The following is a 219,406-nucleotide window of genomic DNA, read 5'->3' as shown; positions in this document are numbered from 1 at the left end:
GGCTGGGCTTCACCGTCGTAAAGCTACCGCCACCGGCAAGGGCCATCGGAAGAAGCAGCTGGTCGGCGAGGTAAGGGCCGGCAAAGGCGTTCGAAGCGATGTAGCCGGCCATGCGCTTCGCCGCCTGCTCGCCGACGGTCTGGGCTGACACCCCCAGCTTGCCGAAGCCGCTGACCACCTCGGTGACGTGCTCGAACTGCGCCTCGAGGAGGAGAATGTTGCCGGGGCCAGCGCGGTCGGGGAGCTTCCTGATCGACTCACCGCCGAGCGACCAGCCAAGCACCTTTTCGGCCGCCTCCAACTCGCGGGCTGCAATTTCGCCTGGAAGGGCGGCAACCAGCGCCCTGGCGCCGACCTCCTGCCGTTCACCCCGCTCGATTAGGTCGAGGGGCTGGAGCGCCCTGGCGGGCTCGATCTCGACCTCAATCCGCCCGCCCCCGGCCGGCGCGAAGCCATAACGGTCGAGGCGCGCGGTCACCCTCGGACCCATGCGTTCGATGAGGGGCAGATAGGTCCGCTCGATGAAGTCAAACGGCGGTGCGTGGATGTTGTGCGTTCCGCCTTCGAGCACGAGGCTCGAAGGGCCGCCCGCGAGCGCCAGCGGCAGGAGGATCGTTTGCAGCACGAGGCTTGTGCTGCCAGCCGTACCGACGGCGAAGCGATAGTCGCCCGGAGTCACCGCACCGGGGCGGAAGGTCAGCGCGGACGTGCCGATCTCCAGCTCCTCGCACTCGGCATTGCCGATCGCGCAGGCGGCCTCAACGGCGGTCAGATGCTGGCGCATCAGCCCGGGCCGCGACCTTTTCGCGCGGATGTTCTCGATCCGGAAGGGCTGGCCGGTGGCGAGGGACAGGGCGAGTGCGGTGCGGAGCACCTGGCCGCCGCCCTCGCCATGCGAACCGTCAATGACAATCATGCTGCTTTCCTGGCCGGGCGCGCCAAGGGACTAGCCCTTGACGCACACCACCTGCTTGAGGGTGTGGACGATCTCCACAAGGTCGGACTGCGCCGCCATGACCGCTTCGATCGGCTTGTAGGCAGCCGGGGTCTCGTCGATCACGCCTTCATCCTTCCGGCATTCGACGCCAGCAGTCGCTGCGACATGGTCGTCGACCGTGAAGCGGCGCTTCGCCTCGTGGCGGGACATCAGCCGGCCAGCGCCATGGCTGCAGCTGTCAAACGCCTCCTTGTTGCCGCGGCCGCGAACGATGAAGGACTTGGCCCCCATCGAGCCGGGGATGATCCCCATGACGCCCTCGGCCGCGCGCACCGCACCCTTGCGGGTGACGAGCACGTTTTGGCCGAAGTGGTTCTCCTTCTGGACGTAGTTGTGGTGGCAGTTGATGGCCTCCAGCTCCGCCTCGAACGGCTTGGCGATGACGCTGCGGATCGCGCGAATGACGTTGGTCATCATCATCCGCCGGTTGAGTGCCGCAAAGTCCTGGGCCCAACCGACCGCCTCGACATAATCATCGAAATGCTCGGTTCCTTCCGGGAAGTAGGCCAAGTCTTCATCGGGCAAGTTCACGAACCAGCGGCGCATGTCCTCCTTGGCAAGCTCGATGAAGAAGCTGCCGATGGCGTTGCCGACGCCGCGCGAGCCCGAGTGGAGCATGACCCACACGGCGTCCGCTTCGTCGAGGCAGAGCTCGATGAAGTGGTTGCCGGTCCCGAGCGTCCCGAGATGGACGAGGTTGTTGGTCTTGGCGAGCTTCGGATACTTGTCGGTGATCCGCTTGAACCGCTCGGCGAGAGTCGACCAGGCGGCGACGATCCCCGGCGGCGGGTCGCCCCAGCTGCCCGGATCGCGCTTGCCGCGCGCAACGTCACGGCCGTGCGGAACGGCGCGTTCGATTGCGCGGCGCACTCCCTCAAGATTGTCGGGAAGGTCGGCGGCGTGGAGCGACGTGCGCGCCGCCATCATGCCGCAACCGATATCTACCCCAACTGCCGCCGGGATGACCGCGCCCTTGGTCGGAATGACCGATCCGACGGTCGCACCAATGCCGACATGGACGTCCGGCATCGCCGCCACATGCTTGAAGACGAACGGCATCTTCGCCGCCCGCGACAGCTGGTCGCGCGCCTTCGGGTCGACCGGAACGCCCTTGGTCCACATCTTGACGGGCCGACCGCCCTCGACACCCATCACTTCGAAACTCTGCTCGGCCATGCGGCCCTCCTGTGCTTGAATCTTGTAGGTCCTGCCGGTGCGGCGACAAGGCAGTGACGGGACGGTTTCATGCTCTACCAGCTGAGCTACGGGCTTGCGGGCCCGGCCGGATTCGAACCGGCGACACTGAAATTCGATGTAGTCCCGTCGGCATTCGCCGCGTTCGGCCCGTTCGAGCGACGAGGATTGGCCGGACGATTGACTGAGCTACCCGTTGCCGGGGACGGATGGGAACCGTCGACCTCCTGCGGGAAGCAGGCGCTCTACCCTGTAGTCCGACCGGCATTCGCCCGATCACCAGCGACGAGGGATCGATGGGAGGTTGCGGATTCGAACCGCTGGCCGAAGCCTCCACCCAATGTACTCCCATCGGCATTCGCCGGTTTGCCACGTTGCTGACGACACGTCGCGGCGACGAGAGGTGAAAGGACGTCCTGCTCTACCATCTGAGCTACGCTAAGTGGCTGGCCACTTGCGGCGGGGCTCGAACCCGCGACCTGGAGCGTGACAAGCTGTAGTCCTTTCGGCATTCGCCGCGCCTTGTCGTCAGATCTCCATTCCATTCACCTCCGCAACCCAGTCGCGCTGGTCCGCGCCCGCCGCGAAGCGAGCGAGAGTATCGAAGACCGCATCGGAGAAGCCTCCGACGTTGAGGATGTCCTCGCGTCCCTTCGCCTGGGTGGTGCCGTAGGGCTGGAGATCGATGCACACGAGCTTGGCGCCCGGGCACCTCTTCTTCAGCCGTTCCCACTCCCGCAGCGTCGCTGTCGCGCCATTAGGGGTCGCATCCATCCAGGACTCGTTGTCCGAGACGATCACCACCAGGTCGGCCTCCGCCCGCTCGGTATTCAACCGGGCGAGAGGTGCCGAGACGTTGGTCCCGCCGCCGCCGACTGACGCGAGCTTCGCCGCGTTCGCCGCCACTCTCGAGAATGGATCGAGCGACAGATCAACCACCCCTTCCGCGAACGGCATGATCCGCGTGGACGCGTTGCGGCGCAGCAGCGCCGACGACACCAACGCCGCGATGTCGATGCAGCGCACCTTGGAGGTGGCGCCCTTGCGATAGCCCGTCAGCGGCGCGCTCATGGAGCCCGACACGTCGGGGCAGACCACGACCCGCCCATTGATCACCGGCACGTTGGCCAGCGACGCTTCGAGCGCGGTCTCCAGTGCGGCCTGCACCTTCAGCGGCACGCCTGCATCCACCGCCGACAGCGCCATCTGCAGCTGGTAGGGCTGCACCCGCGCCTTCGACAGTTCGGACGGGTCCGACAACCGACCTGCAATGAGGTCGGTCGCGCCCTCGACAGCGAACACGCCCTTGCGGGCAAAGCTGTTGAGGTTCATCCGCAGCGCCTGCCAGCCCATCCGCGAAGCCGCTTCCACCCACTGCTCCGCCGATAGCGACAAAGCGGTGAGCCACTCGAAGGGCACATTCGGGACCGGACCGGTCAGATAGAACTTGAAGGCCTCGAACGCCGCGATTTCGGCCGGAAGGTCATCGACCGCGTACGGCTTTCCGATCAGCCAGGCATAGAACGCCCGCCGTGCTTCATCGGCAGGTCTGGGATGGACCATCCGGACGATGTCGGCGAGCGAGGGATCGTTTCCGGTCGCGGCCTGCATCAGCTGGCGCATAGACGCGCGCTCCAGCCACTGCTTGACCAGCCGCTTCGGCCGGGTCCCGAGCGAGCGGCGGCCGACCACGCCGGAGCGCATGATCTGCACAAAGGTGCGGAGCATACGGCCATTGTCGATCACCCGGTCGAAGACGCGCACCGCAAGGTCCGGGTCCGCGACGGTGAGATGCGCGGTGAGCAGCGCGGGCATGTCCTTCATTGCTCCCACAGACCGTGCGTAGACCGCTGCCCGGGCGACGAACTGCGGATCCACCGAGCGGGCGGTCGCCAGCACGTCCCCGAGCTGCGCCTCCGCACTCCCGTAGAAATTGTCCTGAAGAGTGCCGGTTGCTGCGAGCTGGGCAAGCCGATGCTCCGGCGAATAAGCGTAAGCCGGCGCATGCGAGCGGTTGAGCGTGTCCGCAGCCGGCAGGAAGCGCGCAACAGCGGAAGCGAAAAGGCCCTTGTTGGCCATGGCATCTTCCTTCGTGATCTCGGCGGCGGTTTCGGGGGCGGCCAGCCCATTCCGGCCGCCCCTTCTTCCGCTTCACCGGACCCTGTGGCCCGGCACAGAAGAAAGCGCATGCGCCGTGCCATTTGCTTGAGATGGCGCAGAGATGCACGGCTAAGGTATTGGGGGAGAATGAAACTTTGCGGTTGGCCGCAGTGCGCGTTGTTCAGGGCCATGTAACTACGCTCACCAAGGCTCTATCGACAAAGATAAGAATTTAGCCGATTGTATAAGAATGAGATCGCTTGTTGTGCTTGGTTTTGTTGGTTCGACGCTGGACGCCAGCAAGCTCGGCCCCTCCCGGTGGGGCAAGTGGCGGCCGACGGTCGGCATGTGCATGCAGGAAGACCTGCGGATCGATCGGCTGGAGCTGATCCACGGCAGCGCTCACGACGGGCTCGCGAGCTACGTCCGGGCCGACATCGCGCGGGTTTCGCCAGAGACCGATGTCCGTCTGCACGAGATGAGCCTGACCAACCCGTGGGACTTCGAAGAGGTGTACGGCAAGCTCCTGGACTTTGCCCGCGCTTACCCCTTCGATCCGGAGGCCGAGGATTATCTGATCCACATCACCACCGGCACCCACGTCGCGCAGATCTGCCTGTTTCTGCTCACCGAGGCTCGCTATCTGCCCGGACGCCTGCTTCAGACGCACCCGCCCAAGGGCAAACATGACGATTGCGCGGGCAACTGGAGTGCGATCGACCTCGACCTTTCCCGCTACGACAGCATCGCGACCCGGTTCGAGCAAGCGGCGGTGGAAGCGAGTTCGTTTCTCAAGTCCGGCATTGAAACAAGGAATGCGGTATTCAATCGCATGATCGACGAGATCGAGCAGGTCTCGGTTCGCTCCCGCGCGCCTCTTCTCCTCATGGGGCCTACAGGAGCCGGAAAGTCCCAGCTCGCCCGCCGCATCTTCGACCTCAAGCGCTCCAAGCACCAGGTGTCGGGCGAATTCGTTGAAGTGAACTGCGCAACGCTGCGCGGCGACAGCGCCATGTCGGCGTTGTTCGGCCACAAGAAAGGCGCTTTCACCGGGGCCGCGACCGATCGCCCTGGCTTGCTTCGCGCCGCTAACAAGGGCGTGCTCTTCCTCGACGAGATCGGGGAGCTGGGGCTCGACGAACAGGCGATGATCCTGAGGGCCATCGAAGAGAAGCGTTTCCTGCCCGTCGGTGCGGACAAGGAATCGTCCTCGGACTTTCAGCTGATCGCCGGGACCAACCGCGATCTTGGCGCGGCGGTCGCTGCGGGTTCGTTCCGCGACGACCTGTTCGCGCGCCTCAACCTGTGGACCTTCGAACTCCCCGCCCTGCGCGACCGGCTGGAGGATATCGAACCGAACCTCGATTACGAGCTCGATCGCTTCGCCGAGCGGGAGGGCAATCGCGTCAGCTTCAACAAGGAAGCCCGCCGCACCTTTCTCGATTTCGCGACGGCGCCGGACGCCTTGTGGACCGGCAATTTCCGCGACCTCGCCGCCAGTGTGACCCGAATGGCGACGTTCGCGCCTGCAGGGCGGATCGATGTCGCGACGGTTGAAGCGGAGAAGCTGCGCCTCCGCCGCTTCTGGTCCGGGCAGAAGGGCCCCGAGGATCCGCTGGGAGAGCTGCTCGACGCGTCGACATTGGCGGCGATCGATCCGATCGAGCGCGTGCAGCTCGCCGAAGTTGTGCGCACCTGCCGTCGTAGCCGCTCTCTGTCTGAAGCCGGCCGGCAACTCTACAGCGCATCTCGGGCGCGGCGCACCAGCTCAAACGACGCAGATCGCCTGCGCAAATACCTGCAACGCCATGGCCTCGAGTGGTCAGCTCTGCATGCGGAGACCTCGAGCAGCTGATCGAAATTCCGCCTTCTCCACCGGAGCCGGTGAAGTGCTCGCCAGTTTCATCAGCATGTGACAGGTCGCGGGCCGACGCCAAACTGGAGTGATTGCGCGGGTGGATGAATTAGAACCGACGTCGCTGGCGCTTGGATCGCGCAAAGGGTTGGCGGACGACCTCGCCTATTTGCGTGCACTCTACCCGGCCAGCGACTGGCGGTCGCATGCGAACTTTGGCGAGTTGGCCAATTTCTGGATGCATGTGCATTCCAGCTTGCGCAGCGAAGGCGCGGACGTCGTGCGGATCGTGGACGCTTATCGCGGCCGGGAGATCGAGGGCCTTCATCTCCAGCAGGCCTTCGTCCCGCGGCTCAATTCCTTCCTGCAGCATCTTGACCAACATCATCGCATCGAGGATCACGTCTACTTCCCCAAGTTCCGGCAATTGGACGCGCGCCTGATTGCCGGCTTCGATCTGCTCGAAGCCGATCATGAGCTCATCCATCAGAGCCTTGTGGCAACGGTGGAGCATGCACGCGAACTGCTGGCCGCACTCTCGCAAAGAGCGGGAGGAGAACGCCAGGCCACCGACCGTTTCGCCGACACGATCGGGCATCTTCTGATGCTGTTGCAGCAGCATCTCGCCGACGAGGAGGATCTCGTCATCCCAGCGCTCCTCGAGCATGGCGAGCAAGCACTCTGATGGCTCTTCCGCTATCCAGCCAGTGATCCCCAACCAGCGGCGCTCGGATTGGCTCGACTTGTCGCCGACACGCTGGTGGATCGCGGCGACGGCCATTGGCGCGCAGACGAGGAGCTCGACCTCTCCGCCCGCTACGAGGTGCGTCGGGTCGTCGAGCTGACCTTCGACGTCGCCAATGTGCTGAACGGACCGGGCGTTCGCTACGTCAGCGATCGTCGCTATACCATCGAGTATGAGGAGTTCGGACGCCGCTACGTGGGCGGCGTCCGCTTCACCTCCTGACCTGCCGAAGTGCGGAGAAGGAAGTCGTGTAGCAGTGCTCAGCCTCCTTCCTCGCTAAGTTCGCCGCTGCAGAACCCACGAGCGCGTAAGCCTAAGTCTTCGGTTAGATAGACACTCGTCTGAAACCTGCCCTGCCAAGAAGTCAGCCAAGCCAATCGTCCCCTTGACGCCCGCTGGTCAGGGCCGAGCGGAGTACTCGCCATACGCTTCACTCGGCCCGTTCTTTGGCTTGTCCGAAACGGCCTTCTCTTGTTGCTTGATGAACGGGACGCTCACGGGTCTTTAAGCTGCGCGCCGTATAGCGCGCAGCATGGAAAGCGTTCTCCAACGAGCCATCGGGCTGGCGCCCGAGTGCAGCACCATGCTGGAGCTGAAGAAGCGCCTCAAAGCTGAGGGCTTTGATAACATCGACGCGCATATTGGCGGTCTCGGCACGAAGCGGCAGCTCCGCGGGCTCTTCAACCAGGGTCAGGGCGTTCGCAATAACTGGAACCGGGCGGATCAAGGCCCCACTGCAGGGTAGCAGCCATCGCCGCTCGGGAGGCGAACTGTAGCGCGCTCTGTTCGCAAGTGTATTTCTTAAATCTGCTTGGTTGAGTAGAGAGCCTAATCGCTCCTCCCGCAGCCTTGGAAATCTGTGCACAATCGACGTCAATCTGCCCGCTTCCGGCTACGTGACGGCACTGCCGACTGCCATGAGCGGGTCGATGCGCTTTTCTCCGCTGCCGATCTTGGAAGCCGTGGCGGATATGAGCAGTTTCTTATGGCGCAGGCGGCCGCCTTTCTTCCGGCCGAAAAGGCGCTAGATGGCGCCGGCATCGGCACATTGCTGCCCGATTGGCCCAGCCGGAGACGATCGCATCTCCTCGTAGCGGACTTGGCGGAACTTGGGCTTCCAGTGCCGGACGGGGAGATCCTTCCGGTGAGTGGAATCCCTAGCCTGCTCGGTTGGGTTTATGTCCTGGAGGGCTCGCGGCTCGGCGGAAACATCCTGCGCCGAGCAGTAGCACCGGGATTGCCGGTCGCCTTTCTTTCGGACAGCTATCCCAAGGCCTGGCCGACGCTGGTCAGCGTGCTCGACGAGCAGCTCACCGAACACTCCGCGATCGACCAGGCCATCGCGGCCGCGCAAGCCCTGTTCGCCGTGTTCGAGCGCAGCGGGCAGCATCTGGGTGTCACAAGGATCACTGACGTTGCCTAATCAAGATCGTGTCGACCTCACCAATTGCGATCGGGAGCCGATCCACACCCTGGGGGCGATCCAGCCTGTCGGGTTCTTGCTGGCGCTGACCTCCGACTGGATCGTCGCCCGCGCGTCCGCGAACGTGGGCGACTTTCTTGGTCGTTCGCCGACTGACTTGATCGGCGAACCCCTCGCCAACCTGCTCTCCGCCAAGGTCATGCACGACCTTCGCAACCGAACGGCCATGCTTCGCGGGCCCGATGCAACCGAAAGGATGTTCGGCTGCGTTCTTCTGGAGGGAGGGAAGCCCTTCGACATCTCGATCCACTTCTCCCACGGGCAGGTGGTGATTGAGTGCGAGCCGGCGTCCGGAGAGCCGAGCGACGCGAGCGGCACCGTGCGCTCGATGATCTCGCGCCTGGACCAATGCGCCGATCTCCAGACCTTCTTTCGCGAAGGGGCAAGGCAGGTCCGGGCGCTGGTCGGCTTCGACCGCGTCATGGTCTACAAGTTCGCGCCCGATGGGTCCGGCGAAGTAGTGGCCGAAGCGGTGCGCGGCGGCATCGGCAAGTTCCTCGGGCTTCGCTACCCCGCCAGCGACATCCCCCAGCAGGCGCGCAAGCTCTACGAGCGCAATCTTCTGCGCGTGATCGCCGACGTCAATGCGACGCCCGTGCCGATCGTCCCTGCCCTGGACGAGCATGGCACGCCGCTTGACCTCTCCTTGTCGACCCTGCGCGCAGTGTCGCCCATCCACATCGAATATCTCAAGAACATGGGCGTCGACGCGTCCATGTCGATCTCGATCCTTGTCGACGGCAAGCTGTGGGGGCTGTTCGCCTGCCACCATTACTCGCCGCGCTGCCCCTCGTTCGAGCGCCGGTCGATCACCGAGCTGTTTGCTCAGATGTTCTCGATGCGGCTTGAGAGCTTCGAGCGTCAGGCGACCGTTCACTACGAGCGGCGCGCGCGGGACATCTCCGACCAGTTGCTCGGGGCCGTCGCGTCGGACGAAACGCTTCTCAAGGATCCTGATTGGCTGGGGGACATCCTCACCAACGCCATTCCGGCCGACGGCGTTGGCGTATGGATCAACGGCAGCTTCGCTTTTTCGGGCCTGACCCCCGAAGCGGATGATTTTCGCCGCATCGTCCGGGCGCTGAACGGAACCGCATCGGGCAAGGTCTATGCAACCGACCAGATATCGTCCCTGGTCGAGGGCGCCGAAGCCTTTTCCTCGGCAGCCGCCGGTCTGCTCGCCATTCCGATCTCGCGGGCTCCCCGGGACTATGTGGTCTTGTTCCGCTCCGAGCTGGTGCGTTCGGTGCGCTGGGCCGGCGATCCCCACAAGCCGGTGGAATATGGTCCCAACGGCCCGCGGCTGACTCCCCGGGAAAGCTTCGCCGAGTGGCAGGAACTGGTGCGCGGTCGTTCGCAGCCCTTCTCGCCGTCGGAAGTGCGGGTTGCCGAGACGCTTCGTGCGACGCTGATCGAGGTGGTGCTACGGCTGGCCGACGACGCGTCCGCCGAGCGGCAGCGGGCAAGCGCGCGGCAGGAACTGCTTATCGCCGAACTTAACCACCGCGTGCGCAACATCCTGGGCGTGATCCGCGGCCTCATTCGCCAGTCGCAGCCGTCCGACCCGGCGGTGAAGGAATTCGTGTCGGTGGTCGATGGCCGCATTCATGCGCTCGCCAGGGCGCATAACCAGATCACGGACGATCACTGGGGCCCAGCGCCCTTGCGCGCGTTGATCGACGCGGAAGCGCGTGCCTACATCGAGCCTCGCGAGCGCATCGAAGTGTCCGGTGAGCCGGTGATGCTCAACCCGCAGGCGTTCTCGACCATGGCGCTGGTGCTGCATGAACTGGTCACCAATTCGACCAAATACGGCAGCCTGTCGGGCGATGGTCAGGTTGCGATTGCCTGGGACCGCAATGATGCAGGCGATCTCGTCCTGACGTGGGAGGAGCGTGACGGTCCGCCCGTCACCCCGCCGACCCGCCGCGGGTTCGGGACAACCATTATCGGCAAATCGGTACCCTATGACCTGGGTGGTAGCGCCACCGTCGATTACGCACCCTCAGGCGTTAAAGCATCGTTCCGGATCCCTGCCCGCCACGTCTCGGAACAGCCGAAATCGATCGCTGGCACCCCCATCCGCTATCCCCGGCCTGCTTACGGTCACCCGACCGAGCCACCCGAGCCCATGCTGACCGGGCTCGATGTTCTGCTCGTCGAAGACAGCCTGATCATCGCACTCGATGCCGAAGACGTGCTTCAGCGGCTCGGGGCAGAGACCATTGCCACGTCCGGGACGGTGGAAGCGGCGTTGGATGCGATCGACGCCAACCGGCCGTCGCTTGCGATGCTCGACATCAATCTTGGCGACCGCAACAGCTTTCCCGTGGCTGACCGGCTGCTGGAACTCGGCATCCCGTTCCTCTTCGCGACCGGCTATGGCGAGCAAGCGCAGCTGCCGATGGAGCATCGCAATCAGATCATCGTCCAGAAGCCGTACACGCTTGAAAACGTTGCTCGAGCGTCAGCGACCTGGTGGGGACCAAGAGCAAGGCAAACGCATCACACTAGGTGCAAGGGCGACCGCTGGTCACCGCCTCGATCCACGGTTTGTGGCTCAAACCGGAACGGGACACCCCCTCCGTCGGTTCGATGTTGATGAGCTTTACACTCCCCAAGGAAGTCCTGGTCGTCGAAGACGAGCCATTCGTCAGAATGGTCGCGGCCGACGCCTTGACCGAGCGCGGCATCATGGCCTGGGAGGCCGGCGACGCCGGTGAAGCGCTTCATGTCCTCGCCGAGCATCCCAACATCGGCCTGGTCTTCACCGACGTGAACATGCCGGGCGAGATGGACGGCCTTGGCCTCGCGCACGAGGTCAATCGCCTCCGCCCCGATGTCAGCCTGATCGTCACCTCAGGCGCCGTCAGCGTGGCGGACGAGGAACTGCCCGACAGCGGCACCTTCCTGTCCAAGCCCTATCCAACCCGCAAGCTGGTCCAGATCGTCGAGGAGAAGCTCGACGGTCCGTTCGACGATACGGTGGGCTGAAGCCGTTACCAGCGCTCGCCCTGGCTTTGCAGCTTGGCGCCGATGCTCTCGTCGAAATGCGCCGCCATCAGGCGCTGCGCCGCTTCCGAGTCTCCGTCCGCGATAGCGGCCGCAAGCGCCCGGTGCGTCGCCAGTACGTCGGCGCGCTCCTCCTCGGTTCGGCGCGTCCGCCACGCCTTGGGCACCGCCACCCGCATCAGCGGCACGAACGACACCACGATCTGGAAAAAGAGCGCATTGCCGCTCGCCTCTGCGATCGCGAGGTGGAAAGCGATATCCGCTTCGGTGGTCGCTTCGCCGGTCTCGTCGATCTGCGCGATCTCCTCGGCCAGGGCGACAATCTGACGCGCCTGATCGGGCCGCGCATTGGCTGCCGCCAGCGCCGCCGTGCGCAGCTCAATGGTGCGGCGCACGTCCCACACATCGCCGACCCGGATCTGCGCGGTCGAGATGGCATGATCGAGCGAGGTCGCGATCACCGATCCGTCGAGCGCTCCCACCCGCGGCTTGCGGCCGTTGCCGACGTCGATGAGCCGCAGCGCAGCCAGCGCGCCATAAGCCTCGCGCATGACCGCACGGCTGACCCCAAGCCGCTCGGCGAAGAAACCCTCGCCCGGCAGCGTGTCGCCGACCCGCAGCCCCTCGTCGCGGATGTGCTGGTTCACCGCATCGATCGCGACCCGGACCAATGTCCGGCCAGGCCGTTCCGCCACCTGGCTCATGCCGCGAGACCGATCGTCCGGAAGGTCGACGGGCTGAGACCGAAGCGGCGCCCAAAAGCGCGGGTGAAGGCGGCGTTGTTCTGGTAGCCGTTGCGATAGCCGATCAGCGCGATGGGCAGATCGGTCGCAATCAGCTGCCGCTGCGCTTCGGCCAGGCGGCGCTCGGCCAGCGCTTCGGTGACCGTGCAACCGTAAAGTTCGCGAAACCCGCGGGCGAGCTTGCCGCGATTGATCCCGCAGCTGCGCGCAATCTGCTCGAGCGTCAGCTTGGCGCTCCATTCGCGGTCGACGATCTGACGCGCCGCGGCGATCCGCGCACGATCGGTGCTGGACAGGCCGCCGCATGGCGAGCCTTCTTCCAGCTCGCCGCGGCGCTGCGCTTCCATCAGTTCGCACAGGAACTCGATGTTCTTGGCGAGCCGGTAGGGCAAGGCCGTTGCGGCGGGCAGCCGGCAGTCGCGTACCGCCACCGCAATCCCCTGCAGCGCGGCAGGCAGATAGCGGACGCTGCCCTCTCCCCAGAGGAGCGCCGACCCAAGCAGCCGCTCGCAGGCGGTGCGGGACACGATCTGGATCAGCCGGTCCTCACCGCTGTCGGCGACATCCAGAGTCGCTTCGGGTCGGCCATGAAAGCGCAGGTGGGCCGGGGTGCGGCGATCGCCGAAGTGAATCTCGAAGGCGATCGGATCGGCGGGCCAGGGTTCTGCGCCCAAGTCGCCGCTGCCAAGCAGCGCCAGCATCTCGTCCGAAACCGGAATTGCTTCGATTCGACCTGCGTGCTGTTGATCCATGCCGCCTCCTGAGGAGGAAAGTACACCTATCTGAGAGGTAGGTCGAGACCCTTCCGAGAGGTGGCCTCATCCGGGGCCCGCCTCATCGCCAGCCAGAAGCCCCACACCGACATCAGGCTGACCAGCACGCCGACCAGACCCTGCGCAAGGCCGAGCGCCGACTCGCCGCCCAGTGGCTTGCTGACGATGGCGACCAGCGGCGGAGCGATGCCAAAGCCGATCAGCCCCGCGACCGAGATGAAGGCGCCGATGCTGAGCCCGCGAATCTCGTTGGGAAGAAGCACCGTCAGCGCCACCGAAGTGACTAGTCCGGTGACCGTTCCGGCAAGGATCAGCAGCCCGAGCACCAGCATGGTACCCGTTGCGGTCGGCAGCAGCGGGAAAAGGGCGGCGGGCACCCCGACCACCGCTGCGATCAAGGCGCCGAGCAGCAGGCCGCCGCGCCGGCCGGTCTTGCTGCCCCAGTCCGCTGCCAGCCCGCCGATCAGCGCGCCCGCAAGGCCGGACACGAGGATGATGGTGCCGAGCAGGCCGGAGAATTCCGCCGGCCGTAGCCCGAACTGCCGCTCGATGATCGGCGCCGCCCAGATGCCGGCCGCCGCGTCGGCCATGACCACACCGGTCTGACCGACGAACAAAGGCAGGAGAAAGGCGCGGCGGCTCCACAGCTCACCGAACACCACCCGCATCGCGGGTTTGCCGCCCTGCTCCACCTCCTGCCGGGCCGGTTCGCGCAGCAGGAACAAGGGAAGGACCAGAAGCGCGCTGCCGATGCCGAGCGCAAGCTGACTGCTGCGCCACGGGCTGAGGCCGCCTAGCAGGGGCGCGACGCCGCTCGCGGCGTAATAGCCGATCAGCCATCCCGTCAGACTGAACGCCGCGGCCTGTCCTAAGCTCTTGCCCAGGGTGACGATCAGCAGTCCTTTGCCGCGTTCGGCTGGGCGGCAAAGGTCGGCGGTCAGCGACAGGCAGGCGGTCAGCGCGCCGGTGGCGCCGATGCCGGTCATCATCCGCCCGCCGAACAGGCTCCACGCTTCTGGCGCAAGGGCGGTGAGAAAGGTGCCGATCGTCCACACCAGACTGAAGACGAGGAGCATCCGCACCCGGCTTGCGCGGTCGACCAGGATGCCGATCGGGATCGACAGCAGGACCAGCGGCACCGCCGCGCTGACGCCCTGGATGGCGCCGAGTGCCTCGTCCGACAGGCCAAGCTCGGCCTTGGCGCTTTCGGCCATGATGCCGAAGCTCACCATGGTGGTGAACCCCGCGCAGATCGCGACGGCAAGGATCAGTAGAGCGGGAAGCGAGCTTTTGAGGCTAGGTCCCTCGGCCCCCTCGACAGTCAGCGGCTGCGGCATTTGGTTCAAAGCGCAAAGACCTTTCCGGGGTTCATAATGTCGGCGGGATCGAGCGCCCGTTTGATCGAGCGCATCAGCTCGATCAACGAGGTCAGCGTGCTCGACAGCTTGGTGTCGAAGCGCAGTTCGCCCGTGTAAGTGTCCATCTCGCTGACGCCGCTGATGCGGGCGAAATCGACCGGGTTGAATTCGCCGTCATTGTCCGGCGAGCGGCCGTCGCGGCCGTCGTAGGCGGCAATCAGGGTTACGTCCGTATTGATGCCCGCCAGCGGCAGCTCGATGCGGCCGTTCACGCCCTTGTACTTGAAATACTCGCGGTTGAGCGCGTTGAATTCGACCTGACGACTGTAGTCGCGCGGGCCGGTGATGCGGGCATAAGGCGTCGCGGCGCCCTTCACATTGTCATAGTAGCCATTGAGCGTGATGACCACATCGTCGACCGGCTCGGCGCGCAGGGTGCCGTTCACCGTGTCGGTATTGAGCGGGTTGGCGTCGGCCTTGAGGATCGGGTTGTACTGGAATCCGCCCTGCTGCCGGTGCGAGTACGCAAGACGCGCTTGCAGCCGGTCGCGGATGATGGGACCGCTGACCGAACCGAACGCGCTCCAGGCATCATCCGGGCCGGCATAGCTGGCGCCGCCGCGCACTTCGAAGTCATTGCTTGGCTGACGGGTGATGACGCTGATCGCGCCGCCGAGCGTGTTCTTGCCGTAGAGAGTGCCCTGCGGACCGCGCAGCACTTCGACGCGCTGCACGTCGACCAGCGGATTGTTCAGGAACGCGGTGTTCGGCTGGTAGATGCCGTCGATGAAGATGCCGACGCCCGGCTGCACCGATTCGACCAGCGTCACGCCAACGCCGCGGATGGAGACAAACGCCCGGCCCGCCGCGTCGCCGTTGATGTTGAGACCCGGGGTGAGCGTCGCGATGTCGCGCAGCGACGACAGGCCGCGCCGCTCGATCAACTCGCCGCTGACCGCGGTGGCCGCCACCGGCACTTCCAGCAGGGTTTCCTCGCGCTTACGCGCAGTGACGACGATCTCCTGCTCCTGCGCGCTGACCGGCGCTGCGCCGACCGGCGGCGCGTCGGTCTGGGCCTGTTCGGCCGGTGTCACGTCGCCGGTGGATTGCGCCAACGCCGGGGCGCCGGTCGCCAGCATGGTGGTGGCAAGAAGAATGGTGCTCGTCGTCCGCATGACCGTCTCCAAAGAGCCCGGTGCCTCCCCCGAGCAATCTGATAGGTCTAGGCCGGCGCGAACCTATCTGAAAGGTCTCACGACTTTGCCGATCGCGTCTTCCGCTTTGCCGCGCGTGCTCATGCGGCGATCGCGCGAAGGCCGAGCGCCAGGGCGCCGAGCGGGCCTGCGCGCGCGCCGAGCGCCGGTGGCAGGAGGAAGTCGGGCCCGAGCTCCGCTGCAGTGTAGTAACCGGCAAGGCTGACGCGAAGGCGCTCGGTGATGGCCGCGACCAGCGCTGGCCGGGCTTCCATCACCCCGCCGCCGATCAGCACCCGGCGGGTCTGCAACCCGAGCAGAAGATTGTGCAGCAGCATCGCCAGCGCATGCTCAACGCTTTGCCACCCTTCCCACGCGGCGTCCGGGCGAGCCGTACCGGCCCGTGCGGCGATAGCGGCGCCTGATGCGAGCCCTTCGACGCAGTCGCCATGGAAAGGACAGGCTCCCGGCCACTCGTCACCGGGAAGCCGCGCCACGCGGGCGTGGCCAAGCTCGCAATGGCCGCGCGCCGCAATCGGCATTCCGGCGATGATCGGCCCGACGCCGATGCCCGTGCCGACGGTGATGTAGACGAAGTCGGACAAGCCCTGCGCCCCGCCCCACCGTTGCTCGGCCAGGGCAGCGCCGATCACGTCGACCTGAAGCGCGACCGGCACACCGAACCGCTCCCACCGCCGCAGCACGTCGGTGCCCGACCAGCCTGGCTTGGGTGTGGAGACGATTGCCCCATGATCCGGCGCGTCAGGGTCAAGCCGGAGCGGGCCGAAGCTCGCCACGCCGATCGCTTCGAACCCTTGGCTCGTGTGCCACCGCGCCAGCACTTCCTCCAGCGCCGCCATCGTGACGGCCGGTGCTGCCGTGTCGATCCGCACTATCCGGTGCGGCGCGGGCGGCCCCGGATCAGTCGCGTCGCGGGATCCTTCCCACGACTCTGCCGGTTGCGGGTCGGCGAATCGCAAGTCACCGACCGGCGGCGCCGCATAAGGAATGCCAAGGAAGCAGCAGATGTCTTCGCTGCAAGCCCCACGAACAAGGCCGGCTTCGGTGCGGCGAACGACGGGGTCCATGGGTCAAAACTCTCGCGACAATAAGAGGGTCATCGCGCAGTGCCTTACCCGAGCGCAGCGGCGGCGTCGTGGTCCCCGGCTTTGCCTGTCGTGCGCAACTGTGTGCCGCTGGCGCGGAAGCTTTCCGGTCTAAAGCGCTGAAGCAAGCGCCTTCTTGACCTCGGCCTCATCGGCACGCGGCGTTCCGGGCGTGGCTCCGGCGGTCTTGTAGTTGAGGAGGTCCGCATTGCTCGGATCCTCGAACGCCTCGACCCCGCGAACCTTGCCGGTCAGTGCCGGGTTCTCAAGGCTTTGGGCGACCTCGACCTCGGTCGGAGCGCCCGCATCCTCGACAACGGCCGGCTGGATCAGCCGCTCCTTCAGCTGCTCGACCCCGGCATAAGCCTGCCGGAAAGCGCCCGCGCTCCCCGCCGCGCCCTTCCAGCTGTAGAAGACGTGACCGCCGATCCGCCCCACCATCGCGACGCTCGGCGCCCAATACGGCACCATCCAGCTCGCATGATAATGAGTCGCGTGGCCGACCGGCGCGAACACGTCACCAGCAAGGGCCCGCTGCGCAACCTCCATCGCCCGGCGCCAGCCGGCGTGCGAAGGCACCCGCGCCAGCGATCCGTCACAGGTAAAGGTGAATTGGCAGCCGGTGGTGCGCTCCGACCCTTGGTAGACGACGCCGCACACTGAATGCGGGAAAGCGGCATGGCGAACGCGGTTCAGCACCACCTGCGCGACCGCACGCTGCCCGTCCTCATTCTCGCTGCCGGCCTCGTAATAGACGGCTTCGGCAAGGCACTTTTCGGCCCGTTCGCGCGAGGTCGCGTCAAGCGCGGTGAACTGGAACGGCCGCGCGGCGCCAAGCGCGCTTGGCTGCACTCCGCGCTCGACCGCCTGCGCCGGCGTGATCTGAAGGAGAGCGGGCTCCTTGACCGCCGCGACGCGTGGCAGCGATGCCCAGGCGCGGTCCTTGGAGCCGGGATCGACCAGGAAGAAGCCGCCAATTCCAATCGCGAGGAGAGCGGCCAGCGCGCCGCTATGCGCCCCGCGCAGCTTGCCGCTGCTCGGTGCCAGCGCAGCGCTGCGCCCGTCCAGCATCGCTTTCAGCCCGCTCAACGCCAAACCTTTGATCCCTCCCACCATCTTGGCTGCCCGCAGGCTTGACCATCTTGCCGGCGTTCGTCCAAGGCGTCCCTCAAGACGCCTATCGAGCGCGATCCGCCGCGGCGGCAGCACCGATACACTTCAAGGCGCCGCGCTGCTACTCAAAGGATATCGCAATGAGCGACAACAACATCATTCTCGAGACAATTCAAGAGGTTCGTCCCGGCGCCGACGCACACATCCGCGCCAACAAGCTGCCGGTTATGACGGGCAGCGATGAAGGCGACCTGAACTGCGGCAAGTGCGGCAAGGCGATTGCGACCGGCACCACGCTCGCCGCCTTTCACAGCAAGATCCAGACCGATCAGCGGCTGGTGGTGGAATGCACCTGCGGCGCCCTGAACATGGTGCCCCGCGACTAGTGTGAAGGTTGATTGGCGCGGCGTCTGAGATTAGCGACAAAGTTCATACTTGGGAGGTCGTGCTATGCCATCACCAACTTCCTCGGAGGGCTGCTACTTACATCTTCAGCTCCCCGCGCCTACGTCCCGGTGGCGCATCCTGAAGGGCTGAGCAACAAGGCAGCTTAAGCGCTGATGCTCCACACGCCGAGTACGCTGCACATCGTTATGAAGCGCGAGGTCGCAACACCCATCGGTAGCAGCAACTTAGGTGCATCCTGTGCCGGTATCGGCTTACACGGTACGGCGATGCCCTAAGCTCCGGCAAATGCAATTCGGGCAGATGTCACGCTATTGGTCACTGAACGACAGATAACTTCGAAGTCGATGCTGGGGCTTTTCAGCCGCCCTCACGCCTTAGCTTGCACCATTGGCGCCGTATTTTCGCATTTGGCGTGATCGTCTGCAGCGCAGGAGCAGCGAGCGCGCGAGAGGTTAAAGGCAGCTCATTGCCTACGAACCCTAGGCGATAAGCTTGCACTGACCTCTGCAGAGCCGGCGGCAGCAAGCGAGAGCCTTGCCTCGCCAGCAAGCGGCTACTGCACAACGCGTGATTGCCGATTGCTTCTGGGTTGCGCCCCAGGCCTCCCGACCGACTCAGCCTCTACGCTTACGTGTGGGCGGTGCGACGCATAGTCGTCCAAGCACCCGGCCTCCGGCAGCGGCAAAGGTGTAGCTTTGTACCCAACTGTTGGACGGGGCAGTTACCACCCGCGCCACTCCAACCCTTGCGACAAGCACAAAGAAAAAGGGCCCCTCGCTTGCGCGAGGGACCCCGTTTCTTTGGTCGAGACTAAGCTTAGGCGAACTGATGGTTTTCGAAGCCGCCATCGAAACGAAGCGCCGAGAACTCAGCCGCAGGAGCAAAAGTGGTCGGAGCCGGACCACCGACGTCCACCGAGGTGAGCGACGTCACGCCTTCCAGGATGATCTGCAGGTCGTCACCGCCCAGCTGACCATTGTTGTCGATGTCGACGAAGAGCACCGAACGGATAACACCATCGATCTCGAGGTTGCGGACAAACACGACATCCAGAGCCGTGTCGCCTGCGCCCGTGCCCACCGCAGCTTGCGCCGAGCCGAAGTCGTTGAAGTTCCCGTTGAACCGGATCGACGTCTCACCCGATAGGGCAAGGATGTCGCTCAGATCGATACGATCGACGCCCGAAGTAAAGTCCGTGATGACGTCACGGTCATTGACCGGGCCCGCAGCAGTCGTGGTGTTACGGCTGTCGTTGAGCTCATTGAAGTCAAACACATCCGCACCGTCACCGCCCGTGAGACGGTCAGCACCGATACCGCCGACGAGGGTGTCATTGCCGATCCCACCGTTGATAGTGTCGTTGCCGTCACCACCGAACAGGCTGTCAGCACCGGCGTCACCGTTGATGGTGTCCGCACCGGCCTGGCCGTTGATGGTGTCAGCACCCTCACCGCCGTTGACCAAGTCGGCACCCGCACCAGCGTTGATGACATCGTCACCAGCCAAGCCGTTGACGATGTCCGCACCGGCACCCGTGGTGATGGTGTCGGCATTGACGCCAGCATTCACAGTCAGGTTCGCCGTCGAGGCAGCATTGGTGGTCAGGCTCAGCGTGTCACCGACAGCGCTGTTGTTGTAGTTGATGGTCAAGCGACCACCATCCACCTGCGTGTCGTTCAGCGTTCCGAGATCGATCACAGAGGTCTCGGTCGGGTTCACCGCCGCGGTGCTGTTGTTGATGTTGATCGTCTCGACACGGGTAACCCCGTCAACGTTCGAGCTACCACCTGCGGTGATGTTCAGCACGTCGGCCTGACCGCGACCGCCCGTCAGGACGTCAGCAGCGGTGAGGCCGCTGGCCGTCGCAACGAAGGTGAGGCTCGCCGTCGAGTTACCGCCGTTGATGCTGTCATCACCACCGCCAATCACAACCGTGAGCGGGCCAGTGAAGCCGGACGTCAGGGTAACAGTGTCGTTACCCGCCGAACCCTCAATCCGGACCAGGTCCGCATCGAACGCTTCGAAGCCAAGCGAGGCATTGAGCACCTGCCCGGTAGCCGCCGCGAGCACTTCAACATTGTTGAAGTTGGCGAAGACATTGTCGCTGAGCGTACCGCCAGCCTGCACGATCCGGTCCGTTCCACCGCGGCCGTCGAAGACGAGCTCCGCAGTAGCGGTGTTGCCGTCGATCACCAGCTGATCGACGCCCGCACCGCCGGTGAACTCAACACCGGCGACCGAAGTACCCGTGCGCCGCACGATGGTCGTCGCCGTGTCGGAGCCGGTTACGACGAAGATCGCATCCGGATCAGTGACGGCGTCAAGGTTGACGGTGAGGCTGTCAGCAGCATCCGTGAGGCCAGTTGCATCGACGTTGATCCGTGTTGCCTCAGCGAAGTTGCCGTTCTGGAACGTGATCGTGCTGGCATCGGCGTCGATCCCGGCACCACGATCACCGCCACCGATAACCGCGAAGCGCTCCACACCCGTCACGTTGTTGAGGTTGACCACCGCAGTGACCGGACCCAACGCAGCAGCGCCAGTTCCAGAGACATCGAGTTCGACGGTGTCGGTACCAGCACCCGCTACGATCGTGTCCGCAGCGGTCAGTTCACCACCCGAGACACGGATACGATCGGCACCAGCGCCGGTCGTGATGCTGTTATCGCCAATACCCGTGATGATGAGATCATCGCCGCCACCGGTGGTGATGACGTCATCGCCGCCCGCTCTGGCATCTACCGTCAGGCTGTTAGTGTAGCCTGCAGCAACGGCCAGCGTGTCGGCGCCGGTGTTCAGCAGGTTGACGCGGGTGATACCAGCCTCAGTGAGCTGTGCGCCCAGCGTAATGTTGCTTGCAGCACCGGCACGACCCTCAATAACCTCGAAGTTCGTTGCACCGGTGAAGTTCACATCGATTTGCGTGCCAACAACGCTGATCGTGTCGGTACCGCCAACACCACCATCGATGATGTCGGTGGCATTGAAGTCGGCACCAGCCAGGATCTCAACCCGGTCGTCACCAGCCGAACCACGGACATTGTTGTTGCCCGCACCCGCGCCAATGATGATCGTGTCGTCATCGTCGCCGCCGTCGACATCGTTGTTGCCCGCACCAAGCGTGATGGTGTCATCGCCCGCTTCGCCACGGACGATGTCACCAGCGCCAGCAGCAGTGGCGCCGGCCGTAATTTCGTCATTGCCGGCACCGCCGAACACGCTGTCCGCGAGGGTGTTGTTGGTGTTGATGATGTCGCCAGCTGCGCCGCCGGTCACGTTGATCGAGAAAGCGGTCACGGCAGAAGCATCGAAGGTCAACACTTCATCGGCGTCGGCGTCGTCCTCGTCCGTGGTGGCAACCAGAGCGGAGGCATTGACGGTGAGGACACCGTTCCCAGTCGGGGCATTGCCATTGTCAATCGTGATCGACTGGTCATCGCCGTCACCATCGCTGGAGATGGTGATGGTCTCGAAGCCGCGGAACAGCGAGGCCGCCGTAACGGTGTTCGCACCATCGAGGATGTTCAGCGTGTCGGAACCCGCACCACCAACCAAGTTGTCACCGTCGGTCAGCGACGAGGTGATCAGCGTGTCGTTGCCGGTGCCGAACAGCACCGTGTCCTCACCACCGAACGCGCCGAGGTCAACGGTGAGGCCGGTCGTAACGCCGGTCGCATCAAGACTGTCGTTACCGGCGGCGTTGACGTTGAGATTAACCCGGCGAATGTCAGCGTCGATCGCCTGCGCACCAATCACCGCCGCACCGGTGGCGTTGATGGTCAGGTTGGTCGCACCCTCGACATTCGTCAGGTCCGCATCGACCAGCAGCTCGTTGATCACGAGCGTGTCGCCAGCGTCGCCGCCCAGCGTGATCGTGTCGTTGAGGTCGAACGTGTTGGCCGCCAGCACAACGGTGTCATCACCAGCGCCCGTATTGGCGGTGAGGTTACCACCGGTGTCGGTGATGCTGTCGTCGCCGCCCTGAGTAGTGATCGTGTCATTACCGGCACCAGCAGCAAGGACGTTATCGCCGGAGCCACCGAGGACCGTCACTCCAACATTATTCGCCGAAAAGTCTAGGTCGACGTTATTTGCGAGTGTCGCGTCAATGTTGCGAACCGACGTACGCAGCGCATTGTCAATGGCGAAGGATCCGCCACCATTAATCACGAGGTTGGTTAAAGCAGTATCAAGCGTCTCGATCGACGACGTACCAATTGCCTGAATGGTGACCGTCTCGATACCAGTGCCCGTAGCACCCGCCAGGTCGCCAGCAGTCTGCAGTCGGAGAACATCCGACACGCTGTCAGTCGCGACGACCGTGACGTTGGTCGTGGCACCTTGCGTTGCCGCGGCTTGGAAGATCGCGGTCACGTCGGCATCCAGACCAGTAATGCGGGTGAGCCCGATTGCGGTCTGAGTGCTGCGCAGCTGATCGAAAGTGATCGAGTTGGCGCTGTTGACCGACGAAGCGGACGTAAGACCGGTGGAGCCCGACAGGTCGAAGCGAACGTCGTTGTTGCCCGAGTCGTTAGTGACCTCAAGCGCCTCGATATTCACCAACTCGAAGCCACCGAAGTTCCCGTTCGCGCCAATCGAACCATCGATCGCGACCTGGAGACGGTCGGTGTCACCGACGTTCGTATCCGTTAGGCGGTCGCCCGCACCAAGGTTGCGATTAGCGGCCAAGAAGATGTCATTGTTCGCGGTGCCGTTAACTGCATCAGAACCTGAAGTGAGGTTTGTGACAACATCATCGTTCAGGATGACACCGTTAAGCAACTCAGCACCATTGCGCAGAGCAGCGCCTGTCAGCTCGAGCTGAAGGGTTTCATCAGCTTCTTGACGAAGATCGCCGTTCACCTGGACGGTTACGGTTGCAAAGCGCTGGCCAACCCCAAAGGTGACTTGACCGGCAGCCGCCACATAATCGTCGGCCGAAGTCGCGGTGCCATTAAGCGTGCGGAAGTTGAGTGTGACGGGACCATCAGCCGCCGTGACTGCACGGTCGAGCTCGATGGTGTACACCAACTGCCTGTTGCCCGAGTCCCCCTCGGTCACCGCGGTAGTCGTGTTTACGACGTCGTACCCGTTGGTTGGCGTCACAACCCCACCACCGGTGATCGGAGTCGGCGCCGCTGCGGTGCCGCTGATGTTCTGGCCTTCCAGCTGGATGGTGCCAGTGGTGGTGTTGATCTGCAGGGTGCGCGAGTCACCGCCGTCGAACTGGATCTCGGTCCCAGCCGTCCCCACCGGGATGCGCAGCGTCACCGCACCATCGTTGCGCACGAACACGACTTCAGTGCCGACGAGGTAAGCGCTGTAGCTCGACGCGGCGCCCGGCAGGACGACGGTGTCACCACCCTGGTTGAACGACGGATCAAGGCGGATGTTGCCGCTGATAACCGTGATGATCTCGTTGGCGGACGTGGTGCCGACGACCTGTACGTCGGAACCACCGACGGTGACGTCTTCACCCGCCGAAGTAAGTGTTACCCTTGCCATTTCTTTAAACTCCTGCCCCTGGATTTGAATACAGAAATCCGCACGCCTCAAACTCGGCGATCAGATTGTTACGTAACTTAATTCTTGGTTCAAGCAAACGAGAAATAATCGATGCCACCAAGCGCTTGCTCGGCTGTGGCCTCGCTGAACACGAGGTTGTTGTTGACCACCGCATCCTTAAGGATCAGCTCCGAAACAACACCGCCCTTGTTGATGGTGACGGTGATGTCGTTGGCCAGCCCGTCGCCATCCCGGTCCCCGGAGGTGAACGAGTAGGTGTTGCCCGCTTCCAGAACGATCTGATCGTTGTTGCCCAGGCCGACAATGATGGCATTGTTAGCCGCATCGGCATCGTCGGTGAAGCGGAACGAGCCCGAAGCCGCATTGAAGGTGCGATAGTCGTTCGGATTGGTGTTGTCGTCGGCTTCAAGCGCCTGAGCCGTCGCGCCAACCGGCGTCGTTGGCGTGGTCGGAGTTGCGCTGGAGCGGAAGTTGTCCGTTCCGGCAACAGCCGCATCGGCAGTTGCTTCGTCAAACACCAACGCACCGGCGGTGACCACGTTGGTCAGCACGATGTCGCTCACGACCCCGTTGATGTTAGTGGTGATGCGAAGATCATCCGCCACATTGTCATTGTCGAAATCGCCGCTGGCGAACGACGGACGGCCGTTACCGGTGAAGGCCGCATCGAAAGTGATGAAGTCATCCTGGCCGAAGTTGTTGATGACGACCAGGTTGGCGACATCGTCACTGTCGGTGAAGTTCACCGCGCCAGCTCCGCCGTCGAACACGCGAACGGTGTTGAGATTGGCGTCGTCATCAATGTCGAGATTGACCGTACTGACCGTCGGGACGTCGGTGAGGCCCGTAACGGTGATGGTCAGCGTCGACGCCGAGGTACGACCCGAGGCATCGGTTGCAATGGTGTTGGCCACCACGGTCTGCGTCTGGCCGGTATTCAGCGCATCATACGCCGCATTGTTCGGGTCGAAGCTGAACGTGCCGTTCGGGTTGAGCGTCAAGCCAGCAACCGGAGTTGCGAGCGTGTACGTCACGGTGCCAGAGGCGCCAGTATTAACGTCGTTGGTCGAAATATTGCCGGTCACAACCGCGCCGCCCTCAGTGGCAGCAGCCGTGTCGGCAACCGCAATCGGGCCATCGGTGGTACCGTTAACGGTGATGGTCAGCGTCGAGGTGGACGTTGCGCCCTGCGCGTCTCTTACCGTGTAGTTGGCGACCACAACCCGGGTCTGACCCGTGTTCAGAGCGTCATATGCAGGATCGTTCAGATCAAAGGTGTAGGTGCCGTTGGAATTGAGCGTGAGGCCCGCAACTGGCGCATTAAGGCTGTAGGTCAGCACCGCACCCGTGTCGGGATCGGTATCGTTGGCGGCGACCGAACCGGTCAGGTTGCCATTGCCCTCGGTACCGGAAGCGACGTCCGCAACCGCAACCGGCGCATCGTTGGCGCCAGTGACGGTAATCGCCAGCGTCGAAGTGGCGGTTCCACCAGCGCCGTCCGAGATGTTGATATTGGCGGTGACGACCTGGGTCTGACCTTGAGCGAGGCCGTTGTAAGCCGCGTTCGTCGGGTCGAAGCTAAAGGTGCCATTAGCGTTGACCGTCAGGCCAGCAACAGGCGCAGCCAGCGTATAGGTGCGGGTCGCGCCGGTGTCCGGATCGCTGTCGTTGGCCGATAGGTTGCCGGTCACCACCGCGCCGCCTTCGGTTGCAGCGGCAGTGTCGTTAACGGCAACGGGCGCATCGTTGGTGCCAGTCACAGTGATGGTCAGCGTCGAATTTGCAGTGCCACCCCGGCCGTCCGACACGCTGTAGGGGATGCTGAGGACCTGCGTCGCGCCGGCCGCCAGGCTGTTGTAGGCAGCATTGTTGGCGTCGAAAACATAGGTGCCGTTGGCATTGAAGGTCAGGCCCGCAGGCGCAGCGCCTGTTAGTGCGAAAGTCAGCGGATCATTGTTGGGATCGGTATCGTTGGTTGCGACCGACCCATTCAGGGTCGCGCCTTCAGCAACGGTGGCCGTGTCCGCATTCGCAACCGGAGGAGCGTTCTGCTCCTCGTCATCGTCACCAGACAATGCGAGAACGCCAATGCCAACTGCCGCCAGCACGCCGGCACCAATCAGGAGGCCGCTCGAGATGCCGCCGCCGGTGCCGTCGTCATAGACGGGGGTCCCGGCCGGTGCTTCAGCGGCCGGAGCCGCAGCAGCCTCGCCGGTCTGCGGCAGGACGCAGCCTTCGGCCGGCTGGCTGAGGTTCTGGTCCTCATCATTGCCCGGCGCGCGAGCATGCTCTTCCTCGCCGTCCTTCTTGTCGTGGTCGTGATGCGCCTTCTTCTTGACCGGTTTGCAATCAGCGTCGGCAGCAGCGGCCGGGGCGGCCACCGCGACTGCGGCCGGAACAACAACAGCCGCCGGGACAGCGGCGGGAAGCGGAACGGCAGGAGCTGCCGGAGCGGCTGCGGCAGCCGCGGTCTGTGCGGCCGGAGCGGCTGTCGCCGTCGCCGTCGCCGTCGCCGCTACCCCTGCGCCGGTCACGGCAGCAGCCTCACCCGTCGAAGCAGCCTGGGTTCCACCGTTCTGCGTCGCGCCATCACTCATGTCTGGTCCTTCCCCTGGTAATATCCACTCGCCCAACAGTGCCAGGCGCACGATTTGAAACAGCCGCTTTGCAGCTGCCTCTAATTAACGTCGGCTCATCTTAAATGGGCCAAAACAAAGCGCAAGGCCCCTCTACGACGGTTTTTGCGGGATAAGCCCTGCGGTTCATGGTGTTAACTTAGGGTAAAGACTTTCTGCCAGGCGGAAATTGGTTCTCGCCTAGAGCAAAGTCCGGTGGTAGGGGCCGCCGGAAGAAGGTTCCAAGGTGACGCGGGGTTAGGTGTCTTTTTGGAAAAGCTGCGGAGCAGCAGCTACCTTCCCGGGCTTGGGATCCCCCTTGCGGCAGGGGTCGAACAGCACTGAATCAACAGGGCTAGAGCGGGTCAATTCTGTCTATGTTTCAGGTACGTAGCTTGGCATTGCCGGCGCCCGTCCGGTGGGGTGCGATCACGGTTCTGGCAGTTGGGCTGGGCAGCTTTTCGGCAGCCTCCAGCGTGTTCGGGCAGACACAGTCTGCGCAAGAAAGCGCGCAAACAGCGCCGGTAACGGCCCCTCCCCCGTCCACTCCCGCTCCCGCGCCCGCGACATATGGACCCCCCGCCCCTTCCGCGGCTGCCGAGCGGGTGCCCGCGGGCATCGACCCACAACTCGCCCGCGCCGCCGATCTCGCCCTCGAACGCTATCCCTCCATGAAGGCAGCGAACGCGTTGGTCCGGGCGACCGAGCAGGATGTTCGCGCCGCCAAATGGCTTCGAGCACCGAGCGCCAGCGTCTCCGCCGCAACCCGCGGCACCACCCTCAACCCGCAACTTCAGGTGTTCCAGCCCTTGTGGGCCGGCGGGCGGATCGGCGCCTCCATCGACCGCGCTGAAGCGGTTCGCTCGGCCAGCCAAGCCGAAGTCGGGGTCACTGCCTTCGACATCCTGACCCGGGTGTCCCGCGCTTATTACGGCGTGGTCCGAGGCATAAGAGTTGGCGCCATTCTGGACCAATCCCTTGCCGAGCATCAGCGCCTGGTCGAATCGATGGAGCGCCGGGTCGAGCAGGAAGTCAGCCCGCGCTCCGACCTCGATCTCGCCCGCTCGCGTGCCGCGCAGGTTCGTCAGGAACTGAGCCTCGTCACCGCCCAGCGCTACGCCGCGCTGCAGCAGCTTCGCGAACTCGTTGGCGATCCGAACTACGAGGTCGACCCGCTTCCCGAATATAACAAGGCGGTTCACCACCCGGCTTCGGAAGGCCTGGTCGATGCCGCGCTGACCTGCGACCCTTCCATCCGCCGCCTCCAGGCCGAAACGCAGGTCGCCGATGCGGACCGCAAGCTCGCTCGGGCGGCGATCTTCCCGCAGGTCGGCGTGCAATATACTCACGACCGGTTTCAAGGCAGCGGCCTCGGCATTGCCGTGCAAGCCAACACCAACGGCGGGCTGTCGCCCGTGGCCGCCGCCAACGCGGCCGCCGCCCGCACCAACGCCGCGCGCTTCCGGGTGACGGTGGCTGAGCGCGAGACCCGCGAGGCGATCGTCCTCGACATCGTCGAGAACACTGCCGCCGCCGCGCAGGTGGAAAGCAGCAGGGATGCGGCGGCCTCGTCGTCCAACGTCACCGACAGCTTCATGCGCCAATTCATCACCGGACGTCGGACCTGGCTCGACGTGATGAACGCAGTGCGCGAAAGCAACGCCGCTCGGATTGCGCTGGCCAACGCCGAACTTTCTGCAATGTCGAGCTCCGCACGACTGCTGATCCGCAGCTGTCAGTGGCAAGCCAATGAAATCAGGGCGGACACCGCACGATGAACAGCTTTCTCGATCTGGTTGACCGCTTCGCCACCCGCCAGGCCGCCGAGCTTGCACCCGACTGGCGCGCCCGTGCCGGCGATCCCGATGGCTTTGGTCCCTATGACCCCACCAGCCTGCAACGTCTCGCGGCGCGGCTCGGCTGGCGCAAGCCGACCGACGTCGGCCATCGCCCCCGCGCCCACCAGTTCCCGCTCTTCATGTATGACGAGCATGAAGGCTGGGCGATCGCCGAGCAGTTCGAGACGCTGGACGCGGTACGGGTGGTTTCGCCGACCTTCAGCGGCCTGCGCGAGATTGGGCCCGAAACCCGCTTCTACTTGCCCCAGCTGCCGCGGCTGAGCGATCGCAACCAGAACGAAAAAGCGATCCACGTCTTCGGCCGCTCGTTGTTGCTGCGCAAGAAAGTTCTGTTTTCTGCCGTTCTTGCAACGGTGATCGTGAACCTCATCGCGCTCGCGACCTCCTTGTTCTCGATGCAGGTCTACGACCGCGTCATTCCCCGCAGCGGCTTTGCGACGTTGTGGGTGCTGACCGTCGGCGTCTTCATCGCGCTTGTTCTCGACTTCATCTTGCGAACCACCCGTTCGCTGATGATCGAGCGGGAAGCGGCCAAGGTCGACACCGAGGTCTCCGAAGTCTTCTTCGCCCGCGCGCAGGCGGTTCGTCTCGACGCCCGGCCGCCGTCGATCGGCACCATGGCCGCGCAGATCCGCGGCTGGGAGCAGATCCGTGGCCTTCTGTCCTCGGGCTCGTTGTTCCTGCTAGCCGACCTGCCCTTCGCCATCCTGTTCATCATGATCATTTCGTGGATCGGAGGCCCGCTGGCGCTGATCCCGATCGTGTCCTTCCCGCTGGCGCTGGTCCTGTCGTGGATCTTCGCCCGCCTCATCAAGGACGATACCGCCAAGGCGCAGGCCAACGGCAACCGCAAGAACGGCCTTCTGGTCGAAGCGCTCGATGCAGCCGAGACGATCAAGGCCAACCGCGGCTCGTGGCACATGCTCGCGCGCTGGAACCAGCTGATGGAGGAAGTGCAGCTGAACGAGGACAGCGTGAAGCGCTGGTCGTCGATCGCCAACTCGCTGTTCAGCGGCCTTCAGCAGCTCGCCTACGTGCTGATCATCGCCTTCGGTGCGGTGCTGGTGTCGAACGGGGAAATGACGCCGGGCGCCCTGATCGCCTGTTCGATCATCGCCGGCCGTGTCAATGGTCCGCTGCTGGCCCAGCTGCCCGGCCTGCTCGTCCAGTGGGGCTATGCCCGCTCGTCGCTGTCGGGTCTCGACTCCCTGATGCGCCTGCCGCTCGACCAAGCGCCCGATACCGAAGCGCTTCGTCCGGCCGACCTGTCGCCTGCCCTCCAGATCAGCGATCTCAAGTTCGGCTATTCGCCCGAGCGGCCCAGCGTCGAAGTGCCCCGGCTCGAGATCCGTGCTGGCGAAAAGGTCGGCATCATCGGCGGCATTGGGTCAGGCAAGTCGACCCTGCTGCGCCTGCTCGCCGGCCTTTACGCGCCGGCTGAAGGTCAGATCCGCGTCGGCGGGCTCGAGATGCGCCAGATCGCCAGCGACGTGCTGCGCCGGAACATCGGCTACCTGCCGCAGGATACCCGCCTGCTGAACGGCACCATGCGCGAGAACCTGCTCATGGGCCTCGGCGATCCTGGCGACGACGCATTGATGAAGGCGATCACCGAGATCGGCCTCGCGCCGATGGTCGCCTCACACCCGATGGGTGTCGACCTGCCGATCGCCGAAGGCGGCCGCGGCCTGTCGGGCGGACAGCGCACGCTGACCATTCTCACCCGTCTGTTCCTGGCCGAACCGAAGATGTGGCTGCTCGACGAGCCCACCTCCAACCTCGACCAGGCCACCGAAGCCCGGCTGATCCAGTCGCTACGCAGCCGCATGACGCCCGAGCGTACCCTCGTCCTCGTCACCCACCGGATGCAGCTGCTGACCCTCACCACTCGCCTGATCGTCATGGCCGGCGGCAAGATCATGATGGACGGTCCGACCAACCAGGTTCTGGCCAAGCTGCGCGAGAATTCGCAGCAGCAGGTCCAGCAGCCGGCCCAGCCCGCATCCCCCGCCCCCGTGAAGCTCGCCCAGGGCGCTTGAGGTTTCCCGCATGAATTTTCGTCTTCGCCAATCCACGCAGATCATTCTGCTGTCCGCCTTTGCGGTGGCGGCCTTTGTGCTGTGGTCGTTGTGGGCCGAAATCGACCAGGTCAGCCGCGCCCGCGGCCAGGTCATCCCGAGCGGCCGCACGCAGGTCGTGCAAAGCGAGGATGGTGGCACCATCGCGGAAATCCTCGTCTCCGAAGGCGACCGGGTGAAGCGCGGCGATCTGCTGGTCCGCCTTGACGAAACCCGCCCCCGCGCCGCTGTGGAGGAAAGCGAAGCACAGGTGGCGGCGTTGAAGGCGCGCATGGCCCGCATCCAGGCCGAACTGTTCAACCGCCCGCTGGTGTTCCCGGCGGAAACCCGCACCCATCCAGAATTCGTTGCGAGCCAGCGCGAGCTCTACACCCGTCGCCGCCAGGCGCTGTCGAGCCAGATCCAGAGCCTCCAGGCGATGCTCAGCCTGACCCGGCAGGAACTCGACATGAACCTCCCGCTGGTCGACAGCGGCGACGTCAGCCGCTCCGAAGTGCTGCGGATGCAGCGCCAGACCTCGGACCTGCAGGGCCAGATCAACACCCGGCGCAGCGAGTATCTCGCCGAACTGCAGACCGAATATGCGAAGACCGAGGAAGAGCTGGCGAGCGCCACCGAGCAGCTCACCCAGCGTTCCGCCATTTTGCGCGGCTCTGAGCTGCGCTCCCCAACCGACGGCGTGATCGTGGCCATCAAGTACAACACGGTGGGCGGCGTTCTGCGCGCCGGCGACGAAGTGCTGCAATTGGTCCCGACCGGCGACAAGCTGGTGGTGGAAGCTCGCGTGTCGCCGACGGACATCGCGTTTATCCGCCAGGGTCAGACGGCCAACGTCAAGTTCGACGCCTACGACAGCAGCATCTACGGCTCGGCTGACGGCATCGTCACCCACATCAGCGCCGACACCCTGTCCGAGGAAACCAAGGAAGGGGTGCAGACCTATTACCGGGTGTTGCTGAGCGCCGATCCGGCCAAGCTGCGTCCGCGCCACGAGGGCGAGAAGATCGTGCTTCAGCCAGGCATGACCTCGGTCGCCGAGATCATCACCGGTCAGACCACCGTGTTCAAGTATCTGACCAAGCCGATCCTCAAGACGACCGGCGATTCGCTCGGGGAGCGCTGATCGGACAAGGGCGGGAGGCGGTCAGGTGACCGTCTCCCGCCCTCCCCCGTCCTTACAGGACGTAACGGACGCGGATCTGCTGAACGGTCGGGTTCGCCGGCATGGTGAAGCGGATCTCTTCCCACTTGGGCGCCCGCGGTTTCATCGACGGATTGTTCGAGAAGCCGAATCCCTCGCGCGGAATGCCCATCATCATGTCGAGCTTGCCGTTGCGGTTCTCGTCATGGACGACCAGCAGCGCATAAGTGCCGGCCCTGATTGGCCCGAGGTCGATCCGGCCCGCCCTTCCTGCCGCCAGCGTGCGCGCAATCGCATTGGGGTCGGCCTTGCAGTCGAGGAAGCGGCCAGGATTCGGCGACAGGCAAAGGTGAACCACACCCTTGGCCGAGCGAACGCCCGACAATTGCACCTGCAGGTCTGCCCCCGCCTCCGGCATCGTCGGAACCCCCGCCCCGATCGTCGCCACTGCCACCAGCAGCGAAACCGCTGCCATTCCCGTCCGCTTGGTTGTCATAGCTTGCCCTGCCACTCCGGCCCTTTGCCTTTGATTAACGGGCTTGAGGCGGGGTCGCCAGCGCCGCCACGACACGCTAGATCGCAAACTTCATGGCATCGTATGACCTGGTGATCGTTGGGGGTGGGCTTGCCGGGGGTCTTTGCGCCCTTGCGCTGCGCCGCCGCCGCCCCGGACTTAAGCTGCTGCTGATCGAGCCCGACGCCACCATCGGCGGCAATCACCTTTGGTCGTTTTTCGACAGCGATGTTGCGCCGGCGCACCGGTGGCTGACCGACCCGCTGATCCGTCACCGCTGGCCGGGCTACGACGTCCGTTTCCCCGCTCACAGCCGCCATCTGTCGCAAACCTATCAGACAATCGAGAGCGAAGCGCTGGACGAAGCAGTGCGCGGCGCCCTCCTGCCTGCAGAAATCCGCCGGGCAGTCGTCACCAACCTTGGCCCTACCCATGTCGAGCTGGAAGGCGGCGAGCGGATCGACGCAGCGTCCGTGCTCGACGCACGCGGCGGCAAGGCCGAAGGGCTCGACCTTGGCTGGCAGAAGTTCGTCGGCCAGCTCCTCACCATCCCGCAGGGCCACGGCATCGCCCACCCCATCGTCATGGACGCGACCGTGGAGCAAGTTGATGGCTACCGCTTCGTCTACTGCCTCCCCTTCTCCCCGACCGAGCTGTTCGTCGAAGACACCTATTATGCCGACGCGCCCGAGATCGACCACGAGCGCTTGCGAGATCGCATCGGGGACTATGCGGCGAGCCAAGGCTGGCAGGTCGCGGCGCGCACCCGCGAGGAGCAGGGCGCGCTTCCCGTCGTCACCGGCGGTGATTTCGACCGCCTTTGGCCGAGGCATGACCCCGTCGCCCGCGCCGGCGCACGCGGCGGCTTCTTCCATCCGCTGACCAGCTATTCTCTTCCGGACGCCGTCCGCTTCGCGATCTGGCTTGCCGAGGAAGCTCCGCTGGATGCCAGGCTCGCCGCTGCTACCCGCGCCCGTGCGGCCAAGCACTGGAAAAGAGGCAGGTTCTACCGCCTTCTCACCGCCTTGCTGTTCCGCGCTGCCGACCCACATCAACGCTACCGGGTGCTGGAGCGTTTCTACCGCCTTTCCGGCCCCTTGATCGCGCGCTTTTATGCGGGGACGAGCAGCGGGATGGACAAGGTGCGCATCCTGTCCGGCAAGCCTCCCGTGCCCCTGTTCCGGGCGCTTCGCGTGTTGAAGGACCGCCTGTGACCACTTCTCCCTACAAGACCGCAATCGTCATCGGCGCCGGCTTCGGCGGCCTTGCGCTGGCGATCCGGCTCCAATCGGCAGGCGTCCGGACCACGATCATCGAAGCGCGCGATCGCCCCGGCGGCCGGGCCTATGTGTGGGAGAAGGACGGCCACGTGTTCGACGCCGGCCCTACCGTCATCACCGATCCCGATTGCCTACAGCGCCTGTGGAAGCTGTCCGGCCACGATATGGGCGAGGACGTCGACCTCGTGCCCGTAAAGCCCTTCTACCGCTTGTCGTGGCCCGACGGCACGGTGTTCGACTACACCAACGACGACGCCGAACTGAAAGCCGCGATGGACGCGCTCAACCCCAATGACTGGGCCGGCTACCAGCGCTTCCTTGCCTACAGTGCGGGGGTCTTCAACGAAGGCTACGTGAAGCTCGGCACCAAGGCGTTCGAAAGCATCGGCGACATGCTGAAGGCTGCTCCCGCGCTCGCCAAATATCAGGCTTGGCGCTCGGTCTATTCGATGGTCTCGAGCTTCGTCGAGGACGAGCACCTTCGCCAGGCTTTGAGCTTCCACACCCTGCTGGTCGGCGGCAATCCGATGACCTGCTCGTCGATCTACGCGCTGATCCACAAGCTGGAGCGCGACGGCGGCGTATGGTTCGCGCGAGGCGGCACCAACAAGCTGATCGCCGGTATGGTCCGCCACTTCGAGCGGATCGGCGGCACCATTCGCCTCGGCGATCCTGTCACCGCCATCACCGCCGAGAATGACCGCGTTACCGGCGTCCGCACGGCGTCAGGCTGGAGTGCCACCGCTGACGCGGTCGCTTCCAACGGCGACGTGGTCCACAGTTACGGCCTGATCGAAGGCTCCAGCCGCGGCCCGCAACAGGTCCGTGCTCTCAAGCGCAAGCGTTTCTCGCCCGGGCTGTTCGTGCTCCACTTCGGGCTCGAAGGCACCTTCGACATCGCCCACCACACGATCCTGTTCGGGCCGCGCTACGGAGGGCTCGTCAACGACATCTACAAGACCGGCAAACTTGCGACCGATCCGGCGCTTTACCTTCACCACCCGACGATCACCGACCCTTCGATGGCACCGCCCGGCTGCTCGACCTTCTACGCGCTGGCCCCCGTCCCCAACGCCGCCCGCGCCGACGTCGACTGGGCGGTAGAAGGCCCGAAGTATCAGGAAGTCGTGCTCGACACGCTTGCAGAGCGCCTGATCCCCGACATCCGCAGCCGCATCCGCACCATCTTCCACTACACGCCGGCCGACTTCTCGACTGACCTAGCCGCGCATTTGGGCTCCGCCTTCAGCCTCGAACCGGTGCTGTGGCAATCGGCTTGGTTCCGCACCCACAACCGCGACGACAAGCTGCGCAACCTCTACTTCATCGGCGCTGGCACCCACCCCGGCGCGGGCATTCCCGGCGTGGTCGGCAGCGCGGAGGCAACTGCGGGGCTGATGCTGGCGTGATCGGGCAAGAAGAACGGGCACGGCTGGTCCAGGGCGCGCTGGAAAGCATTTCGGCTGGCTCAAAGAGCTTCCGCTTCGCCAGCCAGCTGTTCGACCTCCCCACCCGCGAACGCAGCTGGCTGCTCTACAGCTGGTGCCGCGCCTGCGACGACATCACCGACGGCCAGACCCTCGGCCACGATGCCGAGCGCGTTGCCGACCCGGCCGCCCGCATCGCCTTTCTCAAGGACAGAACCGCCGCCGCCTTCGCCGGGGAGGACACCGGCCTCGTCCCGTTCGATGCGCTGCGGGTCGTCGCCGCCGATTGCGCCATTCCCCCGGCCATCGCCGCCGACCACCTCGCCGGCTTCGAACGCGACGCTGCCGGGTGGCGCCCGACCACCACCGAGGATCTCCTCTCCTACTGCTATCAGGTCGCGGGCGCGGTTGGCGTCATGATGGCACATGTCATGGGCGTGCCCGCGTCCGACGAGGACACACTCCATCGCGCCGCCGATCTCGGCATTGCCTTCCAGCTCGCCAACATTGCGCGCGACATCGTCGAGGACGCCCGCGTTGGCCGGGTCTACCTGCCGACCGAATGGCTCGAAGCCGAGGGCCTGGCCGGCGCCGATCTCGCCGATCCCAAGCATCGCCGTGCCCTTGCCCGCCTTGCCCACCGCCTCAGCGACATGGCCGATGACTACCGCCGTTCCGCCCGCATCGGCGCCGCCCGCCTGCCCTTCCGCAGCCGCTGGGCGGTACTCTCCGCAAGCGGCATCTACGGCGAGATCGCGACCCGCGCCGCCGCCCTTGGCCCGCACGCCTGGGACAATCGCATCAGCACCTCCAAGGCCGAAAAGGCCGCGCTGGTGGCGGAAGCCTTTCGGGAAGCCCTGTGGCCGGTCAGGCCCGTTCCTCGTTCCGGGCTCTGGACCCGCCCTTCGCGGCCCTGACCCGCGCCTCGGCGCTGCGCTTCAGCGCCTGTTTCAGCGCATCAACCGGCGGCGCATAAAGAAAGCCGTAGCTCACCGCCCCGTCGCGGCTCTCCACCGCGTGATGCAGCTTGTGCGCCTGCACGATCCGCTTGAAATAGGTAGAACGCGGCACGATCCGGTGCGGCAGACGGCCGTGCACGATCACGTCGTGAAAGCCGAAATAGATCACCCCGTAAAACGCCACGCCAGCGCCGATCCAGGTCGCCCAGTCGCCCCATCCGCCGTTCAGCCCGCCCCAGATCAGCAGGATCGACGGCAGCGCGAACACGACGGCATAAAGGTCATTGCGCTCGAACCAGCCTTTGCGCTCACGGTGATGGCTCTCGTGCCACGCCCAGCCCCATTTCGAATGCATGACGAAGCGGTGCAGCACATACGCGAACCCCTCCATCGCAAGGACGGTCGCGGCGAACAGGGCAAAACCGGCAAACCAGCTCATGACGTGGATATAGGCACTTACGGCCCGACGGTCACCCGGTCCTTAGCCCCGCTCGGCAATGAACCGCATCAACTCGGCCAGCGTGCTTTCCATCTGGTCCTGCATCTGGCTGACCAGTTCGTTCTCGCGCATCCCTTCATGATCGAGCGGCTTGGAATAACTGTCGCTAAAGGCCTTGAGGTCGCTTTCATCGAACACGCCGCGCGCGACCAGCTTGGCGAGGATCACCAGCAGCCCATTGGTATTGGCGATAGTCCCGGCGACCAGCGCCTCGTCCACCATCGACAATTGCCCGCGCTCTTCCGCGCCCGTCGCTTCTTCTTCGACTTCGTCAGCCATGCCGCCGCTTTGAGGCAGCGCTCGGGGCAAGGTCAATCAAGAAAGGCAGCAAGCGCGGTCCACCGCCTCGCCTTCTCGGCGAACGGCAGGGTGTAAGCGGGGCTGGACGACGGCAGGTCGACCAGCACCAGCCTCGTCCCCGCCAACGCTCGCCGCCCGAGGCGCGCCGCCGTCCCGCCGTTGAAGCCCACCGCACGTAGCTGCGGAAGCACCGCGACGAAGCCGGCGAGATCGCGCATCTCCACCTCCCGCATCTGCCCGTCGAGGCTGCCTTGGCGCCGCGCGGCATGCACGACATCCCACATTGCCACCCCCCGCTCAGACAGCCGCTCGAGCCGCTCCTGGTAAGGCAAGGCTTCCATCGCGACGCCTGTCACGCTCTCCATCAATCGCCAGAATTGATTGCGCGGATGCGCATAATAGCGAGCCGCTGCTAGCGACGCTTCGCCCGGCAGGCTCCCCAGCACCAGCAGCCGTGCATCGGCCCTCGCGACGGGCGGCAAACCGTGTTTCCGCCCATCGATCATGCTAAGGGCGCGCCCATGCCCCGTCCTTTCCATCTCGCCATCCTCGGCCTGTTCGCCATCCTGCTCAAGCGCAGCAGCCGCGATTGGACGAACCCGCGGCCACGCCGCTAAAGGCCCCTCCATGGCTCCCGAGGACCTTCGCATCGCCCTTGTGTCGGGCAATTACAATTACGTGCGCGATGGCGCCAACCAAGCGCTGAACCGGCTGGTCGGCTTTCTCCTGCGACAGGGCTGCAAGGTGCGCGTCTATTCGCCGACCATCGCGGAACCCGCTTTTCCGCCCACCGGCGATCTGGTTTCCCTGCCCTCGATCGCGGCGCCAGGCCGCCCCGAATATCGCATCCCGCTCGGCCTCACCCGCGCCGTCCGCAAGGACCTCGAAGCCTTCGCGCCCAACATCGTCCACATCGCCAGCCCCGACATCAGCTCGCACCGCGCCGTCAGCTGGGCCCGCGCGCGCAAGATCCCGGCGGTCGCCTCGGTCCACACCCGCTTCGAAACCTACCTCGCTTACTACCACCTCGAGCTGCTCGAACCGACGGTCCGCGCCGCGCTCCGCCGCCTGTACCTGCGCTGCGACGCCCTGCTGGTTCCCGCCGAATCCACCGCTGCCGTGCTCCGCGCGCAGCGGATGAACCGCAACATCGCCATCTGGTCGCGCGGGGTCGATCGCACCCAGTTCAATCCTGAGCGCCGAAGCCTCGACTGGCGCCGCAGCCTCGGCATCGGCGACGCGGAGATGGTAGTCGCCTTCCTCGGCCGGATCGTGATGGAAAAAGGCCTCGACGTATTCGCGGCCGTTCATGACGAGCTCACCGCCGCAGGCGTGCCCCACAAAGTGCTGGTGATCGGTGAGGGCCCCGCCCGGCCGTGGTTCGAGAAAGCGCTTCCGAACGGCATCTTCGTCGGTCATCAGGAGAAAGACGACCTCGCCCGCGCGCTCGCTAGTGCCGACGTGTTCCTCAATCCCTCGATCACCGAAACCTTCGGCAACGTGACGCTGGAGGCAATGGCCTGTGCTTTGCCCGTGGTCGCCGCGGCCGCCACCGGGGCCACCAACCTCGTCCGCGATGGCGAGACAGGCTCGCTGGCCGAGCCGGGCGACATTCCCGCCCTCGCCGCCGCCATCGCCGCCTATGCCACCGATCCCGAGCTTCGTGCCCGCCACGGCGCAGCCGGCCTTGCCTTCGCCAAGACGCAGGACTGGGACGTCATCAACGGCGCGGTGCTCAAGACCTACACCCGCGCCATCGAACGGCGCGAGCGGCTGAACCGGATCAAGGGGTAAGCGTCAGCCTTCGAGCTGGCGAGTCAGCAGCCGGATCGCCGCGTCGATATCGGGATCGGAGGCGCGCAGCTTCTCGATCTGCTTCACGGCATGGATCACCGTGGTGTGATCGCGCCCACCGAAGCGGCGGCCAATGTCGGGCAGCGACTTGGGCGTCAGCTGCTTGCTGAGGTACATCGCCACCTGCCGCGGCCGGGCCACTTCGCGCGCACGGCGGGCGGACACCATCTCCGCCTTGCGGATGCAATAATGGTCGGCGACGCGGGTCTGGATCTCGTCGATGCTGATCCGGCGCTGGTTGGCGCGCAGCACGTTCGCCAGCACTTCCTCGACGAACTGAAGGTCGATCGCACGGCCGGTCATCAGCGCATAAGCGCCGATCCGGTTGAGCGCGCCTTCGAGCTCACGGATCGAGTTGGTCAGGCGGCGGGCGAGGAAATCGACCACATTGTCGGCCATGCTGATGCCGGGCAGCAGCGCCAGCTTAGCGAGCAGGATATTGTAGCGAAGCTCGAGGTCGGCGGCATTGATGTCCGCGACCAGGCCCCAGGACAGGCGCGACAGGATGCGCGGCGCGATTCCGTCGAGGTCCTGCGGCGCGCGGTCCGAGGTGATCACCAGCCGCTTACCGGCGTTGATGATCTCGTTCATCGTGTGGAAGAATTCTTCCTGCGTCGATTCCTTGCCGGCGATGAACTGGACGTCGTCGATCAGCAGCAGATCGGCGCTACGCAGCCGTTGCTTGAAGCCGATGGTGTCGTTCTCGCGGATCGCGCGGACGAACTCGACCATGAACTTCTCGGCGCTCATCATCACCACGAGCGCATCGGGATTGAGCTCGAGGAAGCGCTGGCCGAGCGCGTGCAGGAGGTGCGTTTTGCCGCGCCCGGTGCCGCCGTGAAGAAACAAGGGATTGAAAGTAACCGTCGGCGCTTCCGCCAGCGTCTTGGCGGCGGTGGCGGCGACCTCGTTGGCCTTGCCGACGATGAAGCTGTTGAAGCTGTAGCGCGGATCAAAGGCCGGGCGCGGGTGCACCGCGGCGGCCGCCTTGCGCTCGGCCGGGATCGGTGCCTCGTCGAGGATCAGCAGCGGCGCGGGCTTGGGACCGCCCTCGCAAGCGACGACCCGCACTTCGCGCACCACCGGAAGAGTCGTGCGCCAGGCGAGCTGCAGCCGCTCACCGAAATGGCTGCGCACCCAGTCGGCCATGAACTGGCTCGGCATGACAAGCTCGAGGCTGCCCGAATCGGGATCAAAGGCGCCAAGCTCAGCCGGCTTCAACCAGCCGTCGAAGGTCCGCGCACCGCAATCGCGGCGAAGACCGGTCCGGATCACGGCCCAGGCGGCGCTGAGCGGCGAGCTGTCACTGGCACCTGCCAGATCCGCTGTGCCGCCCCGTCCCTGCTCCATATCTCCGAAACCGCTCACTGCCCGCCTGCCTCCTTATGTCCGCGCCGGCTGCGCTCCTTCACAGGCAAAGGGAGAGCGCTCGCGCCGACCAGTGTCGACACGCCCGTTCCTTGCCTAGCTTGGACCCCCCCAGTGGAATCACTGCCGGAGGGGTTTTCTGGAGCAATCGGAGGGGGTCTGACAACGGCAATTTTTCATCGAAGTGAAATAAAGCCGCTTGACACGCCTCTGTGAGAGAGGGCCCAATTAACCGCCGTTTTCAGCCGTTTTTGACCACCCGTCTTTGGTGAGGCTGGCGCGAATCGCGGGAATGCAACGGTTTAGCTGCCGTAACGAAAAAGGCCGCCGGATTCGCATCCGGCGGCCTTCCCGTCCTGGTACAGGATGAAGCGTTTTAGGCCAGCGACGAAACCCGCTTGGTCAGGCGCGAGAACTTGCGCGACGCGGTGTTCTTGTGAAGCACGCCACGCGCGACTCCGCGCTGCAGTTCCGGCTGAGCCAGCTTGAGGGCTTCCGATGCCGCACCCTTGTCGCCCGCCAGCAGCGCCGATTCGACGGCCTTGATGAAGGTCCGGATACGGCTGACGCGCGCACCGTTCACTTCGGCGCGGCGGGTGTTGCGGCGGATGCGCTTCTTGGCTTGCGGCGTGTTCGCCATGGTTGGCTCAAATCCCTAAGATGCTGACAAAAAGAAAAGCGGCGCGGCCTCAGGCGGCACGCACCGATTGGGCGCTCCCCTAACCGAACGGCTTCCTGTGGTCAACTCGTTAGCGCTGACAGGCCGGGCAGTACCAGGTCGAACGCCCGCCCTGCGCAAATCGCTTCACCGTGCCCCCGCACGGGCAGGCGTCTCCTTCCCGGTCGTAGACCGAGAAGCTCTTGCTGAAATAGCCGAGTTCGCCATCGGGAGCAGCGTAATCGCGCAAGGTCGATCCGCCCGCCGCGATGGCTTCGTCCAGCACCGCATGGATCGCCGGCACCAGCCGCCGCAATCGCTCCAGGCTGACCTTGCCGGCCGCCCGCCTCGGGTTGATCCCGGCCCGGAACAGCGCCTCGCAGACGTAGATATTGCCAAGCCCAGCGACGATGTTCTGGTCGAGCAGCATCAGCTTGATCGCCGCGTTTCGCCCCGCCAGCCGCCGCTTCAGTTCCTCTGCTGTAAGATCGAACGGCTCGGGTCCAAGCGCCTTGAACGGCCCCCACTCCGCCAGCTCCGCCGTGCGCACCAGATCGACGCTGCCGAACCGCCGGGGATCGTTCAGCACCAGCCGGTGGCGATCGTCGGTCTCAAGCGCGAGATGATCGTGCGGCTCCTCCTCGCTCGGATCGATCCGCCACCGCCCGCTCATGCCGAGGTGGAACACCATCGTGTCGTCGCGGTCGGTATGGATCAGCCCGTACTTCGCTCGCCGCCCAAGACCCGTCACCGTTGCGCCGGTCAAACGCTGCCCAAGGTCCTCCGGAAACGCCCGCCGCAGATCCGCCCGCCGCGCTTCGACACGGGTGAGGCGGCGGCCCTGAAGCACGCGCTCCAGCCCGCGCACGGTGGTTTCGACTTCGGGAAGCTCGGGCATGTCGTTCGGCCATATGGCGCCCCGCGCGCCACACCGCTAGAGCGCCCCCATGAGCGATTTCGTGCAATTCGGCGACCAGCGCGTCACCCCCGAGGAAAAGACCCGCAAGGTCGGCGAGGTCTTCTCCTCGGTCGCCCGCCGCTACGACGTGATGAACGACCTGATGAGCGCGGGCATGCACCGCCTCTGGAAGGACCGCTTCGTCAACCGCGTAAAGCCGCAGGCGCACGAGCATATCCTCGACATGGCGGGCGGAACCGGTGACATCGCCTTCCGCATGGCGAAGCGCGGCGCGGCGGTCACCGTCAGCGACATCAACGCCGACATGCTGGGCGTCGGCGAAGAACGCGCGGCAGCCAAGGGCATCGAGGGCCTCACCTGGTCGGTCCAGAATGCCGAAACCCTGAGCTTTGCCGACCGCGCCTTCGACGCCTACACCATCGCCTTCGGTATCCGGAACGTCACCGACATCCCCAAGGCGTTGCGCGAAGCCCACCGCGTGCTCAAGTTCGGCGGCCGCCTGTTCGTGCTCGAATTCTCGACCAGCGACTGGCCGGGCTTCGGCGAGGCCTACGACCTGTGGGCCGACAAGGCGATCCCCAAGATCGGCAAGGCGGTCACCAACGACGAGGCAAGCTACCGCTACCTCGTCGAAAGCATCCGCCGCTTTCCCAAGCCCTCTGATTTCGAGCGGATGATCGGGGAAGCAGGCTTCACCCGCACCCGCACCGAAACCCTGATGGGGGGTCTCGTCTGCATCTGGTCGGGGTGGAAGGCTTGACGTCTTCGCTGACGCATCTCCTTCGTATCCTGCGCTGGGGCCGCACCCTGGCGCGCTACGGGGCGTTGCAGGGTGTCGAGCGCGATCCCCTCACCCCGCCGTTCGCCCGCCGCATCGTGCGCCTCGCCCGCTTCGGCCTGCGCCAGCCGGCCAAGCCCGATTATGCCGCCGCGCTTCAGCAGCTCGGGCCCGCCGCGATCAAGTTCGGCCAGGCGCTCGCCACCCGGCCCGATCTCGTCGGCGAGGACGCGGCGCATAATCTCTTCGCGCTCCAGGACTCGCTGCCGCCCGCCCCCTTTCCGCTGATTCGCAAGGCGATCGAGCAGGCGCTCGAAGCTCCGCTGGAAAGCCTGTTCAGCGAGTTCGACGAAACGCCGGTCGGCGCCGCGTCGATCGCGCAGGTCCACCGGGCGGTCACCACCGAGGGTCGCGTCGTCGCGGTCAAGGTCCTCCGCCCCGGCATTGAGGAAACCTTCGCGGAAGCGCTCGAAACCTACGAGTGGGCCGCCGCCCACCTCGAAGCGCATGCGGGCGACGAGGTTCGCCGCCTCCGTCCCAAAACCGTCATCGCCCATTTCCGCCAGTGGACCCGGCGCGAGCTCGACCTCCAGCGCGAAGCCGCTTCGGCCTCCGAGCTCAAGGAGAATATGGTCGCCGAGGACGGTTTCTACGTTCCCGAGATCGACTGGCGCCGCACCGCCCGCCGCGTCCTGACGCTGGAATGGCTCGACGGCATCAAGCTCTCGAAGCGCGACCAGCTGATCGAAGCCGGACACGACCCCCGCGCCCTTGCCAACATCCTGGTCAAGGCGTTCCTCCGTCAAGCGGTGATCGACGGCTTCTTCCACGCCGACCTTCACCAGGGCAATCTCTTCGCCCTTCCCGACGGTCGCCTAGCCGCCATCGACTTCGGCATCATGGGCCGCATCGACCGCCGCGCCCGCCGTTGGCTCGCCGAAATCCTCTACGGCCTGATTACCGGCAATTACGGCCGCGTCGCCGACATCCATTTCGAAGCGCAATATGTGCCGCCGCACCACAATGCCGAGGAATTCGCGACTGCGCTCCGGGCGGTGGGCGAGCCGATCCGCGGGCTGCCGGTCAAGGACATCAGCGTCGGGCGGATGCTCGAAGGCCTGTTCTCGATCACGCGCGACTTCGACATGCCGACCCAGCCGCATTTGCTATTGCTGCAAAAGACGATGGTGATGGAGGAAGGCGTCGCGACCTTCCTCGATCCCGACATCAACATGTGGGAATCGGCCGAGCCGTTTCTGCGCGAGTGGATCCGCTCCGAACTCGGCCCCGAAGCCGCGCTGGCGGATCGGCTTGTCGAGTGGAAGCGGAGCCTTGAAAAGCTTCCCGACCTCATCGACCGCATCGACCACTACTTCCCCGCCCCCGGCGGCGCCCCGCCCGAGCTTCCGGAAGTGCAGGTCGATGTGAAGCAGCTCCCTAGCCCCGGCTGGCGCGATCTTCTCTTCGCGCTCGGCGGTGCAGCCGCGGCTGCGGCCGCGCTTTACTTCTTCGGCATCTGATCGTCGTCCCGGCCGAAACCGGGACGACGCCAGTTCTTACTTCGATGCCACCCGCGACCCGCTGCCCATGCGGGTCAGCACGTCCTTCAGCGCCGCGACACGCTTCGCCGCGATTGGATCGGCCGGTGCGCGCAGGCCGCTCGCCAGCCCGCGCAGCTGCGCAGCATTGGGCCGCGCGATCGCCGCCCGCAGCGCCTGGATCTGCGGCGGCGGCAGGCTTCCGGCCCGCTCTAGCTGATCGACATAAGCCGCCGCGACGACCGGCACCGCCGGCCAGCTTACCGGCGCCTGCTGCTGCGGGTTGAAGCGGTTGTCGGAATAGACCGCCAACGCCGCCGCCGCGATCTCGTTCTGGCTGAGCTGGGCCGATGGCTGCAGCGCCAATACGTCCAGCCCGCGGGCGATCTCGGTCCCGTAGATCCGGCCCTTGTAGTAATAAGCCGACCAGAAGCCGCCCATCACCAGCTCGTCCTTGTAGACCGGTCCGCGATCGAAATAGCCGATCTCGGTCGGCCTCGTGCTGTCGGTGAAGTCGCTGATCGAAATTCCGCCCTGATACCAGGCCTGCACAAACAGATCGCGCCCCGGGACCGGGATGATCGACCCGTTATGCGCGACGCAATTCTCCTGGCTCGTTTGCGCGGCGGGCAGCTTGTAGTGATTGCGGAAGCGCAGCTTCTGCCCCTCGATGTCGTAGATCGCGTTGGCGCCCCAGTTACGCGGATCGCTGACCAGGCAACGCGGCCGTCCGCCGCCGCCCCATTCGTCGGTGAACAGCACCTTGGTGCCGTCGTTGTTGAAGGTCGCCGAGTGCCAATAAGCGAAGGTCGGGTCGACCACCTGATCGATCCGCTTGGGCTTGGCCGGATTGCTGATGTCGAGCAGGATGCCGTTGCCCGAACAGGCGCCGGCCGCGATCTTGGCGCTCGGGAAGACGGTGATGTCGTGGCACTGATCGGTCTGCGCGGTGTCCTGCGTCCCGTCGCCGTGATCGCCGCCCGCCCAGAGCCCAGAGATGCTGCCGGTGGCGGGATCGCCGAATACACGCGGCCGGTCGATAATCCGCGCCGCCGCCGGATTGGCGACCGGGATTTCGATCACGTCGATCGAGAACAAGGCCGACTGCATTGAGCCCGGATCGGCGATGCAGCTCGGAATCTCCTGCGCCGAGCGGACGCCCGCGGTGCCCGAAACATAAACGATGATCTTGCCGTCACGGCCCGGCCCGGAAACGACGCTGTGCGTGTGGCTCCCGCGGCAGGTCTGCACGGCGCCTACCTGGCGGGGGGCCTGGAGGTTGGAGATGTCGAAGATGCGGATGCCGCGGAAACGCTCGGCGCTGACCGCTTCCTGGATCCCCTGCCGCCCGCAATCGAGCCGCCCGCGGCCCTGCTCCACCGACATGATGAGGAGGTTGCCGACGATCGACAGATCGCCCTGTCCGCCCGGGCAAATGACCGAGCTCACCAGCTGCGGCGCCGCCCCCGTTGGGCTGACGCGATACAGGTTGAAGCCATGGTAGTTACCGGTCGCCAGCACATCGCCCTGGAACGCCATGTCGGTCTGCGCGAAGCTCAAGAGCGGCGAGCGCCCGGCGCCTTCCGGCTCCTTCTGCCCCGGCTTCAGCAGCGCCTTCACCGGCAGATCATAGGGGTTCTTGGGGTCAAAGAAGCCGGTCGGCTTGGGCAGGCTGGCAACCAAGGTCAGCCCACGGATCGCCTGCCCCGCCTTGTTGGTGCCGGCGGCAAGCGCGGTGCGCGGGTCCTCGGCAACCGTGCCCAGGAGCGCGGTCATGCGCTTGATCTCTTCCTGCTGCTCCTTGACCAGATCGACCACGAAGGCGTTGAGGCCTGGGTCGGCCGCTGTGCCGCTACGCCCTGTCAGCTCGTTCGCCATCCGAACCGCGCCGGCGTGATGGCTGATCATGCGGGTCAGGAACATCCGCTCGAACGCCACGCCCTTGGCCGCCCGCATCTCGGCCAGCTGGGCCGGGGTCGCCATGCCCATGTGGGTCATGTGCGACGCGTCCATCATCATGTGCGCGGCATGGGGATTGGCGGTGGCCTGCCCGCGATCGGACAGCCACTTCTTCATCCACGCCATTTCGTCCGACTGCGTAGCGTCGATCCGCTTCGCCATCTGCAGGATCTCGGGTCGATTGGTCCGCCCCGCGACCAGCGCCGTCATCTGCGTCGCCTGCGCGTGGTGCGGGATCATGTCCTGCAGAAAGCGGACGTCATACGACGAATAGCTGGTATCCGCGATCCGGCTGGCGGTGGTCGCATCGATGGTCCGGCTCGCCTGCCCCGGCGCTCCCGGCTGCACGATCGGCGCGCCTTGCGCAAAAGCGGTGGTCGACAGAAGCGCGGCAAGGGCGAACACGGAAGACTTCATGGAACGGGACTCTCCTCAGGATGGAGAAGAGCCTAGCGTCCGTTTCGCCCTTGCCAAGAGCGGCTTTTACAGCCCCAGCGCGTCGAAATCCGCTGCCGAATGCCGCTCGCGCAAGATCACCTCGCCGCGCGCCGCATTGACCCCGCGCCCGCGCTTCACCGCCGGCCGCGCATCGACCTGCTCGGCCCAGCGCATCAGGTTCTTGTAGCTGCCCGCATCCAGGAACTCGCCCGCGCCTTCATAGGTGCGACCAAGCGCCACACCGCCATACCACGGCCAGATCGCGATATCGGCAATGCTATACTCATCGCCTGCAACATATTCGCTGGTCGCCAGCTTCTGGTCGAGCACCGACAGCTGCCGCTTCGCCTCCATCGTGTAGCGGTCGATCGCATATTCGATCTTGCTCGGCGCGTAGGCAAAGAAATGCCCAAACCCACCACCCAGGATCGGAGCCGATCCCATTTGCCAGAACAGCCAGCTCAGCGTCTCGGCCCGGCTGGTGCCCAGGAACGCGCCGAACTTCTCCGCCAGGTGAAGAAGGATCGCGCCGCTCTCGAACACCCGCACCGGCTCGCCCCCGCTGCGGTCCACGAGCGCCGGGATCTTGCTGTTGGGATTGATGTCGACGAACCCGCTGGAGAACTGATTGCCCTCCATGATGTCGATGAACCAGGCGTCATATTCCGCGCCCGAATGTCCCGCTGCCAGCAGCTCCTCGAGCAGGATGGTGACCTTCTGCCCGTTAGGCGTGCCGAGACTGTAAAGCTGTAGCGGGTGCTCGCCGACCGGCAGCTCCTCGTCGTGGGTTGCGCCTGCGACCGGCCGGTTGATCGCGGCAAAGCGCCCTTCGGCGGGCTTGGGGGTCCATACCTTCGGCGGCTGGTAATCGCTCATCGACACTCTCCCTGTCGTTTCGGACCCGCATCTGGGAAGCCACGGCTTGCCTTTCCAGCAGGATAATCCGTGTGCCTGCCCGCCTGCTCATGCGTTGATGCCGGCGGAGGAGTTGACCGCCATGAAGACCAACAGCAGCGCCGGCGACGGCAAGAACAACAATCACGATCCCACCTTGCGCGATCACGAAGGAAGCAAGGGACCGGCTGAGACAGCTCTCAAGGATCGCGAATTCGACCCCACCCCCAAGGCGCCAAGCGACAATCGAGGGAGCCGCAAGTGACCGACCACAAGAAGAAGGGCGACTTCCACAAGACCAGCAGCAACGAGGACAGCGTCGGCGGCAACAAGAAGTCCGGCGCCAACCCCGATACCGCCAGCCGTACCGGCGACAAGCAGAACGCCGGCCACGGCGGCCACAAGTAAACCGGTAACGTCACCCTGCACGCCTGGCAGGGTAACGGCGCTCCCGGTTTCCTGGCCTAGCAATGTAGGAGTTCCCGTGGCATCCCCGCGGGACCATGCGGGACCTTGCATCCTCTTCCTCGACGTTCTCCACGGGCCTGGGCGATAACCACGGCGGAGCGGCGACCCGTCCCTATGTGAACTTCGAGAACTTTGGGCGCGTCCAAACCCGCGCCCTATGTGAACTTCGAGAACTTGCAGACCGCTGATGGCCCGCATCCTGCTCATCGTCGGCGGCGGCATCGCAGCGTTCAAGGCCGCCGAACTGATCCGCCTCGCCCGGCGCCACGGACACGAGGTCACCCCGGTCCTCACCGCGGGCGGCACCCACTTCGTCACCCCCATGACGCTCGCCGCCCTGGCCGAAAGCCCGGTCTACACCTCGCTGTGGGACCTCAAGGACGAGACGGAGATGGGCCATATCCAGCTCAGCCGCGCCGCCGACCTGGTGCTCGTCTGCCCGGCCACCGCCGACCTCCTTGCCAAGATGGCCGGCGGCATCGCCGACGACCTCGCCACCACCTTGCTGCTGGCAACCGACAAGCCGGTCTATGCCGCCCCCGCGATGAACGTCCGCATGTGGCTGCACCAGGCGACGCAGGCCAATGTCGCGACCCTGCGTTCGCGCGGCGTAACGGTGATCGATCCCACCGAAGGCGCCATGGCCTGCGGCGAATATGGCCCCGGCCGCCTGCCCGAGCCACCCCAGATCCTCGCCGCGCTCGGCCTCCTCACCGAGGCCCCAGCGACACCGGCGCAAGTTGCCAGCGCGGACGTCGACGTCACCGCGCCCGCTGCCAGCCTCACCGGCAAGCACATCCTCGTCACCGCCGGTCCGACCCACGAACCGATCGATCCCGTCCGCGTCATCGCCAACCGCTCCTCGGGCAAGCAAGGCTTTGCCATCGCCGCCGCCGCCGCCGCACTTGGCGCCCGCGTGACCCTCGTCGCCGGCCCGGTCGCGCTGCCCACTCCGGCCGGCGTCGCCCGCATCGATGTTGAGACCGCCGACCAGATGCTCGCTGCCGTGGAGAGCGCGCTCCCCGCCGACGCCGCCATCCTCGTCGCCGCCGTCGCCGACTGGAAGGTCGAAGCCAGCCCGATCAAGCTCAAGAAATCCGCCGGCCCGCCGCAGCTCCGCTTCGCGCCCAATCCGGACATTCTAGCGACGCTTGGGCGGCATCCCGACCGCCCGCGCCTGCTGATCGGCTTCGCGGCCGAGACCGACGACCTGCTCGCCAATGCCGCGTCCAAGCGCACCGCCAAGAACGCCGACTGGATCGTTGCCAACGACGTTTCCGGCGACGTCATGGGCGGCGCGTCGAACCACCTATACCTCCTCACCGCCGACGGCACCGAGGATCTGGGCGCTGGCACCAAGGAAGGCCTCGCCCGCACCCTCCTCGCCCGCATCGCCCAGGACCTCCTATGATCCGCATCCAGATCACCCGCCTCCCCCACGGGGAAGGGCTGCCCTTGCCCGCCTACGCCACCGCCCACGCCGCCGGCATGGATGTGGTCGCGGCCGAGGATCTCGACCTTCAGCCCGGCCAACGCCACGCCGTCGCCACCGGCCTGCGCATTGCCATCCCCGAGGGCTACGAGGTCCAGGTCCGCCCCCGCTCGGGCCTCGCGCTGAAGCACGGCATCACCCTCCCCAACACACCCGGCACCATCGACGCCGACTATCGCGGCGAACTCAAGGTCATCATGATCAACCACGGTACGGAGCCGTTCCCGGTTCGCCGCGGCGAACGCATCGCCCAGCTCGTCCCCGCCGCGGTGACGCAAGCCGAGTGGGACGAGGTGGACGAGCTGGACGAGACCCTTCGCGGCGAAGGCGGCTTCGGCAGCACGGGGCGCTGAGCACCTTCACGTGACCCTCAGCGACGAAGAACTCACCCGCTACGCCCGCCAGATCGTGCTCCCGCACCTCGGCGGGACGGGCCAGCAGCGCCTGAAAGCCGCAAAGGTCGCCGTGGTCGGCGCCGGCGGCATTGGCGCGGCGGTCATCCCGGCGCTGGCCGGGGCCGGGGTCGGCCGCCTGACCATCATCGACCCCGATACGGCGGACCTCTCCAACCTCCACCGCCAGCCGATCTACCGCTCTCGCGACGCGGGCGAGCCAAAGGCCGCGCTGGCCGCCCAGTTCGTCCGCCGTCTCAATCCTTTCGTGGAGGTCGCCGGGGTGGAGCAGGCGATCACGCCCGCCAACGCCGCCGCGCTGCTCAGCGGCCATGACCTCGTGATCGACGGCACCGACAACTTCGCCACTCGGCTTTCCGTGAGCGATGCCTGCGTTGCCGCCGGCCTGCCGCTTCTCAGCGCCGCCGCTGCGCAGTGGCAGGGCCAGGTCGGCCTCTTCACCGGCCGCCCCTGCTACCGCTGCTTCGTCGGCGACGCCTTCGACGCGGACGATTGCGACAATTGCGCCGAACTTGGCGTCACCGGCGCGCTGACCGGCCTCGCCGGAAACCTCGCCGCCCTCCTCGCCCTGCGCTTCCTCGCGCAGGCGGGCGAGGTGAAGGCCGGCACCGTCCACCTCATCGACGGCCTTGGCCTCACCCAGCGCCCGATCCGCATCGCCGCGGATCCGGGCTGCCGGGCCTGCGGCGCTACTTCTTCGCAGCCGCCTTCTTAGGCGCTGCCTTCTTCTTGGCCGGGGCCTTCTTCTTGCCCTTGGCCGGTCCCTTGGCCGCCTTGGCGTCAATCAGGGCCACCGCCTCGTCCAGCGTCACCGCCTTGGGGTCAGCCGACTTCGGCAAGGTGGCATGGGTGGTCCCGTCGGTGACGTAAGGCCCGAACCGTCCTTCCATCACCTTCAGCTCCTTGGCGCTCTCCGGATGCGCCCCCAGCACCGCCAGCGGCTCCCTCGCAGCACCCCGGCCTCGCCCCCCCCCATTCGCCGCATCCGCCAGCTTCGCCACCGCCGCATTCATGCCCGTCTCGAACACCTCAGAGGTGCCCTGCAGCCGGGCATATTTGCCCTGGTGCTGCAGGTACGGCCCATAACGCCCGATCGACGCCGTGATCATCTCGCCCGTCTCCGGATGCGCCCCGATCTCGCGTGGCAGGCTCAGCAGCTTCTGCGCCCATTCGAGGTCGATCTGCACGTCCTTCGGGATCGACGCGCGCTTGTCGCCCTGCTCGACATACGGCCCGAACCGCCCGGTCTTGAGCATGATGCCCTCGCCCAGATCCGCCGGCTCGCTGCTCGCGGTTGCGGCGTCGCCGCCCTGCCCGAACTTCCGGGTGAACTTGCACTCGGGGTAATTGGAGCAGGCAACGAACGCCCCGAACTTGCCCCCGCGCAGCGCCAGCCGCCCTTTGCCACACGCCGGGCACAGTCGCGGGTCGCTGCCGTCGCCCTTGTCCGGGAACAGCCACGGCGACAGGAACTCGTCCAGCGCCGCCGTCACTTCCGACGGCTTCTGCTCCATGACTTCGCCCGCCTTGGGCTTGAAGTCGCGCCAGAATTCCTCGAGCAACTTGAGCCACGCCATTCGCCCGCCCGACACGTCGTCCAGCTCTTCCTCGAGCTCGGCGGTGTAATCGTAGCTGACATATTTCTCGAAGAAGCGCTCCAGGAACGCCGTCACCAGCCGCCCGCTTTCCTCAGGAATAAAGCGGTTCTTCTCGACCCGCACATATTCCCGGTCCTTCAGCGTCTGCAGCGTCGCGGCATAGGTCGAGGGCCGGCCGATGCCGAGCTCCTCGAGCCGCTTGACCAGGCTCGCTTCGGAATAACGCGGCGGCGGCTGGGTGAAGCTCTGCACCGCATCGACGCCGAGCTTGTCGGGCCGGTCGCCCTTGGCAAGGTGCGGCATCTTGGCGCCGTCCTCGTCCTCCGCCTTTTCGTCCCGGCCTTCCTCGTAGAGCGCGAGGAAGCCGGGGAAGAGCGTGACCTGCCCCGTCGCGCGCAGCCGCGCCCGGTCGCTCGCTAATTCAACGGTAGTGCGCTCCAGCCGCGCCGCCGCCATTTGGCTCGCCAGCGCGCGGTTCAGCACCAGCTCGTAGAGCCGCTGGTGATCGCCGCTTGCTGCCTTCTCACGGCCGAAGTCGGTTGGCCGGATCGCCTCGTGGGCTTCCTGCGCGTTCTTGGCCTTGCTGCTGTACTGCCGCGGCTTGTCGGGGAGGTGCTGCGATCCGAAGCGGTCGGCAACGGCCTTCCGCGCGGCACTGATCGCCTCGCCGGCCATCTGCACGCCGTCAGTCCGCATGTAAGTGATGAGGCCGTCTTCGTAGAGCTGTTGCGCCACCCGCATCGTATGGCTGGCCGAGAAGCTGAGCTTGCGCGCCGCTTCCTGCTGCAGGGTCGAGGTGGTGAAGGGCGGCGGCGGATTGCGGGTGAAGGGCTTTGTCTCGACGCTCGCCACCGCGAAGTGACCTGCCTCGACTGCCTTCTTCGCCTCGGTCGCCGAGCCCTTGTCGCCGAGGCTCAGCTTGTCGATCTTCTTGCTGTCGAGCTCCACCAGCCGAGCGGTGAATTCCTGACCCGTCGCCGCGAAACGCGCAGACACGGTCCAATATTCCTGCGCGGTGAAGCGTTCGATCTCGGCCTCGCGGTCGACGATCAGGCGCAGCGCCACCGACTGCACTCGGCCGGCACTCTTGGCGCCCGGAAGCTTGCGCCAAAGGATCGGCGAGAGCGTGAAGCCCACCAGGTAATCGAGGGCGCGACGAGCCCGATAGGCGTCGATAAGATCGTGATCGAGCTCACGCGGAGCGGCCATCGCGTCCAGCACTGCCGACTTGGTGATGGCATTAAAGGTCACCCGCCGCACGTCCTTGGGCAGCGCCTTCTTCTTCGCCAGCAGCTCGCGGACATGCCAGCTGATCGCCTCGCCCTCGCGGTCGGGGTCGGTCGCGAGGATCAGTGCGTCGGATGCCTTGGCGGCGTCGGCGATCGCCTTCACCTGCTTGGCCTTGTCGCCATAGACCTCCCAGTCCATCGCGAAATCTTCGTCCGGGTTCACCGAGCCGTCCTTGGGCGGCAGGTCGCGGACGTGGCCATAGCTCGCCAGCACCTTGTGGCCCGGGCCGAGATACTTCTCGATGGTCTTGGCCTTGGCCGGGGATTCAACAACAACGAGCTTCACTGGACCCAAACTCCCTCACGTATACGCACGAGGGTGGAGAGCATGGCGGCGGCCCGTCAAGCGGGTTAGTCGAGCCGGAGGCTCACCTTGCCGCCAGCGTGGCGGTCGAGCCGGCCGGCAAGGTCGAGTTCCAGCAGGACCAGCTGCACCGCGCCGGGCTCCAGGCCCGACAAGCGCACGATCTCATCGATCGGCGCCGGCGACGGCCCGAGCAGTTCCTCCACTCGCGCCCTCTCGGCCGAATCCGGCTCGCTGACTTCGCGCGTCGGGGCAGGGCTGAAGAGGTCGCGACCGGACCGTACGCCGCCGAGCCCCGGGCGAAGCGCTTCCATCACCTCGGCCGCATTCTGCACCAGAGTGGCGCCGTCGCGGATGAGACCATTGCAGCCTTGCGCCCGCGGATCGAGCGGGCTGCCCGGCACCGCCAGCACCTCGCGTCCCATCTCGGCCGCGAGCCGCGCGGTGATGAGCGAGCCGGATCGCGGCGCGGCTTCGACCACCAGCGTTGCCGGACACAGGCCAGCGATGATCCGGTTGCGGTAGGGGAAGTGCCGCGCCCGCGGCTCGGTGCCGGGCGGCATCTCGGCCAGCACCAGCCCGCGCGCCGCCATCTCGCGCTGCAGGCGCTCGTTCTCGGGCGGATAGAAGATGTCGAGCCCGCCGGCGATCACCCCGATCGTGCCGCTCTCCAGCGCCCCCTCATGCGCTGCAGCGTCGATGCCGCGCGCTAGCCCCGAGACAACCACGACGTCCTCGCGGCCAAGGTCGTGCGCGAGGCCACGGGCGAAGCGGCAAGCCGCAGCACTGGCGTTGCGGGCGCCGACCATCGCGACGCTCTTCTTCTCAAGCAACGACAGATCGCCGATGGCGGTGAGGAGTGGCGGCGCATTGTCGCTTTCCGCCAGCAACGGCGGATAAAGACCTTGGCCAAGGCTAAGATAGCGGCCGCCGAGCGCTTCGACCTCAGCCAGCTCGCGCGCGGCCTGTTCTTCGGTGCAGAGGGCCGGCCTGCGCCCGCCACCACGTGCCGCCAGGTCCGGCACCGCTTTCAACGCCTCTTCTGCGCTGCCGAACCGAGCGACCAATTGGCGATAGGTGATGGGGCCGATGCTCTGGCTGCGGATCAGCCGGATGCGAGCGATGAGATCAGGCGGGTTCAAGCCTTGGACCGTCCAACCCGCGGCTCGGTTCCTGCGCGAAGTCGAGCAAGATTGGCACGATGCTGCCAAACGACCAGCACCGCAAACGCCGTTAGCAAGGTGGTCAGATCCGGCCGTCCAAGCAGCGCCGCTGCGACGGGCGCACTGATCGCCGCGCTCATGCCCGCGACCGAGCTGATCCGAAGCACGAGTAACAGCCCGATCCAAACCGCGGCGTAGATGGCCGCGATCGGCCAGGCGAGGCCGAGCAGGATGCCGAGCAGCGTCGCCACGCCCTTGCCGCCCTTGAAGCGCAGCCACACGGGATAAAGATGCCCTACCAGCGCCGCTCCTGCGGCAATCCGCCCACCGCCTGGCCATAGCTGCTCGGCTAGTAAGACGGCTGCCGTGCCCTTCAGTGTATCAAGGATCAGCGTCGCCGCCGCCAACCCCTTGGAACCGGTGCGAAGCACGTTGGTGGCACCGATATTGCCGCTGCCGATGGCACGAATGTCGCCTTTACCGAACAGGCGAGTGAGGATCAGCCCGAAGGGGATGGAGCCCAGCAGGTAGCCGAGCGCGAGTGCGAGAAGCAGTCCGGAAGACATGGGGCCGAACGCTAGTCAGCATTGTGCCCGCACGCAACGAGAGCTTATGGCAGGAGCGTGAGCCCCGAAGCGCCCATCCTCTTCTTCGATTCCGGGGTCGGCGGTCTCAGCGTCCTTGGCCCCACCCGCGCGCTGCTGCCGACGGCACCGATCGTCTACGTCGCCGACAGCGCGGCCTTTCCCTATGGCACTCGCTCCGAAGCCGAGATCGCCGCGCGTGTCCCGGCCCTTCTTGGCCGCTTGACCGAGCGCTTTCGCCCGCGCCTCGCGGTGATCGCCTGCAACACGGCCTCGACCATCGCCTTGCCATTCGTCCGCGCAGCGCTCGACATTCCGGTGGTCGGCACCGTGCCGGCGATCAAGCCCGCGGCCGAGCAGAGCCGTAGCCGCGTCATCGGCGTGCTTGGCACCGAAGCGACCGTTCGCCAGCCTTATGTCGATGACCTCGCCGCCCGCTTCGCCGCCGACTGCACCGTGCTACGCCACGGCTCTGCGGAACTGGTGCAGCTCGCCGAAGCCAAGCTGGCGGGCGAAGCGATCGACCCGGCCGCCGTCGCCGCAGCGGTCGCGCCGTTGAGGGGTCAGGGCATGGATGTGGTGGTGCTCGCGTGCACTCACTTTCCGCTTCTTGCTGAAGAGCTCGCCCTGGCGCTGCCCGGCGTCGCGCAAATCGATGGCGGCTCCGGCATTGCCCGACGTATCGCCCAGCTCACCGCCGCGCAATCATGGCCGGTTCAGCCGCCCCCCGGCATTGCGGTGTTCACGGGGGTGGGACCGAATGTCCAATTGGCGACCGCCCTCGCCCACATCAGACTGACAGACATTCGCCACGTCTAAGTTGCGAGTCATTCGCATTGGCCTTGCTCCGTAAGTTTTTGTAAGGGCCCGCGCGAGAACGAGGAACAAGTTGGACTACCATTCCATCTTTCAGGCCGCGATCGACCGGCTGCATGACGAAGGCCGGTACCGGGTCTTCATCGATATTCTGCGCAACAAGGGCGCGTTTCCCAACGCGCGCTGCTTCGCCGGGCACAATGGGCCAAAGCCGATCACCGTGTGGTGCTCGAACGATTATCTCGGCATGGGTCAGCATCCGGCGGTCATCGCGGCGATGGAAGAAGCCCTGCACGATGTGGGCGCAGGCTCCGGCGGGACCCGCAACATCGGCGGCAACACGCATTATCACGTGGATCTCGAGGCCGAACTCGCCGACCTTCACGGTAAGGAAGGCGCCTTGCTGTTCACCAGCGGCTATGTCTCGAACGAGGCGGCGCTGTCGACACTTGGCAAGCTGCTCCCCAACTGCGTGATCTTCTCGGATGAGCTGAACCACGCGAGCATGATCGCGGGGATCAAGAATTCAGGCTGCGAGAAGAAGATCTTCCGTCACAACGACCTCGCCCATTTGGAGGAGCTGCTCGGGGCCGAGGACGCCGATCGGCCGAAGCTGATCGCCTTCGAGAGCGTCTACTCGATGGATGGCGACGTTGCCCCCATTGCCGCCATTTGCGACCTTGCCGACCGGTTCGGCGCACTGACCTACCTCGACGAGGTGCACGCAGTCGGAATGTATGGCGCACGCGGCGGCGGCATCTCCGAGCGTGACGCGGTCGCTGATCGGGTTACCATCATCGAAGGCACCCTGGGCAAGGCGTTCGGCGTCATGGGTGGCTACATCGCGGCCGACCAGAACATCGTCGATTGCATCCGTAGCTATGCGCCGGGATTCATCTTCACGACGTCGCTCTCGCCGGTGCTGGTCGCGGGGGCGCTTGCCAGCGTGCGGCACCTCAAGGCCTCGGCCGAGGAGCGCGAAGGCCAGCAGGCCGCCGCAACCCTGCTGAAGCGCAAGTTCGCGGATGCGGGTTTGCCGGTGATGGATAGCGTGACGCACATCGTCCCGCTGCTGGTCGGCTGCCCCATGAAGGCTAAGCGGATCAGCGACATCCTGCTTGCCGAATACGGCTTCTACGTACAGCCGATCAATTACCCGACCGTTCCCCGCGGAACGGAGCGCCTGCGCTTCACGCCGGGTCCGACACACACCGCAGAAATGCAGGACGAACTCACCGGCGCGCTGGCAGAGATCTGGGACCGGCTGGAGATGCGGCAGGCGGCCTGACGATCATAGCCACAGCGCGGGGGCAATCTTTCGCGCCGTTGTCCGCAATCGCTCCTTCCGCAAATAAGACGGGCTGGAGTAGCTTTCCCCGGTTCGGCCGTTCGTTCCTCTGAGAATTGGCTGGATCCTGAAGCGCGGGACAATTCCCTCAGGGCTTTGCCGCCATGCCGCATAGGCTCGTTCGAAGAACGGCTTTTCCAGGGTAAACCCGTCGCCGTAGCGCCCCTCGAAAAAGCGCTGATAGCCCGCAAGGCTGAACGACAAGACGCGAAGGTCCATCCATCTATTGCCTCCGAGCCGCTCCCCGATCAGGGGAACGTTGCGGAGGTCGCAATAGAGATCGTAAGTCTTGGGCGCCGTGCGGATCATGTCTGCGATGTTGATGACATGGTGGCGGCCTGTCACCTTCCAGAATGTCGTGTCAGACGAGATCAGGCCCTTATCGAAAAGCTGCTTCATCCCCGCATCGATCATCAGGAACTCGCCGAAGCCTTTGCCCTGCGTGTGATCATAATCTGCAGTGGTGTTGATGAAAGCGAACGACTTGCCCGATCCACTCGCCTCATAAAGAGCCTGAAACGGCGCCGCCGAGGCGCCACTATTTTCGAGGATAACAACCGACTGGATCACCTCGTCAGGCTGCGAAAGATAATGGGACAAGGCGTTCAGATATTCGTTGCGCCGCGTCTCGGCATCGTTGTTGGCCGAGCCCGGCATTGCGTTGCTGGGCGAAACCGTTGCCGTCAGAATGATAGCTACCTCGCCCCTACCTTTTGCCAACACCACCCGAAAACACCTTGTCCAGCCCTGCTTGCACTCAGCGTATCAGGGCCCATCCGCTCAGGCCACAGCAGAGCGCGAGGCCGAGGCTAAGGGGCAAGCGCAGGCGCATCCACCAGCGTGGGGCCAGGCGCCGCTGGGTGAGATAGGCGTCGACGGCAAGTGCCGCGAGCAAGGCAAACGCCAGCGCGAACAGCGCTGCCGGCGGCTGGAACGAGAAGATCGCAGCCCAGCCTGCCAGCGCCGGCAGGACCGAGATTCCGAGCAGCCCCCAGCCCGGGCGCTCGGAGCGGCTGACGAAGCCCCACCAGGTGCCGCCGAGGAAACTCAGGATAACCGCCGCGTAGGTCAGGACGAAGCCTGGCGTCGATGGCGCAAACAGGCCGAGGTCGAGCAGGGCCACGGCCGTCAGCCCGGCCGGCGGGATCAGGCCGGCAAAACCGAGCAACAGAGCGGGCCGCGGAACTCTTGTCTTCATGGCGCCGCACGGTGGCATTTCGCGAGACCCTCCGCTAGATGGCCCCATGATCATCGCGCTCGCCGCCGACCATGCCGGATTCGCGCTCAAGGACCAGCTTCGCGACTGGCTCGCCGAGGCTGGCCATCAGGTCGTCGACCTTGGCACCAACGGGCCCGAGAGCGTCGACTATCCGCGGTTCGGCAGCCTCCTGGCGGCGACAGTCGCAGCCGGCAAGGCGACACGCGGTATTGCGATTTGCGGCTCGGGCGTCGGAATTTCGATCGCGGTCAACCGCAACCCAGCTTGCCGCTGCGCCCTTGTCAACGAACCGCTGTCGGCCGCTCTCGCCCGCGAGCATAACGATGCCAACGTTCTTGCGCTCGGCGCTCGACTGACGGGCATCGACCTTGCCAAAGCCTGCGTTTCCGCCTTCCTCGACACCGATTTCGCCGGCGGGCGCCACCAGGGCCGCGTCGACCTTCTTTCCGCGACCAACGGAGACTGACCATGGCCACCGCCGCCAATCTGAACGAAGTCCAGCCGCAGGGCTTCTTCACCCGCGCCCTTGCTGAGGCCGATCCCGCGGTCGCCGCGGCTGTCGGAGATGAGCTCCAACGTGAGCAGACCCAGATCGAGCTGATCGCGTCCGAGAACATCGTCAGCCGCGCCGTTCTGGAGGCGCAGGGCTCGGTCTTCACCAACAAATATGCCGAAGGCTATCCCGGCCGCCGCTACTATCAGGGTTGCCATCCATCCGACGCGGTCGAACAGCTCGCCATCGATCGCGCCAAGCAACTGTTCGGCTGCGGCTTCGCCAACGTCCAGCCGCACTCAGGCGCGCAGGCCAATGGCGCGGTGTTCCTTGCCCTGCTCCAGCCCGGCGACACCATCCTTGGCATGAGCCTCGCCGCCGGCGGCCACCTTACGCACGGCGCCCCGCCGGCCCAGTCGGGCAAGTGGTTCAATGCGGTCCAGTATGGCGTGCGTGAGGAAGACCATCTGGTCGACTTCGAAGAGGTCGAGCGGCTCGCGCTCGAGCATAAGCCGAAGCTCATCATTGCCGGCGGCTCGGCTTATCCGCGCACCCTCGACTTCGCCCGCTTCCGCGCGATCGCGGACAAGGTCGGCGCCTACCTCATGGTCGATATGGCCCATTTCGCCGGTCTTGTCGCCGCGGGCGCGCACCCCTCGCCGTTCGGCCACGCGCACGTCGTCACCACCACCACCCACAAGACCTTGCGCGGTCCGCGCGGCGGCATGGTGATGACCGACGACGAAGCGATCGCGAAGAAGATCAATTCGGCGGTGTTCCCCGGCCTTCAGGGTGGCCCGCTGATGCACGTGATCGCCGCCAAGGCGGTCGCCTTCGGCGAAGCGCTGCAGCCCGATTTCAAGACCTACGCCCGCGCGGTGATCGCCAATGCCCAGGCTCTTGCCGTCCGTCTCAAGGAGCGCGGCGCCGACCTCGTCGCCGGCGGCACCGACACTCACCTCGCGCTGGTCGACCTCCGCCCGCTCGGCATCACCGGCAAGGACGCCGACGAAAGCCTCGAGCGCGCCGGGATCACCTGCAACAAGAACGGCATCCCGTTCGACCCGCTGCCGCCCTTGAAGACGAGCGGCATCCGCGTCGGCTCGCCCGCCGGCACCACCCGCGGCTTCGGCGAAGCAGAGTTCCGCGAGATCGCCGACATGGTCGCCGACGTGCTCGATGGCCTCAAGGCCAACTGTGTCGACGGCAATGATGCGGTCGAAGCCCAGGTGAACGAGCGCGTCCGGGCACTTTGCGCGCGTTTCCCGATCTACCAGGACTGAAATGCGCTGTCCCTTTTGCGGTGATCTCAGTTCGCAGGTGAAGGACAGCCGGTCGTCGGAAGACGGCGCCGCGATCCGCCGCCGCCGCCAGTGCGACGGCTGTGCTGCGCGCTTCACGACCTTTGAGCGGATCCAACTGCGCGACCTCGTGGTCATCAAAAAGGATGGCCGCCGCGAAGCCTTTGACAGGGCAAAGCTCGCCCGCGCGGTCGGCCACGCCAGCGCCAAGCGCGACATCAGTCCCGAGAAGATTGAGCGGCTTGTCTCCGGCATCCAGCGCCAGTTGGAGACCCGCGGGGACGAAGTGCGGGCGGAGGAGATCGGCGAAAAGGTGATGGCCGGGCTCAAGACCCTCGACCACGTCGCCTACATCCGCTTCGCTTCCATCTATCGCGATTTCTCGGAAGCCAGCGACTTCGCCGAAATTGCCGAGGAAGTGGGCGAACCGCCCGAGCCGGGCAAATTGCTGTGAGCAGCGCCGCGCCGCCACCGGTCATCGTCCTTGTCCGCCCGCAACTCGGTCAGAACATCGGCAAGGCGGCACGTGCGATGCTCAATTTTGGCCTCACCGAAATGCGCATCGTCGCGCCGCGCGACGGCTGGCCGAATCCCGATGCAGGCCCTGCGGCGAGTGGCGCCGACCTCGTGCTCGAACGGGCACAGCTCTTTGACACGGTGGCGGAGGCGATCGCCGACTGCAGTCAGGTGTTCGCCTCAACTGTCCGCAAGCGTGACGTCGTGACGCCAGTGGTCGGCCCCGAGGAGATGGCGCAAGCGATTCACGGCCAACCCGGTCGCTCCGCCATCCTCTTTGGTCCCGAGCGCTCGGGCCTGGAAACCGATGACGTGGTTCTCGCCAGCCACATCGTGACCGTCCCAATCAATCCCGAGTTCGGCAGCCTCAACCTCGCCCAAGCGGTGATCCTGCTCGCTTACGAATGGTCACGGCACGCGACCTTGGTGCAGCCGACCCGCTTCGAGGTCGAGCCTCGCGCGCCGCAGGCCGAACTCGACGGGCTGATCGAGCATCTCGACGGCTATCTGGCGCAAGTGAATTACTTCAACCCGCCCGAGCGGATGCAGGCGACGCGCTATACCATCCGGACCATCTTCACCAAGCCGGGCTGGTCGAGCCGCGAGGTGAAGGCCGTGCGCGGGATCATCCGCGCCATCGCTCAGCCGCGGATCCGGTCGAACTCCTCGAACTCGTGAGCGATCGAAGCCTCGATCAGTTGCTCGTAGAGACTTGCGATCAGGCCGCGATCAAGCCCCGCTTCGTCCGCAGCCGCGTCCACATTCGCCAGCACCTGCGCCTTGCGCGCTTCGTCGCGCACCGCCGAGCGGCCCGGCTTGATCCGCGCTGCCGCTTCCATGTAGCCGAAGCGAAGAGCCAAGAGGTCGACGATCGCCCGGTCGACCTCGTCGACGCCGGCGCGGACCTCGGGCATGGTGGTGCAATCTTCGGGATCGAGGGGTTCGCTCATGCTCCGGCCATGGCCTCCCGGCTTGACCTTCGCAACCCCTTCGCCTAGGGGCGCGCCTTCGCAATTGGCTCCGCACTCCGGTGAAGCGGTGGCCCTGCCCTGACCTGTCAGACCAGCAGCGCGGTTCCGGAACACGACAGAAACGCAATTGAAGGAAATACAATGTCGAAGCGCACCAGCGCCAAGTACAAGCTTGACCGCCGCATGGGCGAGAACGTCTTCGGTCGCCCGAAGAGCCCGGTCAACAAGCGCGAATATGGTCCCGGTCAGCACGGCCAGCGCCGCAAGGGCAAGATGTCGGACTTCGGCATCCAGCTGCGCGCCAAGCAGAAGCTCAAGGGCTATTACGGCGACGTCACCGAGAAGCAGTTCAAGCGGACCTTCTTTGAAGCCAGCAAGATGAAGGGCGACGCGTCGCAGAACCTCATCGGCCTGCTCGAGCGCCGTCTCGACATGATTGTCTACCGCGCCAAGTTCGCGCCGACGATCTGGGCTGCTCGCCAGCTGGTCAGTCACAACCACATCCGCGTCAACGGCGTGAAGTGCAACGTCGCCAGCCGCCGCGTCAACGTCGGTGACGTGATCGAACTCGGTCCGAAGGCGCAGGAAATGGCGCTGGTCATGGAAGCGCAGAGCCTGGCCGAGCGCGACATTCCCGAATATGTCACCCCGGACGGCAACACCAAGGTGACCTACACCCGCGTGCCGACCCTCGACGAGGTGCCTTACCCGGTCCGCATGGAACCGAACCTCGTGATCGAATTCTACTCGCGCTAAGTCTCAAGCAGACCTTCGCGATACGGAAAGGGCGGTCCTGCGGGGCCGCCCTTTTGCGTTTCCCCCCTCTTTGCTACGCGCTCGCCCTATGGCTTCCTCCCTGCTCCCGCCGCCCGAATGGGCTCCGCACGCCGCTATGTGGATCGGCTTTCCGAGCGATCCCGAACTGTGGGTCGAGGATCTCGCGCCGGCGCAGGAAGAGGTGGCCGCCCTCGCTCGCGCCCTGCATGCCGAGGGCCAGGGCGAGGAGATCATTCTCGTCGCCGCCAATGCCGAGGCAGCTGCCGAAGCGCGCCGCCTGGCGCCGTTCGCGACCGTGATCGAGCAGGCGTTCGGCGACATTTGGCTGCGCGACACGGGGCCGATCGTGCTTGGCTCGGGCGCTGAGCGCCGGGCGCAGGGGTTCGGCTTCAACGGTTGGGGCGGGAAATACGACCTCGAAGGCGACGACAGCATCGGCGAGCGACTCGCCGGGTCGGCCCGCCTGCCCTACGCCAAGGCCGACTGGATCCTCGAAGGCGGGGCGGTCGATGGCGACGGATCGGGACTGTTTGTCACGACCGAGCAGTGCCTCCTGAACCCCAACCGCAACCCCGGCCTCAGCCGCGATGAGGTCGAGAGTCGCCTGGCCCGCGACCTTGGTGCAACCAAGGTGCTGTGGCTCGGCGAGGGCCTGGCGAATGACCACACCGACGGCCACGTCGACAACCTCGCCCGCTTTGTCGGCAGCGGCCGCGTCGCGCTGCCGGAGCCGGCCGCGGACGATCCCAACGCCGATGTCTATGCCGATGCCGCAGCGCGGATCGAGGCGGCGGGGCTCGACCTTGTTCGCCTGCCTTCGCCCGGCCGGATTGAGGTGGACGGCGACATCATCCCGGCCTCCTACATGAACTTCCTGATCGGCAACGCCGCCGTCGTGGTGCCGCTCTATGGCAGCCCGAACGACGAGGCAGCCGTCGCTGCGGTGCAGGCGCTGTTCCCCGGACGCCTTGCAGTGGGCCTGCGCGCCGACCACATCCTGACCGGCGGCGGAAGCTTCCACTGCATCTCCCAGCAGATCCCGGCCTGAGGCATCCATGACCAAGATCACAGTCGCTGCCCTCCAGCTCGAGCTTGGAGGCGATACGGACAGCAATATCGCGGCAGTCACCGAGCTGGTCCGTGAAGCCGCCGGCAAAGGTGCTCAGGTGGTTCTCCCGCCCGAGCTGTTCGAGGGGCCTTACTTCTGCCGGGTCGAGGACGAGGGCTTGTTCGCCACCGCCATGCCGACCCAGAAGCATCCGAGCGTGCTGGCGATGCAGAAGCTTGCCGACGAGCTCGGCATCTGGATCCCGACCAGCTTCTTCGAGCGCGACGGGCCGCATCATTACAACAGCCTGGCGATGGTGAACCCCGACGGAAAGGTCGCGGGCGTTTATCGCAAGAGCCACATTCCCGACGGCCCGGGCTACGAGGAGAAGTTCTACTTCCGGCCGGGCAACACGGGGTTCAAGGTGTGGGATGGGCCGGATGCCGAGAAGCTCGGCGTCGGGATCTGCTGGGACCAGTGGTACCCGGAGACTGCCCGCGCGATGATGCTGATGGGGGCGGAAATCCTGTTCTACCCGACTGCGATCGGGACCGAGCCGCATGATCCGGATCTAGACACCTCGCGGCTATGGCGGCGGGCGATGATCGGGCATGCGGTCAGTAACGTCGTGCCGGTGGTCGCTTCGAACCGCATCGGCACCGAATGCGGGCAGCGCTTCTATGGCCACAGCTTCATCTGTGACGAACGCGGGGACCTCATGGCGGAGTTCGGCGCGACCGAAACGGGCGTGCTGGTGGCCGAGCTAGACCTCTTCGCCGCGCGCCGCCATCGTGCGGCCTTCGGCTTCTTCCGTGACCGCCGGCCGGAGCTTTACGGGCGGCTGGTGCAGGACATCTGAGCCGCCCAAAGTTCACAAAGTTCACATAGGGCGGCGGTTTTTCAAATCTTCTCCCTGCATAGCCAGATCGCTTCTTTGAACCCTTGCGGTTAGTAGAGCGGGAGAAAACCTACTTTACAAGTTCCTCGACCGGTTCATCGCGATAAAGCGCCCAGCCAGCGAGGAAGAGGCCGGCAACGACCGGTCCGACAACGACCCCGCTGAGACCGAAAGCAGCGATCCCGCCGAGGGTGGTGACCAGAACCAGCCAGTCGGGTATCCCAGTCTCGCGCCCGACCAGCAAAGGCCGCAGCAGGTTGTCGGCCATGCCGATCACCAGTGCGCCTGAGACGATCACCACGATCCCCTGCCAGATGCTTCCGGTCAGCAGCAGATAAGCTGCGATCGGCACCCACACGAGCGCCGGCCCGACCGCCGGAAGAAGCGACACGATCGCCATCAGCACGCCGAGCAGCACTGCGGACGGAAAGCCGACGATCCAGAAGGTGATGGTCCCGAGCAGGCCCTGCACCAGCCCGACCACGACCGATCCCTTGATGGTCGCGCGGATGGTGGCGACGAAGTTGCTGGCAAGGTGATCGGCCGACCGACGGTCGAGGGGAAGCGTGTCCTTCACCATCGCGCCGATCCGCTCCCCATCGCGCAGCAGGAAGTAGGTCACGTAGAGCCCGACCGCGAACACCAGCAGCGACGTAAAGGCGTTGCCGCCGATCTTCAGTGCCTGGCTTGCGATCACGGTCAGGCTGTCGCGAAGGACGGCCGTGACCCGCTCCTGGATGACAGCGAAATTGCCATAGCCCGATCCTTCAAGGATTTGATTGAGCCGCGTCGGCAGCCTGCCCTGGATCTGCTCGAAATAGCTGGCCGCGTCGAACTGCCCGGCCTTGACCACCTCGTAGATCTGCAGCGCCTGCCGGACGATGATGTCGCCGATCGCGATCGCCGGCACGATGATCGCGACAAAGATGACAAGGAGGGCCGCGATCGCCGCGCGATTGCGGCCGCCAGTCCTCACCAGCATCCAGCGATAGAGCGGCTGGAACATGATCGCCGCCACGACCGCCCACAGCAGCGCCGAAGCGAAGGGCCAGGCAATGTAGCCGAGGGCCAGCGTGACCAGCACCAGGAACAGGAGAAAACCGCCTCGGCTATCTTCCTTGAGCGGACTGGCTTCCTGCATCGATGACCTTCCCGAGCGACTTTCCCCGTTTTCATAGAGCAACCGGGTCCGAACGGAAGGCGGAAGCGAAAGGGTGGAGGCGTTCCTAAAGGTCCCGCCGCCAATAGATGCTGTCGAACCACTCGCCGCCGATCAGCCAGGTCTTCGCGGCCCGTCCGGTTTCGGCAAAGCCGTGGCGTTGAAGCAAGCGGATACTTGCCGTGTTGCGCGGATCGGTGTCGGCGGTGAGGAACTCCGAACCCTCGCGGCGGCGGTGGGCAAGGAAGGCGGCAAGGGCCTCGCTCGCATAACCCCGTCCCCATTGCGCAGGATCGAGGAGATAGCCGAAGTCGGGAAGCTGCCAGGCACCGATCTTGCCGATCGTCTGCCCGTCGAGGGTGACAATGAAATCGTCGCTGCCGGGCGGCGGGTCGATCATGCTGCGGACCCAGTCGGCAGTGGTGTCGATACTCTCGTGCGGCAAGGTCGACCAGTATCGCATGGCGAGGGGATCGCGCATGATGCGGTGCATCGCCGCGACATCCTCGATCCTGGCGCGGCGAAGGACCAGCCGCTCGGTGCTGATGGCCTCAACCATCGCGAAGCGCGACCGCGCGGGCGAACACGGCCTCGAACATCGGCGGCGTCAGGCGGCGGGTGTTCTGGTTGTAGCGGCTGGAATGATAGGTGCCGAGGAGGATGCGACCGTCCGGCGCGGTGACTTCGCTGCCATGGCCGAACTTGGCCTGGGCAAGCTTCATCCCCATCGCCCGCGCCGCCGCGTCATGCGCGATCTTGCCCAGAGCGACGACCACTCGGACAGAGGGGAGGCTGGCCAGCGCAGCTTCGAAGTAAGGGCGGCAGGTGGCGATCTCGATCGGTTCGGGCTTGTTCTGCGGGGGCAGGCATTTCACCGCATTCACGATCAGCACACCGTAGAGGCGGAGATCGTCGGACGGATCAGCGCGGTAGGTGCCAGTGGCGAGCCCGAACTTGAGCAAGGTGCCGTAGAGCAGGTCGCCGGCGAAGTCGCCGGTGAAGGGGCGGCCGGTGCGGTTGGCGCCATGCTTGCCCGGCGCCATGCCGACCACCGCCAGCCAGGCGCCGGGATCGCCCCAAGCCGGGACCGGCGCGTTCCACCAATCGGGGTGTTCGGCGCGGCAGGCTTCGCGCAGGGCGACGAGACGCGGGCACAGCGGGCAGTCGCGCGGCGCTTCGGCCTGCGGCACGGGGGAGACAACAGGGGGGCTGGCGAACAGCATGAGGGGGCGATAGGCGAGGCCACGTGACCGAGCAAACGCACCTTTATGCCGTCGCGATCGGCTCCAACCGCCCGCACGGCCGCCACGGCCGCCCGGCTGGCGTGGTGCAGGCGGCGATCGCCGACCTCGACGCCGCATTTTCGTTGTTCGACGCTTCGCCGCTGCTGCTCAACCCGGCGAGTGGCGGGGCGGGACGCGATTTCGCCAATGCGGTGGTGATCGTCGAGAGCGGTCTTGAGCCGCCAGCGATGCTGGATGCGCTGAAGGCATTGGAGCGGGCGTTCGGCCGTCGCGGGGGCAAGCGCTGGGGCGCGCGGGTGCTCGACCTCGACATTCTCGCGTGGGACGGCGGACGCTGGTCGGACCGGCGGCTGACCGTCCCTCACCCCGCGCTCGAAACCCGCGAGTTCATGCTGTTGCCGCTGGCCGCCATCGCCCCGCGCTGGCCGCTTCGCGGCCGCCTTACCGCGCGCCATCTCGCCGCCCGGCTTGGCAAGCGCCGCGCGAAGCCCTAGGTGCGCCCTCGCGTGGGCCGTTAGCTCAGTCGGTAGAGCAGCTGACTTTTAATCAGCGGGTCGCTGGTTCGAGCCCAGCACGGCTCACGCCTTTTGCTGGATCGAACCAGCTGCGTTTTTGTCTGAGCGCCATCGGCAAGCGATGGCTTGGGGTTCGAGCCCAGCACGGCTCACGCCTTTTGCTGGTTTCGAACCAGCTGCGTCTTTGGTGAGCGCCATCGGCAAGCGATGGCTTGGGGTTCGTGCCCGGGTGGCTCATCACCGCAGACTAGCGATGCCCTTTCCTCTCTCAGCAGCGGCATAGCGGCTGGTCTGCCCTGCGGGCGCGGGCATGACGAAGCGCAGCTTCTTGGCGCGCATGTCGATGGTGAGGCTTTCGAACGCCTGCAGCGCGTTCATGCCCAGCAGCAGCGCAGGGCGCTCGTCGATGCCGATGGCGCGGAAGGTGTGGACATCGGCGAAGGCGATACCGAGGCCGAGCAGGGTAACGCCGCCGACATCGAGCTTGCGGGTGATCATGAAACTGGCCGGCATGGTCTTGCCAGTGACCGAGCCGAGCAGCACGGGGGTTTCCGCGCTGAGCTGGCGGCGCTTTTCCAGCGCACGGCGAAGCGCCGCATTGCCGACCGACATCTCGCTGCCGGTGTCGAGCACCACCGTCAGCCTCTGGCCATCGAGCTCGGCTTCGGTGACGATCAGCCTGCCCGAACGGCGACGCGCTTCGACCACGATGGCGTCGGGGTCCTTCGGCTGCCGGCGCGCCTTGCTCGACGGCAGGATCGACAATTGGCGCTCGCGAAAGTCGAAGCGGACCATTGCCGAGCGGAGCACGTCGGTGCCGAGGATGCCGTCGGCGCCGACGTGAGCGGCATCGAGCAGAGGGGCGTTGACGTCCGGCAAGGTGCGGGTCGCGACCTGCATGCCGCGGACGGCCGCGGTGTTGACCCGGCTCACGCCGCTGACGCTGTGGAGAATGGCATCGCGGCCGGCGGGGAGGTTCAGCCGCGCGGCCATCTGGCGCGACACGGCGCTGCGATCGGCGGCGGTATCGACCAGAAAGCGGAACGGTCCTTGCGTGCCCACCGCGATGTTCACCGTCAGGCGAAGGTCGGGCAGCGGGTCGAGCGGCAGCTTCTCGCTGTCGCTCGTGCCCTCGGTGGTCGGCGCGTTGGTCGCTTCGAGCCGGGTGAGCGGTGTGCTGTCGGCGGCGGGCGGCGAAACGACGGGGGTGGCGGCAAGGCCGGCAGCGGCGGTCAGCGCAAGGATCATGAGCCATTCTCCAGAAGGGCCGATTGGCGGAGAATAAACTTTGTGCGGCCGGCGGGGAAGCGGCGCGATTTCGTCAGCTCGCTTCCGTCTCAGAACAAAGCGCAACCAGATGGTAACTTCCACGGCCTTAGGAAAAAGCGTGGGATTTGACGGCCGTGTGACGGCTTGCGGCGTCCAGGAGCTATAAAGTGGATGAGATGCCCGTCGAGACGACCCTTTACTCCTTGAGCGATCGCGCGCCGGCGCTCGATGATCGCCGCGTGGGTGAGCGCCACCTCACTCTGTTCCGAGTCGGCACCATGGTGGTCGACGGACGGCGCGAGCTGTGCCTGATCAAGAACATCTCGGCCGGCGGAGCGATGCTTCGGCTTTATAGCGAAAGCCTGCGCCTTGGCGGCGAGCTGACGGTGGAGCTGAAGTGCGGCCAGCCGCTGAAAGGCAAGGTTGCCTGGGTGCAGAGCCCCAATGTCGGCCTGGTGTTCGACAAACCGATCGATGTCATCGCCATGCTCAGCCAGAGCGAGGACGGGCCGCGCCCGCGCATGCCGCGGATCGAGACGTCGTCCTTCTGCACCCTTCGCGACGGGGCCAATATCGTCCGGGCGCGGGCGTGCGATATCAGCCAGGGTGGGATCAAGGTCGAGACCGCCGCGAACTTCGCGCGCAATGCAGAGGTGGTGGTGAGCCTGCCGGGCCTTCCGCCGCAGCCGGGGGTGGTGCGCTGGACCTCCGAGGGGTGCGCGGGGATCACCTTCAACCGACTGCTGCCCCTGCCCTCGCTGATCGACTGGCTGAAGGCGCGCAGCGGAACGCGCAACGCCGCCTGACCCTTTGACGATCTGAACCTATCAGGCGGGCGGCAGCGTGCCCGGCCGTTCTTTACTTGCCTAGTGGATTCGGTGCCTTGGCGACGCCCCAAGCCTGTTCCAGGCTGCGCTCGCTGCTGGTCATCGGTTTGGAGACCAAGCCGGGGCGGCGGAAGGCCGGGATGATCCGCGGGCGCGGCGTCGGCACGTGGCGAAGCAGCGCTTCGGGCGTCAGCGGCGCGTGGAAGTGGATTCCGGCGCGCTTATTGCTGACCCAGACGATCTTGCCCGCGACGCTGAGATCCCCCTTGCGGAAGCGGATCTCCGAGCCTTCGTGCGGCAGCCCTTCGCTCTCGATCAGGGCTCCTTCGGCGGACAGGTTGCGCAGCTTCACGTCCAGCGTTCGCCCGGCCGCCATCTCGATCATGGCGGTCAGGAGCACGTTGGAACGGCGCTGACGGCGATTCTGAACCTGACTGCTTTCGTCCATGCTGCCGGAACTAACGGTCGGGGGTAAAAATTTCATTTAGCGTGATCGCCCGCCATCGCTTCTTGCCTTTCGTGCTCTTGGCTGCGGCCATTGGCGTTTTCCTGTTCCTCGAATGGATCGGCGGGTCGACCTACCCGCTCGACGTCGCCGCGATCCGCGAGGGCGCGTTGTGGCGGGCCCTCAATCCCCAGGCCGAGGGGATCATCATCCTCTATACTCACCTCGGCAGCGCCCCTGCCCTGCTGAGCATGACCGCGCTGGGCGCAGGGTGGCTGTGGTGGCGGCGCAAGCGTGCGCGGGCAGCAGCACTGCTGGCGGCGGTGCTGGGCACGCGAGCCGGAGTGGAGATCCTCAAGCTGGTGGTCGACCGGGCGCGGCCGAGCCTCGATCCGCATCCGGTGGTGGTCCATTCCCAAAGCTTTCCAAGCGGTCATGCCAGCAACAGCATGGCGACCTTTCTGGCGCTGGCGCTGTTCGTGGCGCCTGAGCACTGGCGGCGGCCGGCAGTGGTGGCGGCGGTCACAGCGTCATTGGCGATGGGGACGACCCGGCCGGTGCTGGGCGTGCATTGGCCGAGCGATGTCCTAGCCGGATGGATCTTCGGGGCGAGCGTGACCTTGCTCGCCTGGTGGTGGCTCAATCGGCGCGACGCTCGAAGCGAAGCATGAGGTTGTTGGCAGGCATGTCCCGCCGCTCGGCAAGGTCGAACCCAGCGGCACGGGCCTCGGCGGCAAAGGCGGTGAGTTCGCGCAGGCCGAAGCGCGGATCGCGTTCCTTCAACTTCTCGTCGAACGCGTGGTTGGAATAGACGAGCAGCTCGCCCTCCACCCGCCAGGGTCCGTAGAGGATCAGCGGTGCGCCGGGCTGCAGCAGCCGCGCGGAGCCAGCGAGCAGGCCCGTGCTGGCTTCAGGCGGCGAAATGTGGACGAGGTTGACGGCGAGCACCGCGTCGGCGCGAGCGATCGGCCAGTGCTCCGCCGTGACGTCGAGATGCAGCGCAGGCTTGAGGTTGGGCGTACCTTCCTCCTCGCGGTAGGCGTCGATCGAGGCGCGCGCATCCGAAGCGGGATCGCTCGGCTGCCAGGCCAGGTCGGGAAACGCTGCGGCGAAGTGGAGGGCGTGCTCGCCGGTGCCGGCGGCGATCTCCAGCACCTCGCCCGAGGCAGGCAGCCAGTCGCGCAGAACCCCTAGGATCGGGTCGCGATTGCGGAGCGCTGCGGGGCTGCTGTGCTTCACGAGCGTGCAGCAGCGCGAGCGCGGCGTTCGCGAATGGCGAGCCAAATCACGAGCCCAAGCGGGCCGGCGAGATAGGTGAGGACAAGGATCGGCGCCTGCGCCAATCGCGAGAAGCCCTTGTTATCCGCGTCGCGGCTGATCCACAGGCCGACGAACAGGTCGAAGGCAAGATAATGGGTCCAGCCGACGACCACCCCGGCGTCGGTCAGGAACAGCTTGCGCAGCCCGCCGATGCTGTAGTCCGAGATGTCGAACGGCGCCGCGCCCGGGAGGGCCACCGGATCGACGACCTTGCCAATCAGCAAGACCAGCAGCACGGCGTAGGTAAGGCAGAGAAGGCCAACGCCGGCGTAAAGGATCGCTGAATAGGTCAGCGGCCGGCGCGGCGCGAAGAGTAGCAGCGCCCAAGCGATGAGCGCGACGAGATTGGTGAAGCTGAAGAGCGTTTGCCAGAGCATCCGCTGGTCCTAGCGCCGTCCCGCCGCTGCCAGCAAGGCGCGGGCGCGCAGCGCGATCTCAAGCCGGGTGACGGCGATCAGCCCGAATATCGTGCCAAGGGCGAAGTCGGTAAGGTTGAGGGTTACGCTTTCGGGCGCGCCGGGGCCGATCCACAGGTTGGCGAGGAAGCGCAGCGCGACCAGGCTGACGAGCATGGTCACGGCCCAGCGGGAGCGGCGCAGAAGCACTTCCCCGCTGACTTCATCGAAGCGCAGAATGAACAAGCGCCCCCGCCACCAGCCGGCGGCCGCCCCGACCAGCAGCCCGGTTCCGAGCAACAGCAGGCCCTTGGCACCCGGCGGGTGCCGCGACAGCGCGAACGCGATCACCGCGAGGTAGAGCGACGGTGCGAGCCACAGGAAGCGGCGGCTGAGCGGGCGTTCGGGATGGCGCCGCCGCAACCGCAGGGCGAGCACCAGCGCGAGGGTGAGGAGCGGCCCGGCGACGTTGGTCACCAGGCCGTTCGGGTCCCAGGCGATCAGCGGTCGCCGATCTCGCTCGGGGTCGGTGCTTCGGCGGCGGCCGGAACCGGCTCCTTCCACGCGACCACGGGCTTGCGCGCCGCAAGCGTCTCGTCGAGGCGGCGGCGGGGCGCGTAGTGGGGCGCGCTCTTGAGGCTTTCGTCCCCTGCCCGCGCCCGCTCCGCGACCGAGCGCAGCGCCATGATGAACTGATCGAGCGCCGCCTTGCTTTCGGTTTCAGTGGGCTCGACCAGCATCGCGCCATGAACGACCAGCGGGAAATACATTGTCATTGGGTGGAAGCCCTCGTCGATCAGCGCCTTGGCGAGATCGAGGGTCGAGACGCCGTCGGCAAAGCCCTTATCGCTGAACAAGGCTTCGTGCATGCACGGGCCCGAGTGGGCGAAGGGCGCGTCGAGCACGTCTTCCAGGCTACGCAGGATATAGTTGGCGTTGAGCACCGCATCCTCTGCGACCTGCTTGAGGCCATCGGCGCCGTGGCTGAGGATGTAGCTCAAGGCCCGCGTGAACATGCCCATCTGGCCGTGAAAGGCGGTCATCCGGCCGAAGCTCTGCATCTTGCCGCCGAAATGCTCGGCCGAGAAGGCGTCGGCCTGCTCTTCCTCGATCAGGTGGACGACGCCGTCCGCCGTTTTGGCGGTGTAGGGCAGCGGACCGAACGGCGAGAGCGCCTCCGACAGCACCACCGGACCCGAGCCCGGACCGCCGCCGCCGTGGGGCGTCGAAAAGGTCTTGTGGAGGTTGATGTGCATGGCGTCGACGCCAAGGTCGCCCGGGCGGACCTTGCCGACGATGGCGTTGAAGTTCGCGCCGTCGCAATAGACGAACCCGCCAGCGGCGTGGACCGCGTCGCTGATCGCCTTCATGTCGGGCTCGAACAGGCCGCAGGTGTTGGGATTGGTGATCATCACCGCGGCGACGTCGGGTCCGAGGCGGGCTTTCAGCGCGTCGAGGTCGACCCGGCCGGCGGCGGTGGCGGGGATGTTCTCGACCCGATAGCCGCAGAAGGCGGCGGTGGCGGGGTTGGTTCCGTGGGCGCTTTCGGGCACCAGCACCACCTGCCGCGCGTCACCGCGGGCTTCGAGCGCGGTACGAATGCAGAGCAGACCGCACAGTTCGCCGTGGGCGCCGGCCTTGGGGCTCATCGCCACGCCGTGCATGCCGGTGAGGTCGATCAGCCAGAAGGCGAGCGTGTTGATGAGTTCGAGCGCGCCCGCCACTGTTTCGCGGGGCGCGAGCGGGTGGATGTCGGCGAAGCCCGGCAGCCGGGCGATCTTCTCGTTGAGGCGCGGGTTGTGCTTCATGGTGCACGAGCCGAGCGGGAACAGGCCAAGGTCGATGGCATAGTTCTGGCGGCTGAGGCGGGTGTAATGGCGCACCGTCTCGGGCTCGGTCAGGCCGGGCAGGCCGATTGGGGCGGAGCGCAGCAGGGTGCCGAGGCCGCTGTCGCGCTGCTCGGGCACGTCGATGTCGACGCCGGTGGTGTCGGTGTCGCCGATCTCGAAGATCAATGCTTCCTCAAGCATCAGCGCGCGGTTGCCGGTCACGGTGCCGGTGTCGGTGGCGCCCTGCACCGGGCTCGATGGCTTCCAGCCGCTCTGGTTGATGGTCACTTGACTGCCTCCGTCAGCGCCTTGGCCAGCGCGTCGATATCCTCGTCCGTCGCGGTTTCGGTGACCGCCACCACCAGCCCTTTCCCAAGCTGCGCTTCGTCCGGATAAAGCCGGCCGAGCGACACCCCGCCAAGCACCCCTTGTTCGACCATGCGGTGGACGGCGGGCCGGGCCTCCACCGGAAGCTCGAGGGTGAATTCATTAAAGAACAGGTCGTTGACCAGCCGCACGCCGGGGATGGCGGCGAGCTTGTCGGCGGCGGCGCGGGCGCGGGCGCGGTTGAGCGTGGCCAGCTGCCGAAGCCCCTTTTCGCCGAGCAGGGTCATGTGGATCGAGAAGGCCAGCGCGCACAGGCCGGAGTTGGTGCAGATGTTGCTGGTCGCCTTTTCGCGGCGGATGTGCTGCTCGCGGGTGGAGAGGGTGAGCACGAAGCCGCGCTTGCCGTCGGCGTCGATGGTCTCGCCCGCGATGCGGCCGGGCATCTGGCGGATATGCTTTTCGCGGCAGGCGAACAGGCCGACGTAGGGGCCGCCGAAATTGAGGCCGACGCCGATCGACTGGCCTTCGCCAACCACGATGTCGGCGCCCATTTCGCCCGGAGACTTGAGCAGGCCGAGGGCCACCGGCTCGGTCACCACCGCGATCAGCAGCGCGCCCTTGGCGTGGGCGGCGTCGGCGATGGGCTGGAGGTCGGTGACCCGGCCGAGGATGTCGGGATATTGCACCACCACCGCGCTGGTTTCGCCGTCGATGCGATCGGCCAGCCCGGCGACGTCGGTCTCGGCGGTCAGCGTCGGCGCGGCGGTTTCCAGCGTGTCGCCGGTGAACTTGGCCATCGTCCTGCAGACGCCGACATAATGCGGGTGGAGGCCCGAGGAGATAAGGGTCTTGGCCTTGCGGGTGATACGGCGAGCCATGCCGATCGCTTCCCAGCAGGCGGTCGAGCCGTCGTACATCGAGGCGTTGGCGACTTCGCAGCCGTAGAGCCGCGCGACCTGGCTCTGGAATTCGAACAGCACCTGCAGCGTGCCCTGCGCGATCTCCGGCTGATAGGGCGTGTAAGCGGTCAGGAACTCGCCGCGCTGGATCAGGTGATCGACGCTGGCGGGAATGTGGTGCTTGTAGGCGCCGCAGCCGAGGAAGAAGGGCGCGTCGGACGCGGGCAGGTTCTTGCGAGCGAGCGCGGTCAGCTGACGCTCCACCGACAGTTCGGAGGCGTGCAGCGGAAGGCCGTGGATCGCGCCATCGAGCCGCGCTTCTTCCGGCACGTCGCGGAACAGCTCGTCGATATTTGCCGCGCCGATGGTGGCGAGCATCTCGGTGCGGTCGGTGTCGGAAAGGGGAAGATAGCGCATCAGGGCTTGTCCATGGTGAAGCGGAGGCGGATGTAATCGGCGATTGCGGAGCCGTGGCGGCGGGCGACGGCGGCGGCGATGGCGGGACGCTGGTCGTCCGGCACCCCGGCGCGGTCGAGCCAGCCCTTGCGGAAGGCGAGGACCCAGCCTTCGACGCCGTGATCGAGTGGGGTCGGTCGCTCGATCAGCTCGGCATCGACGTTGCGGAAGCCGACGCTTTCGTAAAGCGCAGCGAACTCGTCGGGGGTCGGATACCAGTTGGCGGCATAGGTCGGCGGGCCGAAGCCGCGTTCGACCAGCTCGTCGTCGAGGTGACGGCGAAGCGCGGCGAGATTGCCGTCACCGCCCATTTCGCCGACGAAGCGGCCACCGGGCTTAAGCGCGAACCAGATGGCGCGGGCGGCGCGTTCCTTGGCCAGCACCCAGTGCAGGGTGGCGTTGGAGAAAGCGGCGTCGAACGCTTCGGCGAATTTGAGGTCGGCCGCGTCCATCAGCCGGGCGTCGAGCCCCTTGGCCCGCGCGGCACCGATCATCGACAGGCTGTTGTCGATACCGACCACCTCGGCGCCCGCTTCCTTGATCCGCAGCGTCAGCGTCCCATCGCCGCAGCCGACGTCGAGGATCGTCTCGCCGGGCTGCGGCGCGAGCAAGTCCAGTGCGGCGGCGCCCAGCGCAGGCACGAAGCCGCCCACGCGGGCATAGTCCGCCGCATCCCAGCTTGAGGTCGAGGCGGGCGCATCGATCACCGGTTCGAAACGAGCCTCGGGCTGTGCAACATGCTGGCGCGATCGGTGCAGACGACGATATCCTCGCTGGCCGGGCCATGCGGGAATTCGCGGTCGGCATCGCGGTGAAGGCAGGTTGGATCAAAGCGGCCGTCAACCGTGATTAGTTCACCCAGTCGCGACTGGACCCGACGATCGAAAATCAACGACGTCCCGATCGCAATGTCGCGGGCTCCCTTTCCGCCATGCTCGCGCAAGCTGCAGCCGAGGGGACGGCAGTTGGTGACAACACCGCGAACCCGGATCAGCTGCCCGTCGAGCGCCGCGTGATGCTGCCACACCTCGCGAATCGAGTAAGCGGGCGGCTTGGCCGGTGCCGGCAGCTCGGCCGGCGCCGCCGACGCAAGAAGCGCAAGCAGAATCAAAGGGTTTCGACCCAGGCCCTGTAGGCGGCTTCGTCCATCAAGCCGTCGAGTTCGGCCGGATCGGCAAGGCGGAGCTTGAAGAACCAGCCTTCGCCTTCGGGATCGCTGTTGATGATCGAAGGATCGTCGGCGATCGCCGGATTGGCTTCGAGCACTTCGCCCGAGGCGGGGGCGTAGACGTCGCTGGCGGCCTTGACCGATTCAACCACCGCCGCTTCGCCGCCCTTGTCGAGCGTCTTCCCGGCTTCGGGCGCTTCGGCGAACACGATGTCGCCGAGCTGATGCTGGGCATGGTTGGTGATCCCGACGGTGGCGGTGTCGCCTTCGACGCGGATCCACTCATGTTCCTTGGTGAAATGAATGCTCACTGGTTGGTCCCCTTGCGATGATAGCGGTGCGGCACGAGCGGCATGGCGGCGACGGTCGCCGTGAACAGCTTGCCGCGTTGTTCGAGCGTGAGGGTGGTGCCCGGCTGGCTGAGCGCGGCGGCGACGAAGCCCATCCCAATCGGCGCCTCGAGGCTGGGCGAGAAGCCGCCGCTGGTAACGCGGCCGACTTCATTGCCCTCGGCGTCGAGGATGCGGCCGCCTTCGCGGACCGGCTGGCGGCCTTCGACGGTGAAGGCGACGCGCTTCTGCACCGCGCCTTGTTCGAGTTCGGCGAGGATGCGGGCCGCACCGGCGAAGCCGCCGTCGCTGCGGCGGCGCTTGTTCACCGCGAACAGGAGGTCGGCCATGATCGGCGTGGTCTGCTCGTCGAGATCGTGGCCGTAGAGCGGCAGCCCGGCTTCGAGGCGCAGCGAGTCGCGCGCGCCGAGACCGATCGGACGCACCCGCTCATCGGCGAGAAGGAGGTCGGCGAGTCGTTCGGCGGCATCGGCGGGGAGCGAGATTTCGACCCCGTCCTCGCCTGTGTAGCCCGAGCGGCTGATCCACGCCTGGCTCCCGGCAAGGTCGAAGCTGCCAGCCTGCATGAAGGACAGCTCGGCGACGCCCGGCGCGTGGGCGGCGATGACGTCCACGGCTTGCGGTCCTTGCAGCGCGAGCAGCGCCTGGGTCGCGAGATAAGTGAAGGGCACACCGGCCGCTTCCAGCACGGCCATGTCGCCGATCTTGGTCGCGCCGTTGACGACGATGTACCAGCCGTCCGCGCGGCGGGTGATCATCAGGTCGTCGAGAATGCCGCCGGTGTTGTTCAGCAGCAGGCTGTACTTGGGCCGGCTGTCCTTCATCGCGAGGAGGTCGGCGGGAAGCAGGCGCTCCAGCGCTTCGGCTTGGTCGAGCGGCACGAGCAATTGGCCCATGTGGCTGACGTCGAACAGCCCGGCGTGGGTCCGCGTCCAGCGATGCTCGGCGATGATGCCTTCGTATTGGACCGGCATATGGTAGCCGGCGAACGGCACCATCCGGCCGCCGCGGGCACGGTGCCAGGCATCGAGGGGCAGAGTGCTGAGGGGAAGATCGAGGACGTCGGCCACGGACATGAACTCCTGAAGGTTCGCGCCCCCTGGCCCACCGGTAAAGGCGGCCACGAAGCCCAAGCGAACCCCCGTCTGTCCCTTGGTGCCTGAGAGCTTTCCCCCGCAAGCGCGAGGTTACCCCTTCGGCGGCCAGGACCTGACGGCCATGGCACTTTCCAGACGACCTTCGACCACGCGCGGTCCTTTTGCCTGAGAGATTCCGGGGGCGGTTGCTCCTTCGGCGCCCTGGTCGAGCCAGGGCCTCTCCCGCGCGAGTCGCCCGGCGTTGCCGCCGGACTGGCTGCCACCGGCTCTAGGGAGACCCCCGCCCCTGTCAACGCGGCTTTGGGCCAGGCGCAAGAATCCACGTGGGGACGAGCTTGATCCGTGTTAAGCTGCGGCCAGCATCCTCAGGGGGAAACGTCGATGCACATGAAACATCTTCTGCTTGCCACAACGCTTGGTCTGTCCGCGGCCGTGCCTGCCCGGGCCGACACGATCTGCGAATGGATGGACTTTGCTCAGAAGCAGCTGCCGCAGGGGCCCCCGCCGACAATGGGCCTCACCCAGTCGCTGACCGGCGAGAATGATCATGCCATGACCAAGGTCGCGCTGGCGATGTTCGAAGCGGTGAACGCGATCGATCATCGCTATCGCAGCTATGTGGGTCTCGCTCCGGGCGCGGCCAGCGCGGACCAGCAGGTCGCGGCGATGACGGCCGCTACCGAAGTGCTGAAAGCGCATCCCGCCGCACGCAAGACCGAGCTCGAGGAGAATTACGAGCTGGCGCTCGCGGGCGTCGCCGACAATCCGGCCAAGCAGGCCGGCGTGGCGCTCGGAAAAGCGGCTGCGGCCGCGGTGCTGAAGTTGCCCGACATCGACAGCGCCATCGCGCAAAGCCCGTATCGACCGGCTGTGACGCCGGGCCAATGGGTGCCCACCGCCCTTCCCGCCACCGCGCCCTACAGCATCGCTTATCGCCCCTGGGTGCTGAAACGCGCGGACGAGGTGCGTCCTGCGCCACCGCCCGCGCTGACCAGCGCGCGTTATGCCCGTGACCTCGATGAAGTGCGGCGCTTGGGGTCACGCACCAGCACCGAGCGGACCAAGGTCCAGACCCTCATGGCGCGGTACCGGATCACCAGCACCGAAATGCCGGCGCTGCGGACCGTGGCGGACCAGGACGGTCGCCGGCTGGTCGACAATGCCCGCTTGTTCGCGCTCTATGGGATGCTGGTCGACGATCTGCAGATCGCCATGTCGGACGGCAAGCTACACTACGCCTTCTGGCGGCCGATCACCGCTATCCGCAACGCGGACAAGGATGATAATCCCGCCACCACCGCCGATCCCGGCTGGCTGCCGCTGATGAACACCCCGAATCATGCCGAATATCCCTGCGGTCATTGCCTGTTCGCGGGCGGCGTGGCCGAGATGATGACGGCGGTCGGCGGCGGGAAGGCGCCCGCATGGGGGGTTCGCGTCGGATCGATGTCGCTGCCCAACAGCGCAATCCAAGTGCTGCCCGACTGGAACGAATGGGCAAGCCAGGTCAGCTATTCGCGTACGCTCGGCGGGGTCCACTACCGCTTCAGCAACGAGGCCGGTGACGCGATGGGCCGCGAGGTCGCACGGCTGGCGCTGGAGCGCGTGCTTCAGCCGCTTCCCGCGGCCGAGGTGAGGCCGGCGTCATGATGGTGCGGCGGATCGGCGGCACGCTCGCCGGTGTGGCAGCGGCGGTGCTCGTCATCATGGGGATCGAGGCGATCGGCCATCAAGCGACCGGCGCACCGGCCGACCCCGCACAGGCGACGCCTGCAATGATGGCCTGGGTGCTAATTGCCTGGACGATCGGCACGGCCGTCGGCGCGCTGGTCGGCGCGACCATTGCCCGCTGGAGTGGCGCTGCGTGGTTTCCGGCGGCGCTGGTGCTGTTCGGCGTGGTGATGACCGCGCTCGCCATCCCGTCGCCTTGGTGGCTGACGGTTGGCGGCGTGGTGCTGCCCCTGCTCGCCGCCGCCTTGATCAGCCGGCGAGCGAACGCGGCCTATCAGCGGGTCGCGTTGTAGCGGAGCTGCTCGGTGGTCAGCTGAAAGCCGACCAGATGCTCGTACGAGGCGCGAGCCACAGCGGCCCGGACGGTCGGGTCCGAGAGCGGGTCGACGGCGGCGTCCGCGTCGCCCGGCTTGCGCTGGCGGGTCAGCTCGCGCTGGATTTCCGGCGGAAGGGTGACGGACGCGCGGCTCACCCGCACCGTCGCCTGGCTGTTGGTCTGGGCACGCAGCGAGCCGGCCGGGAAGTTCAGTGCCACCGAGCCGATCCGCTTGGCGGTGACATTGGTCCCGCCCTGCATCGCCACCGCAAAGAACGGCAGCACGACCTGGCGTGCTTGGCCCGCATCGCGGCGGGTTGCCACCACGTCAAAGGTCGCGGTGCTGACGACGTTGGCGGCGTCCTCGGTGCAGGTGGAGCGGAGGTTTGTGATGGTCGCCACCACGTCGATCGCGCGCGCATCGCGGCTGGTCGCCGGATCGAACAGCGTCACGTCGCCGGTGGCCGCCGGAATGGCGACCTGCGGGCAGCCCGTGCGGGTGACATAGACGCCGGTATCGGCGATCTGGCCATCGCGGGCACAGCCGGCGAGGAGCAGGGCGATGAGGGCGGCTGAGCCGGCACGACGCGAGATGATCATGGGGCAAGGCTCATAGGAAGCCCCTTCTTTCCAAGCAAGCGATGCCTTACATGGCCGCCATGCAAGACGGCGCCAGCCCCCTCCACCTGATCATCGCCGCGCCGCGCGGCTTCTGCGCCGGCGTGGAACGCGCCATCCGCATCGTCGAGCTCGCGCTCGAGCGTTACGGGGCGCCGGTCTATGTCCGGCACGAGATCGTTCACAACAAATATGTGGTCGACCGGCTGAAGGCGATGGGCGCGGTGTTCGTCAAGGAAGTAAGCCAAGTGCCGGACGGCGTGCCGGTGGTGTTTTCCGCGCACGGCGTGCCCAAGACGGTGCCCGCCGAAGCGCAGGGTCGCGGGCTCGATTACCTCGACGCCACCTGCCCGCTGGTCAGCAAGGTCCACCGCCAGGCCCAGCGCCTGATCGAGGCCGGGCGCCATATCCTTTTCATCGGCCATGCCGGGCATCCGGAAGTGATCGGCACGTTCGGTCAGGTTCCGCCGGGGTCGATGACCCTGGTCGAGACCGAGGACGACGTGCCGCTGATCGAGGTCGCCGATCCCGAGAATCTCGCCTTCCTGACCCAGACTACCCTGTCGGTCGACGATACGGCGGCGATCGTCGCGGCGCTGCACCGGCGCTTTCCGGCGATCAAGGCGCCGCGCGGTGAGGACATCTGCTATGCGACCTCCAACCGCCAGGCAGCGGTCAAGGCGATGGTAGAGCGGGTCGACAAGATGCTGGTGATCGGCGCGCCCAACAGCTCCAATTCGCTGCGCCTTGCCGAAGTCGCCGAGCGCGAGGGCGTGCCGGCGCGGCTGATCCAGCGCGCGGTGGAGATCGACTGGGAGTGGCTGGGTTCGCCCAAGGTCGTCGGCCTGACCGCCGGCGCGTCGGCGCCCGAAGTGCTGGTGGAGGAAGTGATCGAGGCGCTGTCAGAGCGCTTCCGGCTCACCATGGAAGAGCAGGACCACGTGCCCGAAGGCCTCACCTTCAAGCTTCCGCGCGAACTCGTCGCCTAGGGGCTTGTCTTCGCCCCGCCGCCCCCGCATCGGCAGCGGATGAGCGAGCTTCCCCACGTCGAATTGTTCACTGACGGCGCCTGCAAGGGCAATCCGGGTCCCGGCGGCTGGGGCGCGCTGCTGCGCATGGGGGCGAAGGAAAGGGAGCTGTCGGGCGCCGAGAATCCGACCACGAACAATCGCATGGAACTGATGGCCGCGATCAAGGGGCTGGAGGCGTTGACCCGGCCGTGTCGCGTGACGCTATCGACCGACAGCATGTATGTGAAGGACGGCATCACCAAGTGGGTCCACAACTGGCGCCGCAACGGCTGGCGCACGGCGGACAAGAAGCCGGTCAAGAATGTCGAGCTGTGGCAAGCCTTGTGCGCGGCGGTGGAGCCGCATCAGATCACCTGGAAATGGGTCAAGGGCCACGCCGGCCACGCCGAGAACGAGCGAGTCGACCAGCTTGCCTGCGCCGCGGCGGAAAGCGTGCGCGGCTAGGCGAAGCGCGTGGGATCGTAGACGGCGGGATCGACCCCGTCCGGCATCTCGCCTTCGCCAAGCAGCAGAGCCGCGCCCATCTGCGCGGCGGCGGGCGCAGTCTGGATGCCGAAGCCGCCCTGCCCCACGCACCAGAAGAAATCCGTTCGGCCGGCCGCAAAGCCGATGGCCGGCACCCGGTCTGGCGTAAAGGTGCGAAGACCCGCCCAGCGGCGCTCCACCGCTTCAACCGACCAGTTGACCACGGACTGGAAGCGATCGATCGCCAGCGCGATGTCGAGCTCTTCGGGCGCCGCGTCGCATGGGTCGCAGTCGATCTCGTCATGCGGGCTGAGCCAGATCGAGCGATCGCCCTCGCCCTTGAAGTAAAAGCTGCCGTCGGCCCCTACCACCAAGGGCAGGTGACGCAGCCCGGTGCGGCCTAGCCGGAGCTGGACCATGGTGCGGCGCTTGGGTGCGAGACCGAGCGGCGCGATATCGCAGCCTTGCGCCACCGCATCGCCCCACGCTCCTGCCGCATCGACAATGCAGTCCGCCTCGATGATCCCGCCACCGTCCAGCGCGACCGTCCATCCGCTGGTCCCGCGGCGGGCCGAAGCGAAACGGGCGTCAGTGCGGATCTCGCTGCCAGCCCGGCGCGCGGCGGCGAGGAAGTCGGCGTGCAGGCTCGCGACGTCGATGTCGGCGAGCGACGGCTCGTCGGCGCCGTGGGTCCATTCCGCGCGAAGGCCGGGCAGCCTGTTCTCGAGATCCAGGCGGTCGAGCGGCCGCACCGACACACCCTCGACCAGCTCGATCTCATCGCCGTCGCGGGCAAGGTGGATGGCACCGCGCGGGGACAGGTAGCCGCCGGCTTCCAGCAAAGGATGGCTGGCGCGGCTCAAGGGAGCGACAAAGGGACCGCCATAGCCTTCGTGCCAGAAGGCGGCGGAGCGGCCGGTGCTGTGGTAGCCTGGCTGGCTTTCGGCTTCGATCAGCAGGGTGCGCCGGCGGCCCGCGATGGCGGCAGCGAGGCTGGCGCCCGCGATGCCTCCGCCCACGATCAGTAGCTCGACCTTGCTCATGCTGCGTGCCGGTTACGGCCTTGGCCCCTGCGCCGTCCAGTGGCCGCGCAAGGAAGACGCCCAAGCTGCAGTTCGCCGAACCATATCTTAACCATTTTGGCCGATCTGTTCCCCATTCAAAGGGTTTCCTGCGAGTTTCGAGGAAGGGGCGGGGTGTCGCCATGGATGTGAAGAAGATTGCACTTCTGGTGGGAGCGTTGCTGGTTGCAGCGGTTACTGCCGTGATGGCCAAGAACATGTTTGCAGGCGCTTCGGCTCCGCAGGCAGAAGCGGCCGCCGTGCCGATGGGCCCCAAGATCCTGGTTGCGCGCAAGCCGCTTCCGGTGGGCGCCATGGTCGATGCCGAAAGCTTTGGCTACCAGCCCTGGCCCGCCGAACTGGTTCAGCAAGCCTATTACACGGAAGGCGGCCCAGACGCCGATCCGGCCAAGATGATCGGCATGGTGGTGCGCAGCGCCATCACCGCCGGCCAGCCGGTGACCCGCGGCCAGCTGGTCGGTCCGCAGGATCGCGGTTTCCTCGCCGCGGCCCTGACCCCCGGCATGCGTGCCGTCACGGTGCCGGTCAGTGACATCGCGGCCGTAGCCGGCTTCGTCTTCCCGGGTGACCGCGTCGACATGGTCCTGACCCAGACGGTCACGGGCGGCGGCGATGGTCCGCCGCTCAAGGTCTCCGAGACGATCATCCGCAACCTGCGCGTGCTTGCCACGGGCCAGGTCACCAATCGTGTGGGCGAGGACGGCAAGCCGACTGTCGCCAGCTTCGGCAACGTCACCTTTGAAGTGACGCCCAAGATCGCCGAAAAGATTGCGGTCGCCCAGAACCTGGGTCAGCTCAGCCTCGCGCTGCGCAGCATCGCCGACAACCAGTCGGAGCTCGAGCGGATGGTTGCCGCCGGCGAGGTCAAGGTGCCCGCAGGTGCCAACCCGGCCGAAGAGCGCCGCATGCTGATGGCGATGGCCAGCCAGCCGATGGACAGCTCGCCGACCTTTGCCACCGGCGGCGACGTGTCGCGTTTCCAGCGCCGCTCGGTCCCTGCCCGCACTGCCGCCGCTCCGTCGCCCGGCGCGGCCGCCGCTCCGGCTCCGCAGGCTCCGGCCCCGGCGCCAGGCGCTGCTCCGGCGGGTCCGGTCGGTCCGACCGTCCGCGTCGCCCGCGGCAACAATGTCAGCTTCGTTCCAGTGGGGGCTCGCTAAAGATGAGCAAGGGTAACAAGTCCTTTGGGCGGGTGGCTTCGGCCTTTGCCGCCCTGGCCCTCGGCGCTTCGGCGCTGAGCCTAGCCGCCGCCCCGGCCGCCGCACAGCCCATGGCCGCGCGTCCGTCGGAAACGCTCAACATCTCGGTCGGCACCGGCACCATGGTGCGCCTGTCGGCCCCGATGAGCGATCTGTTCATCTCCAACGACGCCGTCGCCGATGTGCAGGTTCGCTCGCAGAACCAGCTCTACATCTTCGGCAAGGGCCGGGGTGAGACCACCGTTTACGCGACCGACAAGTCGGGCCGGGTGGTGTACGCCGCTAATGTCCGGGTCGGCACCAACGTCGGCTCGGTCGACGAGATGCTGCGCGCGGCAATGCCCGAATCGCAGATTCAGGCGACCCCGATGAACAACCTCGTGCTGCTGACCGGAACGGTCGCCAGCCCCGAGGATGCCGCCGAAGCGCAGCGCCTGGTCCAGGCTTACATCGGCGACGGTACGCAGGTGGTCACTCGTCTGCGCACCGCGGTGCCGCTGCAGGTCAACCTCAAGGTCCGCATCGCCGAAGTGAACCGCTCGGCACTGAAGCAGATCGGCGTCAACCTGCTCAGCCGCGACTCGACGAGCGGCTTTCAGTTCGGCGTTGCGCAAGGTGGCGCCCCGACCCCGGCTCCGGGTTCCCCGCTGAACATCGCCGCCAAGGGCGCTGGCCTGTCGCTGGGCGCTGCGGGACGACTGTTCGGGCTCGATCTCATCGGCACGCTCGACCTGCTTGCGACAGACGGTCTTGCGACCACCCTTGCGGAGCCGAACCTGACTGCCCTGTCGGGTGAGACGGCAAGCTTCCTTGCCGGCGGCGAATTCCCGATCCCGGTCAGCCAGGGTGTCGGCGGTGCGGTCTCGATCGAATACAAGAGCTACGGCGTCGGCCTGATGTTCAGCCCGATCGTGCTGGCCGACGGCCGCATCTCGATGCGGGTGAAACCAGAGGTCAGCGAGCTCAACAACGACACCGGCCTTCGCCTCGGCGGCTTCGACATTCCGGGTCTGATCACCCGGCGCGCCGAAACCACGCTGGAACTCGGCTCCGGTCAGAGCTTCATGATCGCCGGCCTGCTGCGGTCGAATGCGTCCAACAACATCAGCAAGGCGCCGGTTCTCGGCGACCTGCCGATCCTGGGCGCGCTGTTCCGCTCGTCGGGCTTCCGGCGCTCGGAGACCGAGCTGGTGATCATTGTCACTCCGTACCTGGTTCGCCCGGTCAACGGCCGTCTTCCGACGCCGCTCGATGGCTACCGCGTTCCGCATGACGGCACTGCAATCCTCGAAGGCCAGACCTTCAAGGGCGTGTCGGGGCCGCAGGCGGTGGCAAAGCTGCCGGCGCCTGCCCTTGCCACCGGTGCAGCGGCTGCCGCTCCGGCGCCCGGCTTCAAGCTCTAAGCGACCCCAGAAACAAGGACGTGAGCATGATCAACAAGCTTTCACTTCTGCTGCTGGGGTCAGTGGCACTTGCTGGATGCCAGGTGCATCGCGGCGAGGACCGCCCCGCACGCGGGCTCATCCCGGTCAACCAGCCGGTCGTCAGCCGTGCCGACTATGTGTTCGACGCGGCAGCTCCCGGCGGCAGCCTCGGCGCCCAGGAAGCGGCCCGGCTCGACGCCTGGTTCCGCGGCCTGGAGCTCGGCTACGGCGACGTGGTCAGCGTTGATGGCATCGATTCCGCCGCAGCCCGGCCGGACGTTGCACGGCTTGCGGGTCGCTATGGCTTGCTGCTTGCCGACGGCAGCCCGGTGACAGCGGGCGTCATCCCGCCGGGCGCCGTGCGGGTTGTGGTCAGCCGCACCCGCGCATCGGTTCCCAATTGTCCGAACTGGTCGCGGGAAAGCAATCCGAACTTCTCCAACGAGATGATGAGCAACTTCGGCTGCGCTGTCAGCGGCAATCTGGCCGCCATGATCGCCAATCCCGGCGATCTCGTCAGCGGGCGTGAGCCGTCCGGCATCGCCGATCCCGTGCTCAGCAACAAGGCCATCGAAAGCTATCGGGCCAAGGCCGCCAAGGGAGGCAATTGATGAACGCGCCCAATCCCCGCGCAGGTTTGCGTGATCCGTTCACCGCTTTCGTCTGCGACGATGCCACCGCAGAGGTGCTTCGCCCGGTCGCGGTGGAGCATGGCTGGAGCCCCGAGAAGGTCAACAAGGGCGGGCTGCGCAACGCGGTTCAGTCGCTGTCGGTCTCGGCTTCCCCGAACATCCTGTTCGTGGACCTGTCGGAATCGGCCGACCCGCTGAACGACATCAACGCGCTGGCCGAAGTGTGCGAACCAGGCACGATTGTGATCGCGGCCGGCGGCGTCAATGACGTGCGCCTGTACCGCGACCTCCTCGCCAGTGGCATCCACGACTATCTGCTGAAGCCGTTCAGCGTCGACCAACTGCGTGACACCTTCGCCAATGCCCAGATGATCCTGTCAGGTCCGCGCGGCGAAGCGCAGACCGACAAGCCGCACATCATGTCGGCGGTGATCGGCGTTCGCGGCGGGGTCGGTGCCTCGACGCTCAGCACCAGCCTCGCCTGGCTGCTGGGTGCCAAGGCACAGCGTTCCACTGCGCTGCTGGATCTCGACATCCACTTCGGCACCGGCGCGCTGGCGCTCGACCTCGAGCCCGGCCGCGGTCTCACCGATGCGATCGAGAACCCGAGCCGCATCGACGGCCTGTTCATCGAACGCGCCATGGTCCGTGCCAACGAGCGGTTGAGCGTGCTGTCGGCCGAAGCGCCGATCAACCAGCCGCTGATCACCGACGGGACGGCCTACTTCCAGCTACAGGAAGAAATGAAGAACGCGTTCGAGGCCACGGTCCTCGACCTGCCGCGCAACATGCTGATCCAATATTCGCACATGGTGCACGACGCCCATGTTGCGGTGGTGGTCAGCAACCTGACGCTTGCCTCGACCCGCGATACCATTCGCGTGCTCGCCTGGCTCAAGAGCAATGCGCCACAAACCAAGGTCATCATGGTCGCCAATCAGGTGCCCTCGGGCGGCGGGCTGGAAATCTCCCTCAAGGACTTCCAGGACTCGATCGAGCGCAAGGTGGACGTGCAGTTGGCGTCCGATCCCAAGCTTGCCGCGCAGGCGGCCAAGCTCGGCAAGCCGATGGCGGAAATCGCTAGCGGCAAGGCCGCGGCGCCCTTCAGCCAGCTGTGCAACATGGTGCTGAGCCACGCGACCGAGGAAGGCGCCGGCGACGCCGCCAAGCTCGCGGCCGCAGCCCAGTCCAAGTCGCTGATGACCAGCCTCAAGGGCATGCTCGCCAAGCAGCCGGCCAAGGCCGCCGCGTAAGAGCCGTCAACACGGCGCGCGATAAACAGATGAGGATGCCGGCATGTCCCTGACCCTGATGCTTCTTGGCTTTGGCGTGGTGGCCATGCTTGGCATGCTCTTCGTCGCCCTGTCGGGCCCGAGTTCGGGCAAGGCCCTGAAGCGGCGCCTGGAAGCGGTGCGCGAGCGGCATGGCGAGAATGCCTTGCCGGCGGTTGCCAACGCCCAGATCCGCAAGCTGCTGTCGCGCAAGGATTCCAAGGTCGAGAGCCTCGCCTCCGGCCTGGTTCCCAAGCCCGCGGTGATGCAGCTGCGACTGGAAAAGACCGGCCGCCAGATCAGCCTTGGCCGCTATGCGGTGATCAACCTTGGTCTGGTGGTGGTGGTCGCCGGCCTCATGCTGTCGCGCGGCGCGCCCTTCCTGCTGTCCATGCTGTTCGCCATATTCATCGGCATCGGGGTTCCGCATCTTGTCATCGGCAAGATGATCACCGGACGGCTCAAGGCCTTCAACGTCAACTTCCCCGATGCCATCGAGCTGATGGTCCGCGGTCTGCGCTCGGGTTTGCCGATCACGGAAACGCTCAGCATCGTGTCGGCCGAGGTCAAGGGTCCGGTCGGGGTCGAGTTCCGCGCGGTCAGCGACAAGATGAAGATCGGCCTCACCATGGAAGCCGCGCTTCAGGAAACCGCCGATCGCCTGGGCACGCCGGAATTCCAGTTCTTCGTCATCACCCTCGCCATCCAGCGCGAGACCGGCGGCAACCTGGCGGAAACCCTGTCCAACCTTGCCGACGTGCTCCGCAAGCGCGCGCAGATGAAGCTCAAGATCCGGGCCATGAGCTCCGAAGCCAAGGCCTCGGCGATGATCGTCGGCGCCCTCCCCTTCATCGTCTTCGTCATGGTCTACATGCTCAACCCCAATTACATGGGCGGCTTCTTCTCGGACGAGCGCCTGATCGTCGCCGGGGTGGGCGCGATGGTGTGGATGGGCATCGGCGTCGCCGTCATGGCCAAGATGGTCAACTTCGAGATCTAGGGGCAACAGCACCATGCAACCCGCAGCCTCCGGGCCCACTCTCCTCGGCGTCGACGTCATCTGGTTTGCGACCCTGCTGACGGGCGTCGCGACGATGGCGGTAATGATCGCCATCTATGCCGCGACCACGGTCCGCGACCCGATGGCCCGCCGCGTCAAGGCGCTGAACGAGCGCCGCGAGCAGCTCAAGGCGGGCATTGTTGCCTCGACCAACAAACGCAAGAGCCTGATCAACAAGAACCAGGCAGCCGACAAGGTCCGCGGCATTCTGTCCACCTTCAAGATGGTGCAGGACAGCCAGCTTCAGGAAATCCAGACCAAGCTGCTGCAGGCCGGTATCCGCACCAAGGATCTCGCCTTCTTCATCATCTTCGGCCGGCTGATCCTGCCGGTGGTCCTGGGCGGCGCCGCGATCCTTTCCGTCTACGTCTTCGACGCTTTTCCCGACTGGGGCGCGTTCAAGAAGTATGCGATGGTCGCGGGCGCCCTGATCGGCTCCTACAAGGCCCCGGACCTGTGGCTGAAGAACAAGATCAACAAGCGCAGCGCGGCGGTCCGCAAGGGTCTTCCCGACGCGCTCGACCTGTTGGTCATCTGCGCCGAAGCCGGTCTTACCGTTGACGCCGCCTTCGGCCGGGTCGCGCGCGAACTGGGCAAGGCTTATCCCGAGCTTGGCGACGAATTCGGCCTGACGTCGATCGAACTCGGCTTCCTCAACGAGCGGCGGCAGGCGTTCGACAATCTCGCCAGCCGGGTCGACCTGGAAGCGGTCCGCGGCGTCGTCACCACCATGATCCAGACCGAGAAATACGGCACGCCGCTCGCCTCGGCACTGCGCGTATTGTCGGCCGAATTCCGTAACGAGCGCATGATGCGCGCCGAAGAAAAGGCTGCACGCCTTCCGGCGATCATGACCGTGCCGCTCATCCTGTTCATTCTGCCGGTGCTGTTTGTGGTCATTCTGGGCCCGGCGGCCTGTTCGATCAGCGACAGCATGATCGGCGGCGGCTAAGCCTGAGGTTATTGTGGGCGGCCAAGGGCGGTCGGTGGGGAACCATCGGCCGCCCTTTGTCGTAATGGTCGTTACGCAACCGCATCCTGACAGGGACCAGCCCCATGACGAACTTCACCACCGACCAATGGATCATCCTCGGTCTTGTTTTCGTGCTCGGCCTGCTGGTCGGCATGTGGATGACCAGCGGTGGACGCCGCAAGTGGAAGACCCGCTACAACGAGGAGGTCACCGCGCGAAAGGCGCTGGAGACCCGCGACAAGGAGCGCGAGACGACCTGGGCGACCCGCGAAAAGGAATTGCGTGACGAGGCCGACCGCCGCGAGGCCGCTGCCCGGGCCGCAGCCGTGTCGGCCCCCGCCGCGCGCACCGATCCTTATGTCGACGACCGCCTGCGCGACCGTCACCCGGACGATCTGTCGGCGCCGCGCCGCGATCTCGACCGCGATGGCGTGCCGGACAATTACGACCGCCGCCCCCTGGACGGCGATCGCCGCTAAGGCGGCCTAGCCCTCGATCCGCGAGAAATCCGCGACGCCGTGAACGGCGTTGCGGAAGCGGGCGAGGATGTTGAGGCGCCGGCGCCGGACGGCCGGGTCGGCGTCGTTCACCGTGACCTTGTCGAAGAAGGCGTCGATCGGCCCGCGCAAGGACGCCAGCGCGGCCATCGCGGCGGCGAAATCCTCCGCTTCCACTGCCTGGCGCGCGCGGGGTTCCGCCTCATCCAGCACCATGATCAGCGCCCGCTCTTCGCCGGGTGCGTCGGCCGGCAGCTCGGAGCCTGACGCCTGCCCGGCAATCGAGGCGGCAAGTTCGGGCGCTTGATCGACCTCGACCAGCGGATCTTCCTCGCCGGTCTGCGGGATCGCCTGCTCGCCCCGGTCGGCCATGACCCGCGGAAGGTCCCAATTTTCCTTCTTGAGGATATTGGCGGCCCGCTTGTAGCCAGCGAGGAGATTGGCTCCGTCGCCCCCTTCGACGAACGCCTGCAACGCCGCGACGCGGGCAAGAACGCGAACGAGATCGTCCTCACCGCCGAGCGCGAATACCGCGTCGATCAGGTCGTGGCGGACGCCCGCCTCCCGCTGCTGCACCTTGAGACGGTCGGCGAAGAAGTCGAGGAGGTCGCCTTCGGCAATCGGCAGACGAAGGCCGTTTCCGGTGACGATCTGGATCACGCCCAGCGCCGCACGGCGCAACGCGAACGGGTCCTTGCTGCCGGTCGGTGGCATGCCGGCGCCGAAGAAGGCCCGCAGCGTGTCGAGCTTGTCGGCGAGCGCCACCGCCACCGTGACCGGCGCGGTCGGCACGTCGTCGCCCTGCCCGACCGGCTTGTAGTGATCGCGCACCGCGTCGGCGACGGCCTTGGGCTCGCCCTGCGCTGCGGCGAGGTAGCCGCCGATCAGGCCCTGCAATTCGGGGAACTCGCCGACCATGCCGGTGACGAGGTCGGCCTTGCTGAGTTCGGCCGCGCGGCGGGCGTGGTCGGGGTCGCAGCCGGGCACCACCGCTTCGATCGCCAGCCATTCGGCGAGATCGGCGATGCGCCCCACGCGCTCCGCGACGGTCCCGAGCTTCTCGTGGAAGACGATTCCGGACAGCTTCTTCGCCTGCTCGTCGAGCGGGATCTTGAGGTCCTGCTCCCAGAAGAAGCGCGCATCGCTGAGCCGCGCCGCCAGCACCCGCTGGTTGCCCGCGACGATCGCCGCGCCGCCATCGCTAGCCTCGATGTTGGCGGTGCAAATGAAGGCCGGGGCCAGCGCGCCGCTGTCGTCGCGAAGGACGAAATACTTCTGGTTGGTGCGCGCGGTGAGCTGGATCACCTCGGGCGGCACGTCGAGATAATCGGCGTCGAAGCGGCCGAGCAGCGGCACCGGCCATTCGGTGAGGCCCGCGTTCTCCGCCACCAGCCCTTCGTCCTCGACCAGGGTCAGCCCGGCGTCGGCGGCAAGCGCCCGGGCGCGTTCGCGAATGATCGCGGCGCGTTCGTCGGCGTCGACAATGACATGGCAGGCGCGCAGCTTCTCGGCATAGTCGGACGCGCCGCCGAGCGTGATCGGTCCCGGGTGATGGAAGCGGTGGCCGACGGTGGTCGCGCCGCTGGCGAGGCCTTCGACCTCGACCAGCACGATTTCGTCACCGAGCAGCGCGACGATCCCCTGCAGCGGGCGCACCCAGCGCAGCGAGGCGTTGCTCGCGGAGGCCGCGCCCCAGCGCATCGACTTGGGCCAGGGAAAATCGCGAATGATCCGCTCGATCGCCGCGCCCAGCACCGCGGCGGTGGGCTGGCCCGGTTTGTCGATCACGGCGAAGAAGACGCCGTCGCGCTCGACCAGTTGATCCTGGCTGAGCCCGGTCTTGCGAAGGAAGCCTTCCAGCGCCTGCGGCGGCGCGGAAGCGCGCGGACCCTTAAGCTCTTCGCTCACCGCCGCGGTCGCCAGCGGCAGGCCGCGTGCGATCAGGCCCAGCCGGCGCGGCGTCGCGAAGGTGTCGATCTCGTCCGCTTCGAGCCCGGCCTTGGCCAGCTCCTCGCCGAACATCCGTGCGAGGTCGTTGCGGGCGCGCCCCTGCATCCGCGACGGGATTTCCTCCGACAGGAGCTCGAGCAGGAAGTCGCGTTGGGTCGGCGTGACCGGCGCCGGGTCGAGCGGCGCATGCTCGCGGGTGGAACCGGCGCTCATGCCGCTTTCTCCCCTTGGCTCTCAAGCCAGGCGCCGCACGCCGCTTTCGCCAGATCGCGGACGCGGCCGATATACGCCTGCCGCTCGGCGACCGAGATCACCCCGCGCGCTTGCAGCGTGTTGAAGATGTGGCTGGCCTTGATCGCCTGCTCGTACGCCGGGATCGCGAGCTTGCGGTCGAGGCAGTTCTGGCATTCTTCGCTCGCCTTCCGGAAGGCATCAAACAGGCGTTCGGTCCCCGCAACCTCGAAATTCCATTCGCTCATCTGTTTCTCGTTGGCGAGGAAGACGTCGCCATAGGTCGCCTGCCAGCCGCTTGGGGACGGGCTGTTGAACTTCAGGTCGTAGACGTTGTCGACGCCCTGGATGTACATCGCCAGCCGCTCCAGCCCGTAGGTGAGTTCGCCCGCGACCGGCGAGCAGTCGAACCCGCCGACCTGCTGGAAATAGGTGAATTGCGTCACCTCCATCCCGTCGCACCACACTTCCCAGCCGAGGCCCCAGGCGCCCAGCGTTGGGCTTTCCCAATCGTCTTCGACGAAGCGGATGTCGTGGGCCATGACATCGATCCCGATCGCGGTCAGGCTGTCGAGGTACAGCTGCTGGAGGTCGGGCGGGCTCGGCTTCAGCATCACCTGATACTGATAATAGGCGCCAAGCCGGTTGGGGTTCTCGCCATAGCGCCCGTCTGTCGGGCGGCGGCACGGCTGGACGTAGGCGCAGTTCCATGGCTCGGGGCCGAGCGCGCGCAGCACGGTTGCCGGGTGAAAGGTGCCGGCGCCCATCTCCAGGTCATAGGGCTGAAGGATCAGGCAGCCCTTCTCGGACCAGTAGCGGTGAAGGGTCAGGATCAAGTCCTGGAAGCTGAGGGGCGCAGGCGCGGTCATGGCCGCGGGCCATAGGCCGGAGCTTGGCAGCGGGGCAAGCGGCTCCCATCTCTGGGTACGCGCCGGAACGGTGCCACCCGGCCAACCCACCGTTGCGGCGCGGGTGTAGCAGGAGACGAATGTGGGTCTGAAGTTCAACTGGATTGCCAAGGGACTTGCGGCGCTGGGTCTCGCCACGGCCGGGGCAGCGCCGGCACGTCTGCTGTCCGATCCCAAGCCCGCCTTGTGGAAGGTCGCGGACGGGGACACCACCGTCTATCTGTTCGGCACCATCCACCTCCTGCCGCAGGGCACCCGTTGGGTAAGCCCGCTGTTCGAGCGCGCAGCCGAGGAATCGCAAGGGTTGGTCGTCGAAACCATCGTCGACACCGCCAATCCCGCCCCATTTGCGGCGACCATGATGCGGCTGGCGACATCCACGCCGGGCCTGCCGCCGGTGCTCGACCGCGTGCCGAGCGACAAGCGGGCGGCCCTCGCTACCGCCATTGCGCGCAGCCACATTGCGCCGGCCGCGCTCGACAAGATGGAGACGTGGGCCGTCGCGCTGGCGCTGCTTGGCCCGCAGTTCGGCGCAATGGACCTGAAGCAGGAAGAAGGCGTCGAAATGAAGCTCAAGGCGCGTTTCGCGGCCGCCGGCAAGCCGATCGACCAGCTCGAGACCAATGAGGAGCAGTTGCGGTTCTTCGATCGTCTGCCCGAAAGCGCGCAGCAGGCGCTGCTGCTCGGCACGCTCGAAAGCCCGGAAGCGGTTGGCAAGCAGTTCGGCGGCATGCTGAGCGCGTGGGGCCGCGGCGACGTCGCCGCCATCGCCCGCAGCTTCAACGCCGAAATGGCCGGCAGCCCGGCGATGGCCGAACTCTTGCTAAAGCAGCGCAACGCCAACTGGACCCGCTGGATCGAAGGCCGGATGGGGCAGCCGGGCACGGTCATGGTGGCGGTGGGCGCAGGGCATCTGGCGGGCGCAGACTCGGTCCAAGCGATGCTTCAGAAGCGTGGCTTGAAAGTCACTCGGGTGCAGTGATTTTCTCACGCCTATCAAGACGTTGACACGAGTTCACCGGCTAGCGACACTCCCCTTCTAAGATGGAAGACCGGGGGGTCGTCTATGGATCGGATGGGCTGGACGCGCGGCGTTCGGCAGTTGCTCGTGGCCCTGTCGGGGCTGACCCTGGCTGCGGCAGGACCCGCCGCGGCGCAGGCGCCCGCCGATCCGCCTCATGACGCAGCCTCGTGCGCGCGGCCATCCCTGTGGGTGGTAAGCGACGCGGACACGACCATCTACCTGTTCGGCACCATCCACACTCATGACGGCGTTGCTCACTGGTTCGACCATGCGGTCCGCCGCGCCTTTGACGCCAGTTCGACCCTGGTTCTCGAAACCCTGATCCCGGCCGAGCGCCCTGCCACCACCGTTGCCGCCCCCGAAGGCTCTGGCTTGACCGTCGCCAAGGTCGCGATCCAGTCGGCCCGGCAGGCGGGGCTCAGCGTCCGCTATGGCGCCGACATGGTACTTGCACGGGCGGCCGATGCCTCGGGCAAGCCGATGATCGGTCTTGAAAGCTTTGACGAGCAGTTGCGCATGTATCAGTCGCTACCCTCCCCGGCCCGGCCCGCGGCTCCGGCTGCGGCGGCAAGCCACGTCGCGGTCCCCGCCCCTGCCCCCGCCCTCGCCCCTTATCTTCGGACCATGGTGGACCGCTGGAACGCCGGCGACAGCGGTCCGATCGAAGCCGTCGTCGGTGAAGTCCGCCGCCAGTCGCCCGAAGCCTATCGCCGCCTGTTCACCGACCGCAACACGGCCTGGGCCCATTGGATCGCGCAGCGGCTGAAGCAGCCTGGCACGGTCTTCGTCGCGGTCGGCACCGGCCATCTCGTCGGCGCCGACAGCGTGCAGGCGAAGCTCGCGGCCAACGGGATCAGGACCGGTCGGATCAACTGACCTCCACGTCAAGCGATGCTGACATAAAGTCAAGGACACTTGACACGCATTGCGACTCGCCTTAGTCAAGTAGACCTGACAACAAGTCAGCTTTGCATGACAGGCGTCCCGATGTATCGCACGCGTTTCGACCTCGACGTCACACCCGACCCACGAGCCGCCACCTTACGCTGGCTGACGCTGTTCGCCCTTGTGGCGTACCCGGTCGGCGCGCCCTCGAATGGGGGTTTGAAGCAGTGGGGCTGAGCAGTGATCTGACCGGTTCTGTATTGCGATTTAGCGCTATGATCGTCGCCTTGGTGGTGCTCGTCTCCCGCCTGCAGAAAGTAGCGAGCGGCCAAGGCAAGAAGCTGGACGAATTCGAACTGAGCCACCGCCGCTTGGCGCTTGAGCGAGCTTACCCAGCTTTCACGATCGTGGTCGTCTTCTCCCTTCTCTACCTGGGCGCGGCTACCGACAACGGCTGGTGGGTGCCGACCACTATTCGCCACTGGAATGTCATCGGCTATTACTTCGCTCTCTTAGCCGCATTGCTGCCGACAACCGTGCTGGTCTGGAGCAAGACCAGCGCAACGCTGGAAGCCCGCGATGCGGAGGGCGAATGAACAACCGCCTCCGCGTACTTCGTGCCGAGCGTGGCTGGAGCCAGGCCGAGCTGGCCGCGCATCTCGACGTTTCCCGCCAGGCGGTAAACGCCATCGAGACCGGCAAGTACGACCCCTCGCTCCCCCTCGCGTTCAAACTTGCCCGGCTGTTCGCGCAGCCGATCGAGCAGATCTTTTCCGATGAGGCCGACCATGACTGACCTTGCCGCAGCTTCCCCTTCCGCCCCGGCCGCCAGCAAATGGGCGGACCGGCTGTCCTGGCCGGTCCGCATCGCCCTTCTCGTTGTCACCACCATCGGCCTGGTCTTCTGCGTCGGCGTGGCGATCGGCCTCACGTTTGCCGTGATCGAGCGCGGCACGATCAAGCCCCTCGCCCTTGGCGCCATGGTTGCGGCGCTGGTGCTGGCGCTTGCCTTCGGCTGGCTCGGCTGGAAGCTGTCTGCTCACTGGCGGCGGTCCGACCGCAGCGCCTACGAGCGGCGCTATACCAAGATGATCACGTTGCTGGTGTTTACAGGAATGCCGATTGGCGTCCTGCTGGGCGCGGCCAGCAATGCCAAGCCGCACGAAGCGTTGTTCAGCAACGCTCCGCTCGATCCCCTTCTCGCCGGCATTGCCGCGGCGACGCTGGTGATTGCGCTTGGGGGCGGCCTCGTTGCCTATCACCGCTCGATCGATGACCACGAACAGCAGGCCTATCTTTGGGCCAACAGCCTCGCCTTCTATTTCCTGGCGCTTGCCCTTCCATTCGCCTGGCTGCTCGCCCGCGGCGGTCTTATCGCACCAATCGGGATCGGCACCGCCATGCTCCTCCTGCTTGCCGCCTTTTGCATCAACTTCACGGTCTGGGCCTGGCTCAAGTTCCGCTGACGCCTTCATTCATTCATTCATTCAAGGGAGAACCACCATGTTGAATTTCGTTCGATCCATCCTGCTCGGCACCGCACTCGGCCTCGCCGCCCCGGCCATGGCCCAAACGGCACCGGCCAAGCTGCCCGACACCGATCCCGCCTTGTGGGTGGTCAAGGACAGCGACACCACCGTCTATCTGTTCGGCACCTTTCACGCGCTGGACGGCAAGACCGACTGGTTCAACGACGAAGTGAAGGCCGCGTTTGATCGTTCGAGCAAGGTCTACTTCGAAATCGTGAAGCCGGAGAACCCGGCCGAAATGGCGCCGCTGGTGCAGAAGTACTGGATGGCGACCGACGGCAAGCCGCTCACCTCCAAGCTCAGCGAAAAGGGCAAGAAGGACCTTGCGGCAGCGCTGGCCAGCGTCGGCGGAACGACCGCGATGGTTGAGCCGATGAAGCCGTTCGCGGCCTCGATGGTGCTCGCCGCGCTTGGCATGCAGAAGGTCGGCAAGACCGGAGAGCAGGGCGCCGAAGCGGTGATCACTGCCGCCGCCAAGAGCAGCAGCAAGCCGGTCGATCAGCTCGAGACCATGGAATTCCAGATGCAGCTGTTCGACAAGCTGCCCGAGGCCGAGCAGATCAAGATGCTTGAACATACGGCTGCCACCTTTGGCGACATGGAACAGACCTTTGCCAAGATGACCAAGGCCTGGAACAACGGCGATGCCGAGGGCCTTGCCGCGATGATGAACGAGATGGAGACCCAAAGCCCGGCGATGCACCAGCTGATGCTGACCGGTCGCAATGCGACCTGGGCCAAGTGGATCGAGGAGCGGATGAAGACGCCGGGCACCGTGTTCGTCGCGGTCGGCGCGGGCCACCTCGCCGGCAAGAACAGCGTCCAGGATTACCTCGCCAAGTCGGGGATCAAGACGGCCCGGGTGAAGTACTGAGCCCGACCAGCGCGGGAGGGGGAAAGCTTCCCCTTCCCGCTGCCACCCCGTCCGCCTAACAGGCGCCCATGAGGATTATCGCCGGCAAGTGGCGGAGCCGGGTCATCGCGGCGCCGACCTCGCTTTCCACCCGTCCCACCGCCGACCGCACGCGCGAGACGTTGTTCTCGATGCTGGCAAGCCGGATCGGCAGCTTCGATGATCTTAGCGTCGCCGACCTGTTCGCCGGCAGCGGGGCGCTGGCGCTGGAAGCTCTGTCACGCGGCGCTGCAAATGCGACGCTGGTCGAGACCGATGCCGCGGCGCGCAAGGCCATCGCCGCCAATGCCGCAACCCTCGGCGCCGAGATCACGCTCCTCGCCGGCTCGTCGCTGAAGCTGCCACCTGTCGCTGCGCCTTTCGACCTCATCTTCGCTGATCCGCCTTACGCCGCCGGATCCGGCAACGCGGTTCGCGCTGCGGTGGAGCAGGCCGGCTGGCTCGCAAAGGGCGGCTGGCTGGCGATTGAGACCGCGCGAGGCGACACCGTCGAGCCGGGCACGCTCCGCCTCGATGCCGAGCGCGACACCGGCCCCGCCCGGCTCACGTTGCTGCAGGGCTGAGCGCTACTTCTTGTCGGCGCCGTCCTTGGCAGCCGACTTGCCGCTGTTGAACTCCTTGAGCAGCCGAGCACCGATCGCCGCTGCGGCCGCTTTGCCGGCCTTCTTGGCGCTATCGGCGGATTTCACGGCATGCGGATCGCGCGCGCCCGCTTCGGCCACTGCCGCCACCGCGGCCAGCGCCCCGGCCGCGAGAAGTTCGGACACCAGCGGGTGATCCGCAAGCCGTGACAGGGCTTCCAGCGGATGCGGGCGTGAGGCGTGGTCGCCGTCGTGCTTCTTGGCCTTGTCGGCCTTGGGCGCCTTGGCCTTTTTCACCTTGGGCGCTTCCGCCTCGTCGCCCTTGTGAGCCTTTTTCGCTTTCTTGTCCTTGGCCATGGCTATCCCTGTTCTTCGTTACGGCAGGCGACACATATCGGCGTCGGCATAGGGCACCGCAAGCGCACAGGCGGTTGCCGCTTCGCTGTCGAGCCATGTCGGAACATCGGCGGCGCGCAGCATCACCGGCATCGCCTTGGGATGGACGGCCCCGACCACCGCGTTCGGCTCGCAAGTGAGAAAGGCCATGTACGGCACCCCGCCCTCGCCCGGCCGCCACAGCCCGGCGAAGGCAAACAAGGGATCGGCGCCTTCGTGCAGCCCGAACCATACCTTGCGCTTGGAGCCTTTCTCCCCTTCCCACTCGCAAAAGCGGGTGACCGGCACCACGCAGCGCCGGTCGGGGCGACCCAGCGCACTCCGCCAGAATGGGCTTGCCAGGTTGCGGATATTGGTCACCGGCCGCCCCTTGGCCGCGGCTGGCCCGGGGAAACCCCACTCCATGATCTCGAGTTTCAGCGCACCTTCACTCGTGCGGCGGAGCACTGGCGCGGGCTTTCCGGGATAGATTTCGCCAAACGGAGGCAGGTTGTCGCGCTCGCCTTCGAAGGGGCCGAACAGCCGCTTCATCTCGTCCACGGTGGCGGTCATGGAATACAGATTGCACATGGGTCGCCTCGCCTCGTCGGATCTCACGGATCGTCTCGCCGTTAAGCCATTATTCTTCGCTTAACCACGTCGACCATTGCCCGGCCGTTCAGGTTGAAAGGTCCAGACGAGTTCAAGCGAAACCGCAATGAGAAACAGGAGAACAATCATGCGGAACATGATGATGGCGATTGCCGCCGCGGGTCTTACCGTTCCTGCCGCCACCCTGACCGTGGCCGCGCCGGCCGAAGCGCAGCGCTATTACAACGGCAAGACCTGGTACGATGGCCAGGGCCGTCTGCGCTGCCGCCGCAACAATGGCACCACCGGTCTGATCATCGGCGCTGCCGGCGGTGCGCTGGTCGGCCGCGCGATCGACACCAACGGCAGCCGCGCCACCGGCACCATCCTCGGCGCTGCCGCTGGTGCGCTCCTCGGCCGCGAAGTCGAGCGCAGCCGCAAGCGGTACGTCTGCCGCTGAGGCCACCGGGGCTGCTGCCCACCGCAGCAGCTTAGTGTATTGACACAACAAGACACCTCCCTGTATCCTGCAGCGCAACAGGGAGGTGTCTTTGCATGTACAGCCAGAATGATCTTGACGACGCCGTCGCTTCGGGCGCGATCACGCCCGAGTCGGCGGCCTCACTCCGCGCCTTTGTCGATCGCCAACGCAGTTCGCCCGCGGTCGATGAAGAGCATTTCCGGCTGATCACCGGCTTCAACGACATCTTCGTCTCGATCGCCGCGGCCATCCTGCTGTTTGCAGTCGGATGGATCGGCCAGAGCATCGGCCAGAACCTTGGCTTCGTCGTGGATGAACGCGGGCCCTCGCCGCTTGCCCCGGCGCTGGTTGCCGCGACATCGTGGGGTCTCGCGCTCTTCTTCACTGCGCGCCGCCGTATGGCGCTGCCCTCGATCCTCCTGCTGCTGACCTTTGTCGGCGGCGTCGTGGGGAGTGTCGGCCTGACCCTCGTGACCTTGTTCGCGGCGCCTGAGCTCGAAGCCGGGCAGCAAGCGTGGGTGGCCGGCCTGATCGGTGCCGCTGCTGCATCGGCCGGCGCGGTCGCCGCCTTTGTTCACTGGAAGCGCTTCCGGGTGCCGATCACGGTTGCTGCCGGCGCCGCTTCCGTCGCCGGGATCGTGGTCGCGCTGATCGGCGCCATCATCGGCGACACGCCCAGCACGCTCAACATCGTCCTCGGCGTGGTCCTGGTGCTCGGGATCGGCGTGTTCCTCTACGCCATGCGCTGGGACAGTTCGGACCCAGCCCGCATCTCGCGCCGCTCGGACGTCGCTTTCTGGCTTCATCTCCTGGCGGCGCCGATGATCGTGCACCCGGTCTTCACCCTGCTCGGCCTGAATGACGGCAATGCGAGCATCGGCGAAGGGCTGGTGGTGATTGCGATATACGTCGCGCTTGGCATTGCGGCGCTCGCGATCGATCGCCGCGCGCTGCTGGTGTCCGCGCTCGCTTACGTGCTGTTCGCCATGAACAAGCTGTTCGAGCAGTTCGGCGCAGTCAGCCTCAACATCGCACTGACGGCGCTGGTGATCGGCTCGGCCCTGCTTCTGCTATCGGCCTTCTGGCACCAGGCCCGCGCCGCGGTGGTCGGCCGACTGCCGGGCAGCCTACGCGGCCACCTGCCGAGCCTTAATCCTCAACCAGCCTGAGGAGGCGCCGCTCGAGCGGGGCCAGGACGCCTTGGAGCTCCTGGCCCCGCTTGAGAATGGCACCATGTTCACCGACCAACGCCCACGCCCCTTGCTTCAACCGAAGCGAGGGGCGTTTTTCGATGCGGATCTCGGGCCGCTCGGCAGCGCGGCGGAAGGCGGCGAAGCTGGCAAGGTCGGGGGCGAACTGCATCGCATAATCGCGCCAGTGCCCGGCCGCGACCATCCGCCCGTAGAGGTCGAGGATGCGCTGCAGCTCGACCCGGTCGAAAGCGGTGACGGCTTTCCGGTCGGGACGCACCGGAAAAGGGGTGACGCTGCTCACGAAGCCTTGCTCTCCGGCAGGGCTTCTCCCCGCGCCCGAAGCGTCTTTAACTCGGCCCGAAGCTCGGCCAGCTCTTCTTCCAGCGTGGACAGCCGCGCGCGCAGCGGATCGACATCCTCGCCGCACGGCGTGCCATAAGGGATGAAGCCCGGGCTGTAGTGAACCAGGTCGACCGGCACCGGCCGCGCCGGGATGCCGACCACGGTGGTCCGCGGCAGCACATCCTTGGTCACCACCGCATTGGCGCCGACTCGCCCGCCTTCACCGATTGTAATCGGACCCAGCACCTGTGCGCCCGAGCCGATCACTACCCCGTCTTCCAGGGTCGGGTGGCGCTTGCCGCCGATCCCCGTCGAAGGATTGGTCCCGCCCAGCGTCACATTCTGATAGATGGTGACATTGTCGCCGATCAGCGCGGTCTCGCCGATCACGGTGAAGCCATGGTCGATGAAGAAATTGCGGCCGATGGTCGCGCCCGGGTGGATGTCGATCCCGGTCACCATCCGGCTCCAATGATTGACGAAGCGCGCCAGCCAGAACAGGCGCCCACCCCACAACCAATGCGCGACGCGGTGGTACAGCAGCGCCCAGGCACCGGGATAGAGGATGACGTCCCACCGGCTGCGTGCAGCGGGATCCCGCTCCTTCACGCTGTCGAGGTAATCAAGGAGGGCAAACGCCAAGCAGGAGTCCTTCGCGGCCGTGACTGTTCAGCGTGAATGTATGTCCTCCCGGCCCGGTTGCAAAGGCGTGCAACGGGCAATGCTCTAGGCGAGCGGTGTCGGCTGGTGCATGGGGGCACCGCAACTGGAAAGGCCGACCCACATCCTCGCCGACCTTCTTGCCGATCCGTCGGTCCTTCTTCCCTTCATCCTGATCGGTTTCGCCGCCCAGCTGGTCGATGGCGCGCTTGGCATGGCCTATGGTGTCATCAGCTCGACTCTGCTGGTCGGCATGGGCGTTCCGCCCAAGGTCGCCAGCGCAGGCGTCCACACCGCGGAGATCTTCACCACCGGGATCAGCGCCGCCAACCATATCGCCCACGGCAATGTCGACTGGCGGCTGTTCCTGCGGATCGTCATTCCCGGCGCGATCGGCGGCGCGCTCGGCGCCTATGTGCTGAGCAATATCCATGCCGACATCGCCCGCCCGGTGGTCCTCGCCTATCTCGCCGCGCTCGGGCTGATCCTCTTGTGGCGCGGCTGGACCCACCGTCACGTCATCCGCCCGGCCCGGGTGGTCGAGCCGCTGGGACTGGTCGGCGGCTTCCTCGATGCGGCGGGCGGCGGCGGCTGGGGACCGGTGGTGACCTCCAACCTCATGGTTCAGGGCACCGAACCGCGCTTCACCATCGGCACCGTCAACACCGCCGAGTTCGTGGTCACCCTGACTATTTCGGCGACCTTTCTCTTCACCCTCGGCTGGGAAGCGTTCAGCACCGCCATCACTGGCCTGTTGATCGGCGGCGTGCTGGCGGCTCCGCTGGGTGCCATTATCGCCAAGCGGGTCGAAGCGGACAAGCTGCTGGTGCTGGTCGGTGCCGTGCTGACCGCGACCAGCGCTTGGGGCCTGTGGCGCCTGCTCGCCTGAGCACCTGACCCAAAGGCGAGGGTCCGGAACCGCGCTCGTGCACCGGACGCTCCGTCTCGCATGACCCAACCATCCGAAAGCGCCGTCCAAGCCCGCCAGCGGGAAATGGCGGCCGAGCACATCCTGTTCCAGGTCGTCCGCCACGTCGAAGCGCAGCACCCTGGCCTTCTCGACCGCATCGACGTGAGCATCAATCACCTCGGCGACCCGGCCAAGGACGGCACGGGTAATGACAACGCCGTTCGCGAGATCGCCCGCCGCTTCGTCGCCAGCGCCCGCACGGGCTGACGGCGCAGATGCCTCAGAAGCGCTGGTAGGCTTCGTTGCCGACAAAGCCGAGCCGCGTCAGCTCCGCCCGCTTGGCCCGCACCAGCACCTCGTCCACCGCGCCGTAGGGAGCGGCAGGGGCGGGTTGAAGCTGCAGCTCGGGCTGGCTCGGCAGCTGCGCCATGCGCTCGAACAAGGTCGTGAGCTCGGGAGCGGTCACGGCCGCGCCGTTGAACAGTAAGCGGCCGGCTTGCGTCACCACCACCTTGTTGCGCAAGGGGTCGGGCTGCAGGTCGCGCTTGCCGATCGGCAGGTCGAGCTTCACGGCATGGCTCTGGGGCGGAATGGTAATGATGAACATGATGAGCAGCACCAGCATGATGTCGATCAGCGGCGTGGTGTTGAGGTCCATCATCGGCTCGGAGGCTGCTGCGGCAGATGCGTGGCTGACCATGACTCACCTCTTCGTTAGCGACGTGATAATGTAACGTCTCATGACGAGGGTTGTTTGGCAAGTAGCATGATCTGTCCCGACCAATCGCTGCTGATGGCCTTTTCGGGCGCAAACGCCTAAGGGCTCGCCCATGCATTTCCTTGACCAGGCCAAGATCTTCGTCCGATCGGGCGCGGGTGGACCCGGCGCGGTCTCCTTCCGGCGCGAAAAATATATCGAATATGGCGGGCCCGACGGCGGCAACGGCGGCAAGGGCGGCGACATCGTGTTCGAAGCGGTGCCCGGCCTCAATACGCTGATCGATTTCCGCTATACCCAGCACTTCCGGGCCCCGCGCGGCAAGGGCGGTTCCGGCTCCAACCGCTTCGGTGCTTATGGCGAGGACCTCGTCATCAAGGTGCCCGTCGGCACCCAGATCCTTGCCGATGACGAAGAGCGCACGCTGCTCGCCGACCTCACCACCGAAGGTGAGCGGCTGGTGTTCCTGAAAGGCGGCGACGGCGGGCGCGGCAATGCCACCTACAAAACATCCACCAACCGCGCCCCGCGGCAGCACCAGAAGGGCTGGCCGGGCGAGGAGATGTACGTCTGGCTTCGACTGAAGCTGCTGGCCGACGTCGGGCTGGTGGGATTGCCGAATGCCGGCAAGTCGACCTTCATCAATGCGGTCACCAATGCCGACGCCAAGGTCGGCGCCTATGCCTTCACCACGCTTCGTCCGCAGCTCGGCGTGGTCAGCCATCAGGGCCGTGAGTTCGTGGTGGCCGATATTCCCGGCCTGATCGAAGGCGCGGCTGAAGGCGCCGGGATCGGCGACCGCTTCCTCGGCCATATCGAACGCACCCGCGTGCTGCTGCACCTTGTCGATTGCCAGGACGAGGATGTCGCCACCAGCTACCGCATCGTCCGCGACGAGCTGGAGAATTACGGCGCCGGGCTGGAGGACAAAGCGGTGGTGCTGGCCCTGAACAAGGTCGACACCATCGACGCCGAGCTGGTCGAGGCGCTTTCGGCGGAGCTTGCCGACGCGAGCGGTCTTCCCGTGCTTGCCCTGTCGGCAGCGGCAGAGATCGGGCTCGAGCCGGTGCTCGATGCCTTGTCCGAGCACCTCGGCGGGCGCCTCGACGGTGACGCGGACGAAGAACAGCCGGACACGGACGAACCGGCAAAGAGCTGGTCGCCCCTGTGAGGCTTGCGATCACGGGCGGTACCGGCTTCGTCGGCGCCCGCCTGCTGCGCCTTGCGGTTGAGCAGGGCCATGAGGTGACTGCCTTGACCCGCCGCTCCCAGAACGAGCGGCACGGCGTCTCCTGGGTACAGGGCGTGCTCGACAATCGGCAGGCGTTGCAGCGACTGGTCGATGGTGCCGACGCGGTGATCCACGTCGCGGGTGTCATCAGCGCGCCTGATGCGGCGGGGTTCGAGGCCGGCAACGTCACCGGCACCCTCGCCCTCCTCGCCGCCGCCACCGCGTCTGGCGTGCACCGCTTCGTCCACGTCTCCAGCCTCGCTGCGCGTGAGCCCAGTTTGTCGCTCTACGGCGCATCCAAGGCGCGGAGCGAAGAACTGGTACAGCGCAGCGGCCTCGACTGGGCGATCGTGCGGCCACCAGCGGTATACGGCCCAGGCGACCGCGAAACGCTGGACCTGTTCAAGGCCGCGCGCCTTGGACTGGTCCCGCTTCCCCCCAAAGGACGGATCAGCCTGATCCACGCCGACGACCTGTCGCGGCTTCTGCTGGCGCTGGCGGCCGAGGGCGCTCCCTCGAAGCTCCTCGTCGAGCCTGACGACGGCCGCCCCAACGGGTGGACCCACCGCGAATTCGCCGTCGCTCTTGCAACCGCACAGGACCGCCGCGCTCTTTCCCTCTCAATGCCGGCCGGCTTGGTCAGGCTTGGTGCCAGGATCGACGGGATGCTGCGCGGCCGGAAGGCCAAGCTTACCAAGGATCGCGCTGCGTATTTCTGCCATCCCGACTGGACCGTCGATCCCGTCCGGCGGCCACCGGCAAACCTCTGGCGCGCCGAGATCGCGACGCCCGAGGGCCTTGCCCAGACCGCCCGCTGGTACGAGCGGCAGGGCTGGCTCTAGCCCTTCGCCTTGTAGCCGGCGACGGCGCCCAGGAGGAAGGTCGACAGCAACGCCAGGCTCACCCTGCCGCTGGGATCGGACCAGCCGAAATACGTCGGCCCGACCAGAAACAGGCCAAGGAAGATCGCAGTCGCGAGATAGGACATTGGCACGCTCTCCCCGGCCCGCGGCAATCCCCGTGGCGCCCTGCAGTTTCCGCTGCAATGCTTGCTAGACTCTTATCCCTTGTCCATAGGCCGCGTGTCAAAGCACCGATTTCAAGCAGGCGGGAGTGTAAGCCATGAAGGCGCGGGTTCTGGTGACGTTGAAGCCGGGCGTACTCGATCCGCAAGGCAAGGCGATCCACCATGCGCTGGAAGGCCTCGGCTTTAGCGGCGTCAACGACGTGCGCGCGGGCAAGCTGATCGAACTCGACCTTGCCGACGGTACCGAGGATGCGGCGATTGAGGACATGTGCCGCAAGCTCCTCACCAACACGGTGATCGAGAACTTCAAGATCGAGCGGCTCGGCTGATGAAGAGCGCGGTTCTCGTCTTTCCCGGATCCAACTGCGACCGCGATCTTGCCGTGGCGCTGGAACGCGCCACCGGTCAGCGGCCCGAGATGGTGTGGCACCGCGAGACTGCGCTTCCGGCCGGGCTCGACCTGATCGCCGTCCCTGGCGGCTTCAGCTACGGCGATTACCTCCGCTCGGGCGCGATGGCTGCCCGTTCGCCGATCATGCAGGCGGTGGTCGAGGAAGCCGGCAAGGGCCGCCCCGTGCTCGGCATCTGCAACGGCTTTCAGGTGCTGACCGAAGCCGGGCTTTTGCCGGGCGCGCTGATGCGCAATGCCAATCTGACGTTCGTCTGCAAGGACGCCGACCTCACGGTCGCCAGCAACCGTACCATGTTCACCAACGCTTATGCCGAGGGCGAATCGATCCGCATCCCGGTCGCCCATCACGACGGCAACTTTCAGGCCGATGCCGAGACGTTAGCCCGGATCGAGGGCGAGGGTCGGGTGGTGTTCCGCTATGCCTGCACGGTCAATGGCTCGGCCAACGACATTGCGGGCCTGGTGAATGATTGCGGCAACGTGCTCGGCATGATGCCGCATCCGGAACGCGCGGCCGAGCCGGCGCATGGCAATGAGGATGGGCGCAGGCTGTTCGAAAGCCTGGTCGGCGCGCTCGCGGCGGCTTAGCGCGCCTGCGGTGTCACGTCGCGGCAGCCCGAGGTCGCTGGCGGCGTGGCGCACAGATAGATGCGATCGGGCCCGGCCTGTTCGATCACCACGACCCGCCGCTCAAGCGTCATGGGATCGGTCAGGATGACGATCTTGGCCGCCTGTGCAGGAGTGGCCGTTAAGGCCAATGCCGCGACGCAGAAGCTGAGAAAAACGCGCATAAACACCCCTGTCTTGCGGCGTTAATACACGCGTCGGGCCGTGAATGAAAGATGAATACTTGAGCCGGAGCCCGCGCCGCCCTAGCGACACACCAACGCGCCCGTAGCTCAGCTGGATAGAGCACGTGCCTTCTAAGCTCGTGGTCGCAGGTTCGAATCCTGCCGGGCGCGCCACTACCTCCTAAGTGGACGCGTTTCCCGCGGTCGCCTCTTCCGCAGGCAGTGCGTTGGCGATGTTCTGGTCGATCGCGCGGGCGCGCTGCTCGAGTTCGCTGCTGGTGTCCTTGTAGCGCTCGTCGAAGCTGCGGCGATCGCCGCAGGACGACAGGGCCACCACTGCCAGCAGCAGCGCCCCGCCTCGCATCAGTAGGTCTTCCGGTAGCGCACGTTGACGTTGGTGCTGTTCGATCCGCCCGCCTGGCTCAGGATCGACAGGCTGCGGCTCAACGTCACTTCCAGCTGGGTCGCAGTGAAGCCGCGGGCGTCGGTCACGACCTCCAGATAGATGTCGTCGCCGATATACTTGCCCGCCGCCAACGCGGTGCCGCGGCCTTGCGTATCGTCGGGTCCGAGAATGCGGAGACGGTCGATGCCGGCCACCTGCCGCAGCTTGCCGAGCGGATTGAGGCCGCCACCGCCCGAGCCACGCAGGGTGTTGAGCGAGGCCGCCAGCTGAACCGCCTGGATCGCCGACAGCTGCCCGACCGAATTGCCGAACAGGATGCGCGACACGATCTCGTCCTGCGGCAGGCCCGGCGAGCTGGAGAAGGTGATCCGCGGGTCGAGCGCCGAGCCCGCGACATTCACCGTCACGTCGACATCCTCAATGGTCTCGGTCGCGCTCATGGTCACCGTCGCGTCCGACGCACTGCCGCCGTTGAAGCGGACGGTGCCTTCCTGCAGCTCGAACGAGCGCCCGGCGAAGCCCAACGTCCCGCGGACGAGATTGATGTCGCCGGTGATCCGCGGCGCTTGGCTGGTGCCGGTCACCCGCATGTCGGCGCGCCATTCGCTCTCAAGGCCCATGCCCGACACGAACAGCTGCCCCGGCGCGACGATGTTGAGGTCAAGGCGGACGTTGCCAAAGCTCGCAGCGGCCGATTGCGGCGCGGCATCGCCGGTCACCCGCGGGCGGCCCCTCGGCGGCTTGAAGCGGACACCAGTGAGTTCGGGCACCTGGGCCGAGCCCTGGCGCACGATCTGATAGCGCGTCGCGGGCAGCCGCACCGTGCCGCTCAGCATCGGCGACTGGTTGGCGGCCTTGATCAGCCGGACGTTGCCGGTGGCGGTGACCCGCAGCGCGTCGCTGTCGGCCAGCCGGGCATTGTCGAGCGACAGGTCGAAGTTGGCCGGGTAGCCGCTTGCGGCGGCGAGGCTGACATAACCGTTGCCGGTCACCGTCCCGCTTCCGGCGCGGCCGGTCAGCTGGTCGATCTGCAAGCGTTCGCCGGTGAAGCGGCCTTGCAGCGCCATGTCGGTGATGCGGGTGCCGTAGGTCGCGTTGGCGTAAGTCAGGCCCCGCCCACGGACCACGCCGGCGAGGCTCGGCTGCTCGACCCGTCCGCCGAAGTCGGCGGCGACCCCCAGCGAGCCGGACAGGCTCTGGTCGGCGAGTCCGGCGAAGGAGAACAAGGCGTCGGCGGGGCCGATGTAGCGGATTCCGCCGGTGAGTGGCGCGCCGGCGATACGGCTGGTCCAGCTGCCCGACCCGAGCGGCTGGATCGCCGCCTGCACCCGCCCGACCACCGTCCCCCGGGTCCGCATCACAGCGTTCAGCGTGCCGGTTCCGGGCGCCAGCCTGGCCACCAGATTGACGTCAAGCGGGCGGCTGACGGACGCGGCCGTGGTGCGGGTGAAGTTGCGAATCGCAAGGCTCGCGTCGAGGCGCGGGAAGGCGTTGCCGGCCTGAACGAAGTCGATGCTGCCCGTCGCGGTGCCGCCAACGCCGAGGCCCGGCGCGAAAATGTTGATCAGGCTCATGTCGACCGCATCAATGCGGCTCTGCAGCGCCAGTCCACGGCCATAGCTGCCGGCCAGACGCATGCTGCCGCGATCGAACGCCAGGCGGGTCGGCAGCAGCTCGTAGGTGCCGCTCCGCGGGACGATCCGCGCCGGGCTCTCGGTGCGCACATCGATGCCGTTGACCCGGCCCTTGAGCGAGGCACGCCACAGCCGCGGGGTCAGTTCGCTGTTGAAGGCCATGCGGAAGGGCACGCCCGACGTGCCTTCCGCGACACCGCGGGCGAAGCCCTGCCCGCCCCGATAATTGATGATGGTGCGGAGCGCGGCGATGTTGGTCGAGCCGAGCTGCGCATCGGCCAACTGCGCATCGGCCACGATCTCCGGCCGTTCGTAGAGGACCACCCGCGCATCGACGATGGCAGCACCGACGGCGATTCCCGCCGGCTCCGGAAGCACGGCGTTGCGGGCGCGCAGGTTGATGGTCGCGGCCTGATAGCGCCCCGCCGCCGCCAGCCGGACGATCCCGCCGATCCCCTGCCCCTTGGCATTGAGTTGCCCCGCGAACGGACCGGCCGGCGTTTGCCTGACCCGGCCCTGCACATTGATCCCGGCCAGCGTCGCACGGCGGATGTCGATCGTCAGCGGCCCCGCCGCGGTCTGGACCAGCACGTCGGCGGTAAAGTCGCCATAGTCGCTCCGCCCGCGCGCCAGGATCGCATAAGCGTTGCCGACGCTGCGGATGTCGGCGGTCAGCCCTGCGATACCGATCCCGAAACCGGGGTTTGCCGCCGTGACGATCGCGCGCGGATTGCTGACGGTACCCGCGACCTGCACGCCGACCGGCCCATATTGCCGCAAGACGCCTTGCGCCCTGAGGTCGATCCGGCCGTCGGGCGAATAGCTTCCGCGCCCGTCGGTCACGCGCAGCAGCGGCGCATTCAGCCGCAAGCGCGAGAAACGGATGATGCCGTCGGTCCCGTAAGCGACATCGCTGGAGGCGACGACATTGCCGCCTAGGAAGCTGCGCACGCCCTCGTTGAATAACCGCGTCGATTGCGCCCGCACCCGCCCGACCAGCGCAAAGCCCCCGCCCGCCACCGTCTTCACATCGGCGTTGGTGTCGATGTTGAAGATACCGACGCTGTCGATGCGATAGTCGTTGACCCGGCCTTCGAGTGCGCCGGTGTAGAGCCCCTTGGCGACATCGGCGAGAACGATCGCCTTGGCGTCGATCCGGTCCGACCGGATGCGCAGGTTGTCAGACACGATCCGCGGCCAGTCGACCGCCAGATCGCCGTCGAGCCGGACGTTGGTGATGGTGCCCCCCGCCGCGACGTCGAGCCCGGTAATCGCCCGCGCGGTAGCGGCGATCGGCACGATCATCTGATCCTTGTCGAACCGCGCCTGCCCTTGCGCGTCGAGGCCCTGCAGCCCCATGTCGTTGAAAGCCAATGTCGCTGCATTGATGCGATAATCGACTGTCGGCCGGCGCAGTGCCCCGTTGAGGGTCAGCGCCGCGCGCAAGTCACGCCCGGCTAGGTTGGGCGCGAGCACCTGCGGCTTCAGCAGCCCGAAGTTGAGCTTCATCTCCTCGAACCGGTCGCGCCCGAGGTCGGCGACGCCGTTCGCGACCAGCGTAAAAGCATCGCTCGAGAAGCGGCCGTTCAAGTCCGCGCGACGATTGGCCCAGGTCGACTGCACCGCGACGTTGGTTATCGGGCCCAGCAGCGCCGCGGTCGGCCCCTCGACCAGCCGCGCCACGCGGGTCGGCCCGCGCACTCCGAACGTGCCGTCGCGGGCGCTCAGCATCAGGCGGGCGAACGGCTGGTTGTCCAGGTCGGCGAGCAGCCGCCCGTCCCACTTCTTCCAGTCGCCGCTGCCCTGCACCCGCGCCCGAACCGGCGCGGTCAGCCCCGCCATGGTCGCCAGCACCCCGCCCGCAGGCGCGCTGACGAAGGCGTCGAGTGTCAGCTTGTTGTCGTCGGGCACCGCGTCGAGGTTGAGCGCCAGCCGGTCGCCGCCGGCCCGGCCCTCGCCGCCGATCACCGCCGCCTGCAGGGCGACCTGCGCGCGGCGGTCGGCGATGCGGGCGCGCCCGTCGATCGAGCCAACGCGCTGCTCGCCGGTCACCGAAGGCCCGATGATCAACCGGTCGACCTTCAGCCGGCCGATGTCGATATCGAGATCGGGCAGCAATGGCCCGTCGCTCGGCGGGGTTGCCTTGAACTGCGGCAGCCGAGCCAGCGTGGCGGTCGGCGCGGTGAGGCTGCGGATGTCGACATGGTTGTTGAAATAATCGAGCGGCCGCCAGTCGAGCCGCACCAGGGGTGCCGACAGGAACACGCCCTTGGGATCGGACACGGTAAAGCCGTGAACCGTCAGGGCGCCCGTGAGCGACCCGTCGATCCTGCCCACGCCGATCTTCATCCCGTTGGCGAATTCGAGCGCTTCGATCCGGTCGGCGGCGAAGCGGCGGCCGGGATCGGTGTTGATGAAGGCGAACAGCGCCAGCACCAGCAGCGCCAGCGCGACCACCAGGCCGAGCAGCACCTTGGCGATGGTCAGCGGCCAATTACGGTGGCGGCGGACGATGATCGTCTCGCGCTCGCCTTCCGGCAGGCCATCGACCGTGGCGGCGCCCTCACTCATCAGAAGGCCTGACCGATCGAGATATAGACGTTGAACCGGCTCTCACCCTGGCGGCGGCCAAGCGGCGTGGCGACATCGACCCGAAGCGGCCCGAAGCTGGTGTAGTAACGCGCACCGATCCCAACTCCGGTGCGCAGGTCCTTGAAGCTCGGCACGCGGTCTTCATAGACCTGGCCCATGTCGACAAAGCCGACCACGCCGAAGTCGCCGAAGCGGTAGCGCACTTCGCCCGCCGCCTCGACCAGGCTCAGCCCACCCAGCGGCCGACCGTCCGGGTCCTTGGGGCCGAGCTGCTGATAACCGAAGCCGCGCACCGACCCGCCGCCGCCGGCGTACGTCCGCCGCGACGGCGCCAGTTGGAAGCGGCTGATCCCGAGCGTCGTGCCCGCTCGCGCACGTCCGGCGACGACGATGCTGTCACCGACCGGATAGTAGGCGCTGCCGTCCAATTGGCTGCGCAGGTACGGCCGGAAGCCATCGCTCAGCGCGCCTTCGGGCTGGACCAGAATCTGCGCCCGGAACCCCTTGGTCGGATCGAGCAGGCTGTCGGTCTTGTCAAAGCCGAACTGCCCGGTCAGCGCTCCGATCAGGAATTTGCGATCGTCACGCCGGCCGAGCGCGAAATTATAGTCTTTCTCGATCGTGCCGAGGATCTCGGCGCCGATGCCCCAGGTGAAGGTCTTCCGCCAAATCGGCGTGCTGTCGTAGCTCAACCGCCCGAAGATCCGGCCCGTCAGCGCCTCGAAGGCGTCATAGTCCGAGCGCAGCGCCTCGATTCCCACCTGGAAGGTGCGGTCGCGCTTGCCGGCGTTGGAGCGGCGGAAGATGGCGCTGGCGCCAAGCTCCTGCGTGCCGGCGACCGCGCTGACGACCAGCGCGCCTTCGGGCGGGAACAGGTTGCGGTGGGTCCAGCTGCCCTCGACCCGGAAGCCCTGGCCGGTGCCATAGCCAGCACTCGCCGCCAGCGTGCGTGGCGGCCCCGCGTCCTGCGTCACCAGCATGGTCACTGTCTCAGTGCCGTCGGGATTGAGCTGCCCGCTCCGCTCCGGCTCCACCGCGACGGTGGTGAACAGCCCGGTCGCGACAAGCGCCTGACGCAGATCGTCGACGTCGCGGCTGTCGTAGAGCTCGCCCGCCTTGAACCGCGACAAGGTCTTCACGTGGCTGGCGCCGAACGCGAGGTCACCGGTCGTCCGGAACCCGCCAAACCGCGCCCGCGGCCCCAGCGTAATCGGCAGCGTGTAATCGCCAAGGTGCGTGTCGGGGTCGAGCAGCACGTCGCGCTGGCCAATTGTGGCGAAGGGATAACCCTGTTGCGGCAAGACGATGGCGAGGTTCGCTTCGGCGCCCTGGATGCGCTGGGCGACGATCGGCTCACCGACCTTTAGCGCAAGGTTGCTGGTGATGAGGTCGGGCGGGGTCGGCGGGTCCGCCTGCAAGGCAATGGTGCCAAGCGTGTAGCGCGTACCCGGCGACACCTGCAGCACGGCGGTGACCGGCTGGCCATCCTCGGCCGGCGAGCGGTCTATGCGGGTCTGCACCGCGCCATCATACCAGCCCTCGGCCTGCAAAATGCGCTGGATGAGCTTGCTGTCCTCGCTCAGCCGCGCCGAGAGCATCGCCTCGTTTGCAGCCTTGCCGTCGCCCTCTTCCAGCGCCGACAGGCTGTTGAACTCGCCCTGCATACTGACGTCGGTCAGCGCGTCGACTTCGGCGAGACCCTCGACCCTGATGGCGTAGCGTAGCTCCGGCACAGCCTCGGCAGGCTCGGGCTGGGCCAGCTCCACCTCGCGCACGTCGAACTGGCTCAACGGCGGGAGCGGCTGGGCAAGTTCGGGATCGGCGGTCGGCGCGACGCCGATGCCGGCGGCTTCCTGCGCCCGCAGCCGCGCTTCGAAGTCGGCGACGCTCTCGAGCGGGGTGTTGAGTGCCGGATCATCCGGTCCGAGCGGCGGGATCTCCTTCGCCAGCTCGTCCTGGCAGATGATCGGATCAACCTGCGGGAGATTGGCGCCAGCGGGCGGTGCCGGAGCAACGGTGGGCGGTTCGGGCTGGCAGAGCGGACGTGTCGGTTGAGGCCGCGCGAGCTGCGCAGCCGCTGGCGAGGCGAAGAGAAACAAGGTGGCGCATCCGGCCAGCAAGGTGGATCGGCAAGAAGTCAAAACGCTACGTTGCAAAAGAAAGCTTTCCCGGCTGCCCTGCCCCGCCAATGCGCGACGCGGAGGATTGTGTCACCTCCGGCTCGATCCCGCACGATTAGGAACAAAGTGTCGCCCAATGGCCACGGTGTCAGCGGGTGAGGCGAAGGCCGATCCACAGGCTGCGCGGGGTTGCGCGTTCCGTGATGCCGTCGCTCGTTCGTCCGGCGATCACTCGCGCGTCGAACAGGTTCTCGGCGCGGGCGGTGAGTGCCAATCGCGCCGCCAACGGGATGGCCGCCCCGAGATCGACCGTGGTTGCGGCTGGAAGCCGGAGCGTGTTGAGGTCATCCTCATACGCCCGTCCCGAATGGCGCAATTGCAAGGCGAGCGACTTTCGGTCCCGCTCCCACCGCACGCTCGCACCCCCGGAGAGCGCCGAGGTCTGAGCCGGGCGCCGCCCGTCGATCGACGCCGCCAGACCGCTTGCACGTACGCGCGCATCGGCGAGGGCAAGGCTTGCCGCGACCGTCCAGGCACCGCGGCTCCACGCGGCAGCCGCTTCAAGCCCGGCGACCTCGATGGAATCGAGATTGCGGCGCTGGCGATAGCTTCCGGCCGCCCCGACGAAGCCGACGCCGGGGAACGTGCCGGGGCCGCTTGCCAGCGTGACGTTGGCAATCGGATCGGTCAGGCGATTGGCGAAGGCGGTAAGCGACAGGCTTGCCGCGCCCTGCCGCCAATCGGCCCCCACCTCCGCTCCTGCCAGGCGCTCGGGCTTCAGCAACGGATTGGCGGCCACCGCATCCGCGCCGACGCGAAACGGCCGGAACAACTCATTCAGCGTCGGCAGCCGCCAGCCGAGATAGGCTGCGGAGCGGAGCGTCAACGCCGGCGACAACGTCAGCCCCGCGCCAAGTCGGCCGGTCGGTCGCCAGCCCGACCGCTTGGCGTATCGCTCGTCGGTAAGCAGCGCTCCCGTCGCCACCGATCGCTCACGCAGGATGCCATCGCTGATAGTCCAGCGATCGAGCCGGGCCGTGCCGCTCAGCGTCAGCCGCTCGCCGGTGCGCGTCAGCTCGGCGAACAGGCCCGCATGCCCGGATCGCCCTCCCGCGGTGCGATCGCGCCCGGGCTGCCCGCCCGAATAGCTGCCGAACTCGTTCGTTTCCCCCCGCATCCCCCGCCCATCGAGGCCGAGCCGAAGCTCAAGTCCGGTGCCGACCGGCGGCCGCACTTCCGCGCTCCAGCCGATCGCGCGGCCGGGCACATCATACTGCAGCGCGGTGCGGGTCGCGACGGTGCGCGCATCGTTGGTCGACGCAAAGCTGCTGTCGAACTCGCGACTCTGCGCATAGACCAGCGCCGACCAGCGCCACGTTCCGCTGCCGACCAGCCGCAGCGACCCGTCGAGCCCCTCGGTGCGGTTGTCGGTGAACGCCAGCCCGCGCTCGCGCCGGTCGTCGAATGCGCCTGCCGCCACCTCCAGCGCCAGGTTCGGAGCGAGGTCACCTGCCCACCGCAGGCGTCCGCCACCATAAGCATAGGGCGAGGCTTGATCGGCCGGGCCACGCACCTCAGCCTCCACCGGCACGAAGCCATCGCCGCGACCGCCGTAGCCCGACAGCAACAACGTGCCAGGTCCAAGCGCCAGTCCAGCCTGCACGCTTGCGAATAGCGCGTCTGGGCTTCCCACCTCCACGCTGCCACCAACGCCGCGCGTCATGGCGCTGGTCATGAAGATCGTCCCGCCAAGCGCCCCCGGCCCGTCCGCCACGCCGCCGCCACCGCGGACGATCCGGACGCTCGCCAGGGTCGCGGGATCATAGGCCGGCCAATTGATCCACCCGCCGAAGGGGTCCGACTGCGGCACCCCGTCGAGCACCAGCAGCGCCCGGCTCGCCGCATTGCCGCCGAGTGCGCGCAAGGTCACGCCCTGGCTGGTTGGCTGCCCGCTGCGCGCGTCCGAGCGGCGAAACAGAATCACGCCGGCCGACTCGCGCAGCAGCTGCTCGACACCAGTCGCGCCCGCCTCCTCAAGCCGCTTGGCATCAATCCGGCTTACGCCGAGCAGCCCCTCGGCCGCCGGCTCGGGCAGCGCGCGCGCGGTGACAATGATCTCGGCGGGCGGGGCCGGCGGCAGCATCGCTTTCCCCTAGGGCCCGCGCGGCGAACAACAAGCGGGCTTCAGCGAACCGGCCGCTTCTCCAGCTTCCGGGCGAGCGTGCGCCGGTGCATGCCGAGGCGGCGTGCGGTCTCGGAGATGTTGAAGCCGGTGGCGATCAGCGTTTCGTTGATCTTCTCCCATTCCAGCGTGCGCAGCGATGTGGCGCGGCCGTCGACTGGCACTTCGGCATCGCCTGCCGCGCGGCCGAACGCAGCTTCGATATCGTCGGTATTGCTGGGTTTCGGAAGATAGTGCGCGGCGCCGAGCTTGATCGCTTCTACCGCCGTGGCGATGCTGGCGAAGCCGGTCAGGACGACGATGCGGGTCGCGGGATCGGCTTCGGCAATGGCAGCGACGCAGGGCAGGCCCGAATGGGTGCCGAGCTTGAGATCGACGACAGCGAAGTCGAACCGTTCGCCGGCAAGCAAGGCGTCGAGTTCCGCCGGATCAACCGCAGTGCGCACCTCATAGCCGCGCCGCTCGAACGAGCGAGCCAGCGTGCGGGCGAAATCCTCGTCGTCCTCGACGATAACCAGCCGGCCGGGCGTGGCGCTCATGCTTGGCGCTCCGATCCGACCAGCGGGAGCGCAAGCCGCACCCAGGCGCCGCCTTCTGGCCGGTTGCCGGCGCTGAGCGATCCGCCGAGGCGCCGGGCGACGCTGGCGGCGAGGAACAGGCCGAGGCCATGGCCAGCGCCCTTCACCGAACGCGACGCTTGACCGAGCACGGCAAGCTGTTGGGGCGGGAAGCCGGGGCCTTGATCGATGATCTCGACCAGCAATTGCTCGCTTTCGACCCGCGCGTGCATGGCGATGCCCCCGGGCGACACCTCGCCCGCGTTTTCGAGCAGACTCCACAGCGCCTGACGCAGGGCTGGCTCGCCGGGGATGCGCGCGCCCCGGACAGTCTCGAAGTGCGCGTCGAGCGGCACATGCTCGTGCAGCGCCTGCCAGTCGGTGACGAGATCGGCGAGCACGCTTTCGGCCGCGAGACTGGCCATTGCTTCGCCGCGCGGAAGACCGGAGGTGTCGAGGATGTCGCTGACGATCTCGCGGCACCGTTCGACCGCACGGCTGGCGTCGGTCAGCTCCTCGCGGAAGCGTTCGTCGCGGGTGAGCTCGGGATCGCGCTCCCAGTCGCCCACCAAGACGGACAGCGAGGACAAGGGCGTGCCAAGCTCATGCGCTGCGCCGCTGGCGAACAGGCCCATGCGAACGATCGAATCCTCTTCGGCCGCGCGCTGGCGGAGCTCCGCGACATAATCGTCGCGGGCGCGCAGGTTGCGGCTGATGCGGGTCATGAACATCACCAGCAGCACCGCCACCATGACGAAGGCAATCTCTTGCCCGATCAGCGAAAGGTCGATTTCGTCGGCCAGTTGCGGCGGATAGTTCAGCGGCAGGTGATAGACTGCGAGAAAGAAAAAGGCGGCGATCGAGGCGAGCACCAGCAGCCACGCGCGACTTGCCGGAAGCAGGATGGCGCCGAGCACGATCTGGAGCAGGTAAAGCGATATGAACGGGTTGCGGGTCCCTCCGCTGAGATAAAGCTGGGCGGTCAGCGCGGCCATGTCGAGCAGCAGCGCCAGCAGCAATTCGCCAGGCACCACCCAGGCTTCGCGCAGGGTCATCGTGAAGAGCAGGTTGCCGAGCGCCAGCAGCCCGGCGATGCTGAGCATGGCTTCGAACGGCAGATCGACGCCGAGCAGATAGTAAGCGACCAGGATCGCCAGCACCTGCCCTGCCACCGCAATCCAGCGGAGCTGGACCAGCAGCCGCATGTTCTCGACCACCGCGTCGCGGGGGCTTCGACCAGGCAGCCGCACCGGGCTCCGCGTCAGGGCGAGCAGGGGCACGTCCATCACCCCCTTTTGTGCGAGCTTTTCCAGGTCAGCACCAGCCCGAACAGGCTGAGCGCCGACAGCGCAAACCAGGTGAGTGCGTAGACGAGGTGGGCATTGCGGAAGCTAACCACCGTCAGGCCTCCAACCGGTAAGCCACCGGGGTTCGGGGTCGCATCCGCGTCGATGAAGAAGGGCTCGACCTGCGCGAGACCGCGGGCACGGGCAATGGCGGCGACATCGCGCGAGTACCAGAGATCGGTCGCGGGCTGATTGGCGCGGAGAAAGCGGCCGCCGGGTTCGGTCAAGCGGATCAGGCCGGTGACCGCCACCTCTCCCGCGACCTGACCGGCTTGGCGGGTCGCTGCCCGAGCGCGGTCGGTCGGTACGAAGCCGCGATTGACGAGCAGGGTGCGGTCGGCTGTCCGGAGCGGCGTCAGCACCCAGTAGCCCTTGCCGCGTTCGGTCAGCGCATCGACCAGCGTCTCGCGGCTGTGATCGAAGCGTCCAGTCGCTCGTACCTTCAGATATTCAGCATCCCTGCCGATGAACCTCGATCCTTCATCGCGTGGACCGAGCGGCACCGGCTCTGCCGCCACGCGCGCATCGACCCGGGCGATGAGATCGGTTTTCCAGCGCAAGCGCTCGACCTGCCAGACGCCCAGGCCTGCGAACAACAGCGCCAACGCCCCGCACAGGGCAAGCAGGAACCGCCGCTTGCCCCGGCTTGCCGTCACGGGGTGGTGCTGACCTCGCCCGTCATCATGCCAGGCATCATGTTGGTGTTGAGGTGGTACATGATCCACATCGAGCCCGCGATGGTGATCACCAGCAGCACGGCCGTGAAGACATAAGCGAGCAGCGTCCAGCCGCCCTCCCCGCTGGTGTTGACGTGGAGGAAGCAAACGGTGTGGACCAGGATCTGCGCCACCGCGAACAGGATGATCAGGATCGCGACCAACCCGGGATTACCCACCGGCTTCGCCATCACCAGCCAGAAAGGGATGAAGGTCAGGATGCCGGACAGCGCGAAGCCGACGAGATAGCTCTTCTTGGAGCCGTGCCCATGCTCGCTGCCGTGGGCCTCATCACGGTCGGTTGCAGCGCTCATCGCACCATTCCCATCAGATAGACAAAGGAGAAGACGCCGATCCAGATGACGTCGAGGAAGTGCCAGAACATGCTAAGGCAGGTCAGTCGGCGTCGGTTGATGGCGTTCAGGCCATGGCGGCCGACCTGCACCAGCATGATGCCGATCCAGACGATACCCACCGTAACGTGCAGCCCGTGCGTGCCGACAAGCGTGAAGAAGGCGCTGAGGAAGCCCGACCGTTGGGGCGTCGCGCCCTCGCCGATCAGCACGCCGAACTCGTACAGCTCAATCGAGACGAAGCTCATGCCGAGCAAAGCGGTCAGGGCCAGCCAGCCTTGCACCGCCGTCTGCCGCCCCTTGTCCATCGCCAGCATGGCAAAGCCATAGGTAATGGAGGAAACGAGCAGGATGGCCGTGTTGAGCGCAACCAGTTCCAGCTCGAAGATGTCGCGCGGCGCGGGGCCGCCGGCGAAGCTGGTCGACAGCACGCCATAGGTTGCGAACAGCGCGGCAAACAGCAGCGCGTCGCTCATCAGGTAGATCCAGAAGCCGAGCAGGATCGGGCTTGCGTGGGCCGAGCCGTGGTCGTGGGAATCCTGCTCCACCAGGTGGAAGGTGTCGCGGTCGAAACCGGCGTGGGGTGCGGTGGTGGCCATGGTTCTCAGGCTCCTGCCGGGACCGCTGCGCCGGGCTTGGTCGTCGGCAGCAGCGCCGGCTCGGGCGCATAGTTGATGTCGAGGAAACCGATCTTCTCACGCTCGACCCGGGCGACTTCTTCGGCCGGGATGTCGTAATCCCGGTTGTAGTCGAAGCTGTGCCAGATGGTCACCGCGACCAGCGCGACGAAGGAGAGGATCGCCAGCCACCAGATGTACCAGATCATCCCGAAGCCGAGTGCGGCGGCGAGACCGGCCTGGATGATCGCGGTGCCGGTGTTGCGCGGCATGTGGACCGGCCGGTAGCCGTCCTTCGGATGGTCATAGCCGCGGCACTTCATGTCGTACCAGGCGTCGAGATCGTGGACGACGGGCGTGAAGGCGAAGTTGTAGTTCGGCGGCGGCGAGGTGGTCGACCATTCGAGCGTGCGGCCTTCCCACGGATCGTTGCCGACCTTGAGCTGCTCACGCTTGCGGTAGCTGACCACCAGCCCGATCACGAGGCCCAGGATCCCGATCAGGATGATCACGGCGCCGATCGCGGCGATGATGAAGTAAGGCTGCAGCGTCGGGTCGTCGAACATGCGGACCCGGCGCGTCGTGCCCATCAGGCCGACGATGTAGATCGGCGTCCAGGCCACCCAGTAGCCGATCACCCAGCCCCAGAAGTGGACCTTGCCCCAGAACTTGTCGAGCTTGAACCCGAACGCCTTGGGGAACCAATATTCGATGCCCGCGAACAGACCGAAGACAACGCCGCCGATGATCACGTTGTGGAAATGGGCGACCAGGAACAGGCTGTTGTGAAGCACGAAGTCGGCCGGCGGCACCGCCAGCAGCACGCCCGTCATACCGCCGACCACGAAGGTCAGCATGAAGGCGACCACCCACATCATCGGCAATTCGAAGCGGATCTCGCCCCGGTACATGGTGAACAGCCAGTTGAAGATCTTGGCCCCCGTTGGAATAGCGATCACCATCGTCGCGATGCCGAAGAAGCTGTTGACCGACGCACCCGACCCCATGGTGAAGAAGTGGTGCAGCCAGACGAGGTAGCTCAGGATCGTGATGACCACCGTCGCGTAGACCATCGACGAATAGCCGAAGAGGCGCTTGCCGGTGAAGGTCGAGGTGATCTCGGAATAGATGCCGAATACCGGCAGGATCAGGACGTAAACCTCGGGATGGCCCCACAGCCAGACGAGGTTCCAGTACATCATCGGGTTGCCACCAAGATCGTTGGTGAAGAAATTGGTCCCGATATACCGGTCCAGCATCAGCAGCGCGAAGGCGCCGGTCAGGACCGGGAAGATGGCGATCGCGAGCACCTGGCTGCAGAAAGCGGTCCAGGTGAACACCGGCATCTTCATCATGGTCATGCCGGGCGCCCGCATCTTGATGACGGTGGTCACCATGTTGAGCGCGGATAGCGTCGTGCCGATGCCCGCTATCTGTAGCGCCCAAAGATAATAGTCAGGGCCTACCCCCGGCGAGTTTTCGAGGTTGGCGACGGGCACGTAGTTGAGCCAGCCCGCGGTCGAGAACTCGCCCACGAACAGCGACACCATCACCAGCCCCGCGCCCGCCGCGGTCAGCCAGAAGCTCAGCGAATTGAGGTAGGGGAATGCCACGTCGCGCGCGCCGATCTGCAGCGGCATGACGAAGTTGATGACGCCAGATACCAGGGGGATCGCCACGAAGAAGATCATGATCGTCCCGTGGGCGGTGAAGACCTGATCGTAGTGGTGGGCGTTGAGGTAACCCTCGCTTCCGCCGAACGCCATCGCCTGCTGCAGCCGCATCATGATCGCATCGGCGAAGCCACGCAGCAGCATGACGATGCCAAGGATGAAGTACATGATGCCGATCTTCTTGTGGTCGACGGTGGTGAACCACTCGCGCCACAGATAGCCCCACAGCTTGAACTTCGTGATGCCGCCAAGCACCGCGAGCCCGCCCAGCGCCACCACCGCGAAGGTGACGAGCAGGATGGGCTCGTGGATAGGAAAGCTTTCCCAACCCAGCCGGCCGAAGATGGTCTTTGCGTCGATCACGTGGCGTTCTTTCAGATCAGCTCATGTTGCGGTTGGCAGCGTCGCCGGGATTGATGGCGCCGGGTGCCTTTCGCGTGTCGGTGGGCTTGGTGATGTGCGAGCCGGTGCCCTTCTCCTCGTTGGACTTGAAGAGCGCGCCCTCGCGCTTGTCGCCATGCGGAGGGGCGGAGCCGCCGCGCGGGGTCATGCCTTCGTGCCCGCCGCCGCCGTGGCCCATATCCTTGCGCATGGTGTCACCCATGCACGGCTTGCCGGGCTCGACACAGCGTTCGAGGATGCGGCGGTAGAGGTCCTTGTCACCGACAGCGAACAGCATCGGCGGGACCTTTTCGCTCGGCTTCACGAGCTGGAGGTAAGTCGCGGTGTCGAGTACGCGCCCGCCTGCCTTCGCCTGGGCAACCCAGCCGGCGAACTGCTGTTCAGGCACACCGCGGATGCGAAAGCGCATGTTGGAGAAGCCGGCACCGCTGTAATTGCCCGAGTAACCGGTGCTGTCGACCGGCCGGTCGAGCACCGCGTGCAGCGTGCTCTGCATCCCCGGCATGGTGTAGATCATGCCGGCCATGGTCGGCGCGTAGAAGGTGTTCATCATGTTCGACGAAGTGAGGTCGAACCGCACTTCGCGATTCACCGGCAGCACGAGGTCGTTGACCGTCGCAATGCCGAGATCGGGGTAGATGAACAGCCACTTCCAATCGAGGCTGACCACCTGCACCCGCAGCGACTGGCTATTCTCGGCGCGGGCTTCCAGCGCGGTCGCCTTGCGATCGAGGGGACGGAACGGGTCGAGCAGGTGAGTGCTCGACCAAGTCAGCGCGCCGAGTGCGATGATGATCAATAGCGGCGCCGACCAGATGGCGAGTTCGAGCGTGGTCGAATGGTCGAAGTTGGGATCGTAGGTGCCGCCCTTCCCCTTGCGATAGCGCCAGGCGAACACGACGATCAGCACCATCACCGGCACGATGATCAACAGCATCAGCCCGGTGGAGACGATGATGAGGTCGCGCTGCTGGCGCGCGATGTCGCCGGCCGGGTTGAACACGGCGTGGCTACACCCTGCCAGCACCAGTGCGGCAAGCGCCACGGTCAGCATGCGCGCTGCCGAGTGGAGGGACGTCGACTTCATAGGTCAGCGAAGTAGGCGGGTGACGAGGCCGGCGACATTGGACAAAATGTCCAATCCCGTCCTGTCGCCGGCTGGGGCAAAGCGGTATCCGTAGTGAGATTTCGCGCGCCCCGTGCCCGCGACACGCAAGCGAGAGAAGACGCCCGAGATGAGCACGTCCGCCGACATTGGCAACTCCGAGGCGCTGGAGCGCGACGCGCGCGTGGTGCACTCGGCCCATCACGAGGTCCGCCCGGGCGAAATCGCCGTCGGCGTGATCATCGGGCGCACCACCGAATTCTTCGACTTCTTTGTCTACGCCATCGCCTCGGTGCTGGTGTTTCCGGCCTTCGTCTTTCCCTATCTCGAACCGCTGCAGGGCACGCTCGCGAGCTTCGCCTTGTTCAGCCTCGCCTTCTTTGGCCGGCCGCTCGGCACCTTCCTCTTCACCTACATCGACCAGAACCACGGCCGCGGGGTGAAGCTCACCATTGCGCTCTTCCTGCTCGGCGGGTCGACCATGGCGATCGCGCTGCTGCCCAGCCACGCGCAAGTCGGCGCAACTAGCGCCTGGCTACTCGGCCTATTCCGGCTGCTGCAGGGCGTAGCGCTGGGCGGAGCGTGGGATGGGCTCCCCTCACTCCTGGCCTTGAGCGCGTCCAAGGAAAAGCGCGGCTGGTATTCGATGATCCCGCAGCTTGGCGCGCCGCTCGGGCTGGCGCTCGCCTGCGTGCTGTTCGCCTACTTCCTGTTCCTGCTGCAGCCGGAAGACTTCCTTCGCTGGGGCTGGCGCTATCCCTTCTTTGTCGCGCTCGCGCTCAACATCGTCGCCCTGTTCGCGCGGCTGCGGATCGTCGCCACGCCCGAGTTCAAGCGTTTGTTCGACAATCGCGAGCTCCAACCCTCGCCGCCGTTCGCCACCCTGTTCGCGGAATGGCGGGTGATCCTGCTCGGTGCCTTTGCACCTTTGGCGAGCTTTGCCTTGTTCCACCTCGTTGCGGTGTTTCCGCTGTCGTACAATCAGCTGTTCACCACCGAGAGCCCGGTCCGCTTCCTGCTGATCGAAGCATTGGGCGCGCTGATCTGCGTGGTGGCGATCCTCATCTCGGGCGTGCTTGCCGACAAGGTCGGGCGCCGCGCGGTGCTGGGCGTGTCCGCGGCGCTGATCGGCACCTTCTGCTTCGCACCGATCCTGCTCGGCTTCGGCCAGTTCGGCGAAGGGCTGTACCTGTTGCTCGGCTTTGTGTTGCTGGGCCTCAGCTTCGGCCAGGCAGCAGGCGCGGTGAACGGCAGCTTCCGCCAGCAATATCGCTACACGGGCGCTGCCATCGTCTCCAACTCGGCCTGGTTCATCGGCGCCGGTTTCGCCCCGCTGGTCGCCTTGTGGCTGACCGCCGAGTTCGGCCTGTGGGCGGTTGGCCTCTACCTCCTGTCGGGGGTGATCTGCACGCTCGGCGCGCTGTTCATCAACCGCGAGTGGGGCCAGCGCGATCAGGGATCGAGTGATGCGCCGATGGTCGCCGACTAAGCGTCGGCAAGGTCCGCCAGCACGCCTTCGAGCTCGGCCAGCCGCTCGGCAGGCTGCTCGCTTTCCGGCCGCAGCAGCCAGCGCCCTTCCTTGTCCTCCAGCCCGGCCGGCGGCTTGTCGGCGGCGTTGACTGGCGTGATGGCGATGGCGGCCGGCCCGGCGTCGATCCGCCGCACGCCCGCATCCTGCGCCAGCATCCGCACCTGCGCCGCGCCAAGCAGCGCCTCGGCCTCCGCTGGAAGTTCGCCGAACCGATCCGCCAGCTCGGCCCGGAGTGCGTTGAGCCCAGCGCTATCCTCAACCCGCGCCAGTCGCAGGTAGAGCGACAAGCGCACCTCCTCCTCCGGGATCCACTCGGCCGGCAGGCGCCCGGAAAGGCCTAGCCGAAGCTCGGGCTCTGGCGTGTCCACCTCCTCCCCCCGCGCATGCCGCAGCGCCTTGCCGAGAAGGTCCTGGTAGAGGTCGATCCCGATCAGCTTGAGATGACCCGACTGCTCTTCGCCAAGCAAGTCGCCCGCCCCGCGCAGGTCGAGGTCACGGGCGCTGATCGCAAAGCCGGCGCCGAGCCGGTCGAACGCTGCCAGCGTATTCAGCCGGTCAAGCGTGCGCTTGGGGATTTCCGCCTTGCCGGTCATCAGCAAGATGTGCCCGCGCCGCGCGCCGCGCCCAACTCGGCCGCGCAGCTGGTGCAGCTGCGCGAGACCGAAATTCTCGGCTCGCATGACTACCATCGTGTTGGCCCGCGGCACGTCCAGGCCCGCTTCGATGATGTTGGTCGCCAGCAGCACGTCGCCGTCACCCGCGGCAAAGGCGACCATCGCTTCGTCGATCTCTGCCGCGGGCATCTTGCCGTGCGCGCGCACCAGCGTGAGTTCGGGGACTAGCCTCGCCAGTGTTTCCCCCAGCGGCTCCATGTCCTCGATCCGCGGCACCACGACGAAGCTCTGCCCGCCGCGCGTCCGCTCCCGCATCAGCGCCGTGCGGAGCTTGGCCTCGTCCAGGCCGCCGACCTCGGTCCGGATCGGCTGGCGCCGCGCCGGCGGGGTGGCGAGAATGCTGACGGGCTGCAGGCCGACCAGCGCCGATTGCAGCGTGCGCGGAATGGGCGTGGCGGTGAGGCTGAGGGCATGCGGCGCGCCGAGGCCGCGCAACTTGTCCTTGTCCTTGGCACCGAAACGCTGTTCCTCGTCGATGATGACAAGGCCGAGGTCCTTGTAGGCGACGCCCTTGCCGGCGACCGCTCCGGTGCCGACCACGATGCCGATGCTGCCGTCCGCCAGCCCGGCCAGCACACGCTTCTTCTCGGCCGCGGTGACCAGCCGCGAGAGCATCGCGACCTCGACGCCCAGCTCCTCGAAGCGGCCGCGAAAGGTCTCGAGATGCTGACGCGCCAGCACGGTGGTCGGTGCCGCAAGCACCACCTGCTTGCCTGCGAACACCGCCATTGCCGCGGCGCGCAAGGCAACCTCGGTCTTGCCAAAGCCGACGTCGCCGACCACCAGCCGGTCCATCGGCTTGCCCGAGGCAAGGTCGTCGCGGATCGCGCCCACCGCCTTCAGCTGATCGGCGGTTTCGGTGAAGGGAAAGCTTGCAACCAGCTGCTCGAAGCGGGCGGCATCGGGTTCGAGTGCGGTGGCCGTCGCCTGTTCCCGTTCGGCCGCGAGCGCGACCAGCCCGCGCGCGGTCTCGGCCACCGCCGCCAGCACCTCGCCGCGCCGCTTCTCCCAGGACGAGCCATCAAGCTTGTCGAGGGTGACGCTCTCCTCGTCCGAGCCGTAGCGCCACAGCTTGCCGGCATCCGCAACCGGAACCAGTCGCCGCGCGTCACCAGCGAACCGCAGCACGATCGCGTCGCCGCCGCCTTCGGGAAGCTCGGTCAGGCCGGACACGGATGCCAGGCCATGGTCCTCGTGCACGACGATGTCGCCCGGCCTGATCTCGGGCGCCGCAAACAGTTCGCTGGCGGCAGTGGTGACACTCGTGTCGTGCGCCGCGCGCGAGCCGATCAGGTCGCCGGCGGCAATGGCGATCACGGGCCCGCGAGCAAAGCCGCGCGGGACGGCCATGGCGAGACACACGACCGAGCCGGGCGTCGCCGCCATCACCTCATGCCAGCTTTCGGCCGAAGCGACCTCCACCTTGAGCGCCCGCGCGACACGGGGGCCGAGGAAGCGCAGGTCACGTGGGCTGCCGAGCAAGGCGAGGACCTTGCCATCGGCGAGCGCGGCCTTGGCGAAGCGGGTGAACGCCCGCTCCGGCGCGCGCTGTTCGACGAAGCGCGGCGGCAGGTCGCCGCGTCCCTCGGCGAGGTCGAGGCGATCGAGCTTGGCAATCGCTTTCTCCCACCGGGCATCGTCGCAAATGTCGGCGGTAGCCCGCGCCGGGCGCCGCTTGCCGCAATCGGCGGCAAGCGCGAGAAACAGCTTGCGGCGCTTGTCGGCCCCGGGGTCGAGGGCGAGCACGGCGCCAGGCAGGTGGTCGGCGATGGTGACGCCGTCGCTCACCCGCGGTTCGGCCACGGTGCCGATCTCCAGGCTGTCGAGATCCTCGCAGGTCAACTGGGTCAGCGGATCGAAGCCGCGGATGGCGGTAATGGCGCCGTCGGCGACCTCGATCCGCACCGGCTGCTGGCGGTCGCCGGGGAACAGGTCGGCAACGTTGCCGCGGACGGCGACTTCACCGGGTTCGTCGACCCGGTCGTCGTCATGGTAGCCGAGCTTGTGGGCCTGCTCGGCGAATTGCTCAAGGTCGAGCGCGTCGCCGGTGCTCAGCACGGGGGGCTTGGCGAAGTAAGCATCCGGCGCGGCAATCAGGCGTCCGGCGGCTTCCCCGCTGCTGACCAGCAGGACCGGCCGATCCTCTTTCAGCGCATCTGCAAGATGCCGAAGGGCGCTGGTGCGTTGCCCCGCGACGCTGGGCGACGTCGGCGCATCGTCGCCCGGGAGGACGTCCGAAGCGGGCAGATAAAGCACCTTGTGGTTGCCCGCTCCTTGCTCGGCAGCGCGGGCGATGGCGGCGGCACGGACCTCGTCTTTGGCCAGGAACAGCAGCCGCGGCGCTTGCGCCGACAGCAATGCCGCCACCACTTCACCGATTTCGAGGTCCGTCGTCTTTGTCTGATCCGCCATGGCCCCGCAACGGGCCGCCGACGCGCCTGTTCCTGCCCACTAGACCAGCTTGCCGGGATTGAAGATGCCGCGCGGGTCCATCGCCGCCTTGATCGCCCGCAGTGCCTGCATCCGCGCGGGAGATGCGAGCCGCGCAAGTTCGCCGCGCTTCATCTGGCCGATGCCGTGCTCGGCGGAGATTGAGCCGCCCGCCTCGGTCACCAGATCATGGACATAAGCGCTGACCGCCTTGCCTTCGGTGCTGTCGGCCCATCCTTCCCCGGCGCCGGCAGGAGCGCGAACGTGGAAGTGGACGTTGCCGTCGCCAAGATGGCCGTAGCCGCTCGCCTCCGTGCCGGGAAAACGCTGCTCGACCAGCCGGGCCTCTTCGAGGAGAAAGCCGGGCACGCGGTCGATCGGCAGCGAGATGTCGTGCTGCGCCGCCGGCCCCGCGGCACGTTCGGCCTCCGAGATCGAATGACGCAGCCGCCACAGCGCTTCGGTCTGCGCATCGCTTTGCGCGATCACCGCGTCGGTGAGGAGGTCGCTCGCTTCGCCGAGCAGCCGCTCGAGGAGTTGCTGCGGCGGCTCTTCCGCAGCGCCGGTGACGGCTTCGACCAGCACGTGCCAGGGCGCGCTGCTTGCCAAGGGCGCACGGGTTTGCGGGATGTGGCGGAGAACCCGGGCCAGGCTGGGGTCCGGGATGAGCTCGAAGCCCTCGATGGTGTCGGTCGCGGCTTCGAGCCGGCGGAGCAACGCCAGCGCCTCGTGCGGCCCGGCAAGCCCGATCCACGCCGCGGCGCGCTGCACGGCACCCGGCACCAATCGCAGCCGAAGCGCGGTGATGATCCCGAGTGTGCCTTCCGCGCCGATCAGCAGATGGTCGAGGCTGACCCCGCGATTGTCCTTCTTCAGCCCGCTGAGGCTGTCGTGGACAAGGCCGCCCGACAGCACCGCTTCCATTCCCAGCACCTGCGCCCGCATGGTCCCGAAGCGCAGCACCTGCGTCCCCCCGGCATTGGTCGCCGCAAGCCCGCCGACCGTGGCCGACCCCCGCGCCCCAAGATCGAGGGGGAAGCGGGCGCCCTGCCCCACTGCCGCCTGCTGCAAGGTGTCGAGGATCACGCCGGCCTCGGCGACCGCATGATCGGGCCCGATGCTGCGGATGCGGTTCATGCGCCGTAGCGACAGCAGCACGGCCGACCCGTCGCTGGGCGGAGTCGCGCCGCCGACCATCGAGCTGTTACCGCCTTGGGGCACTAGACCCACGCCATGGGCTTCCGCTGCCTGGACGATCGCCGTCACCTCAGCGGTAGAGGATGGCTGCAGCAGCAGCGCACTCATCCCCGTCCAACGCCCGCGCCAGTCGGTCAGCCACGGCGCGATCGCCTCGGGATCGGAGACGATTACCCGCGGCTCGACCCGCGTCCGCATCGCATCGAGAAAGGCCGGAAGAGACATGCGCCGCACATAGTCGCTTGCGCCGAGCGGCGCGAGCGGGGAGAGATTGCGGCATGATTCAGCTGGTAGTCGCCCGTGCGCGGAACGGGATCATCGGGCGGAACGGCACCCTCCCCTGGCACCTTCCCGACGACCTCAAGCGGTTCAAGCGGCTGACGCTGGGCACCGCCATGGTGATGGGCCGCAAGACCTTCGACAGCCTGCCGGGGTTGCTTCCGAAGCGCCGACATATCGTCATCACACGCGACCGCGCCTGGAGGGCCGAAGGCACCGAGGTCGCGCACTCGCTTCCCGAAGCCTTTGCCCTCGCCGCGCCTGACGATGTCAGCATTATCGGCGGGGCGGAGATCTTCGCGCTGGGGCTGGCTTTTGCCGAACGGGTCGAGCTGACCGAGGTGCTGGCCGACATCGAGGGCGACACCGCAGTGCCCGATCCGCGCGACAGCGGCTTCTGGCGCGAGACGTTCCGGGAAGAGCATGGCGCAGAGGGCGACAGCCCCGCCTACGCCTTCGTCACGCTGGAACGCGCCTAGGCAGCGCCGTCCAGCACCATGTCGATCTGGCGGGTGACCTCGTCCATGCTGGCCATGCCATCGACCCGGGCGACCAGCCCGCGCGCTTCGTAATAGGGCAGGATCGGCGCCGTCTTCGCGCGATATTCGGCCATGCGGGTGCGCACGGTCTGCTCATTGTCGTCGGGACGGCGCTTGAACTCATGCCCGCCGCAAACGTCGCACTGATCCTGCACCTGCGTCGGCTTGAACCGCTCATGGTACGGCGCGCCGCACGAGCCGCAGGTGAAGCGACCGGTGATCCGCTCGACCAGCGCTTCCTCGTCGACTTCGAGTTCGATCACATGCGCGAGCTTGCGAGAACGGTCGTCGAGCAGGAGATCGAGCGCCTCGGCCTGATGCTGGGTGCGCGGAAAGCCGTCGAAGATCGCGCCCTTGTCGCGGCTCTGGTCGAGATGCTCGCCGATCAGCGCGGACACGATGGCGTCGCTGACGAGCTCGCCCGCTTCCATCACGGCCTTGGCCTTGAGCCCGACGGGAGTACCGTTCTTGACGGCCGCGCGAAGCATGTCGCCGGTCGACAGCTGGACCATGCCGCGGGTCTCCACCAGCCGCTGCGACTGGGTGCCCTTGCCCGCACCCGGCGGTCCCAACAGGATGATATCCAAGACCGAAACGCTCCCTGGTAGCTCAAGCCTGCTTGTCGGGGCCCGTGCGGACCCCGTCAAGCATCAGCGGCGCGCTGGCCGCCCGCCCTTCAGCTTCGCCTTCTTGATGAGGTCACCATATTGGTGGGCGATGAGATGACCCTGGATCTGGCTGACCGTGTCCATCGTCACGTTGACGACGATGAGCAGGCTGGTGCCGCCGAGATAAAAGGGAATGCCGGCCTGGGTGAACATGATCTCCGGTACAAGGCAGATCAGGGTCAGATAGGCCGCGCCGATCACCGTCAGGCGGGTCAGCAGGTGATCGAAATAGCTTTCGGTCGCCTTGCCCGGACGAACGCCCGGAATGAAGCCGCCATGCTTCTTGAGGTTGTCGGCGGTTTCTTCCGAGTTGAACTGCACCGAGGTGTAGAAGAAACAGAAGAAGATGATGCCGAGCCCGTAGAGGGTCATGAACACCGGGCTGCCGTGCTGCAGATAGGTGCTGAGCGTGACCAGCCATTCCGACTGACCCTCGGCACCCGGCGTGGCGCCAGCCATCTGGATGACGGTCAGCGGCATCAGCAGCAGCGACGACGCGAAGATCGGTGGGATCACGCCCGCGGTGTTGATCTTGATCGGCAGGTGCGACCGCTCCTGCGCCATCATCCCGCGGGCCGTCGCACGCTTGGGATACTGGATCAGGACACGGCGCTGGGCGCGCTCCATGAAGCAGATGAACAGGATCAGGCCGACGACCAGCGCGATCACCAGGATGATCAGCAACGGGTCGATGGTGTTGCTGCGGCCGCCTTCGAACAGCTGCGCCAGCGTGCGCGGCAGGGTCGCGACGATGCCGGCCATGATGATCAGGCTGATGCCGTTGCCGATGCCGCGGCTGGTGATCTGCTCACCGATCCACATCAGGAACAGGGTGCCGCCGACGAGGCTGATGGTGGCCGCCACGCGGAACAGGATGCCGGGATCGACTACCGCGGCAATGCTCTGGTTGGCGCCGAGGCCCTCAAGGCCGACCGCGATGAAATAGCCCTGCACCATGGTCAGCGCGACCGTCAGGAAGCGGGTGTACTGGTTGAGCTTCTTGCGCCCGGTCTCGCCCTCTTTCTTGAGGGCCATCAGCGGCGCGTACATGGTTGCGCCGAGCTGCACCACGATCGAGGCGGTGATGTAGGGCATGACGCCGAGCGCGATGATGCTCATGCGCTCCAGGCTGCCGCCCGAGAAGGTGTTGAAGAAATCGAGAACACCGCCGCGCTGGGTGTTGAACAGCTCGGCCATGGCGCGCGGGTCGATGCCAGGCATCGGCACGTGGCTCAGAAGCCGGAACAGGATCAGCGCACCGATCGTGAACCAGATGCGCTTCTTGAGCTCGGTCGCCTTGCCGAAATTGGCGAGGCTGATGTTTGAAGCCAGTTGTTCGGCTTGGCTTGCCATGTGCTTGTTCGTCCCTACCCCCGAAAGGGGCCCATATAGGCGGTGACGCGCCTGATGTAAGCGCCGCTGGTCACCCGGCGAAGGCAAGAGTCCTGATGCGGACCTCGGCCCTCGCCGAAAGACAGCTTACTTGGCCGACTTGGCAGCCTTGTCGGCGAGGCGCGCCTCGCGGGCGGTGCCCTTCTTGGCCTTGGCCAGCTCAGCCTTGTCCTTGCGCTCGATCAGCTCGACCCTGCCGCCGGCCTGTTCGATCGCTTCGCGGGCGCCCTTGCTGACGCCAGCCACGCGGAAGTTCAGCTTGGCCGAGAACTCGCCCTTGCCGAGGATGCGCACGCCGTCCTTGCCGCCGCGGCCGACGCCAGCGGCCTTGAGCGCGTCGTGATCAACCGTGCTGCCCGCGTCGAGCGTGCCGGCATCGATCAGCTTCTGGATGGCGCCGAGGTTCACTTCAGCGTGATCCTTGGCGAAGATGTTGTTGAAGCCGCGCTTCGGCAGCCGCATGTGGAGCGGCATCTGGCCGCCTTCGAAGCCCTTGATCGAGACGCCCGAGCGGCTCTTCTGACCCTTCTGACCGCGACCGCCGGTCTTGCCGACGCCGGAACCGATACCACGGCCGACACGGACGCGGCCCTTGCGGGCACCAGGGTTGTCGCGGAGGTCGTTAAGCTTGATCGTCATGTTCTGCACTCGCTTTCGCTTTTTGCGCGCATCCGGACCCCCGCTGTCGCGAGAGCCCGGTCACTGTGGTTTCAAAACGGAATGGAGCCCCTGCACCAGCAGAGGCTCCAAGCCAATTACTTTTCGACGCTCAGCAGATGCTGGACCTTGCGGATCTGGCCGAGGACCTCGGGGGTCTCCTCCACTTCCACGGTGCGGTGCATCTTGTTGAGGCCGAGACCGACCAGCGTCGCGCGCTGGGTCTTGTCGCGGCGGATCGGCGAACCGGTCTGGGTGATCTTGATGGTCGCCACGTCTGTTACTCCGTGATGCTGTCAGCGGTGGCCTCAGCCTCCGCCTGGCTCACGCCACCGCGGCCGAGCAGGTCAGCGACCTTCTTGCCGCGACGCTGCGCCACCGAACGGGGGCTGGTCTGATCCTTGAGCGCTTCGAAGGTGGCGCGGATCATGTTGTACGGGTTCGAGGTGCCGACCGACTTGGTCACCACGTCGGCCACGCCCAGGCTCTCGAAGATGGCGCGCATCGGGCCACCCGCGATGATACCGGTGCCGCTCGGCGCCGAACGAACGGTCACCTTGCCCGCACCGAAATGGCCGTTGCCATCATGGTGCAGGGTGCGGCCGTCGCGCAGCGGAACGCGGATCATGGCCTTCTTGGCCGCCGCGGTCGCCTTGCTGATGGCTTCCGGCACTTCGCGGGCCTTGCCGTGGCCGAAGCCCGCACGACCCTTGCCGTCGCCAACCACGACCAGCGCGGCGAAGCCAAAGCGCTTACCACCCTTCACGGTCTTGGAGACGCGGTTGATGTGGACGAGCTTCTCGATCAGCTCCTCGCCGCCATCGTCGTCGCCGCCACGGCCGCCACGGCGATCGTCACGACGTCCGCCGCCACGGTTGCCACCGCGGCCGCCGTCACGGCCACCACCACGCCCGCCACGGTTACCACCGCGGGGACCACGGCCTTCCTGCGCCGGAGCGCCGGCATCGGCAGCCTGGGCCGCCGGAGCCGCGTCCGGGTTACCGGCCTGGGTCTGGGTTTCGATTTCGTCAGCCATTCTTAGAACTCCAGCCCGCCTTCACGGGCGGCATCGGCGAGGGCCTTGACCCGGCCATGGAACAGGAAGCCACCGCGATCGAACACGACGTTGGTGACGCCGGCCGCCTTGGCCCGCTCCGCCAGCGTCTTGCCGACCTGCTTGGCGCCCTCGGCAGTGGCACCGGTCTTGCCGCGCAGATCCTTGTCGAGGGTCGACGCCGAGACGAGGGTACGACCCTCGGCATCGTCGATCACCTGGGCGTAGATGTGGCGACCCGAACGGTGCACCGACAAGCGCGGCTTGCCGCCAGCGCGGGCACGCAGCGCCGTGCGCACGCGGCGCCGGCGACGGTCGAAGAGGGAAAGCTTGGCCATTACTTCTTCTTCCCTTCCTTGCGGAAGATGAACTCGCCGCGATACTTGATGCCCTTGCCCTTGTAGGGCTCGGGCTTGCGCCAGCGACGGATCTCGGCCGCGACCTGACCGACCTTCTGCTTGTCGATGCCGCTGATCTCGACCGTGTTGGGGTCGGGAGTCTTGACGTCGATGCCCTCGGGGATCGCGTAGTTGACGTCGTGGCTGTAGCCGAGCTGCAGGCGCAGGTTCTTGCCCTGGGCCGCCGCGCGGTAGCCGACGCCGGTGATCTCGAGCACCTTGGTGAAGCCCTCGGTCACGCCGGTGACGAGGTTGAGCACGTTGGTGCGCTGCATGCCCCACGCCGCGCGCGAACGCTGGCTGTCATTGACCGGCTGCACGCTGATCTGGCCATCCTCGACCGACGTGCGGACCAGCTCGTCGAGCATGGTCATCGAAAGGGTGCCCTTGGGGCCCTTGACGCTGAGCGTCTGGCCTTCGAGGTTCGCCGTCACCCCGGCCGGAACCGGGACCGGCTTTTTGCCGATACGGGACATCTTAGAACACCTCCGCCAGGACTTCGCCACCGACGTTCTGCTCACGCGCTTCCGCATCGGAAAGCACACCGCGAGGCGTCGAGACGATGGTCATGCCAAGGCCGTTGCGGACCCGCGGCAGCTTGGCGGCGCCCGAGTAGACCCGGCGACCGGGCTTCGAGACACGCGCCAGGTGCTGGATCGCAGGCTGGCCTTCGAAATACTTGAGTTCGATCCGCAGGCCCTTCTGGCCCGCCAGCTCCTCTTCCGAGTAGCCGCGGATGTAGCCTTCACGCTGAAGCACGTCGAGGACGTGAGCGCGCAGCTTGGAAGCCGGCGTCAGGACGCTGTCCTTCTTCGCCTGCTGGCCGTTGCGGATGCGGGTGAGCATATCACCCAGGGGATCGGTCATCGCCATCTTGCGGTGTCCTTACCAGCTCGACTTGGTGAGGCCGGGAATCAGGCCCTTGTTTCCCATCTCACGCAGCATGACGCGCGAAAGACGGAACTTGCGGTAATAAGCGCGGGACCGGCCCGTCAGCTCGCACCGATTGCGGATACGGGTCGGATTGCCGTTACGGGGCAGCTCCGCCATCTTCAGACGCGCGATCAGACGCTCGGTCTCGTCGAGGCTCTCGTCATTCGCGATTGCCTTAAGCTTGGCGTACTTGGCCGCCTGCTTTTCGACGAGCTTCTTACGACGCTCGTTCTTGTTGATGGAACTCAGTTTCGCCATGACTTAAGTTCTCCTAACCGCTTACGCGGCAGCCTTTTGCTGGTCAGCGTCTGCGGGGAACGGGAAGTTGAAGAGGCGGAGCAGCTCGCGCGCTTCCTCGTCGGTCTTCGCCGTGGTGGTGACGATGATGTCCATGCCGCGGACCTTTTCGATCCGGTCATATTCGATCTCGGGGAACACGATCTGTTCCTTGAGACCCATCGCATAGTTGCCGCGCCCGTCGAAGCTCTTCGGGTTGAGGCCGCGGAAATCGCGGACCCGGGGAAGAGCGATCGTCACGAGACGGTCGAGGAACTCGAACATGCGTTCGCGGCGCAGGGTGACCTTGCAGCCGATCGGCATGCCTTCACGCAGCTTGAACTGCGCGATGGAGGTCTTGGCCTTGGTGATCACCGGCTTCTGCCCGGCGATCAGCTGCATTTCGGCAGCGGCCGCTTCGACCTTTTTCTTGTCCTGGGTGGCTTCACCGACACCCATGTTGATGACGATCTTGTCGAGGCGCGGGACTTCCATCCGGTTCTTGTAACCGAACTTCTCGGTCATCGCCTTGACGATGCGATCGTCATAATCCTTCCGCAGACGCGGCGTGTAATTGGCGTCGGCCATTAGATCAGTTCCCCGGACTTGACCGCGACCCGCACCTTCTTGCCGTCGCGTTCCTCGAAGCGGACGCGGGTAGCCGCGCCGGACTTCGGATCAGCGAGCGCCACGTTGGACACGTGAAGCGGAGCTTCCTTGGTGACCTTGCCACCCTGCGGGGCAGCCTGGGTCGGCTTGATGTGGCGGGTAGCGACATTGACGCCGCTCACGACCACCTTGTTTTCCTTCGGCATGGAACGGACGACCTCACCGGTCTTGCCCTTGTCCTTGCCGGCGAGGACGACGACCTTGTCGCCCTTCTTGATCTTCGCGGTGGCCATTACAGCACCTCCGGCGCGAGGCTGATGATCTTCATGTGCTTCTTGGCACGGAGCTCACGCACGACCGGGCCAAAGATACGGGTGCCGATCGGCTCCTCGTTCTTGTTGACCAGCACGGCGGCGTTGCTGTCGAAGCGGATCACCGAACCGTCGGGACGGCGGATGTCCTTGGCGGTGCGAACGATCACGGCGCGGTGCACGTCACCCTTCTTCACGCGACCCTTCGGAGCGGCTTCCTTGACGGAAACGACGATGATGTCGCCGACGCCCGCGGTGCGGCGCTTGGAGCCACCGAGCACCTTGATGCACATGACGCGCTTGGCGCCGCTGTTGTCAGCCACGTCGAGGTTGGACTGCATCTGGATCATGGGTCTATCCTATCCTTTTCTGCAGTCGCTCAGACGTTGGCCGCTTCGGCCAGGTCGGAGGCCTTCGCCTCGCCAACCAGCCCGGCAACGGTCCAGGTCTTGAGCTTCGACAACGGCGCGCATTCTTCAATGCGAACCTGCTGACCCACGCTGTAGGCATTCGCCTCGTCGTGAGCATGATACTTCTTCGACAGCTTGATGATCTTGCCGTACAGCGGGTGCTTCACCCGCCGCTCGACACGAACCACCACGGTCTTGTCACCCTTGTCGGACACCACGGTGCCGGTGAGGACGCGCTTTGGCATCTCTTACTCTCCTCAGCCCTGCGCCGGCGCGCTCTTGGAGCGCTGGCCTTGCAGGGTCTTGATGCGGGCGATGGTCCGGCGGACCTCACGCACGCGGCTCGGCTTCTCAAGCTGATTGGTCGCAGCCTGGAAGCGCAGGTTGAACTGCTCGCGCTTCAGCTCACCGAGCTGAGTCGACAGTTGATCGTCGGACTTCACCGACAGGTCTTCACGCTTCGCCATGATCAATCGGCCTCGATCAGGGTTTCGCCAAGGCGGGCGACCACCTTGACCTTGATGGGGAGCTTCTCCGCCGCACGCTCGAAAGCGGTCTTGGCGAGCGGGCCCGGAACGCCGTCAAGCTCGAACAGGATGCGGCCGGGCTTGACCCGGGCGACCCAGAATTCGGGCGAGCCCTTGCCCTTACCCATGCGGACTTCGGCAGGCTTGCTCGACACCGGCAGGTCCGGGAAGATCCGGATCCACAAACGCCCCTGGCGCTTGATGTGACGGGTGATCGCGCGGCGGGCCGCTTCGATCTGGCGGGCGGTGATCCGCTCCGGCTCCATGGCCTTGAGGCCGAAGGCGCCGAAGTTCAGCTCGGTTCCGCCCTTGGCAACGCCATGGATGCGGCCCTTGAAGGCCTTGCGGAACTTGGTGCGCTTTGGTTGCAACATGATCTGTGATCCTTACCGGCGACGATCGTCGTCGCGCGCGGGGCGGACGCCGGAGGTCTGCGCTTCCATCATCAGCCGGTCCTGAGCGAGCGGGTCGTGACCCAGGATCTCGCCCTTGAACACCCACACCTTGACCCCGCACACGCCATAAGCGGTGTGGGCCTGGGCTTCGGCATAATCGACGTTGCCGCGCAGCGTGTGAAGCGGCACGCGGCCTTCACGATAGCGCTCCGAACGAGCGATTTCGGCACCGCCAAGACGGCCACCGCACTCGATACGAATGCCTTCCGCGCCGAGGCGAAGGGCCGACTGAACGGCGCGCTTCATGGCGCGGCGGAACGCGATGCGGCGCTCCAGCTGGTCGGCGATGCCCTGCGCCACGAGACGCGCATCGACTTCCGGCTTGCGGATTTCGACGATGTTGAGGCTGACTTCCGAACCCGTCATCTTGGACAGGGTCTTCTTCAGCTTCTCGATGTCGGTGCCCTTCTTGCCGATGATCACGCCGGGGCGCGCAGCATAGATGGACACGCGGCACAGCTTGGCCGGACGCTCGATGACAACCTTGGAGATCGCGGCCTGCGGCAGCGTCTTCATGATGTACTGGCGGATCTTGAGATCCTCGAGCAGCAGGCGGCCGTAATCCTGGCCTTCCGCGAACCAGCGGCTGTCCCAGGTACGGTTGATCTGCAGCCGGAGGCCGATCGGATTGCTCTTCTGACCCATTAGGCTTCTTCCTGCTCGGACACGACGACGCGGATGCGGCTGAACGGCTTGACGATCCGGCTCGACCGACCGCGGGCGCGGGTGGCGAAACGCTTCATCGAGATCGACTTGCCGACGCTCGCCTCGGTGACGATCAGCGCGTCGACGTCGAGGTTGTGGTTGTTCTCGGCGTTGGCGACGGCCGACGCGAGAACCTTGTACACGTCCTCGCTCATGCCCTTGGGGCTGAACTTCAGGATGTTCAGCGCTTCCTCGACCTTGCGGCCACGGATCAGCTGAGCCACCAGGTTCAGCTTGCGCGCCGAGCCACGGATGGTGTTGCCAACGGCGAGCGCTTCCTTGTCGCCCACCTTGCGGGGTGCTGCAACCTTGCCCATTACCGCTTGCCCTTCTTGTCGGCGGCGTGACCCGGGAAATAACGGGTCGGCGCGAACTCGCCGAGCTTCATGCCGACCATGTCCTCATTGACCGACACCGGCACGAACTTGCGGCCGTTGTAGACATTGAAGGTCAGGCCGACGAACTGCGGCAGGATGGTGGAACGGCGCGACCAGGTCTTGATCGGCGCGCGGGCACCGGCGTCCTGGGCGGTTTCGGCCTTCTTGAGGAGCGACAGCTCCACGAACGGACCCTTCCAGACGGAGCGAGCCATCTCTTAGCCCTTCTTCTTGGCGTGACGGCTACGGATGATGAACTTGTCCGTTGCCTTGTTGTGACGGGTGCGGGCACCCTTGGTCGGCTTGCCCCACGGGGTGACCGGGTGACGGCCGCCCGAGGTCCGGCCTTCACCACCGCCGTGGGGGTGGTCGACCGGGTTCTTGGCGACGCCGCGGGTCAGCGGGCGCTTGCCGAGCCAGCGGGTACGGCCGGCCTTGGCGAGCGTGGTGTTGCCGTTGTCGGGGTTCGACACGGCACCGACGGTGGCCATGCAGTCCGAGCGGATATAGCGCTGCTCGCCCGAGTTCAGGCGAACGATCACCATGCCCTTGTCGCGGCCGACGACCTGAACGTAGGTGCCGGCTGCACGAGCGATCTGACCGCCCTTGCCGGGCTTCATCTCGACGTTGTGGACAATGGTGCCGACCGGCATCTGGCCGATCTCCATCGCATTGCCCGGCTTCACGTCGACCTTCTTGCCGGCGACGACCTTGTCGCCCGGAGCGAGACGCTGCGGCGCGAGGATGTAGGCCTGCTCGCCGCCCTCGTAAGTGACAAGCGCGATGAACGCCGACCGGTTGGGGTCGTACTCGAGCCGCTCAACAGTGGCCGCAACGTCCCAGGTCCGACGCTTGAAGTCGATGATCCGGTACTTCTGCTTGTGGCCGCCCGCGATGCCGCGGCTGGTCACGTGACCCTTGTTGTTGCGGCCGCCGGTCTTGGTCTTGCCTTCGGTCAGCGCCTTGACGGGCCTGCCCTTCCAGAGCGCGCTCTTGTCGACGAGAATCAGGCCGCGGCGGGCCGGGCTCGTCGGCTTATATGCTTTGAGTGCCATCGGTCCTTAGATCCCGCTCGTGACGTCGATCGGGTCCTGGCCGGGAGCCAGGGTGACGATCGCCTTCTTCTCGTCCGACCGCTGATAGGGCTTGCCCTTCCAGCGCTTCGACTTGCCCTTGGTGACCATGGTGTTCACGTTCAGGACCTTGCGGTCGAACAGGGCCTCGACGGCCGCCTTGATCTCCGGCTTGCTGGCATCGCCAGCCACCTTGAAGACAACCGCATTGAACTCGGAGAGCTGGGTCGACTTTTCGGTGATGTGCGGCCCGCGGATGACGTCATAGTGACGCAGGTCCACGGCCTTGGTTTCTGCCTTAGCCATTGAAACGGGCCTCCAGCTTCTCAACCGCGGCCCGGGTCAGGACCAGGGTCTCGTGGCGCATGATGTCGTAAACATTGGCACCGACCGCCGGGAGCAGGTTCATGCCCGGGAGGTTCGACGAAGCGTGCGCGAAGCTGACGTTCAGCGCGTCGCCGTCGATCACCAGCGCGGTCTTGCCGAAGCCCAGCTTGCCGAGCTTCTCGACCAGCGTCTTGGTCCTGCCTTCAGCCACGTCGAGGTTGTCGACGATGATCAGCTGACCGCCCTGAGCCTTGCTGCTCAGCGCCATCTTGAGGCCAAGCGCGCGAACCTTCTTGTTCAGCGAAGCGCTGAACACGCGGGCACGCGGACCATGGGCCTTACCACCGCCGATGAAGATCGGGGCGCGGCGATCGCCGTGGCGAGCCGTACCGCCGCCCTTCTGGCGACCGAACTTCTTGCCAGTGCGGGCCACGTCCGACCGCTCGCGGGCTGCGCGGGCAGGGGCGCGGCGGTTTACCAGCTGCCAGGTGACGACGCGATGCAGGATGTCGGCGCGGGGCTCGACACCGAACACGGCGTCATTGAGCTCGACCTCACCGGATCCGGCAGCGTCGAGGGTCTTGACTTCGACCTTCATCGCTTAGCCTTCCGTGCTCTCGTCGGTGGCCGGTGTAGTGTCCGTCACCTGAGCGTCGTTGTTCTGGGGAGCCGCGGCGGCGGTGCGAAGACCGGCCGGATACGGCGCATTCTCGTTGCGGGCGAGCTTGACCGAATCCTTGACGGTCAGCCAGCTGCCCTTGTGACCGGGCACCGAGCCCTTCACGAACAGCAGGCCGCGCTCGACGTCCGTGCGGACGATCTCGAGGTTCTGCTGGGTGCGGTTGCGGGCGCCCATGTGGCCGGCCATCTTCTTGTTCTTGAAGACGCGGCCCGGATCCTGGCGGTTACCGGTCGAGCCATGCGAACGGTGCGACACGGACACGCCGTGAGTGGCGCGAAGACCACCGAAGCCCCAACGCTTCATGGCGCCGGCAAAGCCCTTGCCCTGGGTGACACCGGAGATGTCGACCATCTGGCCTTCGACGAAGTGATCGGCCGAGATTTCCGAACCGACGTCGAGGAGCGCGTCCTCGGCGACCCGGAATTCGACCAGCTTGGCCTTGAGCTCAACCTCGGCCTTGCCGAAGGCGCCGCGCTGCGGCTTGTTGACATTCTTTGCCTTGGCAGCGCCGGCACCGAGCTGAACGGCAGTGTAGCCGTCCTTCTCGCCCTCGCGGCGGCTGACAACCTGGACGCCATCGAGCTGGAGAACCGTCACGGGAACGTGACGTCCGTCCGCCTGAAACAGACGGGTCATTCCAACCTTCTTGGCGATCACGCCAGTGCGCATGATCAAGCACTCCTCACAGAGGCTCCGCCGGTTACCCGGGGGAGCATGCAGCCCGTGAAATAGTGCGTCGCCCCGCCTGGGCTATTCCTGCCGAAGCAGGAAGCGGGGGACGCAGACCGGGCAACCTCGAAAGAGGCCTCCCGCGGTATCCCGTAGATTTCGGCGCAGCAGGATCGCTTCAGAAGCGATTCAACCGCCGCGCCGCAGCCCTTAGGCCAGTTTGATCTCCACGTCTACACCTGCCGCGAGGTCGAGCTTCATTAGTGCATCAACGGTCTGCGGGGTCGGCTGCACGATGTCGAGCAGACGCTTGTAGGTGCGCACCTCGAACTGTTCGCGCGACTTCTTGTCGACGTGCGGCGAACGGTTGACGGTGAACTTCTCGATGCGGGTCGGGAGCGGAATGGGACCACGGATCAGCGCGCCGGTACGGCGAGCGGTGTCAGCGATGTCGCCGGTGGCCTGATCGAGCACGCGGTGATCGAAGGCTTTCAGGCGAATCCGGATATTCTGAGTTTCCATGAGTTCCACTACCGATTGCAAAGAGCCGCTGGACGGTTACCCGCCCAAGAAAACATGAGGCCGCACCCGACTATCCCCGGTTACCCGGGTCGGCGAGACCCCAACGCTGAAACTTGGTGACGGGGACGAATCTCCGTCGGAAGGGCGCCTCTACAGAGGACGCGGAGGGAGATCAAGCCCTGCGTGGCACAACCGGCAGTGTTCTCGCCCCCTCGAGCGAGGCCCTCACCATCGATCAGGGACGCAGTTCGATTTCGAGCCTGCCGTAAGGTCTGCGTCCCTCGGTCAGGATCAGAACACCGATGGTGCCGTCTTTGGGGGTATCAAGGCAGCGTGAGCTGACGTCTACCACTATCCCAATGCCCGCAACCTTCGACTTCACCTCCCGGAGCAGCCGGGCAGACGGCTTCTTTCCCTGAATAGAAAGGAACGTCAGTCGCGAGCCCGGCGCTTGGGTATCCCGGCCGCCTTCAGAAGGCGCACGTGCGGCCGCGATGCGCGCCTCGATCGGGCGCTCCGACCGGCCGCACCACCAGCGTTCGGTGAATTCACGGCGCCAGGGTTCGTGGGTCAGCAGGTAGCGATGATTGGGATATTCTATGCATTCTTGGGTCGCCAGCAAGACCGAACCATCCGGGCATCGTTTCGTCTTTGGAGGGGTCGCCGGGATCGCGGCAGGCTGGCCCGCAGCGGCACTTAGCAACAACAAAGCGATGATCATACTGGCTGCCCGCCCCTTCTTGCTTGCCAAGGCTGATCCTAGAGCAGCGGCAGACAGAAAGGCTATAACTCTTCCCGCGACTGCTTCGGCACGAAGCTAAGCTGCGCCAGGCGCCAGCTGCGCTCCGGTTTGCCGGGCCACAGCGACGCAAGATCCACTTCGCCTTCCGGCTCTACGCCGCTGACCTGGACGTGGATGTAGCGGCCGGTTTCGCGGGTGCGGACCTTGGCGCCAGGATAGCGTTGTTCGAGCGCGTCTTGGAGCGCTTCGACCTCTTCGGCGATCTCGTCGGTGTCGAGCTTGCGCGGGGCGCCGTCGATCAACTCGGCGGTGGAGGAACGCAGCGCATTGAAGCCGTCCTTGATGATGCTGGCGGAGATGAGGCCGCTCGCCAGTGCATCCGCCCACCAGAAGCCGAGTCCGACCCCGAGGATGCCGCCGATGCCGGCGAAGCCCGTCATCCAGTCCGCCTTCTGCATCAGCGCATCGGTGTGCAGCACCTTGTCCTGAAGGGTGCGGGCGACCGGCTCCTTCAAGCGGCCGAGAATAACTGGCGGGATGATCGAGTAGACCAGCGCCGCGATCATCAGCCAGCCCATCCAGATCGTCTGTCCGAACAGGGTCACCGGCGGGATGGTGACGTGCTCCTGCTTGATGAGCGTCATGGCGCTCTCGAACAGCAGGAACACGCCGACCGCCGACAACGCCGTGGCGGAGATCAGGAAGGCAAGGCTCTGGACGCGGTGAAAGCCGAACGGAAAGGCCTTGGTCGGCCCGCGTGTTTCCAGCCGAGCGGCGATCAGAAAGACGATGGCGGGGACGAGGCTGAGGATGTCTTCGAACCAGGCGGTTCGCATCGCCTGGCTGGAGCCAGTGGCGAAGAACATCACCACCACGACCGAACCAATCCAGAACAAGGTCCATCGTTCGAGCCGGCGCGCGTGGGCGAAGTCCTGTGCAATCTGACCCGGGATCCCGCTCATGGCTTGCCCCTCACTTGCTCAACCTGCCGGTGAAGCAGGCTGATCCAGGCATTCTCGCCGTTTCGAGCGAGCGCCACGAGCTGCACCGGCTCCTTCTCGGCTGCGGGTGAAAGCGGCTTCGAAGCATGGACCTTCATCGCCCATGGGCTTTTCTTGGCCATGGTGCCGACCACGAGGTCGAGTTCGCCTTCCTCAAGCTCGGTGAGGAGATGCTCGGCCGCTCCCGCGCTGAGCTCGGGCGTGGCGCCGGCCTCCGCCGCGATCGCTTCGATCAGCCGGCGGCCCCGGCCCTCTTCATCACGCGAGCCGGCAATCAGGCCGACGCGGAAGCTCTTGGCATCGCGAATGTGCTGGAGCGAGCCTTTCGTATCCCTCGGAATATCGCCGCAGCTGACCAGGGCGGCGCCAAGAAAGGCGAGAAAAGCAGACTTCATTACGGCAGCAGAACGCCCATTCGCTCGGACGCGTTCCCGGACAGCGGAAGGCCCGACACTCAGCTGAGTGCCGGGCCCTTGCCGTTCGATCCTCAGCGCCCGGAAGCGCCGAAGAGCTTACTTGGTGATGGTGCCAACGACGCCGGCGCCGACGGTACGACCGCCTTCACGAATGGCGAAGCGCAGGCCCTGGTCCATCGCGATCGGCGCGATGAGCTTGACGCCCAGGGTCACGTTGTCGCCCGGCATGACCATCTCGGTGCCCTCGGGAAGGGTCACTTCGCCGGTCACGTCGGTGGTGCGGAAGTAGAACTGCGGACGATAGTTGGCGAAGAACGGCGTGTGACGGCCACCTTCGTCCTTCGACAGCACGTACACTTCGGCCGAGAAGTCGGTGTGCGGGGTGATCGAGCCCGGCTTGCAGAGGACCTGACCACGCTCCACGTCGTCGCGAGCGACGCCGCGGATCAGTGCACCGATGTTGTCGCCGGCCTGGCCCTGGTCGAGCAGCTTGCGGAACATTTCGACGCCGGTGACGACGGTCTTCTTGGTGTCCTTGATGCCGACGATCTCGACTTCTTCACCAACCTTGACGATGCCGGTTTCGACACGGCCGGTCACAACGGTGCCGCGGCCCGAGATCGAGAACACGTCTTCGATCGGCATCAGGAACGCCTTGTCGAGCGGACGCTCCGGCTGCGGGATCCACTCGTCAACGGCAGCCATCAGCTTCAGGATGGCCTGCTTGCCGATCTCTTCGTTGCTGTCCTCGAGGACGGCGAGCGCCGAACCCGCGACGATCGGAATGTTGTCGCCGTCGAAGCCGCGCTTCGAAAGCTCTTCACGGATTTCGAGCTCGACGAGCTCGAGCAGCTCGGGATCGTCAACCTGGTCGACCTTGTTGAGGAAGACGACCATGGTCGGAACGCCGACTTGCGCCGCGAGCAGGATGTGCTCCTTGGTCTGCGGCATCGGGCCGTCAGCCGCCGACACCACCAGGATCGCGCCGTCCATCTGCGCCGCGCCGGTGATCATGTTCTTCACATAATCGGCGTGGCCCGGGCAATCGACGTGCGCGTAGTGGCGGTTCTGGGTCTCATACTCGACGTGCGCGGTCGAGATGGTGATGCCGCGCTCGCGCTCTTCCGGAGCCTTGTCGATGTTCGCGAAATCAACCTTCTGGCTCAGGCCTTCCTCGGCCAAAACCTTGGTGATCGCCGCCGTCAGCGACGTCTTGCCATGGTCGACGTGACCGATGGTGCCGATGTTCACGTGCGGCTTGTTCCGCTCGAATTTCGCCTTCGCCATTTTACGCCTCTTCTTGGAAAATAATGCTCTGGGCCCGCTCGCCCGATTGCGAGCGCGCCCTTAGCGTCAAAATTTGAGTTACGCCAGCTTCGCCTTGACCTCGTCCGCCACGTTCTGCGGAACTTCGTCATAATGCGAGAACTGCATCGAGTACTGAGCGCGCCCCTGGGTAAAGGAACGCAGCTGGTTCACGTAGCCGAACATATTGGCCAACGGGACCATGGCTTCAACCACCTGGGCATTGCCCCGGCTGTCGGTGCCCTGGATCTGACCACGGCGGCTGTTGATGTCGCCGATCACGTCGCCGAGATAATCCTCGGGGGTGACCACCTCGACCTTCATCACCGGCTCAAGCAGGGTGATGCCGGCCTTCTGGGCGGCTTCACGCATGGCACCGCGGGCGGTGATTTCGAACGCCAGCGCCGACGAGTCGACGTCGTGGTAGGCACCGTCATACAGCACGATGTCGAAGTCGATGATCGGGAAGCCGACCAGCGAGCCCGTGGCCGCCGTCTCACGGAAGCCCTTTTCGATCGCCGGGATATATTCCTTGGGAATATTACCGCCCTTGATCTCGTCCTTGAAGACGATGCCGGCGCCGCGCTCACCCGGGGTCAGCTTGACCTTGACGCGGCCGAACTGGCCGGTGCCGCCCGACTGCTTCTTGTGGGTGTAGTCGATGTCGACCGGCTTCTTCAGATATTCGCGATACGCGACCTGCGGAGCGCCGACATTGGCTTCGACCTTGAACTCGCGCTTCATGCGATCAACCAGGATCTCGAGGTGGAGTTCGCCCATCCCCTTGATGATGGTCTGGCCGCTCTCGTGGTCCGAGGTGACGCGGAACGAGGGATCCTCGGCAGCCAGGCGGTTGAGCGCGACGCCCATCTTCTCCTGGTCGGCCTTGGTCTTCGGCTCCACCGCGACTTCGATGACGGGCTCCGGGAACTCCATGCGCTCGAGCACGATCGGCTTGGCCGGATCGCACAGCGTATCGCCGGTGGTGGTTTCCTTGAGGCCCGCGATCGCGACGATGTCGCCCGCGCGTGCTTCTTCGATGTCCTCACGCGAGTTCGCGTGCATGAGGAGCATACGGCCGATCTTTTCTTTCTTGTCCTTCACCGAGTTCAGGTAGCTGCCCTTGGTCAGCGTGCCCGAATAGATGCGGGTGAAGGTGAGCGAGCCGACGAACGGATCGTTCATGATCTTGAACGCCAGCGCCGAGAAGGGCTCGTCGTCCGACGCCTCGCGGCTGTCGGCTTCCTCGGTGCCCGGCTTGACGCCTTCGACCGGCGGAATGTCGAGCGGGCTCGGCAGATAGTCGATCACGGCGTCGAGCAGGGGCTGGACGCCCTTGTTCTTGAACGCCGAGCCGCAGACGATCGGAACGAAGTCCATCGCCAGCGTGCCCTTGCGGATCAGCTTCTTGAGCGTCGCGGTGTCGGGCTCGGTGCCTTCGAGATACGCTTCCATCGCCGCATCGTCCTGCTCGACGGCGAGTTCGATCAGGTCGCTGCGATACTTGGCGGCCTTTTCCTTCAGGTCATCGGGAATGTCCTGATATTCGAACTTCGCGCCCAGCGATTCCTCGAGCCAGATGATGGCGCGGTTGTTGACCAGGTCGACCAGGCCCTTGAAGCCGCCTTCCATGCCGATCGGCAGGTACAGCACGGCCGGGCGGGCGCCCAGGCGCTCGACGATGGTGTCGACGCAATAATAGAAATCGGCACCGGTGCGGTCGAGCTTGTTGACGAAGCACATCCGCGGAACGCCGTACTTGTCGGCCTGACGCCACACGGTTTCCGACTGCGGTTCGACGCCGGCAACGCCGTCGAAGCAGGCGACCGCGCCGTCGAGCACGCGCAGCGAACGCTCGACTTCGATGGTGAAGTCGACGTGGCCCGGGGTGTCGATGATGTTGATCAGATGCTCGGGGCCCTCACCGTCCTCGGCCTTCCACTTGCAGGTGGTGGCAGCCGACGTGATCGTGATCCCGCGCTCCTGCTCCTGCTCCATCCAGTCCATGGTGGCGGTGCCTTCGTGCACTTCGCCGATCTTGTAGGACTTGCCGGTGTAATAAAGGATGCGCTCGGTCGTCGTGGTCTTGCCGGCGTCGATGTGCGCCATGATGCCGATATTGCGGTAACGCTCGAGCGGATGGCTGCGGGCCATGATCTTGGGTTCCTTAGCGATGTGGGGAGCCGGCCCGTTGGCCCGCTCCCCACGATATAGGTGCTTGTTTTACCAGCGCCAGTTTTTACCAGCGATAGTGGCTGAAAGCGCGGTTCGCTTCGGCCATGCGGTGGGTGTCTTCGCGCTTCTTCACCGCGTTGCCGCGGTTCTGAGCGGCGTCCATCAGCTCACCCGACAGGCGGGCAGCCATGGTCTTCTCCGAACGGGCGCGCGCGGCCGAGATCAGCCAGCGGATCGCCAGCGCCTGGGCACGGACGTCGCGGACTTCGACCGGAACCTGATAGGTCGCACCGCCGACGCGGCGGCTGCGGACTTCGATGCCGGGCTTCACGTTGTTCAGCGCATCGTGGAAGACACCGATCGGCTCACGCTTCAGGCGGGTCTCGACCACGTCGAGGGCACCGTAAACGATGCTCTCGGCGACCGACTTCTTACCGTCGAGCATGATGTTGTTCATGAACTTCGACAGGGTGATGTCACCGAACTTCGGGTCCGGCAGGATCTCGCGCTTTTCTGGGCGACGACGACGGGACATTTGGAATTCCTTCTTCGAGCGGCGCGCCTGCGATTGTCACGCGGCGCGGCCAACACACCAGCTTACTTCGGGCGCTTGGCGCCGTACTTGGAGCGCGACTGACGGCGGTCCTTGACACCCTGGGTGTCGAGCACGCCGCGAAGCACGTGATAGCGAACACCCGGAAGGTCGCGCACACGGCCGCCACGGATCAGCACAACGCTGTGCTCCTGGAGGTTGTGGCCTTCGCCCGGAATGTAGCTGATGACTTCGCGCTGGTTGGTCAGGCGAACCTTGGCCACCTTGCGCAGAGCCGAGTTCGGCTTCTTCGGAGTCGTGGTGTAAACACGAGTGCAAACGCCGCGCTTCTGCGGGTTCTGCTCCATCGCAGGGACCTTGCTCTTGGCCTTCTGCGGCTCGCGACCCTTGCGGATCAGCTGGTTGATCGTTGGCATGAAGCCCTTCACCTTTGTCAGGCCTGCGGGTTCACCCGCGTGGCCCAAGTTGCTGCCGGAAGACCCGGCGGTTACTTTGGCTGTTTCAAGCGAGAAAACCGGCTGACCCGAAGGCCGCCGGCCAAATCGCGCAAAAACAAACGCAATGTTCTGCTCTGCCCGCGGAATCTCTAGGACCCATGCGAACGTGCGGCCCCTTAGCCTTGGCACTTCGAGAGGTCAACCGCTGCCGCGCTCGCAAGCCGTCCCGGCAAGATAGGTCCGAAGCGGCGGCACGCTTACGATCCTGGTTACCGCCCCTGTTTACCATGACGCTCCGGATCGGGCAGCTCGCTCGACCTTTTTGTGGAGCTTTCCCATGCTGCCGCTCGTCCGCCTTTCCGCCCTTGCCCTGCTGAGCTCGGCCTTGTGCCTGGCCAGCCCGGCGGCTGCCGTCCCGGTGACCTTCGACACGAATGTGCTCGCCTCGTGCGTTCTTTCCCTTGGCACCGGCGGAGCGCTGGGGACCAGCAGCGATGGTGGCACCAAGATCGGCTCGGAGGAGACGGGCGGCGCGGCTGCCGGCATCACCGTGATCTCGACCGGCGGTCGGCCGACCATCACGGTCGGGGCGCCTAGCCTCTCGCAGAAGCCGGGCGCCTATGCGGGTTCGCCGACCGTCAGCGTGCGCTACACGTCGACCGGCGGCGCCAACCAGCCTTACACCAGCGGGTCGACCAGCTACACCAGCACCAACCTCCTCGGCGACACCCTCACGATCAACGCCCGGGCAGTGGACAGCGACGGCTTCGCGGCCGGAAGCTACCGCATCCAGACCCAGGTCACTTGCCAGCAATGACCCGCGGCTTGCCCGCTCTAGCGCTCGTCCTTGCCGTTCAGGCCGGAGCGGCCGACGCAGTCGGGCTCGGCCCCTTGCGGCACGAGGGCGTCACCGCCAGCGAGCGCAAGGGATTCTACCTGACGCTCTCCAATCCCTATGCGGATGCGCAGCGCTTTCGGCTGGCGGCGGTCGGCTGGGATGACGAGATCGCTCAGCCCCGCGTGCTGCTGCCTATCGCCACCCCGCGTCTGGGCGGCGGAAGCCAACGACGCCTGCTGGTGGTCGCCACCGGGCTGAAGCAGGGCGAGACCCTGTCCTTCCGAGTCTGCGCCGAGCGCGACGACCCTCAAGCCAAGGAACTGATCCATGCCCGCGTATGTGCGAAGCTGGTTGCTCGTCGTGTCGCTTGAGCTGCTGCTCGCTGCCACGGCTGCTTCCGCCCAGTCCGGCGTCTACCTCCCGCCGGCACCGCAGGGTCCGGGCGGCGAGGACACGATCGAGACCCAGAGCGGCACGCGATGCCGGCAGAGCATCAACGGCAACGAAGGCTATCTGGATGTCGGCGTGACCGGTACCACGGCGTCCGGCGTCCCGAACAACAGCAATCTCGTGGTCAGCATCAACGAGCGCGATCGGCACGCACTCGGCTATGCCCGCATCACCGTCCCGCTCGGCCGCAAGCCCAAACGGCTGGATTGCTCCCGCATCTACGAACTGGAAATCCAGCGACTGCGCGACGAACTGGCGCTGCTGAAGATGAACGCGGAATAGGCGCCGCTCAGCTGCCCGGCTTCGGCACCACCTCACCGCGGGCCATCACGAACGCCACCGACTTGAGCACGCGCACGTCCGCCAGAGGGTCGCCCGCGACCGCGATGATATCCGCGCTTTTGCCGGGCTCGATGGTGCCGGTCTCGTCGGCGATGCCGAGCAATTCGGCATTGTTGACCGTCGCCGCCTTGATCGCCTGCGCAGCAGGCATGCCGTGCTTCACCATCAGCTCGAATTCGTCGGCATTGCGGCCATGCTTGGACACGCCCGCGTCGGTGCCGAAGCAGATCTTCACGCCGGCAGGATAAGCTTTCTCCAGGCTCTTGCCGGTGATCCCGATCCGCCAGTCGATCTGCTTCTTCACCGCGGGCGGATAGGCATTGGGATCCTTGGCCAGCCGCTCAAGATAGCCGTTTACGGTCGACAGCGTCGGCACATAGCACGCGTTCGCCGTCTTGAAGAGCCGCACCGTCTCGTCGTCCATGTCGGTGCCATGCTCGATCGAATCGGCGCCGTTGCGAAGCGCCAGCTTGGTCCCGTCGCGCCCGTGCGAGTGGACGGCGACCTTTTTGCCATAAGCATGGGCGGTCCTGATCAGCGCTTCCGCCTCGTCCTGCTCCATCCGGGTCAGGAGGCCGGTTCCGCTGTTGACGCCGCCGGTGGTGGCGATCTTGATGACGTCGGCGCCGCGGCTGACCTGCGATCGCACGGCGCGCCGGCAATCGGCGGGACCATCGCACAGGTGATGGGTGGACATGTGCGCGTCCATCTCGTCGCTCATCCCGTTGCGCCCATCCATGTGGCCGCCGGTGGTGGAAAGGCTCTGCGCGGCCGAGATGATCCGCGGCCCCTTGACCCAGCCCCGGGCGATCGCGTCGCGATAGGCCAGCGTAGAGCCCTCCGGACCGTCGCCGAGATTGCGCACGGTGGTGAACCCTGCCCGCAGCGTCTTCATCCCGTTGAGCTCGGTCTCGAACGCTCGCATCGACGTGCTTTCGGTCACCTCGGCGACCAGCCCCTCGTTGCCCGCACGGTCGCTGGTGAGGTGAACGTGGGCGTCGATCAGCCCCGGCAGCACGGTCTTGTCACGAAGGTCGATCAGCTGACCGGCCGCGGACTGAAAGCCAGCCGTCACGCTGACGATGCGCCCGTTATCGACGACAATGGTCGAAGGCCCGCGCACGGCCTGCCCCGGCACCGCAATCAGCCGACCGGCGTGGATCGTGATCGGCGCGGCAATCGCCCCGCTGCTCGCCAGAACGATTCCACTCAATGCTGCCAAGCGTGCTGATCGCATCGAACTCCCCCACTTTCCGCTCCCTCTCGAACCGCCCTGCCGGCCGCAAGAACTATCGAGTTGGCTGCACCCTGTTAGCTCCCAGCGCGGTAAGTGCAATCAGTGCCAATCCGGCCGCGATCGGCCAGACGAGAATGCGCACCATGAACGATGCGTGGAGAGCCGTGTGCTGTCGAAACAGCGCAAACCAGAGGAAGATCAAGGCCACAGAGGCAAACAGAAGAAGATGCTCCGGGCTACGGTGACGTGCCAACGCGACCGCCCCCAGCGCGAGAGCGAGGCATAGGGTGCCGGCCGCCGTCATCCACATGCCGGGAGCAAGGGAGCCGAGGTGAAGCACCAGCTGCGAGATCACGGTGAGCTCAGGCAAGCCAGGGGGAACCTCGCTCCCAATCCGGTTCAGCCCTTCAAGAGCCACTTGAAACAGGGCGTCAGAGCCGAACACCGTCGCCACGAGAACGACTTTCGTGAGCATCGGAATGGCGGCGCCAAGCCCGTAGGCGACCAAACCCAGGATCACCAACTGCGGTGAGCGCTCGCCTCTCTTCAGCGCAAACCAGCCGAGCCCGAGAACCATTGCGCCACCCAGCGGCAAGCCGCCGGTCAACAGTTCAAAGATCATCGTCAGCGCGCCGAATACGGCGGCACTGATGATCCATTCTCCGGTGCTCATCGCACCCGCCCTTGCCGACAGAAGGGCTAGAAAGCCGATGACGATCAGATCGGAAGGGCCGTTGCCAAGCGAGTCCCCGAACCATTCGAGGCCGAAAAAGCGACTGAAAGCGAGCGTTGCGACCAGGAAAACAAGGCTCTCTTCCCTCCGCGAGCCGTCCATCACGCGCAAGAAGCAAAGCCCTGCACTTGCCAGCAGGAGCATCGCCAGCAGGCCTTTGTAGATCGCCTTGATGCTGGCGAGCTCGAGGTGTGGCAGAAGATAGCGCAGCAAGATCGTCTGGCCGTGCAGGTAGTTGTGGTAATATGCGGAGGCGTTCGGTCCCGTGCCGTTCTCGAGATCACGGCATACATCCTGCGTAGGCTCAGCCGGATTGACCGGGCTGATGAACAGCTCCTGCCGAGGTTGGCGCTGCTCGAGTGCCATGATGGTGATCAGGCAATCGTTGAACCTTTGCTGGAGCGGAATGCGGTCGCCCGCAATCTCCATGCCGAGAGTTTGGGTTCGGAAAGCCTCGGCAATGCGCTCGTGTCCCCCCCGGCCCAAGCTGTGCCAGGACGCGAGAAAGAAAAGTGCCGTCAGGATAGCCACGGTAAGTGCGGCTATTCCTAACGGCTTCACTCCGACGAGGTTCGGCCTTCTAGGGGCCGGGACAAACAGCATCTAGGCGCCCTATGCCAACCAAAGGCGGCATGATGCGCAGTTATGGTTAAGATGGCGTCAAAGGTGCCGCCTCACTCGGTCGTCTTGCCGTCCCACTCGTCATTGTCGTGGTCGGCTTCGGCCTGCTCCTTGGTCTTGTGGACGACCTTGTCCTTATGCTCGGGCGGCCCGTATAGCGTGTAGAATTGGAGCGGCTCCTCGCCGGTGTTCTTCACATTATGGCAAGCGCCCGCCGGCACGATCACCGCGAAATCGTCTTCGACCTCGTTCTCGACCCCGTCGATCACGACCACGCCCTCGCCTTCCTCGAAGCGGAAGAACTGGTCGCGGTCTTCGTGCGTCTCTTCACCGATTTCCTCACCGGGAGCGAGGCTCATCAGCACCAGCTGAAGATGCTCGCCGGTATAGAGCACGCGGCGAAAGTCGTTGTTGGCGATGGTCGCTTCTTCGATGTCGGCGCAGTAACCCTTCTTGCTCACTTGATCTTCTCCAGCGAGTTCAGATGCTTCTGGACCACGCCCGTCACCTTGGCGGCATGATCCTTGAGCGGCCCGGCGGACGCTTCGGCGAGATAGCTATTCACCTTGGCCAGCGTTTCCTGATGGCCCGAACGCTGGTCGGCGAGATACTGGCGGTCGAATTCGGCGCCGCTGAGACCGCGCAGCGCGTCGATCTTGGCCTGCTTGTCGGCAGGCAGTGCGGCGGGCACCGGGATGCCCGCCGTCTGTGCCGCGGGCTTGAGTTCGTTGGTGGACTTGGTGTGCTCGTCGATCATCATCTGCGCGTAGGTCTTGAGCGCCGGGACCGTCGCCTTGTCGAGCGCGAGTCGGCTGCTTTCGATCTCGAACATGTCGCTTGCGGCGGCATCCTGGACATAGGTCTGGTCGGCCGACGAACTGGCCGCCATGCCCATGTTGCTGTCCATGGTCGCCGTATTGTCGACCATCGCCTCGTCGGTCATGCCCTGCGTCTGGTTGTTGCTGATGCTGGTGCCTTCCTGCTTGCAGGCGGACAGGGACAGCGCACCAACGGCAGCGACGGTGATGAGAAGCTTGTTCATGGATCAGGCACCTTGGCTGTGAAATCGAGGTGCCAACCCGGCAGGCGGCAGGGCGTTCCGTTCAACCTTTGGACGGTGCCTCTGAGGTGACGAGACGTCCGCCCTTGATCACCGCGGCAGGCTGCTCGAGCACCGTGATGTCGGCGAGCGGGTCGCCGCTGACCGCCACCATGTCGCCGAAGCGTCCGACCTCGATCGCACCGACGTCGCCCGGGCGGCCAAGCGCCTGCGCCGCGTTGACGGTTGCGGCCTGGATCGCCTGCAACGGCGTCATGCCAAAGCGCACCATCACCGCGAACTGCCGCGCGCCAAGGCCCGCCGGATAGACCCCGACGTCGGTCCCGAACACGTGTCGGGCCCCAAGCTGGACCGAGCGTCGGAAGCTTTCGCGCTGGCGGCCGCCGACCACCCGCTCCTTGGCGAGATTCTCTTCAAGCACGCCAGCCTTGGCGCCTTCGCTCAAGGTCCAGTCGGTGTTGTAGATGTCCATCGACAGCCAGGTGCCGCGCTCCTTCGCCATGCGGATCGCCTCGTCGTCGAGGAAGCTTGCATGCTCGATGGTGTCGATCCCGGCCCGGATCGCGGCCTTGATGCCGTCGGTGCCGTGCGCATGGGCAGCGACCTTCATGCCCAGCATGTGCGCTTCGTCGGCGGCCATCTTGAGTTCCTCGAAGGTCATCTGCTGTGCGCCAGGTTCGGTGTTGCGCGAAAAGACGCCGCCGGTGGCGCAGACCTTGATCAGCTGAGCGCCCAGCTTGCGCAATTCGCGCACCTTCTTGCGGACTTCGTCAGGACCGTCCGCCACGCCCTTGTTGGTGCGGGCGAGCGAGGGGCGGTTGGTATTGCTGTCACAATGCCCGCCCGTCGCGCCGATCGGATTGGTGGCGGCGGTAATCCGCGGCCCCTCCATCTCGCCAAGATCGACCGCCTGCCGGATGGCAACGTCAGTGTAGCTGCCGGATCCTGCCGAGCGGACCGAGGTGAAGCCCGCTTCCAAAAGGCGCTTCGCATTGGGCACGCCCATCACGATGTCGAAGCTGTCGGTATATTCGAGCGCGCGGTAGCCTTTCACCTTGCTGCTGCCTTCGAGATGCACGTGCATGTCGATCAGCCCCGGCACCAACGTCCTGCCCGGCAAGGCGATGTGGCGCACCTCCGAGCCCCACCGCACCGTGCGCGCATCGGCGACCGCGGTGATCCGCCCGACGTCGCCGATGAAGACGGCGGGATAGTCGACTATCTTGCCGGTCCTGACGTCAAGCATGCGGTCGGCGGTGACGACCACTTTCTCTGCGGAGGCTGGAGCAGCCTGGAGCAAGGCCGCGGCAGTGGCAGTAAGCAGCAGGCGCTTCATGGATAATCCCCCTCGTTCGGCGGCTACCTTGGCCGCTTTGCCGGCGGCAGCGCAACAGGGACGCATTGCGCGCGGCCGGCGCCACCCCATCTTGCTTGCCATGCCTATCTTGTCAGTCCTGGACCTCGCCCCGATCCCGCAAGGGTCGGAAGCGGACGACGCGCTCCGCAACTCCGCCGACCTTGCAGCTCTTGCCGAGACACTTGGCTACAAGCGCTACTGGATGGCCGAGCATCACTCCATGCCGGGCATCGCCAGTGCCGCCACCGCCGTCGCGCTGGCCTTTGTCGGAGCCAACACCTCCACCATCCGGATCGGCGCGGGTGGCATCATGCTGCCGAACCACGCACCGCTGACCATCGCCGAGCAGTTCGGGACCCTGGAAGCGCTCTATCCGGGCCGGGTCGATCTCGGCCTCGGCCGCGCGCCCGGTACCGACCAGGCCGCCGCATATGCGCTCCGCCGCAACCTGCAGTCCGACGCCAACCAGTTCCCGCAGGACGTGCTGGAGCTGCAATCCTACCTCCGCGGCGGCGAGCAGCGGGTCCGCGCGGTGCCGGGCGAAGGCATGGACATCCCGCTGTGGATCCTCGGCTCCAGCACGTTCGGCGCGCAGCTGGCGGCGATGCTCGGCCTGCCCTACGCCTTCGCCTCGCACTTCGCGCCGGGGCAGATGATGGACGCAATCAAGGTCTATCGCGAGACCTTCCGCCCCTCCGCGCAGCTCAGCGAGCCCTACGTCATGCTCGGCTTCAACGTCATTGCCGCCGACAGCGATGAGGAAGCGCAACTGCTCGCCACCTCGATCCAGCAAGCGTTTGTGGCGCTGCGTACCGGCGCTCCGGGCAAGCTCCCGCCGCCGCAAGCGGGCTTCATGGATACGCTGCCGCTCTCGGCCCGCGCGATGCTCGACCAGTTCCTGTCCTGCTCTGCGATCGGCGGCCCGGAGACCATGCGCCGCCAGACGCTCGACTTCCTCGACCGCACGGGCGCTGACGAGCTGATCGTTACCGCCCAGATCCACGATCACCAGGCCCGCCGCCGCTCCTACCAGCTGCTGGCGGAAGCGGTCATGCGCGAGCCCGCGCTCGCCGCCTGATCACATGTGCAGAACGCGCCCGTCCGCGGCGAGGATGCTTTCGTGCATCATCTCGCTCAAGGTCGGGTGCGGGAACACCGTGCGCGCGAAATCCTGGTCGAGCAGCTCAGCGGTCTTGCCAATCGTATAGCCCTGGATCAGCTCAGTCACCTCGGCGCCGATCATGTGTGCGCCGAGCAGTTCGCCGGTCTTGGCATCGACCACCGTCTTGATGAACCCCTCGGTTTCGCCGAGCGCAATCGCCTTGCCGTTGCCGATGAAGGGGAACTTGCCGACCTTCACCTCATAGCCCGCTTCCTTGGCCTTGGCCTCGGTCAGGCCGACGCTGGCGACCTGCGGGTGGCAGTAGGTGCAGCCCGGGATGTTCTTGGTGTCGAAGGTATGCGGGTGCGCGTCCTTGCCCAATTCCTTAGCGATGCTTTCGGCCGCGATTACGCCTTCATGGCTGGCCTTGTGCGCAAGCCACGGCGCGCCGGTGACATCGCCGATCGCCCAGATGCCGGGCACGTTGGTGCGGCCATAAGGATCGATCTCGATCCGCCCGCGCTCAACCTTCACGCCGAGCGCTTCGAGCCCGATATTCTCCGTATTGTGGACGATCCCCACCGCGACGATGACGTGGCTGAAGCGCTTGGCCTCGACCTTGCCGTCCTTGCCCTTGATCTCGACCGCGACGCCCTGCGCATCGGCCTTCAGGCTCTGCACTCCCGCTTCGGTCAGGATCGTCATGCCCTGCTTCTCGAGACTCTTCTGCAGCGCCGCGGAGACTTCCTCGTCCTCGGCCGGCACGATGCGGTTCAGCATCTCCACCACCGTCACCTTGGCGCCGAGGTCGTTATAGAAGCTCGCAAACTCGATCCCGATCGCGCCCGATCCGATCACCAGCAGCTCGGTGGGCATCTCGGCCGGGGTCATGGCGTGCCGGTAGGTCCAGACCCGCTTGCCGTCGCTCTGCGCAAACGGCAGCTCCCGCGCTCGCGCCCCCGTAGCGACAATGATGTGCCTGGCCTCGAGTTCGGTCGTCTTGCCGTCCTTCTCGACGCTGAGCTTGCCTTTGCCGGTGATCGTGCCCGTACCCATGTGCACCGCGATCTTGTTCTTCTTCATCAGGTGCGTGACGCCCTGATTGAGCTGCTTCGCCACCGCGCGGCTGCGCGCGACCACCTTGGCAAGATCGAAGCTGACGCCGGTCGCGCCGAGGCCGTAGCTCTCGGCATGCTTCATGTTGTGATACACCTCGCCCGACCGCAGCAGCGCCTTGGTCGGGATGCAGCCCCAGTTGAGGCAGATGCCGCCCAGGCTCTCGCGCTCGACGATCGCCGTCTTCAGGCCAAGCTGGCTCGCCCGGATCGCCGCGACATAGCCGCCGGGCCCGGAGCCCAGCACGATGAGGTCGTAGGTGTCAGCCATTGGTCTCTTCCTTCGCCGCGATCGGCCGCGGCCTGTTGTGTTCGTCCAGAGCGACAAAGGTGAACTCGCCCTCCGCCACCATCGTCTCGGCGTTCCCGTCCCGCTCCCGCGCGACGCCCTCGGCCCGCAGCAGCAGCGAGGTGCGCCCCTGCTTCACCAGCTCGACATAAACGCTGAGCTCGTCGCCCACCGCCATCATGCCGGGAAACCTGAGCTTCTCGGCCCCCACCAGGATCGCCTTGCCCGCGCACTGCCGCGACGCGAAGCTCCCGCAGGCCAGCCCCATCTGACCCATCAACCACCCGCCGAACACGCCCCCATAGGGGTTGGTGTCGGCCGGCATCGCGGTGGTGCGGATCAGGGGAGTCCGATCAGACATTGTTCCGCATCTGCCCGAGATGAGCTTGCCGGACTACATGATACCAGACCAGCGCAAAGGTGGCCCCGACGAGCGGGCCTGAGTAGAAGTCACCAGGACCGACCCTCAGCCCCGCCGCTGTGATCAGCGCGCCAAAGAACGCGCCCGTGACGCAGGAGATCAGGATTGCGGCAAGCGGTTGCTTGAGCACCATTTCACGCAGCGGCCAACTGGCCAAGGCGAGAATGGGAAAGGCCACCAAGCCGACCAGCCCGACCATCAGCACAACGAGTAACAGAATGATCCCGTCGGAAAGCGCACGCAGGGTTCCAGCGTCCCCAGGAGCCACGATTGAGATCGTAACATGAAGAGCGACCCCGGCGATCAAGGTTCCAAGCAGATAGGCCTTCACGATCTGCGAAAGGACGCTCGGTTCAGGGGCGCGCACTTCGTTTGTCACTGAATCAGGCGATCAGCCCCAGCGGGCTTTCGATCAGTTCCTTGAGCGTTTTCATCAGCCGCGCGCCGTCGGCGCCATCGATGGCGCGGTGGTCGAAGCTGCCGGTGATGCTCATCACGGTGGCGACGGTCAGCTCGTCCCCGTCGACCCACGGCCGCTTCTCGCCGGCGCCGACCGCCAGGATCATCGCCTGGGGCGGGTTGATGACGGCGTCGAACTGCTTGATCCCGAACATGCCCATGTTGCTCAGGCTCGCGGTGCCGCCCTGATATTCATGCGGCTGCAGCTTGCCTTCCTTGGCTCGGCCGGCGAGTTCGGTGATCTCCTGGCTGATCTTGCTGACGGACTTGGCCGCCGCATCGGTGACGATCGGGGTGATGAGCCCGCCCGGAATGCTCACCGCGACCGAAATGTCGCTGCGCTTGTACATGATGAGCTGATCGGGCGTGAAGCTGACGTTGCACTCGGGCACGGCTTCCAGCGCGACCGCCAACGCCTTGATCAGCAGGTCGTTGACGCTGAGCTTGATCTTGCGGCCCGCGAGGCCGGCGTTGAGCTCGCTCCGCAGCTTCAGCAGCGCGTCGAGGCGGACGTCAACTGTAAGATAAATATGCGGGATCTCGCGCTTCGCTTCGCTGAGGCGGCGGGCGATGGTCTTGCGCATGTTGCTGAGCTTGACGGTTTCATGCGGGATGTCGGTGCTGAACGGCTGCGCCGGAGCCGCGGCGGCCGGCGCAGCAACTGGAGCAGGCGCGGCGGCCTGGGGCTGCTGCTGGGTGGCAGCGGCACCGCCGGCAGCCTTGCCGAGGTCGGCACGGACGATCCGCCCACCGGGCCCTGAACCCTGCAGTGTGGAGAGGTCGATACCCTGCGCCTGCGCCAGCTTCCGCGCGAGCGGGCTCGCCTTGACGCGGTCGCCGTCAGCCTTCGGCGGAGCGGCCGGCTGGGCGGGGGCTGCTGGAGTTTCGACCGGCGCAGGTGCGGTGGGAGCCGGCGCGGCGGCTTCGGCCTTTGGCGCAGGCGCGGGTTCTGCCGGCTTGGCGGGCGCCGGAGCAGCCTCTTCCCCCTCGCCGCCGATCAGCGCGATGGGCGTCCCGACCGTCACCCCGTCCGTGCCCTCCGGCACCAGGATCTTCGACACCACGCCCTCGTCGACCGTCTCGAATTCCATGGTCGCCTTGTCGGTCTCGATCTCGGCCAGGATGTCGCCGCTCGATACCGTGTCGCCTTCCTTGACCAGCCATTTGGCCAATGTTCCTTCCTCCATCGTCGGGGACAAAGCGGGCATCTTGAGTTCGATCGCCATGGTGGACCTTTGAGGCAACGGGAGTGACGGGTTCAGCGCCCCTGAAAGACGATGCCCTCTTGCCCGTCAAGCAGCGGCGGGGCACTGACAAGCACATGGACGGGGCGACACGCACCTATCTGGTGGTGATGGACGACAGCGGGGAAGCCCGCGCGGCGCTCCGTTTCGCTGCGCGCCGTGCGGCCAAGACTGGCGGCGGACTCGAGGTGCTGGCGATCACCGCCTCTCAGGATTTCGTGCAATGGGGCGGCGTCCAGGCCGCGATCGAGGAAGAGCAGCAGCTCCGCATCGAAGCCGAAGTGGCGGCCGCGCTGGGCGATCTCCCCGGCACCGAGGGCCTGCGCCCCGGCGCAATCCTGATCCGCGCCGGCGATCCGGTGGGCATCGTCCGCGACCTCCTCGCCACCCGCCAGGACATCGCCGCGCTGGTTCTCGGCACCGCGCCCGCAGGCGATCCCGGACCTCTGGTCGCAGCGTTCACCGGCAGCGACTCGGGCAAGCTCTCCTGCCCGGTGATGCTGATCCCGGGCAGTCTCTCTGACGAGCGGCTGGAAGCGCTGAGCTGACGGATCAGCCCAGCGCTTTGACTACCTAAAGGTCGATGTTTGCTGCGTTCGCCGAATAGCGAAGCTCCCAGCTTGCCGCGAGCAGCCCGCCGCCGCCAAGAACGCCATTGGTGTAACGCTTGAACTGAAGCGTCACACCATTCTTGATCCAGACGTAATTCTTGCCCTCGCGCCCAAATAGCGAGCCGCCGACTTTATCCTTCTCGGCAGCCTCACCGTACTTACCTGAAAGAGCGGTGATGATCTTGAGCGAGCAACGGCCGGCGATGGCTCCTTCGCCGCGCATCACAATCTCTTTAACGACGCCCTGCGGATGCATGATATTCACCTTGGCCTCACAGCCTTCGATGATCGGCACGTCAGTTAGAACGGTCCGGTCTTCGCGGTAGCTGACGCTGCCCGTCTGGGGATAGGCCGCTCGCAGTGCCGCCACCGGCATCTCGGCTCGAACCTCACGCCACAAGACCGGACCAGATCCAGCTAATGGCACGGTAGCAACGCCGGTCTCAGTTGCCTGAAGAGTTACGGTGCTTACGGGCTCCAGCGACTGGAGCGCCATAAAAGACGCAAATAAGATCACAGATTTTTCCCCCCGTTTTCGGCAGTTTTCTTACCGAGCAGGGGAAGTCTATCAAATCGCGCTTACTGGGATAGACAAGATTCTTGGTTAAAGCCGTTCAGCCAAAAGCTTGCAGATCGCCACACAGCCCGCTTCGTCCTCAGCATCGAAGCGGGCTTTTTCCGGTGCGTCGAGGTCAAGCACTGCGATGAGCTCGCCCCCGCGCACGATCGGGACCACCAGCTCGCTCTGGCTCGCCGCATCGCAGGCGATGTGGCCAGGGAAGGCATGGATGTCCTCGACCCGCTGTACCTCCAGCGTTTCCGCCGCCGCCCCGCACACCCCGCGGCCGAAGGGAATACGGATGCACGCCGGGCGGCCCTGAAACGGGCCGAGCACCAGTTCGCCCCCGACATTGCGGTAAAATCCCGCCCAATTAATCCCCGGCAGCGTCTCCCACAGCAGCGCCGCGGCATTGGCCATGTTGGCGATCCCGTCGGGCTCGCCGGCGGTCAGTCCGTCCAGTGCGGCAAGGAGGTCGGCGTAAAGGGTCGGCTTGTCGGCCGCATCGATCTTGAAGTCGTACATGGGGGAGGCTCCTAGCGGCGCTCAGCGTGATTGGGGAGGTGGTGGCGGCGCTGGCGGCGGCAAGGGCGGCGTTGGCGGGATCAGCAGTTCGCATGGGGTGCCGGGCTGGTATCCACCTCCACGCCGAACTCGCTCCACGCATTGGCAAACGGGTCCAAGCGCGGCCGAGAAAGCAATGTCCCGTTGCGCGGCCCAGCGTTCGGCAAGATTGCTCTCGTCACGCGTCTCAGCGACCCTGGCGCTCGCCGGCACGACTGCCAGCACCTCGGCCGAGCGGCAGACACGCTGCACCTTGGCTTTCCCCTCCTCGCTGATCGGCCGCATGATCCGGCCCGGCCAGGCGATGACCTCGCCGACTCGTGCGCTTTGGGCCGCGGCGAGGCCCGCTGGTCCGACCACCAGCCGCCCTTCAACCAGCCCGAGCATCGAGCCGAACGGGAACACCGCCGCCGGACCATCGGCCGATCCGAAGCGGAAGCAGCCGTCCACCAGCAGCAACCGACCCCGCATCGGCTCCGGCACGTCAAAGGTCATCAGCCGGTCGCCTTCGCCCAATGGCTCGGGGCCGAGCGTGAACAATCCCCTGATCCCGGCCAGCACCGCGTTGGGCACCGGCCGCGACGCGCGCGGAAGCTCGTCGGTAACCGGCGCCGTGCCGGCCCGCGGCTCCGCCACTCCCATGGTCGCCGGCACCTCAAGGATGGTCAGCCGTCCCTGCTCGTTGATTCTCCCACCCACCGGTGTCGCGCTCGCCCGGGCATTGACCGGCGTGGTCAGCGCGACGACTTCGTAAGGGGTCAGCGGCTCGCCTCGCGGCCACTTCACCTCACGCCATGCCAAGACTGCGAACAACGCGGCGAGGACCAGCGCGAACACGCCGAGGCCAAGCGCCGTATCGATCCGCCGCTTCACCGCAGCGGCGGCACGTCGATCGTCCGGGTCGCCGGGTGATGCTTGTCGAGATGCTTCTTGATGATCCGGAGGTTGCGGGTGTTCGAACGGAAGAAATAATCGGGGATCGCGCCCACGAACGGGATCAGGCCAAGCAGCCAGTCGATCCCGATATTCTTGCCCATGCGCAGGATCTGCCATTTGCTCATGCCAAGATTGCGGCCTTCCCACGCCAGGTACGCGCCCAGTCCCGCGCCCACCGTCGGCCCGATCCCCGGCACGAAGTCGAGCAGCACGTCGAGGCCGACCCGCTTGTTGGTGCCCGGGATGGGGAAGGCACGCTCCAGCAGATGCTCGAGCGCCTCGATCCGCTGACGGCAATGCGCCGGATCGGTGCCGAGCGGCAGGTTGCGGACATAGGGCGTGGGGCGAACGGTCATGCGCCTAATTTCGTGCGCCGTTTCGGCTGCGCAAGTCCGTCAGCGTGTGACGGGCAAAGTGGTTTTCGGCAAAGCCGTCGACATCGCGGCCGGCGAGCGACCAGCGCACCGGCGCTGCGACGGGCATGAACAGGACTGCGTCGCGCATGATCCGCTCGGCATCGGCGAAGAAGCGGCTGCGCTGCGGCGGGAAACCGGTCAGTCGTGCGGCGTCCAGCAGCTGATCGGCTTCCTCCGAGCAGACAGGCACATAATCGCAGCGAAACCGCCGCAGGAACCAGGCCGGCGAAGTGGAAGGCGCGACCTCGTCGATGAAGCGGAAGTCCGCCGGGCCATCGGCGGCGTCGGTGACCTCGAGCCCGAGCGGTGACCAATCGGCGGCAAGCCGCTGAAGGATGATCGCCCCGCCCGGTCCGCCTGGAACCGCAATCTTGATCGTCGGTCGCGGCACCTCGGCCGGCGGTTCCTCGCTGCCTTCCGGCGCCGCAGGGATCTGGAACAACGCCCGCGCGCGCTCCACCATGGCGGGCCGGCGCTGCTCGATACTGAGCGCGGCCCAGGCGGGCTGTGCATATTGGTTGAACCCGTCGACGCCGGGCTGAAGCAGGCTCAGCCGCGGCTGCAAGCCGGGGACGCCAAGCGCAGCCACCATTGCAGTGCGATCGATCGCCTCGTCGAGCAAGGCCCGCACAGCCGGGTCGGCGGCCAGCCCCTCGCTCCGCGCCGGTACCAGCCCGAACAACCCGACCACTGGATCGACCCGCAGGCTACCACGCGGCAGACTGACGCCGACCGTCAACGGAAAGTCCGACACGGTTCCGCCGAGCACCAGTTCGGTGTCGCCCCTGACGAACATCTGGATGGCCTGGGGCGCTGCGGCGGCGCCTAGGCGGACCCGCTCTTCCTGTGCCTCGTCACCGTCGAAGCCTGGCAGGGTCCGGGTGAGGAGCAGATGGTCGCCCTCGGTGGCGGCATTGAACGGCCCGGTGCCGCCCTTTCCTCGGACCAGCGCGAATTGCGGCTGGGCAAGCAATTGCAGCAGATGCGGACGGGGTGCGCTCAGCTCCACCGCGATGACCCGGTCGGTCATCGCCACCACTTCGCGCACGGCGCCCAGCGTGTCGAACAACACGTCGCGCCGCCGCCGGGCGAGCTGGCGTTCCATCAGGGTCACGACATCGCGCGCCCGCACCTTGCGCCCGTCGCTCCAGCTCGCACTGCGCAGGCGGAAGACATAACTCAGGCCATCGTCGCTGACGGCCCAGCGCTCGGCAAGTCCGGGCGCGATGTCGCCGGAGGCATCGAATCGCACCAGCCCTTGCGCGACATTGCCCGCGAGCAGCAGCTCGGCCGGGCTGAGGTCGCCCTTCAAGGGATCAACAAGCTTGGGCAGGCGGTCGGCAATGACCACCGCCCGCACTTCGCCGCTCTCGGGCTTGCGGCATCCGTTCAGCCCGGCGACAGCCGCCAGCAGCATCAGGGCCGCGGCGGCTCGGGTCAGCGGGCGCAAGGGATGGCGAGCGAACACGCCTTTCCTCTAGCCGAGCGCGGCCGCCGAGACCAAGGGCATCGGTCGACAGCGAAGCCCTAGTCATGGCAGCCGAGCTGTATTAGGGCATTAGGTCACCACGAGAGTTTGAGTGAATGGCGGATCGCGACTCACCCTGGCAGCGAGACGGTCGCAACGTCGAGGATCTTCCCGATCCGTTCGCCGCGCCGCTGTTCGGTGGCGCGCCGACGGTGAAGAAAAGGCGCTGGTGGCAGCGTAGCAAGAGCCAGCCTACCGCCGTCGAGCGTCCCGTCGTCTCCTCGGTGGAGGCCCCATCCACGACCTGGCTCGACCGGTCGGAGCGGGCGTCCTTCTTCCGTAGCGGCGGCGTCGAACCCCCACCTCCGCCGCTCCCGCCCGAAGCACAGACAGGAACATCGCCGCGCCGACCGTGGCTGCGCTGGGGACTGATGGGGCTCGGCGCCCTGCTCCTCGTCACCCTGCTGTGGTTGATCGTCACCGCTCCGCTCGGCCGTGCGCTCGAACCGCTGCCCAATCCCGCCATGCTGATCGTGTCGAGCGAAGGCCAACCGATCGCCCGCCGCGGCGCGATCAAGGAAGCGCCGGTCGAAATCGCCAAGCTCAAGCCTTTCACCCCCGGCGCGTTTGTCGCGATCGAAGACCGCCGCTTCTATCGTCACTGGGGCATCGACCCGCGTGCCATCGGCCGCGCGATGGTCGCCAACTTCCAGGCGGGCGGCGTCCGCCAGGGCGGCTCGACGCTGACCCAGCAGCTTGCGAAGACGAGCTTCCTCTCCTCCGACCGCGCGCTCAAGCGCAAGGCGCAGGAAGTGATCATCGCTTTCTGGCTCGAAGGCTGGTTGACCAAGGACGAGATCCTCTCGCGCTACCTGTCATCGGTCTATTTCGGCGACGGTGTTTACGGCCTCCGCGCAGCGTCCCGCCATTATTTCGGCAAGCAGCCCGAACAGCTGACCCTGGAGCAATCGGCGATGCTCGCCGGTCTCGTCCAGGCGCCGAGCAGGCTGGCGCCCACCCGCAACCTCGCCGGTGCCCGCAAGCGCGCTGCACTGGTGCTGGCCGCCATGCGTGACACCGGCGCGATCACTCCGGCTCAGGCCGGCGCCGCGCTTACCGCCCCTGCCCGTCCCATCCGCCGCACCCAGAAGGTCCCGACCGGCACCTACTTCGCCGACTGGATGGCGCCGCAAGCCGCGGATGCGTTCGAGACCGACTTTGGCGAGGTCAAGGTCGTCAGCACCCTCGACGCCGACCTCCAGCGCCTCGCCTCGCGCGCAGTCGGCAATGCTGCGCTCGGTCCAGGCGTTCAGGCCGCGCTGATCGCCATGCGTCCGGACGGCCGCGTCGTCGCGATGGTCGGCGGCCGCTCCTACAAGGAATCAACCTTCAACCGCGCCACCCAGGCCCGCCGCCAGCCCGGCTCCGCGTTCAAGCTGTTCGTCTACCTCGCCGCGCTGCGCTCGGGCTATCGCCCCGATTCGATCGTGCAGGACAAGGCTATTACCATCGACGGCTGGAGCCCGGCCAACAACGACGGCGTGTTCCGTGGCCCGGTGACGATGCAGCAGGCGTTCGCCCGTTCTAGCAATGCCGCCACCGTCCGCCTGTCGGAAGAAGTCGGCCGCGCCAAGGTCCTGCGTACTGCGCGCGAGCTTGGCATTTCCACCCCGCTCCCCGATTCGCCCAGCGTCGCGCTCGGCACGGCGGGGGTCAGCCTGCTTGAGCTCACCTCGGCCTATGCCGCGGTGGCGAGCGGCCGGTATCCGATCAAGGCGACCGGCCTGCCCCCCAGCCCCGCGACAGCCCAGACCCGCAACTTTACCGCCACCCTGTTCGGCAACGGTGGCGGCCGCCTCGACGAAAACCGCGACTGGCGGCCGATGCTCGACCTCCTGTGGGCCGCAGCCAACGAAGGCACCGGGCGCAAGGCCGCGCTCGCCACCCCGACTTTCGGCAAGACCGGCACCAGCCAGGATAATCGCGACGCCCTGTTTGTCGGCTTCGCCGGCGACCTGGTGGTGGGCGTGTGGGTCGGGCGTGACGACAACAAATCGCTCGGCAAGAAGGTCTCGGGCGGGACCCTGCCGGCGCAGATATGGCGCAGCTTCATGGCGCCGGCGCTCAGCATCGACGGGCGCAGCGCGTCGGCGCTTCCGGCCGGCTATCGCATCCCTCGGCGCGCTCCCGGACCGAATGAGCCCGACACGCCTATAATGGACAATATCGAATCCTGGTTCGAACGCCTGTCCACCGCCGCCGACACCATCCTCTCGGAAAAGCGCTGAAAACGCAGCAAGATAGTGAACGAAGATTTACCTGTTGGTTCAACCACTCCTTAACTCCTTGCCTCCTAAACCGGCTTCGACCGAGGAGCGATCAGAGCGCTCGCCGGTGCCGGGGCCGCCCCCGGGGGACAAGTGGAACTAGGAGACCGGACATGACCAATTTCATCAAGATGCTGAACAACGAAGACGGCGCCACCGCGATTGAGTACGGCCTGATCGCCGCTCTCATCGCCGTTGCCGCGATCACCGCGCTGACCAGCATCGGTGGCAACCTCAACAAGACCTTCACCAACGTCGCTGGCAACCTCAACAAGACGAGCTAAGCCTCGTCCGGTTGAGACCGGTTGAACAGGGCCCCGTCGCCACCTCTTCCAGAAAGAGGCGGCGGCGGGGCTCTCCGCATATGCGGGCTCGGGCAAGTTCCCGATGATACGGTTTATCAACCATTTCCCACCATCTTGGACCTACCAGGCGTTGCTTTCCGGGGAGGAGAGCACTGGGCGTTCTGAGTTCGGTTAAGGGGAGAACCACGATGACAAACTTCACCAAGATGCTTGCCAATGAAGATGGCGCGACGGCGATCGAATATGGCCTGATCGCCGCGCTGATCGCGGTGGCCGCGATTACCGCGCTGACTGCCATCGGCGGCAACCTCAACAAGACCTTCACCAACGTCGGCGACAACCTCAACAAGACGAGCTGATCGCCGCGCTTGGTTTCAAGCGCTTGAGTGGAAAGGGCATCGGGCGATCGGTGCCCTTTTCTGTTTTTGAGGGCGTAGGCCGCGATACGCGCAACAAAGGGGTTGGCAGCCGCCAAGAAGCCCCTTAAAGGCGCGCTCACACGGGGCCGTAGCTCAGCTGGGAGAGCGTCGCGATGGCATTGCGAAGGTCTGGGGTTCGATCCCCCACGGCTCCACCAACATTCTAAAAGGCCGCCTGCCCAGGGCGGCCTTTTTCTTTCTCCGTCGTCGGCGGGCGCGGTGCCTTTTGCACAACGAAAAAGGGCGGAGCCGAAGCCCCGCCCTTTCCTGAAACTCCGAGTGGCGAACCGCCGGCCTCAGTTATTCTCTTCGTCTTCGTTCTGCGTCTCGACACCCAGATCGTCGTCGCCGGTCGACAGATCGACCTCGTCGTCGGCGCTGGGCTCTTCGTCCTCGTCCGGCAGCGCCAGATCCTCGGCACCAAGATCGGCATCAGGGGTGGCCGACGGCGCGGCGACCGAGACCTGCTCGAACGGCATCGGCTGCTTGGACTTCAGCACGGGCTCGGGAACGAAGGTATTGCCGCACTCGATGCAAGTGACGGGATCGTCCTTGCCGAGATCATAGAAACGGGTCGCGCACTTGGGGCAGGTGCGCTTGGCGCCCCACTCGGGCTTCACCATGCTGCAGTCTCCAATAGAAGAAACGACCGGCGGCATCCCTGCCCCGGCTGATCGGCGCGCGCCTTGCCATAGCGGGGGGTGGCTGTCAAAGCCCGCGCCCATGCCCAGCCCTTCCCTCGTCATCGCCGTGGACGGCCCGGCCGCCAGCGGCAAGGGCACCATCGCCCGCGGTCTTGCCCGGCACTTCGCGCTGCCGTTCCTCGACACCGGCAAGCTCTACCGCGCGGTCGCCTTGTCGCTGCTACGCTGGGGCGGCGATCCCGACAGTGAATTTGCGGCGCTTCGGGCGTGCGAGGACATTGCCGGGCTGATGGACGATCCCGAGCTCAAGAGCGAAATGGTCGGCGGCATCGCAAGCCGGGTCAGCGCCTATCCGGCGGTTCGCACCGCCCTCCTCGACCGCCAGCGCGAGTTTGCCGCAACGCCCGGCGGCGCGGTGCTCGACGGGCGCGACATCGGCACGGTGATCGCGCCGAACGCCGCCGCCAAGCTGTTCGTCACCGCCGCCATCGACGAGCGCGCCCGCCGCCGCCACGCCGAGCTCACCGCCGCCGGCTTGCCGGTGCACCTCGAGGACATCCTGATCGACCTTCGCGCCCGCGATGAGCGCGACGCGGGCCGCGATGCCGCGCCATTGCTGATGGCCGAAGATGCCATGCTGCTCGATACCAGCGCCATGAACCCGGACGAGGCTTTGGCCGAAGCGATCCGGCTGGTCGAAGGCCGCCGCCGCCCGTAAGGTCGAGGCATGACTGCGACCACTCTCCGCACCGGCGGACGCCTCCTTGTCGACCAGCTCCGAATCCAGGGCTGCGACCGCCTGTTCACCGTGCCGGGCGAAAGCTTCCTCGCCGTGCTCGACGCCCTCCACGACACACCCGAGATCGATGTCGTCGTCTGCCGCCAGGAAGGCGGGGTCGCCTATATGGCCGAAGCCGACGGCAAGCTGACCGGCCGCCCCGGCATCGCCTTTGTGACGCGCGGTCCCGGCGCCACCAACGCGACACCCGGTGTCCACGTCGCCTTTCAGGATTCGACCCCGATGATCCTGTTCGTCGGCGACCTCGACCGCCGCGACAAGGATCGCGAGGGCTTTCAGGAGATCGACTTTCCCGCCTTTTTCGGCCCGATTGCCAAATGGGCCGCCCGCATCGACGACGCACGCCGTATCCCCGAATATGTCGCCCGCGCCTGGCGCGTCGCCACCGCCGGTCGCCCCGGCCCGGTCGTCCTCGCCCTTCCCGAAGACATGCTGCGCGACGAGGTCGAAGCCGCCGACCGCCCGGCGATGCCTCCGGTCGTCGAGCATCCCGATCCCAGCGCCATCGCCACCCTGCACGAGCTGCTGAAAGACGCCGCCGCCCCCGTCGCCATCGTCGGCGGCGCCGACTGGAGCCCGTGCGCCGCGCATCACTTCAGCGCCTGGGCTGCCCGCGTCGGTATTCCCGTCGCCGCCGCCTTCCGCCGTCAGGACGCGATCGCCAACGATTGCCCGGTCTATGCCGGCAACCTCGGCTATGGCCCCAATCCCAAGCTTGTCCAGCGGGTCAAGGACGCCGACCTGCTTCTGGTCGTCGGCGCCCGCCTCGGCGAAGCCACCACCGACGGTTACACGCTGATCACCCCGGATCACCCCGATCAGACGATCGTCCACGTCCACCCGGACCCCAACGAGCTTGGCCGCGTCTACCACGCCGACCTGCCGATCTGTTCCGACATGGGCGAGTTCAGCCAGGATCTCGACGCTTGGGAGGATGACGATCTGCTGCCCTTCGGCGCAGGCAAGGAAGCGCATGCCGACTACCTCGCGTGGAGCAAGCCGCACCCACGCGATGGCGTGACGCTCGACCTCGGCCCCTGCCTTGCCCTGCTGCGCGACAAGCTCGCTCCCGACACCATCGTTTGCAACGGCGCCGGCAATTTCTCGGGCTGGGTCCACCGCTACTGGCGCTATGCCGCGACCCCGTGCCAGCTGGCGCCCACCAGCGGGACCATGGGTTACGGCCTCCCCGCCGCGGTCGCCGCAGCCTTGCGCTTCCGCGACCGCCAAGTGCTGTGCGTGGCGGGCGACGGCGACTTCCTTATGAACGGGCAGGAACTCGCCACCGCCGCCCAATATGGCGCCGACCTTCTTGTCATCATCGTCGACAACGGCAGCTACGGCACCATCCGCATGCACCAGGAACGCGATTATCCCGAGCGGCTGTCGGCAACCACCCTCGCCAACCCTGACTTCGCCGCGCTGGGGCGGGCTTATGGTGCGTGGGCAGCGACCGTCGAGCGGACCGAGGACTTCGCCCCGGCCCTCGACGACGCACTCGGCCGCAAGGGCATCCGCCTCCTCCACCTCAAGACCGACGTCGAGGTGATCACCAACCAGACCACCATCACCGCGCTGCGAGACAAGGCGCGACGCTGAACCAGACCGGGGGCGACGAATGAAGGGGATCGTGCAGATCGCAGCACTTCTGCTGCTTGGCCTTTGCGCCTTGCCCGTGGCAGCGCAGCCGACCGTCCTCCCGTTGCGCGAGCGCGCCGCGCTCCATGACAAGCTCCTTGCAGAGCGGCTCGACACCGTCGTCCCCGCGCTGATGCGCGAGCAGAAGATCGACATGTGGGTGCTGATCGCCCGCGAATATGTCGAGGACCCGGTGCTCGCCACCATGCTCGACGGGACAAGCTTCCACGCTCGCCGCCGCACCATCCTCGTCTTTTTCGACCCCGGCGGCGGCAAGCCGGTCGAGCGTCTAACCGTCAGCCGCTACGGCCTCGGCGGCCTGTTCCAGCCGGCCTGGAACCCCGACCAATATCCTGACCAGTTCTTTGCGCTCGCCATGCTGATCGCCAACAAGGACCCCAAGCGCATCGCGATCAACACCAGCGCGCTCAGCCAGTTCGCCGACGGCCTCACCCTCAGCCAATATCAGGGCATGACCGCCGCATTGAACCCCGCTTACCGCGGCCGCCTCGTCCGCACGGACGCGCTGGCCATCGGCTGGCTCGAAACCCGCACTCCAGCCGAAATGCAGGTCTACCCGCAACTCCTGCAAATCACCCACGCGATCGTTGCCGAAGCGCTCAGCGCCCGGGTCATCACGCCCGGCAAGACTACCGCCAACGACGTCCGCTGGTGGATGCGCGAGAAAGTCAGCAGCCTCGGCCTCAAGGTCTGGTTCCACCCCTCGCTGTCGATCTTCCGCGCTGGCCAAAGCGGCGCGTTGCAGGAAGACGAGATCATCCGCGAAGGCGACATGCTGTGGACTGACTTCGGCATCACCTACCTCGGCCTCAACAGCGACGTGCAGCAATTGGGCTACGTCCTGAAGCCCGGCGAGACCGACGCCCCCAAGGGACTACGCGACGGCCTCGCTGCCGCAAATCGCGTGCAGGATGCGGTGACCTCGAGCTTCCGCACCGGCCTCACCGGAAACGCCATCCTCGGCCTCGCCCGCGCCAAGGCGATCGCACAAGGCCTCAAGCCCTCCATCTACTCCCACCCGATCGGCTTCCACGGCCACGGCGCGGGAAGCAGCATCGGCTTCTGGGACAATCAGGCCCCCGATCCGCGCGGCGAGCATCCGCTGCGTCCCGACACCGCCTGGTCGATCGAACTCGCCGCCCGCGCCGCCGTGCCCGAATGGAACGGCCAGGAAATCGACTTCCGCCAGGAAGAAAATGCCTTTTTCGACGGCAAGACGGTGCACTATCTCGACGGGCGCCAGACCCGCTTCCACCTCATCGCCCCTCGCCGCTAAGCGACCCGGAGACACGCTCGTGACCAGCCTCGCCTTTGACCGCCGCTCGTTCCTGACCGGCGCCACCGCGCTCGGCGCCGGCCTCGCCTTGCCCACCAGCCGCCTCGCCGCTGCCGTCGCCGAACAGGTCACCCCGCGCCCCCTGCCCCCGCCCATCACCGCGGCCGAACGCAGCGCCCGACTCGCCCGAGCTCAGCAGCTGCTGCGCGCCAACAACCTCGGCGCGATGCTGGTCGAATCCGGCCCCAGCCTCGATTATTACACCGGCGTCCAATGGTGGCGGAGCGAGCGGCTGACCGGCGTCGTCATCCCGGCCGAAGGCGCGCCGATCATCGTCACCCCCTTCTTTGAACAACCCAGCATCGCCGAGCAGCTCGAGGTTCCGGCCGAGATCCGCACCTGGCAGGAAGACGACGAGCCGCTGAAACTCGTCGCCGACTTCCTGCGCGAGCGGCGGGTCACCGGGCAGCCCATCGCCTTCGAGGACACCAACCGCTTCTTCCTTGGCGACCGCCTCGCCGCCCAGCTGCCTGGCACAAGAATCGTCAACGCCAACGCCGTCGTCCGCGCGCAGCGGATGATCAAGTCGCCCGCCGAACTCGCGCTGATGCAGGCCGCCAGCGACATCACGATCGCCGCCTTCCGCACCGCCCACGCCAATCTAAAACCGGGCATGAGCGGCAGCGACATCAGCGCCGCCATCGTCGCGGCCAGCAAGGCGCTCGGGGGTGATGCCGACGGCAATCTCGTCCTCATCAACGAGGCCGCGGCGCTTCCGCACGGCTCGCGCAAACCGCACCGCCTCGCCCCCGGCGACCTCGTGCTGATCGACGGCGGCTGCAGCGTTCACGGCTATCAATCAGACATCAGCCGCACCTTCATCTTCGATGGCAAGCCGAGCGCCGATCAGCGCAAGGTGTGGGACCAGGTTCACCGCGGCCAGCAGATCGCGCTCGCCGCCGCCAGGGTCGGCGCGACTGCCGGAAGCGTCGATGACGCCGTGCGCAAGGCCTACACGAGCTGGGGCTACGGCCCCGACTACAAGCTCCCCGGCCTCTCCCACCGCACCGGCCACGGGATTGGCATGGAAGGCCACGAACCCGTCAACCTCGTCCGCGGCGAAACCACCCGTCTGGCGCCCGGCATGTGCTTCTCCAACGAACCCGGGATCTACCTCCCCGGCCGCTTCGGCGTGCGCCTGGAAGACTGCTTCCACATGACGCCGAGCGGGCCCGAATGGTTCACCACCCCGCCGCCCAGCATCGACCAGCCGTTCGGGTAGTTGAAGGATCCAAGCATGAGGACATTGCTGCTCGGCGTGCTTATCGCGGAATTGGCGGGATGCTCCCCACCTTCGCGTTCGAGCCAGCTTCAGAGGATCGAGCTTGGTGGTACCGGTCTTGAGGTGGCGGTCGATAACGCAGGCAACGGCCGCTACATCTCACTGGCAACTGACGGGCAGTTAAGGTCCGGCACGTTCAAGATCGGAACGCTCGGCTTTGACAAGTTGAGGACCTCGTTGGCTGGCTTCGAGGAACGAGCCTTGCCGTTGGAAAAGGTCAGGGCAGTTCTGGAAGCGCCATGCCCCCGGAACGTGCCACGAATAACCGACGCCGGAATGATCACGGTTCGTTGGATTAGTGCTTCCACCGACCGTGCGATCATTGCGGACCTCGGCTGCGATCATGAGAAGCTCGCGGCGCGCAATCAGAAGCTGGCAGAGGTCCTAGCGAGCTTACCGGTCCCGGAGAGATCTTCCTTTCCTTGAGCGATCGCCGTGACCCACGGTAGCGCTCAGATAAGCCCGGCAAGCGGGCTGCTCGGATCGGCATACATCCGCTTGCCCATGCGTCCGGCGCGATAGGCCAGCCGCCCACTTTCCACCGCCGCCTTCATCGCGCGGGCCATCAGAATCGGGTCCTTGGCCTCGGCGATGGCGGTGTTCATCAGCACCCCGTCGCAGCCAAGCTCCATCGCCGCCGCCGCGTCGCTCGCCGTACCGACGCCGGCATCGACCAGTACCGGGACCTTGGCACCCTCGACGATCAGGCGGATGGTGACCGGGTTCTGGACGCCGAGCCCCGATCCGATCGGCGCACCCAGCGGCATGATCGCCACCGCGCCGGCTTCCTCGCAGCGCCGGGCCATGATCGGATCGTCGGTGCAATAGACCATCACCTCGAACCCTTCCTTGGTCAGAAGCTCGGTTGCGCGGACGGTCTCGATCATGTCGGGATAGAGCGTCTTGGCCTCGGCCAGCACCTCCAGCTTGACCAGCTTCCAGCCCCCCGCCTCGCGCGCCAGGCGCAGCGTACGGATTGCCTCCTCGGCTGTGAAGCAACCGGCGGTGTTGGGCAGGTAGGTCGTGACCTTGGGATCGATATAGTCGGTCAGCTTCGGCGCGTTGGGATCGGTCAGGTTCACCCGCCGCACCGCCACCGTGACGATCTCCGCACCGCTCGCCGCCACCGCCGCCGCATTCTGCTCGAGGCTCTTGTACTTGCCCGTCCCGACGATCAGCCGCGAGGAGAAGGTGCGCCCGGCGACGGTCCACGTGTCGGCATCGGCAGGGACGGCGGAGGAAGTGACTGGAAGAGTGGCCATGCGCGCTGATATGAGCGCTTGGCCGATGCTTGCAACGTTGCTCTTCCTATTGGCCGCCGAGCCCGACGTGGTGGTCACCCGCTCAGCCGCCGTTCCGGCGATCGAGCGCATCCTCAAGGCCGACAATCTCGACGTCAACACGCTCTCGCCGCAGGAAATTGCCGCTGCAATGCGGGACATCCGCCAAGGCGCCGCGCCGAGCGACTTCTGGGTCGCTTATCAAGCGCATGTGAAAGCGTGGAGCGACTATGCCGCAGCACTCGACGCGGCGGCGAAGCGTCAGCCGGGTGAGCCGGCTTCAGCAGGCACCGAATGGGCGGTGGGCGAAGCGCGCACCCGCATCAACGCGACCTTCGACACGGTGGAGCGGCTCGCCCGCCACCGCGGCGCAACCATCCCCTTGCCCTGCACCCGGATCTGATCAGCCGCCGCCGACGAAGTGGACGATCTCGTAATCGTCGCCATCCTCGACCAGCACCTCGGCCAACGTCGAACGCGGCACGATCTCGAGATTGCGTTCGACCGCGACCCGCGCGGGATCCAGCCCGAGTTCGCCGACCAGCGCTGCGACAGTGGTTCCGGCGGCCACCCGGCGATGCTCGCCGTTGACCTTGATGCTGTGGGTTTCGGTTTCGCTCATTTGACTTCGCCCATCTAGGTGGCGGATGAGACTGCCGCAATGCGCAAGATCCTTGTCCTGAACGGCCCCAACCTCAATCGCCTCGGCACTCGGGAGCCCGAAGTCTATGGCTCCGATACGCTCGACGACATCGCCGCCCGGCTTCACGAGCAAGCCGCATCCCTCGAAGTCGAGGTCGACGTCCGCCAGAGCAATCACGAAGGCCATCTCGTCGACTGGTTGCACGAAGCGGCGGACGAAGGCGCTCACGCCGTGGTCCTCAATGCCGGCGGCCTCACCCACACGTCGGTCGCCCTGCGCGATGCGGTGAGCGCGATCCCGACGCCGGTGATCGAGGTCCACCTCAGCAACCCTCAGGCGCGCGAGAGCTTTCGCCACCAAAGCCTTATTGCAGGCGTTTGCATTGGCTCGATCAGTGGCTTCGGGCCTGCCTCCTACACGCTGGCACTGGACGCCGCGGTCCGGCTCTGACAGAGCGCGCGGCGACAGATTACAGGAATTTTTCAATGTCTGACGAGCAAAAGCAGATGCGCATCGATGCCGGTCTGGTTCGCGAACTCGCCGAATTGCTGAGCGCCAACGAATTGTCCGAGATCGAGGTCGAGGACGGCGATCGCAAGATCCGCGTCCGCCGCGAAATGACGGTGGCCGCCGCGCCCGTGCAGCATGTCGTTGCCGCGCCGCAGGCGATGGCCGCTGCGCCCGCTGCCGCTGCTGGAGCTGACGCCGCGCCCTCCGCCGCGCCCGAGCCCGCCGGTGATATCGTCCGCTCGCCGATGGTCGGCACCTGCTATCTCGCCGCCGAACCGGGCGCCGCCAACTTCGTCAGCGTCGGCGACACGGTGAAGCAGGGCGACACCCTGCTGATCGTGGAAGCGATGAAGGTGATGAACCCGATCCAGGCCCCGCGCGGGGGCAAGATCACGCAGCTGATGGTCGCCAATGCGCAGCCGGTCGAATTCGACCAGCCGCTGGTGGTCATCGAATAATCATGCGCGCCATCAACAAGCTGCTGATCGCCAATCGCGGCGAGATCGCGCTTCGAATCCTGCGTGCGGCCAAGGAACAGGGGATCAGGACGGTGGCGGTGCACTCCACCGCCGATGCCGATGCGATGCACGTGCGCCTCGCCGACGAAGCGGTCTGCATCGGCCCGCCCGCGGCGCGCGATTCCTACCTCAACATCCCGAACATCATCTCGGCGGCCGAGATCGTCCACGCCGACGCGATCCACCCCGGTTACGGCTTCCTTTCGGAGAACGCGCAGTTCGCGGAGATCGTCGAGCTTCACAACATCATCTGGGTCGGTCCCAAGCCCGAGCATATCCGGGTGATGGGCGACAAGGTCGAAGCCAAGCGCACCGCAGCCAAGCTCGGCCTGCCGCTGGTTCCCGGCTCGCCCGGTCCGATCAGCGACCTCGACGAGGCCAAGGCGATCGCCGATGAGATCGGCTATCCGGTGCTGATCAAGGCCGCGTCGGGCGGCGGCGGGCGCGGCATGAAGGTGGTGCCCGAGCCCGAGCAGCTCGAGACCCTGATGGCGCAGGCCTCGTCGGAAGCGAATGCCGCGTTCGGCGATCCAACCGTCTACATGGAAAAGTATCTCGGCGACCCGAAGCACATCGAATATCAGATCTTCGGTGACGGCGAGGGCGGCGCGATCCATCTTGGCGAGCGCGATTGTTCGGTGCAGCGCCGCCACCAGAAGGTCATCGAAGAAGCGCCCTCACCAGTCGTGTCCGCCGCTCAGCGCGCCGAGATGGGTGAGCGCGTTCGCAAGGCAATGGCCGACATGGGCTATCGCGGCGCCGGCACGATCGAGTTCCTATACGAGAACGGCGAATTCTACTTCATCGAGATGAACACCCGGCTTCAGGTCGAGCATCCGGTGACCGAAATGATCAGCGGGCTCGATCTCGTCGCCGAGCAGCTTCGCATCGCCGAAGGCCGCGGCCTGTCGGTAACGCAGGACCAGGTCGTGCTGAAGGGCCACTCCATCGAGTGCCGGATCAACGCCGAGGACCCGGTGACGTTCGCCCCCTCGCCCGGCCTGGTGAAGAACTTCGTCGCCCCCGGCGGCTTCCAGACCCGCGTCGATAGCGGGCTTTATTCCGGCTACAAGGTGCCTCCGTATTACGACAGCATGATCGGCAAGCTGATCGTGTGGGGCGAGGACCGCGAGGCCGCCATGTGCCGCCTCCGCCGCGCGCTTGAGGAATTCGTGATCGAAGGGCCCAAGACCAACGTGCCGCTGCACCAGCGCATTCTCAAGGAACCGGAGTTCGCGTCCGGCGAGTATACGATCAAATGGCTGGAGCGCTGGCTGGACGAACAACGGGAGGCTTGAGCGCGTCCCGGTAACGCCAGTCACTCCGGCGCGTTACATCCGATACGATGAGCCTTCCGCTCGACCCTGATCTCGTGCTGCGCGGCTATGCCGCCGGCATCTTCCCGATGGCCGACGACCGCGCCAGCGACGATCTGTTCTGGGTCGAGCCGCGCGCGCGGGCGATCCTCCCGCCGGACCGCTTCCACTGCTCGCGCAGTCTCGCCAAGCGGCTCCGCTCGGGCCGCTTCACCGTCACCGCCGACCGCGATTTCGCCGCCGTCCTGCTCGGTTGCGCCGACCGCCCGCAGACCTGGATCAACGGCCCGATCGAAGCGGCCATGCTCGCCCTCCACGCCCGCGCCCAGGCCCATTCGGTCGAAGTGTGGCTGGACAGCGAACTGGTCGGCGGGGTCTATGGCGTGGTGCTTGGCCGGGCGTTCTTCGCCGAAAGCATGTTCAGCCGCGCGACCGACGCATCAAAGGTCGCGCTCGCCTTCCTCATGGCGCGGCTCAAGGTCGGCCACTTCACCCTGTGCGACTGCCAGTTCCTGACGGACCACCTCGCCTCGCTCGGCGCGGTGGAAGTGCCCCGCAAACGCTACGTCGGGTTGCTCGGCGACGCATTGCGCTCCGCCCTTGACCCGCCGCGGCCCGACTGGACCTCGTTGGACGGGCTGCTGTCGTCAGACAGCGTTTCGGCCTCGTCCGAGGCCGCCGGGAAGCTCATCGTGCAGCTCTTGGGCCAGACGTCGTAGACGCGGTTCTCGACCACGTTCAGCGACGGACTTTCCTTGTAGAGCCAGCCCGAAAAGACCCGGTTGAAGGTGCCTGAGGGCTGCCGAACGTCGACTTGCACGAACGCGCCGGTCAGCTGGTCGAACTCCCACGGGGGGGTCGTCTCGCACGCGCGCAAGCGGATGATCAGGTCATCGACCCGCAACGCCTGACCCGGCTTCATGCGGATATCACGCGAGATACCGTTGCGCTTGTTCAGGATGCCGAGCACCGCCACCCGCTCGTTCATCGGCGTGGTGCCAGGGGCCAGCGGCTCGGCCTTGACCGGGGCCGCCGCCTTTTCGGCCTGTTTTTCGCCGCGCCCGGGCAAGCGGTCGCAGCCGGCAACGCAAAGGCCGATTGCCACCAGTGCCGCGAGCTGCTTCAGCACCTCAGTCCGGGGTCCAGGCCTGATAATCGCCGGTCGCCGCCGCCCGCTTGCCGCCGCGCGACAGCGATCCTGCCGGGCGATAGGTCTCGCCCGTTCCCGACAGATTGGGCACTCCCGGCTTCTGGAACGCCCGCGCGGGCGGAAGCGCCTTGTCCGGTACATCGCCGATCTGCCCGCGCAGCCAGCTCTGCCATTGCGGCGGAGTCCGGCTGGCATCGTTCGAGCCGTTATACATCACCCACCGGCGGGCGGGATCCTTGCGATGCTCGAAATAGACGTTGCCCGACTCATCGCGCCCAACCTCGCGGCCGTGACGACGCGTGAACAGCGACGTGCCGAGAGTGGCGCCGTTCCACCAGGTGAAGATGCTGGCCAAGAATCCCATGGCGCCTGCCCCTAGCGGGTCCGGGCTGTCCGGAGCAAGCCTACTGCGCCGATGCCGGGGCGGAGGTGTGCGCCCACTCCACCTTGTCGCCCGCCTTGATCCCCAGTTCGGCGGTGCGACCGCCGGCCAGTTCCAGCACCGCGCCCACCGGTTCGAGCGACGGCACCGGCTCGAGGCTCAGCGGAACCGTATTCTCGGCGATGTTGACGATGGTGCCGTCAGGCCGGACGAAGATGATATCGAGAGGGATCAGCGTGTTCTTCATCCAGAAGCTCGCCATCCGCGGCGGCTCGTGCGGGAAGATCATGCCGCGATCGGGCGCAAGGCTCGGCCGGTTCATGAGCCCGGTTTCCTGCTCTTGCGGAGAGGCCGCCACTTCGACGGTGAAGTTATGCACCTTGCCGGCCGCAGTGCGGATCGTCAGCGGCACCTGTTCGAGCCCGGCGGCGGAGCGTTCGAGCTTGGGGCTTTCCCCGCCGGTCGGCTGGCAGGCGGCGGCGCTCAGCGCGAGCGGAAGCGCCGCGAGCAGCGCCAGCCGGCTCAATCCGCGCGGAGGTCGACGGCGGTCAGCCCCTTGCGCCCCTCGGCGATCCGCGCCGACAAGAGGTCGCCCGGCTGCAATTCGTTCAGCGCCGCCCGGCGCACCGTTTCCATGTGAAGGAAGATGTCCTGGTCCGGGCTGTCCACCCGATTGACGAAGCCATATCCTTTGACGCGATTGAACCACTTGACCTCCACCGGCTCGAACGGCCCAGCGCCGTCCAGCAAGGCGGTCCGGTTGGAGCGTTCTTCCGACGAGTCGCTGGAGCTTCGCACCACCACCGCCTGCGCCAGATCGATCTCCACCACGCGGATCGCCTGCAGGCCGCGATCCTGCCGCACCACGTCGCAAGTCACAACCGCTCCTTCGGGAAGGGACCGGCGGTTATGTTCGCGAAGAACGGAAAAATGCACCAGCACGTCGCCGCTGATCGCATCGCTGACGAGGAATCCGAAGCCGCGGGTGGCATCGAACCACTTGATGCGCCCTTGAACGCGAAGCCCCGACGCACTGTCGAGCGAGCCTTCTGCCGGCGAGTCTACAGCGCGCACGGACGGCGCCGGAGCGGCGTCCAGCCGAGCTTCGTCTTTCGACGCCGACGCATACTCACGTTGCACGAAGCCACCTATAGCATTGTTCATCCCGAACCGGAAGGTTACAGAGCCAGAACAAACCCGCCCTAGGCATCGTCGCCAAATCCCTCCACTTGTCCGGGAGCCGCGGCGACGATCCGCCGGGCGAGGTCCATCGGATGGCCCGCCCGCAGCATGGCGGCAAGCGCCTTTTGCCGCGCCGCAGGATCGCTTGGGGTGTTTGAATAAGGCCCGATCCGCCGCCGTTGGGCAAAGCGAAGAGCTGCCGCCACCTGCTGCTCGTCGGCGTGGGCCAGTGCCTCGCTGCCGTCCTCGGCGCCGATCCCGCTGGCGGCAAGCACCATGCGCACCCGTCCCTTGCCATAACCGCGCCGGGTAAGGCTGGCCGCCTTCATGCCCGCGAACGCCGCATCATCAATGAAGCCGAGATCCACGACCTTGTCGACAACCGCCGCGATGTTTGGCTCCTCCTTACCGGTCCATTCGCGCTCGCGCAGCTTGCGGCCAAGATAGGAAGACAGCTTGCCCCGGCTGGTGGCGAAGCGCGCGACATAGCCGAAGGCAAGCTCCTGCAGCCCGGCCTGATCGAGCGGCCGCGCACGCCTTTCTCTCTGCCGATTGTACCGGTCGCCGCGCTCGTCCCCGCTCACACTGTATCTTGCCGCTGCCCCATACGGCCTTCTTTGTGCCACAGTCGAACGCGAACAACCACGCTGCATAAAGGCACGTGCGGCGCAGCTGATCCGCATGAGCCGACCACACGGATCAAGCCAGGACAGGACCAGCGTGCCGGACGCCATCACCCAGACCAATCCGCTGGCCCCGCCGGGCGCGACCCCGACCCGCGACGCGCTTCCGCGCCGTCTCGCGGACTTTCGTACGCTCGGTGAAGCCCTGGACTATGCGGCGACCGGCGAACGCGGTCTGAACTTCCACGATCCGCGCGGCACGCTGACCCTTTCATACCCTTATTCTGCGCTTCGGCTGGCGGCGCTCGACCATGCTCGCCGCTTCCTCGCGCTCGGCCTTGCCAAGGGTGAGCGCGTCGCCGTGGTCGCCGAGACTGGCCCTGAGTTCGCCGCTGGGTTCTTCGGCGCGGTCTATGCCGGCTTGTGGCCTGTGCCGCTGCCGCTGCCGACCAGCTTCGGCGGCCGCGAGGCGTACGTCGAACAGCTCTCCGTCATGCTCGGCAGCTCGGACCCCGCGCTGTTCCTCTATCCGGTCGAACTCGCCGACTTCTGCCAGGAAGCCGCCGCCCGCCGCGAGGTCAAGGCGATGAGCTGGGAAGAACTCGACGCCGCCAGCTTCGACGCCGACGCCGTGCTGCCCGAAAGCCAGCCGGACGACATCGCCTATCTGCAATACAGCAGCGGCTCGACCCGCTTCCCGCATGGCGTCGCGGTGACCCACCACGCGCTGCTCGACAACCTTCGCGCGCACAGCCTCGGCCTCAAGGTTGAGGAGACCGATCGCTGCATCAGCTGGCTGCCCTGGTACCATGACATGGGCCTCGTCGGCTGCCTGCTGTCGCCGGTCGCCAACCAGATCAGCGTCGATTATATGAAGACGGAGGATTTCGCCCGCCGTCCGCTCGCCTGGCTCGACCTCATCAGCCGCAACCCCGGCACCACCCTCTCCTATTCGCCGACCTTCGGCTACGACATTTGCGCCCGCCGCATGAGCTCGCAGATCAAGGCCGGTGAGCGCTTCGACCTGTCGCGCTGGCGGATTGCGGGCAATGGCGCGGACATGATCCGTCCCGACGTCATGCAGGCGTTCGTTGATGCCTTCTCCGACGCGGGTTTCCAGGCTAGCGCCTTCTGCCCGTCCTACGGCCTTGCCGAAGCGACCCTGGCGGTCAGCGTCATGCCTCCGGGCGAAGGCATCCGCCTCGAACTGGTCGAAGAAAGCCAGCTTTCGGGCGCCGCTGCTGAAGACGGTGAAGACCGGCCCAAGCGCTACCGCGCCATCGTGAACTGCGGCCGCGCCGTTGAAGGCATGGAGATCGAAGTCCGCGACAGTGACGGCGCGTTGCTTCCCGACCGCGAAATCGGCAAGGTCTGGGTGCGCGGTTCGAGCGTCATGGTGGGCTACTATCGCGACCAGGAAGCGACCGACGCCTGCATGGTCGGCGGCTGGCTCGACACCGGCGACATGGGCTATCTGTCCGGCGGCTACATCTTCATCGTCGGCCGCGCCAAGGACATGATCATCATCAACGGCCGCAACCACTGGCCGCAGGATATCGAGTGGGCCGTGGAGCAGCTCCCCGGCTTCAAGTCGGGCGATATTGCCGCGTTTGCAATCACTGGACCGTCGGGCGAGGAGCAGCCGGCGGTGCTGGTTCACTGCCGCGTGTCGGACCTGGCGGAACGCAGCCGACTGCGCGACGACATCAAGGAGCGTGTCCGCGCCATCATCGGGATGAGCCCGGTGGTCGAATTGATCCCGCCGCGCAGCCTGCCGCGCACCAGTTCGGGCAAGCTCAGCCGTACCAAGGCTCGCAATCTCTACCTGTCTGGCGAGATCGTGCCGCTGGATCTCGCCGCCTGATAACGACTTGCTAACCACAGTCGGTCCACGCTCGCCCGGAGCATCGGGACGGGACACGTGGGCGGCACTTTGGTTCATCAGATCAGCGGCGCGATCTTCGCGACCGGGTTCCTGCTGTTGCTCTGCACGCTGGTCGAGCGCATCAATTCGCGCGGCACCTTCCGCTGGGCAGAACGCTGGCCAGGCGTGTTGTTCGGCCTGCTCAATCCCGTCTTCGCCATCCTTGTCGCGATCCCGCTCAAGACGTTGTGGGCAAAGGTCGGGCTTGGCCCCGTGATCCATCTCGCGCCGCTCGGCCTTGGTGTCGCCGGAACCACGGCGTTACTCCTGCTGCTGACCGACTTGCTGATGTATTGGGAGCATCGCTTCGAGCATCGCTTCTTCTGGCCGGTCCACGCGGTCCACCATTCGGTGGAGCATCTCAGCGCTGCCAACAGCTACAGCCATCCGGCGCAGTTCCTGCCGATGTTCGCGATCATCACCGTGCCGCTGTCGCTGATCGACGTCGGCAGCATCGCCGTGCCCGCGCTGGTCTCGACCGTGGTCTTCTTCCTCCAGCTCTTCATCCATTCGCCGGTGAAGCTCAGCTTCGGCCCCTTGCGCCACCTCTTCGTCGATCCGGCTTTCCACCGTATCCACCACAGCATGGAAGAACGGCATTTCGACCGCAATTTCTCGATCCTCTTCTCCTTCTGGGATCGGATCTTCGGAACCCAGGTCATGCCCGAGAAGGGTCAATGGCCGGTCGTCGGCATCCACGAAGCCGCCTCGCCACGCTCGGTCGGCGAGCTCCTCGCCTTTCCGCTGCGGTTGTGGGGCATTCTGCCGCCACTCGGCGCCGCTTCCTCGCCACCGCACGAGACGAGCGCCTTGCCAGAAGCGGACGCCCCGGCTAACCGGCACTCGGCCTTAGGGGTATAGCTCAGTTGGTAGAGCATCGGTCTCCAAAACCGAGGGTCGTGGGTTCGAGTCCCTCTGCCCCTGCCAGGCCTAGGCGCTGCCCGGTATTTTTATCACCAGCGCGCTTTTTCCTCATGGATGGCGACAGCCCAGCGGCGTCTATCTGAATGTCAGACCCTGAACCGACCCTCGTCAAGGATGCGCTGATACTCTCGTGGACGGTGCGTCCTGCGACAAACATGCCGGGGAGCACGCTCAACGAGCCGGGCCTTCGCTTAAGTCAGTATCTTAAAGCATTGCTTTTCTATATCCACGAAGTTCCGCAAGTCGATCGGATATTAATACTGGAAAATTCGGGATACGATTTTACTACTCTCCGATCTCTCATAATCGATGTTGGTGGCGCGGACAAAGTCGCCTTTATATCGACCGATACCAATTACGATCCTTCGCGTGGAAAGGGTTACGCTGAGTTTAGAATGTACGATGAGGGATTATCGCGGGCTACAGGGCTTACCCCTTCAACGAGACTCTGGAAGATTACAGGTCGACTGATCGTAGAGAATCTAGCCGCGATTATTAGCTCGGCGCCGAATTTCAACGATTTACCTAGCTTATACTGCGATCTTCGTAAACTCCCTTTCATTCCTCCATCTACCTTTGGACACTGGATGGAGGCGCGGCTATTCGCTTTCAACTACCCCTTCTACGAACGGCATTTTCAAGGCCGACTTGGAAAGAATTATATTATCGAGGAGGATCTCTTTACTATCGTCTTTCAGTTATTGAGAAATTATACTGTTGGTGAAATGATTGTACCTCGCTTCAAGAAGCAGCCAATCTTCCGAGGGCAGTCTGGGTACAGTTCAAAATCATATCTCAGCGGCAAACATCTTCTTGCGCATCACGCGCGTCGCTTCACGAGGCAGCTTGTCCCATCGCTCTGGCTATAGTGTTGCGAAGCTCCAAGATTGGCATCTGGGAGGCCCAGACATCGATAACACGCATTTGGGCGCTGGCTAGCGTTAGGCCCGCCAACCTTGAACCCCGCCGCGAGCCGCGCTACATGCGCCATCGACCGAGGTCCGGCGGAGCCATCCGCGGACCTCGTTTTTCTATCACTTGAAGAGGCAAGCGCCCGGCCATGGCAAAGACAACTCCCGGCGAATTCATCCGCCAGGTCCACGTCGAAGCGGGCAAGGTCGTCTGGCCAACCGGCAAGGAAACCTGGGTCACGGCCGTCATGGTGTTCCTGCTCACCGCCTTGCTCGCGCTCTTCTTCTTCGCCGTGGACAGCGGTTTCGCCGCGATCGTCCAGTTCCTCCTCGGCCTGCTCGCTTAAGGGTATCCCATGTCCCGCTGGTACATCATCCACGCTTACTCGGGCTTCGAGAACAAGGTGCGCGAGTCGATTCTGTCGGAAGCCAAGCGCCTGAACCTTGAGCAGCTCGTCGAGTCGGTCGAAGTGCCGACCGAAAAGGTGACCGAGATCCGCCGCGGCAAGAAGGTCACCAGCGACCGCAAGTTCTTCCCTGGTTACGTGCTCGCCAAGCTCGGCATGAACGACGACGTCTACCACCTCGTCAAGAACACGCCCAAGGTGACCGGTTTCCTGGGGCCCAACGGCAAGCCGCAGGCGATCAGCGAGGCCGAGGCCGCGCGCATCCTCAACACCAAGGAAGAAGCCGCCGCCGCCGCGCCCAAGGCCAAGATCAATGTCGACTATGAGATCGGCGACAGCGTCAAGGTGCTGGACGGTCCGTTCGCGAGCTTCAACGGCGTGGTCGAGGAACTCGATTTCGACCGTGGCCGCGTGAAGGTCGGCGTCTCCATCTTCGGCCGCGCCACCCCAGTCGAGCTCGAGTTCGAGCAGGTCGAGCTGGTCAAGTAAGGCTTGGGGGCGCTTGGCGGCGTCAGCCGCAGGTGTCCGCGATCAGCCTCACCGTTTCGGCGGGCTCATCCCATAGCGGAAAGTGACCGCTGTGCTCGAACCAGTGCAGGCGTGCGCTCGGAAAGCGCTTGGCGGCGCGATCGGCTTGGATCGGCAGGCACAGGCGGTCATGGCGCCCCCATCCGATTGCTACCCGGCCGCCAGTCGTGGCGGTTCCCTCCTGCCCGGGACCATAGCCAAGGTCCTGGATCAGCGAGGGCACGGTCGGTGTCTCAGCCAACGTGCGCAGCTCTTCGGCAACGAAGCCGCCGTCCAGCGCCCACGGACGCGCCGACAATTGCGCCAGCAACGCTGAACGGCTCGCCGCATTGCTCGCCAGTGTCGGAAGCGCGGGCTTCAACGCCTTCACCAGCGCCCGCGACGCCGTCAGGGTCGTTACGGTGAAATGCCGTTCCCACCCTTCCCAGAACCCGCCGGGATCAAGCGCCACGACGTTGCCGGCAAGCCCCCGCCTTGCAAGCTCCAGCACGATTCTTGCGCCAAGCGAACTGCCAACCATGTCGACGCCGGTCATGCGCGTCGCTTCCATCCATGCCGCGACCGATCGCACCAGACCGGCAAAGGTGCCGCTGTCCGCTTCGGCCGGGCTCGCGCCATGCCCTGGAAGGTCGATGACCATGACCCGGCGTGCCTGAGCCAGGGGATGGAGGATCGGCTCCCACGCATGGCCGCTGCTGCCAAGCCCGTGCACCAGAAGGAGCGGTTTGCCGCGTCCGTGATCGACCATCTTCATCATCCGCCCCCAACGACCTGTGAACGGTCGCGGGTCCAGCGGACACAAGAAGAGCCGGGAAGGCAGGACTCCCCGGCTCTTGCTTGTCACCTGAGATAAGGATCAGGCGAACGTGTGTTCCGGCACCATGTAGCCAGATCCGCCGAGCACCGACATCGGCGCCTGAGCCGGGTTGCTGACGATGAAGTCGTTCGCGGTGACGGTGCCGGTGCCGAGCAGCGACAGGGCGACGTCGGGTCCGCCCTTGCCGTCGACATTGATGTACACGATCGTCACCTGACCACCGTAGGTGCTGGTGCCATCGATCCCGTCGATGTCATAGCCAAGCGCGGTTTCCGCGCCCTTGACGCTGTCGAACACGCGAATGCTGATGTCGCCGACATCGCGGTTGGCACCGAGACCGGTCAGCTCGATGCTCCCGAAGTTGAACCCGCTAAGATCGATCTTGTCGGTTCCGCTGGTGAAATCGAGGATCGTGTCGGTCGAGAAGCTGCCGCTCTTGCCCGACGACTGGGTGCTGTTGAGCTCGGCAACGAACACGTCCTTGCCGCTTCCACCGGTCATGAAGTCACGGCCATCGCCGCCGACCAGCCGGTCGTCGCCAGCACCGCCCGACAGAACGTTGGCTTGCGCGTTGCCGGTGATCACGTTGTTGAGCGCGTTGCCCGTTCCGGTCTTGGCCGAGCCGGTCAGGGTGAGGTTCTCGACATTGTCGGTCAGCGCGTAGTTGACCGAGCTCAGGACCGTGTCGGTGCCTTCGTTCGCCAGTTCGGTCACGACGTCGCCCGCCGCGTCGACGACGAAGGTGTCGTTGCCGAGGCCGCCGAGCATCTCGTCATTGCCGAGCCCGCCGTCGAGCAGGTCGTTGCCGGCGCCCGCACCGATCAGGTCGTTGCCGGCATTGCCGCGCAGGATGTTGTCGGCGCTGTTGCCGACAATGGTGTCAGCGCCCGAGCCACCGATCGCATTCTCGATGATCACGCCATAAGCGATGCCGACGTTGTCGGTCAGGCGACCAACCGCCGGATTCGCCTTCAGCGCGGCCATGTTCGTGTCGTAGATCTCCTTGGTGTAGCCCGTGTTGGAGATGCCGGCCGCGGTGCGATTGGCGAGCACCTGCTCGTAGGACGGCGCCGTGTCGTAGGTCACGCCGCCGATGCTGCTCAGCGAGCCCGGGGTAAGATCGATCAGCTGCTGGGTCGCATAGCCCGAAGCGTCAATCGTATCGTTTCCGCCAGCGTCCCAGATCGCCATGATCGGCGCCGGAGTCTTGGAGAAGTCGAAGCTGTCACGGCCGGTGTTGCTGTTGAAGCCGTAGACGGTGTCGCCGGTCCGGGTCGTCATGTCGGCGCCGTACATGCGCTGAATGGCGAGAATGTCGTGGATCAGCGGAACGCCCGAATAAACGGTCTGCGAGATGTTGAAGTCAAAGTGGCGCGCGCCGCCCAGCGAGCCGGCGTTGAAGTAGGACATCACGGTGTAGGCGCGGGTGTCCTGCGCATATTCCGCGTTGGCGCCGTAGGTGATGCTGAGACCCGGCGCCGCGTTATAGGCACCCGGATGGCTGAGGCCGAGCGCGTGGCCGGCTTCGTGCAGCAGGGTCTGGAGACCGTAGCCACCTTCGTCGAGCTGGAAGTTGCTGGCCTGGCTCTTCGAAATCCAGATATCGCCGCCCAGCTCGCGCGACTGACCGCCGTTCAGGCCGTCGATCGACTTGTTCGGCAGATAGGCATAGGCCTGCGTCGTCGGTGCGCTGGCCAGATTGGCGAAATTGATGTCGGCATCGTTGGCGTTGACTTCGCGGAAGGACACCGCGGCGACATCGTCCCACGACTGCATGGCTTCTCGCGCAGCAGCGCGCTGCTCGGCCGAGAAGGTCGCAAAGTTGAAGTATTCGGAGTAGCCGGAGAGGCCGCCCGCCGCATTCCGAAACACATAGCCATTGCTGTAAACGTCGGTTTGCGTTTCCATGAACCCGTAGGTGATCGTCTTGTTGTCGTCACCGATGTTGTTCTGGATTCCCTCCAGGCCGCTATCGTTGGTGCCATCGACCCAGCCACCGCCGGAGCGGTTCAGATAGGCCGCGACCTGCGTGGCAGTGAAGATAGGCTTGCCATTCGGATGGGTTGTGCCACCCGAGCCATCGATCGAAGCCTCAAGCGGTGTGACGTAGTCGGAGCTTACTTCCACCGGCATCGAGCAGGCAGGGCAGGCGCAGCCGAGATTTCCGGCGTCATGTGCAATTACTTCAGTCACCAACTAGCACCCCCGAGGATCAGGTCGACAGCCATCATGCGGCCGAGCACAAGGCTCGTCCCGCCAACTTCAAGCCGACGAAAAGTGAAGAGAATCAATGGCTTTGATTTAGCCGGGGGTATGCGTATGAAGAGTGTAACTACTCGTCAATATGCTTAATGGGTTCTTCACCATTATTTGTTTTGGATGTGTCAAAAGGGAAAATGGGCGTGAACATGACGACCTTGATGGTGGCCACGGCGGCCACCACCCTCAGCGCCTGTGCCGTGAAGCAGCCCGCCAACGAACCGGCCGCGCCGCCCGCCACCACTCCCGGCGAACGCAGGGGAGGCGAGCAGATCGAGCGCTCGCCGACGCAGCCGCCGGCCGAGATTGATCCGCCGCACGTGGATCCCGGCCCGCGGGTTCCGCCGCCGCCGGGCAATGAGGCCGCGCCCTCTTCCTAATTGCCGCCACCTCTGCTAGGGGCGCCGCCTTCCAGCATCACTGGAGCCACCGCGGGAGCTTCGGACGCAAGTTCGGGGCGCTTGTACCGCTAAACTAAACCGCTTCGGCTCGGCCGAAGCAGAAGAGAGTGACATGGCCAAGAAAATTACCGGCTATATCAAGCTGCAGGTGCCGGCCGGCGCCGCCAATCCGTCCCCGCCGATCGGCCCTGCCCTGGGTCAGCGCGGCGTCAACATCATGGAATTCTGCAAGGCGTTCAATGCGTCGACGCAGGAAATGGAAAAGGGCATGCCGATCCCGACGGTGATCACCGTCTATGCGGATCGCAGCTTCTCCTTCGCCACCAAGACCCCGCCGGCGTCGTTCCTGATCAAGAAGGCCGCTGGCCTGAAGTCGGGTTCGAAGGAGCCGGGCAAGGTCTCCGCGGGCAAGATCAAGCGCAGCCAGCTGAGCGAGATCGCCGAAGCGAAGATGAAGGATCTGAACGCCAACGACATCGAGGCCGCGACCAAGATCATCGAAGGCAGCGCCCGCGCGATGGGCCTCGAAGTGGTGGAGGGCTAAGAACATGGCCAAGCTGACCAAGAAGCAGAAGAGCCAGGCCGACCAGGTCAACCGCGACAAGCTCTATGGCGTCGATGAAGCCATTGCGCTCGCCAAGACCCTCGCCACCGCCAAGTTCGACGAGTCGATCGAAGTTGCGCTGAACCTCGGCGTCGATCCGCGTCACGCCGACCAGATGGTCCGCGGCGTCGTCAACCTGCCCAAGGGCACCGGCAAGACCGTCCGCGTCGCCGTGTTCGCCAAGGGCGCCAAGGCCGACGAAGCTACCGCCGCCGGTGCCGACCGCGTCGGTGCCGAGGACCTGATGGAAGAAATGCAGGCCGGCAAGCTCGACTATGACCGCGTCATCGCGACGCCGGACATGATGGGCGTCGTCGGCCGCCTTGGTAAGGTGCTGGGTCCCAAGGGCTTGATGCCGAACCCGAAGCTCGGCACCGTCACCATGGACGTCACCAAGGCTGTCACCGACGCCAAGGCCGGCCAGATCGAATTCCGCGTCGAAAAGGCCGGCATCATCCACGCCGGCATCGGCAAGGCGAGCTTCGCCGCCGAAGATTTGCGCGCCAATTATGACGCGTTCGTCGACGCCATCACCAAGGCCAAGCCGGCTGGCGCCAAGGGCAAGTACCTGAAGAAGGCGGCGATCAGCTCCTCGATGGGCCCGGGCATCAAGGTCCAGCTCGAAGAGGGCGTGGCGTAAGCCTCACCACCTTTGTTTGACCTAGCGAGGGCCGCGGCGGAAACGTCGCGGCCCTTTCTCGTTGGGCTCTGCAAAGGAGCTTTTCAACATGATCGACAACCCCCGCGACCCTCTTGACCAGCCCACCGACTCGGCCGCGGAGGCGGAGCTCGACGCCGAGGAAACCGAGTTCAGCAACGATCATCCCCTCGCCTCGCCCAACGAACTCGCCGGCGACGCGCAAAGCGGGATCGACATGGAATTCCTCGCCCGCGACATCGCCGATGCCGAGGGCGCGGCAAGCGGCGCGGCGCTTGAAGAGGAAGTCGACACGCTGCCGCTCGAAGGCAAATAACGCCCCTCGGCAGATGCGCGTGGCCGGGCTACGGCGGAACCATGCCCGCCCCGGCCTCCTTCGACGCGATCATCCTCGGTGCCGGCGGCGCCGGGCTGATGTGCGCCGCTACCGCAGCCCAGCGTGGACGCAAGGTGCTGGTGCTCGACCATGCACCCGAGCCCGGCCGCAAGATCCTCATCTCGGGCGGCGGCCGCTGCAACTTCACCAACATCGGAGCCGCTCCGGACCGCTACCTCAGCGCCAATCCACACTTCGCCCGCTCGGCGCTTGCCCGCTACACGCCCCACGACTTTCTCGAGCTGGTCGCCAAGCACCGCATCGCCTGGCACGAAAAAACGCTGGGCCAGCTGTTCTGCGACGGGTCGGCGCGGCAGATCGTCGCCATGCTGCTGGGCGAATGCGCGGGCGCGACCATCCGCTGCGATGCGCCCATCCGCGACATCGACCATGACGGCACCCGCTTTCGCGTCACTGCCGGCGAAGGCGTGGCCGAAGCACCCGCGCTGGTAATCGCCACCGGTGGCCCGTCCATTCCGAAGCTCGGCGCCACCGGCTTCGCCTACGAACTTGCCAAGCGCTTCGGCCTCAAGCTGGTCGAGCCCCGCCCCGCGCTCGTGCCGCTGACGCTCGGCGCCGACGAAACCCTGTTCCGCTCCCTCTCCGGCGTCGCCACCCCGGTCGAAGCGCGCGCGGGGGGCGCCGCCTTCCGTGAAGCGGCCCTCTTCACCCACAAGGGCATGAGCGGCCCGGCCATCCTCCAGGTGTCGAGCTACTGGCGGCACGGTCAGGCGGTCGCGATCGACTTTCTGACGCAAGCTCGCCCCGGCTGGCTGCGCGACGCCAAACGCCAGCGCCCCCGGGCCAAGCTCCCGGCGATTCTCGGCGAGCAATTGCCTGCTCGCCTCGCGGACGCCCTTGCCGAGCGCATCGGCCTTGCCGCCGAACTCGGCAATGCGCCCGACAAGGCACTCGAAGCCGCCGAGCGCCGCCTTGCCGACTGGGCGTTCACCCCAAACGGCACCGAGGGCTTCGCCAAGGCCGAAGTCACTGTCGGCGGGATCAGCACGGCGGAGCTTTCCCAGCAGACGATGGAGGCGCGCAAGGTGCCGGGCCTGTTTGCCATCGGGGAAGCAGTGGACGTCACAGGCTGGCTAGGCGGCTACAACTTTCAATGGGCCTGGGCATCCGGCGTCGCGGCAGGCCAGGCACTGTGATCGCTGCGGCGAACGGAGGGACAAGCAACGCCCTCGTTCGTTCTCCCGCCGCAAGGCCGGCTGTGTCCGGCCCAGTGGATGGAGGAAGCAGCCATGGAAAACACCCAGACGAGCCGCGAGCAGGGCACCAGCACGGGCACCCGCGACGTCACCTACGATCTGACGGCCGTGCTGTATCACGCACTGCAGGGCGTCGAGAATTGCCAGATCTATGCCGGGGACGCGCAGGGCAAGCAGGAGCATCGCCAGTTCTTTGAGCAAGCCATGCAGGCGCAGAAGCAGTTGGCCGAGCAGGCAAAGCGACTGCTGCACGATTGCTTGATGCAGGAAGTTCAGGGCGGTTCGCAGCAGAACCCGGCAACCAGTGCCTTCGGCCAGCAGGGCATGAGTGCGGGTGGCAGCGGCGGCACCATGGCCGGCGACGTCGCCTCGACCCAGACACACAGCTTCGACGAAGCACGCGAGGATGGCAGCGCCTTCCGCTTCGCCAGTGGCCAGACCGAAGGCGGTTCCGACCAGTTCGAGAGCGGCAGCGAACAGGACCGCCAGGGCGGCTCGGCGCTGACCTCCGGCCAGCAGGTCGGCGGCACCCACAACGACCCGAGTTCTGGCCAGTTCGGCCAGAGCGGCTTTGGCCAGGGTCAGCGGCACGGCGAAATGACGACCGGCGGCGGTGGATCCAGCAGCTTCTGATTGCAGGATAATCTGGCGGCGGAGAGGGTCATGAAAGGACCTTTTCCGCCGTTTGCCGTTCAGTCGTGTTGATCTGGCCGTATGCCGTCTGATCGACCACCGCAGCCTTGGCATAGAAGCTGACGCGCATCAGCGCTGGCAAGGACGTACCCCAAACTCGGCCCAGCGGAATCATTCTGCCGGGTGAGTTCAAGGGGTTGAACCATGACCAGTCGATTGCAGAGTAGCGGTATTGCCGCTTTGTCCTTCACCTTATCCGCTGCGGTTCTCGCGCTCGCGCTGACGCCCGGCGTCGCCGCCGCCCAGACCAATTTCCTTGGCGATATCGAGCTCACAGCACCGGGCGATCGCATCGTCGAAGAGCGACGCGTCAACACTGCCGGCGTCGACTTCAACAACGCGGCGGACATGAAGAAGCTGGATGCTCGCATTGGCCGCGCCATCACGGCGGTGTGCGCGGGGCAGGACCTCAGCCTCGTCAAGACTGCCGAGATGCAGTGCCGCCAGGTTGCTCGGCTTTCCACCGACCGCCAGCTCGCTATGCTGCGTAACGAAGCCATCGCGCTTGCCGCCGCCGGTCGCGCCGCTCCGCGCGCAAGCGTGATCGTCGTTGCCGCGCGCTGACGGGGGATGATCGGGACGGCAAGGGGGCGCCGTCCCGATCATCTTCCCGGCTTGACCTACCCAGATGTTTCCGCTTTTCTGACTGAGATGCTTCGTCCCGCCGCCCTCGATGTCTTTGCCGCCAACTGGTGGTTTAGCGTTCACGGCGGCGTGCCGGTGGAGCGCTAAGGGCTTTTCGCCCGATTGAAGCGCCCCGCAGCCCGCCTTCACCGGCGGGTTTTTTCTTGCCTGCCGGTTCCCTCTCCCACCGTCAGGAACCTCCACATGATCATCGTTCTGAAGCCCGAAGCGCCCGCCGACTCCGCCGAGCGCCTCCTCAAGAAGATCGCCGATGCGGGGCTGAAGCCGCTCCACATGCCGGGTGCCGAGCGGGTCGTGCTTGGCGCCCTGGGGGACGAACGGGTGCTGGCTGAACTGGCGCTCGACGGCGACCCGGCCGTGGAAAGCATCAAGCCCATCCTTGCGCCCTACAAGCTCGTCAGCCGCGAACTCCAGGCGCATGACACGCTGGTCGATATCGGCGGCGTGACGATCGGCGGCGACCGGCTGGCCGTGATCGCGGGTCCCTGCGCAGTGGAAAGCGCCGAGCAGCTGCACGAGACCGCCTCCGCGGTGAAGGCGGCCGGAGCCACGCTTCTGCGCGCCGGCGCCTACAAGCCGCGCACCAGTCCTTATGGGTTTGCGGGTCACGGCACCGACGGCCTCAAGATCCTGCGCGAAGTGGGCGACGACCTTGGAATGCCGATCGTTACGGAGGTGATGGATACGGCCGACGTGCCGCACGTCGCGGAAGCCGCGGACTGCCTTCAAATCGGCGCCCGCAACATGCAGAATTACGCGCTGCTCCGCGCGGTTGGGGCTTCCGGGAGGCCGGTGCTGCTGAAGCGCGGCCTCAGCGCCACCATCCAGGAATGGCTGCTCGCCGCCGAATATCTGCTGGCGGCCGGCAACCCCGACGTGATCCTGTGCGAGCGCGGCATTCGCACGTTCGAGCCCGCGACCCGCAACACGCTGGACTTGAACGCCGTCCCCTACGTCAAGGGCAAGACCCACCTGCCGGTAGTGGTCGACCCCAGTCACGGCACCGGTATCCGCGATCTGGTCCCCGCGATGAGCCTTGCCGCCGTCGCAGCGGGGGCGGATGGGCTGATGATCGAGGTCCACCGCGATCCTGCCAAGGCGTGGAGCGACGGCGCCCAATCGCTCTACCCCGATCAGTTTGCCCGGCTGATGGGCGCGATCGGGGCGGTGGCGTCAGCGGTCGGTCGCCAGCTGTGAAGCGCGAAGCGCGGGTGCTCGCCCGCCGCCTGCCCGCCGGTCTCGATCCCCTCGCCGCCTATCGAGCGCTTGGTGGTGGCCGGCCCGCCACCGGCCTGTTCGAGGCGCCGGACGGTCAACGCCTCGTCATGGGCCGCGCCTGTGTGCGGGCGGAGGCGCGGGATGGGACGGTCGTGCTGGAGGCTTTGAACGCCAATGGCGAGACACTACTCGCCGCGGTCGACTCGCCAGCCGCCAGCGAGCGGCGGGCAGATCGCCTGCTGCTGACCTTTGCCAGGCCAAAGAGCGAGGATGCGGCCGAACGCCTGCTCGGACCCCAGCCGTTGCACGCGCTGCGGGCCCTGCTCGACGCAGCGGCCGCTCCGCGCGGGGAGCCGTTCGGTGCCTTGGTGCTGGGCGTCGCCGGCTTCGATCTCGCCGCCTGGGGCGAGACGATGCCAAACGGCCCGCTCGCCGACTTTCCCGAATTCGTCTTCTTCGTCCCCGACACGCTACTGACCATCGCGCCGGGCGGCGCAGCGCGCCTGCTCTGCACCGCCTTCGGCTCCGACGATCGGAACGTAAACGACGCCGCGCTGCGGCTGGAAGAAGGGCTGTCGGCCTTGTCGGCTCCGGTGGAACCGCCGCTAGATCCTCCGCTGGCCACAGACCGTCCAGCAGGCTTCGAACCAGACCTCTCCGATGCCGACTTTGCCGCCCTTGTCACCCGCCTCAAACAGGAAATCGCCGCCGGCGAGGTCTATCAGATCGTGCCCAGCCGCACCTTCACCGGCCCCTGCCCCGACCCGCTTGCCGCCTATGCCCGCCTGCGCGAGGCCGAGCCGGCCAGCTACCGCTTCTTCCTCGCCGACCGCGACTGGACCCTCCTCGGCGCCAGCCCCGAAACCAGCGTCCGCCTCTCGCCCGGCGGGGCAAGTGGGCGAACGGTTGAGGTCAAACCCATCGCCGGCACTCGCCCTCGCGGCCTCAGCCCCGACGCCGACGATCGGATGGAGGCCGAGATGCGGCTCGACGGCAAGGAGCTCGCCGAGCACATGATGCTGGTCGATCTTGCTCGAAACGACGTTGCCCGTGTCTCGCTGCCGGGCACCCGGCGCGTGGCGAAGCTCCTTACGGTGGAGCGCTTCGCCCGAGTCATGCACCTCGTCTCCTCGGTCACCGGAACGCTGCGCCCCGGCTACGACGCGTTCGACGCAATCGCCGCGTGCCTCAATGTCGGTACCCTGGTCGGCGCCCCCAAGATCCGCGCCATGCAACTCCTTCGTGCCGCCGAAGCCAGGCGCCGCGGGCCTTATGGCGGAGCGATCGGCTGGATTGGCGGCGACGGGCGGATGGATACGGCAGTTGTGATCCGCTCCGCCCTGGTGCGGGATGGCGTTGCGGAGGTTCGCGCCGGCGCCGGCGTGGTCCATGACAGCGTGCCGGAAGCGGAAGCCGAGGAGACCCGCGCCAAGGCTTCGGCCCTGCTCGGAGTGCTCAGCGCATGAAGCCCGTCCTCCTCATCGACAATCTCGACAGCTTCACCTTCAATCTGGTCGAAAGCCTCGAGCGGATCGGCGCCGCGGTGCATGTCCGCCGCAACAGCATCGCCGCCGGCGATGCGCTCGCCGAGGCGCAGGCGCTCGGTGCCATCCTGATGATCTCACCCGGCCCCGGCACGCCACAAAGCTCAGGCTGCTGCCTCGAACTCATCGCCTTGGCGAAGGGGCGCGTGCCGCTGGTCGGCATCTGTCTTGGCCATCAGGCCATTGTCGCGCAAGCAGGCGGCACCGTCACCCGTGCGCCCGACCCGGTTCACGGCAAGTCGATGCTCCTCCCTCACGACGGTAGGGGTCCGTTCGCCGGCCTTGCCAGCCCCGCTCGCGTCGCCCGCTATCACAGCCTGTGTACCCGCAACCTGCCGCCGCGCTTCGCCATTCATGCGGAGGTCGATGGCATGGCAATGGCCTTCAGCGATGCCGCGGCCCTTCAGGCCGGATTGCAGTTCCATCCCGAGAGCATCCTCACCACCCACGGCGATGCGATGCTGGTCAATCTCATGGAGATGTTCGGCTAGGCTCCTCGTCCGGGGCCGGATTGTCGTCGGCTTCGGACCCGTGCTGGGCATAACTGCCCTCGTGACCCTCGCGGCCGAAGCGGCGACGCCATTCCTCGGCAGCCTGCTGCGCGGCGGGATCCTGGCCTTCTTCCTTGTCCTGTTCCATGGCCCCTCAACGCCCGCACCCCGGATCGCGCTCCCGCTGACGGGTTGATCGGGCGGCACAATCTGCTATTGGCGCCCTCGTTCCCGGCTTGCCGGAAACACCGTCCGAGACAGTTGGTGCTCCCCTCAGGGAGCTTAATCTCCAGCCGAGACGGGGAAGAGAGTTTCTCGCGTGGGTCCATCCCCCCGCGTTGTCGTGCGTTCATTCGCACGCGCCTCCCAGCCCCACGGACATGAGCTCCCGCTTGGCCCTTCGGCCGTGCGGGTCATGAAGCCGGTCGCCGGTACCTTCGGGTGTCCAGCGACCATTTGTTTGGAGTTGGCATGGATCGCAACGAAAAAGCGGATCTGGTTGCCGAACTGAAGCAGGTGTTTGGCGAGACGAGCGTGGTGGTTGTCACCCGCAATCTCGGCCTAACGGTGGCCCAGTCCACCGATCTTCGCCTGCGGATGCGCGACGCCGGAGCCCAGTTCAAGGTTGCGAAGAACCGCCTCGCCCTGATCGCGCTTGATGGCACCCGCTATCAGCCGCTCGGCGAGCTGCTCAAGGGCCCGACGGCCCTCGCCACGTCCATCGACCCCGTTGCGGCCGCCAAGGTCGCGATCGACTTCGCCAAGACCACCGACAAGTTCGAGGTTCTGGGCGGAGCGATGGGTGACACCGTCCTCGACCTCGCAGGGGTCACGGCACTGGCCGAGCTTCCGAGCCTCGATCAGCTCCGCGCGACCCTCATCGGCACCATCATGGCGCCGGCGAGCAAGATCGCTCGGACCGTGGCCGAGCCGGGCGCGATGCTGGCGCGGGTGTTCGGTGCTTACGCGGCGCAGGATGCGGCTTAAGTTCTTCGTTCTTTTTTACGCACGACAATCTGGGGCCGCTGAGCCCCGCACAGGAGTTTGAAAATGGCTGACATCAACAACATCGTCGACCAGCTGTCGGCGCTCACCGTTCTCGAAGCTGCCGAGCTCGCCAAGGCGCTTGAAGAGAAGTGGGGCGTTTCGGCCGCCGCTGCCGTCGCCGCTCCGGCTGCTGCCGGCGCCGCTGCTCCGGCCGCTGAAGAGAAGACCGAATTCGACGTGATCCTCACCGGCGACGGTGGCAAGAAGATCAACGTCATCAAGGAAGTCCGCGCCATCACCGGTCTCGGCCTCGGCGAAGCCAAGGCGCTCGTCGAAGGCGCTCCGAAGGCCCTCAAGGAAGGCGTCAACAAGGACGAAGCCGAAAAGATCAAGAAGCAGATCGAGGAAGCCGGCGGCACCGTCGAGCTCAAGTAAGCTTCTTGCAAGCTTTTGCGGGCGCCCCAAGCACCCGCAAGCAGGAAGGGGCGGCCTCGCGAGAGGTCGCCCCTTTTCGTGTCACCAGCGTGGATCTCGGGTCCAGCCGTCCCGCGTCGGCCCGGCCCGGTAGGTGACGAACAGCGCCGCACCGACCGCACTGGCGAGAAGGCCGACAACCAGGCTGTCGAACAGCATCAGTCCCCACACCACGGCTGCCGGCTGCCCGAACGCCCAGCTGTGGTTGGCTCCGTGCAGAAGCTGCAGGGGCACGAACAGCGCAGCCGCCACCAGCAGCATCAGCAATGCCGTGGGGATCCGCGCAACGAGGTTCGAGCGCCAGCCCTCCCGGTCACCCAGCAAGGCGCCCGCGACCATCACCATCAGCATGGCCTGGCTAAGCCAGGTGATGGCGGTCACGACCCCCTTGATCAGGGGAACACCGCTCGCCGATCCCAACCACTCCAGCGCGGCGCCCGAGCCGAACAATAGCGCCAGCGCGATGAGGAGGCGGCCAAGATCGGGCAAGGGCATCCGCAGCGCGGCCCGCACCGATCCTGTTGCCCAGAACCGCGCGGTCAGCAGCATGGCGGCCACCAGACCGGCGATCTTGGCAAAGCCGAAGGCCCATCGCAGCGGATGATTCGCCACGGCCATCGCCGCCTCCCTGCTGTCGAACATGCCTAGACTGATCTCGGCAACATGCTGCGCGAACTCGGGCACGATTACCAAGGCAAGAAGAAATGGTGCGGCGCGGAACGCCTTGAGGCTGAGCACCGCGCTGGTCCACAGGCACGACCAGGTGCCGACGGCGGCGCTCGTCAGCTTGCCGGACGAATTCAATGCAACGCTTGCCATCAGTCTTCCCCTTCGTCGTCGGCGCCGGCTTCCCAGCGCAGGATGTCGCCCGGCTGGCAGCCGAGTTCGCGGCAGATCGCCGACAGGGTCGAGAAGCGGATCGCCTTGGCCTTGCCGGTCTTCAATACATTGAGGTTGGGCGCGGTGATGCCGACGCGCTGGGCGAGCTCGGCCTGGGTCATGCGCTTGCCCGCCAGCAGCGCGTCGAGGTCGATGCGGATCGGCATCAGATCGTCAGCTCGGCTTCGTCGCGCAGCCGGGCGCCTTCGCGGAACACCCGGGCAAGCACGAACACCAGCAGCACGGCGATCCAGCCGGTCAGCGCCGGCGACCAGGCAGAGATCTGCTCCCCCGCCGCGCGGTTCATCGCCGCATCGGCAAAGCCGAAAGCGATGTCGCACAGCTGAATGGCGAGCAGGCACCAGGCGACAATCTGCAAGCGATCGGCGTTAGCTGCCGCGAATGGATCGCCGCTCCGCACCGTTTCAAGAATAACGAGAAGATTCCGCAGCAGGATATGCGCGAACAGCATCACTGGCGCGACAATCGCCAGCACCCAGCGCGAGGACGCCAGCAACGCGACCTGGTCCGCATCCGGAAAGACCCGCTGCTGCGTGGCGATGAACTTGGCCTCGGCGACAAAGCTGCCCGCAAGAACGAGAAGCAGGATCGCGCCCACCACTATGTTCAGGATCAGCAGCGCGTTGAGCACCCAGCGCGTGGTCGACAGCATGTGCAGGCTCCTTACCGAATTTCGGTAAGTTGCCTTATCGTTTTTCAATAAGCAAGCATTTAGTTGGTGCGGACCAGCACCGTTGCATGCTTGTCCGCGGCAAAGACCCGCCAGCCGGGCTCCCGCTTCAGCTTGGGGAGCAGACCGTCGTCATGTTCCAGCACTGCCCAGCGGATGCCGTAGCGCGCGACGTCCTCGCGGAATTTCACCATGTCGCCGCGATTGATGTCGCGCGAGCGGAAGGTGAAGTCGTCGCCGTACATGTCGGCTCGGCCATCGATATACGGCCGGATGCCGAGCATCACGAGCGGGCCGCCCTGGCTATATTCGTTGTAGACCGGCTGGCGGCGGATCTCATCCGGCACCTTGGCGAGGAGGGTCAGGGGGTAGCTGCTATGCTCCTTGAACTCATAAGGGATCGCCAGCCGCACGGCGATCAGCAACGCGACGGCCGGCCAGAACCACGCCACACGCTGTGGCGACGGCCGCTCCGCCGCAGCCGGATTGAGCATCGGCAGCACCACCAGCAGCCCGACGATCGCGAACAGCATCTGGTGGCGCGCATGCATGATGGCCATCACCGACAGACCAACCAGCAGCAGCAGCCTGAGCGGCGGCATGGTGCGCCAGCGTTTCGCGATCAGCACCAGAAGCCCGGCAAGGCAGGTATAGAACAAGGCGTCGGTAGGGAGGGTCGAGCGGCGCCATTCGCCGATTACTGCCAGCGCTTTCATGCCGCTGACCTGGAAGGGATAAAGGAAGTCGCTCGGCCCGAACGGGGTGACGAAGGCTGCGGCCGCCATTGCGGCGAGCCCGAACACGACCCAACGGCCAAGCAGGCGGCGATCGCGCGGGTTCTCGATCAATGATTCCAGCGCGAACAGGCCGGCCAGGCCGAACCCGAAGATGTAGCTGGCATGGAGGTTCGCCCACACCACCATCAGCAGCGCGGCGGCCAGCGGCGGGGCGCTGCGCTGCTCGCGCGCCCGGAGCATGATCACGGTCCAGGCTGCAAGCAGGGTCCAGGCTAGCATATGCGGACGCGCGAGGACGAAGGGGAACAGCACGCCGGCGGCGACGCCGACTGCGGCGACGGCCCAGCGGGCCGGCAGGAAGCGGAAGGCCTCTCGGGCCAGCAGCCAGAAGGTGGTCGCCGCCGACAAGGCGAACAGCGCAGCAAGCCCGCCCCAGCCGGCAAGCCAATCGGCCCCGACCATCAGCACTTCGGCCAGCCATTCGTGGGCGGTCCACGCCTTGCCCGGCATGGTGTGGCTGAAGGGATCAGTGGTCGGAACGACGCCGTTAGCAATGATCCACTTGCCGGCGCCAAGGTGCCAGCCGGTGTCTCCATCGAGGAAGAGCTGCCCTGCAAACGCGATCAGCGCGGCGAGCGCCAGAGGAAGCGCCGCCTGCAACGTGGCGGCATGGGCATCGAGCCCGTCCGGCGCGAAGTGATCGGCGGGCCCGTTCTCAGCCGTTGTCGCCGAGCGGGTTCGTTGCCACCAGCCCTTTACCGCCGCACTCGTCACCTCGCCCCACTCCCGTCCCAGTCTTTGGAACGGTGCTAACGAGAGAGCGTCACAAGATGGTTAACGCGTCTGGTCGTTCCCCGGCTGGCCCGTTGTGGTGGTGGTGGCCTTGTCCGGAGGAACAGTGCCATCCTTGCGGTTGGGGTTCTGAACGGTGTTGGGCAGGGCCTGCACGGACGGCGGCGCCGCCTGGCCCCGGTCGGCAGCCGATGGTTCGTTCGCGAACGTCGCCGCCTCCCCGCCGATGGCCAGCGCATTCTGCGAATCGACGCCCTGCGCGGTGGCATTCTCGACCGCCGCGGCGGCCGCCGGGTCCATCTGCGAGGTCGCATTCATGATGTTCTTGTTGGGGTCGTTCGCCCCCGATCCGCAGGCGGCAAGGAACACGAAAGCAGGCGAAACGAGCAGCAGGCGCATGGAAGACCCCTCGAATACATGGCAGGCAAGCGTCTCGCCCCAATGCCTCGGCCTCGCTTTTGGTTGCTTTCCCCTCTTGCAGCCGGCGCGCGGAAAGCTATATGCAGACCTCATCCGACAAACATACCGGCTCCGCCGCATGGGACACCCATGCGCCTGGGGCCTTTCCTGCCCTCTCCGGGACAGGGTCCGAACAGCGCGCGGGCCAAACGAAGTGGAGAGACCAGCGGGAGCAGCGCTCCACTTTTCTTACCCCGGCTGTCCGCCGGGGATCAGCGGAAGCGCGGGTCGCGCCTGCCTTCCGTGTCAAGCGCAGGGACTTCGCATGGCCACCAAGTCGATCGACATTCCGCACAACACCTCTTCGGGGCGCTTCACCAAGCAGCGCCGGATCCGCAAGATCTTCGGCAACATCCACGAGATCAGCGAGATGCCGAACCTCATCGAGGTTCAGCGCGAAAGCTATGAGCAGTTCCTGCGGTCCGATCCGGCGACCGGCTATGTCTCGGGCCTCGAAAAGACCCTGCGGTCGGTGTTCCCGATCCAGGATTTCGCGGGCACCGCGCACCTCGACTTCGACCATTACGTGCTCGAAGATCCCAAGTTCGACACCGACGAGTGCCGCCAGCGCGGGCTGACCTATGCCGCGCCGATGCGCGTCACCCTGCGCCTCACCTCCTTCGAGATCGATCCCGACACCGAGGCCAAGTCGGTGATCGATATCAAGGAGCAGGACGTCTACATGGGCGACATGCCGCTCATGACGGGGAACGGCACCTTCATCGTCAACGGCACCGAGCGCGTCATCGTCAGCCAGATGCACCGTTCGCCGGGCGTCCTGTTCGACCATGACCGTGGCAAGACCCACGCGTCGGGCAAGTATCTCTTCGCCGCCCGCGTCATCCCGTATCGCGGCTCGTGGCTCGACTTCGAATTCGACGCCAAGGACATCGTGAACGTCCGCATCGACCGCAAGCGCAAGCTGCCGGTCACCGCGCTACTGCACGCGCTTGGGCTGACCTCGGAAGAGATCCTCAACGAATTCTACGGCCGCGTGACCTATCTGCGCGGGCCGAACGGCTGGCAGATCCCCTACGTGCCGGAGAACTGGCGCGGTCAGAAGCCGATGTTCGACATCGTCAACGCGGACACCGGCGAAGTTGCTTTCAAGGCGGGCGAGAAGATCACCCCGCGCCGTGCCAACCAGGCCGGCAAGGAAGGCCTCGCCAACCTGATCATCCCGACCGAAACCATCTTCGGCCGCTTCTCGGCCTACGACCTCATCAACGAGTCGACCGGCCAGATCTATGTCGAAGCCGGGGACGAGATCACGCCCGAGAACCTCGAGGCGCTGGACAAGGCCGGCGTCGACCGGCTCGAGCTGCTCGACATCGACTACGTCAACACCGGCCCCTGGATCCGCAACACGCTCAAGGCGGACAAGTCGGAAGACGGCGACCATGCGCTGAGCGACATCTACCGCGTCATGCGCCCCGGCGAGCCGCCGACGCGCGAGACGGCGGACGCGCTGTTCTACGGCCTGTTCTTCGATCCGGAGCGCTATGACCTGTCGGCCGTTGGCCGCGTCAAGCTCAACATGCGCCTTGGCCTCGATGCCGAGGACACGGTCACCACGCTCCGCCGCGAAGACATCCTGGCGGTTGTCAAGGAGCTGGTGAACCTTAAGGACGGCAAGGGCGACATCGACGACATCGATAACCTTGCCAACCGCCGCGTCCGCTCCGTCGGTGAGCTGCTTGAGAACCAGTATCGCGTCGGCCTCCTCCGCATGGAGCGCGCGGTCAAGGAGCGCATGAGCTCGGTCGACGTGTCGACCGTGATGCCGAACGACCTCATCAACGCCAAGCCGGCGGTCGCCGCGGTGCGTGAGTTCTTTGGTAGCTCGCAGCTGTCGCAGTTCATGGACCAGACCAACCCGCTGTCGGAAGTGACCCACAAGCGGCGCGTGTCGGCCCTCGGGCCGGGCGGTCTGACGCGTGAGCGCGCGGGCTTCGAAGTTCGCGACGTGCACCCGACCCACTATGGCCGCATCTGCCCGATCGAAACGCCGGAAGGCCCGAACATCGGTCTGATCAACAGCCTCGCGAGCTTCAGCCGCGTCAACAAGTATGGCTTCATCGAGACCCCGTACCGCGTCGTTCGCGATCACAAGGTCACCGACGAGGTCGTCTATCTGTCGGCGATGGAAGAGGCCAAGCACACGATCGCGCAGGCCAATGCCGAGATCAACGACGACGGCACCTTCGCCGAAGAGATCATCTCGTCGCGCCGCAACGGTGATTTCCTGATCGCCCCGCGCGACCAGATCACCCTGATGGACGTCAGCCCCAAGCAGCTCGTCTCGGTCGCCGCCTCGCTGATCCCGTTCCTCGAGAACGATGACGCCAACCGCGCGCTCATGGGCTCGAACATGCAGCGTCAGGCTGTGCCCCTGCTGCAGGCGGACGCCCCGCTGGTCGGCACCGGCATGGAAGAAACCGTTGCCCGTGATTCCGGCGCCGCCATCGGCGCGCGCCGGGCTGGTATCGTCGACCAGGTCGATGCGACCCGCATCGTCATCCGCGTCACCAGCGAGCTTCGACCGGGTGAAAGCGGCGTCGATATCTACAGCCTGATGAAGTTCCAGCGTTCCAACCAGTCGACCTGCATCAACCAGCGCCCGCTGGTGAAGGTCGGCGACGTGGTCGAGGCCGGCGAGATCATCGCCGACGGTCCGTCGACCCAGTTCGGTGAGCTGGCGCTCGGCCGCAACGTGCTCGTCGCGTTCATGCCCTGGAATGGCTACAACTACGAAGACTCGATCCTGATCTCCGAACGGATCGTGAAGGACGACATCTTCACCTCGATTCACATCGAGGAGTTCGAGGTCATGGCCCGCGACACCAAGCTCGGGCCGGAGGACATCACCCGCGACATCCCCAATGTCGGCGAGGAAGCGCTTCGCAACCTTGACGAGGCGGGCATCGTCTACATCGGGGCCGAGGTCGAGCCGGGCGACATCCTGTGCGGCAAGATCACGCCCAAGGGCGAAAGCCCGATGACGCCGGAAGAAAAGCTCCTTCGCGCCATCTTCGGTGAAAAGGCGTCGGACGTCCGCGATACTTCGCTGCGCCTGCCGCCGGGCGTGGCCGGGACCATCGTCGACGTGCGCGTCTTCAATCGTCACGGCATCGACATCGACGACCGTACCCGCGCCATCCAGGCCGAGGACAAGGATCGCCTCAAGGGCGACGCTGAATCCGAGCGCCGGATCCTCAACCGCGCGACCTTCGCGCGTCTGCAGGAAATGCTCGTCGGCCAGGTCGCGACCGCCGCGCCCAAGACGATCAAGAAGGGCGCCACGCTCGATGTCGAGATGCTGGAAGGCACCGACAAGCACGACTGGTGGAAGATCGCCGTCAAGGACGATGCCCGCCAGGCCGACATCGAGGCGCTGAAGGGCCAGTATGACGAGGCCGAAGCGGCCATCCGCCGCAAGCTCGAGGATCGCATCGGCAAGGTCGAAGCGGGCGACGAGCTGGCTCCGGGCGTGCTCAAGATGGTCAAGGTCTTCGTTGCCGTGAAGCGCAAGCTTCAGCCCGGCGACAAGATGGCCGGCCGTCACGGCAACAAGGGCGTCATCAGCCGCATCCTGCCGATCGAGGACATGCCGTTCCTCGAGGACGGGACGCATGCCGACATCGTGCTTAATCCGCTCGGCGTGCCGTCGCGCATGAACGTCGGACAGATCTTCGAAACCCACCTTGGCTGGGCCGCCCGCGGTCTTGGCAAGCAGATCGGAGAGATGCTCGAAGACATGCACAACCGCGGTTCGGATTTCGCCGGCAAGGATGCCGCCGCGATCCGCGAGAAGCTGAAGAGCCTTTACGGCGAGCAGTATGCCGGCGACATCGACGCCCGTTCGGACGAGAGCGTGCTCGACCTCGCCCGCAACCTGGTCGGCGGTCTGCCGATGGGTACGCCGGTGTTCGACGGCGCGCGCGAGCCGGACGTGTCGGCGGCATTGACCGAGGCTGGTCTTCACACCTCGGGCCAGTCGACCCTGTACGATGGCCGCACCGGTGAGCCGTTCGACCGCAAGGTCACGATGGGCATCATCTACATGCTGAAGCTGCACCACCTCGTGGACGACAAGATCCACGCCCGTTCGATCGGGCCGTACAGCCTCGTCACCCAGCAGCCGCTGGGCGGTAAGGCGCAGTTCGGCGGTCAGCGCTTCGGTGAGATGGAGGTCTGGGCGCTCCAGGCCTACGGCGCCGCCTACACGCTGCAGGAAATGCTGACGGTGAAGTCGGACGACGTCATCGGCCGGACCAAGGTCTACGAATCGATCGTCAAGGGCGACGACAGCTTCGAAAGCGGCATTCCGGAAAGCTTCAACGTGCTGGTCAAGGAAATGCGTTCGCTCGGCCTCAACGTCGAACTCGACAGCATCGACAACGGCGACGAGCCGCCGGCGCTCGCGGCGGAGTGAGGGCTGGCGCCCTCCTCCTTCGCCACAAGAATATGACCTCGAAGCCCGTGAGGGCTCAGGAGTAAGATATGAACGAGCTGACCAACTTCGCGAACCCGGTGGCCAAGCCGGAGACCTTCGACCAGATCAAGATCGGCATCGCGTCCCCGGACAAGATCCGTTCGTGGTCGTTCGGCGAGATCAAGAAGCCCGAGACGATCAACTACCGCACGTTCAAGCCCGAGCGTGACGGCCTGTTCTGCGCGCGCATCTTCGGTCCGATCAAGGATTACGAATGCCTGTGCGGCAAGTACAAGCGCATGAAGTACAAGGGCATCGTGTGCGAAAAGTGCGGCGTGGAAGTGACCGTCTCCAAGGTCCGCCGCGAGCGCATGGGCCACATCGAGCTGGCCGCGCCGGTTGCCCACATCTGGTTCCTGAAGTCGCTGCCGAGCCGCATCGGCCTGCTGCTCGACATGCAGCTGAAGCAGCTTGAGCGGATCCTCTATTTCGAAAGCTATGTCGTGATCGAGCCGGGCCTGACCCCGCTCGAGAAGTATCAGCTGCTGACCGAGGACGAGCTCCTCTCCGCGCAGGACGAGCATGGCGAAGACGCCTTCTCGGCCGGCATCGGCGCCGAAGCCGTCAAGATCATGCTGATGGATCTCGACCTTGAAGGCGAGAAGAAGCAGCTCCTCGAAGAGCTCGCCGTCACCAAGTCGGAACTGAAGCCCAAGAAGATCATCAAGCGCCTCAAGGTCGTCGAAAGCTTCCTTGAATCGGGCAACCGTCCGGAGTGGATGATCCTGGACGTCGTTCCGGTCATCCCGCCCGAATTGCGCCCGCTGGTGCCGCTCGACGGCGGCCGCTTCGCGACCTCGGATCTTAACGATCTCTATCGCCGCGTCATCAACCGCAACAACCGCCTCAAGCGGCTGATCGAGCTGCGCGCGCCGGACATCATCGTCCGCAACGAAAAGCGCATGCTTCAGGAAGCCGTCGACGCCCTGTTCGACAACGGCCGCCGCGGCCGCACCATCACCGGTGCCAACAAGCGTCCGCTGAAGTCCTTGAGCGACATGCTCAAGGGCAAGCAGGGCCGGTTCCGCCAGAACCTGCTCGGCAAGCGCGTCGACTATTCGGGCCGTTCGGTCATCGTCACCGGTCCGGAGCTCAAGCTCCACCAGTGCGGCCTGCCGAAGAAGATGGCGCTCGAGCTGTTCAAGCCGTTCATCTACTCGCGCCTCGATGCCAAGGGTCTCTCCATGACCCTGAAGCAGGCCAAGAAGTGGGTCGAAAAGGAGCGCAAGGAAGTCTGGGACATCCTGGACGAGGTGATCCGCGAGCATCCGGTGCTGCTCAACCGCGCCCCGACGCTTCACCGCCTCGGCATCCAGGCGTTTGAGCCGGTCCTGATCGAGGGCAAGGCGATCCAGCTTCACCCGCTGGTCTGCGCCGCCTTCAACGCCGACTTCGACGGTGACCAGATGGCGGTCCACGTGCCGCTCAGCCTGGAAGCGCAGCTTGAGGCCCGCGTGCTCATGATGAGCACCAACAACATCCTCTCGCCCGCGAACGGCAAGCCGATCATCGTGCCGTCGCAGGACATGGTGCTGGGTCTCTATTACCTTTCGATCGAGAAGGACGGAGAGCCGGGCCAAGGGTCGCTGCTCGCCGACATGACCGAGGTCCACCAGGCCCTCGCCGCCGGCGTCGTGACCCTGCACACCAAGATCGTCAGCCGCGTTCCGCAGACCGACGAAAACGGCAAGCAGTACATGAAGCGCTTCGAGACGACCCCGGGCCGCATGCTGCTCGGCGAAACGCTCCCGAAGAGCCACAAGGTGCCGTTCGAGACCGTCAACCGCCTTCTCACCAAGAAGGACATCGGCGACGTGATCGACGAGGTCTATCGTCACACCGGCCAGAAGGACACGGTCCTCTTCGCCGACGCGATCATGGGCCTCGGCTTCCGCCACGCGTTCAAGGCCGGCATCAGCTTCGGCAAGGACGACATGGTCATTCCTCAGGCTAAGGATCCTCTGGTCGAGGAAACCCGCGCGCTGGTGAAGGACTATGAGCAGCAGTATCAGGACGGCCTGATCACCCAGCAGGAAAAGTACAACAAGGTGATCGACGCCTGGTCGCGTTGCGGTGACCGCGTTGCGCAGGAGATGATGAAGGAAATCTCCGCCACGCCGAAGGGTGACGACGGCCGCGAGCGTCCGGTGAACTCCATCTACATGATGGCCCACTCCGGTGCCCGTGGTAGCCAGGCGCAGATCAAGCAGCTCGCCGGCATGCGCGGCCTGATGGCCAAGCCGTCGGGCGAGATCATCGAAACCCCGATCATCTCGAACTTCAAGGAAGGCCTGACCGTCCTTGAATACTTCAACTCGACCCACGGCGCCCGCAAGGGCCTGGCCGACACCGCGCTCAAGACGGCGAACTCGGGTTACCTGACCCGCCGTCTGGTCGACGTGTCGCAGGACGCCGTGATCATCGAGGAGGATTGCGGCACGGACCAGGCGCTCGAAATGCGCGCCATCGTCCAGGGCGGTTCGGTCATCGCGTCGCTTGGCGACCGCGTGCTCGGCCGCACTACCGCCGAGGACGTGGTCGATCCCAAGACGGGCGAGACCATCATCGAGGAAGGCATTCTGCTCGACGAGGCGATGGTCGCCAAGCTCGAAGCCGCCAACCTCCAGGGCCTCAAGATCCGCTCGCCGCTGGTTTGCGCCAGCCGCCAGGGTGTCTGCGGCAAGTGCTACGGGCGTGACCTCGCCCGCGGTACGCCGGTGAACATCGGTGAAGCGGTCGGCGTCATTGCGGCCCAGTCGATCGGTGAGCCGGGCACCCAGCTGACGATGCGGACCTTCCACATCGGCGGTGCGGCGCAGCTCAACGAGCAATCGAACCTCGAAGCGCCGGTCGACGGCACCATCGAGCTTCGTGACATGCCGACGATCACCGACCCGCGCGGCCGGCACATCTCGCTGTCGCGCTCGGGCGAAATCGCGATCCTCGACATGGATGGTCGTGAGCTTTCGACGCACCGCATCCCGTACGGCGCTCACCTGCTGTGCGAGGGCGGTCACATTGTGTCGAAGGGCGATCGTATCGCCGAGTGGGATCCGAGCTTCAGCCCGGTGATCACCGAAAAGGCGGGCACGATCCGGTTCCAGGACCTGATCGAGAACCGCACCATGACCGAGCAGACCGACGAAGCGACCGGCATCAGCCAGCGCGTCGTCACCGAGGACATGGCGAAGTCGAAGAAGGAAGATCTTCGTCCGCGCCTGACCCTGATGGGCGACAATGCGCAGGAAGCAGGCGTCTATCGCCTGGCGGCCGGCGCCATCGTCGCGGTCGAGGACGGGGCCACCGTGGAAGCCGGCGAAGTGCTCGCCCGCATGCCGCGGGAAGCCGCCAAGACCCGCGACATCACCGGTGGTCTGCCGCGCGTGGCCGAACTGTTCGAGGCCCGCACGCCCAAGGACAAGGCGATCATCGCCCGCGTCTCTGGCCGTGTGCAGTTCCTCAAGGACTACAAGGCCAAGCGCAAGATCGCGATCGTCCCCGACGACGGCAGCGATCCGCACGAGGAACTGGTCCCCAAGAGCCGCGTCATCGACGTGCAGGAAGGCGATTACGTCAAGCGGGGCGACAACCTCGTCGGCGGCTCGCCCGACCCGCACGACATCCTCGAAGCGCTCGGCGTTGTCGCCTTGGCCGAATATCTCGTCACCGAGATCCAAGAGGTCTATCGACTGCAGGGCGTGAAGATCAACGACAAGCACATCGAGGTGATCGTTCGCCAGATGCTGCAGAAGGTCGAGATCACCGACGACGGCGACACCACCCTTCTCAAGGGTGAGCAGGTCGATCGCGAGGAGATGGACGAGATCAACAGCAAGCTCGGCAAGGGTGAGCGTCCGGCCTCGGGCAAGCCGATCCTGCTGGGGATCACCAAGGCGTCGCTCCAGACCCGCTCGTTCATCTCGGCGGCGTCCTTCCAGGAGACCACCCGGGTGCTCACCGAAGCCTCGGTCCAGGGCAAGGTCGATACGCTGAACGGTCTCAAGGAAAACGTCATCGTGGGTCGCCTCATCCCCGCCGGCACCGGGGCGGGCATGAACCGGATGCGGGTTGCCGCGTCGAGCCGCGATGCCTCGCTTCGTGCGGCGCAGCGCAAGCTCGCCGACGCGCTGGTCGCGCCCGACAGTGCCGCTGAACTGCGCGCGGCCGAGAACGCCCAGTCGAACCGCGATGCCTCGGCCTCGCCGTCTGATCCGCTGGGCGAGGTCGTCACCAGCGGCACCGGCACCGACGCCGACGCGGGTGACTATCTGCAGGACTGAGGTTCACCTCCCCTCTCGCTTCGGCGGGAGGGGATGAACTGCCGGAAAGGCCCGCGCCGATCCGGAACACACACAAGAAACCCCGCCGGTTCAGCACCGGCGGGGTTTCTTGTGTCGGGCTTGCCTGGGCTGCTTAGCAGCGCGCCCCGTTGATCGTGTTCTCGGTGCAATTGGCAGCCGAGTTCAGATCCCGCGAGACGCCGCGGACGGTGTTGCAGGCCGAAAGGGCCAGAACACCGCTCATCAGGGCCAGGGTCACGAACTTGCGCATGGGTCTACTCCGTTGAACTAGCGAAACGACCCATGCCCCGATCAGGTATTCTTGTCGACCTCGTTCGCGACCGAGTTCACGTCGGCAGCGGCACCACGAACCGTGTTGCACGCAGCGATGCTCATCGAACCGGCGATCAGGGCCAGGGTCATTACCTTGCGAATCATGGCTGTCTCTACTTGCTTGCGGCTGAACGAACGCCGCAATTGCGGGCCGGGTCCATGACGGAGGCGTTATTTTCTCGGGAGTGTGTCGGCTTGACCGCCGGGGCCCTCGCGGGGCAAGCCGCCTCAGCCTCCATGCGGACGTGGCGGAATGGTAGACGCTGCCGACTTAAAATCGGCTTTCGGAAACGAAGTGCGGGTTCAAGTCCCGCCGTCCGCACCAGCGTTGGAAAGGATCGGTTGCAAGGTTCGCACCGATATGGAGTGAAGAATTAACGTGTCCCGGTGCAAACCGCGGAAATGCTTGGTTCTGTACACGTCCAACCAACCAGTCGGCGAACATGGGGACCGGCAAAGACCGAGTGGCCGGTTATCATGCTGCTCCTGTGCGCCATGGCGGCGTTCATCTGGAACGGCAGCAGCCTTCTGCAGCTTGTTGCCAGCGACCGGGCCAGCGGGCTCGACCCCAGCGTGCAGGTCGCCGCTGCCGCCCTGGTTCTGAACGTCGCGCTGATCCTGTTCGGGTATCGCCGCTACGCCGATCTTCAGCAGGAAGCCGCGCTGCGCGCCGAAGGCGAGCGCAATGCCGCGGTGCAGGCCGCGACCGACAGCATCACCGGCCTCGCCAACCGCAAGGGCTTCGCCGAGGGCGTCGATGCCTTGTGCGCGGCGGCAGTGGACAGCGACCATTGCCTTGTCATCATCTCGCTCCAGATGCAGCGGTTCAAGCGGATCAATGACCGCTTCGGCTTCGACATGGGAGATGCCCTCCTGAAGCGCATCGGGCAGGCGCTGTGCGCTCACGTCCCACCCGGTGCCGTCACCGCGCGCCTTTCGGGCGACGAATTCGCGATCGCACTTGCCAGCCACAAGACCGATCTCGCGTCCGCCGAGCGGCTTGCCGAAGCCCTGCTGCGCGACGTCAGCCGCACCTACGATATCGCCGGTTCCTATGTGCAGGTCGGCGCCATTTCAGGCATCGCGAGGGCCGCGCCCGGCACCGCCTGCCGCGCCGCCGACATCCTGCGCCGTGCCGACATCGCGCTCGACCATGCGCGCAGCTCGCGCGCGGCGCGTCCGACCTGGTTCGACAACAGCATGGAGCGCGCGCTGATCGAGCGCAGCGAGCTCGAGCAGGCGATCCGCGTCGGCATCGAGCACCGCCAGTTCATTCCTTATTTCGAACCGCAGGTGGATCTCGCCACCGGTGCCCTGACCGGCTTCGAAGTGCTCGCCCGCTGGCAGCATCCCAACCGCGGCATCCTCAGCCCCGAGCTGTTCATTCCGGTTGCCGAAGAAATGGGCGTCATCGGCCCCTTGAGCGAGCTGGTCGCCGCGCAGGCGATGGAAGCCGCCCGCGAATGGGCAGGCGACTTCAGCCTGTCGATCAACATCTCGCCGGTGCAATTGAACGACTTGTGGCTGGCCCAGCGGCTGGTGCGCCTGATCACCGAACATGGCTTTCCGGCCGAGCGGCTGATCGTCGAGATCACCGAAAGCTCGCTGTTCGCCGATGTCGATCTTGCCCGCAACCTCGTGGTCAGCCTCAAGAACCAGGGCGTGCGCCTGGCGCTGGACGATTTCGGCACCGGCTTCTCCAGCCTGTCGCATCTGCGCATGCTGCCGCTCGACATGATCAAGATCGACCGCAGCTTCATGGCGACGGTGCACGTCGACCGGGAAAGTGCTGCCATCGTCAAGGCGGTGACCACCCTCGCCCAGGCGCTGTCGATCCCGGTTACCGCCGAAGGGCTGGAGGACGAGGCGACCTATACCAAGGCAGCCGCACTAGGCGCCCGCACCGGGCAGGGCTGGTTCGTCGGCAAGCCGATGGACGCCGACGCCGTTACCGAACTGCTGCACCGCCGCGCTGCGGCTGCTGGCGAGACCCCGCTGCAACAGCAGGTCGGCTGACCCCCTCCCCGCACCCCGTTTGTCCCAAATAGAAACGCCGGAAACCGCTTCCGCACGCCCGCCGTTTGAGCATGGTAAAAACCACGTTAAGGTCTTGCCATGCATCGCGTCCGGGCTGTCGCCCTGCCTTATTCCGTCCGCCTCGGCGGTCCGCATCCCCTGCACTTCGGCGTCGGCCGACGCTGGCTGCTGCAACTATCGCGCCAGCTGCCCGCCGGGCTCGGCCCGGATGCGCGATTGTTCGCCACCGCTTACGCCGCGGGCTTTCTCGCCATCAGCCTGTTCATCGCCTGAGCTGCCGCCGCCGCCGCTAGGGGCAGCCGGCCTCCCGGCACGCCTGGTGCAGCTTGCGGCCGAGCCAGGCGGAGACCAGTGTGCCAGCGGCGACGAGTAGCAGGGTTTCCTGCACCGAAACGCCCAGCCGGACCGCCGCGAACAGCAACACCGTTGCCCCGACCATCGCGCCCGAATTGACGATATTGTTGGCCGCCACCGTGCGCGCCGTCTCCGACTTGGGCACGCTGGTGGTAAGATAGGCGTACAGCGGCACCACGAACATGCCGCCAAAGGTCGCCACCCCGAACAGGGTCGCTACCACCGGCCAGCCTGCCGGCTCGGCCAGAAACGCACGGATGCCAACCAGCTCCGCAAACGGCGTCCAGCTCCGGCTCAGCAGATAGAGCGCCAGTACGCACACCCCCATCAACAGCGCCGACATCGGCGCGAAGCGCGCCGAGACCTCGCCCTTGAGCAGCCGATTGATGATCAGCGAGCCCGTCGCCACTCCCACCGAGAAGATGGCCAGGAACAGCGTCGCCACGCTCTGATCGCCGCCGAACACGTTCTTGACCAGCGGTGGGAATTGCGCCGCCAGCACCGCGCCCATGGCCCAGAAGAAGCTGATCGCCAGGATCGCCACGAACAGCCGCGGCACGTGCATGGTCGCCTTCACCAGCCCGATCGACGCGCGCAGGATGTGCCAGTCGAGCTTCGCCTGCGGCAGATCAGGATCGTTGACGGTTCCGCTGGCCTCGGTCGAGGGGGGCGCCGGCGGCACGAACTGCCCCGCGATCCGCCCGGCCAATGCCACCAGCAGCACCGCCGCCGCCGCATATTCGGCATGATAACGCCCGTCAGGGTCCTGCACGACCAGAAGGCCGCCGAGGATCGTCCCGCCGAGGATCGCGATATAGGTGCCCGCCTCGACCAGTCCGGTGCCGCCCAGCACCTCGTCGCCTTCCAGATGCTGCGGCAGGATGGCGTATTTGATCGGGCCGAAGAAGGTCGAGTGGATACCCATCGCGGTCAGCGCAACCAGCATCAGCGGCACGTTCAGCAGCAGCAATCCCGTCGCGCCGAACAGCATGATCCCGATCTCGGCGGTCTTCACCGCACGGATGATCCGAGTCTTGTCTATCGCGTCGGCCAACTGCCCCGACAAGGCTGACAAGAGGAAGAAAGGCAGGATGAACAGCCCGCCCGCCAGCGCGGAGAAGGCCGCTTCCTGTTCCGCCGAACGGTAGATGCCGTAAATGACCAGCATCACCATGGCGGTGCGGAAGAGGTTGTCGTTGAAGGCACCGAGGAACTGGGTGACGAATAGCGGCACGAAGCGCCGGGTCTTCAGCAGGTGCGAAACATTCTGGATCAAGCTTGGGGCGCCTCGCGCAGCCTTTGGTTGATCAACGGCTTAGCGGCGGTTGGCCGCGCCGCCAACAAGGCCCTTTCGCGTTCGGCTTGTCCTGTCCTAAGACGGGCCCGGATGCTGTCGCTGCCAAACCTTCTTACCTTGTCGCGCATCTTCGCGGTGCCGATCCTGGTGGCTTTGCTGTGGAGCCCGCGGCCGTTCGACTACCTCATCACCTTTGTGCTCTACTGCATCGTCGGTATCACCGATTATTTCGACGGCTATCTTGCCCGCGCGCAGGGGCGGATCAGCCGGCTCGGCCAGTTCCTCGATCCCATCGCCGACAAGATCATGGTCGCAGCGGTAATCCTGATGCTGGTGTCGACCCGCCAGCCCGACGCGATGCCGATCATCCACGGCGTTCACCTCATCCCGGCCGGCGTGATCCTGCTGCGCGAGATCATCGTCTCGGGCCTGCGCGAATTCCTGGCGCCGCTGCACGTCTCCATGCCGGTCAGCAAGCTCGCCAAGTGGAAGACCACCTTCCAGCTGGTCGCCTTGGGCGCGCTGATCCTCGCCGGCGCGACGCCGGACGTGTGGTGGGTCCATGCGACGGGCCTCGTCAGCCTGTGGGCGGCGGCGATCCTGACCGGAGTTACCGGCTGGGATTACCTCCGCATCGGCCTCAAGCACATGGATTGAAAGCAAGCGGGCTTGCCCCACCGCAGGCTGCTCGCTACCCGTTACCTACATTTTTGTCAGGAGGATTACCGCGATGACCAAGCAGGAACTCGTCACCAAGATGCAGGACGCGGGCGCGTTCGTTCCGGGCAAGAAGGTCCGCCTTCACTTCGGCGAAGAAGGTGCCATCCTGCTCGACGGCCAGGCCAATCAGGTCACCGAAGACGCAGAGTCGCCCGCCGACACCACCATCAAGGTCAATTGGAACGACTGGCAGGCGATGTCCGGCGGTCAGCTCGATCCGATGACCGCCTTCATGACCGGCAAGCTCAAGGTCGAAGGCGACATGTCCAACGCGATGCAGCTCCAGGGCGTGCTCGCCAAGCTGCGCTAAGCTGCATTTGATGGGGCCTCGGGCGGCGACACGCGTTGTCGTCCGAGGCTCCGGTTTCCGCCGGACCAACGGAGAAACCATGCTCAAACTCTATTATTCGCCCGGCGCCTGCAGCCTCGTCTCCCACATCGCCCTGCATGAAGCCGGGGCTGAGCATGAAGCCGAGCGGGTCGACTTCGCCAGCAACCAGCAGCGCAGCGCCGACTATCTCGCGATCAATCCGCACGGCCGCGTGCCCGCCCTCGTTACCGACGAAGGCACCATCACCGAAAACCTCGCCATCCTCGGCTACATCGCCGACCGCTTCGGCGCGCCCGGCGCGATCCCGCGTGGCGAGGCGTATCAAACCGCCAAGACGATGCAGATGGTCGCCTGGCTGAGCGGCACCGTCCACGCCACTGCCTTTGCGGCGCTGTTCCGCCCCGCCCGCTTCACCCCGGACGAGAGCCTGCACCCCGGCATCAAGGAAGGCGCCCACGCCGCGCTTTCCAGCCACTTCGTCGAGCTTGATGACCTGTGCGGCGCGGGTTGGCTGTGCGGCGAGGATTATACGGCGGCGGACAGCTATGCTGCGGTCTTCTACCGCTGGGCGCGTGCGGCCAAGTTCGACATGAGCCTCTACCCGCGCTGGTCGGCGCTGGTCGGGCGAGTGGCCGAACGCCCCTCCTTCCTCCGCGCCATCGGTCACGAAGGGCTGAAGCTCGAACAATTCGCCTGAGCCCAGCACCCGCCCGGGCGGCAAGTTGAAAACTCTTTCAACTTGCCGCCCGGCGTCCGTCCTGATTATGGATGGGTCATGGCCAACAAGATCTATCCCGATGCCGCTGCGGCCCTCGACGGGCTGCTTCACGACGGCATGACCATCGCTGCCGGCGGCTTCGGCCTGTGCGGTATCCCCGAGCGGCTCATCGATGCCATTGTCGCGAGCGGGGTCAAGGACCTCACCGTCGCCTCCAACAACGCCGGGATCGACAACGAAGGCCTCGGCAAGCTGCTGCGCACGCGCCAGATCAAGAAGATGATCAGCTCCTATGTCGGCGAGAACAAGGAGTTCGAGCGCCAGTATCTCTCCGGTGAACTGGAGGTCGAATTCTGCCCCCAAGGCACGCTGGCCGAACGGATGCGGGCCGGCGGCGCTGGGATCCCGGGCTTCTACACCAAGACCGGTGTCGGCACGAAGGTCGCCGAGGGCAAGGAAGTGAAGAGCTTCGACGGCGAGGACTACATTCTCGAGCGCGGCATTCGCGCCGACCTCGCCATCATCAAGGGCTGGAAGGCGGACGAAAGCGGCAACCTCATCTTCCGCAAGACCGCCCGCAACTTCAACGCACCCGCCGCCACCAGCGGCAAGATCTGCGTCGCCGAGGTGGAGGAGATCGTGCCGGTCGGATCGCTCGACCCCGACACCATCCACCTCCCCGGCATCTACGTAAAGCGCCTGATCCTTGGGAGCCCGTACGACAAGAAGATCGAGTTCCGCACGGTTCGGCAGCGGGAGGCCGCATGAGCCTGCTCGTCGCCCTTGCGCTCGCCGCATCGCAGCCCGCGGTCCGCACGCCTCCGCCGCTGACCAGCATTCCGGCCCGCGGCGAGGAAGCGAAGATCGTCGCCGCCATCGCTGATGTCTACGCCGTCATCAGCGGCCCGGCCGGCCAGAAGCGCGACTTTGCCCGAATGAAAACCCTCTTCACGCCGGACGCCCGGCTTTACGCGGTCGGCCAGCGCGGCCTGCAGGGCGGGTCGCTCGACAACTATATCGAGAAGAGCGGGCCCTTCCTCGAAAAGGTCGGCTTCACCGAGAAAGAACTGACCCGCCGCATCGAGATCTACGGCAATGTCGCGCAGGTCTGGTCGTCCTATGCCGGCACCAGCACCGACGGCAGCGTCAACGTGCGTGGCATCAACAGCTTCCAGCTCGCGCGTCAGCCCGATGGCCGTTGGCTGGTCCACTCCATCCTCTGGCAGGCCGAGCACTCCGCTCTGCCTCTCCCCCGCGATATGGAAGCCCGCTAATGCCCTGGACCCGTGACGACATGGCCGCCCGTGCCGCCAAAGAGCTGCGCGACGGCTTTTACGTGAACCTCGGCATCGGCATCCCGACGCTGGTTGCCAACCACATCCCGGACGGCGTCAACGTAACGCTCCAGTCCGAAAACGGAATGCTCGGCATCGGCCCGTTCCCCTATGACGACGAGGTCGACGCCGACCTTATCAACGCCGGCAAGCAGACCATCTCGGAGCTTCCCTCGTCGGTCTATTTCAGCTCGGCCGACAGCTTCGCGATGATCCGCGGCGGGCACATCGACCTGACCGTGCTCGGCGCGATGGAGGTCAGCCAGGACGGCGACATCGCCAACTGGATGATCCCGGGCAAGATGATCAAGGGCATGGGCGGCGCGATGGATCTCGTGGCCGGCGTCAAGAAGATCATCGTGGTGATGGAGCACACCTCCAAGAACGGCGACCCCAAGTTCATTCCGTCTTGCACCCTGCCGCTGACCGGTCGCAACGTCGTCGACATGATCATCACCGATCTCGCCGTGTTCCAGCGCCCCGATCACCAAAGCCCGTTCAAGCTGATCGAGACCGCACCCGGCGTCACGGCGGAGGAAGTGCGCGAAAAGACCACGGCACGTTACGAGGGCTGAGGCCGTTCGCCGGCTGCTGCCCTTTCTTCTTCTCGCCGGTTGCGCGCCTGACGCGCCGGTCACCATCGATGGCTCCAGCCCCGAGCGCTTCGCCGCCACCACGGCCGCAGCGCGCGAGGAGTTGAACCCGGCCGACCGCCTCGCCTTCGACCAGGCGCTCGCCTCGGTCGGCAGCCGCCGGATGGCCGCCGACAAGGACAAGCTCGCCCGCATCACGTTCGACGGCATGACCGGCGCGGACATCGCCGAGGATTACCGCCGCCGCACGCGCTAGTGCGCGGCCTCAGCCCAAGCTAGGACAAGCCTCATGAAAGCGCTCCTCTCGCACCAGCCCGGCGGCCCCGACACGCTTCAGCTCTCGGAGCTTCCCAATCCCACCCCAGGTCCCGGCGAGCTGCTCGTTCGCGTGCGCGCCGCCGCGATCAACTTCCCCGACGTCCTCATCATCGAGGACAAGTATCAGATGCGCCCGCCCCGCCCCTTCGCGCCGGGCGGAGAGATCGCGGGCGAAGTCATCGGGCTTGGCGACGGCGTCACCGGCTGGTCGGTCGGCGACCGCCTCCTCGCGGTCCCTGGCTTCGGCGGCCTTGTCGAACAGATCGTCATCCCCGCCGCCTCCGCGTTCCGCCTGCCCGAAAGCCGCAGCTTCACCGACGGCGCGGCGCTGCTCCTCACCTACGCCACCTCGATCCACGCCCTGTGGGATCGCGGCCAGCTCAGGGCCGGCGAGACCCTGCTGGTGCTCGGCGCGGCCGGCGGCGTCGGCCTGGCGGCGGTCGAACTCGGCAAGGCCCGCGACGCCCGCGTCATCGCTGCGGTCTCGAGCGAGGAGAAAGCCCAGGCCGCCCGCGACGCCGGCGCCGACGAGGCGATCGTCTATCCGCGCGGGCCGTTCGACAAGGACGGCAGCAAGGCGCTCGCCGAGCAGTTCAAGGCGGCGGTCGGGCCCAAGGGCGCGGACGTCATCTATGATCCCGTCGGCGGCGACTATTGCGAGCCGGCGCTCCGCGCCATCGCCTGGGGAGGCCGCTACCTCGTGGTCGGCTTCCCCGCCGGCATCCCGCGCCTGCCGCTCAACCTTACCCTCCTCAAGAGCTGCAACGTCTGCGGCGTCTTCTGGGGCGCCTTCGCCGCGCGCGACCCGGCCGCCAACCAGGCCCATGTCGAGGAATTGTTCGCCCTGTGGGACGCGGGCAAGATCAGCCCGCGTGTCAGCGCGACCTACCCGCTCGAACGTGGCGGCGACGCCATTGCCTCGCTCGCCGCGCGCCAGGTCATCGGCAAGGTCGTGGTGGAGATCGACTGAGCAGGCGGCTGGCCCAAAGGCGGTAAGCCCAAAGACCAGCTGAAAAGCGAAGGTCAGCGCACCACCTCCGGGGCATCGTTCGGCTATTCCGCCGAACCACAGCACCGGAGCTAACACTCGATGCGTACACCTGCTTTCTTCGCCGCGCTTGCCGGCATCGCCCTCGCTGCCACTCCTGCCGCGGCCACCGTCCAGAACGCTCCCGGCCGCACCGTGGTTGAAGTTGCCGTCGGTAACAGCGATTTCTCCACCCTGGTCACCGCGGTCAAGGCGGCGGACCTTGCCACCACGCTGTCGGGCAAGGGTCCGTTCACCGTCTTTGCGCCCACCAACGCCGCCTTTGCCAAGCTTCCGGCCGGCACGGTCGAGACCTTGGTCAAGCCTGAGAACAAGGCGACGCTGACCTCCGTCCTCACCTATCACGTGGTGCCGGGCCGGGTGAACGCCGCGCAGCTGACCAAGCTGATCAAGGACGGCGGCGGCACCGCCACCCTTACCACCGTCCAGGGCGGCACGCTCAAGGCCTCGCTGATGGGCGACCGCATCATGCTGACGGACGCCAAGGGCGGCGCCGCCCACGTCGTCACTGCCAACGTCAACGCCTCGAACGGCGTCATCCACACCATCGACACGGTCGTGATGCCCTGATCCCCCTTGGGGGGAAGGCGGCAACGGCGCATTGCCTCCCGCCTTCCCCCCGCCTATCTCCCGGCTGATACCTTCAGTGGGAGCGGACATGACCACCTTCGACGATCGCGAGCGGGCCTTTGAGACCAAGTTCGCGCATGACGAGGAGATGAAGTTTCGGGTCATTGCCCGGCGCAACAAGCTGCTCGGCCACTGGGCCGCCGGCCTGATGAAGCTCTCGGCGGTCGAAGCCGAAGCCTATGCCAAGGACGTCGTCCGCGCCGATTTCGAGGAAGCGGGCGACGAGGACGTCATCCGCAAGCTCCTTGGCGACCTCACCGCCGCCGGCGTCGAGACCGACGACGCCGCCATTCGCGAACAGCTCGCCACCAAGACCGTCGAAGCTCGCCGTCAGCTGATGGAAGCGCAGGGCTAAGCACCATGCCGATGGCCGCCGACGACATCGAAGCGCTGATCCGCGCCGCCCTTCCCGACGCGCAGGTGCAGATCCGCGACCTGCGCGGCGACGGCGATCATTATGCCGCCACCGTGACCAGCGCCGCCTTTGCCGGCCTGCCGCGGGTCCGCCAGCACCAACTCGTCTACCGCGCGCTGGGAGAAAGGATGGGCGGCGAACTGCACGCCCTCCAGCTCACCACCGCCGTTCCCCAGGAGTAAGAGAAATGAGCAACGCCCACGAGCGCATCGATGCCCTGGTCAAGAGCAACGACGTCGTCCTCTTCATGAAGGGCACTGCGCTGTTCCCGCAATGCGGCTTTTCCAGCCGTGCGATCGCCATCCTCGACCATCTCGGCACCCAGTACGAGACCGTCGACGTCCTCCAGGATCAGGAGATCCGCCAGGGCATCAAGGACTATAGCGACTGGCCGACCATCCCCCAGCTTTACGTCAAAGGTGAGTTCGTCGGCGGGTCGGACATCATGATGGAAATGTTCGAAAGCGGCGAACTCAAGACCCTCGTCGCGGCGGACGCTTGAGCCCCAGCCTTCCTCGCGAAAACAAGAAGGGGCGGCGAAGCGGGACCAGAAACCGCTCAGCCGCCCCTCTGTTTGGCGTGGAACCAAAGTGGACAGCATCACTGATGCAGTGCCCATGCCAATTGAACTCGAGTGGCGATTTTCGGCCATTTTACAATCTGCCTGATCTTTTCGCCGCCTCCACAGTGTCAAGCTTTCCGACAGCCCAAAGCTCCTCTGGCACTTTGCGCCGTCCAGTGCATTGGCTCGCTTCGTGAACGCCGCATTCGATACCACGGGCGCCGAACGCTCGCTGCTGCTGTGCGACCTGACGCAAAGCTGGTCGGCGGTTGGCGGCGGGGTCGGCACCTATCTCCGCGCCAAGCGCGCGCACATTCTCGCCAACACGCCCCATCGCCACCTGATGATCCT

240 protein-coding genes, 5 tRNA genes, 1 pseudogene and 1 riboswitch (2 of these 247 only partly in view) are annotated in these 219,406 nt (G+C 66.0%); of the genes and pseudogenes, 118 read left to right on the top strand and 128 right to left on the bottom strand.

Features of this window, described 5'->3' with window-relative positions; translation table 11 throughout:
• From rtcA to ACP69Z_RS07520, 3 genes are all read right to left on the bottom strand, one after another.
• On the bottom strand, positions 1–916 hold the 5' portion of the coding sequence (gene rtcA / locus ACP69Z_RS07530) for an RNA 3'-terminal phosphate cyclase (RefSeq protein ID WP_426266892.1). It extends 107 nt beyond the left edge of the window; only the first 916 of its 1,023 coding nucleotides appear in the window; it begins with the start codon at positions 914–916; its stop codon lies off the left edge, out of view.
• Positions 917–946: 30 nt separating this feature from the next.
• Positions 947–2,173, bottom strand: a complete 1,227-nt coding sequence (locus ACP69Z_RS07525; protein WP_426266891.1) for an RtcB family protein — start codon at positions 2,171–2,173, stop codon at positions 947–949.
• 546 nt (positions 2,174–2,719) lie between these two features.
• Entirely contained in the window at positions 2,720–4,270 is a 1,551-nt protein-coding gene (locus ACP69Z_RS07520; RefSeq protein WP_426266890.1) for a vWA domain-containing protein, read from the bottom strand.
• Between the two features lie 271 nt (positions 4,271–4,541).
• On the opposite strand from ACP69Z_RS07520, the gene rtcR reads away from it, so the two are divergent.
• The 3 genes from rtcR (at position 4,542) to ACP69Z_RS07505 (ending at position 7,113) form a co-directional block, all read left to right on the top strand.
• Positions 4,542–6,146, top strand: a complete 1,605-nt coding sequence (gene rtcR / locus ACP69Z_RS07515; RefSeq protein ID WP_426266889.1) for an RNA repair transcriptional activator RtcR — start codon at positions 4,542–4,544, stop codon at positions 6,144–6,146.
• A 148-nt stretch (positions 6,147–6,294) separates the two neighbouring features.
• Positions 6,295–6,831: a hemerythrin domain-containing protein gene (locus ACP69Z_RS07510; protein ID WP_426266888.1), complete on the top strand. Its 537-nt coding sequence runs from the start codon at positions 6,295–6,297 to the stop codon at positions 6,829–6,831.
• A gap of 48 nt (positions 6,832–6,879) precedes the next feature.
• Positions 6,880–7,113 carry a hypothetical protein gene (locus ACP69Z_RS07505; RefSeq protein WP_426266887.1) on the top strand — a complete coding sequence of 78 codons (234 nt, stop codon included), beginning with the start codon at positions 6,880–6,882 and terminating at the stop codon, positions 7,111–7,113.
• Positions 7,114–7,321: 208 nt separating this feature from the next.
• On the opposite strand, the gene ACP69Z_RS07500 is transcribed toward ACP69Z_RS07505, so the two are convergent.
• A complete protein-coding gene (locus tag ACP69Z_RS07500; protein WP_426266886.1) occupies positions 7,322–7,618 on the bottom strand; it encodes a hypothetical protein in 297 nt (98 codons plus the stop codon).
• A 132-nt stretch (positions 7,619–7,750) separates the two neighbouring features.
• Between ACP69Z_RS07500 and ACP69Z_RS07495 the strand changes: the two genes are divergently transcribed.
• The 3 genes from ACP69Z_RS07495 to ACP69Z_RS07485 are packed head-to-tail and all read left to right on the top strand — an operon-like array spanning position 7,751 to position 11,368.
• Complete coding sequence (locus ACP69Z_RS07495; protein ID WP_426266885.1) at positions 7,751–8,314, top strand: biliverdin-producing heme oxygenase; 564 nt, start codon at positions 7,751–7,753, stop codon at positions 8,312–8,314.
• Positions 8,307–10,976: an HWE histidine kinase domain-containing protein gene (locus ACP69Z_RS07490; protein ID WP_426266884.1), complete on the top strand. Its 2,670-nt coding sequence runs from the start codon at positions 8,307–8,309 to the stop codon at positions 10,974–10,976. The genes ACP69Z_RS07495 and ACP69Z_RS07490 overlap by 8 nt, the downstream gene beginning before the upstream one ends.
• The gene (locus ACP69Z_RS07485) at positions 10,976–11,368 is read left to right on the top strand and encodes a response regulator (RefSeq protein ID WP_426266883.1); all 393 of its coding nucleotides are present in this window, start codon (positions 10,976–10,978) and stop codon (positions 11,366–11,368) included. The genes ACP69Z_RS07490 and ACP69Z_RS07485 overlap by 1 nt, the downstream gene beginning before the upstream one ends.
• Before the next feature lie 5 nt (positions 11,369–11,373).
• On the opposite strand, the gene ACP69Z_RS07480 is transcribed toward ACP69Z_RS07485, so the two are convergent.
• From ACP69Z_RS07480 to ACP69Z_RS07455, 6 genes are all read right to left on the bottom strand, one after another.
• The gene (locus ACP69Z_RS07480) at positions 11,374–12,090 is read right to left on the bottom strand and encodes a FadR/GntR family transcriptional regulator (RefSeq protein ID WP_426266882.1); all 717 of its coding nucleotides are present in this window, start codon (positions 12,088–12,090) and stop codon (positions 11,374–11,376) included.
• Entirely contained in the window at positions 12,087–12,881 is a 795-nt protein-coding gene (locus ACP69Z_RS07475) for a helix-turn-helix transcriptional regulator (protein ID WP_426266881.1), read from the bottom strand. Before ACP69Z_RS07475 ends, ACP69Z_RS07480 begins: the two co-directional genes overlap by 4 nt.
• 26 nt (positions 12,882–12,907) lie before the next feature.
• The gene (locus tag ACP69Z_RS07470; protein WP_426266880.1) at positions 12,908–14,239 is read right to left on the bottom strand and encodes an MFS transporter; all 1,332 of its coding nucleotides are present in this window, start codon (positions 14,237–14,239) and stop codon (positions 12,908–12,910) included.
• A gap of 5 nt (positions 14,240–14,244) precedes the next feature.
• The gene (locus tag ACP69Z_RS07465) at positions 14,245–15,435 is read right to left on the bottom strand and encodes a TonB-dependent receptor plug domain-containing protein (protein ID WP_426266879.1); all 1,191 of its coding nucleotides are present in this window, start codon (positions 15,433–15,435) and stop codon (positions 14,245–14,247) included.
• A 119-nt stretch (positions 15,436–15,554) separates the two neighbouring features.
• Positions 15,555–16,541 carry an ROK family protein gene (locus ACP69Z_RS07460; RefSeq protein WP_426266878.1) on the bottom strand — a complete coding sequence of 329 codons (987 nt, stop codon included), beginning with the start codon at positions 16,539–16,541 and terminating at the stop codon, positions 15,555–15,557.
• Between the two features lie 129 nt (positions 16,542–16,670).
• Complete coding sequence (locus ACP69Z_RS07455) at positions 16,671–17,648, bottom strand: cell wall hydrolase (RefSeq protein ID WP_426266877.1); 978 nt, start codon at positions 17,646–17,648, stop codon at positions 16,671–16,673.
• 164 nt (positions 17,649–17,812) lie between these two features.
• Here ACP69Z_RS07455 and ACP69Z_RS07450 point away from each other — a divergent pair, with 164 nt between their 5' ends.
• Positions 17,813–18,058 (top strand): hypothetical protein, encoded by a 246-nt coding sequence (locus tag ACP69Z_RS07450; RefSeq protein ID WP_426266876.1) that lies wholly within the window; start codon positions 17,813–17,815, stop codon positions 18,056–18,058.
• Between the two features lie 838 nt (positions 18,059–18,896).
• Here the strand turns inward: ACP69Z_RS07450 and ACP69Z_RS07445 are convergent.
• The gene (locus ACP69Z_RS07445; protein ID WP_426266875.1) at positions 18,897–23,585 is read right to left on the bottom strand and encodes a beta strand repeat-containing protein; all 4,689 of its coding nucleotides are present in this window, start codon (positions 23,583–23,585) and stop codon (positions 18,897–18,899) included.
• A gap of 89 nt (positions 23,586–23,674) precedes the next feature.
• The gene (locus ACP69Z_RS07440; protein WP_426266874.1) at positions 23,675–26,203 is read right to left on the bottom strand and encodes a VCBS domain-containing protein; all 2,529 of its coding nucleotides are present in this window, start codon (positions 26,201–26,203) and stop codon (positions 23,675–23,677) included.
• A 623-nt stretch (positions 26,204–26,826) separates the two neighbouring features.
• On the opposite strand from ACP69Z_RS07440, the gene ACP69Z_RS07435 reads away from it, so the two are divergent.
• From ACP69Z_RS07435 to ACP69Z_RS07425, 3 genes are read left to right on the top strand one after another with little or no spacing between them, the layout of a single operon-like run.
• Entirely contained in the window at positions 26,827–27,999 is a 1,173-nt protein-coding gene (locus tag ACP69Z_RS07435) for a TolC family protein (RefSeq protein WP_426266873.1), read from the top strand.
• Entirely contained in the window at positions 27,996–30,119 is a 2,124-nt protein-coding gene (locus ACP69Z_RS07430) for an ATP-binding cassette domain-containing protein (protein ID WP_426266872.1), read from the top strand. Before ACP69Z_RS07435 ends, ACP69Z_RS07430 begins: the two co-directional genes overlap by 4 nt.
• Before the next feature lie 10 nt (positions 30,120–30,129).
• Entirely contained in the window at positions 30,130–31,281 is a 1,152-nt protein-coding gene (locus ACP69Z_RS07425) for an HlyD family efflux transporter periplasmic adaptor subunit (protein WP_426266871.1), read from the top strand.
• A 52-nt stretch (positions 31,282–31,333) separates the two neighbouring features.
• Here the strand turns inward: ACP69Z_RS07425 and ACP69Z_RS07420 are convergent, their stop codons facing one another.
• Entirely contained in the window at positions 31,334–31,774 is a 441-nt protein-coding gene (locus tag ACP69Z_RS07420) for a DUF2141 domain-containing protein (protein ID WP_426266870.1), read from the bottom strand.
• 113 nt (positions 31,775–31,887) lie between these two features.
• Between ACP69Z_RS07420 and crtY the strand changes: the two genes are divergently transcribed.
• Genes crtY through ACP69Z_RS07405 form a run of 3 tightly spaced genes read left to right on the top strand, consistent with a single transcriptional unit; the run spans position 31,888 to position 35,437 of the window.
• Positions 31,888–33,027: a lycopene beta-cyclase CrtY gene (gene crtY, locus ACP69Z_RS07415; protein ID WP_426266869.1), complete on the top strand. Its 1,140-nt coding sequence runs from the start codon at positions 31,888–31,890 to the stop codon at positions 33,025–33,027.
• Entirely contained in the window at positions 33,024–34,502 is a 1,479-nt protein-coding gene (locus tag ACP69Z_RS07410) for a phytoene desaturase (protein WP_426266868.1), read from the top strand. Before crtY ends, ACP69Z_RS07410 begins: the two co-directional genes overlap by 4 nt.
• The gene (locus tag ACP69Z_RS07405) at positions 34,499–35,437 is read left to right on the top strand and encodes a phytoene/squalene synthase family protein (protein WP_426266867.1); all 939 of its coding nucleotides are present in this window, start codon (positions 34,499–34,501) and stop codon (positions 35,435–35,437) included. The genes ACP69Z_RS07410 and ACP69Z_RS07405 overlap by 4 nt, the downstream gene beginning before the upstream one ends.
• Here the strand turns inward: ACP69Z_RS07405 and ACP69Z_RS07400 are convergent.
• From ACP69Z_RS07400 to ACP69Z_RS07390, 3 genes are read right to left on the bottom strand one after another with little or no spacing between them, the layout of a single operon-like run.
• A complete protein-coding gene (locus ACP69Z_RS07400) occupies positions 35,388–35,918 on the bottom strand; it encodes a sterol desaturase family protein (protein ID WP_426266866.1) in 531 nt (176 codons plus the stop codon). The genes ACP69Z_RS07405 and ACP69Z_RS07400 overlap by 50 nt on opposite strands.
• 42 nt (positions 35,919–35,960) lie before the next feature.
• Positions 35,961–36,257 (bottom strand): hypothetical protein, encoded by a 297-nt coding sequence (locus ACP69Z_RS07395; protein ID WP_426266865.1) that lies wholly within the window; start codon positions 36,255–36,257, stop codon positions 35,961–35,963.
• A gap of 32 nt (positions 36,258–36,289) precedes the next feature.
• Positions 36,290–36,784, bottom strand: a complete 495-nt coding sequence (locus tag ACP69Z_RS07390) for a DNA-deoxyinosine glycosylase (RefSeq protein ID WP_426266864.1) — start codon at positions 36,782–36,784, stop codon at positions 36,290–36,292.
• Between the two features lie 121 nt (positions 36,785–36,905).
• On the opposite strand from ACP69Z_RS07390, the gene ACP69Z_RS07385 reads away from it, so the two are divergent.
• Complete coding sequence (locus tag ACP69Z_RS07385; protein ID WP_426266863.1) at positions 36,906–38,072, top strand: glycosyltransferase family 4 protein; 1,167 nt, start codon at positions 36,906–36,908, stop codon at positions 38,070–38,072.
• Between the two features lie 3 nt (positions 38,073–38,075).
• On the opposite strand, the gene dnaA is transcribed toward ACP69Z_RS07385, so the two are convergent.
• The 3 genes from dnaA to mutM form a co-directional block, all read right to left on the bottom strand.
• Positions 38,076–39,482 carry a chromosomal replication initiator protein DnaA gene (gene dnaA, locus ACP69Z_RS07380; RefSeq protein WP_426268065.1) on the bottom strand — a complete coding sequence of 469 codons (1,407 nt, stop codon included), beginning with the start codon at positions 39,480–39,482 and terminating at the stop codon, positions 38,076–38,078.
• 394 nt (positions 39,483–39,876) lie between these two features.
• Positions 39,877–40,140, bottom strand: coding sequence for a 30S ribosomal protein S20 (gene rpsT, locus ACP69Z_RS07375; protein ID WP_426266862.1), 264 nt, complete (start codon positions 40,138–40,140; stop codon positions 39,877–39,879).
• Positions 40,141–40,249: 109 nt separating this feature from the next.
• Positions 40,250–41,056, bottom strand: a complete 807-nt coding sequence (gene mutM / locus ACP69Z_RS07370) for a bifunctional DNA-formamidopyrimidine glycosylase/DNA-(apurinic or apyrimidinic site) lyase (protein WP_426266861.1) — start codon at positions 41,054–41,056, stop codon at positions 40,250–40,252.
• 49 nt (positions 41,057–41,105) lie between these two features.
• Between mutM and ACP69Z_RS07365 the strand changes: the two genes are divergently transcribed.
• The gene (locus ACP69Z_RS07365) at positions 41,106–41,837 is read left to right on the top strand and encodes a class I SAM-dependent methyltransferase (RefSeq protein WP_426266860.1); all 732 of its coding nucleotides are present in this window, start codon (positions 41,106–41,108) and stop codon (positions 41,835–41,837) included.
• Positions 41,834–43,375, top strand: a complete 1,542-nt coding sequence (gene ubiB / locus ACP69Z_RS07360) for a 2-polyprenylphenol 6-hydroxylase (protein ID WP_426266859.1) — start codon at positions 41,834–41,836, stop codon at positions 43,373–43,375. Before ACP69Z_RS07365 ends, ubiB begins: the two co-directional genes overlap by 4 nt.
• Positions 43,376–43,411: 36 nt before the next feature.
• Here the strand turns inward: ubiB and ACP69Z_RS07355 are convergent, their stop codons facing one another.
• Together ACP69Z_RS07355 and yghU are read right to left on the bottom strand one after the other, a co-directional pair.
• A complete protein-coding gene (locus tag ACP69Z_RS07355) occupies positions 43,412–45,769 on the bottom strand; it encodes a DUF305 domain-containing protein (protein WP_426266858.1) in 2,358 nt (785 codons plus the stop codon).
• 66 nt (positions 45,770–45,835) lie between these two features.
• Positions 45,836–46,666, bottom strand: a complete 831-nt coding sequence (gene yghU, locus ACP69Z_RS07350) for a glutathione-dependent disulfide-bond oxidoreductase (protein WP_426266857.1) — start codon at positions 46,664–46,666, stop codon at positions 45,836–45,838.
• A 121-nt stretch (positions 46,667–46,787) separates the two neighbouring features.
• Between yghU and ACP69Z_RS07345 the strand changes: the two genes are divergently transcribed.
• The 5 genes from ACP69Z_RS07345 to ACP69Z_RS07325 all read left to right on the top strand — a co-directional run bounded on the left by ACP69Z_RS07345 (position 46,788) and on the right by ACP69Z_RS07325 (position 49,772).
• Positions 46,788–46,949, top strand: a complete 162-nt coding sequence (locus ACP69Z_RS07345; protein WP_426266856.1) for a hypothetical protein — start codon at positions 46,788–46,790, stop codon at positions 46,947–46,949.
• A complete protein-coding gene (locus ACP69Z_RS07340; RefSeq protein WP_426266855.1) occupies positions 46,946–47,092 on the top strand; it encodes a hypothetical protein in 147 nt (48 codons plus the stop codon). Before ACP69Z_RS07345 ends, ACP69Z_RS07340 begins: the two co-directional genes overlap by 4 nt.
• Positions 47,093–47,339: 247 nt before the next feature.
• Positions 47,340–48,563 (top strand): bifunctional phosphopantothenoylcysteine decarboxylase/phosphopantothenate--cysteine ligase CoaBC, encoded by a 1,224-nt coding sequence (coaBC, locus tag ACP69Z_RS07335; RefSeq protein ID WP_426266854.1) that lies wholly within the window; start codon positions 47,340–47,342, stop codon positions 48,561–48,563.
• Positions 48,560–48,997, top strand: a complete 438-nt coding sequence (gene dut, locus ACP69Z_RS07330; RefSeq protein ID WP_426266853.1) for a dUTP diphosphatase — start codon at positions 48,560–48,562, stop codon at positions 48,995–48,997. The genes coaBC and dut overlap by 4 nt, the downstream gene beginning before the upstream one ends.
• A 10-nt stretch (positions 48,998–49,007) precedes the next feature.
• A complete protein-coding gene (locus ACP69Z_RS07325) occupies positions 49,008–49,772 on the top strand; it encodes a HesA/MoeB/ThiF family protein (RefSeq protein ID WP_426266852.1) in 765 nt (254 codons plus the stop codon).
• Here ACP69Z_RS07325 and topA read toward each other — a convergent pair.
• The 3 genes from topA to plsY form a co-directional block, all read right to left on the bottom strand.
• A complete protein-coding gene (gene topA, locus ACP69Z_RS07320) occupies positions 49,747–52,230 on the bottom strand; it encodes a type I DNA topoisomerase (RefSeq protein WP_426266851.1) in 2,484 nt (827 codons plus the stop codon). The genes ACP69Z_RS07325 and topA overlap by 26 nt on opposite strands.
• Positions 52,231–52,295: 65 nt before the next feature.
• Positions 52,296–53,390 (bottom strand): DNA-processing protein DprA, encoded by a 1,095-nt coding sequence (gene dprA, locus ACP69Z_RS07315; protein ID WP_426266850.1) that lies wholly within the window; start codon positions 53,388–53,390, stop codon positions 52,296–52,298.
• A complete protein-coding gene (gene plsY / locus ACP69Z_RS07310) occupies positions 53,387–53,977 on the bottom strand; it encodes a glycerol-3-phosphate 1-O-acyltransferase PlsY (protein WP_426266849.1) in 591 nt (196 codons plus the stop codon). Before plsY ends, dprA begins: the two co-directional genes overlap by 4 nt.
• Positions 53,978–54,034: 57 nt before the next feature.
• On the opposite strand from plsY, the gene murI reads away from it, so the two are divergent.
• Together murI and hemA are read left to right on the top strand one after the other, a co-directional pair.
• Entirely contained in the window at positions 54,035–54,814 is a 780-nt protein-coding gene (gene murI, locus ACP69Z_RS07305) for a glutamate racemase (protein ID WP_426266848.1), read from the top strand.
• Between the two features lie 70 nt (positions 54,815–54,884).
• Positions 54,885–56,099, top strand: a complete 1,215-nt coding sequence (gene hemA, locus ACP69Z_RS07300; RefSeq protein WP_426266847.1) for a 5-aminolevulinate synthase — start codon at positions 54,885–54,887, stop codon at positions 56,097–56,099.
• Between the two features lie 3 nt (positions 56,100–56,102).
• On the opposite strand, the gene ACP69Z_RS07295 is transcribed toward hemA, so the two are convergent.
• Positions 56,103–56,885 carry a hypothetical protein gene (locus ACP69Z_RS07295; protein WP_426266846.1) on the bottom strand — a complete coding sequence of 261 codons (783 nt, stop codon included), beginning with the start codon at positions 56,883–56,885 and terminating at the stop codon, positions 56,103–56,105.
• A gap of 31 nt (positions 56,886–56,916) precedes the next feature.
• Positions 56,917–57,357, bottom strand: a complete 441-nt coding sequence (locus ACP69Z_RS07290; protein WP_426266845.1) for a DUF3429 domain-containing protein — start codon at positions 57,355–57,357, stop codon at positions 56,917–56,919.
• Between the two features lie 46 nt (positions 57,358–57,403).
• Between ACP69Z_RS07290 and rpiB the strand changes: the two genes are divergently transcribed.
• From rpiB to ACP69Z_RS07270, 4 genes are read left to right on the top strand one after another with little or no spacing between them, the layout of a single operon-like run.
• Positions 57,404–57,844 carry a ribose 5-phosphate isomerase B gene (gene rpiB / locus ACP69Z_RS07285; protein ID WP_426266844.1) on the top strand — a complete coding sequence of 147 codons (441 nt, stop codon included), beginning with the start codon at positions 57,404–57,406 and terminating at the stop codon, positions 57,842–57,844.
• Positions 57,845–57,846: 2 nt separating this feature from the next.
• Positions 57,847–59,154: a serine hydroxymethyltransferase gene (glyA, locus tag ACP69Z_RS07280; RefSeq protein ID WP_426266843.1), complete on the top strand. Its 1,308-nt coding sequence runs from the start codon at positions 57,847–57,849 to the stop codon at positions 59,152–59,154.
• Between the two features lies 1 nt (position 59,155).
• Positions 59,156–59,626 (top strand): transcriptional regulator NrdR, encoded by a 471-nt coding sequence (nrdR, locus tag ACP69Z_RS07275; RefSeq protein ID WP_426266842.1) that lies wholly within the window; start codon positions 59,156–59,158, stop codon positions 59,624–59,626.
• A complete protein-coding gene (locus tag ACP69Z_RS07270; protein WP_426268064.1) occupies positions 59,617–60,366 on the top strand; it encodes an RNA methyltransferase in 750 nt (249 codons plus the stop codon). The genes nrdR and ACP69Z_RS07270 overlap by 10 nt, the downstream gene beginning before the upstream one ends.
• Here the strand turns inward: ACP69Z_RS07270 and ACP69Z_RS07265 are convergent.
• Positions 60,330–60,638, bottom strand: coding sequence for a chorismate mutase (locus ACP69Z_RS07265; protein WP_426266841.1), 309 nt, complete (start codon positions 60,636–60,638; stop codon positions 60,330–60,332). The genes ACP69Z_RS07270 and ACP69Z_RS07265 overlap by 37 nt on opposite strands.
• Before the next feature lie 162 nt (positions 60,639–60,800).
• Here ACP69Z_RS07265 and rpsD point away from each other — a divergent pair, with 162 nt between their 5' ends.
• From rpsD to aguB, 3 genes are all read left to right on the top strand, one after another.
• Complete coding sequence (rpsD, locus tag ACP69Z_RS07260) at positions 60,801–61,415, top strand: 30S ribosomal protein S4 (protein WP_426266840.1); 615 nt, start codon at positions 60,801–60,803, stop codon at positions 61,413–61,415.
• Positions 61,416–61,503: 88 nt separating this feature from the next.
• The gene (locus ACP69Z_RS07255) at positions 61,504–62,484 is read left to right on the top strand and encodes an agmatine deiminase family protein (protein WP_426266839.1); all 981 of its coding nucleotides are present in this window, start codon (positions 61,504–61,506) and stop codon (positions 62,482–62,484) included.
• A 7-nt stretch (positions 62,485–62,491) separates the two neighbouring features.
• Positions 62,492–63,343, top strand: coding sequence for an N-carbamoylputrescine amidase (gene aguB, locus ACP69Z_RS07250; protein ID WP_426266838.1), 852 nt, complete (start codon positions 62,492–62,494; stop codon positions 63,341–63,343).
• 109 nt (positions 63,344–63,452) lie between these two features.
• On the opposite strand, the gene ACP69Z_RS07245 is transcribed toward aguB, so the two are convergent.
• The 3 genes from ACP69Z_RS07245 to ACP69Z_RS07235 all read right to left on the bottom strand — a co-directional run bounded on the left by ACP69Z_RS07245 (position 63,453) and on the right by ACP69Z_RS07235 (position 65,764).
• Positions 63,453–64,523, bottom strand: coding sequence for an AI-2E family transporter (locus ACP69Z_RS07245; RefSeq protein WP_426266837.1), 1,071 nt, complete (start codon positions 64,521–64,523; stop codon positions 63,453–63,455).
• Between the two features lie 85 nt (positions 64,524–64,608).
• Entirely contained in the window at positions 64,609–65,100 is a 492-nt protein-coding gene (locus ACP69Z_RS07240) for a GNAT family N-acetyltransferase (protein ID WP_426266836.1), read from the bottom strand.
• Entirely contained in the window at positions 65,093–65,764 is a 672-nt protein-coding gene (locus ACP69Z_RS07235) for a uracil-DNA glycosylase (RefSeq protein WP_426266835.1), read from the bottom strand. Before ACP69Z_RS07235 ends, ACP69Z_RS07240 begins: the two co-directional genes overlap by 8 nt.
• A gap of 23 nt (positions 65,765–65,787) precedes the next feature.
• On the opposite strand from ACP69Z_RS07235, the gene folK reads away from it, so the two are divergent.
• Together folK and ACP69Z_RS07225 are read left to right on the top strand one after the other, a co-directional pair.
• Positions 65,788–66,279: a 2-amino-4-hydroxy-6-hydroxymethyldihydropteridine diphosphokinase gene (folK, locus tag ACP69Z_RS07230; RefSeq protein ID WP_426266834.1), complete on the top strand. Its 492-nt coding sequence runs from the start codon at positions 65,788–65,790 to the stop codon at positions 66,277–66,279.
• Positions 66,280–66,293: 14 nt separating this feature from the next.
• Positions 66,294–66,366: transfer RNA gene (locus ACP69Z_RS07225), tRNA-Lys, on the top strand.
• Between the two features lie 171 nt (positions 66,367–66,537).
• On the opposite strand, the gene ACP69Z_RS07220 is transcribed toward ACP69Z_RS07225, so the two are convergent.
• Positions 66,538–67,548, bottom strand: a complete 1,011-nt coding sequence (locus ACP69Z_RS07220; RefSeq protein ID WP_426266833.1) for an aspartyl protease family protein — start codon at positions 67,546–67,548, stop codon at positions 66,538–66,540.
• A 197-nt stretch (positions 67,549–67,745) separates the two neighbouring features.
• Here ACP69Z_RS07220 and ACP69Z_RS07215 point away from each other — a divergent pair, with 197 nt between their 5' ends.
• On the top strand, positions 67,746–68,375 hold the full coding sequence (locus ACP69Z_RS07215) for a PilZ domain-containing protein (protein WP_426268063.1): 630 nt from the start codon (positions 67,746–67,748) through the stop codon (positions 68,373–68,375).
• 52 nt (positions 68,376–68,427) lie between these two features.
• Here ACP69Z_RS07215 and ACP69Z_RS07210 read toward each other — a convergent pair whose 3' ends face one another.
• Positions 68,428–68,844 carry a PilZ domain-containing protein gene (locus ACP69Z_RS07210; protein WP_426266832.1) on the bottom strand — a complete coding sequence of 139 codons (417 nt, stop codon included), beginning with the start codon at positions 68,842–68,844 and terminating at the stop codon, positions 68,428–68,430.
• Between the two features lie 71 nt (positions 68,845–68,915).
• Between ACP69Z_RS07210 and ACP69Z_RS07205 the strand changes: the two genes are divergently transcribed.
• Entirely contained in the window at positions 68,916–69,512 is a 597-nt protein-coding gene (locus ACP69Z_RS07205) for a phosphatase PAP2 family protein (protein WP_426266831.1), read from the top strand.
• Here ACP69Z_RS07205 and ACP69Z_RS07200 read toward each other — a convergent pair.
• Genes ACP69Z_RS07200 through gcvT form a run of 9 tightly spaced genes read right to left on the bottom strand, consistent with a single transcriptional unit; the run spans position 69,481 to position 76,661 of the window.
• Positions 69,481–70,080, bottom strand: coding sequence for a DUF938 domain-containing protein (locus tag ACP69Z_RS07200; protein WP_426266830.1), 600 nt, complete (start codon positions 70,078–70,080; stop codon positions 69,481–69,483). The genes ACP69Z_RS07205 and ACP69Z_RS07200 overlap by 32 nt on opposite strands.
• Positions 70,077–70,538 carry an ABA4-like family protein gene (locus ACP69Z_RS07195; RefSeq protein ID WP_426266829.1) on the bottom strand — a complete coding sequence of 154 codons (462 nt, stop codon included), beginning with the start codon at positions 70,536–70,538 and terminating at the stop codon, positions 70,077–70,079. The genes ACP69Z_RS07200 and ACP69Z_RS07195 overlap by 4 nt, the downstream gene beginning before the upstream one ends.
• Before the next feature lie 9 nt (positions 70,539–70,547).
• Positions 70,548–71,033: a hypothetical protein gene (locus tag ACP69Z_RS07190; RefSeq protein ID WP_426266828.1), complete on the bottom strand. Its 486-nt coding sequence runs from the start codon at positions 71,031–71,033 to the stop codon at positions 70,548–70,550.
• A 23-nt stretch (positions 71,034–71,056) separates the two neighbouring features.
• Positions 71,057–72,673 carry an aminomethyl-transferring glycine dehydrogenase subunit GcvPB gene (gene gcvPB / locus ACP69Z_RS07185; protein WP_426266827.1) on the bottom strand — a complete coding sequence of 539 codons (1,617 nt, stop codon included), beginning with the start codon at positions 72,671–72,673 and terminating at the stop codon, positions 71,057–71,059.
• Positions 72,670–74,028, bottom strand: coding sequence for an aminomethyl-transferring glycine dehydrogenase subunit GcvPA (gcvPA, locus tag ACP69Z_RS07180; protein ID WP_426266826.1), 1,359 nt, complete (start codon positions 74,026–74,028; stop codon positions 72,670–72,672). Before gcvPA ends, gcvPB begins: the two co-directional genes overlap by 4 nt.
• On the bottom strand, positions 74,028–74,774 hold the full coding sequence (locus ACP69Z_RS07175; protein WP_426266825.1) for a class I SAM-dependent methyltransferase: 747 nt from the start codon (positions 74,772–74,774) through the stop codon (positions 74,028–74,030). Before ACP69Z_RS07175 ends, gcvPA begins: the two co-directional genes overlap by 1 nt.
• Positions 74,771–75,178 (bottom strand): hypothetical protein, encoded by a 408-nt coding sequence (locus ACP69Z_RS07170; RefSeq protein ID WP_426266824.1) that lies wholly within the window; start codon positions 75,176–75,178, stop codon positions 74,771–74,773. Before ACP69Z_RS07170 ends, ACP69Z_RS07175 begins: the two co-directional genes overlap by 4 nt.
• Complete coding sequence (gcvH, locus tag ACP69Z_RS07165) at positions 75,175–75,546, bottom strand: glycine cleavage system protein GcvH (protein ID WP_426266823.1); 372 nt, start codon at positions 75,544–75,546, stop codon at positions 75,175–75,177. Before gcvH ends, ACP69Z_RS07170 begins: the two co-directional genes overlap by 4 nt.
• On the bottom strand, positions 75,543–76,661 hold the full coding sequence (gene gcvT, locus ACP69Z_RS07160) for a glycine cleavage system aminomethyltransferase GcvT (RefSeq protein WP_426266822.1): 1,119 nt from the start codon (positions 76,659–76,661) through the stop codon (positions 75,543–75,545). Before gcvT ends, gcvH begins: the two co-directional genes overlap by 4 nt.
• Before the next feature lie 164 nt (positions 76,662–76,825).
• Positions 76,826–76,917: riboswitch (glycine riboswitch) on the bottom strand.
• A 152-nt stretch (positions 76,918–77,069) separates the two neighbouring features.
• On the opposite strand from gcvT, the gene ACP69Z_RS07155 reads away from it, so the two are divergent.
• Both ACP69Z_RS07155 and ACP69Z_RS07150 read left to right on the top strand, forming a co-directional pair.
• Positions 77,070–78,332: a vanadium-dependent haloperoxidase gene (locus tag ACP69Z_RS07155; RefSeq protein WP_426266821.1), complete on the top strand. Its 1,263-nt coding sequence runs from the start codon at positions 77,070–77,072 to the stop codon at positions 78,330–78,332.
• Positions 78,329–78,706 (top strand): hypothetical protein, encoded by a 378-nt coding sequence (locus ACP69Z_RS07150; protein ID WP_426266820.1) that lies wholly within the window; start codon positions 78,329–78,331, stop codon positions 78,704–78,706. The genes ACP69Z_RS07155 and ACP69Z_RS07150 overlap by 4 nt, the downstream gene beginning before the upstream one ends.
• On the opposite strand, the gene ACP69Z_RS07145 is transcribed toward ACP69Z_RS07150, so the two are convergent.
• Complete coding sequence (locus ACP69Z_RS07145) at positions 78,688–79,329, bottom strand: hypothetical protein (RefSeq protein ID WP_426266819.1); 642 nt, start codon at positions 79,327–79,329, stop codon at positions 78,688–78,690. The two genes, ACP69Z_RS07150 and ACP69Z_RS07145, sit on opposite strands and share 19 nt — an antisense overlap.
• A gap of 59 nt (positions 79,330–79,388) precedes the next feature.
• On the opposite strand from ACP69Z_RS07145, the gene ispH reads away from it, so the two are divergent.
• Together ispH and rnhA are read left to right on the top strand one after the other, a co-directional pair.
• Positions 79,389–80,336, top strand: a complete 948-nt coding sequence (gene ispH / locus ACP69Z_RS07140; RefSeq protein ID WP_426268062.1) for a 4-hydroxy-3-methylbut-2-enyl diphosphate reductase — start codon at positions 79,389–79,391, stop codon at positions 80,334–80,336.
• 39 nt (positions 80,337–80,375) lie between these two features.
• Positions 80,376–80,822 (top strand): ribonuclease HI, encoded by a 447-nt coding sequence (rnhA, locus tag ACP69Z_RS07135; RefSeq protein ID WP_426266818.1) that lies wholly within the window; start codon positions 80,376–80,378, stop codon positions 80,820–80,822.
• Here the strand turns inward: rnhA and ACP69Z_RS07130 are convergent.
• Positions 80,819–81,886 carry an NAD(P)/FAD-dependent oxidoreductase gene (locus ACP69Z_RS07130; protein WP_426266817.1) on the bottom strand — a complete coding sequence of 356 codons (1,068 nt, stop codon included), beginning with the start codon at positions 81,884–81,886 and terminating at the stop codon, positions 80,819–80,821. The two genes, rnhA and ACP69Z_RS07130, sit on opposite strands and share 4 nt — an antisense overlap.
• A gap of 161 nt (positions 81,887–82,047) precedes the next feature.
• On the opposite strand from ACP69Z_RS07130, the gene cpaB reads away from it, so the two are divergent.
• The 7 genes from cpaB (at position 82,048) to ACP69Z_RS07095 (ending at position 88,960) form a co-directional block, all read left to right on the top strand.
• The gene (cpaB, locus tag ACP69Z_RS07125) at positions 82,048–83,082 is read left to right on the top strand and encodes a Flp pilus assembly protein CpaB (protein WP_426266816.1); all 1,035 of its coding nucleotides are present in this window, start codon (positions 82,048–82,050) and stop codon (positions 83,080–83,082) included.
• A gap of 2 nt (positions 83,083–83,084) precedes the next feature.
• Positions 83,085–84,524, top strand: coding sequence for a type II and III secretion system protein family protein (locus ACP69Z_RS07120; protein WP_426266815.1), 1,440 nt, complete (start codon positions 83,085–83,087; stop codon positions 84,522–84,524).
• Positions 84,525–84,550: 26 nt separating this feature from the next.
• Entirely contained in the window at positions 84,551–85,156 is a 606-nt protein-coding gene (locus tag ACP69Z_RS07115; RefSeq protein WP_426266814.1) for a CpaD family pilus assembly protein, read from the top strand.
• The gene (locus ACP69Z_RS07110; protein WP_426266813.1) at positions 85,156–86,430 is read left to right on the top strand and encodes a pilus assembly protein CpaE; all 1,275 of its coding nucleotides are present in this window, start codon (positions 85,156–85,158) and stop codon (positions 86,428–86,430) included. The genes ACP69Z_RS07115 and ACP69Z_RS07110 overlap by 1 nt, the downstream gene beginning before the upstream one ends.
• A gap of 43 nt (positions 86,431–86,473) precedes the next feature.
• Complete coding sequence (locus ACP69Z_RS07105) at positions 86,474–87,448, top strand: type II secretion system F family protein (RefSeq protein WP_426266812.1); 975 nt, start codon at positions 86,474–86,476, stop codon at positions 87,446–87,448.
• A 13-nt stretch (positions 87,449–87,461) separates the two neighbouring features.
• Positions 87,462–88,460: a type II secretion system F family protein gene (locus ACP69Z_RS07100; protein ID WP_426266811.1), complete on the top strand. Its 999-nt coding sequence runs from the start codon at positions 87,462–87,464 to the stop codon at positions 88,458–88,460.
• A 104-nt stretch (positions 88,461–88,564) separates the two neighbouring features.
• Complete coding sequence (locus ACP69Z_RS07095; protein ID WP_426266810.1) at positions 88,565–88,960, top strand: hypothetical protein; 396 nt, start codon at positions 88,565–88,567, stop codon at positions 88,958–88,960.
• A gap of 6 nt (positions 88,961–88,966) precedes the next feature.
• Here the strand turns inward: ACP69Z_RS07095 and glyS are convergent, their stop codons facing one another.
• Entirely contained in the window at positions 88,967–91,033 is a 2,067-nt protein-coding gene (glyS, locus tag ACP69Z_RS07090; RefSeq protein ID WP_426268061.1) for a glycine--tRNA ligase subunit beta, read from the bottom strand.
• Between the two features lie 104 nt (positions 91,034–91,137).
• Positions 91,138–92,028 carry a glycine--tRNA ligase subunit alpha gene (locus tag ACP69Z_RS07085; protein ID WP_426266809.1) on the bottom strand — a complete coding sequence of 297 codons (891 nt, stop codon included), beginning with the start codon at positions 92,026–92,028 and terminating at the stop codon, positions 91,138–91,140.
• A gap of 121 nt (positions 92,029–92,149) precedes the next feature.
• Here ACP69Z_RS07085 and ACP69Z_RS07080 point away from each other — a divergent pair, with 121 nt between their 5' ends.
• The 7 genes from ACP69Z_RS07080 (at position 92,150) to rsmD (ending at position 96,981) form a co-directional block, all read left to right on the top strand.
• Positions 92,150–93,049 carry a TraB/GumN family protein gene (locus ACP69Z_RS07080; RefSeq protein ID WP_426266808.1) on the top strand — a complete coding sequence of 300 codons (900 nt, stop codon included), beginning with the start codon at positions 92,150–92,152 and terminating at the stop codon, positions 93,047–93,049.
• A gap of 84 nt (positions 93,050–93,133) precedes the next feature.
• A complete protein-coding gene (locus ACP69Z_RS07075; RefSeq protein ID WP_426266807.1) occupies positions 93,134–93,967 on the top strand; it encodes a TraB/GumN family protein in 834 nt (277 codons plus the stop codon).
• 284 nt (positions 93,968–94,251) lie between these two features.
• The gene (locus ACP69Z_RS07070) at positions 94,252–94,572 is read left to right on the top strand and encodes a hypothetical protein (RefSeq protein ID WP_426266806.1); all 321 of its coding nucleotides are present in this window, start codon (positions 94,252–94,254) and stop codon (positions 94,570–94,572) included.
• Positions 94,569–94,772, top strand: coding sequence for a helix-turn-helix transcriptional regulator (locus ACP69Z_RS07065; RefSeq protein ID WP_426266805.1), 204 nt, complete (start codon positions 94,569–94,571; stop codon positions 94,770–94,772). The genes ACP69Z_RS07070 and ACP69Z_RS07065 overlap by 4 nt, the downstream gene beginning before the upstream one ends.
• On the top strand, positions 94,765–95,442 hold the full coding sequence (locus tag ACP69Z_RS07060; RefSeq protein WP_426266804.1) for a hypothetical protein: 678 nt from the start codon (positions 94,765–94,767) through the stop codon (positions 95,440–95,442). Before ACP69Z_RS07065 ends, ACP69Z_RS07060 begins: the two co-directional genes overlap by 8 nt.
• Positions 95,443–95,479: 37 nt before the next feature.
• The gene (locus ACP69Z_RS07055; RefSeq protein WP_426266803.1) at positions 95,480–96,379 is read left to right on the top strand and encodes a TraB/GumN family protein; all 900 of its coding nucleotides are present in this window, start codon (positions 95,480–95,482) and stop codon (positions 96,377–96,379) included.
• 68 nt (positions 96,380–96,447) lie between these two features.
• On the top strand, positions 96,448–96,981 hold the full coding sequence (rsmD, locus tag ACP69Z_RS07050; protein WP_426266802.1) for a 16S rRNA (guanine(966)-N(2))-methyltransferase RsmD: 534 nt from the start codon (positions 96,448–96,450) through the stop codon (positions 96,979–96,981).
• A 3-nt stretch (positions 96,982–96,984) separates the two neighbouring features.
• Here the strand turns inward: rsmD and ACP69Z_RS07045 are convergent, their stop codons facing one another.
• Complete coding sequence (locus ACP69Z_RS07045; protein ID WP_426266801.1) at positions 96,985–97,356, bottom strand: hypothetical protein; 372 nt, start codon at positions 97,354–97,356, stop codon at positions 96,985–96,987.
• 18 nt (positions 97,357–97,374) lie between these two features.
• A complete protein-coding gene (locus ACP69Z_RS07040) occupies positions 97,375–97,965 on the bottom strand; it encodes an SOS response-associated peptidase (RefSeq protein ID WP_426266800.1) in 591 nt (196 codons plus the stop codon).
• Positions 97,966–98,113: 148 nt separating this feature from the next.
• Between ACP69Z_RS07040 and ACP69Z_RS07035 the strand changes: the two genes are divergently transcribed.
• Together ACP69Z_RS07035 and ACP69Z_RS07030 are read left to right on the top strand one after the other, a co-directional pair.
• Positions 98,114–98,425, top strand: a complete 312-nt coding sequence (locus ACP69Z_RS07035; protein ID WP_426266799.1) for a glycine zipper 2TM domain-containing protein — start codon at positions 98,114–98,116, stop codon at positions 98,423–98,425.
• Between the two features lie 95 nt (positions 98,426–98,520).
• Positions 98,521–99,615, top strand: coding sequence for a hypothetical protein (locus ACP69Z_RS07030; protein WP_426266798.1), 1,095 nt, complete (start codon positions 98,521–98,523; stop codon positions 99,613–99,615).
• Here the strand turns inward: ACP69Z_RS07030 and ACP69Z_RS07025 are convergent.
• Complete coding sequence (locus ACP69Z_RS07025) at positions 99,596–99,940, bottom strand: DUF2794 domain-containing protein (RefSeq protein WP_426266797.1); 345 nt, start codon at positions 99,938–99,940, stop codon at positions 99,596–99,598. The two genes, ACP69Z_RS07030 and ACP69Z_RS07025, sit on opposite strands and share 20 nt — an antisense overlap.
• Positions 99,937–100,623, bottom strand: a complete 687-nt coding sequence (gene epsC, locus ACP69Z_RS07020) for a serine O-acetyltransferase EpsC (RefSeq protein WP_426266796.1) — start codon at positions 100,621–100,623, stop codon at positions 99,937–99,939. Before epsC ends, ACP69Z_RS07025 begins: the two co-directional genes overlap by 4 nt.
• Positions 100,624–100,765: 142 nt before the next feature.
• Between epsC and ACP69Z_RS07015 the strand changes: the two genes are divergently transcribed.
• Positions 100,766–101,530 carry a sulfite exporter TauE/SafE family protein gene (locus ACP69Z_RS07015; RefSeq protein ID WP_426268060.1) on the top strand — a complete coding sequence of 255 codons (765 nt, stop codon included), beginning with the start codon at positions 100,766–100,768 and terminating at the stop codon, positions 101,528–101,530.
• 60 nt (positions 101,531–101,590) lie between these two features.
• Positions 101,591–101,818: a hypothetical protein gene (locus tag ACP69Z_RS07010; protein WP_426266795.1), complete on the top strand. Its 228-nt coding sequence runs from the start codon at positions 101,591–101,593 to the stop codon at positions 101,816–101,818.
• 13 nt (positions 101,819–101,831) lie between these two features.
• On the opposite strand, the gene ACP69Z_RS07005 is transcribed toward ACP69Z_RS07010, so the two are convergent.
• The gene (locus tag ACP69Z_RS07005; RefSeq protein ID WP_426266794.1) at positions 101,832–102,251 is read right to left on the bottom strand and encodes an ExbD/TolR family protein; all 420 of its coding nucleotides are present in this window, start codon (positions 102,249–102,251) and stop codon (positions 101,832–101,834) included.
• A 130-nt stretch (positions 102,252–102,381) separates the two neighbouring features.
• Here ACP69Z_RS07005 and obgE point away from each other — a divergent pair, with 130 nt between their 5' ends.
• Both obgE and ACP69Z_RS06995 read left to right on the top strand, forming a co-directional pair.
• Positions 102,382–103,440 (top strand): GTPase ObgE, encoded by a 1,059-nt coding sequence (obgE, locus tag ACP69Z_RS07000; RefSeq protein ID WP_426266793.1) that lies wholly within the window; start codon positions 102,382–102,384, stop codon positions 103,438–103,440.
• On the top strand, positions 103,437–104,342 hold the full coding sequence (locus tag ACP69Z_RS06995; RefSeq protein ID WP_426266792.1) for an NAD-dependent epimerase/dehydratase family protein: 906 nt from the start codon (positions 103,437–103,439) through the stop codon (positions 104,340–104,342). The genes obgE and ACP69Z_RS06995 overlap by 4 nt, the downstream gene beginning before the upstream one ends.
• On the opposite strand, the gene ACP69Z_RS06990 is transcribed toward ACP69Z_RS06995, so the two are convergent.
• On the bottom strand, positions 104,339–104,488 hold the full coding sequence (locus ACP69Z_RS06990) for a hypothetical protein (protein WP_426266791.1): 150 nt from the start codon (positions 104,486–104,488) through the stop codon (positions 104,339–104,341). The genes ACP69Z_RS06995 and ACP69Z_RS06990 overlap by 4 nt on opposite strands.
• 134 nt (positions 104,489–104,622) lie before the next feature.
• Here ACP69Z_RS06990 and purS point away from each other — a divergent pair, with 134 nt between their 5' ends.
• Both purS and purQ read left to right on the top strand, forming a co-directional pair.
• The gene (purS, locus tag ACP69Z_RS06985) at positions 104,623–104,856 is read left to right on the top strand and encodes a phosphoribosylformylglycinamidine synthase subunit PurS (RefSeq protein ID WP_426266790.1); all 234 of its coding nucleotides are present in this window, start codon (positions 104,623–104,625) and stop codon (positions 104,854–104,856) included.
• Positions 104,856–105,527, top strand: a complete 672-nt coding sequence (purQ, locus tag ACP69Z_RS06980) for a phosphoribosylformylglycinamidine synthase subunit PurQ (protein WP_426266789.1) — start codon at positions 104,856–104,858, stop codon at positions 105,525–105,527. The genes purS and purQ overlap by 1 nt, the downstream gene beginning before the upstream one ends.
• On the opposite strand, the gene ACP69Z_RS06975 is transcribed toward purQ, so the two are convergent.
• Positions 105,524–105,730, bottom strand: a complete 207-nt coding sequence (locus ACP69Z_RS06975) for a hypothetical protein (protein ID WP_426266788.1) — start codon at positions 105,728–105,730, stop codon at positions 105,524–105,526. The two genes, purQ and ACP69Z_RS06975, sit on opposite strands and share 4 nt — an antisense overlap.
• Before the next feature lie 97 nt (positions 105,731–105,827).
• Between ACP69Z_RS06975 and ACP69Z_RS06970 the strand changes: the two genes are divergently transcribed.
• Positions 105,828–105,904: transfer RNA gene (locus ACP69Z_RS06970), tRNA-Arg, on the top strand.
• A gap of 7 nt (positions 105,905–105,911) precedes the next feature.
• Here the strand turns inward: ACP69Z_RS06970 and ACP69Z_RS06965 are convergent.
• The 11 genes from ACP69Z_RS06965 to cyoA form a co-directional block, all read right to left on the bottom strand.
• Entirely contained in the window at positions 105,912–106,094 is a 183-nt protein-coding gene (locus ACP69Z_RS06965; RefSeq protein WP_426266787.1) for a hypothetical protein, read from the bottom strand.
• Positions 106,094–110,341, bottom strand: coding sequence for a translocation/assembly module TamB domain-containing protein (locus ACP69Z_RS06960; RefSeq protein ID WP_426266786.1), 4,248 nt, complete (start codon positions 110,339–110,341; stop codon positions 106,094–106,096). Before ACP69Z_RS06960 ends, ACP69Z_RS06965 begins: the two co-directional genes overlap by 1 nt.
• On the bottom strand, positions 110,341–112,461 hold the full coding sequence (locus ACP69Z_RS06955; RefSeq protein ID WP_426266785.1) for an autotransporter assembly complex protein TamA: 2,121 nt from the start codon (positions 112,459–112,461) through the stop codon (positions 110,341–110,343). The genes ACP69Z_RS06960 and ACP69Z_RS06955 overlap by 1 nt, the downstream gene beginning before the upstream one ends.
• A 169-nt stretch (positions 112,462–112,630) precedes the next feature.
• Positions 112,631–114,625 (bottom strand): TonB-dependent receptor, encoded by a 1,995-nt coding sequence (locus ACP69Z_RS06950; protein ID WP_426266784.1) that lies wholly within the window; start codon positions 114,623–114,625, stop codon positions 112,631–112,633.
• A 41-nt stretch (positions 114,626–114,666) separates the two neighbouring features.
• Positions 114,667–115,203 (bottom strand): response regulator transcription factor, encoded by a 537-nt coding sequence (locus ACP69Z_RS06945; protein WP_426266783.1) that lies wholly within the window; start codon positions 115,201–115,203, stop codon positions 114,667–114,669.
• Positions 115,200–116,501: an ATP-binding protein gene (locus tag ACP69Z_RS06940; RefSeq protein ID WP_426266782.1), complete on the bottom strand. Its 1,302-nt coding sequence runs from the start codon at positions 116,499–116,501 to the stop codon at positions 115,200–115,202. Before ACP69Z_RS06940 ends, ACP69Z_RS06945 begins: the two co-directional genes overlap by 4 nt.
• A gap of 5 nt (positions 116,502–116,506) precedes the next feature.
• Complete coding sequence (locus tag ACP69Z_RS06935) at positions 116,507–117,223, bottom strand: SURF1 family protein (RefSeq protein WP_426266781.1); 717 nt, start codon at positions 117,221–117,223, stop codon at positions 116,507–116,509.
• A complete protein-coding gene (gene cyoD / locus ACP69Z_RS06930; RefSeq protein WP_426266780.1) occupies positions 117,220–117,597 on the bottom strand; it encodes a cytochrome o ubiquinol oxidase subunit IV in 378 nt (125 codons plus the stop codon). The genes ACP69Z_RS06935 and cyoD overlap by 4 nt, the downstream gene beginning before the upstream one ends.
• Entirely contained in the window at positions 117,594–118,235 is a 642-nt protein-coding gene (gene cyoC, locus ACP69Z_RS06925) for a cytochrome o ubiquinol oxidase subunit III (protein ID WP_426266779.1), read from the bottom strand. The genes cyoD and cyoC overlap by 4 nt, the downstream gene beginning before the upstream one ends.
• A 5-nt stretch (positions 118,236–118,240) precedes the next feature.
• A complete protein-coding gene (gene cyoB / locus ACP69Z_RS06920; RefSeq protein ID WP_426266778.1) occupies positions 118,241–120,289 on the bottom strand; it encodes a cytochrome o ubiquinol oxidase subunit I in 2,049 nt (682 codons plus the stop codon).
• 16 nt (positions 120,290–120,305) lie between these two features.
• On the bottom strand, positions 120,306–121,415 hold the full coding sequence (gene cyoA / locus ACP69Z_RS06915) for a ubiquinol oxidase subunit II (RefSeq protein ID WP_426266777.1): 1,110 nt from the start codon (positions 121,413–121,415) through the stop codon (positions 120,306–120,308).
• A 148-nt stretch (positions 121,416–121,563) separates the two neighbouring features.
• Here cyoA and ACP69Z_RS06910 point away from each other — a divergent pair, with 148 nt between their 5' ends.
• Positions 121,564–122,922, top strand: coding sequence for an MFS transporter (locus tag ACP69Z_RS06910; RefSeq protein ID WP_426266776.1), 1,359 nt, complete (start codon positions 121,564–121,566; stop codon positions 122,920–122,922).
• On the opposite strand, the gene ACP69Z_RS06905 is transcribed toward ACP69Z_RS06910, so the two are convergent.
• Both ACP69Z_RS06905 and ACP69Z_RS06900 read right to left on the bottom strand, forming a co-directional pair.
• A complete protein-coding gene (locus tag ACP69Z_RS06905) occupies positions 122,919–126,050 on the bottom strand; it encodes a helicase-related protein (protein ID WP_426266775.1) in 3,132 nt (1,043 codons plus the stop codon). The two genes, ACP69Z_RS06910 and ACP69Z_RS06905, sit on opposite strands and share 4 nt — an antisense overlap.
• A 39-nt stretch (positions 126,051–126,089) precedes the next feature.
• Positions 126,090–127,490, bottom strand: coding sequence for an FAD-binding oxidoreductase (locus tag ACP69Z_RS06900; RefSeq protein ID WP_426266774.1), 1,401 nt, complete (start codon positions 127,488–127,490; stop codon positions 126,090–126,092).
• Positions 127,491–127,543: 53 nt separating this feature from the next.
• Between ACP69Z_RS06900 and ACP69Z_RS06895 the strand changes: the two genes are divergently transcribed.
• Positions 127,544–128,023 carry a dihydrofolate reductase gene (locus ACP69Z_RS06895; RefSeq protein WP_426266773.1) on the top strand — a complete coding sequence of 160 codons (480 nt, stop codon included), beginning with the start codon at positions 127,544–127,546 and terminating at the stop codon, positions 128,021–128,023.
• On the opposite strand, the gene ACP69Z_RS06890 is transcribed toward ACP69Z_RS06895, so the two are convergent.
• The 30 genes from ACP69Z_RS06890 to rpsL all read right to left on the bottom strand — a co-directional run bounded on the left by ACP69Z_RS06890 (position 128,020) and on the right by rpsL (position 146,736).
• Positions 128,020–128,670 carry an adenylate kinase gene (locus tag ACP69Z_RS06890; protein ID WP_426266772.1) on the bottom strand — a complete coding sequence of 217 codons (651 nt, stop codon included), beginning with the start codon at positions 128,668–128,670 and terminating at the stop codon, positions 128,020–128,022. The two genes, ACP69Z_RS06895 and ACP69Z_RS06890, sit on opposite strands and share 4 nt — an antisense overlap.
• Positions 128,671–128,733: 63 nt before the next feature.
• Positions 128,734–130,104: a preprotein translocase subunit SecY gene (secY, locus tag ACP69Z_RS06885; protein WP_426266771.1), complete on the bottom strand. Its 1,371-nt coding sequence runs from the start codon at positions 130,102–130,104 to the stop codon at positions 128,734–128,736.
• 126 nt (positions 130,105–130,230) lie between these two features.
• The gene (gene rplO / locus ACP69Z_RS06880; RefSeq protein WP_426268059.1) at positions 130,231–130,776 is read right to left on the bottom strand and encodes a 50S ribosomal protein L15; all 546 of its coding nucleotides are present in this window, start codon (positions 130,774–130,776) and stop codon (positions 130,231–130,233) included.
• 122 nt (positions 130,777–130,898) lie between these two features.
• Positions 130,899–131,075, bottom strand: coding sequence for a 50S ribosomal protein L30 (rpmD, locus tag ACP69Z_RS06875; RefSeq protein ID WP_249503718.1), 177 nt, complete (start codon positions 131,073–131,075; stop codon positions 130,899–130,901).
• A gap of 5 nt (positions 131,076–131,080) precedes the next feature.
• The gene (gene rpsE / locus ACP69Z_RS06870) at positions 131,081–131,836 is read right to left on the bottom strand and encodes a 30S ribosomal protein S5 (RefSeq protein WP_426266770.1); all 756 of its coding nucleotides are present in this window, start codon (positions 131,834–131,836) and stop codon (positions 131,081–131,083) included.
• A 2-nt stretch (positions 131,837–131,838) separates the two neighbouring features.
• Positions 131,839–132,192 carry a 50S ribosomal protein L18 gene (gene rplR, locus ACP69Z_RS06865; protein WP_426266769.1) on the bottom strand — a complete coding sequence of 118 codons (354 nt, stop codon included), beginning with the start codon at positions 132,190–132,192 and terminating at the stop codon, positions 131,839–131,841.
• Positions 132,192–132,728 carry a 50S ribosomal protein L6 gene (gene rplF / locus ACP69Z_RS06860; protein ID WP_426266768.1) on the bottom strand — a complete coding sequence of 179 codons (537 nt, stop codon included), beginning with the start codon at positions 132,726–132,728 and terminating at the stop codon, positions 132,192–132,194. Before rplF ends, rplR begins: the two co-directional genes overlap by 1 nt.
• A gap of 1 nt (position 132,729) precedes the next feature.
• Positions 132,730–133,125, bottom strand: a complete 396-nt coding sequence (gene rpsH, locus ACP69Z_RS06855; protein WP_338503014.1) for a 30S ribosomal protein S8 — start codon at positions 133,123–133,125, stop codon at positions 132,730–132,732.
• Between the two features lie 12 nt (positions 133,126–133,137).
• Positions 133,138–133,443, bottom strand: coding sequence for a 30S ribosomal protein S14 (rpsN, locus tag ACP69Z_RS06850; RefSeq protein ID WP_344707500.1), 306 nt, complete (start codon positions 133,441–133,443; stop codon positions 133,138–133,140).
• Between the two features lie 21 nt (positions 133,444–133,464).
• A complete protein-coding gene (gene rplE / locus ACP69Z_RS06845) occupies positions 133,465–134,049 on the bottom strand; it encodes a 50S ribosomal protein L5 (RefSeq protein ID WP_426266767.1) in 585 nt (194 codons plus the stop codon).
• Entirely contained in the window at positions 134,049–134,363 is a 315-nt protein-coding gene (gene rplX / locus ACP69Z_RS06840) for a 50S ribosomal protein L24 (protein ID WP_426266766.1), read from the bottom strand. The genes rplE and rplX overlap by 1 nt, the downstream gene beginning before the upstream one ends.
• Positions 134,363–134,731, bottom strand: coding sequence for a 50S ribosomal protein L14 (rplN, locus tag ACP69Z_RS06835; RefSeq protein ID WP_029941096.1), 369 nt, complete (start codon positions 134,729–134,731; stop codon positions 134,363–134,365). The genes rplX and rplN overlap by 1 nt, the downstream gene beginning before the upstream one ends.
• 29 nt (positions 134,732–134,760) lie before the next feature.
• Entirely contained in the window at positions 134,761–135,036 is a 276-nt protein-coding gene (rpsQ, locus tag ACP69Z_RS06830) for a 30S ribosomal protein S17 (protein WP_249503711.1), read from the bottom strand.
• A gap of 12 nt (positions 135,037–135,048) precedes the next feature.
• Complete coding sequence (rpmC, locus tag ACP69Z_RS06825; RefSeq protein ID WP_426266765.1) at positions 135,049–135,258, bottom strand: 50S ribosomal protein L29; 210 nt, start codon at positions 135,256–135,258, stop codon at positions 135,049–135,051.
• A gap of 2 nt (positions 135,259–135,260) precedes the next feature.
• Positions 135,261–135,692 carry a 50S ribosomal protein L16 gene (gene rplP, locus ACP69Z_RS06820; RefSeq protein ID WP_426266764.1) on the bottom strand — a complete coding sequence of 144 codons (432 nt, stop codon included), beginning with the start codon at positions 135,690–135,692 and terminating at the stop codon, positions 135,261–135,263.
• A 12-nt stretch (positions 135,693–135,704) separates the two neighbouring features.
• Positions 135,705–136,418, bottom strand: a complete 714-nt coding sequence (gene rpsC, locus ACP69Z_RS06815; RefSeq protein WP_426266763.1) for a 30S ribosomal protein S3 — start codon at positions 136,416–136,418, stop codon at positions 135,705–135,707.
• Positions 136,418–136,795 carry a 50S ribosomal protein L22 gene (gene rplV / locus ACP69Z_RS06810; protein WP_426266762.1) on the bottom strand — a complete coding sequence of 126 codons (378 nt, stop codon included), beginning with the start codon at positions 136,793–136,795 and terminating at the stop codon, positions 136,418–136,420. The genes rpsC and rplV overlap by 1 nt, the downstream gene beginning before the upstream one ends.
• Positions 136,795–137,070: a 30S ribosomal protein S19 gene (gene rpsS, locus ACP69Z_RS06805; protein WP_168068184.1), complete on the bottom strand. Its 276-nt coding sequence runs from the start codon at positions 137,068–137,070 to the stop codon at positions 136,795–136,797. The genes rplV and rpsS overlap by 1 nt, the downstream gene beginning before the upstream one ends.
• 3 nt (positions 137,071–137,073) lie before the next feature.
• Complete coding sequence (gene rplB, locus ACP69Z_RS06800; protein ID WP_426266761.1) at positions 137,074–137,910, bottom strand: 50S ribosomal protein L2; 837 nt, start codon at positions 137,908–137,910, stop codon at positions 137,074–137,076.
• A 6-nt stretch (positions 137,911–137,916) separates the two neighbouring features.
• Positions 137,917–138,234 carry a 50S ribosomal protein L23 gene (locus tag ACP69Z_RS06795; protein WP_426266760.1) on the bottom strand — a complete coding sequence of 106 codons (318 nt, stop codon included), beginning with the start codon at positions 138,232–138,234 and terminating at the stop codon, positions 137,917–137,919.
• Complete coding sequence (gene rplD / locus ACP69Z_RS06790; protein ID WP_426266759.1) at positions 138,227–138,853, bottom strand: 50S ribosomal protein L4; 627 nt, start codon at positions 138,851–138,853, stop codon at positions 138,227–138,229. The genes ACP69Z_RS06795 and rplD overlap by 8 nt, the downstream gene beginning before the upstream one ends.
• Positions 138,854–138,856: 3 nt before the next feature.
• Positions 138,857–139,606 (bottom strand): 50S ribosomal protein L3, encoded by a 750-nt coding sequence (rplC, locus tag ACP69Z_RS06785; protein ID WP_426266758.1) that lies wholly within the window; start codon positions 139,604–139,606, stop codon positions 138,857–138,859.
• A gap of 210 nt (positions 139,607–139,816) precedes the next feature.
• Positions 139,817–140,128 (bottom strand): 30S ribosomal protein S10, encoded by a 312-nt coding sequence (gene rpsJ / locus ACP69Z_RS06780; protein WP_028969184.1) that lies wholly within the window; start codon positions 140,126–140,128, stop codon positions 139,817–139,819.
• A 235-nt stretch (positions 140,129–140,363) separates the two neighbouring features.
• A complete protein-coding gene (locus tag ACP69Z_RS06775; RefSeq protein WP_426266757.1) occupies positions 140,364–140,879 on the bottom strand; it encodes a hypothetical protein in 516 nt (171 codons plus the stop codon).
• A 32-nt stretch (positions 140,880–140,911) separates the two neighbouring features.
• On the bottom strand, positions 140,912–141,832 hold the full coding sequence (locus ACP69Z_RS06770) for a cation diffusion facilitator family transporter (RefSeq protein WP_426266756.1): 921 nt from the start codon (positions 141,830–141,832) through the stop codon (positions 140,912–140,914).
• Positions 141,829–142,266 (bottom strand): hypothetical protein, encoded by a 438-nt coding sequence (locus ACP69Z_RS06765; protein ID WP_426266755.1) that lies wholly within the window; start codon positions 142,264–142,266, stop codon positions 141,829–141,831. The genes ACP69Z_RS06770 and ACP69Z_RS06765 overlap by 4 nt, the downstream gene beginning before the upstream one ends.
• 117 nt (positions 142,267–142,383) lie before the next feature.
• Positions 142,384–143,574: an elongation factor Tu gene (gene tuf / locus ACP69Z_RS06760; RefSeq protein WP_426266754.1), complete on the bottom strand. Its 1,191-nt coding sequence runs from the start codon at positions 143,572–143,574 to the stop codon at positions 142,384–142,386.
• Positions 143,575–143,652: 78 nt separating this feature from the next.
• Positions 143,653–145,746, bottom strand: coding sequence for an elongation factor G (gene fusA, locus ACP69Z_RS06755; RefSeq protein ID WP_426266753.1), 2,094 nt, complete (start codon positions 145,744–145,746; stop codon positions 143,653–143,655).
• Positions 145,747–145,831: 85 nt separating this feature from the next.
• Entirely contained in the window at positions 145,832–146,302 is a 471-nt protein-coding gene (rpsG, locus tag ACP69Z_RS06750) for a 30S ribosomal protein S7 (protein ID WP_314443216.1), read from the bottom strand.
• Between the two features lie 62 nt (positions 146,303–146,364).
• Entirely contained in the window at positions 146,365–146,736 is a 372-nt protein-coding gene (gene rpsL / locus ACP69Z_RS06745; RefSeq protein WP_028969180.1) for a 30S ribosomal protein S12, read from the bottom strand.
• A gap of 358 nt (positions 146,737–147,094) precedes the next feature.
• Between rpsL and ACP69Z_RS06740 the strand changes: the two genes are divergently transcribed.
• From ACP69Z_RS06740 to ACP69Z_RS06730, 3 genes are read left to right on the top strand one after another with little or no spacing between them, the layout of a single operon-like run.
• Positions 147,095–147,574 carry a hypothetical protein gene (locus ACP69Z_RS06740; RefSeq protein WP_426266752.1) on the top strand — a complete coding sequence of 160 codons (480 nt, stop codon included), beginning with the start codon at positions 147,095–147,097 and terminating at the stop codon, positions 147,572–147,574.
• An 8-nt stretch (positions 147,575–147,582) separates the two neighbouring features.
• Positions 147,583–147,966, top strand: coding sequence for a hypothetical protein (locus tag ACP69Z_RS06735; RefSeq protein ID WP_426266751.1), 384 nt, complete (start codon positions 147,583–147,585; stop codon positions 147,964–147,966).
• Positions 147,923–148,327, top strand: coding sequence for a hypothetical protein (locus tag ACP69Z_RS06730; protein WP_426266750.1), 405 nt, complete (start codon positions 147,923–147,925; stop codon positions 148,325–148,327). Before ACP69Z_RS06735 ends, ACP69Z_RS06730 begins: the two co-directional genes overlap by 44 nt.
• A gap of 7 nt (positions 148,328–148,334) precedes the next feature.
• Here ACP69Z_RS06730 and ACP69Z_RS06725 read toward each other — a convergent pair whose 3' ends face one another.
• From ACP69Z_RS06725 to ACP69Z_RS06705, 5 genes are all read right to left on the bottom strand, one after another.
• Entirely contained in the window at positions 148,335–149,624 is a 1,290-nt protein-coding gene (locus ACP69Z_RS06725; protein WP_426266749.1) for an amidohydrolase family protein, read from the bottom strand.
• A gap of 52 nt (positions 149,625–149,676) precedes the next feature.
• Entirely contained in the window at positions 149,677–150,888 is a 1,212-nt protein-coding gene (locus ACP69Z_RS06720; protein ID WP_426266748.1) for a hypothetical protein, read from the bottom strand.
• Positions 150,889–151,031: 143 nt separating this feature from the next.
• Positions 151,032–151,439 carry a cupin domain-containing protein gene (locus ACP69Z_RS06715; protein ID WP_426266747.1) on the bottom strand — a complete coding sequence of 136 codons (408 nt, stop codon included), beginning with the start codon at positions 151,437–151,439 and terminating at the stop codon, positions 151,032–151,034.
• The gene (locus ACP69Z_RS06710) at positions 151,436–152,020 is read right to left on the bottom strand and encodes a DUF4142 domain-containing protein (RefSeq protein ID WP_426266746.1); all 585 of its coding nucleotides are present in this window, start codon (positions 152,018–152,020) and stop codon (positions 151,436–151,438) included. The genes ACP69Z_RS06715 and ACP69Z_RS06710 overlap by 4 nt, the downstream gene beginning before the upstream one ends.
• Positions 152,021–152,081: 61 nt before the next feature.
• Positions 152,082–153,374 carry an amidohydrolase family protein gene (locus ACP69Z_RS06705; RefSeq protein WP_426266745.1) on the bottom strand — a complete coding sequence of 431 codons (1,293 nt, stop codon included), beginning with the start codon at positions 153,372–153,374 and terminating at the stop codon, positions 152,082–152,084.
• A 100-nt stretch (positions 153,375–153,474) separates the two neighbouring features.
• Between ACP69Z_RS06705 and ACP69Z_RS06700 the strand changes: the two genes are divergently transcribed.
• Positions 153,475–154,473 (top strand): LLM class flavin-dependent oxidoreductase, encoded by a 999-nt coding sequence (locus ACP69Z_RS06700; RefSeq protein WP_426266744.1) that lies wholly within the window; start codon positions 153,475–153,477, stop codon positions 154,471–154,473.
• Here the strand turns inward: ACP69Z_RS06700 and lpdA are convergent, their stop codons facing one another.
• From lpdA to ACP69Z_RS06680, 4 genes are read right to left on the bottom strand one after another with little or no spacing between them, the layout of a single operon-like run.
• Positions 154,474–155,883 (bottom strand): dihydrolipoyl dehydrogenase, encoded by a 1,410-nt coding sequence (lpdA, locus tag ACP69Z_RS06695; protein ID WP_426266743.1) that lies wholly within the window; start codon positions 155,881–155,883, stop codon positions 154,474–154,476.
• A complete protein-coding gene (locus ACP69Z_RS06690) occupies positions 155,876–156,262 on the bottom strand; it encodes an acyl-CoA thioesterase (protein ID WP_426266742.1) in 387 nt (128 codons plus the stop codon). The genes lpdA and ACP69Z_RS06690 overlap by 8 nt, the downstream gene beginning before the upstream one ends.
• The gene (locus tag ACP69Z_RS06685) at positions 156,255–156,701 is read right to left on the bottom strand and encodes a hypothetical protein (protein ID WP_426266741.1); all 447 of its coding nucleotides are present in this window, start codon (positions 156,699–156,701) and stop codon (positions 156,255–156,257) included. Before ACP69Z_RS06685 ends, ACP69Z_RS06690 begins: the two co-directional genes overlap by 8 nt.
• A gap of 4 nt (positions 156,702–156,705) precedes the next feature.
• Positions 156,706–158,007 carry a pyruvate dehydrogenase complex dihydrolipoamide acetyltransferase gene (locus ACP69Z_RS06680; RefSeq protein WP_426266740.1) on the bottom strand — a complete coding sequence of 434 codons (1,302 nt, stop codon included), beginning with the start codon at positions 158,005–158,007 and terminating at the stop codon, positions 156,706–156,708.
• A gap of 95 nt (positions 158,008–158,102) precedes the next feature.
• Between ACP69Z_RS06680 and ACP69Z_RS06675 the strand changes: the two genes are divergently transcribed.
• Positions 158,103–158,573, top strand: coding sequence for a universal stress protein (locus tag ACP69Z_RS06675; RefSeq protein ID WP_426266739.1), 471 nt, complete (start codon positions 158,103–158,105; stop codon positions 158,571–158,573).
• Between the two features lie 25 nt (positions 158,574–158,598).
• On the opposite strand, the gene ACP69Z_RS06670 is transcribed toward ACP69Z_RS06675, so the two are convergent.
• From ACP69Z_RS06670 to ACP69Z_RS06650, 5 genes are all read right to left on the bottom strand, one after another.
• Positions 158,599–159,153 carry a hypothetical protein gene (locus ACP69Z_RS06670; protein WP_426266738.1) on the bottom strand — a complete coding sequence of 185 codons (555 nt, stop codon included), beginning with the start codon at positions 159,151–159,153 and terminating at the stop codon, positions 158,599–158,601.
• An 87-nt stretch (positions 159,154–159,240) separates the two neighbouring features.
• Positions 159,241–159,720, bottom strand: a complete 480-nt coding sequence (locus ACP69Z_RS06665) for a GAF domain-containing protein (protein WP_426266737.1) — start codon at positions 159,718–159,720, stop codon at positions 159,241–159,243.
• Between the two features lie 21 nt (positions 159,721–159,741).
• Positions 159,742–160,632: a hypothetical protein gene (locus ACP69Z_RS06660; RefSeq protein WP_426266736.1), complete on the bottom strand. Its 891-nt coding sequence runs from the start codon at positions 160,630–160,632 to the stop codon at positions 159,742–159,744.
• Entirely contained in the window at positions 160,629–161,051 is a 423-nt protein-coding gene (locus tag ACP69Z_RS06655; RefSeq protein WP_426266735.1) for a DUF4112 domain-containing protein, read from the bottom strand. Before ACP69Z_RS06655 ends, ACP69Z_RS06660 begins: the two co-directional genes overlap by 4 nt.
• Positions 161,052–161,055: 4 nt before the next feature.
• On the bottom strand, positions 161,056–162,579 hold the full coding sequence (locus ACP69Z_RS06650) for an ABC transporter substrate-binding protein (RefSeq protein ID WP_426266734.1): 1,524 nt from the start codon (positions 162,577–162,579) through the stop codon (positions 161,056–161,058).
• A gap of 116 nt (positions 162,580–162,695) precedes the next feature.
• Here ACP69Z_RS06650 and ACP69Z_RS06645 point away from each other — a divergent pair, with 116 nt between their 5' ends.
• The 4 genes from ACP69Z_RS06645 (at position 162,696) to ACP69Z_RS06630 (ending at position 165,788) form a co-directional block, all read left to right on the top strand.
• Positions 162,696–164,867 carry a transglycosylase domain-containing protein gene (locus tag ACP69Z_RS06645; protein WP_426266733.1) on the top strand — a complete coding sequence of 724 codons (2,172 nt, stop codon included), beginning with the start codon at positions 162,696–162,698 and terminating at the stop codon, positions 164,865–164,867.
• A 152-nt stretch (positions 164,868–165,019) separates the two neighbouring features.
• Positions 165,020–165,190, top strand: coding sequence for a Flp family type IVb pilin (locus tag ACP69Z_RS06640; RefSeq protein WP_168068162.1), 171 nt, complete (start codon positions 165,020–165,022; stop codon positions 165,188–165,190).
• Positions 165,191–165,399: 209 nt separating this feature from the next.
• Positions 165,400–165,570 carry a Flp family type IVb pilin gene (locus tag ACP69Z_RS06635; protein WP_426266732.1) on the top strand — a complete coding sequence of 57 codons (171 nt, stop codon included), beginning with the start codon at positions 165,400–165,402 and terminating at the stop codon, positions 165,568–165,570.
• 142 nt (positions 165,571–165,712) lie between these two features.
• Positions 165,713–165,788: transfer RNA gene (locus ACP69Z_RS06630), tRNA-Ala, on the top strand.
• Positions 165,789–165,926: 138 nt separating this feature from the next.
• Here ACP69Z_RS06630 and ACP69Z_RS06625 read toward each other — a convergent pair.
• Positions 165,927–166,253, bottom strand: a complete 327-nt coding sequence (locus tag ACP69Z_RS06625; RefSeq protein ID WP_426266731.1) for a TIGR02300 family protein — start codon at positions 166,251–166,253, stop codon at positions 165,927–165,929.
• A gap of 100 nt (positions 166,254–166,353) precedes the next feature.
• On the opposite strand from ACP69Z_RS06625, the gene cmk reads away from it, so the two are divergent.
• The 5 genes from cmk to ACP69Z_RS06600 are packed head-to-tail and all read left to right on the top strand — an operon-like array spanning position 166,354 to position 171,776.
• Positions 166,354–166,992 carry a (d)CMP kinase gene (cmk, locus tag ACP69Z_RS06620; RefSeq protein WP_426266730.1) on the top strand — a complete coding sequence of 213 codons (639 nt, stop codon included), beginning with the start codon at positions 166,354–166,356 and terminating at the stop codon, positions 166,990–166,992.
• A gap of 9 nt (positions 166,993–167,001) precedes the next feature.
• A complete protein-coding gene (locus ACP69Z_RS06615; RefSeq protein WP_426266729.1) occupies positions 167,002–168,672 on the top strand; it encodes a thiamine pyrophosphate-binding protein in 1,671 nt (556 codons plus the stop codon).
• Positions 168,673–168,691: 19 nt separating this feature from the next.
• Entirely contained in the window at positions 168,692–170,008 is a 1,317-nt protein-coding gene (locus tag ACP69Z_RS06610; RefSeq protein ID WP_426266728.1) for a M24 family metallopeptidase, read from the top strand.
• A 19-nt stretch (positions 170,009–170,027) separates the two neighbouring features.
• Positions 170,028–171,290, top strand: coding sequence for a M24 family metallopeptidase (locus ACP69Z_RS06605; protein WP_426266727.1), 1,263 nt, complete (start codon positions 170,028–170,030; stop codon positions 171,288–171,290).
• Positions 171,291–171,305: 15 nt separating this feature from the next.
• On the top strand, positions 171,306–171,776 hold the full coding sequence (locus tag ACP69Z_RS06600; protein WP_426266726.1) for a hypothetical protein: 471 nt from the start codon (positions 171,306–171,308) through the stop codon (positions 171,774–171,776).
• Between the two features lie 26 nt (positions 171,777–171,802).
• On the opposite strand, the gene ACP69Z_RS06595 is transcribed toward ACP69Z_RS06600, so the two are convergent.
• On the bottom strand, positions 171,803–172,612 hold the full coding sequence (locus tag ACP69Z_RS06595) for a sulfur carrier protein ThiS (protein WP_426266725.1): 810 nt from the start codon (positions 172,610–172,612) through the stop codon (positions 171,803–171,805).
• Here ACP69Z_RS06595 and ACP69Z_RS06590 point away from each other — a divergent pair.
• The gene (locus tag ACP69Z_RS06590; protein ID WP_426266724.1) at positions 172,611–173,033 is read left to right on the top strand and encodes a hypothetical protein; all 423 of its coding nucleotides are present in this window, start codon (positions 172,611–172,613) and stop codon (positions 173,031–173,033) included. The two genes, ACP69Z_RS06595 and ACP69Z_RS06590, sit on opposite strands and share 2 nt — an antisense overlap.
• Here ACP69Z_RS06590 and thiS read toward each other — a convergent pair whose 3' ends face one another.
• Positions 173,034–173,252 carry a sulfur carrier protein ThiS gene (gene thiS, locus ACP69Z_RS06585; protein WP_426266723.1) on the bottom strand — a complete coding sequence of 73 codons (219 nt, stop codon included), beginning with the start codon at positions 173,250–173,252 and terminating at the stop codon, positions 173,034–173,036.
• A 39-nt stretch (positions 173,253–173,291) separates the two neighbouring features.
• On the opposite strand from thiS, the gene aroQ reads away from it, so the two are divergent.
• Genes aroQ through aat form a run of 4 tightly spaced genes read left to right on the top strand, consistent with a single transcriptional unit; the run spans position 173,292 to position 176,336 of the window.
• The gene (aroQ, locus tag ACP69Z_RS06580; RefSeq protein ID WP_426266722.1) at positions 173,292–173,723 is read left to right on the top strand and encodes a type II 3-dehydroquinate dehydratase; all 432 of its coding nucleotides are present in this window, start codon (positions 173,292–173,294) and stop codon (positions 173,721–173,723) included.
• 35 nt (positions 173,724–173,758) lie between these two features.
• Positions 173,759–174,241 carry an acetyl-CoA carboxylase biotin carboxyl carrier protein gene (gene accB / locus ACP69Z_RS06575; protein WP_426266721.1) on the top strand — a complete coding sequence of 161 codons (483 nt, stop codon included), beginning with the start codon at positions 173,759–173,761 and terminating at the stop codon, positions 174,239–174,241.
• 2 nt (positions 174,242–174,243) lie between these two features.
• On the top strand, positions 174,244–175,599 hold the full coding sequence (accC, locus tag ACP69Z_RS06570) for an acetyl-CoA carboxylase biotin carboxylase subunit (RefSeq protein ID WP_426266720.1): 1,356 nt from the start codon (positions 174,244–174,246) through the stop codon (positions 175,597–175,599).
• Positions 175,600–175,646: 47 nt separating this feature from the next.
• A complete protein-coding gene (gene aat, locus ACP69Z_RS06565) occupies positions 175,647–176,336 on the top strand; it encodes a leucyl/phenylalanyl-tRNA--protein transferase (protein WP_426266719.1) in 690 nt (229 codons plus the stop codon).
• 35 nt (positions 176,337–176,371) lie between these two features.
• Here aat and ACP69Z_RS06560 read toward each other — a convergent pair.
• The 5 genes and pseudogenes from ACP69Z_RS06560 to ACP69Z_RS06540 all read right to left on the bottom strand — a co-directional run.
• A pseudogene (locus ACP69Z_RS06560) lies at positions 176,372–176,539 on the bottom strand (DUF2155 domain-containing protein); the annotation flags it as partial.
• A 208-nt stretch (positions 176,540–176,747) separates the two neighbouring features.
• Positions 176,748–177,131 carry an NADH:ubiquinone oxidoreductase subunit NDUFA12 gene (locus tag ACP69Z_RS06555; protein WP_426266718.1) on the bottom strand — a complete coding sequence of 128 codons (384 nt, stop codon included), beginning with the start codon at positions 177,129–177,131 and terminating at the stop codon, positions 176,748–176,750.
• Between the two features lie 40 nt (positions 177,132–177,171).
• Positions 177,172–177,675 (bottom strand): DUF192 domain-containing protein, encoded by a 504-nt coding sequence (locus ACP69Z_RS06550; protein ID WP_426266717.1) that lies wholly within the window; start codon positions 177,673–177,675, stop codon positions 177,172–177,174.
• Positions 177,672–178,223 carry a cold-shock protein gene (locus ACP69Z_RS06545; RefSeq protein ID WP_426266716.1) on the bottom strand — a complete coding sequence of 184 codons (552 nt, stop codon included), beginning with the start codon at positions 178,221–178,223 and terminating at the stop codon, positions 177,672–177,674. Before ACP69Z_RS06545 ends, ACP69Z_RS06550 begins: the two co-directional genes overlap by 4 nt.
• 128 nt (positions 178,224–178,351) lie before the next feature.
• Positions 178,352–178,915, bottom strand: coding sequence for a regulatory protein RecX (locus tag ACP69Z_RS06540; protein WP_426266715.1), 564 nt, complete (start codon positions 178,913–178,915; stop codon positions 178,352–178,354).
• 97 nt (positions 178,916–179,012) lie between these two features.
• Here ACP69Z_RS06540 and ACP69Z_RS06535 point away from each other — a divergent pair, with 97 nt between their 5' ends.
• From ACP69Z_RS06535 to nusG, 6 genes are all read left to right on the top strand, one after another.
• The gene (locus ACP69Z_RS06535; RefSeq protein WP_426266714.1) at positions 179,013–180,818 is read left to right on the top strand and encodes a fatty acyl-AMP ligase; all 1,806 of its coding nucleotides are present in this window, start codon (positions 179,013–179,015) and stop codon (positions 180,816–180,818) included.
• Positions 180,819–180,887: 69 nt separating this feature from the next.
• Positions 180,888–181,739, top strand: coding sequence for a sterol desaturase family protein (locus tag ACP69Z_RS06530; RefSeq protein WP_426266713.1), 852 nt, complete (start codon positions 180,888–180,890; stop codon positions 181,737–181,739).
• A tRNA-Trp gene (locus ACP69Z_RS06525) sits at positions 181,730–181,805 on the top strand. The genes ACP69Z_RS06530 and ACP69Z_RS06525 overlap by 10 nt, the downstream gene beginning before the upstream one ends.
• An 80-nt stretch (positions 181,806–181,885) precedes the next feature.
• Entirely contained in the window at positions 181,886–182,671 is a 786-nt protein-coding gene (locus ACP69Z_RS06520) for a hypothetical protein (RefSeq protein WP_426266712.1), read from the top strand.
• 191 nt (positions 182,672–182,862) lie between these two features.
• A complete protein-coding gene (secE, locus tag ACP69Z_RS06515; RefSeq protein ID WP_426266711.1) occupies positions 182,863–183,060 on the top strand; it encodes a preprotein translocase subunit SecE in 198 nt (65 codons plus the stop codon).
• A 9-nt stretch (positions 183,061–183,069) separates the two neighbouring features.
• Positions 183,070–183,609, top strand: coding sequence for a transcription termination/antitermination protein NusG (gene nusG / locus ACP69Z_RS06510; protein WP_338502934.1), 540 nt, complete (start codon positions 183,070–183,072; stop codon positions 183,607–183,609).
• A gap of 22 nt (positions 183,610–183,631) precedes the next feature.
• Here the strand turns inward: nusG and ACP69Z_RS06505 are convergent, their stop codons facing one another.
• Positions 183,632–184,405 (bottom strand): alpha/beta fold hydrolase, encoded by a 774-nt coding sequence (locus ACP69Z_RS06505; protein WP_426266710.1) that lies wholly within the window; start codon positions 184,403–184,405, stop codon positions 183,632–183,634.
• A 99-nt stretch (positions 184,406–184,504) separates the two neighbouring features.
• Positions 184,505–186,658 carry a M10 family metallopeptidase C-terminal domain-containing protein gene (locus ACP69Z_RS06500; RefSeq protein ID WP_426266709.1) on the bottom strand — a complete coding sequence of 718 codons (2,154 nt, stop codon included), beginning with the start codon at positions 186,656–186,658 and terminating at the stop codon, positions 184,505–184,507.
• 209 nt (positions 186,659–186,867) lie between these two features.
• Between ACP69Z_RS06500 and ACP69Z_RS06495 the strand changes: the two genes are divergently transcribed.
• The 10 genes from ACP69Z_RS06495 (at position 186,868) to ACP69Z_RS06450 (ending at position 194,571) form a co-directional block, all read left to right on the top strand.
• On the top strand, positions 186,868–187,104 hold the full coding sequence (locus tag ACP69Z_RS06495) for a hypothetical protein (RefSeq protein WP_426266708.1): 237 nt from the start codon (positions 186,868–186,870) through the stop codon (positions 187,102–187,104).
• A 133-nt stretch (positions 187,105–187,237) separates the two neighbouring features.
• Positions 187,238–187,669 carry a 50S ribosomal protein L11 gene (gene rplK, locus ACP69Z_RS06490; RefSeq protein ID WP_338502930.1) on the top strand — a complete coding sequence of 144 codons (432 nt, stop codon included), beginning with the start codon at positions 187,238–187,240 and terminating at the stop codon, positions 187,667–187,669.
• Positions 187,670–187,673: 4 nt separating this feature from the next.
• On the top strand, positions 187,674–188,369 hold the full coding sequence (gene rplA, locus ACP69Z_RS06485; protein ID WP_426266707.1) for a 50S ribosomal protein L1: 696 nt from the start codon (positions 187,674–187,676) through the stop codon (positions 188,367–188,369).
• Between the two features lie 88 nt (positions 188,370–188,457).
• Positions 188,458–188,703, top strand: a complete 246-nt coding sequence (locus ACP69Z_RS06480) for a hypothetical protein (protein ID WP_426266706.1) — start codon at positions 188,458–188,460, stop codon at positions 188,701–188,703.
• Positions 188,704–188,744: 41 nt separating this feature from the next.
• Complete coding sequence (locus ACP69Z_RS06475; protein WP_426266705.1) at positions 188,745–189,920, top strand: NAD(P)/FAD-dependent oxidoreductase; 1,176 nt, start codon at positions 188,745–188,747, stop codon at positions 189,918–189,920.
• A gap of 93 nt (positions 189,921–190,013) precedes the next feature.
• Positions 190,014–190,613: a hypothetical protein gene (locus ACP69Z_RS06470; RefSeq protein ID WP_426266704.1), complete on the top strand. Its 600-nt coding sequence runs from the start codon at positions 190,014–190,016 to the stop codon at positions 190,611–190,613.
• Positions 190,614–190,817: 204 nt separating this feature from the next.
• Positions 190,818–191,237, top strand: coding sequence for a UrcA family protein (locus ACP69Z_RS06465; protein ID WP_426266703.1), 420 nt, complete (start codon positions 190,818–190,820; stop codon positions 191,235–191,237).
• Positions 191,238–191,501: 264 nt separating this feature from the next.
• Positions 191,502–192,515, top strand: coding sequence for a 3-deoxy-7-phosphoheptulonate synthase (gene aroF / locus ACP69Z_RS06460; RefSeq protein WP_426266702.1), 1,014 nt, complete (start codon positions 191,502–191,504; stop codon positions 192,513–192,515).
• Complete coding sequence (locus tag ACP69Z_RS06455) at positions 192,512–194,002, top strand: anthranilate synthase component 1 (protein ID WP_426266701.1); 1,491 nt, start codon at positions 192,512–192,514, stop codon at positions 194,000–194,002. Before aroF ends, ACP69Z_RS06455 begins: the two co-directional genes overlap by 4 nt.
• Positions 193,999–194,571, top strand: coding sequence for an anthranilate synthase component II (locus ACP69Z_RS06450; protein ID WP_426266700.1), 573 nt, complete (start codon positions 193,999–194,001; stop codon positions 194,569–194,571). The genes ACP69Z_RS06455 and ACP69Z_RS06450 overlap by 4 nt, the downstream gene beginning before the upstream one ends.
• On the opposite strand, the gene ACP69Z_RS06445 is transcribed toward ACP69Z_RS06450, so the two are convergent.
• Positions 194,552–194,719, bottom strand: coding sequence for a hypothetical protein (locus ACP69Z_RS06445; protein ID WP_426266699.1), 168 nt, complete (start codon positions 194,717–194,719; stop codon positions 194,552–194,554). The genes ACP69Z_RS06450 and ACP69Z_RS06445 overlap by 20 nt on opposite strands.
• Before the next feature lie 323 nt (positions 194,720–195,042).
• On the opposite strand from ACP69Z_RS06445, the gene rplJ reads away from it, so the two are divergent.
• Both rplJ and rplL read left to right on the top strand, forming a co-directional pair.
• The gene (gene rplJ / locus ACP69Z_RS06440) at positions 195,043–195,558 is read left to right on the top strand and encodes a 50S ribosomal protein L10 (protein WP_426266698.1); all 516 of its coding nucleotides are present in this window, start codon (positions 195,043–195,045) and stop codon (positions 195,556–195,558) included.
• A 63-nt stretch (positions 195,559–195,621) separates the two neighbouring features.
• A complete protein-coding gene (gene rplL, locus ACP69Z_RS06435) occupies positions 195,622–195,993 on the top strand; it encodes a 50S ribosomal protein L7/L12 (RefSeq protein WP_426266697.1) in 372 nt (123 codons plus the stop codon).
• An 81-nt stretch (positions 195,994–196,074) separates the two neighbouring features.
• Here rplL and ACP69Z_RS06430 read toward each other — a convergent pair whose 3' ends face one another.
• The 5 genes from ACP69Z_RS06430 to ACP69Z_RS06410 are packed head-to-tail and all read right to left on the bottom strand — an operon-like array spanning position 196,075 to position 199,530.
• Positions 196,075–196,851, bottom strand: a complete 777-nt coding sequence (locus ACP69Z_RS06430) for a hypothetical protein (protein ID WP_426266696.1) — start codon at positions 196,849–196,851, stop codon at positions 196,075–196,077.
• On the bottom strand, positions 196,851–197,078 hold the full coding sequence (locus tag ACP69Z_RS06425; RefSeq protein ID WP_426266695.1) for a helix-turn-helix domain-containing protein: 228 nt from the start codon (positions 197,076–197,078) through the stop codon (positions 196,851–196,853). The genes ACP69Z_RS06430 and ACP69Z_RS06425 overlap by 1 nt, the downstream gene beginning before the upstream one ends.
• Positions 197,078–197,584 (bottom strand): DUF2975 domain-containing protein, encoded by a 507-nt coding sequence (locus ACP69Z_RS06420; RefSeq protein ID WP_426266694.1) that lies wholly within the window; start codon positions 197,582–197,584, stop codon positions 197,078–197,080. Before ACP69Z_RS06420 ends, ACP69Z_RS06425 begins: the two co-directional genes overlap by 1 nt.
• Positions 197,585–197,643: 59 nt before the next feature.
• The gene (locus tag ACP69Z_RS06415; protein ID WP_426266693.1) at positions 197,644–199,113 is read right to left on the bottom strand and encodes a hypothetical protein; all 1,470 of its coding nucleotides are present in this window, start codon (positions 199,111–199,113) and stop codon (positions 197,644–197,646) included.
• Positions 199,114–199,173: 60 nt separating this feature from the next.
• Positions 199,174–199,530: a hypothetical protein gene (locus ACP69Z_RS06410; protein ID WP_426266692.1), complete on the bottom strand. Its 357-nt coding sequence runs from the start codon at positions 199,528–199,530 to the stop codon at positions 199,174–199,176.
• Positions 199,531–199,855: 325 nt separating this feature from the next.
• Here ACP69Z_RS06410 and rpoB point away from each other — a divergent pair, with 325 nt between their 5' ends.
• Both rpoB and rpoC read left to right on the top strand, forming a co-directional pair.
• A complete protein-coding gene (rpoB, locus tag ACP69Z_RS06405; protein ID WP_426266691.1) occupies positions 199,856–204,025 on the top strand; it encodes a DNA-directed RNA polymerase subunit beta in 4,170 nt (1,389 codons plus the stop codon).
• 68 nt (positions 204,026–204,093) lie between these two features.
• Positions 204,094–208,365: a DNA-directed RNA polymerase subunit beta' gene (gene rpoC, locus ACP69Z_RS06400; protein WP_426266690.1), complete on the top strand. Its 4,272-nt coding sequence runs from the start codon at positions 204,094–204,096 to the stop codon at positions 208,363–208,365.
• A gap of 133 nt (positions 208,366–208,498) precedes the next feature.
• Here the strand turns inward: rpoC and ACP69Z_RS06395 are convergent, their stop codons facing one another.
• Positions 208,499–208,636: an entericidin A/B family lipoprotein gene (locus ACP69Z_RS06395; RefSeq protein WP_426266689.1), complete on the bottom strand. Its 138-nt coding sequence runs from the start codon at positions 208,634–208,636 to the stop codon at positions 208,499–208,501.
• A gap of 41 nt (positions 208,637–208,677) precedes the next feature.
• On the bottom strand, positions 208,678–208,803 hold the full coding sequence (locus ACP69Z_RS06390; RefSeq protein ID WP_426266688.1) for a hypothetical protein: 126 nt from the start codon (positions 208,801–208,803) through the stop codon (positions 208,678–208,680).
• A 134-nt stretch (positions 208,804–208,937) separates the two neighbouring features.
• Between ACP69Z_RS06390 and ACP69Z_RS06385 the strand changes: the two genes are divergently transcribed.
• The 3 genes from ACP69Z_RS06385 (at position 208,938) to ACP69Z_RS06375 (ending at position 211,008) form a co-directional block, all read left to right on the top strand.
• Positions 208,938–209,023 (top strand) — tRNA-Leu (locus ACP69Z_RS06385).
• 152 nt (positions 209,024–209,175) lie between these two features.
• Positions 209,176–210,714, top strand: coding sequence for a putative bifunctional diguanylate cyclase/phosphodiesterase (locus ACP69Z_RS06380; protein WP_426266687.1), 1,539 nt, complete (start codon positions 209,176–209,178; stop codon positions 210,712–210,714).
• Positions 210,715–210,813: 99 nt separating this feature from the next.
• Complete coding sequence (locus ACP69Z_RS06375) at positions 210,814–211,008, top strand: hypothetical protein (RefSeq protein ID WP_426266686.1); 195 nt, start codon at positions 210,814–210,816, stop codon at positions 211,006–211,008.
• A 16-nt stretch (positions 211,009–211,024) separates the two neighbouring features.
• On the opposite strand, the gene ACP69Z_RS06370 is transcribed toward ACP69Z_RS06375, so the two are convergent.
• Positions 211,025–212,362: an MFS transporter gene (locus ACP69Z_RS06370; RefSeq protein WP_426268058.1), complete on the bottom strand. Its 1,338-nt coding sequence runs from the start codon at positions 212,360–212,362 to the stop codon at positions 211,025–211,027.
• A gap of 114 nt (positions 212,363–212,476) precedes the next feature.
• Between ACP69Z_RS06370 and pgsA the strand changes: the two genes are divergently transcribed.
• From pgsA to ACP69Z_RS06305, 13 genes are all read left to right on the top strand, one after another.
• Entirely contained in the window at positions 212,477–213,043 is a 567-nt protein-coding gene (pgsA, locus tag ACP69Z_RS06365; protein WP_426266685.1) for a CDP-diacylglycerol--glycerol-3-phosphate 3-phosphatidyltransferase, read from the top strand.
• A gap of 73 nt (positions 213,044–213,116) precedes the next feature.
• Entirely contained in the window at positions 213,117–213,416 is a 300-nt protein-coding gene (locus tag ACP69Z_RS06360; RefSeq protein ID WP_426266684.1) for an SCP2 sterol-binding domain-containing protein, read from the top strand.
• A gap of 79 nt (positions 213,417–213,495) precedes the next feature.
• Positions 213,496–214,134, top strand: a complete 639-nt coding sequence (locus tag ACP69Z_RS06355) for a glutathione S-transferase family protein (protein ID WP_426266683.1) — start codon at positions 213,496–213,498, stop codon at positions 214,132–214,134.
• A gap of 78 nt (positions 214,135–214,212) precedes the next feature.
• Positions 214,213–214,923, top strand: coding sequence for a CoA transferase subunit A (locus ACP69Z_RS06350; protein WP_426266682.1), 711 nt, complete (start codon positions 214,213–214,215; stop codon positions 214,921–214,923).
• Complete coding sequence (locus ACP69Z_RS06345; protein ID WP_426266681.1) at positions 214,920–215,429, top strand: hypothetical protein; 510 nt, start codon at positions 214,920–214,922, stop codon at positions 215,427–215,429. Before ACP69Z_RS06350 ends, ACP69Z_RS06345 begins: the two co-directional genes overlap by 4 nt.
• Positions 215,429–216,064, top strand: a complete 636-nt coding sequence (locus ACP69Z_RS06340) for a CoA transferase subunit B (RefSeq protein WP_426266680.1) — start codon at positions 215,429–215,431, stop codon at positions 216,062–216,064. The genes ACP69Z_RS06345 and ACP69Z_RS06340 overlap by 1 nt, the downstream gene beginning before the upstream one ends.
• Positions 216,065–216,185: 121 nt before the next feature.
• A complete protein-coding gene (locus ACP69Z_RS06335) occupies positions 216,186–216,338 on the top strand; it encodes a hypothetical protein (protein ID WP_426266679.1) in 153 nt (50 codons plus the stop codon).
• Positions 216,339–216,371: 33 nt separating this feature from the next.
• Complete coding sequence (locus tag ACP69Z_RS06330) at positions 216,372–217,370, top strand: NADPH:quinone oxidoreductase family protein (protein WP_426266678.1); 999 nt, start codon at positions 216,372–216,374, stop codon at positions 217,368–217,370.
• Positions 217,371–217,490: 120 nt separating this feature from the next.
• Positions 217,491–218,018, top strand: coding sequence for a fasciclin domain-containing protein (locus ACP69Z_RS06325; RefSeq protein ID WP_426266677.1), 528 nt, complete (start codon positions 217,491–217,493; stop codon positions 218,016–218,018).
• 88 nt (positions 218,019–218,106) lie between these two features.
• Entirely contained in the window at positions 218,107–218,433 is a 327-nt protein-coding gene (locus tag ACP69Z_RS06320; RefSeq protein ID WP_426266676.1) for a DUF1476 domain-containing protein, read from the top strand.
• Positions 218,434–218,438: 5 nt separating this feature from the next.
• Positions 218,439–218,675, top strand: a complete 237-nt coding sequence (locus tag ACP69Z_RS06315; RefSeq protein WP_426266675.1) for a BolA family protein — start codon at positions 218,439–218,441, stop codon at positions 218,673–218,675.
• 5 nt (positions 218,676–218,680) lie between these two features.
• The gene (grxD, locus tag ACP69Z_RS06310; protein WP_426266674.1) at positions 218,681–218,995 is read left to right on the top strand and encodes a Grx4 family monothiol glutaredoxin; all 315 of its coding nucleotides are present in this window, start codon (positions 218,681–218,683) and stop codon (positions 218,993–218,995) included.
• A 253-nt stretch (positions 218,996–219,248) separates the two neighbouring features.
• Positions 219,249–219,406: the 5' end (the start) of a glycosyltransferase gene (locus ACP69Z_RS06305; protein ID WP_426266673.1), read on the top strand. The gene runs 1,099 nt beyond the window's last position; 158 of the gene's 1,257 nt are visible here — the first part of the coding sequence; the start codon lies at positions 219,249–219,251; its stop codon lies off the right edge, out of view.

The organism is Sphingomonas sp. LHG3443-2, from assembly GCF_049896405.1.
In the GTDB taxonomy this organism is placed as follows: domain Bacteria; phylum Pseudomonadota; class Alphaproteobacteria; order Sphingomonadales; family Sphingomonadaceae; genus Sphingomicrobium.
This window is presented reverse-complemented; position numbering and strand designations above follow the sequence as displayed.

Excerpts from the sequence above, each read along its gene's own strand:
- ACP69Z_RS07525 (WP_426266891.1), bottom strand. The coding sequence starts at position 2,173 with ATGGCCGAGCAGAGTTTCGAAGTGATGGGTGTCGAGGGCGGTCGGCCC.
- ACP69Z_RS07520 (WP_426266890.1), bottom strand. The coding sequence starts at position 4,270 with ATGGCCAACAAGGGCCTTTTCGCTTCCGCTGTTGCGCGCTTCCTGCCG.
- rtcR (WP_426266889.1), top strand. The coding sequence starts at position 4,542 with ATGAGATCGCTTGTTGTGCTTGGTTTTGTTGGTTCGACGCTGGACGCC.
- ACP69Z_RS07485 (WP_426266883.1), top strand. The coding sequence starts at position 10,976 with ATGAGCTTTACACTCCCCAAGGAAGTCCTGGTCGTCGAAGACGAGCCA.
- ACP69Z_RS07480 (WP_426266882.1), bottom strand. The coding sequence starts at position 12,090 with ATGAGCCAGGTGGCGGAACGGCCTGGCCGGACATTGGTCCGGGTCGCG.
- ACP69Z_RS07475 (WP_426266881.1), bottom strand. The coding sequence starts at position 12,881 with ATGGATCAACAGCACGCAGGTCGAATCGAAGCAATTCCGGTTTCGGAC.
- ACP69Z_RS07470 (WP_426266880.1), bottom strand. The coding sequence starts at position 14,239 with ATGCCGCAGCCGCTGACTGTCGAGGGGGCCGAGGGACCTAGCCTCAAA.
- ACP69Z_RS07465 (WP_426266879.1), bottom strand. The coding sequence starts at position 15,435 with ATGCGGACGACGAGCACCATTCTTCTTGCCACCACCATGCTGGCGACC.
- ACP69Z_RS07460 (WP_426266878.1), bottom strand. The coding sequence starts at position 16,541 with ATGGACCCCGTCGTTCGCCGCACCGAAGCCGGCCTTGTTCGTGGGGCT.
- ACP69Z_RS07450 (WP_426266876.1), top strand. The coding sequence starts at position 17,813 with ATGAGCGACAACAACATCATTCTCGAGACAATTCAAGAGGTTCGTCCC.
- ACP69Z_RS07445 (WP_426266875.1), bottom strand. The coding sequence starts at position 23,585 with ATGGCAAGGGTAACACTTACTTCGGCGGGTGAAGACGTCACCGTCGGT.
- ACP69Z_RS07440 (WP_426266874.1), bottom strand. The coding sequence starts at position 26,203 with ATGAGTGATGGCGCGACGCAGAACGGTGGAACCCAGGCTGCTTCGACG.
- ACP69Z_RS07430 (WP_426266872.1), top strand. The coding sequence starts at position 27,996 with ATGAACAGCTTTCTCGATCTGGTTGACCGCTTCGCCACCCGCCAGGCC.
- ACP69Z_RS07425 (WP_426266871.1), top strand. The coding sequence starts at position 30,130 with ATGAATTTTCGTCTTCGCCAATCCACGCAGATCATTCTGCTGTCCGCC.
- ACP69Z_RS07420 (WP_426266870.1), bottom strand. The coding sequence starts at position 31,774 with ATGGCAGCGGTTTCGCTGCTGGTGGCAGTGGCGACGATCGGGGCGGGG.
- crtY (WP_426266869.1), top strand. The coding sequence starts at position 31,888 with ATGGCATCGTATGACCTGGTGATCGTTGGGGGTGGGCTTGCCGGGGGT.
- ACP69Z_RS07400 (WP_426266866.1), bottom strand. The coding sequence starts at position 35,918 with ATGAGCTGGTTTGCCGGTTTTGCCCTGTTCGCCGCGACCGTCCTTGCG.
- ACP69Z_RS07395 (WP_426266865.1), bottom strand. The coding sequence starts at position 36,257 with ATGGCTGACGAAGTCGAAGAAGAAGCGACGGGCGCGGAAGAGCGCGGG.
- ACP69Z_RS07390 (WP_426266864.1), bottom strand. The coding sequence starts at position 36,784 with ATGATCGATGGGCGGAAACACGGTTTGCCGCCCGTCGCGAGGGCCGAT.
- ACP69Z_RS07385 (WP_426266863.1), top strand. The coding sequence starts at position 36,906 with ATGGCTCCCGAGGACCTTCGCATCGCCCTTGTGTCGGGCAATTACAAT.
- dnaA (WP_426268065.1), bottom strand. The coding sequence starts at position 39,482 with ATGGAGCAGGGACGGGGCGGCACAGCGGATCTGGCAGGTGCCAGTGAC.
- rpsT (WP_426266862.1), bottom strand. The coding sequence starts at position 40,140 with ATGGCGAACACGCCGCAAGCCAAGAAGCGCATCCGCCGCAACACCCGC.
- mutM (WP_426266861.1), bottom strand. The coding sequence starts at position 41,056 with ATGCCCGAGCTTCCCGAAGTCGAAACCACCGTGCGCGGGCTGGAGCGC.
- ACP69Z_RS07365 (WP_426266860.1), top strand. The coding sequence starts at position 41,106 with ATGAGCGATTTCGTGCAATTCGGCGACCAGCGCGTCACCCCCGAGGAA.
- ACP69Z_RS07355 (WP_426266858.1), bottom strand. The coding sequence starts at position 45,769 with ATGAAGTCTTCCGTGTTCGCCCTTGCCGCGCTTCTGTCGACCACCGCT.
- yghU (WP_426266857.1), bottom strand. The coding sequence starts at position 46,666 with ATGAGCGATTACCAGCCGCCGAAGGTATGGACCCCCAAGCCCGCCGAA.
- ACP69Z_RS07345 (WP_426266856.1), top strand. The coding sequence starts at position 46,788 with ATGAAGACCAACAGCAGCGCCGGCGACGGCAAGAACAACAATCACGAT.
- coaBC (WP_426266854.1), top strand. The coding sequence starts at position 47,340 with ATGGCCCGCATCCTGCTCATCGTCGGCGGCGGCATCGCAGCGTTCAAG.
- dut (WP_426266853.1), top strand. The coding sequence starts at position 48,560 with ATGATCCGCATCCAGATCACCCGCCTCCCCCACGGGGAAGGGCTGCCC.
- plsY (WP_426266849.1), bottom strand. The coding sequence starts at position 53,977 with ATGTCTTCCGGACTGCTTCTCGCACTCGCGCTCGGCTACCTGCTGGGC.
- ACP69Z_RS07290 (WP_426266845.1), bottom strand. The coding sequence starts at position 57,357 with ATGAAGACAAGAGTTCCGCGGCCCGCTCTGTTGCTCGGTTTTGCCGGC.
- rpiB (WP_426266844.1), top strand. The coding sequence starts at position 57,404 with ATGATCATCGCGCTCGCCGCCGACCATGCCGGATTCGCGCTCAAGGAC.
- glyA (WP_426266843.1), top strand. The coding sequence starts at position 57,847 with ATGGCCACCGCCGCCAATCTGAACGAAGTCCAGCCGCAGGGCTTCTTC.
- nrdR (WP_426266842.1), top strand. The coding sequence starts at position 59,156 with ATGCGCTGTCCCTTTTGCGGTGATCTCAGTTCGCAGGTGAAGGACAGC.
- ACP69Z_RS07265 (WP_426266841.1), bottom strand. The coding sequence starts at position 60,638 with ATGAGCGAACCCCTCGATCCCGAAGATTGCACCACCATGCCCGAGGTC.
- rpsD (WP_426266840.1), top strand. The coding sequence starts at position 60,801 with ATGTCGAAGCGCACCAGCGCCAAGTACAAGCTTGACCGCCGCATGGGC.
- ACP69Z_RS07255 (WP_426266839.1), top strand. The coding sequence starts at position 61,504 with ATGGCTTCCTCCCTGCTCCCGCCGCCCGAATGGGCTCCGCACGCCGCT.
- aguB (WP_426266838.1), top strand. The coding sequence starts at position 62,492 with ATGACCAAGATCACAGTCGCTGCCCTCCAGCTCGAGCTTGGAGGCGAT.
- ACP69Z_RS07245 (WP_426266837.1), bottom strand. The coding sequence starts at position 64,523 with ATGCAGGAAGCCAGTCCGCTCAAGGAAGATAGCCGAGGCGGTTTTCTC.
- ACP69Z_RS07240 (WP_426266836.1), bottom strand. The coding sequence starts at position 65,100 with ATGGTTGAGGCCATCAGCACCGAGCGGCTGGTCCTTCGCCGCGCCAGG.
- ACP69Z_RS07235 (WP_426266835.1), bottom strand. The coding sequence starts at position 65,764 with ATGCTGTTCGCCAGCCCCCCTGTTGTCTCCCCCGTGCCGCAGGCCGAA.
- ACP69Z_RS07220 (WP_426266833.1), bottom strand. The coding sequence starts at position 67,548 with ATGATCCTTGCGCTGACCGCCGCTGCCGGCCTTGCCGCCACCCCCGTC.
- ACP69Z_RS07215 (WP_426268063.1), top strand. The coding sequence starts at position 67,746 with ATGCCCGTCGAGACGACCCTTTACTCCTTGAGCGATCGCGCGCCGGCG.
- ACP69Z_RS07210 (WP_426266832.1), bottom strand. The coding sequence starts at position 68,844 with ATGGACGAAAGCAGTCAGGTTCAGAATCGCCGTCAGCGCCGTTCCAAC.
- ACP69Z_RS07195 (WP_426266829.1), bottom strand. The coding sequence starts at position 70,538 with ATGCTCTGGCAAACGCTCTTCAGCTTCACCAATCTCGTCGCGCTCATC.
- gcvPA (WP_426266826.1), bottom strand. The coding sequence starts at position 74,028 with ATGCGCTATCTTCCCCTTTCCGACACCGACCGCACCGAGATGCTCGCC.
- gcvT (WP_426266822.1), bottom strand. The coding sequence starts at position 76,661 with ATGTCCGTGGCCGACGTCCTCGATCTTCCCCTCAGCACTCTGCCCCTC.
- ACP69Z_RS07155 (WP_426266821.1), top strand. The coding sequence starts at position 77,070 with ATGAAACATCTTCTGCTTGCCACAACGCTTGGTCTGTCCGCGGCCGTG.
- ACP69Z_RS07150 (WP_426266820.1), top strand. The coding sequence starts at position 78,329 with ATGATGGTGCGGCGGATCGGCGGCACGCTCGCCGGTGTGGCAGCGGCG.
- ACP69Z_RS07145 (WP_426266819.1), bottom strand. The coding sequence starts at position 79,329 with ATGATCATCTCGCGTCGTGCCGGCTCAGCCGCCCTCATCGCCCTGCTC.
- ispH (WP_426268062.1), top strand. The coding sequence starts at position 79,389 with ATGCAAGACGGCGCCAGCCCCCTCCACCTGATCATCGCCGCGCCGCGC.
- rnhA (WP_426266818.1), top strand. The coding sequence starts at position 80,376 with ATGAGCGAGCTTCCCCACGTCGAATTGTTCACTGACGGCGCCTGCAAG.
- ACP69Z_RS07130 (WP_426266817.1), bottom strand. The coding sequence starts at position 81,886 with ATGAGCAAGGTCGAGCTACTGATCGTGGGCGGAGGCATCGCGGGCGCC.
- cpaB (WP_426266816.1), top strand. The coding sequence starts at position 82,048 with ATGGATGTGAAGAAGATTGCACTTCTGGTGGGAGCGTTGCTGGTTGCA.
- ACP69Z_RS07120 (WP_426266815.1), top strand. The coding sequence starts at position 83,085 with ATGAGCAAGGGTAACAAGTCCTTTGGGCGGGTGGCTTCGGCCTTTGCC.
- ACP69Z_RS07115 (WP_426266814.1), top strand. The coding sequence starts at position 84,551 with ATGATCAACAAGCTTTCACTTCTGCTGCTGGGGTCAGTGGCACTTGCT.
- ACP69Z_RS07110 (WP_426266813.1), top strand. The coding sequence starts at position 85,156 with ATGAACGCGCCCAATCCCCGCGCAGGTTTGCGTGATCCGTTCACCGCT.
- ACP69Z_RS07105 (WP_426266812.1), top strand. The coding sequence starts at position 86,474 with ATGTCCCTGACCCTGATGCTTCTTGGCTTTGGCGTGGTGGCCATGCTT.
- ACP69Z_RS07100 (WP_426266811.1), top strand. The coding sequence starts at position 87,462 with ATGCAACCCGCAGCCTCCGGGCCCACTCTCCTCGGCGTCGACGTCATC.
- ACP69Z_RS07095 (WP_426266810.1), top strand. The coding sequence starts at position 88,565 with ATGACGAACTTCACCACCGACCAATGGATCATCCTCGGTCTTGTTTTC.
- glyS (WP_426268061.1), bottom strand. The coding sequence starts at position 91,033 with ATGCAGGGGCGCGCCCGCAACGACCTCGCACGGATGTTCGGCGAGGAG.
- ACP69Z_RS07085 (WP_426266809.1), bottom strand. The coding sequence starts at position 92,028 with ATGACCGCGCCTGCGCCCCTCAGCTTCCAGGACTTGATCCTGACCCTT.
- ACP69Z_RS07075 (WP_426266807.1), top strand. The coding sequence starts at position 93,134 with ATGGATCGGATGGGCTGGACGCGCGGCGTTCGGCAGTTGCTCGTGGCC.
- ACP69Z_RS07070 (WP_426266806.1), top strand. The coding sequence starts at position 94,252 with ATGATCGTCGCCTTGGTGGTGCTCGTCTCCCGCCTGCAGAAAGTAGCG.
- ACP69Z_RS07065 (WP_426266805.1), top strand. The coding sequence starts at position 94,569 with ATGAACAACCGCCTCCGCGTACTTCGTGCCGAGCGTGGCTGGAGCCAG.
- ACP69Z_RS07060 (WP_426266804.1), top strand. The coding sequence starts at position 94,765 with ATGACTGACCTTGCCGCAGCTTCCCCTTCCGCCCCGGCCGCCAGCAAA.
- ACP69Z_RS07055 (WP_426266803.1), top strand. The coding sequence starts at position 95,480 with ATGTTGAATTTCGTTCGATCCATCCTGCTCGGCACCGCACTCGGCCTC.
- rsmD (WP_426266802.1), top strand. The coding sequence starts at position 96,448 with ATGAGGATTATCGCCGGCAAGTGGCGGAGCCGGGTCATCGCGGCGCCG.
- ACP69Z_RS07045 (WP_426266801.1), bottom strand. The coding sequence starts at position 97,356 with ATGGCCAAGGACAAGAAAGCGAAAAAGGCTCACAAGGGCGACGAGGCG.
- ACP69Z_RS07040 (WP_426266800.1), bottom strand. The coding sequence starts at position 97,965 with ATGTGCAATCTGTATTCCATGACCGCCACCGTGGACGAGATGAAGCGG.
- ACP69Z_RS07035 (WP_426266799.1), top strand. The coding sequence starts at position 98,114 with ATGCGGAACATGATGATGGCGATTGCCGCCGCGGGTCTTACCGTTCCT.
- ACP69Z_RS07030 (WP_426266798.1), top strand. The coding sequence starts at position 98,521 with ATGTACAGCCAGAATGATCTTGACGACGCCGTCGCTTCGGGCGCGATC.
- ACP69Z_RS07010 (WP_426266795.1), top strand. The coding sequence starts at position 101,591 with ATGACCCAACCATCCGAAAGCGCCGTCCAAGCCCGCCAGCGGGAAATG.
- ACP69Z_RS07005 (WP_426266794.1), bottom strand. The coding sequence starts at position 102,251 with ATGGTCAGCCACGCATCTGCCGCAGCAGCCTCCGAGCCGATGATGGAC.
- obgE (WP_426266793.1), top strand. The coding sequence starts at position 102,382 with ATGCATTTCCTTGACCAGGCCAAGATCTTCGTCCGATCGGGCGCGGGT.
- ACP69Z_RS06990 (WP_426266791.1), bottom strand. The coding sequence starts at position 104,488 with ATGTCCTATCTCGCGACTGCGATCTTCCTTGGCCTGTTTCTGGTCGGG.
- purS (WP_426266790.1), top strand. The coding sequence starts at position 104,623 with ATGAAGGCGCGGGTTCTGGTGACGTTGAAGCCGGGCGTACTCGATCCG.
- purQ (WP_426266789.1), top strand. The coding sequence starts at position 104,856 with ATGAAGAGCGCGGTTCTCGTCTTTCCCGGATCCAACTGCGACCGCGAT.
- ACP69Z_RS06975 (WP_426266788.1), bottom strand. The coding sequence starts at position 105,730 with ATGCGCGTTTTTCTCAGCTTCTGCGTCGCGGCATTGGCCTTAACGGCC.
- ACP69Z_RS06965 (WP_426266787.1), bottom strand. The coding sequence starts at position 106,094 with ATGCGAGGCGGGGCGCTGCTGCTGGCAGTGGTGGCCCTGTCGTCCTGC.
- ACP69Z_RS06960 (WP_426266786.1), bottom strand. The coding sequence starts at position 110,341 with ATGAGTGAGGGCGCCGCCACGGTCGATGGCCTGCCGGAAGGCGAGCGC.
- ACP69Z_RS06950 (WP_426266784.1), bottom strand. The coding sequence starts at position 114,625 with ATGCTGCCGCCGGCCCCGCCCGCCGAGATCATTGTCACCGCGCGCGCG.
- ACP69Z_RS06945 (WP_426266783.1), bottom strand. The coding sequence starts at position 115,203 with ATGAGCGCCACGCCCGGCCGGCTGGTTATCGTCGAGGACGACGAGGAT.
- cyoD (WP_426266780.1), bottom strand. The coding sequence starts at position 117,597 with ATGAGCGCTGCAACCGACCGTGATGAGGCCCACGGCAGCGAGCATGGG.
- cyoC (WP_426266779.1), bottom strand. The coding sequence starts at position 118,235 with ATGGCCACCACCGCACCCCACGCCGGTTTCGACCGCGACACCTTCCAC.
- cyoA (WP_426266777.1), bottom strand. The coding sequence starts at position 121,415 with ATGAAGTCGACGTCCCTCCACTCGGCAGCGCGCATGCTGACCGTGGCG.
- ACP69Z_RS06910 (WP_426266776.1), top strand. The coding sequence starts at position 121,564 with ATGAGCACGTCCGCCGACATTGGCAACTCCGAGGCGCTGGAGCGCGAC.
- ACP69Z_RS06905 (WP_426266775.1), bottom strand. The coding sequence starts at position 126,050 with ATGGCGGATCAGACAAAGACGACGGACCTCGAAATCGGTGAAGTGGTG.
- ACP69Z_RS06900 (WP_426266774.1), bottom strand. The coding sequence starts at position 127,490 with ATGTCTCTTCCGGCCTTTCTCGATGCGATGCGGACGCGGGTCGAGCCG.
- ACP69Z_RS06895 (WP_426266773.1), top strand. The coding sequence starts at position 127,544 with ATGATTCAGCTGGTAGTCGCCCGTGCGCGGAACGGGATCATCGGGCGG.
- secY (WP_426266771.1), bottom strand. The coding sequence starts at position 130,104 with ATGGCAAGCCAAGCCGAACAACTGGCTTCAAACATCAGCCTCGCCAAT.
- rpsE (WP_426266770.1), bottom strand. The coding sequence starts at position 131,836 with ATGGCTGACGAAATCGAAACCCAGACCCAGGCCGGTAACCCGGACGCG.
- rplR (WP_426266769.1), bottom strand. The coding sequence starts at position 132,192 with ATGGCCAAGCTTTCCCTCTTCGACCGTCGCCGGCGCCGCGTGCGCACG.
- rplF (WP_426266768.1), bottom strand. The coding sequence starts at position 132,728 with ATGTCCCGTATCGGCAAAAAGCCGGTCCCGGTTCCGGCCGGGGTGACG.
- rpsH (WP_338503014.1), bottom strand. The coding sequence starts at position 133,125 with ATGGCGATGACCGATCCCCTGGGTGATATGCTCACCCGCATCCGCAAC.
- rpsN (WP_344707500.1), bottom strand. The coding sequence starts at position 133,443 with ATGGCGAAACTGAGTTCCATCAACAAGAACGAGCGTCGTAAGAAGCTC.
- rplE (WP_426266767.1), bottom strand. The coding sequence starts at position 134,049 with ATGGCCGACGCCAATTACACGCCGCGTCTGCGGAAGGATTATGACGAT.
- rplX (WP_426266766.1), bottom strand. The coding sequence starts at position 134,363 with ATGGCCACCGCGAAGATCAAGAAGGGCGACAAGGTCGTCGTCCTCGCC.
- rplN (WP_029941096.1), bottom strand. The coding sequence starts at position 134,731 with ATGATCCAGATGCAGTCCAACCTCGACGTGGCTGACAACAGCGGCGCC.
- rpsQ (WP_249503711.1), bottom strand. The coding sequence starts at position 135,036 with ATGCCAAAGCGCGTCCTCACCGGCACCGTGGTGTCCGACAAGGGTGAC.
- rpmC (WP_426266765.1), bottom strand. The coding sequence starts at position 135,258 with ATGGCGAAGCGTGAAGACCTGTCGGTGAAGTCCGACGATCAACTGTCG.
- rplP (WP_426266764.1), bottom strand. The coding sequence starts at position 135,692 with ATGTTGCAACCAAAGCGCACCAAGTTCCGCAAGGCCTTCAAGGGCCGC.
- rpsC (WP_426266763.1), bottom strand. The coding sequence starts at position 136,418 with ATGGGTCAGAAGAGCAATCCGATCGGCCTCCGGCTGCAGATCAACCGT.
- rplV (WP_426266762.1), bottom strand. The coding sequence starts at position 136,795 with ATGGGCAAGGTTGCAGCACCCCGCAAGGTGGGCGACAAGGAAGCGCTC.
- rpsS (WP_168068184.1), bottom strand. The coding sequence starts at position 137,070 with ATGGCTCGCTCCGTCTGGAAGGGTCCGTTCGTGGAGCTGTCGCTCCTC.
- rplB (WP_426266761.1), bottom strand. The coding sequence starts at position 137,910 with ATGGCACTCAAAGCATATAAGCCGACGAGCCCGGCCCGCCGCGGCCTG.
- ACP69Z_RS06795 (WP_426266760.1), bottom strand. The coding sequence starts at position 138,234 with ATGGCTAAGGCAGAAACCAAGGCCGTGGACCTGCGTCACTATGACGTC.
- rplD (WP_426266759.1), bottom strand. The coding sequence starts at position 138,853 with ATGAAGGTCGAAGTCAAGACCCTCGACGCTGCCGGATCCGGTGAGGTC.
- rplC (WP_426266758.1), bottom strand. The coding sequence starts at position 139,606 with ATGCGCACTGGCGTGATCGCCAAGAAGGTTGGAATGACCCGTCTGTTT.
- rpsJ (WP_028969184.1), bottom strand. The coding sequence starts at position 140,128 with ATGGAAACTCAGAATATCCGGATTCGCCTGAAAGCCTTCGATCACCGC.
- ACP69Z_RS06770 (WP_426266756.1), bottom strand. The coding sequence starts at position 141,832 with ATGAGCGGGATCCCGGGTCAGATTGCACAGGACTTCGCCCACGCGCGC.
- ACP69Z_RS06765 (WP_426266755.1), bottom strand. The coding sequence starts at position 142,266 with ATGAAGTCTGCTTTTCTCGCCTTTCTTGGCGCCGCCCTGGTCAGCTGC.
- tuf (WP_426266754.1), bottom strand. The coding sequence starts at position 143,574 with ATGGCGAAGGCGAAATTCGAGCGGAACAAGCCGCACGTGAACATCGGC.
- fusA (WP_426266753.1), bottom strand. The coding sequence starts at position 145,746 with ATGGCCCGCAGCCATCCGCTCGAGCGTTACCGCAATATCGGCATCATG.
- rpsG (WP_314443216.1), bottom strand. The coding sequence starts at position 146,302 with ATGTCCCGTCGTCGTCGCCCAGAAAAGCGCGAGATCCTGCCGGACCCG.
- rpsL (WP_028969180.1), bottom strand. The coding sequence starts at position 146,736 with ATGCCAACGATCAACCAGCTGATCCGCAAGGGTCGCGAGCCGCAGAAG.
- ACP69Z_RS06740 (WP_426266752.1), top strand. The coding sequence starts at position 147,095 with ATGCTGCCGCTCGTCCGCCTTTCCGCCCTTGCCCTGCTGAGCTCGGCC.
- ACP69Z_RS06730 (WP_426266750.1), top strand. The coding sequence starts at position 147,923 with ATGCCCGCGTATGTGCGAAGCTGGTTGCTCGTCGTGTCGCTTGAGCTG.
- ACP69Z_RS06725 (WP_426266749.1), bottom strand. The coding sequence starts at position 149,624 with ATGCGATCAGCACGCTTGGCAGCATTGAGTGGAATCGTTCTGGCGAGC.
- ACP69Z_RS06710 (WP_426266746.1), bottom strand. The coding sequence starts at position 152,020 with ATGAACAAGCTTCTCATCACCGTCGCTGCCGTTGGTGCGCTGTCCCTG.
- ACP69Z_RS06705 (WP_426266745.1), bottom strand. The coding sequence starts at position 153,374 with ATGAAGCGCCTGCTGCTTACTGCCACTGCCGCGGCCTTGCTCCAGGCT.
- ACP69Z_RS06700 (WP_426266744.1), top strand. The coding sequence starts at position 153,475 with ATGCCTATCTTGTCAGTCCTGGACCTCGCCCCGATCCCGCAAGGGTCG.
- lpdA (WP_426266743.1), bottom strand. The coding sequence starts at position 155,883 with ATGGCTGACACCTACGACCTCATCGTGCTGGGCTCCGGGCCCGGCGGC.
- ACP69Z_RS06690 (WP_426266742.1), bottom strand. The coding sequence starts at position 156,262 with ATGTCTGATCGGACTCCCCTGATCCGCACCACCGCGATGCCGGCCGAC.
- ACP69Z_RS06680 (WP_426266740.1), bottom strand. The coding sequence starts at position 158,007 with ATGGCGATCGAACTCAAGATGCCCGCTTTGTCCCCGACGATGGAGGAA.
- ACP69Z_RS06675 (WP_426266739.1), top strand. The coding sequence starts at position 158,103 with ATGGACGGGGCGACACGCACCTATCTGGTGGTGATGGACGACAGCGGG.
- ACP69Z_RS06665 (WP_426266737.1), bottom strand. The coding sequence starts at position 159,720 with ATGTACGACTTCAAGATCGATGCGGCCGACAAGCCGACCCTTTACGCC.
- ACP69Z_RS06655 (WP_426266735.1), bottom strand. The coding sequence starts at position 161,051 with ATGACCGTTCGCCCCACGCCCTATGTCCGCAACCTGCCGCTCGGCACC.
- ACP69Z_RS06645 (WP_426266733.1), top strand. The coding sequence starts at position 162,696 with ATGGCGGATCGCGACTCACCCTGGCAGCGAGACGGTCGCAACGTCGAG.
- ACP69Z_RS06640 (WP_168068162.1), top strand. The coding sequence starts at position 165,020 with ATGACCAATTTCATCAAGATGCTGAACAACGAAGACGGCGCCACCGCG.
- ACP69Z_RS06635 (WP_426266732.1), top strand. The coding sequence starts at position 165,400 with ATGACAAACTTCACCAAGATGCTTGCCAATGAAGATGGCGCGACGGCG.
- ACP69Z_RS06625 (WP_426266731.1), bottom strand. The coding sequence starts at position 166,253 with ATGGTGAAGCCCGAGTGGGGCGCCAAGCGCACCTGCCCCAAGTGCGCG.
- cmk (WP_426266730.1), top strand. The coding sequence starts at position 166,354 with ATGCCCAGCCCTTCCCTCGTCATCGCCGTGGACGGCCCGGCCGCCAGC.
- ACP69Z_RS06615 (WP_426266729.1), top strand. The coding sequence starts at position 167,002 with ATGACTGCGACCACTCTCCGCACCGGCGGACGCCTCCTTGTCGACCAG.
- ACP69Z_RS06610 (WP_426266728.1), top strand. The coding sequence starts at position 168,692 with ATGAAGGGGATCGTGCAGATCGCAGCACTTCTGCTGCTTGGCCTTTGC.
- ACP69Z_RS06600 (WP_426266726.1), top strand. The coding sequence starts at position 171,306 with ATGAGGACATTGCTGCTCGGCGTGCTTATCGCGGAATTGGCGGGATGC.
- ACP69Z_RS06590 (WP_426266724.1), top strand. The coding sequence starts at position 172,611 with ATGCGCGCTGATATGAGCGCTTGGCCGATGCTTGCAACGTTGCTCTTC.
- ACP69Z_RS06595 (WP_426266725.1), bottom strand. The coding sequence starts at position 172,612 with ATGGCCACTCTTCCAGTCACTTCCTCCGCCGTCCCTGCCGATGCCGAC.
- thiS (WP_426266723.1), bottom strand. The coding sequence starts at position 173,252 with ATGAGCGAAACCGAAACCCACAGCATCAAGGTCAACGGCGAGCATCGC.
- aroQ (WP_426266722.1), top strand. The coding sequence starts at position 173,292 with ATGCGCAAGATCCTTGTCCTGAACGGCCCCAACCTCAATCGCCTCGGC.
- accB (WP_426266721.1), top strand. The coding sequence starts at position 173,759 with ATGTCTGACGAGCAAAAGCAGATGCGCATCGATGCCGGTCTGGTTCGC.
- accC (WP_426266720.1), top strand. The coding sequence starts at position 174,244 with ATGCGCGCCATCAACAAGCTGCTGATCGCCAATCGCGGCGAGATCGCG.
- aat (WP_426266719.1), top strand. The coding sequence starts at position 175,647 with ATGAGCCTTCCGCTCGACCCTGATCTCGTGCTGCGCGGCTATGCCGCC.
- ACP69Z_RS06555 (WP_426266718.1), bottom strand. The coding sequence starts at position 177,131 with ATGGGATTCTTGGCCAGCATCTTCACCTGGTGGAACGGCGCCACTCTC.
- ACP69Z_RS06535 (WP_426266714.1), top strand. The coding sequence starts at position 179,013 with ATGAGCCGACCACACGGATCAAGCCAGGACAGGACCAGCGTGCCGGAC.
- ACP69Z_RS06520 (WP_426266712.1), top strand. The coding sequence starts at position 181,886 with ATGTCAGACCCTGAACCGACCCTCGTCAAGGATGCGCTGATACTCTCG.
- secE (WP_426266711.1), top strand. The coding sequence starts at position 182,863 with ATGGCAAAGACAACTCCCGGCGAATTCATCCGCCAGGTCCACGTCGAA.
- nusG (WP_338502934.1), top strand. The coding sequence starts at position 183,070 with ATGTCCCGCTGGTACATCATCCACGCTTACTCGGGCTTCGAGAACAAG.
- ACP69Z_RS06505 (WP_426266710.1), bottom strand. The coding sequence starts at position 184,405 with ATGATGAAGATGGTCGATCACGGACGCGGCAAACCGCTCCTTCTGGTG.
- rplK (WP_338502930.1), top strand. The coding sequence starts at position 187,238 with ATGGCCAAGAAAATTACCGGCTATATCAAGCTGCAGGTGCCGGCCGGC.
- rplA (WP_426266707.1), top strand. The coding sequence starts at position 187,674 with ATGGCCAAGCTGACCAAGAAGCAGAAGAGCCAGGCCGACCAGGTCAAC.
- ACP69Z_RS06480 (WP_426266706.1), top strand. The coding sequence starts at position 188,458 with ATGATCGACAACCCCCGCGACCCTCTTGACCAGCCCACCGACTCGGCC.
- ACP69Z_RS06475 (WP_426266705.1), top strand. The coding sequence starts at position 188,745 with ATGCCCGCCCCGGCCTCCTTCGACGCGATCATCCTCGGTGCCGGCGGC.
- ACP69Z_RS06470 (WP_426266704.1), top strand. The coding sequence starts at position 190,014 with ATGGAAAACACCCAGACGAGCCGCGAGCAGGGCACCAGCACGGGCACC.
- ACP69Z_RS06465 (WP_426266703.1), top strand. The coding sequence starts at position 190,818 with ATGACCAGTCGATTGCAGAGTAGCGGTATTGCCGCTTTGTCCTTCACC.
- aroF (WP_426266702.1), top strand. The coding sequence starts at position 191,502 with ATGATCATCGTTCTGAAGCCCGAAGCGCCCGCCGACTCCGCCGAGCGC.
- ACP69Z_RS06450 (WP_426266700.1), top strand. The coding sequence starts at position 193,999 with ATGAAGCCCGTCCTCCTCATCGACAATCTCGACAGCTTCACCTTCAAT.
- ACP69Z_RS06445 (WP_426266699.1), bottom strand. The coding sequence starts at position 194,719 with ATGGAACAGGACAAGGAAGAAGGCCAGGATCCCGCCGCGCAGCAGGCT.
- rplJ (WP_426266698.1), top strand. The coding sequence starts at position 195,043 with ATGGATCGCAACGAAAAAGCGGATCTGGTTGCCGAACTGAAGCAGGTG.
- rplL (WP_426266697.1), top strand. The coding sequence starts at position 195,622 with ATGGCTGACATCAACAACATCGTCGACCAGCTGTCGGCGCTCACCGTT.
- ACP69Z_RS06430 (WP_426266696.1), bottom strand. The coding sequence starts at position 196,851 with ATGGCAAGCGTTGCATTGAATTCGTCCGGCAAGCTGACGAGCGCCGCC.
- ACP69Z_RS06425 (WP_426266695.1), bottom strand. The coding sequence starts at position 197,078 with ATGCCGATCCGCATCGACCTCGACGCGCTGCTGGCGGGCAAGCGCATG.
- ACP69Z_RS06420 (WP_426266694.1), bottom strand. The coding sequence starts at position 197,584 with ATGCTGTCGACCACGCGCTGGGTGCTCAACGCGCTGCTGATCCTGAAC.
- ACP69Z_RS06410 (WP_426266692.1), bottom strand. The coding sequence starts at position 199,530 with ATGCGCCTGCTGCTCGTTTCGCCTGCTTTCGTGTTCCTTGCCGCCTGC.
- rpoB (WP_426266691.1), top strand. The coding sequence starts at position 199,856 with ATGGCCACCAAGTCGATCGACATTCCGCACAACACCTCTTCGGGGCGC.
- rpoC (WP_426266690.1), top strand. The coding sequence starts at position 204,094 with ATGAACGAGCTGACCAACTTCGCGAACCCGGTGGCCAAGCCGGAGACC.
- ACP69Z_RS06395 (WP_426266689.1), bottom strand. The coding sequence starts at position 208,636 with ATGCGCAAGTTCGTGACCCTGGCCCTGATGAGCGGTGTTCTGGCCCTT.
- ACP69Z_RS06390 (WP_426266688.1), bottom strand. The coding sequence starts at position 208,803 with ATGATTCGCAAGGTAATGACCCTGGCCCTGATCGCCGGTTCGATGAGC.
- ACP69Z_RS06380 (WP_426266687.1), top strand. The coding sequence starts at position 209,176 with ATGCTGCTCCTGTGCGCCATGGCGGCGTTCATCTGGAACGGCAGCAGC.
- ACP69Z_RS06375 (WP_426266686.1), top strand. The coding sequence starts at position 210,814 with ATGCATCGCGTCCGGGCTGTCGCCCTGCCTTATTCCGTCCGCCTCGGC.
- pgsA (WP_426266685.1), top strand. The coding sequence starts at position 212,477 with ATGCTGTCGCTGCCAAACCTTCTTACCTTGTCGCGCATCTTCGCGGTG.
- ACP69Z_RS06360 (WP_426266684.1), top strand. The coding sequence starts at position 213,117 with ATGACCAAGCAGGAACTCGTCACCAAGATGCAGGACGCGGGCGCGTTC.
- ACP69Z_RS06355 (WP_426266683.1), top strand. The coding sequence starts at position 213,496 with ATGCTCAAACTCTATTATTCGCCCGGCGCCTGCAGCCTCGTCTCCCAC.
- ACP69Z_RS06350 (WP_426266682.1), top strand. The coding sequence starts at position 214,213 with ATGGCCAACAAGATCTATCCCGATGCCGCTGCGGCCCTCGACGGGCTG.
- ACP69Z_RS06345 (WP_426266681.1), top strand. The coding sequence starts at position 214,920 with ATGAGCCTGCTCGTCGCCCTTGCGCTCGCCGCATCGCAGCCCGCGGTC.
- ACP69Z_RS06340 (WP_426266680.1), top strand. The coding sequence starts at position 215,429 with ATGCCCTGGACCCGTGACGACATGGCCGCCCGTGCCGCCAAAGAGCTG.
- ACP69Z_RS06330 (WP_426266678.1), top strand. The coding sequence starts at position 216,372 with ATGAAAGCGCTCCTCTCGCACCAGCCCGGCGGCCCCGACACGCTTCAG.
- ACP69Z_RS06325 (WP_426266677.1), top strand. The coding sequence starts at position 217,491 with ATGCGTACACCTGCTTTCTTCGCCGCGCTTGCCGGCATCGCCCTCGCT.
- ACP69Z_RS06320 (WP_426266676.1), top strand. The coding sequence starts at position 218,107 with ATGACCACCTTCGACGATCGCGAGCGGGCCTTTGAGACCAAGTTCGCG.
- ACP69Z_RS06315 (WP_426266675.1), top strand. The coding sequence starts at position 218,439 with ATGCCGATGGCCGCCGACGACATCGAAGCGCTGATCCGCGCCGCCCTT.
- grxD (WP_426266674.1), top strand. The coding sequence starts at position 218,681 with ATGAGCAACGCCCACGAGCGCATCGATGCCCTGGTCAAGAGCAACGAC.